The 226,542-nt window shown below is 66.3% G+C and carries 222 protein-coding genes, 2 tRNA genes, 3 pseudogenes and 1 riboswitch (1 of these 228 only partly in view); of the genes and pseudogenes, 127 read left to right on the top strand and 100 right to left on the bottom strand.

The window, feature by feature from the left end:
* Positions 1-458 carry the 3' portion of a DnaJ domain-containing protein gene (locus IFT55_RS06185; RefSeq protein WP_192090145.1) on the top strand. 163 nt of this gene lie to the left of the window's left edge, so 458 of the gene's 621 nt are visible here — the last part of the coding sequence; its start codon lies beyond the left edge, outside the window; its stop codon occupies positions 456-458.
* A 5-nt stretch (positions 459-463) separates the two neighbouring features.
* Here the strand turns inward: IFT55_RS06185 and IFT55_RS06180 are convergent, their stop codons facing one another.
* Genes IFT55_RS06180 through IFT55_RS17770 form a run of 3 tightly spaced genes read right to left on the bottom strand, consistent with a single transcriptional unit; the run spans position 464 to position 2,405 of the window.
* The gene (locus IFT55_RS06180; protein WP_192090143.1) at positions 464-919 is read right to left on the bottom strand and encodes an SRPBCC domain-containing protein; all 456 of its coding nucleotides are present in this window, start codon (positions 917-919) and stop codon (positions 464-466) included.
* The gene (locus IFT55_RS06175) at positions 916-1,683 is read right to left on the bottom strand and encodes a VOC family protein (protein WP_192090142.1); all 768 of its coding nucleotides are present in this window, start codon (positions 1,681-1,683) and stop codon (positions 916-918) included. The genes IFT55_RS06180 and IFT55_RS06175 overlap by 4 nt, the downstream gene beginning before the upstream one ends.
* Positions 1,680-2,405 (bottom strand): DUF1428 domain-containing protein, encoded by a 726-nt coding sequence (locus IFT55_RS17770; protein WP_192090140.1) that lies wholly within the window; start codon positions 2,403-2,405, stop codon positions 1,680-1,682. The genes IFT55_RS06175 and IFT55_RS17770 overlap by 4 nt, the downstream gene beginning before the upstream one ends.
* 214 nt (positions 2,406-2,619) lie before the next feature.
* Between IFT55_RS17770 and IFT55_RS06165 the strand changes: the two genes are divergently transcribed.
* The 4 genes from IFT55_RS06165 to IFT55_RS06150 all read left to right on the top strand — a co-directional run bounded on the left by IFT55_RS06165 (position 2,620) and on the right by IFT55_RS06150 (position 5,239).
* A complete protein-coding gene (locus tag IFT55_RS06165) occupies positions 2,620-3,300 on the top strand; it encodes a winged helix-turn-helix transcriptional regulator (RefSeq protein WP_192090138.1) in 681 nt (226 codons plus the stop codon).
* Positions 3,301-3,359: 59 nt separating this feature from the next.
* Positions 3,360-4,361, top strand: a complete 1,002-nt coding sequence (gene cobS / locus IFT55_RS06160; protein WP_192090137.1) for a cobaltochelatase subunit CobS — start codon at positions 3,360-3,362, stop codon at positions 4,359-4,361.
* 74 nt (positions 4,362-4,435) lie between these two features.
* Positions 4,436-4,822, top strand: coding sequence for an acyl-CoA thioesterase (locus IFT55_RS06155; protein ID WP_192090129.1), 387 nt, complete (start codon positions 4,436-4,438; stop codon positions 4,820-4,822).
* A 120-nt stretch (positions 4,823-4,942) separates the two neighbouring features.
* The gene (locus tag IFT55_RS06150; RefSeq protein ID WP_192090127.1) at positions 4,943-5,239 is read left to right on the top strand and encodes a hypothetical protein; all 297 of its coding nucleotides are present in this window, start codon (positions 4,943-4,945) and stop codon (positions 5,237-5,239) included.
* Positions 5,240-5,401: 162 nt separating this feature from the next.
* Here the strand turns inward: IFT55_RS06150 and IFT55_RS06145 are convergent, their stop codons facing one another.
* Positions 5,402-7,180 carry an AcrB/AcrD/AcrF family protein gene (locus IFT55_RS06145; protein WP_249403627.1) on the bottom strand — a complete coding sequence of 593 codons (1,779 nt, stop codon included), beginning with the start codon at positions 7,178-7,180 and terminating at the stop codon, positions 5,402-5,404.
* 86 nt (positions 7,181-7,266) lie between these two features.
* Between IFT55_RS06145 and IFT55_RS06140 the strand changes: the two genes are divergently transcribed.
* Positions 7,267-7,695: a GtrA family protein gene (locus IFT55_RS06140; protein WP_342029241.1), complete on the top strand. Its 429-nt coding sequence runs from the start codon at positions 7,267-7,269 to the stop codon at positions 7,693-7,695.
* A gap of 1 nt (position 7,696) precedes the next feature.
* Positions 7,697-8,422, top strand: coding sequence for a class I SAM-dependent methyltransferase (locus IFT55_RS06135; protein ID WP_192090121.1), 726 nt, complete (start codon positions 7,697-7,699; stop codon positions 8,420-8,422).
* Between the two features lie 509 nt (positions 8,423-8,931).
* Here the strand turns inward: IFT55_RS06135 and IFT55_RS06130 are convergent.
* Positions 8,932-10,161, bottom strand: coding sequence for an ABC transporter permease (locus IFT55_RS06130; protein WP_192090119.1), 1,230 nt, complete (start codon positions 10,159-10,161; stop codon positions 8,932-8,934).
* The gene (locus IFT55_RS06125) at positions 10,158-11,090 is read right to left on the bottom strand and encodes an ABC transporter ATP-binding protein (RefSeq protein ID WP_192090117.1); all 933 of its coding nucleotides are present in this window, start codon (positions 11,088-11,090) and stop codon (positions 10,158-10,160) included. The genes IFT55_RS06130 and IFT55_RS06125 overlap by 4 nt, the downstream gene beginning before the upstream one ends.
* A 60-nt stretch (positions 11,091-11,150) precedes the next feature.
* On the opposite strand from IFT55_RS06125, the gene queG reads away from it, so the two are divergent.
* Both queG and IFT55_RS06115 read left to right on the top strand, forming a co-directional pair.
* Positions 11,151-12,260, top strand: coding sequence for a tRNA epoxyqueuosine(34) reductase QueG (gene queG, locus IFT55_RS06120; protein ID WP_192090115.1), 1,110 nt, complete (start codon positions 11,151-11,153; stop codon positions 12,258-12,260).
* A 73-nt stretch (positions 12,261-12,333) separates the two neighbouring features.
* Positions 12,334-13,260 carry an L-lactate dehydrogenase gene (locus IFT55_RS06115; RefSeq protein WP_192090113.1) on the top strand — a complete coding sequence of 309 codons (927 nt, stop codon included), beginning with the start codon at positions 12,334-12,336 and terminating at the stop codon, positions 13,258-13,260.
* A gap of 10 nt (positions 13,261-13,270) precedes the next feature.
* On the opposite strand, the gene IFT55_RS06110 is transcribed toward IFT55_RS06115, so the two are convergent.
* Positions 13,271-13,621, bottom strand: a complete 351-nt coding sequence (locus tag IFT55_RS06110; protein WP_192090111.1) for a hypothetical protein — start codon at positions 13,619-13,621, stop codon at positions 13,271-13,273.
* Positions 13,622-13,723: 102 nt separating this feature from the next.
* Here IFT55_RS06110 and IFT55_RS06105 point away from each other — a divergent pair, with 102 nt between their 5' ends.
* Entirely contained in the window at positions 13,724-14,740 is a 1,017-nt protein-coding gene (locus IFT55_RS06105; RefSeq protein ID WP_192090109.1) for a glycosyltransferase family 2 protein, read from the top strand.
* A gap of 163 nt (positions 14,741-14,903) precedes the next feature.
* On the opposite strand, the gene IFT55_RS06100 is transcribed toward IFT55_RS06105, so the two are convergent.
* The 5 genes from IFT55_RS06100 to IFT55_RS06080 all read right to left on the bottom strand — a co-directional run bounded on the left by IFT55_RS06100 (position 14,904) and on the right by IFT55_RS06080 (position 22,452).
* Positions 14,904-15,587, bottom strand: coding sequence for a Fe2+-dependent dioxygenase (locus IFT55_RS06100; protein ID WP_192090107.1), 684 nt, complete (start codon positions 15,585-15,587; stop codon positions 14,904-14,906).
* Between the two features lie 91 nt (positions 15,588-15,678).
* Positions 15,679-18,084, bottom strand: coding sequence for a TonB-dependent receptor (locus tag IFT55_RS06095; RefSeq protein ID WP_192090105.1), 2,406 nt, complete (start codon positions 18,082-18,084; stop codon positions 15,679-15,681).
* Between the two features lie 129 nt (positions 18,085-18,213).
* Positions 18,214-18,465, bottom strand: a complete 252-nt coding sequence (locus tag IFT55_RS06090; RefSeq protein WP_192090103.1) for a ribbon-helix-helix domain-containing protein — start codon at positions 18,463-18,465, stop codon at positions 18,214-18,216.
* Positions 18,462-20,291: a cobaltochelatase subunit CobT gene (cobT, locus tag IFT55_RS06085; RefSeq protein ID WP_192090101.1), complete on the bottom strand. Its 1,830-nt coding sequence runs from the start codon at positions 20,289-20,291 to the stop codon at positions 18,462-18,464. Before cobT ends, IFT55_RS06090 begins: the two co-directional genes overlap by 4 nt.
* 70 nt (positions 20,292-20,361) lie before the next feature.
* On the bottom strand, positions 20,362-22,452 hold the full coding sequence (locus tag IFT55_RS06080; RefSeq protein WP_192090099.1) for a RelA/SpoT family protein: 2,091 nt from the start codon (positions 22,450-22,452) through the stop codon (positions 20,362-20,364).
* A gap of 225 nt (positions 22,453-22,677) precedes the next feature.
* Here IFT55_RS06080 and IFT55_RS06075 point away from each other — a divergent pair, with 225 nt between their 5' ends.
* Positions 22,678-23,133, top strand: coding sequence for a winged helix-turn-helix transcriptional regulator (locus tag IFT55_RS06075; RefSeq protein ID WP_249403626.1), 456 nt, complete (start codon positions 22,678-22,680; stop codon positions 23,131-23,133).
* A gap of 108 nt (positions 23,134-23,241) precedes the next feature.
* Here IFT55_RS06075 and IFT55_RS06070 read toward each other — a convergent pair whose 3' ends face one another.
* From IFT55_RS06070 to IFT55_RS06060, 3 genes are all read right to left on the bottom strand, one after another.
* The gene (locus tag IFT55_RS06070) at positions 23,242-23,781 is read right to left on the bottom strand and encodes a DUF4142 domain-containing protein (RefSeq protein ID WP_249403625.1); all 540 of its coding nucleotides are present in this window, start codon (positions 23,779-23,781) and stop codon (positions 23,242-23,244) included.
* A gap of 97 nt (positions 23,782-23,878) precedes the next feature.
* Positions 23,879-24,277, bottom strand: a complete 399-nt coding sequence (locus tag IFT55_RS06065) for an MAPEG family protein (protein WP_192090095.1) — start codon at positions 24,275-24,277, stop codon at positions 23,879-23,881.
* 68 nt (positions 24,278-24,345) lie between these two features.
* On the bottom strand, positions 24,346-25,557 hold the full coding sequence (locus tag IFT55_RS06060; RefSeq protein WP_192090093.1) for an LL-diaminopimelate aminotransferase: 1,212 nt from the start codon (positions 25,555-25,557) through the stop codon (positions 24,346-24,348).
* Positions 25,558-25,631: 74 nt separating this feature from the next.
* Between IFT55_RS06060 and IFT55_RS06055 the strand changes: the two genes are divergently transcribed.
* The 4 genes from IFT55_RS06055 (at position 25,632) to murA (ending at position 30,205) form a co-directional block, all read left to right on the top strand.
* Entirely contained in the window at positions 25,632-27,371 is a 1,740-nt protein-coding gene (locus tag IFT55_RS06055; RefSeq protein ID WP_192090091.1) for a PHA/PHB synthase family protein, read from the top strand.
* Between the two features lie 129 nt (positions 27,372-27,500).
* The gene (locus IFT55_RS06050; RefSeq protein ID WP_192090089.1) at positions 27,501-28,289 is read left to right on the top strand and encodes a phasin family protein; all 789 of its coding nucleotides are present in this window, start codon (positions 27,501-27,503) and stop codon (positions 28,287-28,289) included.
* A gap of 220 nt (positions 28,290-28,509) precedes the next feature.
* A complete protein-coding gene (clpS, locus tag IFT55_RS06045; RefSeq protein ID WP_249403670.1) occupies positions 28,510-28,836 on the top strand; it encodes an ATP-dependent Clp protease adapter ClpS in 327 nt (108 codons plus the stop codon).
* An 85-nt stretch (positions 28,837-28,921) separates the two neighbouring features.
* A complete protein-coding gene (murA, locus tag IFT55_RS06040; protein ID WP_192090087.1) occupies positions 28,922-30,205 on the top strand; it encodes a UDP-N-acetylglucosamine 1-carboxyvinyltransferase in 1,284 nt (427 codons plus the stop codon).
* Positions 30,206-30,256: 51 nt separating this feature from the next.
* On the opposite strand, the gene IFT55_RS06035 is transcribed toward murA, so the two are convergent.
* The 4 genes from IFT55_RS06035 to IFT55_RS06020 form a co-directional block, all read right to left on the bottom strand.
* Complete coding sequence (locus IFT55_RS06035; protein ID WP_192090085.1) at positions 30,257-31,186, bottom strand: cation diffusion facilitator family transporter; 930 nt, start codon at positions 31,184-31,186, stop codon at positions 30,257-30,259.
* A 5-nt stretch (positions 31,187-31,191) separates the two neighbouring features.
* Positions 31,192-31,641 (bottom strand): EF-hand domain-containing protein, encoded by a 450-nt coding sequence (locus IFT55_RS06030; protein ID WP_192090083.1) that lies wholly within the window; start codon positions 31,639-31,641, stop codon positions 31,192-31,194.
* A 52-nt stretch (positions 31,642-31,693) separates the two neighbouring features.
* Positions 31,694-33,655: an acyltransferase family protein gene (locus IFT55_RS06025; RefSeq protein WP_192090081.1), complete on the bottom strand. Its 1,962-nt coding sequence runs from the start codon at positions 33,653-33,655 to the stop codon at positions 31,694-31,696.
* Between the two features lie 240 nt (positions 33,656-33,895).
* Positions 33,896-36,250, bottom strand: a complete 2,355-nt coding sequence (locus IFT55_RS06020; RefSeq protein WP_192090079.1) for a hypothetical protein — start codon at positions 36,248-36,250, stop codon at positions 33,896-33,898.
* Positions 36,251-36,461: 211 nt separating this feature from the next.
* Between IFT55_RS06020 and IFT55_RS06015 the strand changes: the two genes are divergently transcribed.
* Positions 36,462-39,422, top strand: coding sequence for a TonB-dependent receptor (locus tag IFT55_RS06015; RefSeq protein ID WP_192090077.1), 2,961 nt, complete (start codon positions 36,462-36,464; stop codon positions 39,420-39,422).
* On the opposite strand, the gene IFT55_RS06010 is transcribed toward IFT55_RS06015, so the two are convergent.
* From IFT55_RS06010 to IFT55_RS05995, 4 genes are all read right to left on the bottom strand, one after another.
* Positions 39,406-42,405, bottom strand: coding sequence for a restriction endonuclease (locus IFT55_RS06010; RefSeq protein WP_192090075.1), 3,000 nt, complete (start codon positions 42,403-42,405; stop codon positions 39,406-39,408). The genes IFT55_RS06015 and IFT55_RS06010 overlap by 17 nt on opposite strands.
* The gene (locus IFT55_RS06005; RefSeq protein WP_192090073.1) at positions 42,402-42,641 is read right to left on the bottom strand and encodes a hypothetical protein; all 240 of its coding nucleotides are present in this window, start codon (positions 42,639-42,641) and stop codon (positions 42,402-42,404) included. The genes IFT55_RS06010 and IFT55_RS06005 overlap by 4 nt, the downstream gene beginning before the upstream one ends.
* Before the next feature lie 150 nt (positions 42,642-42,791).
* The gene (locus IFT55_RS06000) at positions 42,792-43,346 is read right to left on the bottom strand and encodes a DNA methyltransferase (protein ID WP_192090071.1); all 555 of its coding nucleotides are present in this window, start codon (positions 43,344-43,346) and stop codon (positions 42,792-42,794) included.
* A 75-nt stretch (positions 43,347-43,421) separates the two neighbouring features.
* Positions 43,422-44,381, bottom strand: coding sequence for a site-specific DNA-methyltransferase (locus tag IFT55_RS05995; protein WP_192090069.1), 960 nt, complete (start codon positions 44,379-44,381; stop codon positions 43,422-43,424).
* 174 nt (positions 44,382-44,555) lie between these two features.
* A riboswitch (cobalamin riboswitch) is annotated at positions 44,556-44,776 on the top strand.
* Positions 44,777-44,881: 105 nt separating this feature from the next.
* Here IFT55_RS05995 and metE point away from each other — a divergent pair.
* From metE to nadA, 4 genes are all read left to right on the top strand, one after another.
* Positions 44,882-47,194: a 5-methyltetrahydropteroyltriglutamate--homocysteine S-methyltransferase gene (gene metE / locus IFT55_RS05990; protein WP_192090067.1), complete on the top strand. Its 2,313-nt coding sequence runs from the start codon at positions 44,882-44,884 to the stop codon at positions 47,192-47,194.
* A gap of 73 nt (positions 47,195-47,267) precedes the next feature.
* Entirely contained in the window at positions 47,268-48,125 is an 858-nt protein-coding gene (locus IFT55_RS05985) for an MBL fold metallo-hydrolase (RefSeq protein ID WP_192090065.1), read from the top strand.
* Complete coding sequence (locus IFT55_RS05980; RefSeq protein WP_192090063.1) at positions 48,110-48,826, top strand: DUF4230 domain-containing protein; 717 nt, start codon at positions 48,110-48,112, stop codon at positions 48,824-48,826. The genes IFT55_RS05985 and IFT55_RS05980 overlap by 16 nt, the downstream gene beginning before the upstream one ends.
* Before the next feature lie 31 nt (positions 48,827-48,857).
* Positions 48,858-49,856 carry a quinolinate synthase NadA gene (gene nadA, locus IFT55_RS05975; protein WP_192090061.1) on the top strand — a complete coding sequence of 333 codons (999 nt, stop codon included), beginning with the start codon at positions 48,858-48,860 and terminating at the stop codon, positions 49,854-49,856.
* A 458-nt stretch (positions 49,857-50,314) separates the two neighbouring features.
* Here nadA and IFT55_RS05970 read toward each other — a convergent pair whose 3' ends face one another.
* The gene (locus tag IFT55_RS05970) at positions 50,315-50,893 is read right to left on the bottom strand and encodes a hypothetical protein (protein WP_192090059.1); all 579 of its coding nucleotides are present in this window, start codon (positions 50,891-50,893) and stop codon (positions 50,315-50,317) included.
* Positions 50,894-50,993: 100 nt separating this feature from the next.
* On the opposite strand from IFT55_RS05970, the gene IFT55_RS05965 reads away from it, so the two are divergent.
* From IFT55_RS05965 to IFT55_RS05955, 3 genes are all read left to right on the top strand, one after another.
* The gene (locus IFT55_RS05965; protein ID WP_192090057.1) at positions 50,994-52,673 is read left to right on the top strand and encodes a DEAD/DEAH box helicase; all 1,680 of its coding nucleotides are present in this window, start codon (positions 50,994-50,996) and stop codon (positions 52,671-52,673) included.
* A gap of 593 nt (positions 52,674-53,266) precedes the next feature.
* The gene (rpsA, locus tag IFT55_RS05960) at positions 53,267-54,979 is read left to right on the top strand and encodes a 30S ribosomal protein S1 (protein WP_192090055.1); all 1,713 of its coding nucleotides are present in this window, start codon (positions 53,267-53,269) and stop codon (positions 54,977-54,979) included.
* 164 nt (positions 54,980-55,143) lie between these two features.
* Positions 55,144-55,422: an integration host factor subunit beta gene (locus IFT55_RS05955; RefSeq protein WP_192090053.1), complete on the top strand. Its 279-nt coding sequence runs from the start codon at positions 55,144-55,146 to the stop codon at positions 55,420-55,422.
* A gap of 1,219 nt (positions 55,423-56,641) precedes the next feature.
* On the opposite strand, the gene IFT55_RS05950 is transcribed toward IFT55_RS05955, so the two are convergent.
* Both IFT55_RS05950 and IFT55_RS05945 read right to left on the bottom strand, forming a co-directional pair.
* Positions 56,642-57,019, bottom strand: a complete 378-nt coding sequence (locus tag IFT55_RS05950) for a hypothetical protein (RefSeq protein WP_192090051.1) — start codon at positions 57,017-57,019, stop codon at positions 56,642-56,644.
* Positions 56,983-57,711: an EI24 domain-containing protein gene (locus tag IFT55_RS05945; RefSeq protein ID WP_192090703.1), complete on the bottom strand. Its 729-nt coding sequence runs from the start codon at positions 57,709-57,711 to the stop codon at positions 56,983-56,985. Before IFT55_RS05945 ends, IFT55_RS05950 begins: the two co-directional genes overlap by 37 nt.
* Before the next feature lie 119 nt (positions 57,712-57,830).
* Between IFT55_RS05945 and IFT55_RS05940 the strand changes: the two genes are divergently transcribed.
* Positions 57,831-58,829 carry an adenosine kinase gene (locus IFT55_RS05940; RefSeq protein ID WP_192090049.1) on the top strand — a complete coding sequence of 333 codons (999 nt, stop codon included), beginning with the start codon at positions 57,831-57,833 and terminating at the stop codon, positions 58,827-58,829.
* Positions 58,830-58,930: 101 nt separating this feature from the next.
* On the opposite strand, the gene IFT55_RS05935 is transcribed toward IFT55_RS05940, so the two are convergent.
* The 9 genes from IFT55_RS05935 to hisB all read right to left on the bottom strand — a co-directional run bounded on the left by IFT55_RS05935 (position 58,931) and on the right by hisB (position 64,595).
* Complete coding sequence (locus IFT55_RS05935; protein WP_192090047.1) at positions 58,931-60,496, bottom strand: amino acid permease; 1,566 nt, start codon at positions 60,494-60,496, stop codon at positions 58,931-58,933.
* Between the two features lie 106 nt (positions 60,497-60,602).
* A complete protein-coding gene (locus tag IFT55_RS05930) occupies positions 60,603-60,980 on the bottom strand; it encodes a histidine triad nucleotide-binding protein (protein ID WP_192090045.1) in 378 nt (125 codons plus the stop codon).
* Positions 60,981-60,985: 5 nt separating this feature from the next.
* Complete coding sequence (locus tag IFT55_RS05925; RefSeq protein ID WP_192090043.1) at positions 60,986-61,303, bottom strand: phosphoribosyl-ATP diphosphatase; 318 nt, start codon at positions 61,301-61,303, stop codon at positions 60,986-60,988.
* A 1-nt stretch (position 61,304) separates the two neighbouring features.
* Positions 61,305-61,520 carry a hypothetical protein gene (locus IFT55_RS05920; RefSeq protein ID WP_192090784.1) on the bottom strand — a complete coding sequence of 72 codons (216 nt, stop codon included), beginning with the start codon at positions 61,518-61,520 and terminating at the stop codon, positions 61,305-61,307.
* 79 nt (positions 61,521-61,599) lie between these two features.
* The gene (gene hisF, locus IFT55_RS05915; protein ID WP_192090041.1) at positions 61,600-62,364 is read right to left on the bottom strand and encodes an imidazole glycerol phosphate synthase subunit HisF; all 765 of its coding nucleotides are present in this window, start codon (positions 62,362-62,364) and stop codon (positions 61,600-61,602) included.
* Complete coding sequence (gene hisA / locus IFT55_RS05910) at positions 62,361-63,119, bottom strand: 1-(5-phosphoribosyl)-5-[(5-phosphoribosylamino)methylideneamino]imidazole-4-carboxamide isomerase (RefSeq protein ID WP_249403624.1); 759 nt, start codon at positions 63,117-63,119, stop codon at positions 62,361-62,363. The genes hisF and hisA overlap by 4 nt, the downstream gene beginning before the upstream one ends.
* The gene (gene hisH / locus IFT55_RS05905) at positions 63,107-63,706 is read right to left on the bottom strand and encodes an imidazole glycerol phosphate synthase subunit HisH (RefSeq protein ID WP_342029240.1); all 600 of its coding nucleotides are present in this window, start codon (positions 63,704-63,706) and stop codon (positions 63,107-63,109) included. Before hisH ends, hisA begins: the two co-directional genes overlap by 13 nt.
* Complete coding sequence (locus IFT55_RS17185; protein ID WP_249403623.1) at positions 63,703-64,008, bottom strand: YciI family protein; 306 nt, start codon at positions 64,006-64,008, stop codon at positions 63,703-63,705. Before IFT55_RS17185 ends, hisH begins: the two co-directional genes overlap by 4 nt.
* Positions 64,008-64,595, bottom strand: coding sequence for an imidazoleglycerol-phosphate dehydratase HisB (gene hisB, locus IFT55_RS05900; RefSeq protein WP_192090037.1), 588 nt, complete (start codon positions 64,593-64,595; stop codon positions 64,008-64,010). The genes IFT55_RS17185 and hisB overlap by 1 nt, the downstream gene beginning before the upstream one ends.
* Before the next feature lie 79 nt (positions 64,596-64,674).
* Here hisB and IFT55_RS05895 point away from each other — a divergent pair, with 79 nt between their 5' ends.
* From IFT55_RS05895 to gmk, 6 genes are all read left to right on the top strand, one after another.
* Positions 64,675-65,157 (top strand): SspB family protein, encoded by a 483-nt coding sequence (locus IFT55_RS05895; protein ID WP_192090035.1) that lies wholly within the window; start codon positions 64,675-64,677, stop codon positions 65,155-65,157.
* Positions 65,154-65,570, top strand: coding sequence for a GNAT family N-acetyltransferase (locus IFT55_RS05890; RefSeq protein WP_192090033.1), 417 nt, complete (start codon positions 65,154-65,156; stop codon positions 65,568-65,570). Before IFT55_RS05895 ends, IFT55_RS05890 begins: the two co-directional genes overlap by 4 nt.
* 22 nt (positions 65,571-65,592) lie before the next feature.
* Complete coding sequence (gene fumC, locus IFT55_RS05885; protein ID WP_192090031.1) at positions 65,593-66,981, top strand: class II fumarate hydratase; 1,389 nt, start codon at positions 65,593-65,595, stop codon at positions 66,979-66,981.
* 56 nt (positions 66,982-67,037) lie between these two features.
* Positions 67,038-67,256: a hypothetical protein gene (locus IFT55_RS05880; RefSeq protein WP_192090029.1), complete on the top strand. Its 219-nt coding sequence runs from the start codon at positions 67,038-67,040 to the stop codon at positions 67,254-67,256.
* Positions 67,253-67,459 (top strand): hypothetical protein, encoded by a 207-nt coding sequence (locus IFT55_RS05875; protein WP_192090027.1) that lies wholly within the window; start codon positions 67,253-67,255, stop codon positions 67,457-67,459. The genes IFT55_RS05880 and IFT55_RS05875 overlap by 4 nt, the downstream gene beginning before the upstream one ends.
* Positions 67,460-67,543: 84 nt before the next feature.
* The gene (gmk, locus tag IFT55_RS05870; RefSeq protein WP_192090025.1) at positions 67,544-68,194 is read left to right on the top strand and encodes a guanylate kinase; all 651 of its coding nucleotides are present in this window, start codon (positions 67,544-67,546) and stop codon (positions 68,192-68,194) included.
* Between the two features lie 47 nt (positions 68,195-68,241).
* Here the strand turns inward: gmk and IFT55_RS05865 are convergent, their stop codons facing one another.
* The 4 genes from IFT55_RS05865 to IFT55_RS05850 form a co-directional block, all read right to left on the bottom strand.
* Positions 68,242-69,510: an SDR family oxidoreductase gene (locus IFT55_RS05865; protein ID WP_192090023.1), complete on the bottom strand. Its 1,269-nt coding sequence runs from the start codon at positions 69,508-69,510 to the stop codon at positions 68,242-68,244.
* 63 nt (positions 69,511-69,573) lie between these two features.
* Positions 69,574-69,780: a DUF1289 domain-containing protein gene (locus tag IFT55_RS05860; RefSeq protein WP_192090021.1), complete on the bottom strand. Its 207-nt coding sequence runs from the start codon at positions 69,778-69,780 to the stop codon at positions 69,574-69,576.
* A 3-nt stretch (positions 69,781-69,783) separates the two neighbouring features.
* On the bottom strand, positions 69,784-71,247 hold the full coding sequence (locus IFT55_RS05855; protein ID WP_192090019.1) for a DEAD/DEAH box helicase: 1,464 nt from the start codon (positions 71,245-71,247) through the stop codon (positions 69,784-69,786).
* A 96-nt stretch (positions 71,248-71,343) separates the two neighbouring features.
* Entirely contained in the window at positions 71,344-71,832 is a 489-nt protein-coding gene (locus tag IFT55_RS05850) for a hypothetical protein (RefSeq protein ID WP_192090014.1), read from the bottom strand.
* Positions 71,833-71,908: 76 nt separating this feature from the next.
* Here IFT55_RS05850 and IFT55_RS05845 point away from each other — a divergent pair, with 76 nt between their 5' ends.
* From IFT55_RS05845 to IFT55_RS05835, 3 genes are all read left to right on the top strand, one after another.
* Complete coding sequence (locus tag IFT55_RS05845) at positions 71,909-73,351, top strand: FAD-binding oxidoreductase (protein ID WP_192090012.1); 1,443 nt, start codon at positions 71,909-71,911, stop codon at positions 73,349-73,351.
* A gap of 83 nt (positions 73,352-73,434) precedes the next feature.
* The gene (locus tag IFT55_RS05840) at positions 73,435-74,220 is read left to right on the top strand and encodes a SapC family protein (protein ID WP_192090010.1); all 786 of its coding nucleotides are present in this window, start codon (positions 73,435-73,437) and stop codon (positions 74,218-74,220) included.
* The gene (locus IFT55_RS05835) at positions 74,220-74,741 is read left to right on the top strand and encodes a cytochrome b (protein WP_192090008.1); all 522 of its coding nucleotides are present in this window, start codon (positions 74,220-74,222) and stop codon (positions 74,739-74,741) included. The genes IFT55_RS05840 and IFT55_RS05835 overlap by 1 nt, the downstream gene beginning before the upstream one ends.
* Positions 74,742-74,933: 192 nt before the next feature.
* Here IFT55_RS05835 and IFT55_RS05830 read toward each other — a convergent pair whose 3' ends face one another.
* Positions 74,934-75,740: an N-formylglutamate amidohydrolase gene (locus tag IFT55_RS05830; RefSeq protein WP_249403622.1), complete on the bottom strand. Its 807-nt coding sequence runs from the start codon at positions 75,738-75,740 to the stop codon at positions 74,934-74,936.
* Positions 75,741-75,897: 157 nt separating this feature from the next.
* Here IFT55_RS05830 and cpdR point away from each other — a divergent pair, with 157 nt between their 5' ends.
* Both cpdR and IFT55_RS05820 read left to right on the top strand, forming a co-directional pair.
* On the top strand, positions 75,898-76,275 hold the full coding sequence (cpdR, locus tag IFT55_RS05825) for a cell cycle two-component system response regulator CpdR (RefSeq protein WP_192090004.1): 378 nt from the start codon (positions 75,898-75,900) through the stop codon (positions 76,273-76,275).
* A 63-nt stretch (positions 76,276-76,338) separates the two neighbouring features.
* Positions 76,339-76,413 (top strand) — tRNA-Val (locus tag IFT55_RS05820).
* 26 nt (positions 76,414-76,439) lie between these two features.
* Here IFT55_RS05820 and IFT55_RS05815 read toward each other — a convergent pair.
* The 10 genes from IFT55_RS05815 to IFT55_RS05770 all read right to left on the bottom strand — a co-directional run bounded on the left by IFT55_RS05815 (position 76,440) and on the right by IFT55_RS05770 (position 82,716).
* A complete protein-coding gene (locus IFT55_RS05815) occupies positions 76,440-77,720 on the bottom strand; it encodes a hypothetical protein (RefSeq protein ID WP_192090003.1) in 1,281 nt (426 codons plus the stop codon).
* Positions 77,721-77,868: 148 nt separating this feature from the next.
* Positions 77,869-78,246: a hypothetical protein gene (locus tag IFT55_RS05810; RefSeq protein ID WP_192090001.1), complete on the bottom strand. Its 378-nt coding sequence runs from the start codon at positions 78,244-78,246 to the stop codon at positions 77,869-77,871.
* The gene (locus IFT55_RS05805; RefSeq protein ID WP_192090000.1) at positions 78,243-79,154 is read right to left on the bottom strand and encodes a hypothetical protein; all 912 of its coding nucleotides are present in this window, start codon (positions 79,152-79,154) and stop codon (positions 78,243-78,245) included. Before IFT55_RS05805 ends, IFT55_RS05810 begins: the two co-directional genes overlap by 4 nt.
* A gap of 13 nt (positions 79,155-79,167) precedes the next feature.
* A complete protein-coding gene (locus IFT55_RS05800) occupies positions 79,168-79,548 on the bottom strand; it encodes a hypothetical protein (protein ID WP_249403621.1) in 381 nt (126 codons plus the stop codon).
* A 4-nt stretch (positions 79,549-79,552) separates the two neighbouring features.
* Positions 79,553-79,780 (bottom strand): hypothetical protein, encoded by a 228-nt coding sequence (locus IFT55_RS05795; RefSeq protein ID WP_192089998.1) that lies wholly within the window; start codon positions 79,778-79,780, stop codon positions 79,553-79,555.
* Positions 79,777-80,547: a 3'-5' exonuclease gene (locus IFT55_RS05790; protein WP_192089996.1), complete on the bottom strand. Its 771-nt coding sequence runs from the start codon at positions 80,545-80,547 to the stop codon at positions 79,777-79,779. The genes IFT55_RS05795 and IFT55_RS05790 overlap by 4 nt, the downstream gene beginning before the upstream one ends.
* A gap of 127 nt (positions 80,548-80,674) precedes the next feature.
* Entirely contained in the window at positions 80,675-81,262 is a 588-nt protein-coding gene (locus IFT55_RS05785; protein ID WP_192089994.1) for a hypothetical protein, read from the bottom strand.
* Positions 81,255-81,407: a hypothetical protein gene (locus IFT55_RS05780; RefSeq protein WP_192089992.1), complete on the bottom strand. Its 153-nt coding sequence runs from the start codon at positions 81,405-81,407 to the stop codon at positions 81,255-81,257. Before IFT55_RS05780 ends, IFT55_RS05785 begins: the two co-directional genes overlap by 8 nt.
* The gene (locus IFT55_RS05775; protein WP_192089990.1) at positions 81,407-81,685 is read right to left on the bottom strand and encodes a hypothetical protein; all 279 of its coding nucleotides are present in this window, start codon (positions 81,683-81,685) and stop codon (positions 81,407-81,409) included. Before IFT55_RS05775 ends, IFT55_RS05780 begins: the two co-directional genes overlap by 1 nt.
* Before the next feature lie 374 nt (positions 81,686-82,059).
* Entirely contained in the window at positions 82,060-82,716 is a 657-nt protein-coding gene (locus IFT55_RS05770; RefSeq protein ID WP_192089988.1) for a LexA family protein, read from the bottom strand.
* Between the two features lie 15 nt (positions 82,717-82,731).
* Between IFT55_RS05770 and IFT55_RS05765 the strand changes: the two genes are divergently transcribed.
* The 25 genes from IFT55_RS05765 (at position 82,732) to IFT55_RS05645 (ending at position 104,432) form a co-directional block, all read left to right on the top strand.
* The gene (locus IFT55_RS05765; protein WP_192089986.1) at positions 82,732-82,953 is read left to right on the top strand and encodes a hypothetical protein; all 222 of its coding nucleotides are present in this window, start codon (positions 82,732-82,734) and stop codon (positions 82,951-82,953) included.
* Positions 82,934-83,461, top strand: a complete 528-nt coding sequence (locus IFT55_RS05760) for a hypothetical protein (RefSeq protein ID WP_192089984.1) — start codon at positions 82,934-82,936, stop codon at positions 83,459-83,461. Before IFT55_RS05765 ends, IFT55_RS05760 begins: the two co-directional genes overlap by 20 nt.
* 2 nt (positions 83,462-83,463) lie before the next feature.
* The gene (locus IFT55_RS05755; protein WP_192089982.1) at positions 83,464-83,751 is read left to right on the top strand and encodes a hypothetical protein; all 288 of its coding nucleotides are present in this window, start codon (positions 83,464-83,466) and stop codon (positions 83,749-83,751) included.
* On the top strand, positions 83,748-84,287 hold the full coding sequence (locus tag IFT55_RS05750) for a hypothetical protein (RefSeq protein ID WP_192089980.1): 540 nt from the start codon (positions 83,748-83,750) through the stop codon (positions 84,285-84,287). Before IFT55_RS05755 ends, IFT55_RS05750 begins: the two co-directional genes overlap by 4 nt.
* Positions 84,284-85,420: a DNA polymerase III subunit beta gene (dnaN, locus tag IFT55_RS05745; RefSeq protein ID WP_192089979.1), complete on the top strand. Its 1,137-nt coding sequence runs from the start codon at positions 84,284-84,286 to the stop codon at positions 85,418-85,420. Before IFT55_RS05750 ends, dnaN begins: the two co-directional genes overlap by 4 nt.
* Positions 85,421-85,422: 2 nt before the next feature.
* Positions 85,423-86,010: a hypothetical protein gene (locus IFT55_RS05740; RefSeq protein ID WP_192089978.1), complete on the top strand. Its 588-nt coding sequence runs from the start codon at positions 85,423-85,425 to the stop codon at positions 86,008-86,010.
* 40 nt (positions 86,011-86,050) lie between these two features.
* Positions 86,051-88,840 (top strand): phage/plasmid primase, P4 family, encoded by a 2,790-nt coding sequence (locus tag IFT55_RS05735; protein WP_192089976.1) that lies wholly within the window; start codon positions 86,051-86,053, stop codon positions 88,838-88,840.
* Between the two features lie 255 nt (positions 88,841-89,095).
* Entirely contained in the window at positions 89,096-89,551 is a 456-nt protein-coding gene (locus IFT55_RS05730) for a hypothetical protein (RefSeq protein WP_192089974.1), read from the top strand.
* A 159-nt stretch (positions 89,552-89,710) separates the two neighbouring features.
* Complete coding sequence (locus IFT55_RS05725) at positions 89,711-90,061, top strand: HNH endonuclease (protein WP_192089972.1); 351 nt, start codon at positions 89,711-89,713, stop codon at positions 90,059-90,061.
* Between the two features lie 82 nt (positions 90,062-90,143).
* Positions 90,144-90,626, top strand: coding sequence for a hypothetical protein (locus IFT55_RS05720; RefSeq protein ID WP_192089970.1), 483 nt, complete (start codon positions 90,144-90,146; stop codon positions 90,624-90,626).
* Between the two features lies 1 nt (position 90,627).
* The gene (locus IFT55_RS05715) at positions 90,628-92,364 is read left to right on the top strand and encodes a terminase large subunit (protein ID WP_342029239.1); all 1,737 of its coding nucleotides are present in this window, start codon (positions 90,628-90,630) and stop codon (positions 92,362-92,364) included.
* Positions 92,365-92,378: 14 nt separating this feature from the next.
* A complete protein-coding gene (locus tag IFT55_RS05710) occupies positions 92,379-94,304 on the top strand; it encodes a phage major capsid protein (protein WP_192089968.1) in 1,926 nt (641 codons plus the stop codon).
* Positions 94,305-94,358: 54 nt separating this feature from the next.
* Positions 94,359-94,625 carry a hypothetical protein gene (locus tag IFT55_RS05705; RefSeq protein WP_192089966.1) on the top strand — a complete coding sequence of 89 codons (267 nt, stop codon included), beginning with the start codon at positions 94,359-94,361 and terminating at the stop codon, positions 94,623-94,625.
* A 6-nt stretch (positions 94,626-94,631) separates the two neighbouring features.
* Entirely contained in the window at positions 94,632-95,999 is a 1,368-nt protein-coding gene (locus tag IFT55_RS05700) for a phage portal protein (RefSeq protein WP_192089964.1), read from the top strand.
* Positions 95,996-96,823: a hypothetical protein gene (locus IFT55_RS05695; RefSeq protein ID WP_192089962.1), complete on the top strand. Its 828-nt coding sequence runs from the start codon at positions 95,996-95,998 to the stop codon at positions 96,821-96,823. The genes IFT55_RS05700 and IFT55_RS05695 overlap by 4 nt, the downstream gene beginning before the upstream one ends.
* A gap of 31 nt (positions 96,824-96,854) precedes the next feature.
* Positions 96,855-99,890, top strand: a complete 3,036-nt coding sequence (locus tag IFT55_RS05690) for a hypothetical protein (protein ID WP_192089960.1) — start codon at positions 96,855-96,857, stop codon at positions 99,888-99,890.
* 11 nt (positions 99,891-99,901) lie between these two features.
* Positions 99,902-100,933, top strand: coding sequence for a hypothetical protein (locus tag IFT55_RS05685; RefSeq protein WP_192089958.1), 1,032 nt, complete (start codon positions 99,902-99,904; stop codon positions 100,931-100,933).
* On the top strand, positions 100,933-101,442 hold the full coding sequence (locus IFT55_RS05680; protein WP_192089956.1) for a phage gp6-like head-tail connector protein: 510 nt from the start codon (positions 100,933-100,935) through the stop codon (positions 101,440-101,442). The genes IFT55_RS05685 and IFT55_RS05680 overlap by 1 nt, the downstream gene beginning before the upstream one ends.
* Entirely contained in the window at positions 101,439-101,822 is a 384-nt protein-coding gene (locus IFT55_RS05675; protein WP_192089954.1) for a phage head completion protein, read from the top strand. Before IFT55_RS05680 ends, IFT55_RS05675 begins: the two co-directional genes overlap by 4 nt.
* Entirely contained in the window at positions 101,822-102,367 is a 546-nt protein-coding gene (locus IFT55_RS05670; RefSeq protein WP_192089952.1) for an HK97 gp10 family phage protein, read from the top strand. The genes IFT55_RS05675 and IFT55_RS05670 overlap by 1 nt, the downstream gene beginning before the upstream one ends.
* Positions 102,364-102,783, top strand: a complete 420-nt coding sequence (locus tag IFT55_RS05665) for a hypothetical protein (RefSeq protein ID WP_192089950.1) — start codon at positions 102,364-102,366, stop codon at positions 102,781-102,783. The genes IFT55_RS05670 and IFT55_RS05665 overlap by 4 nt, the downstream gene beginning before the upstream one ends.
* Positions 102,783-102,968 carry a hypothetical protein gene (locus tag IFT55_RS05660; RefSeq protein ID WP_192089948.1) on the top strand — a complete coding sequence of 62 codons (186 nt, stop codon included), beginning with the start codon at positions 102,783-102,785 and terminating at the stop codon, positions 102,966-102,968. The genes IFT55_RS05665 and IFT55_RS05660 overlap by 1 nt, the downstream gene beginning before the upstream one ends.
* 68 nt (positions 102,969-103,036) lie before the next feature.
* Positions 103,037-103,483, top strand: a complete 447-nt coding sequence (locus IFT55_RS05655) for a hypothetical protein (RefSeq protein ID WP_192089946.1) — start codon at positions 103,037-103,039, stop codon at positions 103,481-103,483.
* A gap of 101 nt (positions 103,484-103,584) precedes the next feature.
* On the top strand, positions 103,585-104,001 hold the full coding sequence (locus IFT55_RS05650) for a hypothetical protein (protein ID WP_192089944.1): 417 nt from the start codon (positions 103,585-103,587) through the stop codon (positions 103,999-104,001).
* 17 nt (positions 104,002-104,018) lie between these two features.
* Complete coding sequence (locus tag IFT55_RS05645; protein ID WP_249403620.1) at positions 104,019-104,432, top strand: hypothetical protein; 414 nt, start codon at positions 104,019-104,021, stop codon at positions 104,430-104,432.
* On the opposite strand, the gene IFT55_RS05640 is transcribed toward IFT55_RS05645, so the two are convergent.
* Positions 104,429-104,755 carry a hypothetical protein gene (locus tag IFT55_RS05640; RefSeq protein WP_192089942.1) on the bottom strand — a complete coding sequence of 109 codons (327 nt, stop codon included), beginning with the start codon at positions 104,753-104,755 and terminating at the stop codon, positions 104,429-104,431. The genes IFT55_RS05645 and IFT55_RS05640 overlap by 4 nt on opposite strands.
* Positions 104,756-104,923: 168 nt before the next feature.
* Here IFT55_RS05640 and IFT55_RS05635 point away from each other — a divergent pair, with 168 nt between their 5' ends.
* The 7 genes from IFT55_RS05635 to IFT55_RS05605 all read left to right on the top strand — a co-directional run bounded on the left by IFT55_RS05635 (position 104,924) and on the right by IFT55_RS05605 (position 117,242).
* Positions 104,924-110,656: a hypothetical protein gene (locus tag IFT55_RS05635; RefSeq protein ID WP_192089940.1), complete on the top strand. Its 5,733-nt coding sequence runs from the start codon at positions 104,924-104,926 to the stop codon at positions 110,654-110,656.
* Positions 110,653-114,552 carry a hypothetical protein gene (locus IFT55_RS05630; RefSeq protein ID WP_192089938.1) on the top strand — a complete coding sequence of 1,300 codons (3,900 nt, stop codon included), beginning with the start codon at positions 110,653-110,655 and terminating at the stop codon, positions 114,550-114,552. The genes IFT55_RS05635 and IFT55_RS05630 overlap by 4 nt, the downstream gene beginning before the upstream one ends.
* Positions 114,553-114,560: 8 nt before the next feature.
* Positions 114,561-115,151 (top strand): hypothetical protein, encoded by a 591-nt coding sequence (locus IFT55_RS05625; RefSeq protein ID WP_192089936.1) that lies wholly within the window; start codon positions 114,561-114,563, stop codon positions 115,149-115,151.
* Positions 115,117-115,746: a hypothetical protein gene (locus IFT55_RS05620; RefSeq protein ID WP_342029238.1), complete on the top strand. Its 630-nt coding sequence runs from the start codon at positions 115,117-115,119 to the stop codon at positions 115,744-115,746. The genes IFT55_RS05625 and IFT55_RS05620 overlap by 35 nt, the downstream gene beginning before the upstream one ends.
* Positions 115,743-116,189 carry a hypothetical protein gene (locus IFT55_RS05615; protein ID WP_192089934.1) on the top strand — a complete coding sequence of 149 codons (447 nt, stop codon included), beginning with the start codon at positions 115,743-115,745 and terminating at the stop codon, positions 116,187-116,189. Before IFT55_RS05620 ends, IFT55_RS05615 begins: the two co-directional genes overlap by 4 nt.
* A gap of 118 nt (positions 116,190-116,307) precedes the next feature.
* Positions 116,308-116,817, top strand: a complete 510-nt coding sequence (locus IFT55_RS05610; RefSeq protein ID WP_197976338.1) for a TIGR02594 family protein — start codon at positions 116,308-116,310, stop codon at positions 116,815-116,817.
* Positions 116,817-117,242 (top strand): hypothetical protein, encoded by a 426-nt coding sequence (locus IFT55_RS05605; protein ID WP_192089930.1) that lies wholly within the window; start codon positions 116,817-116,819, stop codon positions 117,240-117,242. Before IFT55_RS05610 ends, IFT55_RS05605 begins: the two co-directional genes overlap by 1 nt.
* Positions 117,243-117,372: 130 nt before the next feature.
* Here IFT55_RS05605 and IFT55_RS05600 read toward each other — a convergent pair whose 3' ends face one another.
* On the bottom strand, positions 117,373-117,831 hold the full coding sequence (locus IFT55_RS05600; protein WP_192089929.1) for a type II toxin-antitoxin system HicB family antitoxin: 459 nt from the start codon (positions 117,829-117,831) through the stop codon (positions 117,373-117,375).
* 45 nt (positions 117,832-117,876) lie between these two features.
* Positions 117,877-118,059 carry a type II toxin-antitoxin system HicA family toxin gene (locus IFT55_RS05595; RefSeq protein WP_192089927.1) on the bottom strand — a complete coding sequence of 61 codons (183 nt, stop codon included), beginning with the start codon at positions 118,057-118,059 and terminating at the stop codon, positions 117,877-117,879.
* Positions 118,060-118,110: 51 nt separating this feature from the next.
* On the opposite strand from IFT55_RS05595, the gene IFT55_RS05590 reads away from it, so the two are divergent.
* From IFT55_RS05590 to IFT55_RS05580, 3 genes are all read left to right on the top strand, one after another.
* A complete protein-coding gene (locus IFT55_RS05590; protein WP_192089925.1) occupies positions 118,111-118,431 on the top strand; it encodes a hypothetical protein in 321 nt (106 codons plus the stop codon).
* A 219-nt stretch (positions 118,432-118,650) separates the two neighbouring features.
* A complete protein-coding gene (locus IFT55_RS05585; protein WP_192089923.1) occupies positions 118,651-119,946 on the top strand; it encodes a hypothetical protein in 1,296 nt (431 codons plus the stop codon).
* A 51-nt stretch (positions 119,947-119,997) separates the two neighbouring features.
* Positions 119,998-120,876 (top strand): DNA adenine methylase, encoded by an 879-nt coding sequence (locus tag IFT55_RS05580; protein ID WP_192089921.1) that lies wholly within the window; start codon positions 119,998-120,000, stop codon positions 120,874-120,876.
* Between the two features lie 106 nt (positions 120,877-120,982).
* On the opposite strand, the gene IFT55_RS05575 is transcribed toward IFT55_RS05580, so the two are convergent.
* From IFT55_RS05575 to IFT55_RS05565, 3 genes are all read right to left on the bottom strand, one after another.
* On the bottom strand, positions 120,983-121,162 hold the full coding sequence (locus IFT55_RS05575) for a hypothetical protein (protein WP_192089919.1): 180 nt from the start codon (positions 121,160-121,162) through the stop codon (positions 120,983-120,985).
* Between the two features lie 161 nt (positions 121,163-121,323).
* Complete coding sequence (locus IFT55_RS17765; protein WP_192089917.1) at positions 121,324-121,926, bottom strand: HEPN domain-containing protein; 603 nt, start codon at positions 121,924-121,926, stop codon at positions 121,324-121,326.
* Positions 121,923-122,978: an AAA family ATPase gene (locus tag IFT55_RS05565; protein ID WP_192089915.1), complete on the bottom strand. Its 1,056-nt coding sequence runs from the start codon at positions 122,976-122,978 to the stop codon at positions 121,923-121,925. Before IFT55_RS05565 ends, IFT55_RS17765 begins: the two co-directional genes overlap by 4 nt.
* Before the next feature lie 390 nt (positions 122,979-123,368).
* Here IFT55_RS05565 and IFT55_RS05560 point away from each other — a divergent pair, with 390 nt between their 5' ends.
* Positions 123,369-123,908 carry a hypothetical protein gene (locus IFT55_RS05560; protein ID WP_192089913.1) on the top strand — a complete coding sequence of 180 codons (540 nt, stop codon included), beginning with the start codon at positions 123,369-123,371 and terminating at the stop codon, positions 123,906-123,908.
* A 66-nt stretch (positions 123,909-123,974) separates the two neighbouring features.
* On the opposite strand, the gene IFT55_RS05555 is transcribed toward IFT55_RS05560, so the two are convergent.
* A complete protein-coding gene (locus IFT55_RS05555) occupies positions 123,975-127,067 on the bottom strand; it encodes a TonB-dependent receptor (RefSeq protein WP_249403617.1) in 3,093 nt (1,030 codons plus the stop codon).
* A gap of 349 nt (positions 127,068-127,416) precedes the next feature.
* Between IFT55_RS05555 and IFT55_RS05550 the strand changes: the two genes are divergently transcribed.
* The 7 genes and pseudogenes from IFT55_RS05550 to IFT55_RS05520 all read left to right on the top strand — a co-directional run bounded on the left by IFT55_RS05550 (position 127,417) and on the right by IFT55_RS05520 (position 135,043).
* Positions 127,417-128,949: a CoA-acylating methylmalonate-semialdehyde dehydrogenase gene (locus IFT55_RS05550; RefSeq protein ID WP_192089909.1), complete on the top strand. Its 1,533-nt coding sequence runs from the start codon at positions 127,417-127,419 to the stop codon at positions 128,947-128,949.
* Between the two features lie 2 nt (positions 128,950-128,951).
* Entirely contained in the window at positions 128,952-129,881 is a 930-nt protein-coding gene (locus IFT55_RS05545) for a polysaccharide deacetylase family protein (protein WP_249403616.1), read from the top strand.
* Between the two features lie 45 nt (positions 129,882-129,926).
* Positions 129,927-131,066 carry an acyl-CoA dehydrogenase family protein gene (locus IFT55_RS05540; RefSeq protein WP_192089905.1) on the top strand — a complete coding sequence of 380 codons (1,140 nt, stop codon included), beginning with the start codon at positions 129,927-129,929 and terminating at the stop codon, positions 131,064-131,066.
* Between the two features lie 10 nt (positions 131,067-131,076).
* A pseudogene (locus IFT55_RS05535) lies at positions 131,077-132,117 on the top strand (enoyl-CoA hydratase/isomerase family protein); the annotation flags it as partial.
* 21 nt (positions 132,118-132,138) lie between these two features.
* Entirely contained in the window at positions 132,139-132,915 is a 777-nt protein-coding gene (locus IFT55_RS05530) for an enoyl-CoA hydratase (RefSeq protein WP_192089901.1), read from the top strand.
* Positions 132,916-132,923: 8 nt separating this feature from the next.
* The gene (gene mmsB / locus IFT55_RS05525; protein WP_192089899.1) at positions 132,924-133,799 is read left to right on the top strand and encodes a 3-hydroxyisobutyrate dehydrogenase; all 876 of its coding nucleotides are present in this window, start codon (positions 132,924-132,926) and stop codon (positions 133,797-133,799) included.
* A 317-nt stretch (positions 133,800-134,116) separates the two neighbouring features.
* Positions 134,117-135,043 (top strand): right-handed parallel beta-helix repeat-containing protein, encoded by a 927-nt coding sequence (locus IFT55_RS05520; protein WP_192089898.1) that lies wholly within the window; start codon positions 134,117-134,119, stop codon positions 135,041-135,043.
* A gap of 698 nt (positions 135,044-135,741) precedes the next feature.
* Here the strand turns inward: IFT55_RS05520 and IFT55_RS05515 are convergent.
* On the bottom strand, positions 135,742-137,385 hold the full coding sequence (locus tag IFT55_RS05515; RefSeq protein ID WP_192089896.1) for an alkaline phosphatase family protein: 1,644 nt from the start codon (positions 137,383-137,385) through the stop codon (positions 135,742-135,744).
* 73 nt (positions 137,386-137,458) lie between these two features.
* Between IFT55_RS05515 and IFT55_RS05510 the strand changes: the two genes are divergently transcribed.
* The 4 genes from IFT55_RS05510 (at position 137,459) to IFT55_RS05495 (ending at position 142,769) form a co-directional block, all read left to right on the top strand.
* On the top strand, positions 137,459-139,456 hold the full coding sequence (locus tag IFT55_RS05510) for a protein-disulfide reductase DsbD family protein (RefSeq protein WP_192089894.1): 1,998 nt from the start codon (positions 137,459-137,461) through the stop codon (positions 139,454-139,456).
* A 93-nt stretch (positions 139,457-139,549) separates the two neighbouring features.
* Positions 139,550-141,037: a circularly permuted type 2 ATP-grasp protein gene (locus tag IFT55_RS05505; protein WP_192089892.1), complete on the top strand. Its 1,488-nt coding sequence runs from the start codon at positions 139,550-139,552 to the stop codon at positions 141,035-141,037.
* A 5-nt stretch (positions 141,038-141,042) separates the two neighbouring features.
* Positions 141,043-141,972, top strand: coding sequence for an alpha-E domain-containing protein (locus IFT55_RS05500; RefSeq protein ID WP_192090692.1), 930 nt, complete (start codon positions 141,043-141,045; stop codon positions 141,970-141,972).
* On the top strand, positions 141,972-142,769 hold the full coding sequence (locus IFT55_RS05495; protein WP_192089890.1) for a transglutaminase family protein: 798 nt from the start codon (positions 141,972-141,974) through the stop codon (positions 142,767-142,769). Before IFT55_RS05500 ends, IFT55_RS05495 begins: the two co-directional genes overlap by 1 nt.
* Before the next feature lie 757 nt (positions 142,770-143,526).
* Here IFT55_RS05495 and pyk read toward each other — a convergent pair.
* Positions 143,527-144,993: a pyruvate kinase gene (gene pyk, locus IFT55_RS05490; RefSeq protein WP_192089888.1), complete on the bottom strand. Its 1,467-nt coding sequence runs from the start codon at positions 144,991-144,993 to the stop codon at positions 143,527-143,529.
* A gap of 69 nt (positions 144,994-145,062) precedes the next feature.
* Here pyk and IFT55_RS05485 point away from each other — a divergent pair, with 69 nt between their 5' ends.
* From IFT55_RS05485 to IFT55_RS05400, 18 genes are all read left to right on the top strand, one after another.
* On the top strand, positions 145,063-145,422 hold the full coding sequence (locus IFT55_RS05485; protein WP_342029237.1) for a DUF1244 domain-containing protein: 360 nt from the start codon (positions 145,063-145,065) through the stop codon (positions 145,420-145,422).
* Positions 145,423-145,498: 76 nt separating this feature from the next.
* Positions 145,499-145,735 (top strand): DUF2312 domain-containing protein, encoded by a 237-nt coding sequence (locus IFT55_RS05480; protein WP_192089886.1) that lies wholly within the window; start codon positions 145,499-145,501, stop codon positions 145,733-145,735.
* Positions 145,732-146,274 carry a DUF1003 domain-containing protein gene (locus IFT55_RS05475; protein WP_446740708.1) on the top strand — a complete coding sequence of 181 codons (543 nt, stop codon included), beginning with the start codon at positions 145,732-145,734 and terminating at the stop codon, positions 146,272-146,274. Before IFT55_RS05480 ends, IFT55_RS05475 begins: the two co-directional genes overlap by 4 nt.
* 27 nt (positions 146,275-146,301) lie before the next feature.
* Positions 146,302-147,045, top strand: coding sequence for a YebC/PmpR family DNA-binding transcriptional regulator (locus IFT55_RS05470; protein ID WP_192089882.1), 744 nt, complete (start codon positions 146,302-146,304; stop codon positions 147,043-147,045).
* Between the two features lie 145 nt (positions 147,046-147,190).
* Positions 147,191-147,700 (top strand): crossover junction endodeoxyribonuclease RuvC, encoded by a 510-nt coding sequence (ruvC, locus tag IFT55_RS05465; RefSeq protein WP_192090688.1) that lies wholly within the window; start codon positions 147,191-147,193, stop codon positions 147,698-147,700.
* Between the two features lie 133 nt (positions 147,701-147,833).
* Positions 147,834-148,433 carry a Holliday junction branch migration protein RuvA gene (gene ruvA, locus IFT55_RS05460; RefSeq protein ID WP_192089880.1) on the top strand — a complete coding sequence of 200 codons (600 nt, stop codon included), beginning with the start codon at positions 147,834-147,836 and terminating at the stop codon, positions 148,431-148,433.
* 91 nt (positions 148,434-148,524) lie between these two features.
* Positions 148,525-149,253, top strand: coding sequence for a hypothetical protein (locus tag IFT55_RS05455; RefSeq protein WP_192089878.1), 729 nt, complete (start codon positions 148,525-148,527; stop codon positions 149,251-149,253).
* 72 nt (positions 149,254-149,325) lie between these two features.
* A complete protein-coding gene (locus tag IFT55_RS05450; RefSeq protein WP_192089876.1) occupies positions 149,326-149,661 on the top strand; it encodes a hypothetical protein in 336 nt (111 codons plus the stop codon).
* Between the two features lie 100 nt (positions 149,662-149,761).
* Positions 149,762-150,781, top strand: coding sequence for a Holliday junction branch migration DNA helicase RuvB (gene ruvB / locus IFT55_RS05445; RefSeq protein ID WP_192089875.1), 1,020 nt, complete (start codon positions 149,762-149,764; stop codon positions 150,779-150,781).
* A gap of 79 nt (positions 150,782-150,860) precedes the next feature.
* Positions 150,861-151,193 (top strand): GIY-YIG nuclease family protein, encoded by a 333-nt coding sequence (locus IFT55_RS05440; RefSeq protein WP_249403615.1) that lies wholly within the window; start codon positions 150,861-150,863, stop codon positions 151,191-151,193.
* Between the two features lie 153 nt (positions 151,194-151,346).
* Complete coding sequence (locus IFT55_RS05435) at positions 151,347-151,805, top strand: YbgC/FadM family acyl-CoA thioesterase (RefSeq protein ID WP_192089873.1); 459 nt, start codon at positions 151,347-151,349, stop codon at positions 151,803-151,805.
* The gene (gene tolQ, locus IFT55_RS05430; protein ID WP_192089871.1) at positions 151,805-152,494 is read left to right on the top strand and encodes a protein TolQ; all 690 of its coding nucleotides are present in this window, start codon (positions 151,805-151,807) and stop codon (positions 152,492-152,494) included. Before IFT55_RS05435 ends, tolQ begins: the two co-directional genes overlap by 1 nt.
* On the top strand, positions 152,494-152,925 hold the full coding sequence (gene tolR, locus IFT55_RS05425) for a protein TolR (protein ID WP_192089869.1): 432 nt from the start codon (positions 152,494-152,496) through the stop codon (positions 152,923-152,925). Before tolQ ends, tolR begins: the two co-directional genes overlap by 1 nt.
* Before the next feature lie 5 nt (positions 152,926-152,930).
* Complete coding sequence (locus IFT55_RS05420) at positions 152,931-153,947, top strand: cell envelope biogenesis protein TolA (RefSeq protein ID WP_192089867.1); 1,017 nt, start codon at positions 152,931-152,933, stop codon at positions 153,945-153,947.
* Between the two features lie 28 nt (positions 153,948-153,975).
* The gene (tolB, locus tag IFT55_RS05415; RefSeq protein WP_249403659.1) at positions 153,976-155,280 is read left to right on the top strand and encodes a Tol-Pal system beta propeller repeat protein TolB; all 1,305 of its coding nucleotides are present in this window, start codon (positions 153,976-153,978) and stop codon (positions 155,278-155,280) included.
* 70 nt (positions 155,281-155,350) lie between these two features.
* Complete coding sequence (gene pal / locus IFT55_RS05410) at positions 155,351-155,881, top strand: peptidoglycan-associated lipoprotein Pal (RefSeq protein WP_192089864.1); 531 nt, start codon at positions 155,351-155,353, stop codon at positions 155,879-155,881.
* A 178-nt stretch (positions 155,882-156,059) separates the two neighbouring features.
* A complete protein-coding gene (locus tag IFT55_RS05405) occupies positions 156,060-158,477 on the top strand; it encodes a TonB-dependent receptor plug domain-containing protein (RefSeq protein ID WP_192089862.1) in 2,418 nt (805 codons plus the stop codon).
* The gene (locus IFT55_RS05400) at positions 158,474-159,775 is read left to right on the top strand and encodes a dicarboxylate/amino acid:cation symporter (protein ID WP_446740706.1); all 1,302 of its coding nucleotides are present in this window, start codon (positions 158,474-158,476) and stop codon (positions 159,773-159,775) included. Before IFT55_RS05405 ends, IFT55_RS05400 begins: the two co-directional genes overlap by 4 nt.
* A gap of 19 nt (positions 159,776-159,794) precedes the next feature.
* On the opposite strand, the gene IFT55_RS05395 is transcribed toward IFT55_RS05400, so the two are convergent.
* Positions 159,795-160,499, bottom strand: a complete 705-nt coding sequence (locus IFT55_RS05395) for an RlmE family RNA methyltransferase (protein ID WP_192089860.1) — start codon at positions 160,497-160,499, stop codon at positions 159,795-159,797.
* Positions 160,496-161,536, bottom strand: a complete 1,041-nt coding sequence (locus IFT55_RS05390; protein WP_192089858.1) for a Ppx/GppA phosphatase family protein — start codon at positions 161,534-161,536, stop codon at positions 160,496-160,498. The genes IFT55_RS05395 and IFT55_RS05390 overlap by 4 nt, the downstream gene beginning before the upstream one ends.
* Before the next feature lie 165 nt (positions 161,537-161,701).
* Here IFT55_RS05390 and IFT55_RS05385 point away from each other — a divergent pair.
* Positions 161,702-161,775 (top strand) — tRNA-Gln (locus tag IFT55_RS05385).
* A gap of 36 nt (positions 161,776-161,811) precedes the next feature.
* On the opposite strand, the gene IFT55_RS05380 is transcribed toward IFT55_RS05385, so the two are convergent.
* On the bottom strand, positions 161,812-162,654 hold the full coding sequence (locus IFT55_RS05380) for an alpha/beta hydrolase (RefSeq protein WP_192089856.1): 843 nt from the start codon (positions 162,652-162,654) through the stop codon (positions 161,812-161,814).
* Positions 162,655-162,823: 169 nt separating this feature from the next.
* Here IFT55_RS05380 and IFT55_RS05375 point away from each other — a divergent pair, with 169 nt between their 5' ends.
* A complete protein-coding gene (locus tag IFT55_RS05375; protein WP_192089854.1) occupies positions 162,824-166,165 on the top strand; it encodes a DUF4450 domain-containing protein in 3,342 nt (1,113 codons plus the stop codon).
* Positions 166,166-166,263: 98 nt separating this feature from the next.
* Here the strand turns inward: IFT55_RS05375 and IFT55_RS05370 are convergent, their stop codons facing one another.
* Both IFT55_RS05370 and pelA read right to left on the bottom strand, forming a co-directional pair.
* Complete coding sequence (locus IFT55_RS05370; protein ID WP_197976336.1) at positions 166,264-169,770, bottom strand: TonB-dependent receptor; 3,507 nt, start codon at positions 169,768-169,770, stop codon at positions 166,264-166,266.
* 320 nt (positions 169,771-170,090) lie between these two features.
* Complete coding sequence (gene pelA, locus IFT55_RS05365) at positions 170,091-171,389, bottom strand: pectate lyase (RefSeq protein WP_249403614.1); 1,299 nt, start codon at positions 171,387-171,389, stop codon at positions 170,091-170,093.
* A gap of 134 nt (positions 171,390-171,523) precedes the next feature.
* On the opposite strand from pelA, the gene IFT55_RS05360 reads away from it, so the two are divergent.
* Together IFT55_RS05360 and IFT55_RS05355 are read left to right on the top strand one after the other, a co-directional pair.
* The gene (locus IFT55_RS05360) at positions 171,524-171,889 is read left to right on the top strand and encodes a hypothetical protein (RefSeq protein ID WP_249403613.1); all 366 of its coding nucleotides are present in this window, start codon (positions 171,524-171,526) and stop codon (positions 171,887-171,889) included.
* 33 nt (positions 171,890-171,922) lie between these two features.
* Positions 171,923-172,264: a hypothetical protein gene (locus tag IFT55_RS05355; RefSeq protein ID WP_192090782.1), complete on the top strand. Its 342-nt coding sequence runs from the start codon at positions 171,923-171,925 to the stop codon at positions 172,262-172,264.
* A 73-nt stretch (positions 172,265-172,337) separates the two neighbouring features.
* Here IFT55_RS05355 and IFT55_RS05350 read toward each other — a convergent pair whose 3' ends face one another.
* The gene (locus tag IFT55_RS05350) at positions 172,338-172,937 is read right to left on the bottom strand and encodes a TlpA family protein disulfide reductase (RefSeq protein WP_249403612.1); all 600 of its coding nucleotides are present in this window, start codon (positions 172,935-172,937) and stop codon (positions 172,338-172,340) included.
* 16 nt (positions 172,938-172,953) lie between these two features.
* Between IFT55_RS05350 and argH the strand changes: the two genes are divergently transcribed.
* The 5 genes from argH to IFT55_RS05325 are packed head-to-tail and all read left to right on the top strand — an operon-like array spanning position 172,954 to position 177,536.
* On the top strand, positions 172,954-174,318 hold the full coding sequence (argH, locus tag IFT55_RS05345) for an argininosuccinate lyase (RefSeq protein WP_192090676.1): 1,365 nt from the start codon (positions 172,954-172,956) through the stop codon (positions 174,316-174,318).
* The gene (locus IFT55_RS05340) at positions 174,315-174,569 is read left to right on the top strand and encodes a hypothetical protein (protein WP_192089850.1); all 255 of its coding nucleotides are present in this window, start codon (positions 174,315-174,317) and stop codon (positions 174,567-174,569) included. Before argH ends, IFT55_RS05340 begins: the two co-directional genes overlap by 4 nt.
* Positions 174,569-175,834, top strand: coding sequence for a diaminopimelate decarboxylase (gene lysA / locus IFT55_RS05335; RefSeq protein WP_192089848.1), 1,266 nt, complete (start codon positions 174,569-174,571; stop codon positions 175,832-175,834). Before IFT55_RS05340 ends, lysA begins: the two co-directional genes overlap by 1 nt.
* Complete coding sequence (locus tag IFT55_RS05330; RefSeq protein WP_192090674.1) at positions 175,825-176,586, top strand: precorrin-2 dehydrogenase/sirohydrochlorin ferrochelatase family protein; 762 nt, start codon at positions 175,825-175,827, stop codon at positions 176,584-176,586. Before lysA ends, IFT55_RS05330 begins: the two co-directional genes overlap by 10 nt.
* Positions 176,583-177,536, top strand: coding sequence for a CorA family divalent cation transporter (locus IFT55_RS05325; protein WP_192089846.1), 954 nt, complete (start codon positions 176,583-176,585; stop codon positions 177,534-177,536). Before IFT55_RS05330 ends, IFT55_RS05325 begins: the two co-directional genes overlap by 4 nt.
* A gap of 12 nt (positions 177,537-177,548) precedes the next feature.
* Here IFT55_RS05325 and IFT55_RS05320 read toward each other — a convergent pair whose 3' ends face one another.
* From IFT55_RS05320 to IFT55_RS05230, 19 genes are all read right to left on the bottom strand, one after another.
* On the bottom strand, positions 177,549-178,082 hold the full coding sequence (locus tag IFT55_RS05320) for an NADPH-dependent FMN reductase (RefSeq protein ID WP_192089844.1): 534 nt from the start codon (positions 178,080-178,082) through the stop codon (positions 177,549-177,551).
* A gap of 127 nt (positions 178,083-178,209) precedes the next feature.
* Positions 178,210-178,611, bottom strand: a complete 402-nt coding sequence (locus tag IFT55_RS05315) for a flagellar export chaperone FliS (protein WP_192089842.1) — start codon at positions 178,609-178,611, stop codon at positions 178,210-178,212.
* Positions 178,611-180,065, bottom strand: a complete 1,455-nt coding sequence (gene fliD, locus IFT55_RS05310; protein WP_192089840.1) for a flagellar filament capping protein FliD — start codon at positions 180,063-180,065, stop codon at positions 178,611-178,613. Before fliD ends, IFT55_RS05315 begins: the two co-directional genes overlap by 1 nt.
* A 64-nt stretch (positions 180,066-180,129) precedes the next feature.
* Entirely contained in the window at positions 180,130-181,257 is a 1,128-nt protein-coding gene (gene flhB / locus IFT55_RS05305) for a flagellar type III secretion system protein FlhB (protein ID WP_192089838.1), read from the bottom strand.
* Positions 181,254-182,027 (bottom strand): flagellar biosynthetic protein FliR, encoded by a 774-nt coding sequence (gene fliR, locus IFT55_RS05300; RefSeq protein WP_192089836.1) that lies wholly within the window; start codon positions 182,025-182,027, stop codon positions 181,254-181,256. The genes flhB and fliR overlap by 4 nt, the downstream gene beginning before the upstream one ends.
* Before the next feature lie 175 nt (positions 182,028-182,202).
* Complete coding sequence (gene fliQ, locus IFT55_RS05295; RefSeq protein WP_192089834.1) at positions 182,203-182,472, bottom strand: flagellar biosynthesis protein FliQ; 270 nt, start codon at positions 182,470-182,472, stop codon at positions 182,203-182,205.
* A 5-nt stretch (positions 182,473-182,477) separates the two neighbouring features.
* A complete protein-coding gene (gene fliP, locus IFT55_RS05290) occupies positions 182,478-183,227 on the bottom strand; it encodes a flagellar type III secretion system pore protein FliP (RefSeq protein ID WP_192090672.1) in 750 nt (249 codons plus the stop codon).
* Positions 183,228-183,334: 107 nt separating this feature from the next.
* On the bottom strand, positions 183,335-183,592 hold the full coding sequence (locus tag IFT55_RS05285) for a flagellar biosynthetic protein FliO (RefSeq protein WP_192089833.1): 258 nt from the start codon (positions 183,590-183,592) through the stop codon (positions 183,335-183,337).
* On the bottom strand, positions 183,592-183,888 hold the full coding sequence (gene fliN / locus IFT55_RS05280; protein ID WP_192089831.1) for a flagellar motor switch protein FliN: 297 nt from the start codon (positions 183,886-183,888) through the stop codon (positions 183,592-183,594). Before fliN ends, IFT55_RS05285 begins: the two co-directional genes overlap by 1 nt.
* The gene (locus tag IFT55_RS05275) at positions 183,885-184,844 is read right to left on the bottom strand and encodes a flagellar motor switch protein FliM (protein WP_192089829.1); all 960 of its coding nucleotides are present in this window, start codon (positions 184,842-184,844) and stop codon (positions 183,885-183,887) included. The genes fliN and IFT55_RS05275 overlap by 4 nt, the downstream gene beginning before the upstream one ends.
* Positions 184,845-184,850: 6 nt before the next feature.
* Positions 184,851-185,492, bottom strand: coding sequence for a flagellar basal body-associated FliL family protein (locus IFT55_RS05270; RefSeq protein ID WP_192089827.1), 642 nt, complete (start codon positions 185,490-185,492; stop codon positions 184,851-184,853).
* 11 nt (positions 185,493-185,503) lie between these two features.
* Positions 185,504-187,480 (bottom strand): flagellar hook-length control protein FliK, encoded by a 1,977-nt coding sequence (locus tag IFT55_RS05265; RefSeq protein ID WP_192089826.1) that lies wholly within the window; start codon positions 187,478-187,480, stop codon positions 185,504-185,506.
* A 32-nt stretch (positions 187,481-187,512) separates the two neighbouring features.
* A complete protein-coding gene (locus tag IFT55_RS05260; protein ID WP_192089824.1) occupies positions 187,513-187,941 on the bottom strand; it encodes a hypothetical protein in 429 nt (142 codons plus the stop codon).
* Positions 187,942-187,985: 44 nt separating this feature from the next.
* Positions 187,986-189,314: a FliI/YscN family ATPase gene (locus IFT55_RS05255; protein ID WP_192090664.1), complete on the bottom strand. Its 1,329-nt coding sequence runs from the start codon at positions 189,312-189,314 to the stop codon at positions 187,986-187,988.
* On the bottom strand, positions 189,308-190,057 hold the full coding sequence (locus tag IFT55_RS05250; RefSeq protein WP_192089822.1) for a FliH/SctL family protein: 750 nt from the start codon (positions 190,055-190,057) through the stop codon (positions 189,308-189,310). The genes IFT55_RS05255 and IFT55_RS05250 overlap by 7 nt, the downstream gene beginning before the upstream one ends.
* Complete coding sequence (fliG, locus tag IFT55_RS05245) at positions 190,050-191,057, bottom strand: flagellar motor switch protein FliG (RefSeq protein WP_446740705.1); 1,008 nt, start codon at positions 191,055-191,057, stop codon at positions 190,050-190,052. The genes IFT55_RS05250 and fliG overlap by 8 nt, the downstream gene beginning before the upstream one ends.
* Complete coding sequence (fliF, locus tag IFT55_RS05240) at positions 191,054-192,733, bottom strand: flagellar basal-body MS-ring/collar protein FliF (RefSeq protein WP_192089820.1); 1,680 nt, start codon at positions 192,731-192,733, stop codon at positions 191,054-191,056. Before fliF ends, fliG begins: the two co-directional genes overlap by 4 nt.
* 1 nt (position 192,734) lies before the next feature.
* Positions 192,735-193,094 (bottom strand): flagellar hook-basal body complex protein FliE, encoded by a 360-nt coding sequence (gene fliE, locus IFT55_RS05235; RefSeq protein WP_192089818.1) that lies wholly within the window; start codon positions 193,092-193,094, stop codon positions 192,735-192,737.
* A complete protein-coding gene (locus IFT55_RS05230; protein ID WP_192089816.1) occupies positions 193,091-194,359 on the bottom strand; it encodes a sigma 54-interacting transcriptional regulator in 1,269 nt (422 codons plus the stop codon). The genes fliE and IFT55_RS05230 overlap by 4 nt, the downstream gene beginning before the upstream one ends.
* A 186-nt stretch (positions 194,360-194,545) precedes the next feature.
* On the opposite strand from IFT55_RS05230, the pseudogene IFT55_RS17360 reads away from it, so the two are divergent.
* Both IFT55_RS17360 and IFT55_RS17355 read left to right on the top strand, forming a co-directional pair.
* A pseudogene (locus tag IFT55_RS17360) lies at positions 194,546-196,063 on the top strand (flagellin N-terminal helical domain-containing protein); the annotation flags it as partial.
* A 252-nt stretch (positions 196,064-196,315) separates the two neighbouring features.
* Positions 196,316-196,591, top strand: a pseudogene (locus tag IFT55_RS17355) (flagellin); the annotation flags it as partial.
* Between the two features lie 544 nt (positions 196,592-197,135).
* Here the strand turns inward: IFT55_RS17355 and fliA are convergent.
* The 8 genes from fliA to IFT55_RS05185 all read right to left on the bottom strand — a co-directional run bounded on the left by fliA (position 197,136) and on the right by IFT55_RS05185 (position 203,303).
* The gene (gene fliA, locus IFT55_RS05220) at positions 197,136-197,864 is read right to left on the bottom strand and encodes an RNA polymerase sigma factor FliA (RefSeq protein ID WP_192089812.1); all 729 of its coding nucleotides are present in this window, start codon (positions 197,862-197,864) and stop codon (positions 197,136-197,138) included.
* Positions 197,861-199,948 carry a flagellar biosynthesis protein FlhA gene (flhA, locus tag IFT55_RS05215; RefSeq protein ID WP_192089810.1) on the bottom strand — a complete coding sequence of 696 codons (2,088 nt, stop codon included), beginning with the start codon at positions 199,946-199,948 and terminating at the stop codon, positions 197,861-197,863. The genes fliA and flhA overlap by 4 nt, the downstream gene beginning before the upstream one ends.
* Entirely contained in the window at positions 199,948-200,808 is an 861-nt protein-coding gene (locus tag IFT55_RS05210) for a lytic transglycosylase domain-containing protein (RefSeq protein WP_192089808.1), read from the bottom strand. Before IFT55_RS05210 ends, flhA begins: the two co-directional genes overlap by 1 nt.
* 74 nt (positions 200,809-200,882) lie before the next feature.
* The gene (locus IFT55_RS05205; protein ID WP_249403611.1) at positions 200,883-201,215 is read right to left on the bottom strand and encodes a flagellar protein FlgN; all 333 of its coding nucleotides are present in this window, start codon (positions 201,213-201,215) and stop codon (positions 200,883-200,885) included.
* Positions 201,202-201,489, bottom strand: a complete 288-nt coding sequence (locus tag IFT55_RS05200; protein ID WP_192089806.1) for a flagellar biosynthesis anti-sigma factor FlgM — start codon at positions 201,487-201,489, stop codon at positions 201,202-201,204. The genes IFT55_RS05205 and IFT55_RS05200 overlap by 14 nt, the downstream gene beginning before the upstream one ends.
* An 82-nt stretch (positions 201,490-201,571) precedes the next feature.
* Complete coding sequence (locus tag IFT55_RS05195; protein WP_192089804.1) at positions 201,572-202,105, bottom strand: flagella basal body P-ring formation protein FlgA; 534 nt, start codon at positions 202,103-202,105, stop codon at positions 201,572-201,574.
* A complete protein-coding gene (locus IFT55_RS05190) occupies positions 202,102-202,653 on the bottom strand; it encodes an OmpA family protein (RefSeq protein WP_192089802.1) in 552 nt (183 codons plus the stop codon). Before IFT55_RS05190 ends, IFT55_RS05195 begins: the two co-directional genes overlap by 4 nt.
* Positions 202,650-203,303 carry a motility protein A gene (locus tag IFT55_RS05185; protein ID WP_192089800.1) on the bottom strand — a complete coding sequence of 218 codons (654 nt, stop codon included), beginning with the start codon at positions 203,301-203,303 and terminating at the stop codon, positions 202,650-202,652. Before IFT55_RS05185 ends, IFT55_RS05190 begins: the two co-directional genes overlap by 4 nt.
* Before the next feature lie 327 nt (positions 203,304-203,630).
* Here IFT55_RS05185 and flgB point away from each other — a divergent pair, with 327 nt between their 5' ends.
* From flgB to IFT55_RS05120, 13 genes are all read left to right on the top strand, one after another.
* Positions 203,631-203,981 carry a flagellar basal body rod protein FlgB gene (gene flgB / locus IFT55_RS05180; protein WP_192089798.1) on the top strand — a complete coding sequence of 117 codons (351 nt, stop codon included), beginning with the start codon at positions 203,631-203,633 and terminating at the stop codon, positions 203,979-203,981.
* 3 nt (positions 203,982-203,984) lie between these two features.
* On the top strand, positions 203,985-204,392 hold the full coding sequence (gene flgC, locus IFT55_RS05175) for a flagellar basal body rod protein FlgC (RefSeq protein ID WP_192089796.1): 408 nt from the start codon (positions 203,985-203,987) through the stop codon (positions 204,390-204,392).
* Positions 204,393-204,395: 3 nt separating this feature from the next.
* A complete protein-coding gene (locus tag IFT55_RS05170; protein ID WP_192089794.1) occupies positions 204,396-205,073 on the top strand; it encodes a flagellar hook assembly protein FlgD in 678 nt (225 codons plus the stop codon).
* 54 nt (positions 205,074-205,127) lie between these two features.
* Positions 205,128-206,411, top strand: a complete 1,284-nt coding sequence (locus IFT55_RS05165; protein ID WP_192089793.1) for a flagellar hook protein FlgE — start codon at positions 205,128-205,130, stop codon at positions 206,409-206,411.
* A gap of 55 nt (positions 206,412-206,466) precedes the next feature.
* A complete protein-coding gene (locus IFT55_RS05160; RefSeq protein WP_192089792.1) occupies positions 206,467-207,219 on the top strand; it encodes a flagellar basal body rod protein FlgF in 753 nt (250 codons plus the stop codon).
* A 13-nt stretch (positions 207,220-207,232) separates the two neighbouring features.
* Positions 207,233-208,021 (top strand): flagellar basal-body rod protein FlgG, encoded by a 789-nt coding sequence (gene flgG / locus IFT55_RS05155; RefSeq protein ID WP_192089791.1) that lies wholly within the window; start codon positions 207,233-207,235, stop codon positions 208,019-208,021.
* Position 208,022: 1 nt separating this feature from the next.
* Positions 208,023-208,706: a flagellar basal body L-ring protein FlgH gene (locus IFT55_RS05150; RefSeq protein ID WP_192089790.1), complete on the top strand. Its 684-nt coding sequence runs from the start codon at positions 208,023-208,025 to the stop codon at positions 208,704-208,706.
* A 166-nt stretch (positions 208,707-208,872) separates the two neighbouring features.
* The gene (locus IFT55_RS05145; RefSeq protein ID WP_192089788.1) at positions 208,873-209,964 is read left to right on the top strand and encodes a flagellar basal body P-ring protein FlgI; all 1,092 of its coding nucleotides are present in this window, start codon (positions 208,873-208,875) and stop codon (positions 209,962-209,964) included.
* Positions 209,961-210,290 carry a rod-binding protein gene (locus IFT55_RS05140; RefSeq protein WP_192089786.1) on the top strand — a complete coding sequence of 110 codons (330 nt, stop codon included), beginning with the start codon at positions 209,961-209,963 and terminating at the stop codon, positions 210,288-210,290. The genes IFT55_RS05145 and IFT55_RS05140 overlap by 4 nt, the downstream gene beginning before the upstream one ends.
* A complete protein-coding gene (gene flgK / locus IFT55_RS05135; protein WP_192089784.1) occupies positions 210,287-211,615 on the top strand; it encodes a flagellar hook-associated protein FlgK in 1,329 nt (442 codons plus the stop codon). The genes IFT55_RS05140 and flgK overlap by 4 nt, the downstream gene beginning before the upstream one ends.
* Positions 211,616-211,622: 7 nt before the next feature.
* The gene (locus IFT55_RS05130) at positions 211,623-212,519 is read left to right on the top strand and encodes a flagellin N-terminal helical domain-containing protein (RefSeq protein ID WP_192089782.1); all 897 of its coding nucleotides are present in this window, start codon (positions 211,623-211,625) and stop codon (positions 212,517-212,519) included.
* Between the two features lie 119 nt (positions 212,520-212,638).
* A complete protein-coding gene (motA, locus tag IFT55_RS05125) occupies positions 212,639-213,502 on the top strand; it encodes a flagellar motor stator protein MotA (RefSeq protein ID WP_192089780.1) in 864 nt (287 codons plus the stop codon).
* A 37-nt stretch (positions 213,503-213,539) separates the two neighbouring features.
* Positions 213,540-214,442, top strand: coding sequence for a flagellar motor protein MotB (locus IFT55_RS05120; RefSeq protein WP_192089778.1), 903 nt, complete (start codon positions 213,540-213,542; stop codon positions 214,440-214,442).
* A gap of 223 nt (positions 214,443-214,665) precedes the next feature.
* Here the strand turns inward: IFT55_RS05120 and IFT55_RS05115 are convergent, their stop codons facing one another.
* A complete protein-coding gene (locus IFT55_RS05115; protein WP_192089776.1) occupies positions 214,666-214,983 on the bottom strand; it encodes an ArsR/SmtB family transcription factor in 318 nt (105 codons plus the stop codon).
* Between the two features lie 82 nt (positions 214,984-215,065).
* Here IFT55_RS05115 and IFT55_RS05110 point away from each other — a divergent pair, with 82 nt between their 5' ends.
* Positions 215,066-215,800, top strand: coding sequence for an SDR family NAD(P)-dependent oxidoreductase (locus tag IFT55_RS05110; protein WP_192089774.1), 735 nt, complete (start codon positions 215,066-215,068; stop codon positions 215,798-215,800).
* A gap of 249 nt (positions 215,801-216,049) precedes the next feature.
* On the opposite strand, the gene IFT55_RS17180 is transcribed toward IFT55_RS05110, so the two are convergent.
* On the bottom strand, positions 216,050-218,884 hold the full coding sequence (locus IFT55_RS17180; protein WP_197976335.1) for a TonB-dependent receptor: 2,835 nt from the start codon (positions 218,882-218,884) through the stop codon (positions 216,050-216,052).
* Between the two features lie 83 nt (positions 218,885-218,967).
* On the opposite strand from IFT55_RS17180, the gene IFT55_RS05100 reads away from it, so the two are divergent.
* Both IFT55_RS05100 and IFT55_RS05095 read left to right on the top strand, forming a co-directional pair.
* Positions 218,968-219,255 carry a hypothetical protein gene (locus tag IFT55_RS05100; RefSeq protein ID WP_192089772.1) on the top strand — a complete coding sequence of 96 codons (288 nt, stop codon included), beginning with the start codon at positions 218,968-218,970 and terminating at the stop codon, positions 219,253-219,255.
* Between the two features lie 373 nt (positions 219,256-219,628).
* Positions 219,629-220,270, top strand: a complete 642-nt coding sequence (locus tag IFT55_RS05095) for a winged helix-turn-helix domain-containing protein (RefSeq protein WP_192089770.1) — start codon at positions 219,629-219,631, stop codon at positions 220,268-220,270.
* Here IFT55_RS05095 and IFT55_RS05090 read toward each other — a convergent pair.
* The 6 genes from IFT55_RS05090 to IFT55_RS05065 form a co-directional block, all read right to left on the bottom strand.
* Positions 220,248-220,745 carry a hypothetical protein gene (locus IFT55_RS05090; protein ID WP_192089768.1) on the bottom strand — a complete coding sequence of 166 codons (498 nt, stop codon included), beginning with the start codon at positions 220,743-220,745 and terminating at the stop codon, positions 220,248-220,250. The two genes, IFT55_RS05095 and IFT55_RS05090, sit on opposite strands and share 23 nt — an antisense overlap.
* Before the next feature lie 375 nt (positions 220,746-221,120).
* Positions 221,121-221,981, bottom strand: a complete 861-nt coding sequence (aguB, locus tag IFT55_RS05085; protein ID WP_192089766.1) for an N-carbamoylputrescine amidase — start codon at positions 221,979-221,981, stop codon at positions 221,121-221,123.
* Between the two features lie 7 nt (positions 221,982-221,988).
* Complete coding sequence (locus IFT55_RS05080) at positions 221,989-222,339, bottom strand: DUF3147 family protein (protein WP_192089764.1); 351 nt, start codon at positions 222,337-222,339, stop codon at positions 221,989-221,991.
* Entirely contained in the window at positions 222,336-223,304 is a 969-nt protein-coding gene (locus IFT55_RS05075; RefSeq protein ID WP_192089762.1) for an agmatine deiminase family protein, read from the bottom strand. The genes IFT55_RS05080 and IFT55_RS05075 overlap by 4 nt, the downstream gene beginning before the upstream one ends.
* 66 nt (positions 223,305-223,370) lie before the next feature.
* Positions 223,371-224,513: a DUF3667 domain-containing protein gene (locus IFT55_RS05070; RefSeq protein ID WP_192089760.1), complete on the bottom strand. Its 1,143-nt coding sequence runs from the start codon at positions 224,511-224,513 to the stop codon at positions 223,371-223,373.
* A 24-nt stretch (positions 224,514-224,537) separates the two neighbouring features.
* A complete protein-coding gene (locus tag IFT55_RS05065) occupies positions 224,538-226,214 on the bottom strand; it encodes a M28 family peptidase (protein ID WP_192089758.1) in 1,677 nt (558 codons plus the stop codon).
* Positions 226,215-226,542: the final 328 nt, after the last annotated feature.

Raw genomic sequence — 226,542 nt, 5'->3', positions numbered from 1 at the left:
ATCGCTGGTTCTGCCTCGACCATATCCGGCAATTCAATGCGGGGTATAACTACTTCGCCGGCATGACGGCCGAAGAAATCCACGACGCCCAGCGGCCCTATGCCGGGTGGGAGCGCGAAACCCGCGCGTTCGCGCATGGCGGCGCGGATCGCGGGCCGGCATGGGCGGACTTCGCCGATCCGCTCGACGCGATCGGCGCGAAATACCGGACCGGCATGGGCGGCGCACCGCGCGCCGACCGGCGCGACGGGCGGGCGCTGACTTCGGCCGATCGCTCCGCGCTGAAGGTCATGGGGCTTGAGATCGACATCGACCGGACCGCGTTGCGCAAACGCTATTCGGAGCTGGTGCGGCGCTACCATCCCGATCGCAACGGTGGCGACCGCAGCCACGAGGCGGCGTTGCAGAAGGTGCTGGCGGCGTATCAGCAGTTGAAGGGATCACCCGCCTTCGCGTGATGGCGTCACGCCAGCCGCTGCGCCACCGCCTCCAGCTGCTGCGCGACGGCGCCCCATCCGCCCTCGAACCCCATGTCCGCATGCATCCGGGCGGTGTCGGCGTCCCAATGCCGGGCGGCGGCGCGGTAGAGGGTGTGGTCGCCATCGGCGGCGAAGGTGAAGACGCCGACGAACGCCAGTTGCTGCACCTGCGGCTGCCAGCCGGGGGCGATCGCGTTGGTGAACACGATCCGTTCGTGCGGCACGACGTCGAGGATCACGCTTTCGCCGGTCATTTCCTCCCCGCCCGGGCCGCGCATCGTGGTGGCGAAGCGACCGCCGGGGACGAGATCCAATGCGAGCAGTTCGGTGCGCCACGGCACCGGGCACCACCATTCCGCCAGATGTCCGGTCCATGCGGACCACACCGCCGCCAGCGGTGCTGCGATGCGACGTTCGATGGCGAGTTCGTGACCGGTCATGCCCGCGCTCCCACCAGTCCGAAGCGGACGCCTTCCGGGTCGGTCGCGGTCAGCGAAAAGGCGCCGCCGGGAATCGGGTCCGGTCCATGCACGACGGTGCCACCGCCCTGCGCGATGCGGCCGGCGGCGGCATCGATATCGTCGACGAGGAAATAATATAGCCAGCCCGGCCGTCCACCCGGCGGCACGTCCATCGCCGCACCGATGACCGCGTCGCCCGCTCGCACGAAGCGATATTCGCCCAGCGATCCCATCGGCATGCCGCCATCCTGTCGCCAGCCGAACCGATCGCCGTAGAATGCGATCGCGGACTGCGAATCGGGCGCGCTCAGTTCGTTCCACACGACGTGGCCGGGGGTGGCGTGGGTATCACCGGCGAACGCGCGCGAGACGTCGGCGGTCGCGCCGCGCATCACGTACAGCGCACTGCCGTCGGGATCGGCCAGCAGCGCGAGCCGCCCGACGCCGGGAATATCGGTAGGCGGCATGTGCACCTGCCCGCCATTGGCCGCGAAATCGGCGGCAGTGGCGTCGACATCGTCGATCCCGACATAGCCGAGCCATGTCGGCCCCGGCATCCCGGCGGGCATGGCCATCAGCCCGCCGATCCGGTCGCCATCGGGCGCGACCATCAACCGATAGTCCATGCCGGGCATGCCCGATGGCTCCACCCGCCACCCGACGACATCGCCATAGAATGCCGCCGCCGCATCGGGATCGCGCGCGACCAGTTCGTACCAGACGAAGCCCGCCGCGCCGCTCACGCCGCCGGCTCCGTCCGCATGTCGACGACGGGCTCGAACCCGCCATAGACCATGCGCTTGCCATCGAACGGCGCATCCCGGCTGCCGAGCCGGTCGTCGGCCATCACACGGCCCCACCCGGCGTTGCGCGCGTCCTTCGACGGCCATTCGATCCATGCGAACACGACCGTCTCGTCCGGCTGCAACTGGACCGCGCGCGCGAAATCGGTGCGCGTGCCGGCGGGAACGTCGTCGCCCCACGCCTCGACGACGCGCACCGCCCCGTGATCGCGGAATACCGCTGCATTATGGGCGGCGAAGGCGGAGTAGGCGTCGCGTGCGTCGCTCCGCACGGGGACAAGTACGCCGTCGACATAGCCGGTCGTCGCATGAATCCGTTCGTCGAGGATCGGCAGAAACCCTCCGAAGATCATGCGTGCGCCGTCGAACGGCATCGGCATGTCGTGCAGCCGCGCGTCGTTCATCAATTGCTGCTGTGCCGCGTCGCGCGTGGCGCGATCGGGATATTCGACCCAACTGAACACGACCGCTTCGTCGTCGCCGCATTCGACGGAGCGGGCGAAATCGGTCCGTGTGCCGGCGGGCACGTCGTCCGCCCAGCATTCGACCTGACGCGTTGCGCCGGCCTCCGCAAACACGTCCCACGCCGCGCGGGCGTGCGCGATGAAGGCATCGCGATTGGCGTGCGGCACCGCCGCCACGAAACCGTCTACATACGACATGGACCGTCTCCTTCGAGAATCATGCGGGCAGGTTGCAGAAGATCGCGATGCCGGTGACGAGGAATCCAGCAAGACCGAGCGTGAAAGGGCAGCGTTTCACGCCCGGAGATCCGGCGTGGGCAGGCGTACGGGGTTCGGTATCGCATCACGTTCCCTGAATGCACGATTCGGTTTGGTTTGTAGTGGGTGCGCCCGATCGTTACATGTTGCAACGATGAAGTTAGAAAAAGTAACCGAGAACGGTCGACGTCGGTATGACGACGCATGCGGCGCGGCGCTGGGCATGGATTATGTCGGGGAACGCTGGGCGCTGTTGCTGATGCGCGAACTGTTGCTGGGGCCGCGGCGGTTCGGCGAATTGCGGTCCGGGTTGCCAGGCATCAGTGCGAACGTGCTTACGCAACGGCTGACCGGGCTGGAGGCGGCGGGAATCGTACGACGCGAACGGTTGCCGCCGCCCGCCAGCGCGCAGGTCTATGCGCTGACGCCATGGGGGATGGAAAGCGAGCCGGTGGTGCTGGCGCTGGGGCGCTGGGCGCTGCGGTCGCCCGCGCACGATACTTCGCTGCCATTTTCGCGGGTGTCGTTGATGCTGTCGCTGCGGATGCTGATGGTGCAGGAACGCGCGGCGGGCTTTACCGCGACCGTGGCGTTCCATCTGGGCGAGGAACGCTATGTCGCGCGGCTGACGGCAGGGGACCTGCGGGTGTGGCGTGGCGAGGTCGACGCGCCGGACGCAATTCTGGCGGGAGAGACGGCGGCGTTCAAGCCGGTGCTGTACGGCGGCATGCCGCTGGCGGTGGCCGAAGCGACCGGGCGAATCGCCGTCGCGGGGAACCGTGCGGTCGCCGAACGGTTCACCGGCCTGTTCCGCCTGCCCGACAAGGTTGAGTAGCGCGGGCGGTTCGTCCTAAAGAGCGGCCACGGCCCGGCCGAGGCCCGCGAAAGGCACGCATGACCACCACCGATACAATGCCCGATCCCAGCGATACGACGATCCTGCCTTCCCCCGACCGGATGGTGAAGGTGCGCGACGTCTTCGGCATCGATTCGCCGATGGAAGTTCCGGCGTTCTCGATCGCCGACGAGCGCGTTCCCGACACCGATCCGGCCTATGTCTTCGATCCCGACACGACGCTGGCGATCCTTGCCGGCTTTGCCCATAACCGGCGCGTGATGGTGCAGGGCTATCACGGCACCGGCAAGTCGACGCACATCGAACAGGTCGCGGCACGGCTCAACTGGCCGTGCATCCGCATCAACCTCGACGCGCATATCAGCCGGATCGACCTGATCGGGCGTGACGCGATCGTGCTGCGCGACGGACAGCAGGTGACGGAGTTCCGCGAGGGGCTGTTGCCATGGGCGTTGCAGACGCCGACCGCGCTCGTCTTCGACGAATATGACGCGGGGCGGCCCGACGTGATGTTCGTGATCCAGCGCGTACTGGAAACCGAAGGCAAGCTGACGCTGCTCGACCAGAACCGCGTGATCCGGCCCAACCCCTATTTCCGGCTGTTCGCGACCGCGAATACGGTCGGTCTGGGCGATACCAGCGGGCTGTATCACGGCACGCAGCAGATCAATCAGGGCCAGATGGATCGGTGGAACATCGTCGTCACGCTCAATTATCTGCCCGCGCAGACCGAGGCGCGGATCGTGCTGGCCAAGTCGGGCGAGTATGACAAGAAGGGCGGCAAGGAGACCGTCGAGAAAATGGTGCGCGTCGCGGACATGACGCGGCGCGGCTTCGTCAACGGCGATATATCGACGGTCATGTCGCCGCGTACCGTCATCACGTGGGCCCAGAACGCGTTGATCTTTGGCGACGTCGGCTTCGCGTTCCGCCTGTCGTTCCTGAACAAGTGCGACGAGGCCGAGCGCGCACTGGTCGCCGAATATTACCAGCGCGTGTTCGGCAAGGATCTGCCGGAAAGCGTGGTCGGCAAGGCGTAATCGCCGACCTGAAACCGCCATGCCGCGATGATGGGCGGATTGACACACCTGTCAGTACCGCCCACCTTCGTGGCATGGCACATCAACATCCGCTCGCGGTCAGTATCGGCGACATCGACCATATGGGCCATGTGAACAACGCGGTGTACCTGTCGTGGGTGCAGGACGCGGTCGTCGCCTATTGGGAATGCGTCGCGCCCGCCGAGGCAGTGGCCCGCCACCTGTGGGTCGCGCTGCGCCACGAGATCACCTATCGCCGGCCCGCCTTTCTCGACGACACGATCGTTGCGACGGTGATCGCCGAACGGGTCGAGGGCGTGCGCGCCTATTTCTCGACGTTGATCCAGCGTGGCGAAGAGGTGCTGGTCGAAGTCAAAAGCACGTGGTGTTCGCTCGATTCGGAAACGAAGCGTCCGGCGCGGCTGGCGCGCGACGTCGTGCGGCGGTTCCTGCCCGAATAACGCTTTCGTTTTTTGCAATCACGATAAGGACCTGTGCAGTTGCGATGGTGCGCTGCACAACGGTATCAATCCGGCAACGAAACGACGCCGCCGCGTCGATCCAGAAACCGGAGAAACACCATGCGCGCCTTTGTGATCGCTGCCGCCTTCCGTGTCGCCCTCGTCGCCACCGGCATGCTCGTTCCCGCCATCGCCGCCCAGGCGAACGAGGTCGAGCGCGAAGGATACAAGTTCGATTACACCAGCGCAGTGACGAAGGACGGCGCGACCGTGCTGAGCGGCACCGAGACCGTGAGCGGCGAACCGTTCCGCTTCGTCGTGCGCGATCGTCTGGTCACCGGCAACGTCGACGGCCGCCCGGTGCGCTTCCGCATCGCCAAGCCGCTGAACGGTGGCAAGCTGGTCGCCAGCCGCTAAGCATTTCCGTCCGCAAGGATGGCGCGACGCCCGTCCCCCGCAAGGGGGCGGGCGTTTCTGCGTCGGGCGCTATGCGGCAATGCGGACGACCGGATATCGACCGGTCGTCTGCCATGCATGCTACGTTACCCGTGGATTGCGCGTGCTGCACCGCCCGCCGCTTCAATAGGCGATGCGCCACAGCCTTAGCGGCGAACCCTTGGGCAGCGGGACGGGGGTCAGCCATGCGGGCACCTTGCCCTTCGCCAGTTGCCCATAGAAGCCGTTCGGGGCGCGCGAGCGATAGATGGTGGTTTCGGCCATGTTCGGGCAGGTCAGCACATAGCGGGCACCGTGCCGCTTCGCGATCGGACGGAAGTCGTCGACGCTACCCTGAAACGCATGGTGCACGTCTAGGATCGCCTGCCCGTTGCGATGATAGGGGCCGGTGATGCCGTCGTGATGCGTCGCGACGATCAGCCGTGGTCCCAGATCGACATGGGTGAACATCACCGCGCGCGGTATCCGGTCGAGTGCGGCCAGCGCGGGCAGGGTGGCGCAGCGCGATCCGGCGCGAAGGACCGTCTTCGTCCGTTCGCTGGGCGGATCGATGCGGAATTGCTGGACGATGTATCCCACCGCCATGCTGGACAGGATCAGGAGCGCGACGACGATGCCGACGACGCGCACGACCGGGTTGCCCCGGCGCAGGATCGACGGCAGCAGCACCCATGCCAGCGCGGTCGTGCCGGGCAGCGCCAGCAACTGCGCCGCCGGGCCGGAGCGGACCTGCCAGAACAGCATCGCGACCGCGAAGGCGGTGAACAGCGTGATCGCGGCCCAGCCGACGAAGCGTTCGCTGCGCCATGCGTGCCACGTCGCGAAGATCGCGCCGATCAGTCCGACGATTGGCCCGGTCACGAGCGGCAGGATCGTGCGCCACGGCAGGACGTAGACCGGCTTGGCCTCTCGGACATTGTTGAGCCAGGCGCGCGCCAGTTCGTCCGACACCCCTTCGGGTCGCTGGAGGCATTGCGGGAACAACGTGGCGAACGCTGCCGCCAGCGCCGCGCCGGCGACCACCGCCAGCAACAGGCGCAGCCATGGCGAGCGCGGCGACACCCATGCCAGCATCAGCAGCAACGCACCGCCCGCCACGACCGCCGACAGCCAGATCGGCGTCAGCGCATCGCACCGCATCGCGTAGTTGGCGTTCGAGGCAAAGGCGAGGAACCCTGCCGCGCTACCCCCGGCCAGCGTCGCGCCATATACCGCCAGCCGTCGTGCCTCCCCCCGGTCCCACGTCCAGCGCAGCGCGACGATCGCCCCCGCCATGCCGCAATAGGGCAGGAGTTCGAGGCCGATGGTCAGCGACACCGCCGACGACAGTCCGACGGTAAGCCCGCCGCGCGCCTGTTTCGGATCGGCCAGACCGGCGACGGTCCACGCCAGACAGGCAAGCTGCCAGCCATGATGATCGATGCGCATCGGCATGAACATCAACAGCGTGGACGAACAGCCGAACAGGAACAGGATCGCCAGCGGCCATGCCAGTCGGTCGATCAGCCGCCGTGCGGTCGCGGCCAGCGCGACCAGCGTAACCGCCAGCGGCAACAGCGGCGCGATCCCCACGGCCAGCCGTTCGGCCCAGAACGCCCCGCCGAACGGTCGGAACAACATATACAGCCCGGCGATCGGCAGGTCGACCAATCGCGACCAGTGGATGTCCAGCCCGTCCGGCGGGTTCAGCCGATATTGCCGTAGATCGTACCAGCCCTGCCCGGACAACAGCCCGCGCACCTGCATCAGCCGAATATTGTCGTCGGTATCGGACAGCGACAGCCAGTAGACCGCGTTCCAGCGGACATAGAGATACCATGCCGCGATCAATACCCATGCGAGCAATACCCAGCGCAGCCAGTGGCGATCGAGCGTCCGTGGCCGGTATGGATCGGTGGTCAAAATCGCTTCCCCCCGCCGCGCGTGCATTCTACGGCGGCTTACACGCAATCGGGTCGCTCTATCGGCTCCCGCGCAAAGGACAAGACGTGGACACCGGGACCGGCCGTATCGAAAGCCTGTTGAACCATGGCCTGCTGGGCCAGTTGGTCCGGTTCGGCATTGTCGGCGTGCTTTCGACCGCCGTGTATGCCGCCGTATATCTGCCGCTGGTATATCGGGTGTTGCCCACCGGCTATGCGTTCGTCGCGGTATTGCCGGCCTTCGTCGTGGCCGCCGCATTCGGGTTCGTCGCGCACGGTCGGTGGAGTTTCCGCGACCATGGCGAACGGCGCGGCGGCGCGGAACAGCCGCTGAAGTTCCTCGTGGTGCAGGGGTTCGGCATGGCGCTGAACGCCGGCTTCACCTTCGTCATCGCCGACATGGCGGGGGGGCCGGAATGGCTGCCACTGGTGCCGGCGATGCTGGTGACGCCGATCGCGACCTTCGCGCTCAATCGCAAATGGGTATTCGGATAAGATGGACCGCATCGTCTACGACCGCATGGCGGCGCATGATTCGACGCATTGGTGGTATCGCGCGCGCCGCGAGATCCTGGCCGACTATGTCGCGCGCAATGCCGGACTGAAGCCGGATGCCCGCATCCTCGAGATAGGATGCGGCACGGGCCACAACCTGCCGATGCTGGCCGCGTTCGGCAGCGTCGATGCGATCGAGATCGATCCCGCCGCCCGCGCCATCGCGACCGAACGGCTGGGCAAGCCGGTGGGCGAGGCACCGTTGCCGACGCTGGACGGCGTGACCGGATCGTACGACATGATCGCGGTGCTCGACGTGGTCGAGCATATCGAGGACGACGTGGCGACGTTTCGCGGCATGGCCGACCGGCTGGCCCCCGGCGGCAAGATCCTCGTCACCGTTCCCGCGCACCAGTGGATGTGGAGCGCGCACGACGTAGTGAACCATCACCACCGCCGTTATTCCAAGGCGACGCTGGCCAAGGCGATCGCCGATGCCGGGCTGACGCACAACGGTCTGCGCTATTTCAACTCGCTGCTGTTCCCCGCCGCCGTCGCGGCCCGGGTGGCGGGCAAGCTGACCGGCAAGGACGACAGCGACGATTCGCCGCCGCCCAAGGTGCTGAACCGCGCGTTCGAGGCGATCTTCCGGCTGGAACGCTACCTGATCGGTCGCGTGCCGATGCCGCCGGGACTGTCGATCGTGACGCTGGTTTCGAAGCGATAGCCGGCCCAAAGGTCACGAAAGTCACACTCGCGACGATATCGCGCGTTTGTCGTTTCCGGGCGTGATCGATGCGGTTGTCAAAGAGCGTTGGAGGGCATGGCAGGACGGCGCGGTGTAGGACAGGGGTTTCCGGTCGACGCTGGTCTGAGGGCATTTGACCGGTCTGTTCGAAGGATCGGGGGGGCTTCGATATGGCGCTTTGACAGGCTCAGCGCCTACTCAGCATGGACGGGATGGGGGGAACTCAGTCCGGGCCTTTCCGGTTCGCGCCTGACCTCTTCGTTCGGTTCGGGCATGTCTGGAACGCCTGTCCCCGAGGAGGGGGTTCTCGACAGGCTCGAACCGAACGGAGATTGTGGCGGCAGCGCGGTTTGAACCGAACGGCGCGCGAGGGCCGTGCGGCTCGGACGGAACGGCGGGCGTGGTGGGGACCAAACGGCGCACCCGGCGGCGGGCGGCCCGAACCGAGCCGCGCGCGGCGGCGGGGCGGCCTGAACCGATCCGAAAACCTACCGCCCGAACAAGCGTTTCCACCGCCATTTCGGCCCCGCCGATTGCAGCACGCCGCGCCGGAACAGCTTGGCACCCAGCGCGATGGTCAGCGTCACCCACAGCAATTGCCATGCGATCGCGGCCAGATGCGGCCAGATATCGGTGCCGGTCGCCGCCCGTGCCGCCATCGCGAACGGTGAGCTGAACGGAAACAGTTCGGCCGCTGTCGCGACCCAGCTGCCCGGACGGCTGACCGCCGCCAGTGCGACGCCGAACATCGCCATCTGGAAGATGGTGATGGGCAGCGACAGCATCTGGATTTCGCGGGGCGTGGACGCCTGTGCACCGACCGTCAGGAACACCGACCCCAGCAACATATACGCCATGGTGAAATAGGCGATGTAGAGCGCGACGAAGACCGGCATGCCGACGGCGGGCGCGATTCCGGCGATACCGCTGGCCACTTCGGCCGGAAGCAGCGCGCCGATATTGGCGGCGATCGTCGCCCAGAAGGCGAGGAACAGCACCGCAACGCCGAACATGCCGATCAGCTTGCCGAGGAACACCGATTCCAGCGGCACGGCGGCGGCCAGCACTTCGATCACCTTGTTCGACCGTTCCTCCGCCATCGTGCCGACTGCCTGTCCGGCCAGCATCAGTGTGACGATGAACAGCGACGCGACCGCGAACAGTCCCGCCGCGCTCTTGCCGCCCAGCGACGTGCTGCTGCGCGCGACGCGGGTAAAGGTCGGTTGCGACAGCGGTCCGGTCAGCCCGGCGCGCTGATCGCGCAGTGCCTGTTCGGCCAGCACAGCCATGTATTTCGCGGTGGTCGAGGTCGGTCGGACATGGACCAGCTGCGGCCGGTCGAGCGGGCCGTACAACACCGATGGGACGTCGGTGTCGCTGTCGGACAGCAGCGCGCGGGCCTGCTTCGCCGGATCGCCGTTCGGCGCGACGACGACCAGCGGCGGAAGGCCCGGTTCGGACAGGATGCCGGGGCGGATCATCGCATCGGCGCGTCGCAGGCGCTTCGCATCGTCCGGGGCGGCGATCGCGACGATGCGTTCCTTGCCCGCCGCGCCGCGTCCGACGCTGGCGGCCCCGATCCCGCCGATCGCGCCGAAGCCGGCGAACAGCAGCGGGGCGAGCAGGAACAGCAGGAACATCGGCGTCATCACGGTCGCGACGAAATCGCGGCGGGCGATGGTCAGCGTCTGGCGGATCAGGCGGCGGGTGTCGCTCATGCCGCCTGCTCCAGCGCCTGTTGCCCGACGATGCGGACGAAGGCGTCGTGCAGCCCCGGCCGTTCGATCGACAGTCCCGATATGCCGTAGCCCGCGTCGATCAGCTTCACCAATATCCCTTCGATTCCTTCGGGCGGCAACGTGAAGCGCCAGCCGCCGCCGCGCGTCGCATCCGCCTGTTCCGCGTCGGCGGGCAGCAGCGCGGCGATGCCGGGGGCGGGGTGGTGCGGCACGTAATGCGCCTTCATCGGCAGCATCGCGCGGGCGTCGTCCACCGTGCCTTCGAACCGGCGCTTGCCGCCTGCGATGATCGCGAGGCGGTCGCACAGCCGTTCGGCGTGGGCCATGACGTGGGTCGAGAACAGAATGGTCGCGCCCCGGTCGCGCTCCGCGCGGATCAGCGCTTCCAGCCGTTCCTGATTGACCGGGTCGAGGCCGGAAAAGGGTTCGTCGAGCACGAGGAATTCGGGCCGGTTCACGACCGAGCCCAGTAGCTGGACGAATTGCGCCATACCCTTGGAAAGCTTGCGGATTTTTTGATCTATCGCATGGCCTAGGCCCGCTTCCTCCAGCATCGTCGCGGCACGTTTGCGCCCGACCGACCAGTCGAGACCGCGCAGCGCGCCCATGAACGCGATCGCTTCGCGCGATTTCATGCCGGGGTACAGGCCGCGTTCCTCGGGCAGATAACCGACGCGGTCGGATGCGTCGCGCGGCGCGACATGGCCCAGCAGCGTGCGCGTGCCCTCATCGGGTTCGATGATGCCCAGCAGCATGCGCAGCGTCGTCGTCTTGCCCGCGCCGTTCGGGCCGAGCACGCCATAGACCGAACCCTGCGGGACGTGCAGGTCGATACCATCGACCACCCGCCGATCACCGAAACGCTTGACCAGCCCGGTGGCGCTCAACGCCCAGTTTTCGGTATGCAACCCATCCCCCCGTCGACGTCGGGCTTGAGGCCCGCGTGCGAACAAGGGTAGCGGGGCGATGTGACCCAAGACAAGGCCCTGATCGACCGCATCCGCGCCAAGGCGGCCGAAGTCGGTTTCGTCGCATGCGGCATCGCCCGCGCCGATGCCGCGCCGCGTACCGCCGCGCGGCTGCGCGAATGGCTGGACGAAGGGCGGCACGGGTCGATGATCTGGATGGAGGAGCGCGCGCACCATCGCGGGTCGCCCGCCGGGCTGTGGTCCGACGTGCGGTCGGTCATCGCGCTGGGCATGAGCTATGCCCCGCCGGGCGATCCGCTGGCGCTGGCCGATGTCGGCGATCGCGGGCGTATCTCGGTCTATGCGCAGGGCGGCGATTATCATGACGTCGTCAAGAAGGCGCTGAAGGCGCTGGGCCGCTGGCTGGCGCAGGAGGCGGGGTGCGACCTGAAGGTCTTCGTCGATACCGCGCCGGTGATGGAAAAACCGCTGGCAGAGGCGGCGGGGCTGGGGTGGCAGGGCAAGCATACCAATCTGGTCAGCCAGCAGCATGGCAGCTGGCTGTTCCTCGGCGCAATCTACACCACGCTCGACCTGACGCCCGATGCCGGGGGCCGCGACCGGTGCGGATCGTGCGACGCGTGCCAGCGCGCGTGCCCGACCGATGCGTTTCCCGCGCCCTACCGGCTGGATGCGCGGCGTTGCATCTCGTATCTGACGATCGAGCATGCCGGGCCGATCCCGCAGGAGTTCCGCGCCGGGATCGGCAACCGCATCTATGGCTGCGACGATTGTCTGGCGGTGTGTCCGTGGAACAAGTTCGCGCAGACGGCTGCCGCCAACCGCGCCTTTGCCGGGCGGGCGGAATTCGCCGCGCCACGGCTGGCCGACCTGATCGCACTGGACGATGCCGGGTTTCGCGAGGTGTTTCGCGGATCGCCGATCAAGCGGATCGGCCGCAACCGCATGGTGCGCAACGCGCTGATCGCGGCGGGCAATAGCGGCGATGCGACTCTGGTCGAACCGGTGGTGACGGCGCTGGCCGATCCCGACCCGGTGGTGCGCGGCGCGGCGGTATGGGCGCTGGGCCGGCTGGACGCGGTACGGTTCGCGCGCGAGCGACGGGCGGACGAAGCCGATGCGGCGGTCATCGCGGAATGGGAGCGGTAGCAGCGACGGCGTGCGACTTGTGCCGGTCGCGGGCGTTCATTCCCGCGATACGTAACCGCAGGAAGGCTCGGGCATGACGAAATCTTCGCGAATCGTGATCGTGGGGGCCGGCAATGTCGGAGCCACCGCCGCCTATGCCGTGATGCTACGCGGGTTGTTCGCCGAGATCGTGCTGGTCGATACCAACGCCGATCGCGCGGTCGCCGAAGTGACCGATATCGCCGATGCCAATGCTATTGCGCGGCCGGCGCGGATCTGGGCCGGGGACTATGCCGATACGCGCGATGCGGCGATCGTCGTGCTGACCGCTGGCGCGGCGACGCATGGCGACGAACCACGGACGTCGATCGCGGACAAGAGCGCGACGATCGTGCGCAGTTGCGTCGAACAGGCAATGGCCGCCGGGTTCGACGGCATCCTCGTCGTTGCGGCCAATCCGGCGGATGCGATGGCGCAGGTCGCGCAGACGCTGTCGGGACTGCCGCCGGAACGGGTGATCGGCACCGGTACGCTGCTCGACAGCAACCGTTTCCGCAAGCGGGTGGCGGACCGGCTGCACATCGCACCGGGCGCGGTCGAGGCGATGGTGCTGGGCGAGCATGGCGACAGCGAGGTCATGGCATTTTCGACGGTGCGGATCGGCGGCATGACGCTCGACGCGTTTCTGGACGGTACGCCGTTCGACCGCGACAGGGTTGCGCACGACGTGGTCCGCGCCGCATATACGATTAACCACGGCAAGGGGTTTACGTCATACGGCGTGGCGACGGCCATCGTCCGGATCTGTGAAGCGGTGCAGCGTGACGAGCGGGTCGTGCTGCCGGTATCGACCCGGCTGGACGGGCAGTTCGGCATCGACGGCGTGTATCTGAGCCTGCCGTGCCTGATCGGTGCGGCGGGGGTGTTGCGGGTGCTGACGCCCGATCTGGATGCGGCGGAGCGCGATGCGTTGCAGGCGTCCGCCGCCACGCTGCGCAAAACGTTGCAGGCGTGCGGATAGGCGGGAGCGGCTATTTGCTCGGCTTCGTCGCCGATCGCTGCGCTTCGACCATGCCGCGCAGGACCAGCGTCATCTGCTGAAGATGCGAGGTATCGGCGCTGATCGGGCCGCCATCGCGATATTGCCGGGACAGGCGCTCGATCGACGCGCTCTGGCCGCGCAGCGCGCGTGCCTCGCTGCGGGTCAGTTCGCCGTTGCGGCGGCCGTCGCGGATCGAACGGTCGATATCCGACAGGTCGCGTCCGACGCCGGCATCGTGCCGTTCGGGGGCGGGGGTGCCCGTCGAGCGGCCTCCGTCCCATATCTGTGCGGCGGCTGCAGGGGCGGCGGCAAGCAGCAGGATCGGCAACAGCACAGGCATCGGCACCTCCATCGGATCGCACGGCCAGTGTAGCCGGACGGGACCGCGACGCAATCGCTCGCCGCTTTTCCTCCCGGCGCGCTTGGAGTAACGCCAGCGGCCATGATCCGTCCCGCGCTGTCCATCGTCGTCCCGTGTTACAACGAAGCCGCCTGTCTGGCGGTGCTGCATGCGCGGGTATCGGCGGCGGCGCATGCCGCGGTGGGCGACGATCACGAAATCGTGCTGGTCAACGATGGATCGCGCGACGACAGCTGGGCGGTGATGGAACGGCTGGCCGTCGCCGACCCGCGGCTGGTCGCGATCAACCTGTCGCGCAATCACGGCCATCAACTGGCGCTGACCGCCGGACTGGACCTGTGCGCGGGGACTCGCATCCTCATCATCGACGCCGATTTGCAGGACCCGCCCGAATTGCTGGGCGACATGCTGGCGACGATGACGGCGGAGCGCGCGGACGTGGTCTATGCGGTGCGGCGGCGGCGCGAGGGCGAGACGTTCTTCAAGAAACTGACCGCGTCGATCTTCTATCGCGTGCTCGACCGCGTCACCGACACGCCGATCCCGATCGACACCGGCGATTTCCGGCTGATGAGCCGCCGCGCGCTGGATGCGTTCCTGTCGCTGCCCGAACAGGCGCGCTTCATCCGGGGCATGGTGGCATGGGTCGGGTTCCGGCAGGTGCCGTTCGCCTATGATCGCGACGAACGGCTGGCGGGCGAAAGCAAATATCCGCTGGGCAAGATGATCCGGTTCGCGCTCGACGCGGTAACGGGGTTTTCCACTGCGCCGCTGCGGCTGGCGAGCCATCTGGGGCTGGTGCTGACCGGACTGTCACTGCTGTTGTTCGCCTATATCGCGGTCGGATGGATTTCGGGCAGCGCGGTGCAGGGCTGGACCTCGACCATGTTGGTCGTCGTGTTCCTAGGCGCGGTGCAAATGTTCGTGCTGGGCATGATCGGCGAATATCTGGGGCGGCTGTACGTCGAATCGAAGCGGCGGCCGCTGTACATGGTGGCCGATGTAGCGGGGCCGGTGCGGGGGCGGGCGAGCCTCGGCTATCGCGCGGGCGATCATGGCGACGTGACGGTCGCGCCGGTCCTGCCGGACGTGCAGTAGGGGCTAGGTCGGTCCACGCGGAGACGCGGAGACGCGGAGACGCGGAGAGCGTCGGTTTGCGGTACGCGCCCGCTGCGCCAGCAGCCTTTTCTATTCGTCCCGGATTGAAGGTGGCTTCGCAACGGACGCAACGCCTCCGCGCCTCCGCGTGAACCATCCTTCGCTAGACGTCGGCCCACCGCCGCAGCAAATTGTGGTACACGCCGGTCAGCTCGATCACCGACCGGTTGCCATGGCCGAGTTGCCCCGCCAGCCGCTGCACGCTCTGGTCGAGGTCGAACAGGATGCGGCGCGCGCCGTCGTCGCGGACCATCGACTGGACCCAGAAGAACGATGCGACCCGCGTGCCGCGCGTCACCGGTTCGACGCGGTGGAGCGAGGATGCGGGATACAGGATCATGTGCCCGGCCGGCAGCTTGACCGATTGGACGCCGAACCGGTCCTCGATCACCAGTTCCCCGCCGTCATAGCTGTCGGGATCGGACAGGAACAATGTCGCCGACAGGTCGCTGCGGATGCGGAAGTCGCTGCCGCGCTGCATCCTGACGGCATTGTCGACATGCGCGCCGAACGCCTGTCCGCCGGCATAGCGATTGAACAGCGGCGGAAAGACGCGCGCGGGCAGCGCGGCGGCGACGAACAGCGGCGACGCCCCCAGCGCGTCGAGTACGCGTCCGCCCGCGTCCCGCGCGGCCACCGATCCCTCCGCCAGTTGCGCGTTACGCTTGGCCAGCGCCGATTGCGGACCCGAGGTGACGTTGCCGTCGACCCAGTCGCCGGCATCGATCAACGCACGGAGCGCCGCGACGCCGGCGGCGTCGAACACATCGGGAATGGCGATCAGCATGAACGGCGTCCACCAAAGAAAAAAGCATGTCCCCGTGCCGGTATCGGCGCAAGGGCATGCAGGGGCCTGATCGATACGGGGGGAAGACCGATCAGAAGCTCTTGAAGATGCTCAGCACCGCCTGACGCCGGTCGCCGGGCATCGCCCAACCGCCGGAGACGACGCCGTTAGCGCCGATATTGTTGCGGACGTTGGTGACGTATTTCTCGTCGGTCAGGTTCTGGACGTTGACCTGCGCGGTCCAGCCGCCGCCGAAGGTGTAGCCCAGATATGCCCGGTGGATGAGATAGTCGTCGACCGTCAGCGTCGTCGCGTTTGCGAGGTTGGGGACGAAGGTGGTGAACGCGCCCTGGTACGTCAGGCCGTAGCCGACCTCCAGACCGAAGGGCAGGCGATAGGTCGTGAACAGGCTGCCCGAATGTTCGGGGGTCTGCACCAGCCGCGCGCCGCGCTGCGGATCGGGGTTGGCCGCGTTGTTGCCGCAACCGGCTCCACCCGGCGTGCGCAGGCAGAAGTCGGATACCGACTGGAGCACTTCGCTGTCGAGATAGGTATAGTTGGCGAACACCGTCCAGTTGGGCACGATCGTCCCCGACGCACCCAGCGCGATGCCGTCGACCCGGCTACGGCCGTCCAACACCTGGATGGTGGGCAGCGCGGGATCGTTCGACGGCACCCGATAATTGGTGCGTTCGTTACGGAACACCGCACCGGTCAGTTCCAGCCGGCCACCGAACAGCCCCGCCTTGATGCCCGCTTCGTAATTCTTCGCGGTTTCCGGGGCGACGTCGCAGGTGTCGGTGACCACGGTGCCCGCCACGCTGACGCAACCGCCGCGCACGCTGATCGACGACGGGGTCCGGGCATTGCCGTAGCCGCCATAGATGCTGACGCCCTGCGCCGGATGGAACACCGCGCCGATGCGATAGGAGAACAGCTTTTCGTCATTGATCTGCCGCGCCTGCAACGCCGCCGCAGGCTGGCTCACACCGGGGGCGAGGGTTACCAATGGTACGGCGTGGAACGAGGAGCGTTGATATTCCCAACGGACGCCGCCGTTCAGTTCGAACGCGCTGCCCAGTTCGAGCGTGTCGAACGCATAGACCGCGACATTGTGCGCGGTCCCGCGCGAGCGGCTGGTGTCGACATAGTTGACCGGGCCGCGATAGTCGGTGTCTGGATTGACGATCGACAGCAGCGGCAGCGGCGTGGTCGCCGAACCGTCGGCGTTGCGGAGCAGCGAGCCGCCGGTGATCGCATAATCCTCGATCATGCCGCTGACGCCGATGTTCGCGACGTTGCGGATGCCACCCTTGCGGCCATATTCGAGACGCAGGTCGGTCTGGTTGATCAGCAACTGGTTCTCCTGATCGCGGACCAGCCCGCGCGGGCCGCTGGGCAGCCACTGGCCGGCGGGGATGGTCGCGGGGCAGGCGATCCCGACCGGGTTGGTCGCGCTGGTCGCCACCGGCTGACGTCCGCCGGGCAGGCAGAAGGTGCCCTGCGGCGCGCTGGTCACGCTGTACTGGCCGACGCGCTGCCACCGGGTCAGGTTGCGGACCGAGATATGCGGATCGACCGCGTGGCGGAACGTCGCGGTGAGGCGGTCGACCGTTGTTTCCTGCGTATCGAGGTTGCGATAGCCGTAATAGTCGCTGCGGTCGGTGCCGGGCAGGAAGCCGCCGATCGTGCCGTTGTCGAAATAGGGCAGGCCATAGAGCGGCGTATTGTCGTCGCGCTGATGGACATAGGCCAGCGTCAGGCTGGTCGGCGTGCCGATGCCGATCGTGACCGACGGCGCGATGCCCCAGCGTTCGAACTTCTCGACGTCGCGGCCGGGAACGCCATTGTGGTGGTAGGCGGCGTTCAGGCGCACCGCGACATTGTCGGCCACGCGCTGGTTCGCGTCGATCGCGCCGCGATAATATTCGTCGGTGCCGACGGCGCCCTGCACGATCGTCAGATCGTCGCCCTGCGGCATCTTGCTGACCATGTTGATGGTGCCGCCGACCGATCCCGATCCGTTGAACACCGAATTGGCCCCGTTATAGACCTCGATCTGCTGAAGGTTGAACGGATCGGTGCGGCTGTATTGCGCGCTGTCGCGGATGCCGTCGATCGTAAAGTCGTTGCTGGCCGAATAGCCGCGCAGGTTGATCGAGTCGCCATAGCCGCCGCCGCCTTCGCCCGCGCCGAACGTGATGCCGGGCACCGTCTGGAGGATGTCGCGCAGTGTCTGGAGATTCTGTTTGCGGATGACCTGATCCGACACGACCGTCACCGTTTGCGGCGTATCGATCAGCGCGGCGGTCGCCTTCGGGCTTTCGAGCGCCTCGACGCGCTGGCCGTTGACGACGATCTCCTGCGAATCGCGCGGCTCTTCCGCCGGACGCCCTGTGCGCGGTGCGGCGTAGGCGGGCGCGGACGCGATGAAGCCGACACAGGCGAGGGCGAGAAACGTCGGCGCATTGCTGCGCGACGCGGTTGGTTCGGTCATGAAGTATCCCCTTTACGGGGAGCCAGCTATTGCGAAGCGTTCGCAGTGTCAACGCTATTGCGACTGATTTTCATGACTGTCGCAAAATGTGCTGGAACGTCAACGGCTTGATACGGTCGCAGGCGGGGATCACCCCGCAATTGCCTGCGCCAGCAACCACGACCGGATAGCGCTTGCCAGATTGGGGGGGGCGTCGCTTTCGATCCGCACCGCATCGATCGCTGCGACCAGCGCGGACAGCGGCAGGGCGTGCGCCACCGCCTCTGCTTCCAGTGCAGTCCAGAATCCGGGTTCGAGGCTGATCGAGGTCGGATGGCCGGCGATGGTGATTGATCGCTTGACCGGCCCGCGAAACCCGCCGGCGGGGGCGACTGGCTTCATTCGGTGTCGAACAGCGACGCGAGCTGGTCGATCATCGTGCCTGCCAGCTGTTCCGCATCCATGATCGTCACCGCGCGCGAATACCACCGCGTCACGTCGTGGCCGATGCCGATCGCGACCAGTTCGACCGGCGACCGGCCCTCGATATAGGCGATCACCTGTCGCAGATGGCGTTCGAGATAGCTGCCCGTATTGACCGACAGCGTCGAATCGTCGACCGGCGCGCCGTCGGAAATGACCATCAGCACCTTGCGGTCTTCGGGGCGCGCGATCAGCCGGCCATGTGCCCATAGCAGCGCCTCGCCGTCGATATTCTCCTTGAGCAGCCCTTCGCGCATCATCAGGCCGAGCGATTTGCGCGCCCGCCGCCATGGCTCGTCGGCCTGTTTATAGACGATGTGGCGCAGGTCGTTCAGCCGGCCCGGCTGGGGCGGGCGTCCGGCAGCGAGCCACGCTTCCCGGGACAGTCCGCCCTTCCATGCGCGGGTGGTGAAGCCGAGAATCTCGACCTTCACCCCGACGCGCTCCAGCGTGCGGGCAAGGATATCGGCGCTGATCGCGGCGATGCCGATCGGGCGGCCGCGCATCGATCCCGAATTGTCGATCAGCATCGTGACGACGGTGTCGCGGAAATCGGTATCCCGCTCGATCTTGTAGCTGAGCGACAGGCCGGGATTGATGATGACCCGCGCCAGCCGCGCGGCGTCGAGCATGCCTTCTTCCTGATCGAAGTCCCACGACCGCGACTGTTGCGCCATCAGCCGGCGTTGCAGCCGGTTGGCGAGTTTGGTGACGACGCCCTGCAACTGCACCAGTTGCTGGTCCAGATAGGCGCGCAACCGTTCCAGTTCGTCGGCGTCGCACAGGTCAGTCGCGGCGACGACCTCGTCATGCTTGGTCGTGAACGCCTTGTATTCGAATTGCGCGTTCAGATCGGCAAAGGGGCGGTTGGGGCGGACGGGCATCATCCCGCCCTCGTCCTCGCCATCGGCCATGTCGTCGCCTTCGCCGTCGACGTCTTCGGACATGTCGTCGGACTGGCCCTCGCTCTCGTCGTCGCTGCGGTCTTCGCCGCGTGCCTCGACCTGACCGTCGCCGCCCGACTGTTCGCCCTCGTCGTCGCCTTCCTCGTCGGGCGTTTCCTGATCGTCGCCGTCGCTTTCGTCGCCGCCCTCGTCGGCTTCGTCCGGCTCGATCTCGCCCTGCACCAGTTCGAGGTCTTCGAGCAGGCGCGTCACGCCGCGTGCAAAGGCGGACTGGTCGGCGACCAGACCGGGCAGCCGATCGAGCTGCGCGGCGGCGCGTTCCTCGATCCAGTCGGTGATGAGCGCCATGCCGGGTGCGGCGGCGGCGGGCGCGACGCGACCGGTCAGTCGTTCGCGCACCAGCAGGCCGATCGCGGTCGACAGCGGCACTTCGGCGCGCGACCGGGCGCGGGTGATCGGGTCGGATCGCATCCGCTGCGCCAGCGCATGGTCCAGATTGGCTTCGATCCCGGCATAGCCCGTCGACCCCAGCGCATCGACGCGCGCATGTTCGACCGCGTCGAATACCGCGCGCGCCACCGCTTCGGCGGGCGCGGCGCGGGCGTGCAGTTGCGCGTCGTGGTACCGCATGCGCAACGCGAAGCCATCGGCGACGCCGCGTGCCTCCGCCACCTGATCGGCAGGCAGCGCGCGGGCAGGCATCGGCACCTTGATATGCTTGCCCGACGCGGTCGGGGCATCGGCGGTGAAGCCGAGTTCGACTTCGGGTTCGTTCGCAAGCGCGCGCGACGTGCCGCGCAAGACGTCGCGGAACCGGTCGAGCGGAGTATCCTGGGCCATGGCAGTGCTTTGGGGACTGGCGGCGGGCAGGGCAAGGGTCAAGACGCCGGGATTCGCTCCGGTACGGGGTTCAGCTTCGCTCCGCGCTGTTGACCGCGTCGGCGGCGCGCAGCCCGGCGAGCAGCTTCATGAGGTGGCTGGCGTCGCGCACTTCGACGTCGATCGTGTTGGTGTGGAACGTCGTGTCGCGGTTATCCAGCCGCAGCCCCAGAATGTTGGCGCGATGCCCGCCAATTACCGTCGCGACCGCGCCCAGCGCGCCGGGTTCGTTCTTCAGCGTCACCGCGATCCGCGCGGTCGCGCCTTCGGCATTGGTGCCCCACGTCAGGTCGATCCATTGATGCGGATCGATCCCGTCGACCACCTGACAGCCGATGTCGTGCACCTCGAACCGGCCATCGTCGCCGCGTACGCCGATGATGCGGTCGCCGGGCACCGGATGGCAACAGGTGGCGAGGACATAGCCGACCCCGGCGGTCAGCCCCTTGATCTCGATCGGTGCGCGTTGCGCCGGGATCGGTTCGGCACGCGGCGCGGCGACCGCGCCGGGCATCACCGCTTCCATCACCGCTTCCTCGGTCAGCTTGCCGCGCGCCAGACACTGGAACAGCGTCGCCTCGTCGGCCAGTTTCAGCCGGACCAGCGCATCGCCCAGCGCATCGGTGCCCGGCGGCACCGGCAGGCGCGCGACCAGTTCCTGATACAGCCGCGTGCCCAGTGCGATCGTTTCCTCCCGCTCGCGCAGGCGGATGTAGCGACGGATCGCCGCGCGCGCCTTGCCCGTGATCGCGAAGTTCAGCCAGTTAGCCTGTGGCTTCTGCGCCTTGGACCGCAGTATCTGTACCTGATCGCCGTTCTGGAGTTCGGTGCGCAGCGGCACGACGCCGCCATTGACCTTTGCCCCCACGGCCTGATCGCCCAGATCGGTATGGACGGCATAGGCGAAGTCGATCGGGGTCGCACCCTTGGGCAACTGGTGCAGTTCGCCCTTCGGCGTGAACGCGAAGATCCGGTCGGCATACATCGCCATGCGGGTATGTTCGAGCAGCTCCTCCGGGCTTTCGGCGGTGTCCAGAATTTCGACCAGGTCGCGAATCCACCGCACCTGCGTATCGGGGCGCACCGCATCCTGTTTGTACGCCCAGTGCGCCGCGAGTCCGAATTCGGCCTGCGCATGCATCTGGCGCGTGCGGATCTGCACCTCGATCCGCATGTTTTCGCCATGAATCACGGCGGTATGCAGCGAACGATAGCCGTTGCGCTTGGGCGTCGAGATGTAATCCTTGAACCGCCCCGGCACCATCGGCCAGCGCCGATGGATGTTGCCCAGCGCGCGATAGCATTCCTCTTCGGTTTCGACGATCGCGCGGAAGGCGACGATGTCCGACAGTTGTTCGAGGCTGACATGGCGTTCGGACATCTTCCGCCAGATCGAATAGGGATGCTTGCGCCGGCCCGACACCTCCGCCGTGATGCCGTGGCGGTCGAGCATCGCCTTCAGATCGCCGCCGATCTTCGCCACGCGGTCGCCGCCGCCTGCCTCCAGTTGTTCGAGCCGGCGGGTGATCGATTCATAGGCTTCGGGTTCGATCTCGCGAAATGCCAGCGTCTGCATCTCGTTCATGAACTCGTACATACCGATCCGCTCGGCCAGCGGGGCATAGATATCCAGCGTTTCGCGCGCGATCCGCTTGCGCTTGTCCGGCTTCGATATGTGATGCAGCGTGCGCATGTTGTGCAGCCGGTCGGCCAGCTTGACCAGCAGCACGCGGATATCGTCCGACATCGCCAGCAGGAACTTGCGCAGGTTTTCCGCCGCGCGCTCGTTCTCGGTCTGCGCCTCGATCTTCGACAGCTTCGTCACGCCCTCGACCAGCCGCGCGACGTTGTGGCCGAATTTCGCCTCAATCTCTTCATGGGTCGCCACGGTATCCTCGACCGTGTCGTGCAGGATCGCCGTCGCGATCGTCTCGTCGTCCAGATGCAGGTCGGTCAGGATGCCCGCCACCTCGATCGGATGGCTGAAATACGGATCGCCGCTCGCGCGCTTCTGGCTGCCGTGCGCGTGCATCGAAAACACATAGGCGCGGTTCAGCAGCGCTTCGTTCGCGTCGGGGTCATAGGCTTTGACCCGTTCAACCAGTTCATATTGACGCAGCATGTGAACTAGATGGGGCCGGGACCGCGGGCAATGCAACCGTTATCCGAACCGGTGCGGCCCGTCATCGTCCGCCGCCGCGCCTTCGATGGCTGCCGCTCCGTGCCCAGCCAGCGATATCGCCGATCCGCGACGCATGGCCCCGAACATTACATAGATGTAAAGATCATCCGATTTCAAAGCAGTATCGTATCGGCTAGTCGTGATTGGATGACAGAGCCCGTTTCGATGCCGTTGCGCCGACTCGCCACCCGGTGCAGCCTTCCCGCCGCGCTGGAAGCGGTAGGCGAGCGGTGGTCGTTCCTGATCGTGCGCGCCGCATTCAACGGTTTATGTCATTTCGAGGAGTTCCAGTCGGAGTTGGGCATCGCGCGCAACATCCTTGCCAGCCGCCTGTCGCGGCTGGTCGAACATGGCATCCTCGAACGCAAGGCGATGCAGTGCGATCGGCGCAAGGTCGAATACCGGCTGACGGACAAGGGCTGTGCGCTGTTGCCGACGATGGTCGCGCTGCGCCAGTGGGGGGAGCGGTGGGAGACGCGGGTCGAGGCGACACCGGTCCTTGTCGACACCCGCGACCATCGGCCGATCGCGCCGGTCGCGGTGTACAGCCATGACGGCCGGGTGCTCGATACGAGCGAAATGGTCTGGGCGTTGCGCGAGGATGCCGCCGCGACGAAGTGAGGCGCGCGGCGTCTGGCCGGGGCGCAACGAAACTCGACGCTGCGACAATCGGGGGAAAGGGGGCATCGTCCGACCCGACGCGATCGGGTCGAACGATGCCCCGTGCCGTTACATCGTCTTCAGCATCTCGATATGATGCTGGACGACCGGGGCAGTCGCGGCGGCCACGGCGCGCAGCGATTCGGCATCGCCGGACTGGGCATAGCCGGAATGCAGTGCCAGTGCCTTGTCATGCGCGGTCTGCTGCTGCTGGACATATACCTGATCGCGCTCGGTGCCCGACGCGGCGCGCAGCTCGGCGATCATGCGCGCCTGTTCGGGTTCCAGCTTCGGCGCGGGGACGCGCACGCGGGCGGCGGCGGCGGCGCGTTTGACGTCGGCGGTGCTCTTCGCATGGTCGCGCAGCATCATCGTCGCGAACTCGCGGATTTTCGCACTGCGGGTCGACGACAGCATCAGCTGGCTCGACGTGCGTTCGTACAGGTCGCTGGCGCCGGCCTTGGCGACATAGTCGGCTCCGGTCGTTGCCGGTGCAGCCGCCGGTGCGCCGGACATCGGCGCGGGCTGTCCCGGTGCGGTCTGGGCCATGATCGGCGCTGCGGTGAACGACAGTAATGCGGCGGCGGCGATCGTCGTCGGTTTCGGCATGGTAGATTCTCCATCGGACAGTCGGTGGCGGCACAACGCGCGATGTCGTGGATGGAACCGTGTCAATATGTCTAACTAACCCAAATCATGTCGTTTTTCAAAGGAACCGGACCAGCATCAACAACAGGCCGAACGCCGAGGCGAGCCACACGAGGCTGCGCAGATACGGCACGCCGAACAGATAAAGCGGATGATAGACCAGTCGCGCGACGAACCACAGGATCGCACCCGTCGCCCCGACGCCGCCGGTGCGGTCCGACACCGCCAAGCCCAGCGCCAGCGCGATGAAGATCGGGTAGGTTTCCTTGAGGTTGTCGAGCGCGCGCTGCGCACGGCCCGCAACGACGCCCTTCGGCTGGTCCCCGCCGTCGCGCGGCCCCGCGTTCCAGCCGATGCCCAGCTCGCGCGTCGCCAATTGCCCCTGCAACATCACGGCGGCAGCATACAGGACCGTCGACCAGCCGAGCAGGACGAGTTCGGTGGGCAGATCGGTCATCCTGTGGTTCCTTCGGCTGGTCGCCTACAGCGCAGCAACGCCGGCCGTGGTTCCGCGTGACTGGCGGATCAGCCCGCCGCGCGACCCGATGGCGTGTTGACCCCCATCGACTGAAGATATTTCTTCACGTTGCGCGCCGCCTGTCGCAGCCGCTGTTCGTTTTCGACCATCGCGATGCGGACATAGCCTTCGCCATTTTCGCCATAGCCGACGCCCGGCGCCACCGCGACCTTGGCCTCGGTCAGCAACTGCTTCGAAAATTCGAGCGACCCCAGATGGGCGAGTGCGGGGGGCAGCGGTGCCCATGCGAACATCGACGCGCGCGGCGACGGGATGTCCCATCCGGCCCGGCCGAAACTGTCGACCAGAACGTCGCGGCGCTTGTGATAGAGCCGGCGGTTTTTCTCGACGATGTCCTGCGGGCCGTTCAGCGCGGCACATGCCGCCGCCTGGATCGGGGTGAACGCCCCGTAATCGAGATACGACTTCACCCGGGTCATCGCCGCGATCAGCTTTTTGTTGCCGACGCCGAAGCCCATGCGCCAGCCCGCCATCGAATAGGTCTTGCTGAGCGAGGTGAATTCGATCGCGACGTCCTTCGCCCCCTTCACCTGCAGGATCGAGGGCGTGGGGCAATCGTCGTAATACAGTTCAGAATAGGCGAGGTCGGAAATGACCCACAGCCCATGTTCCTTCGCAAAGGCGACGACGCGTTCGTAGAAGGCGAGGTCGACGACTTCGGCGGTGGGGTTCGACGGATAGCCCATCACCAGCACGCTGGGGCGCGGTACGGTGAACGCCATCGCGCGTTCGAGGCTTTCGAAATAATGTTCGTCGGGCGTCGTCGGGACGGCGCGAATCGTCGCCCCGGCGATGATGAACCCGAACATATGGATCGGATAGCTGGGATTGGGCGCAAGGATCACGTCGCCCGGCGCGGTGATCGCGGTGGCGAGGCTGGCCAGCCCCTCCTTCGACCCCATCGTGACCACGACCTCGCTTTCGGGATCGATGTCGACGCCGAACCGGCGGCCGTAATAATTCGCCTGCGCCTTGCGCAGCCCCGGAATCCCGCGCGATTGCGAATAGCCGTGGGCCGACGGCTTGCGCGCGACCTCGACCAGTTTTTCGATGACATGGTCGGGCGGCGGCAGGTCGGGGTTGCCCATGCCAAGGTCGATGATGTCCTCCCCACCGGCACGCGCGGCGGCCCGCATCGCGTTGACTTCGGCGATGACATAGGGGGGCAGGCGCTTCATGCGGTAGAATTCGTCGGACATCTTCGTTCCTTTCAGCATCGCCCTTACGCTACGAAGCCGCTAACCGGTAGGCGTTGCGCGACAGGAGAGTGGAAATGAGCGAACAGACCCGCGATTCGGGCAGCGAGGCCACCAAGCCCGCCATGTCGCTGGAAGATCTTCAGCATTGGACGCAAATGTTGGGACGCGCGCAACAGATGATGCTGGAACAGGGCATCGACCTGATGGAACGGGGGCCGATGCTGCCCGATCCCACCGGGATCGTCCGCGCACAGACCGATTTCTGGGCCGACACTATGAAGCTGTGGCAGCGGTTTCTCGATCCCGCCGGAGCCGAACCGGTGGTCGAATCGGCGGAACAGGCGCGCGACCGGCGCTTCAAGGCGAAGCAATGGCATGACGATCCGGTCTATGCCTTTATCCGGCAGAGCTATTTCCTCGTCGCGGACCACATGTTGAAGCGGGTCGATACGATCGATGGCATCGACGCCAAGCAGCGCGAGAAGCTGCGCTTCGCCACGCGCGGGCTGATCGACGCGATGAGCCCGACCAATTTCCCCGCCACCAATCCGCTGGTCGTCGAAAAGATCGTCGAGACGCGCGGCGAGAATCTGTTGAAGGGCCTGCAGAACATGCTGGCCGACCTGTCGCGCGGTCAGATGACGCAGAGCGACACCAGCGCGTTCGAACTGGGCCGCAACGTCGCCACCACGCCGGGCAAGGTCGTCAAGCGCACGCCGCTGTACGAACTCATCCATTACGCACCGGCGACCGAGACGGTCGGCGCGATCCCGCTGGTGATCTTTCCGCCATGGATCAACCGGTTCTACATTCTCGACCTGACGCCGGAAAAGAGTTTCATCCGCTGGGCGGTCGAGCAGGGGCTGTCGGTGTTCGTCGTGTCGTGGCGCTCCGCCGATGCGTCGATGAAGGACGTGACGTGGGACGATTATGTCGTGCGCGGACAGGTCGATGCGATCGACACCGTGCGCGAGGTGCTGGGCGTCGGATCGGTTCATGCGATCGGCTATTGCGTGGCAGGGACGACGCTGGCGGCGACGCTGGCGCTGCTGACGGCACGTGGGGAAGCGGCGAAGGTCGCGACCGCGACGTTCTTTACGGCGCAGGTCGATTTCGCCGATGCGGGCGAATTGTCGCTGTTCGTCGACGACGACCAGCTGAACCTGATCCGCCAGGTCGGCAAGGACGGCTATCTCGACGGCCGATATATGGCTGCGACCTTCAACCTGTTGCGCGGGCGCGACCTGATCTGGAATTACGTCGCCAACAATTATCTGCTCGGCAACGACTATGCGCCGTTCGATCTGCTCCACTGGAACGCCGACGTCACCAACCTGCCGGCGACGTGGCATCTGGGCTATCTGACCGATCTGTACCGCGACAACCGGCTGGCGCAGGCGGGATCGATGATCGTCGACGGCGTGCCGATCGACCTCGGCACGGTCACGACGCCATCCTACATCCAGGCCGGCCGCGAAGATCATATCGCGCCCGCCGAAAGCGTGTGGAAGATCACCGATCACTTTGCCGGGCCGCTGCGCTTCGTACTCGCCGGATCGGGTCATATCGCGGGTGTGGTCAACCCGCCGTCCGCGCAGAAATACCAGTATTGGACCAACGACGCGCCCGCCGAATCGCTGGCGGCGTTCGTTGCCGGCGCAACGGAAACCAAGGGTAGCTGGTGGCCGGACTGGCGCGCGTGGATCGCGGCAGCCGATGGACAGACCGTACCGGCAGAGGGGGCGCGCATACCCGGCGGCGGTCCATTGGCGACGTTGGGCGACGCACCGGGAGAATATGTACGGACCCGCTGATTAGACGTTACGATTCCACAACTTGAAAAATCTAATCACTCATGTTGCACTGCACCAATTACGTCTTGAAATAGCAATATGTGATGCGTAGATGCTGCATTGCAGCAGCAACTAATTGGAGGATGTCCGATGGCCAGCAGGGGTCCGAAGACCGGCACGCGCAAGCCTGCCATTCCCGGTTCCAACCGTCCGGTCGGCAAGGCCGGTCCGGTCGTGGCTGCCGCGCCGGAACAGGTGAAGTCCGTTGAGAAGGCAGCCGAGGCGGCGATCCCGCCCGTGCCGTTCCTTGCCGAACCCGCACCCGCTCCGGTCGAATTGCCGCAGCAGATCGAGGCCGTGATCGCGGCGGCCGCGGATGCCGGAAACACGGTCGCAACGACCGTGTCCGATACCGTGACCGAGAGTACGCAGGAAACCACCGCGACGGCGCAGACCGTTGCCGAGCAGATCGAGGAAAAGACCATGGACGTCACCAACGCAGCAACCTCCGCCGCCCAGAACACCGCCGACAAGGCGCAGAACGTGATGGCCGACATGAACGAGAAGGCGAAGGCCGCGCTTGAAAAGAGCGCCAAGGGCTTCGAGGAAATGAACGACATGGCCAAGGGCAATGTCGAGGCGCTGGTCGAAGCCAGCCGCATCGCTGCCAAGGGTCTCGAGACGCTGGGCCAGGAAATGGCCGAATATGGCCGCAAGTCGTTCGAGAGCGCGACCGCCGCTGCCAAGACGCTGGCGACCGTCAAGTCGCCGACCGAGTTCATGAAGCTCCAGTCGGACTTCGTGCGCCAGTCGTTCGACTCGTTCGTCGCCGAAGCGTCGAAGACGACCGAAATGATGATGAAGCTGGCCGGCGACGCCGCACAGCCGATCAGCAACCGCGTTGCGGTTGCCGCCGACAAGGTGAAGACGGTCGCTTGATCCGTACCGTCCTGCACCGGGCGGGGAAGGGGGCGGTCGCGCGAGCGGCCGCCCCTTTTTCATGTCGGGCGGACGTGACGGACGCAGCCGGAGGCAGGAATGGTCGCCCCGTGTCCCGGCGCGGTATGCCGAACCGCGTGCGATGATGCCGCACCCTCTTGCCCTGACGTACCGCGATGCCATATTTCGCGACGACATGTTTCACATCCACCGCATCACCATGGCCGGCGACGACCGGGATCAGGACGACGGCCGCTCGACTGGGCTGGGCGTCGCGACACAGGCACGGACCAAGAAGCCGACCCCCTATCGCGTGCTGATGCTCAACGACGACTACACGCCGATGGAGTTCGTCGTGCTGTGCCTGCAACGCTTCTTCCGCATGAACATGGAGGAAGCGACGCGGGTCATGCTGCACGTCCATCAGCGCGGCGTGGGCGTGTGCGGCGTCTTCACCTACGAGGTCGCCGAAACCAAAGTGGCACAGGTGATGGACTTTGCGCAGCAGAACCAGCATCCGCTGCAATGCACGCTGGAGAAGGCGTAGGCGACGACCGCCGCTGATATCGTGAACGCGGTGCCGTCGGATACCGCCTCTTGCGCACCGGCTCGCAACCACTAGAAGCTGGCCCATGGATCGTATCGTCATTCGCGGCGGCAATCGCCTGTCCGGCCGCATCGTCATTTCGGGCGCGAAGAACGCCGCGCTCACGCTGTTGCCCTGCGCCCTGCTGACCGAGGAACCGTTGACGCTGCGCAATCTGCCGCGTCTCGCCGATGTCGACAGTTTCGGCCACCTGCTGAACCAGTTCGGCGTATCGACGATGATCGAGGGATCGCACCCGACCGAGTTCGGCCGCGTCATGACGATGCGCGGACAGCGGCTGACGTCGACGGTCGCGCCCTATGACATCGTGCGCAAGATGCGCGCGTCGATCCTCGTGCTCGGCCCGCTGGTAGCGCGCGCGGGCGAGGCAACGGTATCGCTGCCGGGCGGCTGCGCGATCGGCAACCGTCCGATCGACCTGCACCTCAAGGCGCTGGAAGCATTGGGCGCAGAGATCGAGCTGGCGGCGGGATATGTGAAGGCGACCGCGCCGGGCGGCCGGTTGCCGGGCGGGCGCTATCGTTTCCCGGTGGTGTCGGTCGGCGCGACCGAGAATGCGGTCATGGCCGCCGTACTGGCGCGCGGCACGTCGGTGCTGGAAAACGCGGCGCGCGAACCGGAGATCGTCGATCTGTGCCGCTGCCTCGTCGCGATGGGGGCCAGCATCGACGGCATCGGCAGCGAGACGCTGACGATCGAGGGTCGCGACCGGCTGCACGGCGCGACCTATGCCGTGATGCCCGACCGGATCGAGGCGGGCAGCTATGCCTGTGCCGCCGCGATCACGGGTGGATCAGTCGAGCTTGCCAACGTCGTCCCCGACGACATGCGCGCGACGATCGCGGCGCTGGTCGAGGCCGGGGTCGGAGTGCGCGAAGCTGGCGGATCGCTGTTCGTCGAGGCGGGCGGGCCTATCCGGCCGCTGACGCTGTCGACCGCGCCCTATCCGGGCTTCGCGACCGACATGCAGGCGCAGTTCATGGCGCTGCTGACCCGCGCCGACGGGACCAGCCTGCTGACCGAAACGATCTTCGAAAACCGGTATATGCACGTGCCCGAACTGGCGCGGATGGGCGCGGACATCACCGTCACCGGCCGGTCGGCGGTGGTGCGCGGCGTCGGCGGGCTGATCGGTGCGCCGGTGATGGCGACCGACCTGCGTGCGTCGATGAGCCTCATCATCGCCGGATTGGCGGCAGAGGGCGAAACGTCGGTCAGCCGCGTCTATCACCTCGACCGCGGATACGAACGGCTGGAGGAAAAGCTTCAGGCGGTCGGTGCCGATATCGAGCGGCTGGGCGACGGCTAACCCCGTTCTTCGTCCGGTCGCGGGGTCGCACCTGGACCCCGCGCCGTCGCGTCAATGTCCGTGCGTCAGGGCGCATCCCGCGTCGCGTTCGACCTGCACCGTCGCATGATCGATCGCGAAATCATGCGCCAGCCGATCCGACAATTGCGCAAGGAACGTGTCGCCCGGATGACCGTCGGGCATCACCAGATGCGCGGTCAGCGCGGTGCGGGTGGTGCTGATCGGCCAGATATGCAGGTCGTGGACCTTCGCGACGCCGGGCAGGGCGGCCAGCATGGCCTCCACCGCCGGCGCATCGACGCCGCGCGGCACCGCCTGTAGCGCAAGGAGCAGCGATTCGCTCAACAGGCTCCATGTGCCGATCAGGATGACGAGGATCACGATCAGGCTGACCAGCGGATCGATCCAGGTCGCGCCGGTCCACAGGATGGCAAGTCCCGCCACCACCACGCCCGCCGACACCGCCGCATCGGCGGCCATGTGGAGATATGCGCCGCGGATGTTGACGTCGCCGTGCCGCCCGCGCGCGAACATCAGCGCCGTGCCGAGGTTGACGGCGATCCCCGCCAGCGCGACCCACACCACCGGCCATCCGTCGACCGGCCGCGGATCGCCGAGGCGTTGGGCGGTTTCCAGCAGGATCGCGCCGATCGCGATCAACAGGACCAGTGCGTTGGCAAGCGCCGCGAGAATGGTCGACGCGCCCAGCCCATAGGTGAAGCGCCCCGACGCCGGACGCTTGGCCAGTTCAGCGCCGCCCCATGCGATCAGCAACCCCAGCACATCGGACAGATTATGCCCGGCGTCGGCCAGCAGCGCCACCGAATCGGTCCAGAACCCCGCCGCCGCCTCTACGCCGACGAAGGCGAGATTGAGCATTGTTCCGATCGCGAAGGCGCGGCCGAAATCGGCGGGCGCATGTGCGTGCCCATGCCCATGCCCGTGCCCATGGCCGTGATGATGATCGTGATGCGCGCCCATCGCCGTCAGCGTCCGCGCCGGTCGCCGCGCCCGTCGCGCGGTCCCTGCCGGATGGTCAGCAATTCGGCGCGCGTCAGCACGCCATCACCGTTACGGTCGATCCGTCCGAAGATCGCCGCGATGCGCGCCTGCAATTCGGGCAGCGCGATGCGATTGTCGCCGTCGCGATCGACCTCGAACGGGCCGGGCAACGCGGTACGATCCCCCAGCCAGCGTTCGGCCCAATCGGCAAAGACGATATAGCCGATCGTGGGGGCCGTACCCGCAATGCCTGTGAAACTGCGCGCGATCCCCGCCGTCGCTTCTGCCCGTGTCGTGCGCGCGTCGCCGTCGGCGTCGAACCCGGCGAGCATCGCGCCCACCGGTTCGACGACCATTGTCGCGGCGGCGGGACGATCGCCGGGCGCGATGGGGAGCGCAGGTGCCTGAACGGCGAGCAGCAATGCAAGGATCATGCTGCGGCTTCTGGCACCTGCCGCATGCGGTGAACAGGGGCGATGCGACCGATCAGTCGAGCAGACGTCCCATGCCTGTCAGAACCCGGCGTGCGCCCAGACGGCTGAGATGATTCTCGTCGACGAACAAGGGTTCGCCCCGGTCGATCACCATGCATTCGCCGTTCCGGCACAATAGCGGCATCGGATCGAACACCGGCGTCGGCCGGATCGCATCCGCCATGCGCCGGTTGAACCCTGGATCGTTCCTGACCGTGATGTAGAGCGGAGCCTGCGGCGTGCCGTTGCGCAGCAGGCGCGGGTACAGCAACAGCGGGTCGGCGATCGGCAGCGACGGGGTGTCGCCGATCACCACCACCTCTACGCCGGCGTCGCGCAACCGGCGGACGGTATTTGCCAGCGTCTGTTGCCCGGTGCCCGTCACCCGGTCCGCGCGCGGTTGCCACAGTCCGGCGATCAGCACCCGCTGGATATGGTTTTCACGGATCAGGTCGAAGATCCGTTCCTTGCTGGCGACGCAATTGGGGCGTTTGGGCGACGGTACGCCGAGGATCGGGACGCAGGCGGTCATGCCATAGACGATGATGTTGCCCTGCGTCTGCGCGCCGGTCTGACGCAAGGCGCGGACGAAATGATTGGCGTGCGAATCGCCCCACAGCAGAATGCGCGTCCCCGGCCCCCGCGCGACGGTACAGGCGTCCACGCCCGGCCATGGATTGCCTGCTTCGCCGATGACGCACGACGCCTTGCGGTCCTCCGCCCGCTGGACCAGCACGCGTCGTTCGATCCCCGCCAGTTCGGGAAAGCGCGACGGCACGCCCTTGCTCACGACCAGCGCGGCACCTGCCGCGGCGGTCAGGCCGATCGCGACGACCGAAGCGGTCAGCAGCGCACGCTGTCCGGTGAGCAGTCCGGTGCGGAACGGGCGTTCGACAAAACGCCACGATATCCACGACATCAGGAACGTCAGCGCCAGCAGCGTCACCGCCATGCGCGGCGTAATGTCCGACAGCGTCAGGAAGCGCGCGAACACGATCAGCGGCCAGTGCCACAGGTAGAGCGAGTAGGACAGCAGCCCGATCAGCACGATCGGCCGCAGCGACAGCAGCCGGGTGGCGGCACTGCGCGTGCCGCCCGCGCCGACATGGATCAGCAGCGCTGCGCCCAGCACCGGCGGGACCGCATTGATCCCGGGAAACGGGCTCCCCGCTTCCAGCAATATGGCGGGCAGGACGATGCCGAGCAGGCCGAGCGTTCCGAGCGCTTCCTGCAGCCAGCGCGAGCGCGCCTGTGGCAGCGCCGCGACCGCCAGCAGCGATCCGATCAGCAATTCCCATGCGCGGAACGGCAGCAGGAAATAGGCGGCCGACCGTGCCTGCGCGACGCCGATCACGCTCAATGCGAGCGAAACGACCAGAATTGCCGACAATACCAGCACGACATGACGCGACGCCCGTTTCCACAACAGCCCGAGCAGCAGGGGGAAGACGATGTAGAATTGCTCCTCGACCGCCAGCGACCATGTATGGATCAGCGGTTTCAGTTCGGTCGCCGCATCGAAATAGCCGGCCTGGTTCCAGAACAGGAAATTGGAGGAGAACAGCGCCGTCGCCGCGACGCTCCGGCCCATTTCGCTCAGATCGTGCGGCGACAGTACGATCAGCCCGGCGATCAGGCAGGCCAGAACGACGAAGCACAACGCAGGCAGGATGCGCCGGAACCGACGTTCGTAGAACCGCAGTACGGAAAAATTGCCGGCCGTCAGTTCGCGCGCGATGATCGAGGTGATGAGATAGCCCGAGATCACGAAGAAGACGTCGACCCCGACATAGCCGCCGGTGAAGATGCCGATATCGAGATGGAACAGGATGACGGGCAGCACCGCCAACGTCCGCAAACCGTCGATATCGCTGCGATATCCCCGAACGGCATGCGTTGTCGCGCCGGCACGGGCGTCACGGCGATCATCGTCGGCGGACATGCGGCTTCGCCCGGCCTGATCGGCGATCGACATAATATTTCCCCGTATCCGTCGGAAAACGGGGCATTTCTTCAAATGCGCACCCGTAATTCCGCCCCCGGACGCCCCCCGCGTCTCGACGGTGAATAAGAGATTACGGCGTTTAGTGCAAAGTAATCATCCGGTGGTAAATCAGTAGCTTACCGAAAAATCCCGAACAGGGACCTGCTTTATCAAATACGACTATACTATCGCGCCGACCAATAGGATGACGGACACCAGATAATCGTGAGATTACTTGGGGATAGCCACTCGCAGCGGGACGTCCGGGGCATCGTGCAGGCGCAGGAACACGGCGTCTTTCGCCGGACTTGGCAGTGCAAGCGACGTTCCGACGAAGCCGGGCGGCACCAGTGTCGGGGTGCCGTCTGGGGTGCCTGCGATCCCAGCGACGAGGAACAGGTTGCGGCCGGCAATCGTGCAGTCGCCCGTTTGGGGGCATTCCAGCGCGGTAACCGCCGGCAAGCGGACGGCACGGGCCAGCGGTTGCCAGTCGCCGGTCGCGCCGTCGCGGATCAACCGGAAGCGCAGGCGTCCGGCGATCGGCGCGCCCGGCGGCGGTGCGAGCGTCGCGACGACGATATCGCCGACCCGCTGCAACGTGCCGGCCGCGAAGGTCAGGCGCGGACCCGCGTCTTGGTCGGTCGCGACCTCCACCGCATCGCGATCGCCCAGCGGCGCGCCGGCGGGCCGGAACGAAAAGGTCAGCGTCGCGCCGGCAGGGACCAGTCCGTCGGGCAGTGCGATCGGTGCGGCACCCGGCACGGGCACGATGGTAGCGTCCAGATCGAGCAATTTCGCGGTGGGACGCGAAGGGGCGATGGTCGCGCCCACGCTGGCCGTACGGGCGTCGCGTAACGTTACCGTGGCCTTGGTCGCGTCGTCCGGTTCCAACGATCGGTCGGTCGTCATCTCCAGCTGGTCGCCATCCGGTCCGCGCGTCAGCGCGCCCGGCATGAAGCGATGGGTGCCCAGATCCAGACGCGTCACCTGATCGAGCCGCGCACCGTCGAGCATGCCGCTGCGATCGCCGGCATGGACGACGAACCGGTCGAGGCGGCTCGGTTCGACCCGGCCGGTGAGCCGGACCGTGTCGGGCGTCGCTGCGCCATGGCGGCCGATCGACAGCGTCAGCGGACCGGGGCGGACCCGGCCGAGCGGCAGCACCGCCTCGACCTCGTCCGCGCCGACCGTCTTCCATGACAGCGACCAGTTGCCGTCGGTCGCATCGCGCAGCGCCAGCCGTTCGATACACGACGATGCCCCGCCACGCAGCGCCAGCGGATGGTCGCGCCCGACGACGACGAAGCCATCGGGCTGGGGACGCCACGCACCGGCACGGTCGAGCTGTACCGGCAGGCGCGGCCCGTCGAACCGGTCGAAGCCCCAGCTGCCCTGCAACGTCGCGCCGTCGACCGGGCCGAGCGCGGTCAGGTCGGTGCCCTCCGCCAGCCGCAGCCCACCCTGTTCGGCATCGACGACGACCGGCAGCGTCGCGGTGGTCCCGTCGGCACCCTCGATCGCCAGCCGCAGGTCGCGGGCATAGCCCGTCGCGAACAGCAGCGACGCGTCGTCGAGCGGCAGTACCGCGCCCGGTCGCGCGAGGCACACGGCGGCGGGCGCCGCCGACCGCCATACCGGCGGCGGGGTGGCACCGATCGGCGGCAACGGCGCGACCAGCACCGATCGCGGATTCTGGAACGACGGGGCGGCGTTCAGTTGCAGACGGATATCCGCACCGTCATTCAGCGTCAGCGCGGGCAGATATTGATATTGCGCGCTGCGAAACGCGCCGAACAGCCGTGCGACATCGCGTGCCAGCCCGATATAGGGGCTGTAATAGCCTGCCCCGCCCTCCGGCGTGGCAGCCACGCGATAGGCGAGGTCGACGGGCGTGCCGGTGAGCGTTTCAGTGAGCGTCGTGCCGCGCTGCGCCTGAAGCACCAGCGCGTCGCGGCTTTGCGTCAGGCAGGCGGATTGCAGCGCGCGCTGCCGCGTCAGGCATTCGGCGTTCAGCTTGATCCGCAACGCGTTGGCAAGGATCGGCGCGGCGGTGACCAGCCGTTCGGGCGCGGTGTCGCCGATCCGGCCGATCGCGGCGACGAACGCATCCAGCCGGGCGCGATCGAGCGACGCCTGATGCAGGTCCTGCGCCGCCCGCACGAAGATACCCGGCCGCCCGCGCACTGCGCCCAGCACCGCCGCAAAGCCGCCGCCGGCTTCGGGCGCAAGGAACAGCATGGCCTGTTCCGCGCCCTGCGGCACGGTCACGTCGAGCAGGTTCTTTTTCGGGTGCCATGCCCGTACTTCGTAGAACCAGTCGCGCGGCGGCGGGTTGGTCGCACCGCGCAGGAACGCGATGACCAGGCGGTAGCGCGCCGACTGGTCGGCGGGAAAGCGCGCGGTGGCCCGCAACCGGTCGCCGCCGCGCAGCGACGGGACGGCGGTGATCGGCAGTTCGACCCCCGCCCGCGTGACCGTGATCGACAGTTCGGGACCGGCAAGGTCGAACGCATTCTGCTGCGCATCGGCGCGGTCGGCGATCAGGAGCAGGAACGCGGCGAACAGGAACGGAAGCATACGGGCCATGCGCCCCTATACCCCGATCCGGCGCGGGGTCGCCATGACGATCAGCGCATCGCGAAGCGACGACGCGCGGCCGGTCCATGGCGCAATCTTGTTGCCTGGTTCGCAGTATCAGCGTGACAATACGCAAGTAATGACCTACTATGTAATAGTTAAGTTCACATGATGGGACACGCGGCAACAGACTGCGGTTCCGAACCAGGGAGAGGGGACCATGATTTCCATTCGTGCTTTCACGCGCATTGGTGTTTCGACCGCCACGGTCGGGCTGGCATTGCTGTTCGCCGGTGCGGCGGCAGCGCAGGACGTACCCGCCGATACCGGTGGTGACACCGCCACGCCGCAACAGGTCGACGAGGGCGAGATCGTCGTCACCGGGTTCCGCGCCTCGCTCGACAGCGCACTGGGGCAGAAGCGGCGCGAGACCGCGGCGGTCGACAGCATCGTCGCCGAGGATATCGGCAAGTTCCCCGACTCCAACCTCGCCGAATCGATGCAGCGCGTGCCCGGCGTCGCGCTGGCGCGCGGCGACGGTGGGGAAGGGCGCAACATCTCCGTCCGGGGTCTCGGCGCAGGGTTCACGCGCGTGCGGATCAACGGCATGGAAGGCACGTCGCAGACCGGGTCGTCCGATATCTATGGCGCGGGCAACAATGGTCGCAGCTTCGATTTCAACGTGTTCCCGACCGAGATCTTCTCGGCACTGTCGGTGCGCAAGACGCCGTCCGCCGATGTGGAGGAAGGATCGCTGGGCGCGACGGTCGATCTGACCGCGCCCAAGCCGCTCGACGCGCGTGAGGATTTCGTGCTGACGGCCACGGCGCGCGGCATCTGGAACCAGTTGTCGAAAAAGGTCGATCCGCGCGCATCGATGCTGGTGTCGAAGAAATTCGCCGACGGCACGTTCGGCATCCTCGCATCGGTCGCCTATCAGAAGCGCCATATCCGCGAGGTCGGCTATTCGGCGGTCGATATCCTGTCGGCCAACACCAACGGGTTGTTCTGTTCGCCGCTGGGCGTCAACCCGCTCTACCCCGCTTTCGGGACGAAGGGCGCGACGATCGGCGATTGCAGCACCGGCAACCCGCGCACCGGATCGGTCGCGGCGTACAACACGATCCTCGGCCTGCGTCGCGCCGATCTTCAGGGTACGGCGGGAAGCGGCGCGTTCCTGCCCCGGCTGCCGCGCTATCTCAATTCCGAACAGGATCAGGAACGGATCGGCGGCACGTTCACCGTCCAGTTCAAGCCCGATGACGATACCGACATCTCGGTCGACCTGCTCTATTCGCGGTTCGACGTGGAGCGTCGCGACAACTACATCGCCGGCATCTCGTTCGGACGGTCGATCGCGAATAACGGCCAGCCGATGGTGTCGGTGCGCGACGTGCAGTTCGATGACAACGGGTCGCTGGTCTATGGCCTGTTCGACGGCGTCGACGTACGGTCCGAAGGGCTGGTCGATCATTTCGTATCGACGTTCAAACAGGCGAATTTCAACCTGAAGCGCCGGTTGAACGACGCGTTGGAAGTCACGATGCTGGTCGGGCGCAACCAGTCGGTGTGGGACGGACGCAAGCGGTTGCAGACGTTCATGGACGCGATCGACACCGACAATTTCTCGATCGATTTCCGTCAGGGCGGCAGCACGCCGTTGCTGGGCTTCGGCTTCGACGTCGCCAATCCGGCCAGCTTCTCCTACGCACCGGGCCTCAGCGACGGCACCGTGCTGGGCGGCTTCAGTTTCCAGGGCAAGCCGTCGAAGAACACCACGGACAACTTCACCGGCGAAACCAATCTCAACTGGTCCGTGGCCGACGGCTTCACGGTCAAGGTCGGCGGGCAATATCGCGAAAGCGATTTCGTGTCGTCGTTTCTGCGCCCGTACAACGCCGACACGGTCGTCCGCGCGCTGCCGGCCGGCACGTCGCTGGCCAGCATCACGCGCACGATCGACGGTGTCGACGAACTGTTCGGGGCAGGCGCGCCGGGCACATGGGCGGCGATCGATCCGGACAAATGGGCGTCGACCTTCGGCTATGACGCGGTGCGGTATTGCGGGGTCGAATGCGGCGGCGCGCGCAGCCGGGTGAAGGAAGAGATCAAGGGCGCGTACCTGATGGCGACGTTCGACCTTCAGGACCGGGTGGGCTTCGGGCTGCGCGGCGATGCCGGCGTGCGCTATGTCAGGACCGACCTGGCGACATCGGGCTATATCGCCGTCGCGCCGCCCGCCGGCGTCACGTCGCCGACCAATCTGGTCGGGCAATATGGCCGCGCGGCACGGGGGTATCAGGACTGGTTGCCGTCCGCCAACATCGTGATCGAACCGGTCCGCGACCTGTTGTTCCGCATTTCGGGGGCCAAGGTGATGACGCGGCCCGAACTGGGCATCCTGACGCCGACCAGCGGCGTCAATCCGGTTACGCGTGTGGGCAACGTCAACAACCCGTTCCTTGAACCGATCCGCGCCAACACGTTCGACGCGGCGGTCGAATGGTATTTCAAGCCCGGTTCGCTGTTGTCGGTCGCGTATTTCTACAAGGACATCAAAAGCTATATCCAGAACGTGAACAGCCAGGTGCCGTTCAACGAACTGGGCCTGCCGAACGCGCTGCTGGAAAACAGTCAGACGTCGCCGACCGAATTGTTCACCGTGTCGCAGCCGTTCAATACGCCGGGCGGGCCGTTGCAGGGCGTCGAGGTGAATGCGCAGATTCAGCTCGACTTCTTGCCGGGGTTCCTGACGCATCTGGGCGTGCTGGGCAATTACACGCACGTCACGTCGGAGATCGAATATATCCTTGCCAGCGTCGGTGGCGTGCCGACGGTGACGACGACCAACGATCTGGTCGGACTGTCCAAGAATACCGCGTCGGGCACGCTGTATTACGAGGACGAACGGTTCAGCATCCGGTCGACCGCCAATTACCGCGACCGGTTCATCCGCGGTATTCCGGCGTCGCCGGGCAGCGACCTTCAGGGCAACAAGCCGACGCTGTACGTCGATGCGTCGGCATCGCTGGCGATTACCGACCAGATCAAGCTGATCGTCGAGGGACAGAACCTGACCGACGAACGCAACGTGCTGTATACCGACAGCGTGCGGCAGGACACGTTGTTCGAAACGCGGATCGGCCGCACGGTGACGGCGGGCGTCAACCTGCGGTTCTGACGTGCCGTGGGGCGGGCGTGGTGCCGGGCGGATCGATCCGCACCGACAGCACGCCCGCCAGCGTGGTGACGGCGATGAATGGCACGTCGATCGCGGTGAAATGGGCGCGGCCGCACCGGATGCGGTCGCGTTCCGCATCGCGCAGGGTGTTCAGATCGCCCTTGGTTTCCGCGACCAGACAGACGCGCGGGCCATCCTGCGTATCGCGCACGATCGCCCAGTCGGGATTGTAGCTGCCCAGCGGCGTGGCGATGCGAAAGGCGCGGGGCAGTTTGGCGAACACGCGGATCGCGTCGCTGTCGTCCAGATCGGCGACGAAGCTGCGTTCGACCGCCGAATCCACCGTGACCCCGTCGACCGGCGCATGGCGCACGGGCACCAGCCGCGCGGCGTCGACATCGTCTTCCGCCCGGAACAGCGATTGCGACCAGCATTCGTCGACGCGGTCGTACGCGATGCCGCCGACGAGGATCGCGCGCTTCGCCACGTTGATCTGCACGGTACAGCCGTCGAGAAATGCGGCGGGATTGTCGCCGGCGTCTGCCAACCGCCCCGATGCGATCAGGATGCGCGCGAGGATGGCGCGGGGCAGGTCGGTGCGTTCCTGCAATTCGCGCAACAGGTCGGGCATCGGCAACGGACCGGTATCGACCCGGTGCGGGATCGACGTGGCGGTGCGGGCGACGAACACGCCTTCGCGTCCCAAGTCGATCGTGCCGGTTTCGAAGACCACGCGTGCGGTCCCCGCCGGGGGCATGGCTGCTACGGAACGGGCACAGGCATCGACCAGCGCGTCGTCGGCGAAGTCGAGGCGATAGACCGTCTTCCACGCGATGCGCGCCCATAGTTCGCGAAAATCGTGCCCGGCGAGCACGTCGTGGTTGCGGCGGATGCGACCGCGTTCGCGGGCATCGGCGACAGGCAGCGTGCGGCATGCGCGCGTCAAACGCTGGCGCACGATCGCGGCGGCGGCGGGGGGCAGCGGCGGCAACGGCACGGTGCCGTCGGCCAGCGCCGCGCGCAGCCGGTCGTTGGGCTTGCCGTCATCGACCATGCCGGCGGCGTCCAGCGCATCGTGCACCGCCTGCGCCTGTTCCATCGTCAGCAGCGCCGTGCCGCCGTCGGGCAGCGGATAGCGCAGCCCGGCGAACAGGTCGCGTCCGATCCGGCCCAGCCGCACGCCCAGTGCCTGTTCGACCTCGTCCTGCAACCCCTTTGCAAAGGCGCGGAACGGTTCGTCGGAAATGATCGTCAGCCGGTTCAACCCCTCGTCGCGCCGCCGCACGCCGTGTGCATCGACTGCAAGGCGCAGGCCGCGTCCGATCGACTGTCGCCGTTGCCGGTCGCCGCCCATGGCGCGCAGGATACAGATCTGAAAGACGTTGGGATTGTCCCACCCTTCGCGCAACGCCGAGTGCGAGAAGACGAAGCGCAGCGGTTCGGCTTCGTCCAGCAACCGTTCCTTGTCCTTCATGATCAGGTCGAACGTTGCGTCGCGCAGCTTCGCGGCGGCGGCGTTTAACTCGCCGCTGCGGCTACGGTCATATTCGACCATGCGGCCGTGGCGGTCGGCGGAGAAATATCCGCCATGCGCCGCGACCGCATCGGCGGGGACGGTGGCGAACAGCGTGGCATAGTCGGCGTGCGCCGCCAGCCTGCGATATTCCTCTTCGAACATCCGCGCCAGCCTGCCCGGCGACGGCGTGCCGTCGGCGGCGTAGCAGCGATAGTCGGCGACGCGATCGACGAAGAACAGCGACAGCGTCTTGATGCCCAGCGGACGATTGCGCAGTTCCTTGACGAAATGGTGGCGGATGGTGCGCGCGATCATCGCCCGCGACAGGCTGTCGGGGTCGATGCCGCCATGCGTCTCGCCGGCATGCAGCGTGACGACCGATCCGGGCAGCAGCAACTGCATCGATCCGCCGTCGCGCGCGTCGATCGTGCCGATGCGCATCCCGGCATAGATCGCGCGTCCGGTGAGGGTGGCCAGATCGTCGCCGTCGTCGACCCGGACCGTCGCGCGTTCGGTTCGTGTCGCCGACTGGCGCACCAGTTCGACCACGGCGCGCGGCGGGTGGCCGCGCTTCGCCTCGACCTGCGACAGCGTGACCAGCGGCGTGTTGTCGGCGTCTTGGACCTGCGCGCCGTCGATCTCGATCGATTTGACCAGCCCCTGATCGTGCGCGTCGAACGCGTCGAGCCGGTGGACGGGGTGGAAGCGGCGGGCATGCGTCGCCGAATAGCGCAGCCGGACCAGCGGGCGCATGTCGCGCAGGATCTGCGCACCCGCGCCGTCGGGATTGGCATCGACCGATTGCGGTTCGTCGATGATGACGACGGGGCGGGTGTCGGCGACCCATTGCAGCGCGGCGATGTCCTGCGTCGATTCGCGCGGCTGGCGAAAGATCGCGGTGCGCGTGCCCAGCGACTGGACCGTCGCGATCATCACGCGGATCGAACCGGCGACGGCGAAGTCGCGCACCTGTTCCAGCCGGGCCGAATCATACACGAACCAATCGAACGGCACGCCGTCATACAGGTCGTGGAAATGCGCGCGCATCCGTTCGATCGAGGTGCCCACGCCTTCGCGGATCGCGACCGATGGGACGACGATGACGAATTTGGTCAGCCCGTGGCGGCGATGCAGTTCGAAGATCGTGCGGAGATAGACATAGGTCTTGCCCGTGCCGGTCTCCATTTCCACCGTGAAGTCCGGCGACACCAGCGCGTCGTCGATGTCCAGTCCGCCCGCCGACTGCACGTCGCGCAGATTGGCGAACAGCCGGTCGTCGTCCAGATCGAGCCGGTTGGCATGACCCGGCGTCGCATCGCCCAGCGGCAGGCGCGGCGAAAGCGGCAGCGGCGATGCGGAAGCGATGGTGAAGGCCGAGGGCTGCGGCGCGGCCCCCCGGAACAGCGCGCATACCACCTCGATCGCCGCGATCTGATGCGGCAGCGCGGCTTCGAACCGGAACCTCACAGCGATGCCAGTCGGGCGATCGACGCCTTGCCGATGCGCTGGCGCAGCGTCGCGGCAAGGTTGGCCCGTGCCGCCGCCGTCGCGAAGCCACCGTCGCGGAACCAGAAGCTGGCGGCGCGGGGCGGGGTCAGCGCGGCGTGCCAGTCGGCGATGCCGTCGCCCAGCGCAGCGGCATTGCCGTCGACCGCACCGAAACAGGCGAACGCGACGCCGCCGTCGATCGCATGGACGGCCACCCCGGCGATGCTGCGGGTTTCGACCGGTACGGTCAGGTCGACGCCGGTGCGCAGCAGCAGTTCGGCCAGCAGATCGTCCTGCGTCCGTCCGGGCAGGATATTGTTGACCGCCGCCTCGACCGCCGCGACCAGATCGGCGGGAAAGGGGTCCTATGGCTTCAGGCTGGACGCGGCCAGCCGATAGGCGCGAAATCCGGTGTCGGGCGTCGCATGCGGATGCGCCGCGCGCAGTGTCGCACCCGCGCGGCGCAGGCGTTCCTTCGTCAGTTCGGCGATGGTGCGCGGTCGCCCGAGCGTATCGCACAGTTCCGCCGCCGTCTTCTGCGCCGGATTGGCGGGGTCGAGCGGCTCGGGCAACTGGACCAGCAGATACCGGCGCGTGGCCCCGTCCGCGATATTCTGTGCAATCACCGCATCGCCGGTGGTGCCCGACCCGGCGAAACAGTCCATCACCGGGTCGTCGCCGGTCGTCGCCAGCGCCACGACGCGCTGGATCAGGTGGCGCGATTTGGGGAAATCGAACGGCGAACAGCCGAACAGGGCGCGCACCTCCTCCTTGCCGTTTTCATGGTTCAGGTTGCTGTCGAGCCACAGCGATTTCTCCTTCGTCGTCGCACCGCCGTCGGGCACATGGTCCTTGCGGAACACGCGCCACGCGCCGGTGCTCGCCTGCCGCGCGACCAGCAGGTCCGTTTCGCGCGCCACGCGGTCGCGACCCCATGTCCAGCATCCTTCGACCCCTTCCGAATTGAGCGGCAGGATCGCGACCGGACGGTCGGGCTAGGGTTCGAGCGACACCGCGCCGCCATCCGCCCCGGCATAGATCGGGAAATACAGGTTCGGCCGGTTGCGGCGGTCGAACACCGGATTGCGGTTGCGCAATTCGATCAGGCGATAGCGGCCGCGATCGTCGGTCAGGTTGTACGCCGCCATCGCCGCGTCGTTCTTCGCCACCATGTGGATCGCGGGGCGGCTGCTGTCGCTGGCATAGCAGATCAGATATTCGAACGTCTTGGCGACGAACCGGTCGAGCGATCGTCCGCGCGGATTGGTCTGCACCACGAAGCGCGCGACGAAATTGGCCTCGCCGAACAGCTCGTCGCACAGGCGGATGACGTTCGATTCCTCGTTGTCGTCGCACGAGATGAAGATCGCGCCATCGTCGCGCAGCAGATCGCGCGCGAGCATCAGGCGCGGGTACATCATGTTCAGCCAGTCGGTGTGGAAACGCCCGTTCGCCTCGGTATTGGTGGTCAGCGCCGTGCCGTCCTGCCCGCGCTGTCCGGTCAGCCGTTCATACTGGGCCAGCGTGTCGCGATAATCGTCGGGATACACGAAGTCGTTGCCGGTATTGTACGGCGGGTCGATGTAGATCAGCTTGACCTGTCGCGCGTACGACCGGCGCAGCAGTTTCAGCACCTCCAGATTGTCGCCCTCGATCATCAGGTTGCGCGTGCCGTCCCAATCGACGCTGCCATCGCGGTCGGGGCGCAGCGTGCCGGTGCCGGGGGTCAGCGCGAACGCGCGGGCGGCACGCTTTCCGCGCCAGTTCAGCCCGTAGCGCTCGTCGCCGTCCTCGACCGTCGCGCCGAGCAACTGGCGCAGCGCGTCGATATCGATGCGGCCATCGGTGACGATCGACGGGAACAGCGCGGTCAGCGCGGCGACATTGTCGGCGGTGGCGCTGTCGGGGGACAGGCGCGGGATCGGATCGTCGGCGGGCGGCGCGGTGTCGGTCATGCTGGTCCGTCGTCCTGTGGCTGGGCCGGAAGGACGATGCCGGGAAACCGGCGCGGGCGTTACGGCGGACGCGTTCGCTTCGGATCGGCAATCGCTCCGAAACGGATTGATCGGACCACTTCAAGATATAAGGATATCGTTATATCCGCTATTGACGCCGCTGGCGCCGATCGCGACAAGGCGGGTGTCAAAGGTTCTTCAGCGGAGGATGACTCCGCCGGAGCTAAGACGGGAAGCCGGTGCGCCCTTCGGGCAAGGCCGGCGCTGCCCCCGCAACTGTAAGCGGCGAGCGGATGGTCCATTTCGTGTCACTGACGGCGTTCGCGCGGTCGGGAAGGCCGGGCCAGCCGCGACGACCCGCGAGCCAGGAGACCTGCCTGCGACGCGATAACGTCCACCGGCGGGGTGCCCGGTCGGGTGCCTGTCGTCCGCCGCCGGGCCATGTCCGGCGGGGCGTGCGCGCCTGTCCGGTCGCCCCGACCTTCATCGGGGTATGAAGCATGACCGTCACCGTCGCCACATTGGGCTTTCCGCGCATCGGCCCGCGCAGGGAATTGAAGTTCGCATTAGAGAAACACTGGTCCGGCAAGGAGGACGAGGTTGCGCTGAACACCGCCGCCGCAGGCCTGCGCACCGCCGCATGGGCGCGACAGCGCGCGCTGGGCGCCGACTGGCTGCCGTCGTGCGACTTCTCGCTGTACGACCATGTGCTGGATACCAGCATGATGCTGGGGGCGATCCCGGCACGGTATCGCGCGGCGGACGGACAGGCGGGCCTGTCGACCTATTTCGCGATGGCGCGCGGTTCGACCGGGGTGGCCGCGTGCTGCGATACGCCGCACAGCGTCACCGCCGGCGAAATGACGAAATGGTTCGACACCAACTATCATTATATCGTGCCGGAGATCGAACCGGGGCAGCGGCTGGCGCTCGGCCGGCTGACGGTGGTCGACGCCTATCGCGAAGCGGCGGCGCAGGGGTTCGCGACACGCCCGGTGCTGCTGGGACCGGTGACGTGGCTCAGCCTTGCCAAGGGGCAGGGGAACGACCCGTTCGACCTGCTGGACGAGGTGCTGGCGCTGTACGCCGTGATCCTGCGGCATCTGGCGCATGCGGGCGCGGAATGGGTGCAGATCGACGAACCGATCCTCGTCACCGACCTGACCGAGCAACAGCGGCGCGCCTTCACCCGCGCCTATGCCCGGCTGGCGCGATCGGGGCCGAAGCTGATGCTGACGACGTATTTCGGCGGGCTGGACGACAATCTGTCGCTGGCCGCTGCGCTGCCGGTCGCCGGGCTGCACGTCGATCTGGTCCGCGCGCCCGAACAGCTGGATACGGTGCTTCGGGCCGTGCCGAAGGACATGCTGCTGTCGCTGGGCGTGATCGACGGGCGCAACGTGTGGCGGGCCGATCTGTCGGCGTTGCTCGACCGGATCGAACCGGTGGCGCGGGCGCGCGATCTGGTGCTGGCACCATCGTGTTCGCTGTTGCACGTGCCGGTCGATCTGGCGCTGGAGCGCAGGCTGGACGGCGACGTCACGCTGTGGCTGGCGTTCGCGGTGCAGAAGATCGCCGAACTGGCGGCGCTGAAGACCGCGCTGAACGACGGTCGCGATGCGGCGGCGCAGGCGATCGCCGAATCCGACGCCGCCGCCGCCAGCCGCTGCACGTCGCCGCGCATCCACGACCGGCAGGTGCAGGAGCGCGTCGCGGCGGTGACGCCCGCGATGCGCGAACGGCAGGGCGGGCTGGTACGGCGGATCGCGACGCAGGCACGGGTGCTGGCGCTGCCCGCCTTTCCCACCACGACGATCGGGTCGTTCCCGCAGACGCCGGAGGTGCGCCACGCCCGCGCCGAGCATCAGCGCGGCAACCTCGACGATGCCGGCTATGACCGGTTCCTGCGCGCGGAAACCGAACGTACGATCCGGTGGCAGGAGGAAGCGGGCCTCGACATGCTGGTGCATGGCGAGTTCGAGCGGAACGACATGGTCCAGTATTTCGGCGAACAGCTGTCGGGCTTCGCGTTCACGCTCGGCGGGTGGGTGCAGAGCTATGGATCGCGTTGCGTGCGTCCGCCGATCCTGTTCGGCGATGTCGCGCGTCCCGCCGCGATGACGGTCGAATGGTGGCGATATGCCCAGTCGCTGACCGACCGGCCGGTCAAGGGCATGCTGACCGGGCCGGTCACGATCCTGAACTGGAGCTTCGTGCGCGACGACCAGCCGCGCGAGGCGTCCTGCCGCCAGATCGCGCTGGCGATCCGCGACGAGGTGCTGGACCTCGAAGCGGCGGGATGCCGGGCGATCCAGATCGACGAGGCGGCGCTGCGCGAGGGGCTGCCGCTGCGACGCGCGGGCTGGCAGGCGTATCTGGACTGGGCGGTCGACTGTTTCCGGCTGACGGCGGCAGGGGTGGCCGATGCGACGCAGATCCACACGCATATGTGCTATTCGGAGTTCAACGACATCCTGCCGTCGATCGCGGCGATGGACGCCGACGTCATCTCGATCGAGACCGCGCGGTCGCAGATGGAGTTGCTGGCCGCGTTCGCCCGCTATCGCTATCCCAGCGCGATCGGGCCGGGGGTGTACGACATCCATTCGGCGCGCGTGCCGGACGAGGCGGAGATGGTGGCGCTGATGCGGCTGGCGCAGGAACATCTGCGGCCCGAACAATTGTGGGTGAACCCCGATTGCGGGCTGAAGACGCGGCGCTGGGACGAAGTGAAGCCGGCGATCGCGGCGATGGTCGCGGCCGCGCGGACGCTGCGTATCGGGGTGACGGCACCGACCGAACCGGTCGCTTGAGCGGCGGGTGGCGGGGGGTTGCGCTCCCCCGCCGCCTTGCATCGCGGCGGGGCAACGGCCATCTCCGCCGGCAATGGCCGAAACCTCCCCCGGCGTCGCGCAGACGCTCGAACCGCTGGTGACGCGCGTGCTCGCGCCCAATGCGTCGCCCTATACCCATACGGGGACGCAGAGCTTCGTCGTCGGCGGGGTGGGGGCGGTGGCGGTGATCGATCCGGGACCGGTCGACGACGCACATCTGGACGCGATCCTCGGCGCCGTGGCGGGACGGCCAGTTGCGGCGATCCTGTGTACGCATACGCACCGCGACCATAGTCCGGGGGCGGCGCCGCTGGCGGCACGGACCGGCGCGGCGATCATCGGCTGCGCGCCGCTGACGATGGACGATCCCGGCCCGCGCGCCGATGCGGCGTTCGATATCGACTATCGCCCCGACCGCGTGCTGCACGATGGCGAGGCGGTGGCGGGCGACGGCTGGACGCTGGTCGCGGTCGCCACGCCGGGACACACGTCGAACCATCTCGCCTTCGCGCTGCCCGAAACCGGGGCGTTGTTCAGCGGCGACCATGTCATGGGCTGGTCGACGACGATCGTGTCGCCGCCCGACGGCGACATGGGCGATTATATGGCCAGCCTCGACCGGCTGCTGGCGCGCGAGGACCGGGTCTATTACCCCGCGCACGGCGATCTGGTCGACAATCCCCGGCGGCTGGTGCGCAGCATGCTGGGCCATCGCAAGCTGCGCGAAGGCCAGATCGCGCGCGCGGTCGAACGCGGGGTGCGCGACGTGCCCGCGATGGTCGCCGCGATGTATGCGGGACTCGACCCCCGGCTCCACGGTGCCGCGGGACGATCGGTGCTGGCGCATCTGATCGACATGGAACGGCGCGGGATCGTGGCGCGGGAGGGGGCGGCATGGGTGCGCGGTTGAGGCCCGGCGTGGCGCGCACGATCGTCGCGCTGGTGGTGGCGATCGGGATCGCCGCCGCCGTGTGGCTGGGCTATCGCAACTACACCGAACGCTATGTCGTCACGACCGAAGCCGACACCGGCGACGCGGTGACGCGCGTCATCACCGCACGACTGGCGGGGACGAGCAGCTTGAAGGTCGCATCGCTGTCGGGGACGTTGCAGGCGACCGCCAGCGACGTGCGCGGCTTCGGCTGGCTGCGATCGGATCAGGTGGTCAAGATGCCGTATTCGGTCGACTATTTCGTCGATGTGTCCGGTATCGGCGAAGGGCAGTTGAGCTGGTCGCCCGATACACGCACGCTGGTGGTCGACGCGCCCGACGTGACTGTCGCCGACGCCAATGTCGACGAAGCGGCACGGACGCTGGTACGCACGCAGGGCATGTTCGTGACGCGCGACGCGGCGGCCGCTCTGTCACAGCGGGTATCGGCGGCGGCGCAGGGCAAGGCGCGGGCGGAAGCGCGCAGTCCCGAACGGCTGGCGCAGGCACGCGAAATGGCAAGGACGAATCTCGCCCGACTGCTCGGCGCACCGTTGGCCGCCGCCGGCATGGGCGATGCGCGGGTCGTGGTCACCTTTCCGGCGGAACGCAGCATGCCGAACGGTGAACGCTGGGACGTTTCCGCGCGGCCCGCCGACGTGATCGGCAATCGGCAATGACAAGCCGCCCCGGCGACGATAGGACAAGCGCATGAACGCACGTACCGAATTGCCCACCGGCACCGACCTGCTCGCCGAGATCGACCGTCTGCGCCGTGAGCGCAACGCGGTGATCCTCGCGCATTATTACCAGCGGCCCGAGATTCAGGACCTTGCCGATTTCGTCGGCGACAGCCTCGATCTCAGCCGCAAGGCGGCGGCGACCGATGCCGACGTCATCGCGTTCTGCGGCGTGCGGTTCATGGCCGAAACCGCGAAGATCCTGTCGCCCGACAAGACCGTGATCCTGCCCGACATGGATGCCGGCTGTTCGCTGGAGGACAGTTGCCCGCCCGATCAGTTCGCGGCGTTCCGCGCACAGCATCCCGATCACATCGCGCTGACGTACATCAATTGTTCGACCGAGGTGAAGGCGCTGTCGGACATTATCGTCACGTCGTCGTCCGCCGAAAAGATCCTGTCGCAATTGCCCGCCGACCAGAAGGTGATCTTCGGTCCCGACCGCAATCTGGGCGGATATCTGACGCGCAAGACCGGGCGCGAGATGCTGTTGTGGCCCGGCGTATGCATCGTGCACGAGGCGTTCTCGGAAACCGAACTGCTCAAGCTGATGGCGCAACATCCGGGCGCGCCGGTCGCGGCGCATCCCGAATGTCCCGCGATCATCCTCGACCATGCCGATTATGTCGGATCGACCAGCGGCATCCTCGCCTATGCCGCCGATTTTCCCGGCGACACGCTGATCGTCGCGACCGAGCCGCACATCATCCACCAGATGGAAAAGGCACTGCCGCACAAGCAGTTCATCGGCGCGCCCGGCGCGGACGGGAACTGCAACTGCAACATCTGTCCGTACATGGCGCTTAACACGCTGGAAAAGCTGTACATCGCGCTGCGCGACCTGACCCCGCGGATCGAGATCGCCGAGGATCTGCGGCTGAAGGCGAAGGTGTCGCTCGACCGGATGCTGGCGATGGCCAGCGGAACCGTCGGGCTGGGCGATCTCGGACCGTTGCGCGCGGGCGGGTGACGGCCTGCGCTCCGCTAGTTGGGGGAACGTCGATCGGCTCTAAACGCGTTCGGGCCGGATCGGCGATCGACCTTCGTTTCCCCGGCAGGGCCCGGTCGGAAGGGCGCTGGTCCGCCCGACATGCGCCATCTATACCGCTTTTCGACGGAACCCTGACCTTGCCGGGTGGATCGATTGAGGCCTTGGCAGGTGAGCGAAACACACGCTCGATGCGACCGGATCGACATGCGGCGGAGATCGGCGGCACGTCGTCATTCCGGACCTGTTCCGAGGCCACCTGAACGCCAGCGACGCTGAAAGAAGTTCGACCGCCAACGATCGCCGCACGGCGGACCTCGCACCAAGTCCCGAGTGACGGTCGCGCAGTCCGCAGGGATGCCATCGCGTCGAACGTCGATCCGCTCCCGGCGCGCGGTCACTGTAGCCGACCAGTTCACTACGCCGGCCCGGACTCGAAATCAGTCGACCGGCACGACCTCCACCGTCGCACGCTGCCGCGCCAGCACGTCGGCGTCGCTGGCCAGTGCATGGAGATAGGCGTGGCGTTCGGGTGTGCCGCGCTTCAGTCGTTCCAGCCGTTCGCGCTGCGCCCGGGTCAGGTTGAAGCGGACATAGCCGCGTTCGGTGAGGCAGCTATCGGTCGTCGTCTGCAGCGCGGTGCGGACTTCGCGGAACCGGGCACGGGGATTGGCGCCTTCGGTGATGCGCGACACCTGCTGCGCGGTGTTGAGCGCGGCCGGATCGATCTCCAGCATGCCGCCCGCCGACGGCGCAGGGGGCGCGCCCCCGCCGCCAGATCCCCTGTTTTCGAGGACGGCGTCGAGTTGCCGCGACGCGGAAATCAGCGTCTTGACCGCCTTCATGTCGGCGACGTCGGTCGCCAGTCCGGCGCGGCCGCAGGTGACGGCATCGCTGCGGTACTGGTCGATACCCACGCCGGCCTTGCCCCAGCTGACGCGCGGCGGGTCGGCGGCGATCGCACCGGAGCAAATGCAGAGCGACAGGCATGCGCCCGTCCAAAACCGCCGTGCGATCATCGTCTTGCCTCCCGAATCCGGTCAGGATTACCCTACACAAAGCCGACGAACAACGCGACCGGCCTTGCCGTAGCCGCAATTACGCGCCATTTGGCACTTCATGCCTTTCTCGAAGTTGCCCGAACCGCTCGCCGCGGCGCTATCCGCGCGCGGTTACGAAGCCCCGACCGCCGTACAGGCGGCCGTCCTCACCCCCGATGCCGAAGGGCGCGACCTGCTGGTGTCCGCGCAGACCGGATCGGGCAAGACCGTCGCCTTCGGCATTGCCATGGCGGCCGACCTGCTCGAAGACGGCCAGATGCCGCGTGCGGGCAAGCCGCTGGCGCTGGCCATCGCCCCGACCCGCGAATTGGCGTTGCAGGTCGCGCGGGAATTGCAGTGGCTGTACGGTCCGACCGGCGCGCGCATCGTATCGTGCGTGGGCGGCATGGATGCCGCGCGCGAACGGCGCAACCTGTCGCACGGCGTCCATATGGTGGTCGGCACGCCGGGTCGTCTGCGCGACCATCTCGAACGCGGCGCGCTCGACCTGTCGACGCTGAAGGTCGCCATCCTCGACGAAGCCGACGAGATGCTCGACATGGGGTTCCGCGAGGATCTCGAAGGGATTCTCGACCGGACGCCTGCCGAACGCCGGACGATGCTGTTCTCCGCGACGCTGGCGAAGCCGATCGTCGCGCTGGCCAAGCGGTATCAGCGCGACGCCTTCCGCATCGACACGCGAGAGGCCGAGCGCGGCCATGGCGACATCGCGTATCAGGCGATGACCGTCGCACCGAACGACATCGAAAATGCCGTCGTCAACCTGTTGCGCCTGCACGAACCCGATACCGCGTTCCTGTTCTGCGCCACGCGTGAGGCGGTGCGCCATCTGCACGCCAATCTGGTCGAACGCGGCTTCGATGCCGTCGCATTGTCGGGCGAGCATTCGCAATCGGAGCGCAACCATGCGTTGCAGGCGCTGCGCGATCGCCGGGCGCGGGTATGCGTCGCGACCGACGTGGCGGCGCGCGGCATCGATCTGCCGTCGCTCAGCCTCGTCGTGCACGTCGAACTGCCGCGCGATGCCGAAGCGTTGCAGCACCGGTCGGGCCGGACCGGCCGCGCGGGCAAGAAGGGCATCGCCGCGCTGATCGTGCCGTTCCAGCGTCGTCGCCGCGTCGAAATGCTGTTGCGCGACGCGAAGATCAACGCCGAATGGATCGGCGTGCCAACCCCGGAGGAAATCCATGCCGCCGATCGCGAACGGCTGCTGGCGAAGCTGGCCGAACCGGTCGAATTCGACGATGCCGATCGCGAACTGGGCGCACGGCTGCTGACCGAAAAATCGGCCGAGGACGTCGCCGCGCTGCTGGTCCGCGCACTGCGTGCCAAGCTGCCCGCTCCCGAGGAATTGTCGGCGGGCGGTGCCCCCGAACGGCGCGAGCGGCAGGAAGGCCCGCGCGCCGGGTTCGAGGATACGGTGTGGTTCCGCATGAACGTCGGTCGCCGGCACAATGCCGATCCGCGCTGGCTGCTGCCGCTGCTGTGCCGTCGCGGACACATCACCAAGACCGAGATCGGTGCGATCCGTATCGGCAACGAGGAATCGGCGTTCGAGATTCCGAAGGCGGTCGCTGCGAAGTTCATCGCATCGGTCAAGCGGACGGCGACGCCAGACGACGACCTCATGTTCGAACAGATGGCCGGTCCGCCCGACGCACCGGCGCGTCGCCCGGCCGGCGGACCGCCGCGCCACGCCGCCAAGCCTTATCGTCCGGGCGGCCGTTCGCGAAACTAGGCGCTGACGCAGGTCAGGTGCCGAAGGGGGAGGGCAGGGAACCGGGTTGGCCGGTTTCCTGCCCTTTTTCCGTTTTTGGGGAACGGGTGGAGAAAGTGTTTTCACGCGAAGGCGCGAAGGCGCGAAGGCGCGGAGATAAGTAGAGGGAACAGGCCAGGAATGGCGCTACGTGCCAACTTGCCACAGGCCTTGATCTCGCGACCATGGTCCGGCGTCTTCTAGGGCCGCTGATGGCGCGTGCCGCCGGGTACGAAATGTCGCCTTCTTTTCTCACCGCGTCTCCGCGCCCCGGCGTGAACCCCTTCTTCCTGCGCGCCACCTGACAAACTACCCGACCTGCCCGACAGCACAGCAACTTCCTGCACCCCGAACATTGCGCAACGGTCACCGAAGGCGTATGGCGCGGCGGTTCGACGAGCAGGACTCGCGAAGGCCGGGCGCTTGCGCCCTTTCCGCATGACGGGGTTGCCTTTCGCGACGACAGCGTTCGCCGGACGCCGTGGACTGCATTCGGCACCCACGGCAATCCCGGTCAAAGACCGCCGGACACAACCGGCCGGCCGGAACATAGTGTACTAGGAATCAAGGATTTTATGGCCAGCACGGCAAATCCCACTCGCGACGATTTCGCGTCCATGCTCGACGACATGTTCGGTGCTTCGGAAAGCTTCGAAGGCCGCGTCGTCATCGGCACCGTCACGGGTATCGAAAATGATCTGGCCGTCATCGACGTCGGCCTGAAGTCCGAAGGCCGCGTGCCGCTGCGCGAATTCGCCGCGCCGGGCCAGAAGGCCGAACTGAAGGTCGGTGACGAAGTCGAGGTCTATGTCGACCGCGTCGAGAATGCGAACGGCGAAGCGATGCTCAGCCGCGACCGCGCCCGCCGCGAAGCCGCATGGGACAAGCTGGAAACCGAATTCGCCAAGACCGCGCGCGTCGAAGGCGTCATCTTCGGCCGGGTCAAGGGGGGCTTCACCGTCGACCTGTCGGGTGCCGTGGCGTTCCTGCCCGGTTCGCAGGTCGATATCCGTCCGGTGCGTGACGTAACGCCGCTGATGGACATTCCGCAGCCGTTCCAGATCCTGAAGATGGACCGCAAGCGCGGCAACATCGTCGTATCGCGTCGCGCCGTGCTGGAAGAAACCCGCGCAGAGCAGCGTTCGGGCCTGATCCTCAGCCTCGCCGAGGGTCAGATCATCGAGGGCGTGGTCAAGAACATCACCGATTATGGTGCGTTCGTCGACCTCGGCGGCATCGATGGCCTGCTGCACGTCACCGACCTCAGCTACAAGCGGGTCGGTCACCCGAGCGAAGTGCTGAACATCGGCGATACCGTCCGCGTCCAGATCATCCGCATCAACCGCGACACGCAGCGTATCTCGCTGGGCATGAAGCAGCTTGAGAGCGATCCGTGGGATGGCGCCGGCGCGAAGTATCCGATCGGTGCCAAGCTGTCCGGCCGCGTCACGAACATCACCGAATATGGTGCGTTCGTCGAACTGGAGCCGGGCATCGAGGGTCTGGTGCACGTCAGCGAAATGTCGTGGACCAAGAAGAACGTCCATCCGGGCAAGATCGTCTCGACCTCGCAGGAAGTCGACGTCATCGTGCTGGAAGTCGATCAGGACAAGCGCCGCATCTCGCTGGGCCTCAAGCAGGCTCAGGCCAACCCGTGGGATCGCTTCGCCGAAGAGCATCCGGTCGGTTCGACCGTCGAGGGCGAAGTCAAGAACGCGACCGAATTCGGTCTGTTCATCGGTCTGGACGGCGATGTCGACGGCATGGTTCACATGTCGGATATCGCATGGGGCATTTCGGGCGAAGACGCGCTGAACCTGCATCGCAAGGGCGAAACCGTCCAGGCGATCGTGCTGGCGGTCGAGCCGGACAAGGAGCGCATCTCGCTCGGCATGAAGCAGCTTGAGCGTGGCGGCCCGGTCGTTGGCGGCCAGGCAGCGGCAGGCGATCGTCTGAACAAGAACGCGATCGTCACCGTGACCGTCCTTGAAGTCCGCGACGCGGGCCTCGAAGTGCAGCAGGGCGACGATGGCGCCACCGGCTTCATCAAGCGCACCGATCTGGGTCGCGATCGCGACGAGCAGCGTCCGGAGCGGTTCCAGGTGGGCCAGAAGTTCGACGCACTGGTGACCGGCTTCGATCGTTCGAAGAAGCCGACCTTCTCGATCAAGGCGATGCAGATCGCCGAAGAGAAGCAGGCCGTGGCGCAGTATGGCTCGTCCGACTCGGGCGCGTCGCTGGGCGACATCCTCGGCGAAGCGCTCAAGGCGCGCACCGAGCAGAAGTAAGCAAGCGCCCTTTGGCGGTTGTAAAGCGGGACGTTCCGAAAGGGGCGTCCCGTTTTTCGTACGAAAGATCGATTGCAGAAATCGATAGATTTAGATTAAATCGGAAAATCGGTATTCAGTAGAAAACATACCGTTCGCAACGACTTGTCGCAGCTGGGGGCATAATGATCCGTTCGGAACTCGTGCAATTGATCGCGCAGGACCACCCCGACCTGCCCGTTCGCGACGCCGAACGCATCGTCGCGAGGTTCTTCGATGCAATCGTTGAACAGCTCCGCGCCGGCGGCCGGGTCGAACTGCGCGGGTTCGGTGCCTTCTCGACGCGCGATCGCGACGCCCGCACCGGCCGCAATCCGCGCACGGGCGAATCGGTCGAAGTCGACGCCAAGCGCGTGCCCTACTTCAAGCCCGGCAAGGAAATGCGCGCGCGGCTGAACGTCTGACGCGATACGGGCGACCCGCCGGGCCGTAGTCGATCATCGATATGGTCCCGATCGCTCGACGCATCGTTCCTGCCCATTCGACCGTTCTGTAATCTTGGTGTCCGACGATGCCGCATCGTCGTTCGGTGTCGATCGATCGTCTCGCGACCGGCAGATCGTTTTCCGACAGCGTTCGCCTTTGGTCCTGATACCGCTGCAACTACCGTTGCTTGGGGAGCGAACCGTAATCGGACGGCGTTGTCCTAGGAAGAACCGATATTCAGCGCGATGGCGCCCCCGGCGACCGTCACCCCGGACCTGTTCCGGGGTCTATCGTGCGGTGATCGTCGGCGGTTGAGCCTTGTTCCACATCTTCGGCGGTAAGGTGGCCCCCGGAACAGGTCCGGGGTGACGAAAGAAGGCCAATTTTCGCTGAATGTCGATCCGCCTCGATCCCGGTCCCGCTGGGACGATCCGTGAGCGGGGCGCGGGCCGTAATCGGGTAATGCTGCCCTCATTACCGGTATCGCCGCAACGACCCGTGCGCGGGAGCGGCGCGTAATCGGATAACGTCGCCCCCTGTTCCGGCCTCGTCGCAGCGACCCTTGCAAAGGGAGCGATCGGTACCGGACCGCGCTGCCCTTCTGCCCGGTTCTTCCGCAATCACATTGGGTTGGGGAGTGAACCGTGATCGGACGGCGTTGCCCCTCGATCCCGGTCCGCTGCCACGCTCCCCGCGCGGCGAGCGGTCCGTAATCGGACAATGCTGCCTTCACTCCGGTATCGCCGCAACGACCCGCGCGCAGGAGCGGCTCGTAATCGGACAACGTCGCCCCTGTTCCGGCCTCGTCGCAGCGACCGTTGCGGAGGGAGCGATCCGCACATGGACCGCGCTGCTCTTCTGTCTGGTTCCACTGCAACCACCACTGGATTGGGCATCGGACAGTAATCTGACGGCGCTGCCGATCAGTCCCGGCCGCTTCGACGATCTTGCCCGGCGGACCCATTCCCCCGCGTGTTTCCGGCATCATTGACCGGAAAACGGGTCCGAAACCGTCCCGGACCAGTTTGCACGAACCGTCACCGCTTCTGGTGCGACCCCCTGTCCGGCGGGACGGGTTCGATCGGCTGTCATGGCATTGCTGTCTCCTCGCGCCGCCAGTCGAATTGCAATTCTCCCGACAAGCGAGGCGAGCCGGCGTCGGAAGGCCCGGACCAGCCGCTGGCCGTTTGCTGTCGCCTACCGCCCGCCCTTGGCCCGGGTCAGTGCCGCGACGCAACTCGCCCGGTCGATCGGCGCACCGATGCGCTGCCGTGAATCGACATGGCGGACGATCGGCACGCCCCCGCTGGCCGGCGGATAGAGATAGGCGTCGAGTACGCAGATATCCGACGCGAACTGCACCTTGCGGCCCGGCCCCTCGGTCAGGTCGAGCGCGGGCGGACCGAATAATTGCGTCAGCGCGATCGCATTCTGCCCCATCACCCGCTCCAGCCCGACCGTGCCATAGGTAGGCGGCGGCGGCACCGGCACCGCGTTCTGCCGTACGACCGGCCCGGTCGTGGCGCAGGCACCCAGCGTCAGGCCGGCAAGGATGGCGGTGGCGGCGGTACGCAATTCGTTTCCCCTGTTGCGCGACGCCGATGGAACAGGTGCGTCGCCATCGCCGCCCCCAGTAACGGCGCGACGAAGTTGACGAACGGAACCATAAGCAGCCCGGTCCCGGCAAGCCCCAGCGCGAACCGTCCCCCGCGCCCCGCCGCGCGATCCGCGCGCATCGCCGCAGCGCTGCGATGCCGCGCCGCGACCATGTCCGACAGGTCGCGACCCAACAGCCAGCCATTGACGACGAAGAACGCGACCGGCGTCCCGATCCCGGTGAACAGCAGCACCAGATATAGCGGCGATGCCAGCAGGTTGACGAGCACCGCCCGCAGCGCCGATCGCAGCCCCGACGCGATGCTGTGCGCGAACGGCACCGGCTTCGCGGTCGCCAGCGCGGCGGGATAATGCCGCGCCTCGACCGCCTCGACCACATCGTCGGCGAAGATGCCGATCACCGCGATCGCCACCACCCGGAACAACAGCCACGCCAGCGCGACCGCCGCCAGCGTCGCACCGATTGCCGCCAGCGTGCCCGCATGGTCGCCCAGCCCGAACCCGTCGCGCGCAACCCAGCGTGCGCCCCACGCTAGCGCTCCCCCGATGGCGAGCAGCACCGCGATCGTTACCGCCAGCGATTTCGCCAGCACACGCAGGAACGCCCGGTCGCCCAGTTGCGACACCGACAGGAAGAACGCCTCGATCATGCGGATCACGATGCGGCCCGGCGCGCTGCCGCGCAAGCCTTGCCTGCCCCCGCGCCGCTGGCTAACGCGCGAACCAGCCCGCGCCGCCACCGGCCGCGCGTTTCCCGTGGAGAACCCGCTTGACCGAACCCACCCTCGACGTCGTCGCGATCGGCAATGCCATCGTCGATATCCTGTCGCAATCCGACGACGCCTTCCTTGCCGAACAGGGCATGACCAAGGGGTCGATGCAACTCGTCTTCTCGCCCGACGATGCCGACGCGCTCTATGCGAAGATGGGGCCGGGCCGCGAAGTATCGGGCGGTTCCGCCGCCAACACCGTCGCGGGCATCGCCGCGCTGGGCGGCAAATGCGGCTTCATCGGCCAGGTCGCCGACGATCAGCTCGGCACCGTGTTCGCGCACGACATTCGCGCGGCTGGCATCCGGTTCGACACGGCGGTGCGCAGCGGCGAGCCGACCACCGCACGCTGCCTGATCTTCGTCACGCCCGACGGGCAACGGACGATGAACACCTTTCTCGGCGCATCGCAGTTCCTGCCCGAAGCCGCGCTGGACGCCGATCTGATCGCCAGCGGCGCGATCCTGTATCTCGAAGGCTATCTGTGGGACCCGGAAGAACCGCGCGCCGCGATGCGCGCCGGCATCCGCATCGCGCGTGACGCGGGCCGCAAGGTGGCGTTCACGCTCAGCGATACCTTCTGCATCTCGCGCCACGGCGACGACTTCCGCCGCCTGATCGCGGATGGCGAGATCGACATCCTGTTCGCCAACGAAAACGAACTGCTCGCGCTGGCGCAGGTCGACGACTTCGACGCGGCGGTGGAGCAGGTCGCCGGACAGGTGCCGGTGCTGGTCGTCACGCGCGGCGAACATGGCGCGATCGCGGTGACCGGCCGCGAACGCACGACCGTTCCCGCCGAACCGATCGACCGGCTCGTCGACACCACCGGTGCCGGCGACCTGTTCGCCGCCGGGTTCCTGCACGGACAGGCGCAGGGCTATGACGTCGAACGCTCGCTGCGGATGGGCGCATTGTGCGCGGCGGAGATCATCTCGCACTATGGCGCGCGTCCGGCGGTCGACCTGAAGGCGCTGGTCGAAGCGAAGCTGGGATAAGCGCCGATCCATCGCGTCCGCCGCCAGCGGCGGACGCACCGGCCAACGAAAAAGGCCCGGAAGTCACCTTCCGGGCCTTTCGCATATCTGTCGTGCTGCGCTTACTTCACGTCGAACACGTCGTCCGTCGGCACTTCGACTATGCCCTTGGCGATATGGCTCGTGCGATATCCGTACAGGAAATACACGACCAGCCCGACCGCGCCCCAGATGGGCAGCACCAGCATCGCATCGAGCGGCAGGTTGAAGAACAGGAAGATACAGCCAGCGATCGTCGCCGGCGCCACCAACCAGATCAGCGGCGCGCGGAACGCACGCGGCCGGTCGGCCTCGGTGAACCGCAGGATCAGCACCGCGATCGCGACCATCATGAACGCATAGAGCGTGCCGGCATTGGCGATATCCGCCAACTGCCCGACCGGAAGGAACGCGGCGGCAAACGCTACCGCGCCGCCGGTGATCGCGGTCACGACATAGGGCGTCTTCCACTTCGGATGGATCTTGCTCAGCCGTTCGGGGAGCAGCCCGTCACGCGCCATCACGAAGAAGATGCGCGTCTGTCCGAACAACAGGACGAGGATGACCGACGGCAGTGCGACGAACGCCGCGATGCCCAGCATGTTGCCGACCTTGCCGAAGCCGATCTCGCGCAGCACATGCGCCAGCGCCTCCTTCGAACACACCAGCGCGTCGGCATATTGCGGCATCGCGCACTGGCGTGCCAGTTCGGCCGATCCGGCGGCGAAGGGGACTTCGCCGTTGGTGATGAAGCCGTTCAGACCCAGCGGCTGGCCACCGATCGTGCCGATCGCGCCGGCGGCGACGAGGATGTAGAACACGGTGCAGAAGAGCAACGACCCGATCAGGCCGATCGGCACGTTGCGCTGGGGGTTCTTCGTTTCCTCGGCGGCGGTCGACACCGCGTCGAACCCGACATAGGCGAAGAAGATCGTGGCGGCGGCACCGACCGCGCCCACCCCCGTGCCCCATCCGCCGAAGACCCCGGCGGGCAGGAACGGGTTGAACCGGCTGGCGCTGAACTGATCCGATGGCAGGGTCAGCGCGATGAACGTGGTCAGCGCGACCACCTTGATGACGACCAGCACCGCGTTGAACTTGGCGCTTTCGCTGGTGCCGACGATCAGCAGCGCGGTGACCAGCAGCGCGATGATGACTGCGGGCAGGTTGATGAACCCGCCTTCGACCCCGCCCAGCGCCAGCGGACCGCCGGCAAGGAACGCGGGAAGCTGTATCCCCATAAATTCATTCAGGATCGTACCGGAGAAATAGCCGGACCATCCGACCGACACCGCCGACGCCGCGACGGCATATTCAAGGACCAATGCCCACCCCACGGTCCAGGCGAGCAATTCGCCCATCACCGAATAGGTATAGGTATAAGCCGACCCGGCGACCGGGATCATCGACGCGATCTCGGCATAGCACAAAGCGGCAACCACGCAGATCGCGCCCGCGATGGCGAAAGCCAGCATCAGCCCCGGTCCCGCCTTTTGCGCGCCGGCGGCGGTCAGGACGAAGATGCCGGTGCCGATGACCGATCCGATACCGAACAACGTCAGCTGGAATGCGCCCAGCGTGCGGGGCAGGGCCTTTTTTTCGGCGGCGGCGAGAATGGCGTCGAGTGGCTTGACGCGCCCGAATATCATGAAGCGATCCCCCATGCGCCGCGCTGTTGCGCCGACGCTCTTGTGAATGGCCGGATGCTACCCCGAAATGCGAACCGTGCAATTCCTTTCGTGCAACAAAGCTGTCCTATTGCGACAGCATGATGCCCAATGGCCTTCCGCCGAACAGGTGGACGTGCAGGTGCGGCACCTCCTGTCCGCCATGCGCGCCGATATTGGCGAGCAGGCGGTATCCCGGTTCGACCAGCCCGTGTTCGCGCGCGACATGGCCGATCGCGCGGATATAGCCGGCGATCTCCGCCTCGCTCGCCCGTGCCGAAAAATCGTCCCACGACACATAGGCTCCGGTCGGGATCACCAGCAGGTGGACCGGTGCCTGCGGGGCGATGTCGTGGAACGCAACGGCGAACGCATCCTCGTACACGCGCTTCGCCGGTATCTCGCCGCGCAGGATGCGGGCGAAGATGTTGTCGTCATCATAGGGGTGGGTGGCGTCGATCGGCATGGGGCTTACTCCTTGGCGCGTCCGGCTTTTTCGGCGATGCCCGACAATCCGTCGCGGCGGGTCAGCTCGGCGCGCACGTCGTCCAGCGCGATGCCGCGATCGGCGAGCAGTACCAGCAGGTGGAACAACAGGTCCGCCGCTTCGCCGACCAGCCCGTCGCGATCGTCGGCCATCGCCGCGATGACGCATTCGACCGCTTCCTCGCCGACCTTCTGCGCGATCTTGGCCGTGCCCTTCGCATGGAGCTTCGCGACATAGGATTGCGCGGGATCGCCGCCGATCCGGCCGGCTATGACGGATTCTAGGTGGTCGAGGGCGTCCATGTCAGTCCTTGCGCTTGCGGATCGCGCGCCGGGCCAGCACGATCATGAAGACGAATGCCACGAATGCCGCGACATCGGACCATGCGAACCCGGTCCGGGGCGCGATCACGCCCGAATGCGCGGCGATGGCGGGCGTAGCGGCGGCGATCGCGGCGACGGCGGAAAACCACTTTCCTACAGGCGATGCGGCGCCGATAGTCGCGCCCGCTCTTTGCATCGTCCGCTTCCGATTGCCCCAAATGCCGGCCGTGCCGCACATGCGCACGGGTGTGACTTTCGTGACCTTTGGGCCCGTATCACCCATGCGAGCGGACCGGCACCCCGGCCGTGGCGAGCGCGGCATGCGCATCGGCCACCGACGCTTCGCCGAAATGAAAGATCGATGCCGCCAGCACGGCGCTGGCATGGCCGATCGTCACGCCGTCGACCAGATGTGCCAACGTGCCGACGCCCCCCGATGCGACCACCGGCACCGCGACCCGATCGGCGATGGTGCGGATCAGGTCGAGGTCATAGCCGTCGCGCGTGCCGTCGCGGTCCATCGACGTGACCAGCAATTCGCCCGCGCCCAGATCGGCCAGTCTCAGCGCATGTTCGACCGCGTCGATGCCGGTCGCGCGTCGTCCGCCATGGGTGAACACCTCCCACCGTTCGCCCACGCGCCGTGCATCGACCGATGCAGTGACGCACTGGCTGCCGAACCGCGCGGCGATATCGGCGACCAGTTCGGGGCGCGCGACGGCGGCGGAATTGACCGCCACCTTGTCCGCCCCGGCCAGCAGCAGCGCGCGCGCATCCTCCGCCGATCGCACCCCGCCACCGACGGTCAGCGGCATGAAACACACCTCCGCCGTGCGCCGCACCACGTCTAGGATCGTTTCGCGCCCCTCATGGCTGGCACCGATGTCCAGAAAGGTCAGTTCGTCCGCGCCCGCCGCGTCATAGGCCCGCGCCTGTTCCACCGGATCGCCGGCATCGCGCAGCGCGACGAAATTGACCCCCTTGACCACCCGCCCGGCATGGACGTCCAGACACGGGATGACCCGGACCCGGACGGTCATGCCGCGACCCGGATGGCCTCGGCCAGGTCCAGCCGCCCGTCATACAGCGCGCGTCCGGTGATGACGCCTTCGATTCCCGGCTTGCCTTTCAGCGCGTGGATATCGCCGATATCGGCCACCCCGCCGCTGGCGATGACCGGGATCGCCACCGCTGCGGCAAGCGCGGCGGTCGCGGCGACGTTGCACCCTTTGAGCAGGCCGTCGCGACCGACATCGGTGAACAGCAGCGCGGCGACGCCCGCATCCTCGAACCGGCGGGCCAGATCGACCACGCTCACATCCGAAACATCGGCCCAGCCGCGCGTCGCGACCAGTCCGTCGCGTGCGTCGACCGCCACCACCACCTGTCCGGGAAAGGCCGCCGCCGCTTCGCGTACGAAATCGGGGTCTTCCAGCGCGGCGGTGCCGATCACCACCCGCGCCACCCCCAGCGCGATCCAGCGTTCGACATTCGCTCGGCTGCGGATGCCACCGCCCAGCTGTACGCGACCCGGAAACGCCGCGACGATCCCGGCCACCGCGTCGCCATTGACCGATTGCCCCGCGAACGCGCCGTCCAGATCGACAACGTGCAGGTGATCCGCGCCCGCCGCCGCGAACAACGTCGCCTGATGCGCCGGATCGTCGCCATAGACGGTCGCCCGGTCCATATCGCCTTCCGCCAGCCGGACGACCTGTCCGGCCTTCAGATCGATCGCGGGAAAGATGGTCAGGCCACCGGTGCGCGTCGCCGCGCCGGATATCATGGACGCCATTCGAGGAACCTTTCCAACAGCGCGATGCCGTAGCGCTGGCTTTTTTCGGGGTGGAACTGCACGCCCAACAAATTGTCGCGGCCGATCGCCGCTGTCACCGGCCCGCCATGATCGGTCGTCGCCAGCACCGCGTCGCCATCGAAGCCATAGCTGTGCAGGAAATACGCCTCGCCCGGCACGATCATCGGATGCGGCTGGGCCGGAACCACGTCGTTCCAGCCCATATGCGGCACCGCGATGCCGGGGGCGGGGGGCAGCCGCCGTACCGTACCTTCGATCCAGCCGAGGCCGGCGTGGTGTCCAAATTCCTCGCCGGTGGTCGCCAGCAACTGCATGCCGACGCAGACGCCAAGGAACGGCACCCCGCCACGCAGCGCGCGGTCGGACAGCGCCTCGACCATGCCGGGGATCGCCGCCAGCCCACCCATACAGGCCGCGAATGCGCCGACGCCGGGCAACACGATCCGGTCGGCTGCGCGAACCACGTCGGGGTCGGCGGTGATGGTCAGGTCGCGCGCGCCCGCCGCCCTCAGCGCGTTGGCGACGGAATACAGATTGCCCGCGCCGTAATCGATCAGCGCGATCACAGCAGCGCGCCGACCGCTTCCGTCGCCAGCGTCGCGGTGAACGCCACGACCTCGACGGTCGCCACGCCGTTCACCACGAACGGATCGGTATCGGCGACCTTGGCCACCGCGTCCGCTTCGCCCCGGAACAGCAGCACGCCGCCCGTCGGCGGATCGCGCCGCCCGGCCAGCAGCATGACGCCGGCCTCCATCGCCGCCTTTATCCATTCGACATGCGCCGCACGATGGACGTCGACCTCGTCCAACGGCTTCACATAGGTCAGCATGGCAAGACACATCGGCTGCATCGGACGCGATACCATCACAGGACTCCCTTGGTCGACGGGATCGCATCGGCCTTGCGCGGATCGATCTCGGTCGCGGTGCGCAGCGACCTGGCAAGACCCTTGAAGATGCTTTCCGCGATATGGTGGTTGTTGGTGCCGTACAGCGTCTCGACGTGCAGCGTGATGCCGGCCGCCTGCGCAAAACTGTGGCAGAAATGCTCGAACATCTCGGTATCCATCGTGCCGAGCCGCGCTTGCGAAAAGCGCACCTTCCACACCAGCCAAGGCCGGCCGGAAATATCCAGCGCGACGCGGGTCAGCGTCTCGTCCATCGGCGACAACGCGTCGCCGTACCGGCGGATGCCGCGCTTGTCCCCCAGCGCCCGTGCGAACGCCTCGCCGATCGCGATGCCGGTATCCTCGACCGTGTGATGTTCGTCGATATGCAGGTCGCCGACCGTCCGCACGGTCAGGTCGATCAGCGAATGGCGCGACAATTGTTCGAGCATGTGATCGAAGAAGCCTACGCCGGTATGAACGTCATAGACGCCGGTGCCGTCGAGGTTGACCGTGACGTCGATCGACGTTTCGCTGGTCTTGCGGGCAATGGTCGCGGTGCGCATGCCTCCCCATAGCGCAGGGCACAGGGCATGCAACGCAACGAATCTTGACCCGACCGCAAACCGCGCTACCCAAGGGCGCATGAGCCCACCCGTCGCCGACAGCCTGATCCCCTATGACGAAATCGTGCAGGAGGTACTGCGCGCCGTCGTCGGCCGCGTGCTGGGCCAGGTGGCGGCCACCGGCGCGCTGCCGGGCGAGCATCATTTCTACATCACCTTCCGTACGCAGGCGCCCGGCGTCGATATCCCCCGCCGGCTGATCGAACGCTTCCCTGACGAGATGACGATCGTCATCCAGCATCGCTTCTGGGATTTGACGGTCGACGAAACGCGCTTCTCGGTCGGTCTGTCGTTCGGCGGCATCCCGTCGACGCTCAACATTCCCTTTGCCGCGATCACCGGGTTTCACGATCCGGCCGTCAATTTCGAACTCCGTTTCCCCGCGAACGAAGATCCGAACTGCACCCCCGACCCGCACGATCCGCCTGAAAACGACACGCCCATCGCCACGTCGGAAGACGGATCGAACGTCGTCGCAGTGGACTTCAAGCGGCGCAAGTGACGATCGAGGTCGTCGCCACGCCCGGTGAGGCGGAGCGCGACGCGATCCTCGCGGTACTGGTCGCGCACAACGATGCGGCGGTCGGACCCAGCCCGCGCCGACAGGTCGCGATCGTCGTGCGCGACGATGCGGGCGCGATCGTCGGCGGCCTGTGGGGCCGGATCGGCTATCGCTGGTTGTTCGTCGAATATCTCGCGCTGCCACCCGCGATGCAGGGGCAGGGGGTCGGCCGCGACCTGATGCTGCGTGCGGAGGCGGAGGCGCGGGCGGACGACTGCGTCGGCATCTGGCTCGATACGTTCAGCTTTCAAGCGCGCGGCTTCTACGAAAAGCTGGGCTACACCACCTATGGCAAGATCGCGGATTTCCCGCCGGGCCATTACCGCTTCTTCCTGTCGAAACGGATCGACTGACGACGCGAAAGGTTGATCGCTCATGACCGATACCCGCACCGAAACCGACTCGATCGGCCCGATCGAGGTTCCCGCCGACGCCTACTGGGGCGCGCAGACCGAACGATCGGTCGAGAATTTCCCGTTCGCCGCGACCGAGCGCATGCCGATCGGGATCGTCCATGCCCTTGCGATCGTCAAACAGGCAGCGGCGCGGGTGAACCGCCGTCACGGCCTTCCCGGCGAGATCGCCGACGCGATTGACGCGGCGGCGGCCGAAGTCGTGGCGGGCCGGCTGGACGACCAGTTCCCGCTCGTGATCTGGCAGACCGGCAGCGGTACGCAGAGCAACATGAACGTGAACGAAGTGATCGCGGGTCGCGCGAACGAGGTGCTGACGGGCACTCGCGGCGGCAAGTCGCCGGTCCATCCCAACGACCACGTCAACCGCGCCCAATCGTCCAACGACAGTTTCCCTACCGCGCTCCACATCGCCGCCGCCCGCGCGTGTGAGGACGCGCTGTTCCCCGCGCTCGACCGGTTGCAGTCGGCGCTGGAGGCGAAGGCCAGGGAATGGGCCGATATCGTCAAGATCGGGCGCACCCATTTGCAGGATGCGACCCCGGTCACGCTGGGCCAGGAATTTTCGGGCTATGCGAACCAGTTGTACCGGTGCCGTGCGCGTATCGTACCGGCGGTGCGGCACGGCATGTACCAGCTGGCGCAGGGCGGGACGGCGGTGGGCACCGGGCTGAATGCCCCCAAGGGGTTCGACACCGATATCGCGCAGGAAATCGCGACGATCACGGGGCTGCCGTTCTTTACCGCGGAGAACAAGTTCGAGGCGCTGGCGTCGAACGATCCGCTGGTCCATCTGTCGGGGACGCTCAACACGCTGGCGGTGGCGTTGACCAAGATCGCCAACGACATTCGTTTGCTGGGGTCGGGGCCGCGATCGGGACTGGGTGAGCTGGAACTGCCCGCAAACGAACCGGGCAGCTCGATCATGCCGGGCAAGGTCAATCCGACGCAGTGCGAGATGCTGACGATGGTCGCGGCGCAGGTGATGGGCAATCACCTGTCGGTCACGGTCGGCGGGATGCAGGGGCATCTCGAACTCAACGTGTTCAAGCCGCTGATCGGCGCGGCCGTGCTGCGGTCGATCGATCTGCTGAGTGTCGGCATGGCCAGTTTCGCCGAACGCTGCGTCGACGGGATCGAGGCGAACCGTACCCGCATCGCCGAGTTGGTCGACCGGTCGCTGATGCTGGTCACCGCACTGGCGCCGGAAATCGGCTATGACAATGCGGCGAAGATCGCGAAACATGCCCACAACGAAGGGCTGACGCTGCGCGAAGCCGGACTCGCGCTGGGGCTGGTCGACGATGCGACGTTCGACCGGCTGGTACGCCCCGAAACGATGATCGGCTGACGGAACCGCTGCTGTGCTGCTGCGCTGTACCCGCACAACCATGTGAGGGTCAGGTTATGGGTGCGACGACGATAGGCGCGCTGGTCGGCGGCGTTATCGACAATATGGGCGGCGACGACGATTCGAGCTTCGACGGTGCCATCAAGGGTGCGGTCCTCGCGAACGTGCTGAAGGTCGTCGTTCCGCTGGCCATTACCTGGGCGGTCGGCTGGGCCGTGTTGCGCGGCGCGGGCGAATTGAAAGACCAACTTTTCGGACAGGAGGACGGAGCATGATCGGACGCATTATCGGGGCATTGGTCGGACGCCAGATCGACCGGCGCGATGGCGCTGGCGGTGCCAAGGGCGCGGCGATGGGCTGGGTCGCGGGCAGCGCGCTGCGCCGCATGGGGCCGCTCGGCATGATCCTCGGCGGCGGCTATGTCGCCAAGAAGGCGTATGATCGTCGCAAGCTGGGCAAGGGTACGCGCGGCTATTGAACGATGACGGGGCGCGGTGTCGCGCCCCTTTCTCGGCGGGCGGCCCTTGACGAGGCGCCCGCCCCCGCGCCATCAGGCGCGGCCATGACCCAATCGACAGATTCCGACCAGCATGGCTTCAAGCGCCGCGGCGTGCTGTTCGTCCTTTCCTCGCCATCGGGCGCGGGCAAATCGACGATCGCCCGCAAGCTGCTGGCTGCCGAACACGAACTGTCGATGTCGGTGTCGGCCACCACCCGCGCGCCGCGCGAGGGCGAGGTCGATGGCAGGGACTATCATTTCGTCGATATCGAGGAATTCCGGCGCATGGCGTCGGACCACGAATTTCTCGAATGGGCGCATGTCTTCGACAATCGCTATGGCACCCCCCGCGCGCCGGTCGATGCGATGCTGCATGCGGGCAAGGACGTGCTGTTCGATATCGATTGGCAGGGTGCGCAGCAGTTGTTCCAGATCGCCGGGGGCGATGTAGTGCGCGTCTTCATTCTGCCGCCGTCGATGGCCGAGCTGCATCAGCGGCTGATCGCGCGCAACACCGACACCACCGAAGTCATCAACCGCCGCATGGCGCGGGCCGCCGCAGAGGTCAGCCACTGGGACGGCTATGACTATGTCCTCGTCAACGACGATGTCGAGGCCTGCTTCCGCAAGGTGCAGACGATCCTCGCCGCCGAACGGCTCAAGCGGTCGCGGCAGACCGGACTGATCGGCTTCATCCGCAAATTGATGCACTGAACGACGGTTTCCGCCGCCCCGGTCGGTGCCGGGACGGCGGAGCCATGTCAGTTCGGCTCGACGACGCGAATGTCGTCGGCATTCGGCGCGACCGCAGCACCATCGGGGCGTTCCGAAAAGCGCAGTTCGTCGGGTGCCACCGCATGGTCGAGCGCGACGTTGCCGGTGTCCAGCGTTCCTCCCATGCCCGGTACGGTGCCTTCGTCGGCAATCCCCGCCGCGAACGACGCGGACGCATCGGTGCCGTCGGCCTGATGCGCACCGCCATCAGGTGCGGGCAACAGCGCCACCGGACGTTTCGCACTCGATCCGCGCAGAGACAGCAGCATCCCCGCCGCCGCACCGACCCCGCCCAGAATGGCCAGCGTCGTCCACGGCCGCATCTGCGCTTCGAGCGCAAGGCTCTGTTTGCGGACGTACATGTCCTTGTTCGACCGTTCGCGACCATCGGCGCGCGGTTCGAACAGATTGTCGCGCGCGGCGGCTTCGGCAGGCTGGTCGATCGACTGTGCCGTTTCGCCGAAGAACGCTTCCATCACCCGATCGGCGCTGCGTGGCATCAGGTTGCTCATCTTCGTCATGAACAGCCCGCTGCCGCCGACGGTCAGGTCGCGCTTGGGATGTTCGGCGGCAAAGCAAATCGCCTTGGCCACCAGTTCGGGATCATAGACCACCGGCGGGATGCGCGCGGGCTTGCTCATCCGGTTGCGTGCATGCTCGGGATACGGGGTGTCGATCCCTGCCGGCTTGACGAGCGTTACCGACACCGGTCGGCCATCGGATTCGATTTCCATGCGCAACGATTCCGTGAAGCCCTGCACCGCATGCTTCATCGCGCTGTACGCACCCTGTTTCGGGACCGACCGATCCGACAGGATCGAACCGAGATTGATGATCGCGCCGCCCCCGCGCGCGGTCAGCCGCTCGGCCGCATACAGCGACGCGGCGACCGTCGCGAAGTAACCGACGTCGAACACGCGGCGCTGTTCGTCGATGCCGGTATCCAGTAGGTCGGCATACAGCGCGACGGCGGCGTCGTTGACCCAGGTATCGAACCCGCCGAACGTATCGTGCGCGACCTGACCGATCTTTTCGGGCGCGCCTGCTTCGCTGACGTCGATCGCGAGATGCGTTGCGCGACCGCCACGCAGGCGGATCGATTCGACCGCTTCGACCAGTGCGTCTTCGTTGCGCGCGACCAGCACGACCTTGGCCCCCGCCCGTGCCGCACGGCGCGCGGCCGCAAGGCCGATGCCGGACGACGCACCGGTGATGACAATTACCTGTTGTGACAATGGTTTGAGCGTGACGGCCATATCAATTCTCCCGGAACGGACGATCGGCGGCGTAACGCGCGGATCGTCCGCAAGGTCCGGGGTTCAGGCGTCGAGTATCGCCATCCGTTCAGGCAGCGTCGCCATCACCGCGCGTCGTTGCGCCACGTCGAACGCCGTCCACCCGGCGATCTCGTCCCGCGTACGACCGCAGCCGAAGCACCAGCCGGTATCGCCGTCTATCGCGCAGACCAAGGTGCAGGGGCTTTCGACCGCGACGGGAGAGACGGCCTCGAACGGATCGTCGTCCATCGGTCAGTTGCCGAGGCGGATGCCCAGAAATGCCGGAATCGGGCCGTTCCAGCCGCCATCGTCGGGTGCGTCCTGCTGCACATAGCGCGCGGGACGTTCGTCGCGACGCGGTTCTTCGCGACGCGTGTCCTCGCGACGGAGGCGATCGTCGCGTTCGCGGCGGGGTGCGCGGACTTCCTCGACCGGCGCAGGCTCGCGTTCGCGGCGCGGCGGGCGGGCTTCCTCGACCGGGGTGGTTTCGCGTTCGCGACGGGGCGGGCGCGCTTCCTCGACCGGCGCGGCGGCACGTTCGCGGCGTGGGCGGCGGGGCGCTTCCTCGACAGGCTCGGCGGCGACCGGTTCGGCTGGCGCATTGCCCATGTCGAGCACCGGAATCTTCTGTCCGGTCAGCTTTTCGATGTTGGCGATGTTCTCGACATCGTCGGCGGTCACGAAGGTATAGGCGACGCCGGTCGCACCCGCACGCCCGGTACGACCGATGCGATGGACGTAATCATCGGGGTGCCACGGCGCATCGAAGTTGACGACATGACTCACGCCCTTCACGTCCAGCCCGCGCGCGGCGACGTCGGACGCGACGAGGATGTTTACGTCGCCCTGCTTGAACCGGTCGAGTTCGGCGATGCGCGACGACTGGTCCATGTCGCCATGGATCTCGGCCGATCGCAGCCCGGCGCGTTGCAGCACTTTGTTCAGTTCGCGCACCGTCGTCTTGCGGTTGCAGAAGATGATCGCGGTGCGGACATCCTCGTTTGCGAGCAGCGTGCGCAGCACGTCGCGCTTCTTCGCGGCGGCGACGTGGACGAGGTGCTGGGCGATGTTGAGGTTGGTCGATGCGGGGCGGGACACCTCGATCGTCTTGGGATTGTCGAGGAACTTGTCGGCCAGCTTCTTGATCGGCGGCGGCATCGTCGCCGAAAACAGCAACGTCTGTCGCTGTTTGGGCAGCTTGGTGCAGATTTCCTCGATATCGGGAATGAACCCCATGTCGAGCATCCGGTCGGCTTCGTCGATCACCAGCAGCGAACAGCCGTTCAGCAGGATCTTGCCGCGCGTGAACAGGTCCATCAACCGGCCTGGCGTCGCGATCAGGACGTCGACGCCCTTTTCCAGCGCGGCCAGCTGGTCGCCCATCGATACGCCGCCGATCAGCAGCGCCATCGACAGCTTGTGGTTCGCGCCGTACTTCTCGAAATTCTCCGCGACCTGCGCAGCCAGTTCGCGCGTCGGTTCGAGGATCAGCGATCGCGGCATGCGCGCCCGGCTGCGCCCCTGTGCCAGGATATCGATCATCGGCAGCACGAACGACGCGGTCTTGCCCGTTCCCGTCTGCGCGATCGCGACCAGATCGCGCATCATGAGCACCGACGGGATCGCTGCCGCCTGAATCGGCGTCGGCTCGGTATAGCCCGAGTCGTTGACGGAACGCAGCAGTTCGTCGGACAGGCCGAGATCGGCGAAGGTCATTGCGATTCCAGAATTGGGGAGCGCACGACACCGTCGCTCCGATAAACCGGACCGCGCGTCGGCGAAAACCGGTAAAAAGTCAACCCGACGGCGGTATCAGCGTGCCGGGACCAGCGTGCGGAAGGTCGCGATCCGGCATTGTCCGCCCGATCGCGAACGGATGACGTCGCGCGACGCACACATTTTTCCGTCGCCGGTTGGTTTCAGATACAGGCCGGCATAGAAATCGAGCGCGGGGCAATCGTCCGCCAACCGCGCACGCAACCGCTTGCCACCATTGAGCAACAGATCGACGCTGTCAGTGCGCGTGACCGTCACCGCCGCCAGATCCTGGATCGGTACGCATCGGTCGGCATGTTTTTCGACCCACTGGATCGGCGGCAGCGGACGCGGCGAACTGTATGCGGCGGACGCGAACGGCGCGCGCGGCACGCGAACGACCATGCGTTGGACCCGTATTTCAGTACGGATCGTCGTGACTCCCTGTGGCACGGACGGTGCGCTGGCCGGCCGTCGCTGCGCCGCGCCGGGAAGCGTCAGCATCAGCAACAACATGGTCGCAGCGGGGAGCGGCAGGATACTCACGGGTTCATCATCGTCACGCTGGTTTTAACCGGGGATGAACTGGCGGCAAGGGGGTGTCGGTGCTAGCCGCGTCGACATGACCCACACGTCCGTTTCCGCCATGGTGTCCGATGCCCGCGCCGCATGGGGCGATCGTGTCGTGACCACCGATGCCGATCGCATCGCCCCGTGGCTCACCGACTGGCGCGGACGCTTTCATGGGCAAAGCGCGGCGTTGTTCGAACCGCGCGATACCGCGACGGTCGCGGGACTGGTGCGGCTGGCGGCGCGGCACCGCGTGCCGATCGTGGCGCAGGGCGGCAATACGTCGATGGTCGGCGGAGCGACGCCGCCGGCCGACGGATCGGCGGTGCTGCTGTCGTTGCGGCACATGGACCGGCTGCGCACGATCGGCGACGGCTGGGCGGTGGCGGAGGCCGGCATGATCCTTCAGCATCTGCACGAAGCGGCAGCGGGAGCGGGCCGACGTTTTCCGCTGACGCTGGGCGCGCGCGGCAGCGCGACGGTCGGCGGGCTGGTATCGACCAATGCCGGCGGAACGCAGGTGTTGCGCTGGGGCAATATGCGCCGGCTGGTGCTGGGCCTCGAAGCCGTACTGCCCGACGGTTCGGTCCATGACGGACTGGCCGTGCTGCCCAAGGACAATCGCGGATACGATCTGACGCAGTTGCTGGTGGGTGCGGAAGGGACGCTGGGCATCGTGACCGCCGCTACGCTACGGCTGGTGCCTGCCATCGCCGAACGGGCAGTGGCGTGGGCAGGGGTGCGCGACCCGCAGGCCGCGCTGGACCTGCTGCGCGACATGCAGGCCGGCACCGACCGGATCGAGGGGTTCGAGATCATTCCGGCGGACACGCTGGCACTGGCGGTCGCGCATCTTCCGGGGGCCCGGACACCGCTTGCCGGCCCGCATCGCTGGCACGTGCTGATCGAGGCGGTGGCGGGACCGGGGGAGACGCCGCCCGCGCCGTTGTTGGAAACGCTGCTGGCGCAAGGACTGGACGCCGGGCTGGTCGAGGATGCGACGCTGGCCGCGAGCGAAGCGCAGGCGGAGGCGTTCTGGCGGTTGCGCGACACCTTGTCGGCGGCGGAAAAGTCGACCGGACCGGCGGTCCAGTTCGATATCTCGGTCCCGGTCGATGCGATGCCGCGCTTCATGGTCGAAATGGCGGCATCGGCGGAACGGACGTTCGCCGGATCGCACGCTACCGCCTTCGGACACCTTGGCGACGGCAACGTCCATTTCCATGTTCGCGCGCCCGTCGGTGCCGATCCTTTTGGCTGGTATCGCGACGATGCACCGCGCATCACGCGGTTCGTGCACGATGCGGTGGTCGCGACCGGCGGATCGATTTCGGCCGAACACGGGATCGGGCAGATGAAGTTGCAGGAACTGGAACGGCTTGGCCCCGCCGCGCGACTGGCGGCGTTGCGTGCCATCAAGACCGGGCTGGACCCGCATGGCCTGTTCAATCCCGGCAAACTCGTACCGCTTGCGCCCGCCGTCGCCACCAAATAGACGGAGCGGCGAGGTTCGCCCGGGGGGGCGAACGTCCGGCGCGACGAAGACCGGACCCTAACGAAGAGCTTGGAGACCCTGAAATGGCCAGCGCGCCGCAGAATCAATCGCTTCCGCTGTTTTACAACCAGCTGGAGCCGCTTTCGAGCCAGATGCACGGCGACTGGAAGGTCCGCAGCACCGATCGCGCGCCGTTCCTCGTCGGGCAGCATGCCGTCCCCGTCACGGTCGAGGAATTCCCGCTGGTACAGCGCCGGATGCCGATCGTGTTTTCGGCCGGTGACGACCCCGTGCCGCTGGCGCTGATGGGCCTGAACGAGGGCGTCAACACGTTCCTCGACGACGAAGGTCGTCTGATCGACGGCGAAACCTATGTCCCGGCCTATATCCGCCGTTACCCCTATCTGCTGGCACGGCTGCGCCCCGATGCGGAGGAGCTGTCGCTGTGTTTCGATCCCACGTCGGATGTGATCGGCAAGTTCGATGAAGGCGATGCGCTGTTCGACGGCGACCAGCCGAGCGAAGTGACCAAGCAAATCCTCGCGTTCAACGAACAGTTCGAACAGGCGGGTCACAAGACCGGCCTGTTCATGAAGGAACTGAAGGAACTCGGTCTGTTGATGGACGGCGAAGTGTCGATCCAGCAGGACGGGAACGACCAGCCGTTCGTCTATCGCGGGTTCCAGATGGTGTCGGAGGAAAAGCTGATCGAGCTGCGCGGCGACCAGCTCCGCAAGATGCAGCAGTCGGGCATGTTGCCGCTGGTGTTCGCGCACCTGTTCTCGCTGTCGCTGATGCGCGATATTTTCGCGAAGCAGATGCGACAGGGCAAGGTGCAGCCGCAGCAGGCTCAGGTTCCGACCTTCTGATGGCCCGCGCCGCGATCGCCCGGACGGACCGCTATTCGGGCGGGGCAATCCTGTTTCACTGGGCGATCGCGGCGCTGGTTCTCGTCAATCTGTGGATCGGGCTGATCGGTGGGTCGATGCCGGTCCACAAGGCGATCGGGATCACCGTGCTCGCCTTGACGATCGGGCGGATCGCGTGGCGGATCGGCCATGCGCCGCCGCCACTGCCGGCACACACGCCCGCGATCGAGCGGCTGGTCGCGAAAACGTTGCACCTCGTATTCTACGCGCTGCTGGTGGTGCTGCCGATGAGCGGTTGGGCGATGTCGTCCGGGGCGACGCGGCGGCCGCTGACGTGGTTCGGCGTGTTCGATATTCCGTATCTGCCCGTATCGCCGGCCACCGCCGGTATCGCGCATGACGCGCATGAGATTGTCGGAATCGCGATGGCTGTGCTGGTCGGGTTGCATATCGCCGCCGCGTTGCGGCACCACTTTTTGCTGCGGGACAATGTGCTCGTTCGCATGCTGCCGATGGTTTGACGGTGCGCTGCGACAAGCCGAGTGGTTGTCGAAAAAAGTCTCTTGAACGCCCGAACCCTGCTACCTAGATTACGGTTACACGGTTCGATGTTCCCCCCTTTCGTCGGGCCGTGCGGCGCGTTTCACGCGCCTCCTCCCTGAACCTTGGCCACTCCGTGCTTCACGCACGGGGTGGTTTTTTCTTGGGGTGTGTCACTCTGCTGCCAGCGGCCACGCCGTGCCCAGCGCCTCGTCCGTCAGCGCTGCGATGATCGCCCGCACGAGTGCCGCGACACGCGGCAACCCCGGGCCGGGCAGGTCCAGTGCGGCATCGAGGTACAGCGATCGGTCGATCTCCAGTTGCACCGCATGGATTCCTGCGCGGGGGCGGCCATGTGCTTCCAGAATGTGGCCGCCGGCATAGGGGTGGTTGACCGCTACCGGCACCCCTTCGCCGCGAACCACCGCGTCGATCCGCCCGGAAAATCGCGGGGCGCATGCTTTGCCGAAACGGTCGCCAATCACGATCCTCGCCGGGGTGAAACCGCCCAGTGGTGGCATCGAATGCAGGTCCAGCAACACCGCGACGCCGAAGCGCGCGTGCGCCGCCGACAGGGCCGCGTCGATCGCTGCATGATAGGGCGCGTGATCGTGCGCGATCCGGTCGGCGACCTCGGCCTCGGTCAGTTTGCGTCGCCAGATGTTGTCGGCCCCGCCCGCCCGTCGCGGAATCAGCCCGATGCCGCTGCGAACCTTGTCCGACCGCGACACCGCCAGACGCGACGCACCGGCATCGACCTGCGAATCCCGGTCGCGGATCGCGGAACGGTTCAGGTCGATCCACGCCCGCGCCTTACGCGCAACCAGCAATGTTTCCCGTTCCACGGCTGCGTGCGCGACGGCGTCGACATGACGATCCTCCAGCATCGTCAGCCGGGCGACGGGTACGCCGACAAGCGCCAGCATCGCGTCGGGATAGTCGCGCCCGGCGTGCGGCACCGACACGACCACCGGCGACATCGGTACACCGGGACCGAACCGGTCGAACGAAGGTGGCGATGGGGCGGGGGCTTCCATCGGTCGCAAAGGACCACGATGGTGGGCGCATGTCGAGCGGCATACTGGTATTTGTTAACTGCAACCGTCTATACCGGGCGCGAGCGGCCAAGGGGTTTCGATGTTCAGGATTTTGCTGGCCGAGGATGACGATGTCATGCGCGGCTATCTGACGCGCGCGCTGGAGCGTGCCGGTTATTTCGTCAGCGCGGTGGATCGCGGCACGGCGGCCGTCCCGCTGCTGGAGCGCGAGCCGTTCGACCTGTTGCTGACCGATATCGTGATGCCCGAGATGGACGGCATCGAACTGGCGCAGCGCGCCGGTGAGATCGCGCCCCATTTGCGCGTGATGTTCATCACCGGCTTTGCCGCAGTCACATTGAAGGCCGGAAAGCAGGTGCCGCAGGCGCGCATTCTGTCCAAGCCGTTCCACCTGCGCGACCTGGTGGCGGAGGTCGATCGACTGTTCGAGGGAGAAAGCATCCCCCGGAGCATTTAAGGCCTTGTCAGCCGGGAATGCCGCCGCTAACAGCGCCACTCCGGTTTCGCCCCTCGGGGCGTCGGGCGCGTAGCTCAGTGGTAGAGCACTGTGTTGACATCGCAGGGGTCGCAAGTTCAATCCTTGCCGCGCCCACCATCTTAAAAGCCCGCTAAGTCCCTGACTTAGCGGGCTTTTCTTATGCTCACGACGCTTCCTCCGGTTTGATCGTCTGCGGTAATCGTGCGGTAAAACGCGCCCGGAGCCGCGCTTTCGATCTCATCAATGATCGCTTCGATCTCGCGCTTTGCGGCCGATAGGTAGCCCGGATCGAACGGCGCATAGATATCGCTGACGCTGTCGAAGCGGTCGTGGCCCAGCATCATTTCGATTTCGGTCCAGTGCGTCTGCGGTAACCTATCCCGCAGCAACTTCGCCATGGATCGCCGAATCAACTTCGTTCCGGCCTCGCCTTCGCCCGGCAGCTGCAACCGTTCGGCCATCGTATCCCATGCCGATCGGATGCTGTTGATCGGGATCAGATATTCTTCGGTCGCGTCGAGCCAAGGCACGAACTGGTGCGCGACAGGAATCGTCGGGCGATATTTCTTCGTCTGCCGGCGTGCGGCCGGGTTCAGTGCCAGCACCTTGCGCGTGCTGTTCCACTGACGTCGCGCCGAATCGGTCGATATGTCCAAGATCGCGTCCGGCCGGGCGAGCGTTGCCACAGCGGCGCGAAGATAGTTCAGCAGATGCGTGCGGTAGGCGCGGTGTCGCGCCAGCCATTTGGCTGTCGTCTCGGTCGGTTCGTCTAACGCGAGCGCGTAGCGGAACATCGCCGCGATCTGTCCGACGTCGGCGCGGTGTTGGGGGGTGCGGTTGACGTCGCGGACCGGTGTCGCGCGGAACTTGGCGGGGGACGGCGTGTCCCCGCGCTGGTGCGCGGCGTTGATCGCAGCCGCCAGTTGCAGCACGCTGTTCTCGATCGTGGATAGCGACCGTTCGCGAGTCTTTCCGGTCGGCGAGACGATTGGCTGCGCCAACGCCCATTTGCGGAAGCGCTCAAGCCACGCGGCATCGAGTTCGACGCATCGTATGGCGACCTGATCGGACGCCACAAGGTACGCGACGACGTGGTTCAGCCGGGCGCGGATCGCGTCGATCGAAGGCTTGTCCGCCGCCATCACCAGATAGTCGGCGATGGCGGACGTTACCGCTGCGCTGCCGCTGCCTTGCCGGACTTGCCCGCAGGTCGGGCAGATCGCTTCGCCCCGGGTGCGTTCGAGGTAGAGGCGATCGAGCGCAAGCCGCCCGGCCTCGTCGCAGCTTGTGCCCGCGCTAGCGCTTCGCTCGCGCTTTCGGTCGGTGTCGTACCAACTGATTTCGAGGTTGGCTCGATCTGGGCGGCGGATGAGTTTGTAGTCGCCGCGCTGGTAGATCGGTTTCGGGCGCTTCGTTGCCGGCATTGGTCTCTCTGAAATTCTTCTACCGCAGTTCGGAAGGTCGCATAGGCACCCGTCGAAACGAACAGGTCAAGGTCGTCAGCCGTCAGCTGCATACCCTTGCCCGCTTCGATCTTGCGGGAGATCCGGCGGTCGAGATCAGGTAGCGCGGTCATATGAAGGGCCATGAATGGTGAAGGTGCCACTGGATGCGGCGAAGGTCGGCGACGAACGCGGTCGCGTCCGGCGTGGGCTTGCGGGCTGCGATGGCGTCGGCACCTTGGATCGCCGCCGCGACGTCGTCGCGCAGTTCGCCACGGTTCGCCCCGGCAGTGCCGCCAGTAGCGATCCAATCAGCTTCGGGGTGGTAGTGTGGCGTCGCGCGCGCCAGCCCCTGCCACGCGCGGGTCAGCGCCGTGGCGAGACGAAGGCGCGTCGCGGCCGCTTCGGTCGTCAGGCGTCCTTTCTCGACGGCTGACGGGTCGCCTGACTGGCGACCGGTCAGGACGCGGATCGCTGCCCCGCAAAGGCGTTCGGCTTCGGGTGTCACGATCCGCAATACCCTTCACCGCAACCGAAATCGGCTTCAGACTGATTCGGCATCCGTCGAAAATCGATCTCATCGATCGGTCGCCGCGAACGATGCAAGTATGCGCTACCCTCCATGCCGTAAAAGCCGGGTCGGATTTCCCGATCAAACTGTACGACTTCCGCGAAATCCTCTGGGTGGTTTTGCTGCATATCAAGCCATTGCTGGTCTGACTGATAAGGACAGTAGCGGCAGCTTGATTTCGGAGGGACGCGGTACTGTCGGTCCATCAACCATTTTTCGCAATGATGGCGTTTCATGGCGTGCGGTTCTTCAGTCAGCGGATATCTGTTGTGTATGTAAGCCTTTTCTGCGGTCGCCATCCGCCAGAGTTCGTCCAACGTCATGCCGAACCATTGCTCTACGACGGGTTCTTTCGGCAGACGAAACTGCTGCGTCCGATCGCGGATCATGCGCGCAATTTCGCGTTGCACAGGGCGTTTCTTATATTCTGAATTGCATTGTTTCGGCAGCATGCCGTCAGGACCGGCGGTAAACCACGGCGGCGAAGACGTGCGCGTTACATCGTGATGCGCGATCTTTATCGCATGCTCGCCAAGCGTCAGGCCCGGTCGTGCAGTAACTATGATTGGAAACGGACACAGCGGCCGCAGGTATTCGAGATACTCGTATGTTTTGTGCTTTTCATCGCCGGTGTCCGAGAAAATCGCGGCATCCAACATTGGCAGGTCACCGCGCGCAGATTTCAGCGCAAGAACAACTGATTGCAGGCCGAGGCCGAGCGCTAAGACGCGCAGCAGCGGGCTTTCGAGCGGTGTTGAGAGAGCGGCAAAGCGACGTTTGGTCTTGCCGCCACTGTTCGTTGCCGCTGGCGGTTCGCCAAAAAGATCGTGGGTAGGAGACGCCATAACCGGCAACCCTTCAGAGCGGATCGAACCCGACGCGGTAGCGGCGGGCGAGATATTCGGGATGGCTCATCCGGCCGGCGGCGCGATCATCGTCGCGCCACTGCTGGATCAGCGTGGCGGCTTCGCTCGCGGCACGCGCACCGGTCTTGCGATCGCCGCGCGTGCCGTTGCGCGTGACACGCGCAACGATGGCGAGCGGGGTCAGCACGCGGCCGCGCACGGCGGCGCGACCGTTCCATGCGTCGCGGTGTGCGACGGTGCAGAACAGTTGCCCCGGATGCCGTCGCGCGAACGGCGACAGGCATTCCGGACACTGTGGCTGGGCGTCGGTGGTGCCGGAAATTGCTGCCGTGCCGACAGCGGGCGTTCCCGGCAGTCCTTGTACCGAGGACATCGCTTTAGCGAACCTTCCCGATTGCTACCTCAATGGCGAGGCCGAGCCACTGGACGCAGAGGATGCCGCCGACGACTTGGTCGCGGTGCGGCGTGGTGGTGGGCTGGCCGAAGGCGAGGCGCATCGAGCGCGCAAGGCCGTTCGGCAGTTCGACGCCGCCGTTGGGATCGAACGTCAGCGCGGCACCGTCCCAGCGGCCCCATTCGAAGCGGGGGATCAGGTGGCGGATCATTGGTCCCAATGCTCCAAGTCTAGGTCAACGAGGGTGGCTGCGCCCTCTTCGTCCCAGTCCATGTCCGGCGACCCAAAAGGTTCGTCCAGCGGGATGGCATCGAACGTCGCGCGAGCGTGGTTCAGTGCTTCGGCTCGTGTCATGGTCGGGAGACGGAGACCCAGAAAGCGTCGGCACGTGCGCTCACGATACCGGTCAGCCATCCAGTTCAAGAACAGCAGCCCGTGTGCGAGCTTGTCACTATCAAAGGCGGTGGCGCGCTCGATGCGGCCCAGATGCTCGGCCTGCGAGATCGCATCGTCGAGGGCGTTGTGGTGCGTGCCCTGTCGATAGATGTTTACACCCGGCGATCTGGCTTTGATGGTTCGATAGCAACGGTTCTCCCAGAACGACCACGCCAGATCCAGATCCACGGCGCGTGCTGCCGTTGCGAGAATGGCGTTGTCGAAGTCGCTTCCGTTACCGTAGATCTCGACGCGACCGCCCGCTGCTCGGATGAACGTATTCAAAGCAATCAGCACCGCGCGCAGAGGTTCGGATTGTTGTGAGTTGCGATAGTCTGTTAGAACTGACTGCGCCTGCGCACTTTGGTTGGTCCACCACTGCGCGGTTTGAGCGCATTCGAAAAGACCGGCATCCAAGCAGCTGTCGCGCGATACGACGTGGTAGAAGCGGTCGTTGATGAACCCGTCGATCGAGAAGCGGACTGCGCCAATTGCAACTATCGTACAGCCCGGCGTCGTACCCATCGTTTCAAGATCAATCATAAATCTAGTGGTCATAGGTCACCTCGGAAGATCGAGACGGTGGCGGCGACAGTGGCGAGCAGCAGCAGCGCCATGATCGCGACGAGGATGCGCCACAGGCTGCGCGGCGTAAGGATGGGACGAGGGGTCACGACAGGAGACTTTCCACGTCGTGACCGGGGAAGCGGTTGATCAGCACTTCGGCGCGGTGCAGCCAATTCTTGGCGGCATCCACAGGCGACCAGTTTTGCCAATCCAATGCCGGCACGTCGATGCCTTCAAGGCAATGCCATGCATCATCATGCGTTGGCATCATCGCAAGCTGTTCGGCCGCAAGCATCTGAAGGTCAGCGCGCTTGACCATCGGATGATCGCACAGGTCGCCTAGCAGGAAGCGTTCCGCGATCACGTCGGCGATCCGGTTCTCGATCTCTTTGTATGCCGGCAACAACCCTTTGAGGGGTCGAGTTACGTCGCCGATGAACGCTTCCGGTGCGTCGTGCATCAAAGCCGCAAACGCCAGCGGTTGCGGCACAAGGAAGCTGGCCAGCCATGTATGTTCGGCGACGGAATAGAAACGGTCGCACTGGCCAGCGAAGCGACACGTGTTGCCCAGCCCACGGGCAATGTCCGCCAAGTTGAAGCGGCTGTTCGCGGGATCGAGTAAGTCGAAATAGTGTCCGCTCGCGAGCAGGATTGTCGGACCGGTGGCGGTTTTCACGCGGGGATCAGCCATGCAGGTTGCTCCATTGCGCACCGTGCCACAGCAGGGTGAGGATGCGGTGGCGAGCAGGCGCGACCGTCGCGACGATCGCCGTGATGGCCAGCGCGCCGCCGGCAGCGAACAGGGCGGACGTGGCCGCTACGTACGTCGCGTGCATCAGACCAATGCGCCGATGCGCAGATCCTGCATGATCGGGAAGTGATGGTGGGGCGGGCGATCCGCGCCGTCGGCACCGGCCGCGTGCAGTACGGTTGCTTCGGCGAAGGCCAGCAGCGCGCGTGCCTGTTCGGCAAGATCGCCCGCAAGAATGACGGACGTGCCGGCGTGGCGACCGTCCTGATCAAAATACTTGAGCGAAACGACGGCGTTGACGACGCCGCCGTCGATGGGCGTCAGCGCAGCGGCGCGCAGATCGGTGATGAAAGGGGTTTGCATGTTGCGACTCCACCGGACCGTCCGGCGGCTATAACATGCGATGATCGCAACATATCAGTCAATCTAAAAATGCGACTATCGCAACCTTGCGAATCAATCTGAGGTATGTTCTTTTTATGTTCTCATAGGCGGGAGTGCTTGGGTGGATGTTCCAGTGACGTGGTATCGTGCGTTATGCTTCGATCGGCCGGTTGGCCCATGGCGACAAGCCTGCTTCGAAGCGGCCGACGACCTGCTAGCCGAGGGTCTGGGTAGCTATGACCAGCGTGGGCAATTCTATATCACCGTGCCCGGCAACATTCAGTATCTCACCGAATGGATGACGGCCCCGAACGCGCGGCCGTGGATCGAGGAGCGCCGTCAGCTGGAGGCGGCTAGAGCCGCGACGCACGCCATATCACGCGACCGACGATCGAGAACGCGGTTCCGTCCCCGACAACGATCTCTCTATGCTCGGCATTCGTTGAACACGGAATGAGCCGGGCGGGGTCGGCGGCGAATTGCTTGAACGTCGTCTCGCCAGTATCGTTGATGACGACGTAGTATCTGCCGGGATACAGCGCTTTGTCGGAGGGGTCGACAATGACGGTCCCTCCGTCCGCGACCAGCTTATCCATCGAATCGCCATCGACGTTGAGAGCAAATGCCAGCGGCGAGATCTCGGCATCTGGCGAAGGGATCGATCCCATCGACTGATGGACGGCTTCGCGCCAATTCCCGGCGGCAACCTGACCGATGATCGGGATGCGTGCGACCACGCCTTCGTTTGGTTCAGGTGCCACGCCCAGCCACGCTTGGATGACTGGCTGTTCCCGGTGCTGGATCGTGCGAACGCCGGTAAATATCTTCGAGACAGCGGTCGGGTCGATACCAAGGAGATTGGCAAGGTCGACCTGCTTCTTTTTCTGCTCGCGCATCAGTGCGCGAAGCCGGTCTGGGGTTAGGTCGGTCATACAGACATAAAAGCCCGGCATGCGATCATCGCAATTGCGAACGTCGCATTTTTCGGCTTGCCAATAAGTTGCGATCATCGCATTATTAGCGGCATGGAAAGCGTCATTCCCCAAATCATTGATGGCCTCGGCGGTACGACGTTCGTCGCGAAGCTGCTGAAGCTGCCCGTGTCGACCGTCCATAGCTGGCGCAAGATCGGTCTCACCGCTTCGCGGGCCGATCATCTGCGGCTCGCAGCGCAATCGATCTCGAAAGCAGTCGATTTCGAGACAGGCGAAGTGACCGAACTGGTCGATGAGCAGGTGGCGGCATGAGTTCGCTTCAACATTCCACGAGTTCTACGCGATGACCGGCAGGACGGTCCCCCCGTCTTTCGTTCCGCTGACGGAAGATGACGCCCGCGAAACGACCCGCGAGATGCTGTTGCCGCTTTGCCAGAAACTCGGGCCAACGCGGGTCGGCAAGGCGCTTGGCTGCGACGAAAAGACAGTTCGCAACGCTCGCGATGAAACATCGACGCTGCGGATCGATCTGCTGGTCAACGCACTGGGCCTCGATCCTCTGGCGCTGGACGGGTTCTTGCTTCGGGCGGGTCGGCGATCGGTCCCGGCGGAATGCATCGGCGCTGCCGACGGCGACGCGCTCTGCAACCTGCTGAAGGTGTCGCACCTGCTCAGCATGGCGCTTTCCGATCAACGGACGCCGGGCGCGCTGGACGATGCCGAACTGATGGAGATCCCGTCAGACGCGCTCGACATCTGCGCACGTGCAATCGCCGCAATGCAGACGCGCCAGAGCGCGCTGCGGACAGGGAGTAATTGACGATGAGGCTATATCTCGGTGCTGTCGTGCCGAACGAAGGCGCGCGTCGGTTCGCCGCATGGCTGAACGCGGTGTCATCTGCGCATGCCGCCAAGGCGCTCGGCGCGATCGGCGTCGACGCCATGCACGTCGACCGGATGATCACGGGCGAATTGGTCCCCGGCCAGCGTCAGCGGTTCGATATCGCGCGGGCGACCGGGCACGCCGTGCTGGTGCGCGACTGGTCGCAGCCCGCGTTCGGCCGTTGGGGCGACCCGGTGCCGGCGCGCAGGATGCGGCGGGCCGCGTGATCATAGACGAAGCCCCCGGTATCGTGGCGTCGCCAGAGCGGATCGACGCATGGATGGAAGTCGCCAAGCCCGGCGACCGGTTCGTCTATGCTTCGAGACTGTCGCTGCCCGCCGCCAGCAAGGGAGCAGCTCATATGCGGGCGCTCGCCAAGCGGGGGCTGGTCGCGCTGACGCAGGCGCGGTCGAAGGTCGATCCAGCAATCTTCCACTACTGCGCCCAGCGCACCCCTGCTGCGACGGCGCTGACCCGCCCGACGCGGCCGAAGCTGGCGGTCACGCCTGCGGTGCTGGCGGACGGCGAAGCGGCCGTCGTCGACGCGCTGCTGCCGGTGCTGGAACGCTTCGCCCGGCATGGTCGGCCGTGTCCGACCGACAAGCAACTCGCCGCGCGCGCGAAGCTGACCGAGGACGGTGTGAAGGCCGGACTGGCGGCGCTCGCCGCATCGCACCTGATCCGGGTGCAGAAGGTTTCCGCGCCAACCCTGCGGCGCATCATCATCGTGGCCACTGGCCAGATCACGGGGCTTGCAGCATGACGAAGAAGCAAACGGCGACCCCGACGCGGTCGTTCGAAATCGATGCGCCAGCGCTGCGTGCAGGCCTCAAGGACGTCGGCGACGTCGTCGAAAAGCGCACGACGATCCCGCTGCTGTCCAACGTCCTGATGACCGTATCGCCGTCGGCGTTGGTATTGACCGGCACTGATCTGGACAGCTGGGGCGAACGCCATGTCTCGCTTGACGGCGTAGGCGACGCAATGGCGATCACGGTCCACGCAGCGACGCTGGCCAAGATTGCCGACAAGCTGCCGGCAGCCGATCGGGTGCGGATTGCACTGGGCGATGGCCAGCTGGCGGTTTCCGCCGGGCGATCCCGCTTCACGCTGCCGACGCTGCCGGCCGACGATTTCCCAGCCTGCCCGCAACGCGACTGGCAAACCGAGTTCGAGATACCGGCGCTGACGCTGGCGGGCGCGCTGTCGACGGTGCTGTTCGCCGTCTCGACCGAAGAGACCCGCTATTATCTCAACGGCGTGTTCGTCCATGCCCCGAAAGGCGCGGACCTGCGGTTTGCGGCAACCGATGGGCACCGCCTCGCGCGCGGCATTATCGCCCTGCCGGACGGTGCGCAGACGCTTCCCGACATCATCATCCCGACGAAGATCGTAAAGGTGCTGATCACGTTGCTAGGCCGGCACGAAGGGCTGGTCACGTTCTGCGCATCGGCATCGAGCGTGCGGGTCGAGATCGGCGAGACGACCTTGCAGGCCAAGGTCATCGACGGGACGTTCCCAGATTATACCCGCGTCATTCCGACAGGCGGCAACGGTCTGCTGAAGGTAAACCGTGACGCGCTGATCGCGGCGCTGAACAGGGTGACGACGGTGTCGAGCGACAAGGTTCGCGCGGTCAAAATGATCATTCGCGACGAGGTAATTGCGTTGTCGGTGTCCAGCCCAGAGCATGGCACGGCCGATGAGGAAATGCCGTGCGAATGGTCCGGCGTGCCGCTGACGGTGGGCTTCAACTCCCGCTATCTGCTCGACGTACTGGGCCACCTGACGGCGTTGGAGGTCGAGGCAACGCTGACCGACTCCACCGGCCCGGCGCTGTGGCGTGACCGGGAGGGTGCCGCTGCGGTGTTCGTCCTGATGCCGATGAAGGTGTGATCATGGCGGACGCTGCCGATATCGCCGCAGTGCTTTCCGAAGTCCGTGTCGCGACTGGCGTGGCACGCGCCGCGCTCCCAATCGCCGCTGGCGTCGCGGGAGAATGCGACGAATGCGAATGGTGGATGCCTCGCCTCATCGAAGGACGCTGCGCTTTCTGCCGCGATGGTCGGCCCCGTCCGGCCGACTGGGAGCCGCCAGTCCCTCATTCGTCGTCGCCAGTCGCGACGCTGCCCGTTTGTAAGGAAGCCCAGCCAATGCCCGCAAAGTCGATCCAGCTGCCCGCCATTGCCGTTGTCGCCATCACCGCTGTCGAGCAGCTCGCGACGGATCGCAATATCGCGCTCGGTCAGGCTGCGGCTGAACTGATTGAGCGTGGCATTGCTGCCCCGGCGGCATCCGCTCCGGTGCCGGCGTTGGAGCGTACCGATATCGACACGCTGCTCGGCATGGTCCGCGCGCGGTTCGATGATCGTGACGAAGAACGGATCGAACTGGCGGCGGTGCTGAAGCGGGCCGAGGTCGCCGAAGCCCGCGCGGCAGAGGCCGAGGCTAAACTCGTGAAAATCCGAGCGATCAACGCCGAATAAGAATTAGCGCGCCTGCGAGCGCGAGTCGGGGAAACACACCGTGTCGATCAATTCCACGCTGTCGCCGATGGGGCAGGCGGCGGTCGCTTTCGCGCGTCGAGGGTGGTTCGTCTTTCCCTGCAACGTCCAGAACGGTCGCCCGCTTGTCACCCGCGATCGGGACGACGACGGCAACGTCATCAAGAATACCGGCGGGCTGCATAAGGCGACGCGCGACGAAGCCCAGATCGCGGCATGGTGGCGCAAGTGGCCACGCGCCCAGATCGGGCTGCATTCCGGTGTCAGCGGTCTGTTGCATATCGACTTCGATCCGCGCGTCGACGAAACGGTCGACGAAGAAACCGGCGAGATCTCGACTGAAGAATGGAGCGTCGAGCGACTGAAGGCAGCGCTGCTGGCGCAAATGGGCGAGGCGTTGCCGCCGACCCTAACCTCGGCCACGCCTTCGGGCGGCGAGCATCAATGGTTCAGGATGCCGGCAGGCGATCCGATCGGCAACCGTGGCAATCTGCCGAAGCATATCGATGTGCGCGGGCAGGGCGGTTACATCATTGCACCGCCATCCGAGCGGGTCGGCGATCTGGCCGAAGGTGGCAAGAAAGGACCTGGAGCCTATAGCTGGACGCACGGTGACTGGGCCGATCCGGCCGCTGTCGCCGAGGCACCGGCTTCGCTCGTCAAGATCCTGCGTGATCGGACGAAGCCAGCATCGCCACAGCGGTCGCCCCCGCGCCGTGCCGCGCCAACTTCCGCGATCGGTGGCGACGTCGACGATGATGTTCGGAAGTATGCGCTGGCGGCGCTCGACGGTGAATGTCGCGATATCCAGCGCGCCGGATCGGGTCAGCGAAACGCGCGCCTGAACGAAGGTGCATTCAAGGTGGCCACGCTGGTCGCAGCCGGCGCACTGTCCGATGCGATGGCGCGGAGCGCCGTCGAGGCGGCGGCGCGCGCGAATCCCGGCGGCGACGACGAACGGCAGCTGATGGCGACGCTCGACAGCGGATGGACAGCCGGTCTCGAAAATCCTCGTGATCTCGCAGAGATCGCGGCCGCATCGCGTTCCCGCCGGGAACGCGGCCCCTCTCAATCCTCCCGGGGTTCACCCCCCGCCCCCGATTCGACGGAGGATGGCAAGCCACACTCCCAAATGGGAGGGGCAGGCGCTGGTATCGGCAAAACGGGGGCCGGGGACGACGCGCTGACGCAGGAATGCGCGTTCCTGCCGCAGACGGACCTCGGCAACCTCCAACGCTTCCTGCGCCGCTACGGCCGGGACTTCCTGTACGTCGAGCAATGGGGCTGGCTGGCGTGGGATGGCAAGCGCTGGAACCGCGACATGGCGGTCAGCCTGTTGGGGCGCGCGGTGCAGGACACGATGCGGGCTATTCAGGAAGAGGCAGGATTCGTGGAGGCCAGCGGCGTGCCTGAAGCTGCGCCGGACGGGTATGATGCGGCGCAGCTGGCGGCGCACGAACAGCAGCAGAAAGGCCGGCTCGATCGCGTGCTGAAGACGCTCCGCGACGGTACGATCGTCACGTTGTCCAGCACGATCAGCAAATGGGGGCGAACGTCCGAAGGGGCCGGTCACATATCCAGCCTGCCAAAGCTGGCCGAGGCACGGCTATCGGCGCGGCCGGGCGACTTCGATGCCGATCCGCTGCTGGTCAATATGGCGAACGGTACGCTTGTATTCAGCCGGTCGGAGGATGGGCAGGCGGCAAGCGTCCGACTTGTCGAGCCGCGCCGCCGTCATCGCATCACCAAGGCGGGCACGGCCGCGTACGACCCGGATGCGACGTGCCCGTCGTACGACGCGTTTCTGGCGCGCGTGCAGCCGAAGGACGAAATGCGAGCGTTCCTCGACGTGTGGGCCGGGTACAACATGCTCGGCGATGCCAGCGCGCAAAAGATGGCGATATTTTACGGCGAGGGCGCGAACGGCAAGGGCGTCTGGATTAATACGAAACGCGCGATCCTCGGCGACTACGCTTGGGCAGCGTCGATCAACACGTTCATGGACTCGGACCGATCGCGCAAGGGATCGGACGCGTCGCCCGATCTCGCCGCGCTGGCTGGCCGGCGCATGGTCTATGCGAACGAAGCCGAGCATGGTTCGAAGTTCTCGGACGGACTGGTCAAGGAACTGACGAGCGACGAACCGAAGGGCGGCGTGCGCGAGTTGATGAAGCCGCCGTTCGAACTGATCATCACGTTCAAGAATACGATCATCGCCAACACCAAGCCGGGGATCGGGACCGATCACGGTATCCGACGACGCATGCAGCTGGTGCCGTGGGAGATCATCATTCCCGATGCGGAGCAAGATCCACAGTTGAAGACGAAGCTGGTGCAGGAAGCGGCCGGCATTCTCAACCGGATGGTACGTGGCGCGCTTCAGTACCTGTCGACCGGCCTGCCGTTGCCAGAAACGATCCGCGAGGCGACCGAGGCGTACCTTGATGAGAACGATATTCTCGGCAAGTTCCTCGCCCTGTGTATCGAGAAGGTGCCGGGCGAGACGATCGGGTCTAGCGCGCTGCATGAACTGTTCGCGGCATGGCAGACGTGGGCGCAACTGCTGCCCGCCAGTGGCAAGCCGTGGTCACCAAAGTATCTGGCGTCGCAGCTGGAACGTAAATCGTTCCGCAAGCGCAAGTCCAGTTCGATGGTGTGGGGCGACATATGGCCGCTGTACGCCGCTGACGACTTCGTTCGCGACGGTCGACCGATCGAGACTGACCTGCCTGCACCGCGCCGCAAACCCGGTTCTGTGACCCCTCCCGCACCCACCGGTGACAGCGACGACGACGACTATTTGTCCCCCTGATCCTCCCACCCTCCCGCCGATGGGAGGATCGCGAAGCCTTGGGAAGCGCGGTTTTCTGCGGGTTTGGGAGGGTGTGGGAACTTGGGAGGCAAAATGCAGCCCGGTTCCGTAGCGCGCAGATATGCGGGCGCGCGCACGAAGTTCATCCACGTTCTTCCTCCCAACCTCCCAAAGGATATCTAAGTGACTGTAAACGCTACATTCTATCCTCCCAATCTCCTTCCCATTGAAGGGAAGGTCGATAGCTATCCTCCCGTGCTGGGGTTCGATGATGTCGAGGATCGTCTCGTCGAGGCGCTGCGCACCTGTCAGCGGTACGCCGACCGGGAGCGGGGCTGGCAACGCATCCGGTCGGCTTGGCCGGAGATATCGCGCGACGTGTTCGCCGGGGACTATGATGCGAGAGGCGGCGAAGGGACCAGCAGCGACGTGGCACTACGGTCGGCAGCGATGACGCGGCAGGACGTTGCCGAGATGGAGGAAGCGTTCGGTTGGCTCGACGCGATCGATCCTGCCGACCGCAAGCTGATCGGCCTAGCGATCGGGCAGCTGGCGCGCGGGCGGCGCGAGGTGCCTTGGGTCAAGCTACTGCCCGCCATGGACCTTGAACGCGGTTCGGAAGGGCTTCGGATGCGGTACGGACGCGCTATCACTTCGATCTGCAACCGCGTGAATGGCGGAAATCCACAGCGGAACGTGTCAACGGGGTAAATGTGCAAGGCTGAACATTTTCCCTGTTCGTCTATCGCGGAAAATCAGCCTATTTGTGGTCACACTGGGACGGGCCTTCGGGAACGCCACGGTATCCTCCCTGAACCTTACAACGCCCCGTCTGGCTTCGGTCCGGCGGGGCGTTGTGCGTTGTGGTGTATGCACTTGGGCAAGCTGACCGGGCTGAAGCCTAGACTTCAGACATTGCCGTCGCGCCTCAGCGTGCCGGCAACCCGACAGGAACGGGATCACGATCGCGACCAGCAAGGCTGGCGGCGGTGGTACAAGACGGCTCGTTGGCAAACGTTGCGGTGGTCGGTGTTGGTGCGTGACCTGTTCACGTGTCAGCGTTGCCAGATCATAATGTCGGACACGTCGCAGTTGGTCGCCGACCATACGAAGGCGCATCGGGGCGACGAAGCCCTGTTCTGGGATGATCGCAACCTTCAGTGCCTCTGCAAGCGCTGCCACGACAGCGACAAGCAACGGGAGGAACGACGCGCCCGCTGACCGGGCAGGGGGGGGTGGTCTCAAATCTGAGAGGGCGCCGGGCCTAGACCGCATCGGTTCTCACAAAGGGATTTTTTTCTTCATGGCGGAGGATTTTGACGTCGATCTATTCGGCGACCCTATTCTGTCGCGCGAGGAAACCCGTGGGCGGCCCGAACATCGGTGGAGCCTCGAAAACTCGAACAAGGTGCTGCTGGCGTTCGCACGCGGTCTGGATGTGAAGAAGGCGGCAATCGCAATCGGAGTTTCGGTCCCGACGCTGCGGAAGCATTATTTTGCCGAGGTCAAAAAGCGGGATGCCGCCAAGCTGCGCATGGAAATGACCCAGCTGGCGCGGCTGAACAAGGCGGCAGCCGAGGGCAACATCGCCGCCGAGAAAGAACTAGGCAAACGCCTCGACAAAGCCACCCTGGCAGACACAGCCGAACGGGTCGCCAACCGGGGCCGCAACGGCGCGCCGCCGGCACTGCCGCGACTGGGTAAGAAAGAGGAAGCCACGGCGAAGGCCGAGGCTGTTACCGGTAAATATGCGCCGCGACCGATACCGACGCGGATGATGAACTGACGTGGAGCGCACGTGGTCGACCGCCTGCCCGGATTGGCAGGAGCGGATCGTTGCGGGTGAATCACTAATCGCGATGGAGCCGCTGTTCCCAGATGAGGCGGAAGCGGCACTGGAGATTTTCAAAGGGCTTCGGATCGTTGACGTGCCGGGGGCGCCGACGTTCGGGGAAGCCGCCGAACCGTTCGTGTTCGACTTTGTCGCTGCGATCTTTGGGGCGTTCGACCCGGAGGAAGGGCGGCGGCTGATCTGGGAGTTCATGCTCCTGATCTCGAAGAAGAACGCAAAATCCACGATCGCCGCCGGGATCATGATCACGGCGCTGGTCATGAACTGGCGGGACGACGCTGAACTGCTCGTGCTGGCACCAACCAAGGAGATTGCCGACAACGTCTATATCCCGGCTGCCGGGATGGTACGGGCGGACCCTGAACTGGCCGCCATTCTCAAGCCGATCGATCATGAGCGGCGCATCAGGCACCTGACGACGAATGCGGAATTGAAGGTCGTGTCGGCGGATGCGTCCGTCGTCGGCGGCAAGAAGGCCGCATTCATCCTTGTCGAAGAACTGTGGTTGTTCGGCAAAGACCCCAAGGCGGCCGCGATGCTGATGGAGGCGACGGGCGGTCGGGTTTCCCGACCGGAAGGTTTCGTCGTGTATCTGACGACGCACAGCGATGCCGAGCCGCGCGGTGTGTTCAAGGAAAAGCTGGATCAGTTTCGTGCCATCCGCGACGGATCGATCGTCAACCGGCGCAAGCTCGGCATGCTGTACGAATGGCCGCCAGCCATGCTGGAAAGCGAAGCCTATTTCGACCCGGCGAACTTCTACATCACGAACCCGAACATCGGCCGGTCGGTCGATGCCGAGTATCTTGAAGAAAAGCTGACCGAGGCGCGGCAGGGCGAGCCGGGCGCGTTGCAGATCTTCCTGTCGAAGCATCTCAACGTCGAGATCGGACAGCGTCTGGCGCGCGATCAGTGGACCGGTGCCGTGTTCTGGGAGGCTGCGACGGATCGATCGCTCGGATCGCTCGACGCCTTCCTGTCGCGGTGTGAAGTCGTGGTGGCGGGCGTCGACGGCGGCGGCATGGACGATCTGCTCGGGCTTTGCCTGATCGGTCGTGAGAAGGGGTCAAAACGCTGGCTCGTGTGGGCGCATGCGTGGGCATGGTCGATCGTCTGGAAGCGTCGGCCGGATATCGTAACGAAGTTGGAGGAACTGAAGGCAGAGGGGTCGCTGACCCGCTGCGAGTTGCCCGAGTTCGCCCAGATCGACGTCGACGGCGCGGACGATGCCGACGCCGACGCCGAACTGACCGAGGATCTGCGCGGGGTCGCCGACATCCTCGTTCGCGTTCGGGAGGCCGATCTGTTCCCGGCAGAGGGGGCGATCGGACTGGACCCGGTCGGCGTTACGACGCTGGTCGATGAACTGGCGTCGAGCGGGTTCGATGACGAACAGATGACTGCCATCGGGCAGGGGTACAAACTATCGAGCGTGGTCAAGGCGACCGCGCGGAAGCTGGCCGCACGGACGATGCGTCACGGCGGTCTGGAACTGATGCGCTGGTGCGTCGGCAACGCGAAGATGGAGCCGCGCGGCGCGACCGCCGTGGCGATCGTTAAGCGGGAAGCATCGGCGAAGATCGATCCGCTGGCGGCCATGTTCAACGCAGCAATGCTGATGAGCCGCAATCCGACGGTCACCACCGTCGACGTCATGGCCATGATCGGCTGAACAGGAGCAACGCGATGCAGGTACTGCACAAGGCGGTCGCACGCGCGGCCGGCGACGATCCCTTTCGCTTCGTGATGAGCGACGCCACGGTCGACCGCTACGGTGACATTGTCGAGCCGGCCGGGTGGAAGCTGACGAGTTTCAAGCGCAACCCGATCGCCCTGTTCGGCCACGACAGCGCGTTCCCGATCGGCAACTGGAAGAACGTCCGCGTCGAGAACGGCGAACTGGTCGGCGACCTCGAAATGCTTCCCGAGGGCAAGAGCAGCCGGGTCGATGAGATCCGCGCCTTCCTCGAAGCGAAGATGATCCGCGCCGTATCGGTCGGCTTTCGCGGCATCAAGGCCGAGCCGCTGGCGAACGGCGGCCTGCGCTACATCGAAAGCGAACTGGTCGAATGCAGCGTGGTTGCCATCCCGGCGAACCCGAACGCGCTCAGCATTGCCAAGCAGCTGAACCTTTCCCGCGACACCCAGCGGATGATCTTCGTCGAGACTGACACCGAGATCGTCCCCGACACCCGTCGCGCCCCCGGCGAGCCCGCCTTGATCCCGACCCTCCCAAGGAACACGAATATGACGACCCTCACACAGCGCATCGAAAGCGCTCAGGACGAACTTGCCCAGCTGCGCGACAACCTGTCGACGGCCATCGAAAGCGGCGCCGAAACCGACGGCATCACCACCCAGATCGAGCAGAAGGACGCCTCGCTGACGTCGCTCAAGCGCGCCGAAGCGGCTCTTGCCGGCACGCAGGCCGGCCCGACCACGATTACGGTCGACGCCCGCACCGTCGAGCGCAGCGCGCCGGCCGACCAGCGCCGGCCGTTTGCCGTCGCGACCAAGAAGGTCGAACCGGTCGATCATATCTTCCGCTCGATGACGGTCGGACTGCTCGCCCACGTTCGCAAGGTGCCGCTCGATGTGGCGCTGAAGCAGGCGTACGGCGACGATGTCGCGACGAAGGCGGTTCTCGACGTGCTGACCCGCTCGGCAACCGTTCCCGCCGATACCGTCACCCCAGCATGGGCCGGCGCACTGGTTGAAACAGCGATCGGCGACTTCTTCGACCTGTTGCTGCCGACTTCGATCTACCCGCGCCTGTCGGCGATCGGCGGTCGCTTCGGCTTCGGCTCGGCTGGCAAGGTGTCGCTGCCGTCGCGCGCATCGACGCCGACCGTCGCTGGCTCGTTCGTCGGCGAAGGCGCCGCGATCCCGGTCCGTCAGGCCGGTTTCACCAGCACCACGATCACGCCGAAGAAGATGGCGGTCATCACCACCATGACGCGCGAGATCACGCGGCACTCGACGCCGCAGATCGAGCAGATCCTGCGCACGGCGATTCAGGAAGACACCAGCATTGCGCTTGACGTGGTGCTGCTCGACGCCCTGCCCGCCACGATCATCCGACCGGCAGGCATCCGCAACGGTGCCAGCACCGCAGCGGGCACGGCAGGCGGTGGCATGAATGCCCTCGTCGCCGACGCGAAGGCGATGCTCACCGACCTGACGGCCGCAACGAACGGCAACGTTCGTAACCCGGTCTGGCTGATGAACCCGGCGCAGGCCATCAGTGCCAGCCTCATTCAGGATGGCACCGGCCAGTTCCCGTTCAAGGCGGAAATCGCGGCGGGCAACTTCATGGGCTATCCGGCGCTGATCTCTTCGACCGTGCCGCTGGGCGTGGTCGCGCTGGTCGACGCCGCCGACTTCATGTCGGCGACCGGCGACGTTCCGACGTTCGACGTGTCGGATCAGGCAACCTTGCACATGGAAGACACCGCACCCGCGCAGATCGCGTCGGCCGGTGCCGTGCCCGCCGGTGGGTCGATCCGCTCCATGTTCCAGACCGACAGCCTCGCGCTGCGGATGATCATGGACGTCAGCTGGGCAATGCGTCGCACCGGCACCGTCGTCGTCCGTACCTCCGTCACCTGGTAACCCCGGCTGGCCGGGCACTGACCCGGCCGGCACCCTCGCGAAAGGATCGCGCACATGCCGACCACCGAAGAAATCGTCGCTCAGAACCGCAAGGATCTGGAAGCGCAGAACAAGGCCGCGATGGAGCGGACCGAGAACGTCCAGCCCACGCCCACGCAGGACGAGATCGATAGCGCCAAGCTGGCGACGCCGACGCTCGAATCGCTCGACGGTAAGGAAGACCACGGCGCACCCGAGGAGCGGGCAGTTGAGGCCGGCGCTACCGCCGAGTATCGCACCCGCGCATCGCGCGCGGGTCGTGCTGCCAAGTCGGCCGAATAAGCCAGCATGGCGGGGTTTCTTTCCCGGGTCCGGTCGTTCGTCGGCCTGCCCGACACGACCGAGAAGGCCGGGACGGAACCCCAGCCAGTTGCCCTGACCGGCGACTGGTTGCCGATGAACGCGCCTATCAACTGGTGGCAGACCGGCATGTCGCCGCCTACCAGTGCGCGTTCGTCGATGGTCGAAGCCTGCGTCTCGGCGTATGCGCAGACGGTCGCGATGTGCCCCGGCAATCAGTGGCGCTGGACGTCGAAAGAGGGCCGTGCGCGTGTCGGAAACTCGCCGCTCGCCCGGATTATCAAACGTCCGAATGATTACCAGACGATCAGCGACTTCCTGCTCAACCTCGTCCGTTACCTGCTGGACGAAGGCAATGCATACGCGCTGGTTATTCGGAATGCGCGGTTCGAGCCAATCGAACTGCACCTGATGAACTCGAACGCGAGCCAACCGATCCTCGCTGTGGACGGCTCGATCTTCTATCAACTCGCCGGCAACCCGATCGTCGCCGCCCGCTACGGCCCGCGCATCGTCGTCCCGGCGCGCGACGTGCTGCACGTCAGGCTCCATACCCCTCGGCACCCGCTGGTCGGCGAAACGCCGATGGTCGCCGCCGCGCTGGAACTGGCCGCTGGCAACGCCGCGCTGTCGCATCAGGTCAACTTCTTCCTCAATCAGTCGCGTCCGTCGTTCGTGCTAGGAACCGACGCGCGCTTGGACGGCGAACAAGTCCGAACGCTTCGTGCAAGCTGGGACGAGCAGTCGAAGGGCCTGAACAGCGGCGGTACGCCGATCCTGTCGAGCGGACTGAAGCCTTTTCCGCTTGGTTCGAGCAACAAGGATGCCGAACTTGCCAGCATCCTGCGGTTGTCCGGCGAAGCAATCTCGCAGGTCTACCGAGTGCCGTTGCAGGTGCTGGGCGCGAGTTCGACCACCTTCGCGTCGACCGAAGCGCTGATGCAGTCGTGGCGCGCTGGCGGTCTAGGTTTCGTCCTGAACCACATCGAAGAAGCGATGGGGTTGCTGTTCAAGCTGGGCGGCCAGCCCGACGAGTATCTGGAGTTCGACACGTCGGCGCTGTTGCGATCGGCGTTCAAGGAACGGGTCGAAGGCTGGTCCGCTGGCGTCAAATCCGGCATTTTCGACCGCAACGCGGCGCGGCAGGACTTCGAGATGGCACCCGTCACCGGCGGCGATGAGCCATGGGTGCAGCAGCAGGATTTGCCGCTGAGCGTCGCGACCGATCTGGCGAAGAACCCACCCGCGCCGCCAGCGCCGCCCCCGGCGGCTGAAGATGACGAACTCGACCCGAACGAAGTGGCTGCATCGGTTGAGGCCGACCTGCGCCGTAGCTGGACACCGGAGGCGGCATGATTGATCGCGATGTTGCTGCCATCATGGGTGGCGTTACCCCCGTGCTGCGCGATCACTTCGCCGGGTTGGAACGTCGGCTACTGCGAGAGGCGGAGCAGGCGGAGACCCTTCGCGCTGCGGAACACCGGGCGCTTATGGCTGAATATCGCGCTTGGATGGTCGAGCAGCGTTCCGCGCTGGATGTCCTAAAGCGTGAAGTCGAACAGCGGATCCCCTCGCTTCGTGATGGTGTTGACGGCCGTGACGGTGTCGATGGTGCGCCGGGTCGGGATGGCACGGACGGTGTGAACGGCCGCGATGGTGCCGACGGCAATCCGGGCCGTGACGGCGTCGATGGAATCAACGGGAAAGACGGCGAACCGGGCCGCGATGGCATCGACGGTACGAACGGCGCGGACGGAGCGCCCGGCCGTGACGGCCTCGACGGAAAGGATGGTGTCGACGGCGCGGACGGGCGTGACGGCATCGACGGGGCAAACGGCGTCGCCGGGAAAGATGCTTATCCCGGGGAAGCGCGTGGCCTGCATGATCCGAGTGCGTCGTACCGCGCGCTCGACGTGGTCAGTTTAAACGGTTCGGAATGGCGCGCCAAGGTCGACAACCCCGGCGCGCTGCCGGGAGACGGTTGGATGCTGTCCGCACAGCGCGGCAAGACCGGCAAGCAGGGCGACGTCGGCAAGCAAGGCCCGGCGGGCAAAGATGGCGCGTCGCTGATCGCCAGCGCGCTGGATGCTGACGGCATGGAAGTGAAGTTCGCCCGCGACGATGGCGAGGTTTTCACGCTCGATATTCTTCCGTTCGCCGAGGCGATCCGCGGCGCGTGAGCGCCGATCACCGAAAAACGAGGTAGCAGCTATGGTATTTATTCGGACCCGTGGGGGCCGTGGGTCGTCCGCGCCTTTCACATATGTCCCGTCGCTCAACGACCTCGTCCTGTCGGGCGCGCTCGTCGCAGGCGTGCCGTCGAGCGGTACGATCCTGAATGCAACGACCGGCTCTACGATCGCCAGCGCCGTGCCCGGCCTCACGGTCAACAGCGCAGCGCGGACCTACAGCTACAACGGGACGGGCGCGGTCGGTGCCGTGCAGGGGCTGACCGAGACGCTGGCCGGAGCGACGTTCAGCCCGCGCAACAACGTCGTGACGTTGGTGTCGGCATCAGTCGCAGCGTTCACGTCGAATCCGTCGATCAGCCCGACGTCGGGCAACGTTGGCGCGACCTTCAGCGCGATCGATGGCGCGATGAGCAACGGCGGTCAGGTGCTGGGCCGCCGCTGGCTGCTGAACGGCACGTCGATCGGGACCGGGACGACCGTCGTGCCTGTCGTGCAAGGCTCGCTCGTGCTGGAGAACACCGGCACCGGTAACGTCGTCGCCACTTCGCCGGCAGTGACGGTCAGCGCCACGACCGGGCCGACGCCCGAACCGACCCTCAAGCCGTTGATCTGGACGAACCTTCAGCGCGTCGGGTTCGAGACGTCCACGATAACGGTCGATCGTCGGTATCGCCAGCGTTCGCTGCACCTAACTGGCTTCGTCGCAAGCCGGTTCCGGCTCGCGATCCCGTCATGGGGCAAGCCCGGCGGCGAGTCCGTCACGCCCGTCGCGTTCACGATCGAAAAGGCCGCTGTCGAGATCAACGGCGGGTATATCCCGGTCACGTTCGGTGGTTCCCCTTCGGGCGTCGTTGACCCGGCGGTCGACCTGCTGTTCTCGGACTGGATCGACACGTCCAAGCTGGTCGGCGGGACGCCGCTCGGTGCAAACTTCCCGCGCGACGCTGAAATCTACGTCCGCATCAAGGCGATCCTGCCGACAGGCGTAATCGTGCAGCGTGGCACCCTGTCGCGGTCGCAGGGCCAGACCAACCAGTTCTACGATCCCGCCGACGAGGCGCTGACCAGCGATGTCTACGGCGTCGGCAGCTTCACCGGTTCGCCGCCCAGCGCGACCATCCCGACCGGCGGTTCCGGCATGTCGCTGTTCATCATCGGCGATCCGGTAGCCGCAGGCGCGAAAGCCGCGCTCGCTGCCGGTGACAGCATCATGTACGGCGCGGCGGACAGCGCATGGGGTTCGCAGGGCCTCGCGAACAAGGTCGGGTTCGGCGCATGGGACCGCGCCACCGCCGACAGCGACGGCAAGAACGTGCTGCCCCTGCTGCACATGTCGCAGCCGGGCGAAAAGCAGGACCAGTGGATGAGCCGCATCAATCGCGGCAAGTCGATCCTCCCCTTCGTGAACATCGCGCTGGACGAGTTCGGCACGAACGATATCGGCGGGACGAACAGCACGAGCCGCACGCTCGACCAGATGAAGACGACCCGCCTCGCGTTCTGGAAGCTGATGCGCGACAACGGGATCGAGAAGATCCTCACCACCACGCTGCCGCCGCGTGTCGTCGGTCAGGGCGCGGATTACAGCACGCCCGAAGGCCAGACGTACGTCACGAGCCGCTGGGCACCCGGCGGGCAAAAGGATCTGTTCGAGCAGTGGATCGCGACGCAGGTTGGGGTCGCTGGCGGCACCGACGTGTTCGCGGACATCTACGCGCCGGTGAAGGCCGCAGCAGACCCGTTCAAGTGGGCAGGCCCGTTCACCTCGGACGGCTGCCACCCGCTTTCGAGCGGCCACATCCGCATGGCGGTGCCGCTGCGCGCGGCGTGGCTGGCACTGCCGGTCAACGGCGTTGCGACCGCGCCCGCAGGCCCAACGAACAGCGCACCGCCGGCAATCGCCGGTACGCCGGAAGTCGGCCAGACCCTGACCCGTACGACCGCTGGCACCTACAGCGCCACGCCGACGTCGGTCGAGGGCCAATGGCGGCGTGACAGCAACCCGATCGCAGGCGCGACCGGCACGACTTATGTTGTCACGTCGGCGGACGCTGGCGCGCTTGGCATCGACTATCAGGAGAAGGCCACGTTCAGCAGCGGGACCGTTGTATCGGCCGCGTCCAACCCCCTCGGCCCGGTCACGGCAGCAGGCGCACCGGAGAACACGGTTCGTCCGACGATCACCGGCACGGCGGAAGTCGGCAAGGTGCTCACCGTCTCGGACGGCACGTGGACCAACAGCCCGACCGGCTACGCGTACCAGTGGCGCGCGGAAACGGTCGTTATTGTCGGTGCGACGAGCAAGACCTACACGCCCACGACCAGCGAGCAGGACAAGGTCATCGACTGCGAGGTGACCGCCACCAACGCTGCCGGCGCGCGCACCCGCCTGTCGACCAGCGTCGGCCCGGTTGTCGCTGCGGCGGGCGGTACGCCGAGTGGAACCGTCCTATTCCTCGACACCTTCACCGCCGACCCGGCGGCGACGGCCGATCCCGGCATCGGCGGATCGCGCAAGTCCGACAGCGGGCATACGTGGGGCCGGAACGCCGCGATCGGCGTGTCGGGCGCGGCGATGCAGATCGACCGGGCGGGCGGATTTACGATCACGTCGACCGTCCCGGTTGAGTTCGAGGTCGTAGATTTCGTCGCCTCGTCGCCTGACTACAACGTGAAGGCCGATTTTAACCGCCGTTCTTCGCTCACGACAAACGCAATGTTCCTGTTCCGTCGGATGGCTGGTGCGGATCGCGGTTACGGCGTCATGTACAGCAACAGCGCAGCAGAGTGGCGGTTGTATCGCTTCCCCGGTGGCGGCGTCGCCGGGGCGATCGTCGGCGCCTATGCAGCAGCGATCCCGACAGGCACGGGGGTCGCCGAGGCACAAGCACGCGGCAGCCGGATCGTCGTCCTCGTCGATGGCGTCTCGCGGATCGATTTCACCGACCCCGATCCGATCCTTGAGGCGGGCACGATCGGCCATCGCCTTAGCGGCAACGGTGCGACGGCGGTTGGCGGCGTCAGCCTTTCCCGCCTCGAAGTCACCGCAGCATAGGAGAGACGATCATGCGTAAACTGCTACTGCTTGCGCTCGCACTGTTGGCACCCGCCACGGTCGCAGCACAGACGTTCACCGCGCCGCCCGCCGCCAGCTACCAGTCGCCCAAACAACTGGTCGACAAGACGCCGGGCGATGGCGTGATCCGCTTCACCGTCAAGCGCGGTGGGATCGCGGCGAACCGTGACGCCAAGCTGTGCGCGGACTATCGACCCCGGTTCCTCTACGTGCGAGCCGATCTGGCCTGCCCGACGCTGGCCGTGTCGCCCCCGCCTGTGATCGAACCGCCCGTCGTGGTCGAGCCGCCGGTCGTCGTTGTCCCGCCGGTCGCATCGGACGTCGATGCGGCGCTTTTCGCCAATGGTGAGGCCGCGATCCAGAACCGCGTGATTGGCTTCGGGTTCAGTGCGCGCGGCAACATCGGCACGCTCTACAACGTGCCAGCTCCGTTCCGCACCGACGTAGCGACCGGCCTGCGCCGACTGGGCATTCTTGCCGATAAGGACGACGTGACGCTTCAGGGTCGCGCGATCGGCGGCTTCACCGTCGTCGTGAACGGCGTGCGCGCGTCGAACAACGCACTGGCCGGTTGGAGCCAGATTGCGGGCAAGTTCGTCAGCCCGTTCAACTGGCGGGGAAGCACGAACGGGGTTGACGTAGATCAGGTCGTGTCGCTCGCCGGCAAGGAACTGACGCTCGACGTCGGCTTCACGAATCGGACCCGCGCGGCAGTGGTGGCCGGCTACAACTGGTCCGTCGACCCGGATCAAAGCGACCTGCACAAGACGCTCAACCGCGTCCCGTCCGCCGGCACGGTCGAGAGTGTCATGCAGAACGGTGCGGGCGTGTTCTACATGTCGACGTCGGTCGCTGGCGCATATGCGGCCTATACCGGCTACAACACGCCGCAGGTGCTCGGCACTCGCATGGAGGTCGGCGCGTCGCGCAACGCCGACGACGTCGTGCAGCTGGTGTTCCCGCAGATGCTGATCCAGCCCGGCGAGACGGCGCGGCTGCGGTTCAGCTTAGGCATCCGCTGATGACCGCGCTGACGCTCGACCTCGTCAAATCCTTCCTCGGCTACGAGAAGGATCAGATCGATCACGACGACACCCTCACGCTGGCGCTGGAAGCTGGCGTCGACTGGGTCGAGCGGTACACGGGTCATATCCTGCGTCCACGCACGTTCCACCAGCCCCTGCGCCGGTCGGCGGGCCATGCGGCGCTGGATAACTGGCCGGTGACGGGAGAGCCGACGCTGTCCTGTTCGGATGGCGACGTCGAACAGATCATACCACTTCGCCTCTATTCGGTATGCCGGCCGGCAACGGTCCGCGCCGGTGCGGGCTGGCCGTCGTTCGACAGCAACAACCCGGCGACGATCGTCTACACGGCCGGTTATACCACGCCGGACGAAGTCCCCGCCGGTCTGCTCCACGGCGTGTTGCTGTATGCGGGCATGTTCGAACAGCTACGCAGCAACGATGCCAGTGCATCGCTGAAGCCGGTCGAGGCGGTCTGCTGGTCGTATCGGCTGCTCACCGTATGAAGCCGCTACGGCTCGACCGCCGCATCCGTATCGAGCGCCCGATCGCCGATACCTCGCTGGATGGCGCAGGATCGGGCAGCTGGGCGCTTGTCGCCGAGATGGCGGCCGAAGTGCAGGACATGCTGCCGAGCCGGGGAGAGCGGTTGGCGGAGGGGATCAACGTCGCCGCTCGCCCGGCGCGTGTCCGCGTCCGCTTCCGTGACGGCATCGTGTCCAGCATGCGCGTCCTGATCGGAAAAAACGTACGGGGCGACGATGGCGAGCCGGTGTGGCTGACTGACCGCACCGCAGAGATCGTGACCCAACCGGCAGAACTGGGGCGGCGTTTCGCCCTGGAGTTCGTGATCGAGGATTATTCGACGGCGGGCAGTTCGGCATAATGGTCACGGTTCGCGGCCGCACCGAACTGAAGCGGTTCATCGCCGACGTTCCGCAGTTGCTTCAGGAAAAGGTATTGCCCGGCGCGGCCCGCGCGGCCGGAAAGGTCATCGCCGAAGAGGCGAAGGCCCGCTCGCAATCGCAAGTAGTCGCCGACGCAGTCGAGGTGAAAGTGCGGTCTGACGACGGTCGCGTCGTTGCGCGGATCGGCGTTGCCAAAGGTGGGCCATCGAAGGGCTGGGCGCTCTCGCTCGGTGGTTGGCTCGAGTACGGGACTGACCCCCACTACATCACCGTCGATGACTCCCAGCGGCAGGGCATGTCCGCTGCCCGGATCAACTTGCTGAAGAAGCGCGACGGCGTCCTCGTCATCAACGGCAAGCCGGTCGGCAAGACCGTGCTTCATCCCGGCGCACAGGCGCACCCGTTCCTCCGCCCAGCGCTGGACACCAAGGAAGCCGAGGCAGTCGCCGCAGCGCAGGCGTACATCAACGCGCGGGTCGGTCGTCGCGGGATCATAAGCCAGACGGAAGGCGACGGTGAATGAGTGGAACCACAATCATCGGCACGCTGATGCGGGCGGACCCGGCGCTGACCGCGCTGGTGCCGGCGGAACGGATGACGTCGGGTCGGCTGCCGTCCGACGTTGTGTTGGATGCGCTGCTGATCCGCACCGTCAGTGTGGTCGAACGCCTGAAGCTGCGACGCACGGGTTCGGTCCGCATGACTGAACGCGTCGCCGTGACCGTGCGCGCCAAGAATTACCGATCGCAACGCCAGATCATCGATCTGGTCATCGCCTGTTGCGCCGGGCGGACCGGCGGGATCGGCGGCGCGGTGAACGTCTCGATCCTGAACGCTGGCACCGGACCCGACGTGGCGGGGCCGGCGGACAGTTTCGAACAGACACAGGACTTCCGGGTGAGTTTCGACGCGCCCGCAAGAGCAGCAGGAGAAGAATGATGACCGAGAAGACCAACACGCCGCCGATGTACGCAACGCGCGACTTCAACGATTCCGGCACCGGCAAATCCTTCGTGAAGGGCAAGCCGGTCGCGGCGACCGACGGCGAACTGGCCAATTACGAGGCTGGCGGCCTCGTATCGCCCGACAAGCCGAAGGTCGAGCAGCCGGCTGCGAAAGCCTGACCTTTTCCGTGCCCGAATAGTCGGGCACGCAACTGCCGGCCGCGTCCGGCAACCCACTGGAGAATAATATGGGTTCCACCACTGCGGCCGGCACTGCGCTGGCCATCACGGCCGCCAAGCCAGCCACGCGCGACGCCGCTGGCTATGGCGCTCTCACCTTCACCGAGATCGGCGGCATCGAAAAGATCGGCACGATCGGTGCCAGCTTCGCGAAGGTCGAGTTCCAGCCCCTAAAGGGGCCGAAGGTCAAGCATAAGGGTTCGGTCGATTACGGCTCGCTCGCGCCGACGCTTGCGCATGACGATGCCGACGCCGGCCAGAACCTGCTGCGCGCATCCGCCGCCAGCAATGCCGAGTATACCTTCATGGTCACGCTGCCGGACGGCGCGATCCGTTATTTTGAAGGCCGGACCTTCGGCTACCCCGAAGCGATCGAAGGGGCCGACACGATCGTGATGGCCACGCCTACGGTCGAGATCAACACCGAGATCGTCAAGGTCGCCGCGCCGGCCTGACACCTACCATTCCGGCGATCCCGCCGGATGACAGGCATCGGCCCGTCCCGCTCCTCGCGGGTGTCGGGGCGGGTCGGTGCAACACCCGCGAAAGGAATATCATGGACATCACCCAGACCGCCGTCGTGGATACGGCAAAGCTGCACTTGAAGGATGCTGCCGGCGACTTCCTGTACAGCGACGGCAAGCCCGTTCGCATCGTGATCTACGGCCCCGGCTCCAAGCCGTTCGCCGCAGTCGAGGATCGCCAGACGAACCGCGCCATCAAGCGGATGCAGGACAATGATGGCAAGGTCAGCGTCGCGCCGCAGGAAACCCGCAACGCCGAGGTTGCCGAGGATCTGGCAGCGATCACCGTCGACTTCGAGAACCTGACCTATCCGCCGGCCGGCGACGCGCGCGGCGCACCGCTGTTCCAGCAGGTCTATGCCGATCCGAAACTCGGCTTCATCGTCAAGCAGGTGCAGAAGTTCATCACCGACTGGGGAAACTTCAAGCCCGGCTCGGCGACGAACTGAAGCTGTACGTCCGGCAGATGGCGTGGCTCAGTGCCACGCCGAAACCGGACGCGCTCACGAAACGGGCGAAAACAGCCGAGCCGGGCGAGCAGGTCAGCCGCCTTGATGCGATGAAGCGGGCGAAGATCGTTCCGCCCATGCCACCCAACCGCGCCCCTCACATTATCGCCCGCCTCATCGAGATCGGCATAACAGAAGCGGCCGGGATGGGCAGCGTGCCGATCAGCTGGCGCGAGATATCAGAATGGCAGCGCAACACCGGCGTCTCCCTATCCGCATGGGAGGCGCGGCTGTTGCGCACCCTGTCAAACGAGTATCTGGCCGAAGGTCGCCGCGCCGAAAGTGAGAACTGTCCGCCACCTTGGCGGATGGAAGTCACCCGACGCGAGATCGATACCGAAGCCGCCCGGTTGCGAATGCTGCTTGGCTAGAATGCCCGGTTTTCCGGTGGCTTCGCAACTTCGCAGCCGCCAGTCTCGTCTGGCTCGCTTGCCGGCGCGGCATCGAACCGGCGACGAACCTCAAGGGTAACACGGTCGATTTTCCAGACTGCGGAATTATCGAGAATGGTGACCGTCTTCTCATCGAACACGGCTCGACGGATGACGGATCGCCCGTTGCTTGGGAAGGTGACCGTTGCCCGGCCGTTTGCTTCGTCGGCGGCAATCTGGACGGGAAACGGCTTTGCCGGGTTCAGATTACACGTGAGATATACCGGGGCGGCGACCACGACGAAGAGTGCGACGAAGCTCATTTGGTTACGGTCCCTACTGGTAAGCGAATCGCTGCGCTGTTGCTGATACGGCTTCTAATTAATCCGATCCATGTTCGGCGGCACGCCCGCGACATGGAGATACCACTTCGCTGATCAGAAAGGGGCGTTCTTCGGAGCGCCCTTTCTCGTGCTCGAAAGGATTTCGTGATGGACGATGGCAACCCGACCCTTGAGGTTGGCTTCGCGATCGACACCGGCAATTCGTTCGGATCACTGACGCAGTTGGACGATCTGATCGACCGTGCGACAGCCTCGGCCGTCAACGAGTTTGCTAAGGTTGAAAAGGCGTCCGCACGGATGATCAACCTTGGCGGTGCAACTGCCAGTGTGACGTCGTTCAGCGCAGCGGCAACCCGCGAACTGGCCAGCGTCGCGCGTGAGAAGAATCGTGTTGAGAAGGCCGGCGAAGGGTTCATTCGCCAGTTGGAGCGGGAGGCCGCTGCCATCGGCAAGACGCGTGACGAACTGCGCGCTGCGAAAGGTGAGGCGCTCGCGCTGGCGGCCGCGAAAGTCGGCAATACGGACCTCGCTGGCCGTTTGCGTGGAGCGGTCGAGGCCCGGCAAGCTGCTGCGAACCGTGCAGCCGCCGCAGTCGAGGCCGAGGCGAAGGTCGTCCGCGAGGCGGCGCAGGCTTATGCCATGTTCGAAGCTGCTGCCCGGAAAGGCGCTGCCGCTATGCGCGAAGTCGAGGCAGTACGGAAAGCCGAAGCAGCCGCCGCTGAGGCGCAGTCCATTCGTGCGGCTGCGCGAGCGTATGATCTGTTCGAGGCGGCTGCACGACGCGGCGCTGCTGCAATGCGCGAGCAGGAGGCAGCGCAGCGTGCCGCCGATCAGGCACGCCGTGCTGCTATCGCATCGGCCGACAGTTTCGCGGCGAAGCTGGAAGCGGAAGCCACCGCGATCGGGCGCACCAGCGCCGAACTACGCGAGATGGAAGTCGCGCGTCGCGCGGCCGCTGCGGACGAGGCTGGGCTGTCGGATCAGGCGCAGCGCATCCGCGCCGCCGGAGCCGCCTATGCGGAGGCCGAGGCACGCGCCGCCGCACTGGCGGCTCAAGAGCGGCAACTTGCTGTGTCGCTTCGGGAAACGGCTGACGCCGCTCGCGCGGCCGCTGCTGCGCAGGCCGCGCAGGATGCGTCGCTCAACTCGCTCCGATCGTCGATCGATCCCCTTCATGCCACGCAGCAGCGCCTCGGCCGCGAACTGGAAAATGCCGTTCGGCTGTATCGTTCGGGCGCGATCGGGCAGGACGAATACGCCCGCAGCACAACTGAACTGGCTGGCCGTCTGGACGAAGTGCAGCGCGCTCAGGCGCGCGCCAACGCCGGCATCGATGACGGGATCAATAAGCGCAAGCTGAGCGCGGGCGAGATGGCGAACGTCGTCGCGCAGCTGAACGATATCGGCGTCAGTCTGGCCGGTGGGCAGAATCCGTTCCTCGTCCTGATCCAGCAGGGTTCGCAGTTGCAGGGCATCGCCATGCAGAGTGGGCTGGGCATCACCGGCCTCGCGCAAGCCATCCTCGGGCTGGCGATCGTCACCACGCCGACTGTTGCCGCAACGGCCGCGCTGGCGGAAGCGACTGCTGCCCATGCTGCGGCGCAGGTCGCAGCTGCCACGACCGGTTCTGCCGCTGCGGTCGCCGCCGCCGAACTGACGATCGCCAACGAACTCGCGGCGACCGCCACCGCCCAGCATGCGATTGCCGAACAGGCACTGGTCGCGGCGCAGGTCGCGGCTACCGGGGCTGCCGCTACCGACGCCGCAGCACAGGCAGCGCTCGCGACTGCGCAAGCCGCCGCCGCTGTGACCGCTGCCGAACTGACCGCTGCCGAAGCCAGTGTCGCGAGCGCGACGACGGCGTCTGCTGCCGCATCCGAACTCGCAGCCACCGCTGCGGCGCAGCTTGCAGCCGCCCAGACCGCCGCTGCGAACGCAACCGCCGCCGCCGCGCGCACGGCCACTCGGGCGCTGGCACCGTGGCTGACCGCCCTCGTCGTGATCGCCGCGCCGCTCGCCGTTGCCGGTATGGCGTTTAAGCGGTGGAAGGACGACGTCAGCGACGACGCGCACCTGAAGCAGTACGCGGCCAGCCTCGGCCTCACCAAACAGGAGATGAAGAAGCTCGGCGACGTGTCGGTTACGACCGGTGACATGGTCAGCGGCATGTGGACGACGATCCAAGACCGCATGAACATGAAGATCGAAGGCAAGAAGATCATCGACTATCTGTTCGGTCCGAACGACGCGCAGATCGCCATCAACTTCGTGTCGGAAATCTACGGTGTATTCGTCGGCGGATACCGGGCGATGGTCGACCTCTGGGATATGTTCTCGAAACAGTTCGCCGGGTTCTTCAGTTCGTCGTCGGCAGCGGCGGTATCGTCGTTCCAGCCTATCGTTGATGCGGCCGGCGTGGTTGGCAAAACGATCGGCGACTTCTTCGACTGGCTGCTGTCGAAGATCCAGAGCGCAGTCCGGTTCCTGAGCGGCGCGGCTTCGTCGGCCATGCAGGCAATGGGGCTGGATAAGCTGGCTGCGTCAGTAGCCGATACGGCAGGAACGATCGCCACCGCTGTTACGACCCGCGTGACCGGCGCAACCAAGGAAGCCTCGGGCGCGATCAATCGCTTCGCAACGGACGCAGCAGCGGCCGGGGAAAAGGCAGCGCGCAACCGGATCGACAAGAAGGCTGCGGAACTGAAGGCGGATCGGACGCCGGATAAGGCAGACAAGAATAACCATGCCGAGAAGCTGGTACGCGACGCTGAGGCGATCGAGGCGCAGATCCGCAACCTGTACAAGCTGGCGGATGCTTACCGGGTTTCGGATGCGGCGGCGCTGATCGCAGAGGCGCGTGTGAAGGCCGAGAGCGCCGCGATCAAGCAGCGCGCCGACATCGAGGCGTCGGTCGATCGGCAGGTTCGGTTGTCGATCGCCCAGCGCGTCGCGGATTCGGGCAAGGCGATTGCCGGGATGCGTGGGCAGGCCGAGGTGCAGGAGCGGGTCAACGCCATGGTCGCGGCCGGACTGGTCCCGGCGGAGCAGGCGGCAGAACTCATCCGCGCCCAGACCGAAGACCTGCCGCTTCTCGCGGCGATCGAGGCGGCGCGCATGCGTAATCAGATCGGAGACGCGGCAACCGCCACCAAGGCGCTGAACGACCAGCGCGCCGCGCGTCAGCGCCTAACCGACGCTGAGCGGAAGGCAGTGTTCGATACGGCGATGAAGGAAGGTGGCAACCAGCTCGAAGACCTGCGCGAGGAACTGCGACTGGTCGGTGCGACCGACCTCGTACGTGCGCGGGCGCTAACGACGCTACGCGCAACCCGGGAGGCGGCGAAGTTCAAGCCCGAAGATCGGGCCGCGTATATCGACCAGCAGGTTGATATCGCTGTGCAGACCGAGCGCCTTGCCATCGCGCAGCGCGAATGGAACGACGCTCTCACCTTCACCGCCGACCGCTGGGATCTGATTGCACGCAACGTGCAGAATGCTGCGGCCGGGATGGCTGATGCGTTCGGTAAAGTCGGACAATCGATCGGCGATGTCGCGTCGATCTACGCGTCGTATGAAGCTGATCGTGCTCGGCTCAGCACTGAACGCGAGCAGGAGCTTCGGGAAGCGGGGGAAAGTCAGGCAGCCATCGATCGGGCAAATACCCGGTTCGCGTTGCAGTCGGCGACGCAGCAGATCGGCATGTTCGGCGACATGGCGAGCGCCGCGAAGGGGTTCTTCAACGAGAAGAGCAAGGGCTATCAGGTCATGCTTGCAGCCGAAAAGGCGTTCCGTGCGGTGGAGTTCGCCATGTCGGTTCGCGCTATGGCGCAGGACATTCGCGAGACGGCGACGAAGATCGCCAGCGCGGTCGCCCGTACTGCCATCGCGGCGAAGGAAGCCGTCGTGCGCGCGATCAGCAGCATGCCGTTCCCGCTCAACATCGCAGCGGGCGCAGCGACCGTGGCCGCGCTGGCAGCGGTCGGCGTCGGCATCGCTGGCGCGTTCAGCAGCGGTAAGAACTCGTTGCCAAAGTCGAACGAAGGCACCGGCAGCGTGCTGGGCGACAGCGCGGCCAAGAGCGAGAGCATCAAGCGTGCGATCGACGCCCTGAAGGACGTCGACACCCTGACGTTGAACGCTTCGCGCGACATGGCGAACTCGCTACGTTCGATCGACAATCAGATCGGCGGGCTGGCATCTGTGCTGGTGCGCGGCGGCGACATCAATGCGTCGGCGGGTGTGAACGAAGGCTTCAAGACCAACGCGATCGGCTCGGTGCTGAAGGTCGCGGTCCCGATTTTCGGCGGCATGCTCAGTTCGCTGTTCGGCTCGACCACGAGCGTCGTCGCATCCGGCCTGTTCGGCAAGTCGCAGACCATCGGCAGCGTCCTGAACGGCGGGTTCGACGCGCAGACCTATTCGGACGTCGAGAAAAAGAAGAAGTTCCTCGGCATCACGACGGGCAAATCCTATTCGACGCAGTACGGAAATGCTGACGCGACGCTGGAGAACCAGTTCACGCTGATCCTGCGCCAGTTCAACGATGCCATCGCCGCCGCCGCCGGGCCGCTCGGTGCGTCGACCGACGAGGTGCAGCGCCGCCTGAACGGCTTCGTCGTCAACATCGGCAAGATCGATCTGAAGGGTCTGACGGGCACGCAGATACAGGAGAAGCTGGAAGCGGTGTTCGGCGCTGCGGCCGACAGCATGGCGAAGTCCGCTTTCCCCGGCATTGATCGTTTCCAGCAGGTCGGCGAAGGCGCGTTCGAGACGCTGGTTCGCGTCGCCTCGACAGTCGAGGCAGTGACGGCATCGCTGGGCAACCTCGGCGTCGCGGCCGGCGCGCTGAACCTCGACGCAAAGATGGGGCTGGCTGACCAGTTCGAAACCATCGGCGCGCTGACCAATGCGGTCGATGCCTATTTCACCACTTTCTATTCGAAGCAGGAGCAGGCGGCTGCCCGCTCGGCGCAGATGGGCAAGGTGTTCGACAGCCTCGGCGTTACCATGCCGACGACGCTGGCCGGTTTCCGCGCGCTGGTCGACGCGCAGAACCTGACCACGGCAGCAGGTCAGGAGACGTACGCGACCCTGCTGCGGATCGCCCCGGCGTTCGCCCAGCTTCAGTCGACGCTGGAAGGGGCCAAGAGCGCAGCGGACATCCTCAGCGAGCGGCAGGATCTGGAACGGCGGATGCTCGACGTCCGTGGCGATACCGCTGCGCTGCGCGCGCTCGACCTCGCCAAGCTGGATGCCAGCAACCGCGCGCTGCAAATGCAGATTTGGGCGATCGAGGATGCAAAGGAAGCGGCCAGCGCCGCCGACGCGCTGCGGCAGGCGTGGACGTCGGTCGGCGACAGCATCATGGATGAGGTCAAGCGCATCCGTGGCCTAAGCGGTGGCGACGGGGATGGCAGCTTCGCCAACCTGTCGGGGCAGTTCAACGCGGCGTCTGCCGCCGCCCGCGCGGGCGATCAGGATGCGGCAAAGAGCCTGCCGGGCATCTCGCAGGCACTGCTGCGCGCCGCCTCGCTGGTCGCAACGAGCCGTCAGGAAATGGATCGCGTACAGGCTGAAACCGCTGCCAGTCTCGAAGCTACCTATGCCGCAATCAGCCGCAACGCTGCCGCCTCGCCTGCGGCCACGAACGCAGCGATCCTCGCCTCGCTGCCGGGTGCCGCTTCGCAGGCCAAGCCCGCCGCGAACGATGACAGCGCAAACGAGATGCAGCTACTACGACAGGAGATCGCGGCCATGCGCAGCGAGAACAATGCCGGGCATGCCACCACAGCGGCGAATACCGGGCGCGCGGTGCGGATGCTCGACAACGTCACTTCGGAGAGCGGCGGCAACGCGATCAGCGTGGCGAACGTGGCATGAAGGTTGTTCGCGACGACGGCACCGAAATTGACCTCGGCACGACTGAGGACGCGCCGACGATCGGCATCACCGATTTCAGCCGGCGCGTAACCGACGACTTCGGTATCACGACGGTCGTGGAGCGCGGGTTCTCGCGTCGCATGTCGGTCAAGCTCGCGCTGCCATTCGGCCAGGCTGACATTGTGCAGCAGCAACTGGCCGACCTGCGCGCCACGCCAGCCCTTTGGGTCGCCGACGATCGGTTCGCCAGCCTGTCGGTGCGGGGGTTCTACAAAGACTTCTCGCTCGACCTGAACGTGCCGCCACTCAGCTTCTGCACGCTGACGGTCGAGGGGCTTGCGGAGACGACGGTTGTCGCTGATGCGGGCGGCGATCCCGCGCCAGATGGCGTGCCATCGACGCTGCGGCTGATCCAGCCTGTCGCGGTGACCGACGCCGTGCTGACAGCGTCGAGCGTTGCCGAAACTGACCATGCCGAATGGGCAGCTGGCGCGATCTACCCGATTGGCGCGCGCGTCATGAAGGCGGCAACGCATCGCGTTTACGAGAGCGCTGCGGACGGCAACGTCGGGAACGATCCTGCCGGCCTGTCCGGCAAGTGGCTCGACATCGGCGCGACCAACCGGTGGGCAATGTTCGATCAGGCGCTTGGGTCCGAGACGATGGCGGACGCCGCTATCGTGCTGACACTGGATGCCGGCGCGGCGGACGCGCTCGCGCTACTTGATGTCGGCGCATCGGTTATCCGGGTGGAGGCCGACGGCTATGACCGGACGCAGGCGGTCGGTGTCGGGGCGGTGACGTTCTTCGATCTGCCCGACGGCCCGGTCGTCGTGACGATCGCGGGCGACGGGCCGGTTACTGTCGGGACGCTGCTGATCGGCCAACTCGTCGCGCTGGGCGTAACCGAAGCATCGCCGACTGCCGGCATCAACGATTACAGCCGCAAAGAAATCGATGACTTCGGCGCGGTCACGGTCGTGCAGCGCAGCTGGGCGAAGCGGATGGCGGTCAACGCCATGATCCGCAGCGACGCGGTCGACGTGGTCGCCAACCGGATCGCGGCGGTCCGCGCGCGGCCGGCGCTGTGGATCGGTGATGACACGCTCGACAGCCTGACGGTCTATGGATTCTTCAAGGATTTCTCGATCGCGATCGGCGAGCGCGTCAGCAAGCTGTCGCTCACGGTCGAAGGGCTGAGCAAGGCGGCGAAGATCCTGCCCTCCGGCGCGGGAGCGCCGGGCAAGGATGGCGAAGATGGCCGCGATGGGATCGACGGGGTCGACGGAAAGGACGGGTTGAGCGCCCCGCTGGTCCGCACGCAATGGTCGATCGACGGCTCCACCAACTGGCACGACAACTATTTCGGTGCGGATCGCTACTATCGCCAGTCGAACGATGGCGGCGCGACGTGGGGGCCGGCGGTGCTCGGCGTTGGCGAAGACGGAGCGGACGGCCCTTATCTGGATAGTCAGTTCGTTCGATCATCGACCGTACCGGTTGGGCCACCTAGCGAATGGTATGACGGCCCGACACAGGCGGCGATCCGCGATCGCTACTTTGCCGACCACCGTGACGATTACTTCACCGGCGACGCCTTCATGCGCTGCGAACCCGGCGACGTGTACCAGCTGGACGGGTACATCAATGCGACCGCTTCGAATCATCCGTGTCAGATCGGACTGAACTTCCGACTGACGGACGGCACGCTGATCTGGCTGGCGGTCGCATCCTATCCGGCTGGCAGCGCGGGCTTCTACAACGGCACGATCACGGTGCCCGCCAACGCGACACGCATGCGCCCGTGGGCCAACATCAACGGGTTCGGCGACTTCGGTGCGTTCTCTTACCACTTCACGTTGCTGAACCCGCCGCCGTTGTGGCTGTCAACGATCCGCCGCAACGGCGACGGCACGCCTGCTGGCAGCTGGTCCGCCCCGGTGCGGATCAGCGGATCGGACGGCAAGGACGGCGCAGACGGCCGGAACGGGACTGACGGCGCACCCGGCGCGAACGGTGCGGACGGACGAACGACCTACGTCCATTACGCCTATGCCGACAGCCCGAACGGACAGGTGAACTTCACGGTCGACCAGCCCGGCGGGCGGTCGTTCGTCGGCACCTATACCGACTTCATCGCCGTCGACAGCGGCACTGCCAGCGACTATGTCTGGACCGCGTACAAGGGACCGCCAGCGTTCGGCCTGACGGGCAGCGGCGATACGTTCGTCGGCGGCAACTCGCTCATCAAGCAGGGCAGCGGTGGCTGGGATACCGGCGGCGGCTATTCGACCGAAGGCTATCGCGGCGGCGTGCAGTGTTCGTTCGTCGCAGGACAGGGCAGCGGCGCGGATATCATGGCGGGCCTTAACAGTGACCCGGCCGCGAACAACAGCTACGATACCATCGATTACGCGTGGTATCTGGCGGGCGACGGAAACGCCTACATCTATGAGAGCGGGGCGCATGTCGGCGGCGGCATTCCGGGATACGGGCTGGGCACGTTCCAGATCGTCTATGACAACCAGACCATCCGCTACATCTACAACGGGTTCGAGTACCGGAAGATCGCGGTCGCTGCGGACCAGCTGCTTTATCTCGATGCGGCGGTCGCTGGCCCGCCCGGCACGCGACTGGACGCGATCAGCTATGCCGCTGCCGGTGCCGCCGGCAAGGATGGCAAAGACGGCATTCCCGGCACGGACGGCACGAACGGTTCGCCCGGTCGCGACGGCACCAACGGGGTCAACGGATCGAACGGGGCGGACGGCCTGCCGAGCTTCGTTCACTTCGCCTATGCGAACAGCCCGGATGGAACGGCAGACTTCACGATCGGGGCACCAGAGGGCCGCGCTTACATCGGTACCTATGTCGACCACACGGCCGCCGACAGCCCCTTCCCGTCGTCGTATAGCTGGACCCGGCTGCGCGGCATTGATGGCTCGAACGGCATCCCCGGCGCGCCGGGCGCCGACGGGCGGCCCAGCTACATTCACACGGCCTATGCGAACAGTGCCGACGGGACCGTCGACTTCCACCTGTTCGACGCGACCGGGCGGACGTATCTCGGCGTGTACGTCGACTTCGTGCAGGCCGACAGCCCGGAGCCGGGGGACTACGTATGGTCGCTGATCCGGGGGGATGACGGCACCTCGCCCTTCGCGCTCGACCTCGGCAGCTATGTCGTCGTCGTCAACGCGACGTACAACGGCGTGACGAAAGCCGGGCAGTTGCCGCGCAACGTCGCAGTGAGCGTAAAGCAGGGCACGACTGACATGCTCGGCGCGGTTGCCATCGGCGTGTCGACGTCGAGCGGCATCGCGGCCAGCTACGGCAACGGGATCGTTTCAATCACGCAGATTAATGCCGATGGATATGTCGAGGTGTCAGCTACACGAGACGGGATCAACCTCGTCGCGCCAAAACGCATCGCAGTATCGCGTAATCTCGACGCGCCCCCGCCGCAGACGGCAACGGGGCAGACCATCAAGGGCGCCAACGGAAACCCGGACTCAACGTCGTTCCTTGCGTTCCCCAGCGGCCTGATTGCTACCGTTGCCGTTCCCGCCAGCGGGCAGATGCCGATCCTCGTCTATGCCGATTACAGCGTCGTCGCGAATTACTCGGTCGCTAATCAGACGTACGCCGCGCAGTTCAAGGTCGTGTACCGCCCGGCGGGCGGCGGGGGCGCTTGGTCCGATCTGACGCCGGGCATCAGCGGCACCACTGCCTCTTGGAGCCGGTCGACGGAAGAATATGAGACCGGCGAAGCATCCTATTCCCAGAACGTCAGCATGCCGGGCGGGGCGACGTTCGAGTTCGCGCTGATGATCCGTAAGCTGGCGGGGAACGCTGGGGCGCAGGGCTTCGACGCAACGATGAGGATCGGCGTATGATAGACAACGTGACGGTCACGGATGAAGCCGGCACGGTGCTGGCGCAGATCCTTGTCCCGGCGGGCGGCACCCCTGCGCAAGCTGGTTGGCCGACCAGCCCGAAGCACCGGTTCTTTACCGTACCCAAGCGCGGCGAGCAGGAGAGCCAGCGCTTCAACTTCGCAGCCGGGAAATGGGAGGATGCGCCTTCCCTGATCGAAGCGCAGCTCATTGCCGCGATCAAGGATGAAGCCGAGCGCCGCAAGATGACGATGGCGACGCCCGGCGGCATGAAGAAAACGATCTATGCCGCCAAGCAGGCCGAGGTCGAGGCGTTCAACGCGATGGGCAACAGCGTCGCGCAGATACTGACCGCCCTGACGACCCTGACGCCGATCAAGCGCACCCGGCGATTCCGATATGCGCTGGCCGAGGCGGCGCTGCGTGGCGAACCGACGATCGACGCGGCTATCGCCCGGTTCGCAGCCGGCGCGGACGCCTCTCACGCGATCGTGTCGCGCATCGAAGCGGCCGAGCAGGTCGGCGTCGACAACGTGAAGGCGGCAGCGACCGCCGCTGCCAAGCGTGCCGCTGCTGCCGCCATCGTCTGGCCTGCCTGAACCAAACCGAAAGGACTGCCGATATGACATCGCTCTTCCGGGCGCGCTGGTGCGCGCCAACATGACCGCCAACAGCCTCGCCGCGCAGACGGTCGCCAACGCGCCGCCGTCGCTCGCGCCGCCATCGTTCAACGACGGCGCGTCTCTGTTCCTGTTCAACCTGTTCCTGATGACGGCCGCGATGTTCCTGGGGGGCATGCTCGTGTTCCGGCAGCTAAGCCGGATCTGGGCGCAGCGGCGGTTCGATCACCCGCTCGATCCGGTCAGCCTATACCGGCTCATCACCGTCATGGCTGGTATTGGCCTGACCCTGCGGTGCGGTGCGGAAGCAATGTACCTGTGGGGCTGGGCACCGAACGACCCGACAACGGTCGCCCGCGTGCTGATGGCGAAACGCTGGATCGATCCGTTCGCAGTGATCGCCGGCATGACGTGGATGACGATCGTCATGCTGGGCGAGCCGGGGATTGAGTGCCAGCTGCGGAAGGCACCGCTGCCGGTCGATATGTGGTCCCGCTGGCCAACACTGGCGCGCGCGCTCGGCATCGTGATCCTGAGCTTCGTCGCAGCCGCATCGGCGGTGATCCTCCGGTGAAGCTACAGTCGGCGCTGGGGGCGGCGGCTGCAACTCCCCTCCCGGTGGTCTGGAACCTGTTCGGTCTGGGCTATCGGTTCGAAGCCGGTCCGTTCGTCGTCAGCATCCTTGTCGTGCTGATTACGCGGCTGTGTGTCTTCCTCAACACGAAGGGCCGTAAGCAGGTCTTTCTCGACGCTGCGGTGACGTTCCTGTGCTGCGTGATCGCAGCGCTGTGGACGCAGGCCCATTCGCTGAACCTTCTTCCGGCCGCCGTCAGCGCGATGACGATCGCCGGTATCGGGTACGGCCTGATCGGTATCGGCAAGAGTCAGTTCCTCGCTGCCGTGCGCGGTGGGTTCGACACGTTCGTAAAGGGCATGGCGAGCGATGCTCCACCGACGCCCGAGGCGGACGGCGACGCGATCGCACGGCTGACCGAGGATCTGAAGAAGGTCGAATAAGGCCCCCGCCCGCGAGGCTTCGCGGGCGGGGGCAAAGGTAGGTCTCACTTGCGGTGAGGCGGCCGGCTACGCGGCGAATCGGTCGCCGTCAAACACATAGATGAACAGGAGCATAACCATGACGACGGCAGAACCGGCGTGGCTGAAAGCTGCGCGCTCGAAACTCGGCACGCGGGAAGCCCCCGGCCCGGCGAACAGCCCGACGATCATGGGCTGGGTCAAGCGACTGGGCACGAAGGCGCTTGGGATCGTCTACAACGCGGACAGCGTGCCATGGTGCGGCGTGTTCGTCGCAGCCTGCATGCAGGAGGCCGGCTTGCCGACCGCGCCGATCGCGGTGCGCGCGTCGGCATGGGCGAACTACGGCCAGCGCCTGCGGTTCGAACGCCTCGCGCCGGGCGCTATCCTTGTCTTCCAGCGTCCCGGTGGCGGACACGTCGGGTTCTACGTCGGCGAAGACGCTGCCGCCTATCACGTGCTGGGCGGCAATCAGGGCGACGCGGTGAGCGTCATGCGGATCGCGAAGGACCGATGCATCGCGGCGCGGTGGCCAACCGGGGTGGTCGTCGCTGGCAAGCCAGTGTTGCTGGGGACAAACGGCGCGGCCGTTTCGCGGAATGAAGCGTGATGTTGCTTCGCCGCCTGTGGTGGCTCGTGCCGATCGTGGCGCTGGCCGCTGGCTGGCTGTGGACTGATCGCAAGCTGGCCGATGCCCGCCTGACGATCGCCAACGAGCGGCAGGCGCATATCCAGAACGTGGCCGACGCTGACCGCGCGAAGGCGGCGGCCGAGGTCCGCTATGCGTCGGCGCTCGCCGATGCCGCCGACCAGTACGCGGCGCGGCTTACCGCCCGCGATCCGATCATCCTCAAATCCACGGACACGGTGACACGATATGCACAGACTGATGCTGGCCGCGCTCGCTGTCGCGGCGCTGACCGGGTGCGCGCGATCGACGAGCTCGATGCCGAGCTTGCCGAACCTCCCGCCACCGCCAGCAGCGGCGCTGACACCCTGTCAACCGACGCCACAACACCGCCAGTCCGACGGTAGCGCCACGGCCGCTGACGACGACGCGACGATCCGCGATGGCCGGTTCGATCTGGCATCGTGCGACGACAAGCGGAAGTTGCTGGTCGAGGCGTGGCCGCGATGATCGCGGGGCCGGTTGTGGTCGTGCCGATCAGGCGTCGGCCAAGGCCCCGTCATCCGCGAAGTCGGCGACGCTCCGCACCTCCACGACGTAGCGGCCACCTGCGACCGCCGCAGCCTGTTCCAGTTGCGCGACGGTGCTGGCGTGGGTCAGATCGAGCAGCCGATCTGCTTGCCGAGGGTTCACCGCCATAGCGCGGGCAAGGTCTGCCTTGCGCCAGCCACGTTCGCGCATTGTCGCGTAAATGCCCAGTTTCAGCGACGCGAGCAGGCTCGGACTGACACCGTGGCGCCGACCGATCGCCGATGGCGCGGGGATTTCCCGGCGGTCGGCGATGTAGCCGTTCAAAGCGGTTTCCAGCGCGTCGACCGCGTTGGCGAGCGCCTCGGCCTCGTCATCGCCGAACGAAACGGCTTCAGGAACATCGGGGAAGGTCACCATCACGGTGTCGTTGTCGTCTGGGGTCAGTTCGACGGGGTAGTAGAGCATCTTGCCATCCTTGGCCTGTGGTAGGGTAGGGGGTCGACCCCGGGCTTATTCCAGTCCGAGGTCTTTTTTGATTTTCCGCATCAACCCGGTGCCGAGTTGCTTCGCGCCGCCGTGCTGGGGAAGGACCGAAGTCTTACCGTCGCGGCGGCAGAGAAGGTGTCCGCCCTTGCCCGGTTCGAAGGTGGTCCCCTGCTTGGCGAGGTAGCGGCGGAATTGATCGCTGTTCATGCATTCTGTATAGACACAGGTGTCTATAGACGCAAGTGTCTATAGACAGGAATGTCGCTTTTTTCCGCTTGGGTTTGTCTTTTCACTCGGCATGCTTCCACCGACGCGGCGGGCTGCTACCACCGGCTGATGGACCGAACCGTAGCCATCGCCCTACAAGTCCTAGACGAAGCGTTCTGGCCGGCCGCGAAAGAACCGCAGCAGACGTCGGCAGTTCGGCTCGCGCTCCACGTCCTGCGACCGCACGCGCCAAAGCAATGGCTGATCGACTACTGGGAAGCTGCGGGTTCTGCGGACCCGATCAGCCGGCAGCAGAACATGATGCGGTGCCTGAACGGGATACGGGCGCGGGTGAAGCCCGCCGAGCGCTAGGGCCGACCTGTTACGCGCGTTACGTGTGGTAACGGGTGAGCGGGTGAAACGAATCGACCCTAGTGCCGCTATGCTGATCTTTCGGCTCAGTTGGCGACCATGTTTCCTCCGCCCACTGCGCGAAGCCATTCGAGGGGGCCGGACTGGGCATGAAGCGGCATTGACCGATGGTATCCAATGCCTTCTAACCCTCATCGTTCACAAGTCGGGGGGGGGCAAGTGTCTGATATTCCTACAATGCAGGCAGTGGAAATCGGTCGGATTTTTCTCGATCTAGAAAACCCTCGGCATGAATTATACGAAAACGAGGCTCAGGTTATCGACTATCTCTGTCGGTACGAGAACATTTTTCCGCTTGCGAAAGATATCGTTCAGAACGGTCTGAACCCGCTTGAACTATTGGCTATTATTCCGGACGAGGGAAGCGGAAGCGGTAAGGAGCGTAAGCCATCTTTCACAGTTGCTGAAGGTAATAGGCGTTTGTGTGCGCTGAAGCTTCTGGACGATCCTGAAAGATCGCCCGCGAAAATGCGAAAAAGTTTTTCTGATCTAGGAGAAGGTTGGCCGGGTGTCGGCGAACTCACCTGCATGGTATTCTCTGACCGCGACGCTGTGCGCCTTTGGTTGAGTCGTATTCATGAAGGCGAGCAAGGCGGCATTGGCCGTAAGAAGTGGAACTCAGATCAAACGGCGCGTCACAGCGGCGGTAGCAAAAACAAGCTTGCGCTCGCCGTACTCGACTACGCAGAATCCGAGGGTTTGATCACGACAGAAGGGCGCAAAGGGCGGCTTACAACTGTTCAGCGTTACCTTAACAATCCGCTTGTGCGCGAAGCTATTGGCATCGATGGTTCGAACGTGAACGACATTAGCCGGAATAGGTCTAAGCCCAACTTCGATATGTTACTCCGAAAATTCCTAGATGACTTAGGGACTGGCAGCGTAAACAGCCGCGCCAATAAGGATCAGCACACGGCGTACGCCCGGGAACTTGGCGCGATGCGTGGTCAAACGCACGAGCGAACCGAGCCAACGTCGCTGACCCCGTCAGCGCGGACAAGCTTCGAAACTGATCCAAAGAAAAGTCGTCCGAAAAAACGTAAGCCTCCTCGGTATGTGTCCTACGATACCGACGTGATGGATGCGTTAGAAGGGCTGGGGGGTGACAAGCTACCCAACCTTTATAGTTCTATCTGCTCAGTCGCCCTCGACGCGCATACGCCCTTAGTGGCCATCGGGGCGTGGGCATTCTTAGAGTCTTTGACAGCTAAGGCTGGGCGCAACGTCGGCACCGACTTTCCGTCGTTTTTTAGCAAGCAGCGGTTGAAAGATTACGGGCTGCCGACCGGCAAGGGGGACAAGGCGATCATGGAAGCGCTACGCCGGGTATCAACCTCAGGTGATGTCACGAAGCACGACGGCGGCGCTGCTTTCTTCAATGGCGAGCAGCTCGTTAACGATATGGAAACATTGAAGAAACTGATTATCGGGTGCGCTGCCGAGGCCGTCAGCTGACTGACGCTTCGAGTTGTGGCCGCCCCATCCAGATTGTGATATTGAAGCTCTATGTCCTCGCGTTCTTTTTCTCCGCTCCGCTACCCTGGCGGTAAATCGTGCTTGTACGATTTGATGGCGGACGTGCTGCGCTTGAACCGCCTAGATCGGGGCCATTACGCAGAGCCCTACGCCGGCGGCGCGGGATTAGCACTATCATTGCTCTTTGGCGGCCACGTCAGTGACGTCCATTTGAACGATGTTGACCGTACAATCTGGGCCTTTTGGAACGCAGTCCTGAACGACACCGCCGCTCTGACGGAGAAGATTGCCGAAACGCCTGTGACTATATCGGAATGGCACCGGCAGCGTGACATTTATCTCCATCAGAGCGATTACGACGATCTGACGGTAGGCTTTGCAACCTTCTTTCTAAACCGGACTAACCGTTCGGGAATAATTAAAGGAGCTGGCGTCATCGGTGGGTTGGATCAGCAAGGAAACTATAAAATAGACTGCCGTTTTAATCGTAATGATTTGGTTAGACGAATAAACAGGATTGCAAAATACCGGTCTAGAATCCACTTCTATAGGTCCGATGCTCTCCTATTCGTTGAGAAGATGGAAAGCGATCTACCCGATCGGTCTTTTTTCTGTATCGATCCTCCGTATTTTAATAAAGGTTCTAGCCTTTACACCAGCTACTATGATCCTGCTGATCACTTGGCGGTTAGTCAGGCTGTTTTGGGTTTGACCCGGCCGTGGATACTTACCTACGACAACACCCCAGAGATATCCCATCTTTACAAATCGCGCCGACAGTTCAGCTTTGACGTCAACTACTCGGTCCAAACGAAGCGGATAGGAACTGAGCTCCTTGTCGCGTCGAAGGGTTTGAAACTACCGCCGGAAGTGCGGGAAAGGATCTTTTATCGTCCGCAGTACCGGTGACCGGGACGCGACGGTCTACGAGGCTCCCGTTGTCTCAAGGTATGCGCAGCGCGGCTGACGGCAGTCGCAAGGCCGCTAGTACCGCATTGCCTCCGCACAACATCGCCTATCCCGTCGACCTATCGGGTCCAAGAATCGTGTGATCGGTGCAGCTGATGAGAAAGCGAAGGTCGCCGAAGGTGAAGCCGCTTTCTTCATCCAGCCAATCGCTGTCGTCCAACGCAGTGCCTAAAAGCGCGACAGCGCGCGCGCGAATCGCATCAAGTTTCTGCCGTGGCGTTTCCATCTAGCGGCTCCAAAAAGAAGGCTGGTGTAAACCGCGTGTAAACCGTCGCAAGGGCTGGGCCGCTAACTGCTTGATTTAATGGTCGGGGAGACAGGATTCGAACCTGCGACATCCTGCTCCCAAAGCACGATGTCGCTTTTCCCGCTAATACTTGCCTAACGCTACGTTGCATCTATGACGTCCGTTATAGATGATCCTAGATTTCGTAGAAAATCGATCGCTTCACCTACGTCATCACTATAGATGGGCCAAAGCTCGATCCCTCCCAGTGCGGGATTTACGTCCGCCTCGTGCGCGATTCGGTTCCGTAGATCCACAACACGTTTTAGCGTAGCCTTGCAATCCTTCGCAGTGGTCCCCGCATGAGCCGCAATTTTTTCCCAACAATCTTCGACTAAGTGACGTAGTATTTCCGCGATCTTATCTGGTGCGACAAACGATTTATAGGAATTCTCTGTTCTTATGCTCTGTTCAATAAGGGCAGACTGAGTATACCCCGTCGCGACGACGGTGTTGTACGATACTCGTAAAAAATTGACAGGCTGGTTCAGCGATAGTCTATGGAGAACCTCGGTTCGGTAAATATCGTGCACTAGAAGGTCAAAAGAACTCACGCTTAGTATGACGGCCGATCTGAGGATGTCATCGCAGTTGAGTGCCTTCGGTGCATTTGCTTTCAAATATTCATATATGGAACGTAACGCTGCAGCGCGGGCGCATCCTTCGGAAAAGGTCCGATGGCATTGAATGAGATGCGCCTTCATTCCAAGATACGCATGATCTTATTAGCCCCAACCCGATATAGATCGTTGAACCCCTCAGCACTTTCGACTTGGCTGTTTGCTACCGATCCAGAGTTTTTTATGTCATCGCGTGTCAGATCAAACACTGGCTTCGACAGCGACTGTGAGATGGCAATCAAACTGTTGAAGTCGGGAACTTCCAAGAGGAAATCTCCCAAAGCTGCGCCAGCGGTACCATACACGGAAGCATCAAATAGTAGACGGCTTTGATCAAGTGCGGGAATGAATGCCTCTGCCTTAACAGCCAAAAGCGCATCAAACCATTTCTGGTACGCACGAGTTGGTGCGGCAGCTTTGCCGTCCCGCGATCGGACGCGGTAGTTCTGAACGATAGAGCCTACATACTTTGGTACCTTGTTCGGCCAAGGATATGCCGAGTCCTGCAACTCTGCCTGTTGTCCAGCACGTTCAGACCAACTCATCCACTTGGGCAGCGTACGGGACAAAGAGCGTAGGGCCATTGCCGAAAAGAAATCGGGTGCCATGGGGATGATAAACGCATCACTGGTTGCAAATAGATTCTGGTTTAATGCGCCAAGACTTGGACTCATATCAACAAGCACATAGTCCGCGTTCACTGTCGCGGCAGTCAGATCAAGAACCCATCGCAGCGAGCCGGGAATGTTTTGCAAGGCAGAAAGAGACGTCGATAGCTCATGAGCGATAGCGAGTTGGCTTTCGTATTCGGCTAGTCCCACATGCCCCGGTAGCACGAAAAGATTGTCGCGACCTTGAACCGGTTGTAGTTCAACCGGAGCAAGGGGTATCGGACGAGCTTCAAAAGCAGGAGCTAGCCCATCCCGCATATTCAATGCTCGACCTCGTTCCTCGTATGGGTAGTCATCTTGATGACTGTAGTCGAGGAGCAATCCCGTGAGGTTACACTGGGGATCGCAATCGACCAACACCACAGTTTTACCCAACTCTGCTAGCATCCATCCGAGATGGAATACCGACGTGGTTTTAGACACACCGCCTTTGTGATTGAAGAATGCAATTTGCTTGTGAGCCACACTAGTCCCCCTGTTGCCGGCGGAGCGTAAACAGCAGATTTTCATGGGGCAAGCCGTTACCTATGCAAACTTTGCAGGGCATGGGACCGCGCTAAGATAGGCCAGCGGCCACCGCGCTTCATCTTAGGGTGTGGCGTCGAGCTTCCGCAGGGCTGCGGTAAGACTGCGGTAAATATACTGAATTTTCGGTATTCGTTCTATACACGTTCCACGCGGCCGCTCGCTATAAATGGCGCAAACGCGCGCTTTTCCTTCCACAGCGTTTCGTTGACATCGCAGGGGTCGCAAGTTCAATCCTTGCCGCGCCCACCATTTAGAACCCCGTCGGCCTCCCGGTCGGCGGGGTTTTTGCTGTCAGGATCATGATCGGTTTCCGTTCGTTGCGGTCGCATGGCGGCGTTGAAAGTATATCGAACCACGATCGGGTTTCACGACGCCTACGTGGCCGCGCCGAGTCAGAAGGCGGCACTGAAGGCGTGGGGAAGCGACCACAACCTGTTCGCGCGCAAGATGGCGGAGGTCGTGACCGACCCAACGCTTGTCGCCGAACCTTTGTCGTCGCCGGGCACCGTCGTAAAACGGCTGCGTGGCACGCTCGCCGAACAGATTGCCGCGTTGCCGCCCGATGTTCGGAAACGGACCAGGCGTGCCGCCGACCCGAAACCTACGTCCAAATCTACGGCGAAGCCGGACACGCCAACGGAACCACGACCGTCGCGCGCGCCGGTCGATACGGCCCAGCGGGCCGTGGCGGCGGCAACGAAAGCGTTTGCGGCAGAACTCGCCGACCTTGCGCGGCGTGAGGCGAAGCTCGCAGGCGAGCGGCGCACGCTCGAACGGAAGCAGGCAAAGGAACTCGCCGAACTGAACGAACGGCTTGAACAAGCGGAGCACGAGTATCGCGCAGCGCTGAAGGCTTGGCCGGGATAGGCGCTGAACGAAAAAGGGCGGATGCGACCGATGCGCACCCGCCCCCGTTCCGTTTGCAGTCTTCGATCAGAACGTGATGCCGGCCTGAATACGTGCCGACCGCGCACCCTGATATTCGGTAACGTCACGGTAGAGCGGCGACGCGTTGCCGTCGCCGTCGGTACCGAATTCGTTCCGGTTGAGTTTTGCCTTCAGGTTTAGAACGTTGAATACCGACAGCCGGAGATAGGCGTTGGCGCCGCCGACTTCGCCGGTCAGCTGGATGTCGAGATCGTTCTGCACCGTCCAGTCGCTTTTGAACACCGATCCGCGCGGGACCAGCGCGACCGGCTGAACAATGTTGCGCACCGTGTTGATCGAACCGTCTGGATTGACTTGGCAATATGCGCCTGACGCACCGTATGCACCAGCAAGCGCATCAATTTCTTCGGGTACGCGACCGATACATCCGAAGCTGCGCGGAGACGATACCGTCGTATTGGCGCCGATACTCAGGAACGGCAGCACCTGATAGCTTCCGAACAGCTTAAAGACGTGCCGACGGTCGTTCGGGGATGGACCGTACAACCCGTCGGTCAGCCCGGGCTGGTCGAAATCCTGCGTCAGTCCAGTATCGGCCTGCCCATTATCCGATTTAACGCCACCTTCGTAGTTGCCGAACGTCTTGCCGTACACATAGGAAGCGTCGAGACTCCAGACTCCGTCGAACTGGCGGCTGACCTCGAACGTCATCGAACGGTGACTTCGTTCGGCCCTCGGATAGCCAAGCTGTTCGGCAGTAAAGTCCACGGTCCGCGCCGTGGCTTCACCAGCGATCGGATTGGACAGAGTGATTCGCGCGGCTTGTCCGGGATTGGCGAGCACGTACTGATGGAACCCGTCCCAGATGTTGGCGCATCCGGTGATGCCCTCGGCGGTGCAATAGCTACGAACCGCCGCGTCGATCGCGACGTCTTCCAACACTTCGTTCAGCTTGGTCTGCGTATAGAATACGCGGAATTTCCACGCACCGAGACGTTTTTCGTAGCCCAGCTGATACTCGTCGACCGATTGCGGCTTCAGTCCTTGTGCAACCTGGCTTTCCGCTGGACGTGGGGCGCCATCGGCGAAGATGTCGCAGGACCGCGTGCCGGTGTCGGGGCACAGCGCGCCGCGCGCATACACTATCGGTGCGCCGGCGATTGGTACGTTGTTGGCATCGAGACCGCCAAACGCCGTGTAGCTATCGTAATATAATTCGCCACCCGTCAGGCGAATATTCGTGTTCGACGCTACCGGAATATACAGCCGGCTGAAGCTGCCGAAGATCTTGTCGGTCTGATCGCCGATCGGGTCAAAAATGAAGCCCAGTCGCGGTCCCCACTGATCGCCCGATTTGTAGAAGGTTGCCCCCTCTGCATTGTCGTTGCTGAACCGGTCGTTGCGGATGCCGGCATTGATTGTTACCCGCCCTTCGGCCAGCGTCCAGCTGTCTTGCAGATAAAAGGCATCGTTCAGCGACTGGAAGCCGCCGACGAGTGCATACTGACGAGTCCGCAGATACTCCGTGCCGACCGTCTGACCGCGCGGATCGTTGGCGATTGCCCGGATGATGCGATAGCTGAAGCCGCCGCCATTGGTGACCGTGCTCTGGGAGGAGAATAGTTCCTCTCGATCATAGCCGAAGCGGATGTGATGGCTGCCGAACAGGTCGAACCGGACTTCGGCGTCGGCCCGATATTGTTTGCGGATGTCTGCCGACGTCGAAAGCGCTCCGCCCGGGTTGGTCAGGCTGATCTCGCCGGCAAGGTTGCGGGCATCGACGACCGGCGGCAACGCCACGCTGGACGTGCCGAACGACTGGAACGAACCGAGATTCTCGTTCCGCCCGTACAATGCTGATACCGTCAGCCACTTCGAGAACACGCCGGTGTAGCGGCCGACATAATTCTCGCCGCCGAAGGTGGAGATACTGCTGCCGGAGAATGGACCATCGACGTTGTTGATATAGTCATAGCGGTTGGCAACGGTGGACGTGTTGCCGAACGTCTGGTTCCGGCTACTGCCCTTCGTGTTCCAGTACGTCCCTTCGAGTCGGTGTCCGTCGGTGATGATCGCGTCGATCTTGCCGGCGTAGAATGGCGTATCCGTTCGCGAAAAGTTTCGCGATGTTCCGAGATAGGTGTCGGTGTCATCGAAATACTGGCGGCCGGCGCCAAAGCTCGTGATATTGCGCGACTGATACAGGCCGTAGAAGAACAGCCGGTCCTTGATGATCGGTCCGCCCAGTTCGGCGATGAAGTCGATGCGATCGGAACCGCTGTATTTGTTCACCGAACCCCGGGTGTCCGGCGTGGTGCCGCGCAGATCGTTCGGTTCCCAATTGAACCGGACGGCGCCATGGAAGTCGTTCGACCCTGACTTGGTCGTCGCGTTCGTGAAGCCACCGGTCGTGCGACCGAATTCTGCCGCGTATCCACCGGTCTTGACTTCGATCGTCTGATAGAAGTCGAACGGGATCGCAACCGGCGCCAGCATGTTGCGGAAATTCGTGATGTTCAGACCGTTGACGAAATAGGCGTTTTCCGACACCGAACCGCCCGCGATCGACGTAAGCCCGTTGAACGCGCCCGATCCGGTGGTGGCGCCCGGTGCCAACCGTAGAATGGATTGCAGATCGCGGCCGACCGGAATGCGCTGCGCGACGTCGGCGACGTCGACGACCAGTCCCGTCGTGGTACGGTCAAAGTCGGCGCTGGCAACGCGACGTCCGCTGACCACGATCTCGGCGCTGTCGCCATCGGCCGTACGACCCAGGACAAAGCGGTTCGTCGCCGAACCGATCGTCAACCGGACGCTTGCTTCGGTGTAAGTATCGAAACCGGGCGCTTCGACCGTGAACATGTAGTTGCCGGGCGGAAGTTCGGGAATGCTGAACGTCCCCTCGCGATTGGTAGTCACATCTCGCGAGAAGCCCTGGCCGTTCGATCGAACGGTTACCTTGGCATCAGGAACCGGGTGACCATCCGGATCGACCACAGTGCCGCTGGCTTCGACGTTCGTGAAGCCTTGCGCCGACGCTGCAGAGATCGGGATGGCGGTAGTCGACGCCGCCAATATTCCCAACGATACAGACAGCAGAAATGGTTTGCGGCGATGCCGCAATATGGACGTATTCATAACAATAGTTTCCCCGTTACTTAAACAGCGGCTTATCTCGGCAGAAAATTACTGTATTGCAGAGATACTACACCTACGATTTACTACTTCGTATACGATGTTTGTGTCGTTTAACTTGGTATGGTGTCAATGGCCCTGTTCGTACCACGGCACGTCGATGTCGATTTCCGTTGCATTAAAGTGACAGGTTGCGCACGCGGACCGGCGTTAGGGATGCGCAAAGACGCCCTTGTGCCGTCCCGTACCGCGTTTCGCCGCTGACACGCGTCGCGCGCTATGTCACAAGCAATAATATTACGCGGTGAAGGAGTCGGCGACAGACCGGCCCGCCGCACCGACAGGAGAGTGTATGCGTGTCATCGATCATGTGATCGCGGGCGTCGGCGGCGGGACTGTTGCCGGGCGTCACGGCGATGTGTTCGACCCCAATTCGGGCGCGGTGCAGGCGCGTGTGCCGTTGGGCACCTCCGCCGATCTGGACCGTGCGATCGCGGCGGCGCAGGCGGTGCAACCCGCATGGGCGGCGACCAATCCACAGCGGCGGGCGCGGGTGATGTTCCGGTTCAAGGAACTGGTCGAGGCGAACATGGACGCGCTGGCGCATCTGTTGTCGTCCGAACATGGCAAGGTGATCGCGGACAGCCGCGGCGACATCCAGCGCGGGCTGGAAGTGATCGAGTTCGCCTGTGGCATCCCGCACGTGCTGAAGGGCGAATATACCCATGGCGCGGGACCGGGGATCGACGTGTATTCGATGCGCCTGCCGATCGGCATCGGTGCGGGAATCACGCCGTTCAACTTTCCGGCGATGATCCCGATGTGGATGTTCGGCGTCGCCATCGCATGTGGCAATGCCTTCATCCTGAAACCCAGCGAGCGCGACCCGTCGGTGCCGGTGCGGCTGGCCGAACTGATGCTGGAAGCAGGCGCGCCCGAAGGTATCCTGCAGGTCGTGCATGGCGACAAGGAGATGGTCGACGCGATCCTCGACCATCCGGCGATCGGTGCGGTCAGCTTCGTCGGATCGTCCGACATCGCGCATCACGTCTATCGTCGCGGGGTCGCGGCGGGCAAGCGCGTGCAGGCGATGGGTGGCGCCAAGAATCACGGCATCGTCATGCCCGATGCCGATCTGGACCAGGTCGTCGCCGACCTGTCCGGTGCGGCGTTCGGATCGGCGGGCGAACGCTGCATGGCCCTGCCGGTGGTGGTGCCGGTGGGAGAGGCGACCGCCGACCGCCTGCGCGAAAAGCTGATCCCCGCGATCGCGGCGTTACGCGTCGGCGTATCGACCGATGCGGAAGCGCATTACGGCCCGGTGGTCAACGCTGCGCACAAGGCGCGGGTCGAACAATGGATCCAGACGGGCGTCGATGAAGGCGCCGAACTGGTCGTCGACGGGCGCGGGTTCGCGTTACAGGGGCATGAGGAAGGCTTCTTCATCGGCCCGACGCTGTTCGACCGCGTGACGCCTGCGATGTCGGCGTATCGCGAGGAGATTTTCGGACCGGTCCTGCAGATCGTTCGCGCACCCGAATTCGAGACGGCGGTACGCCTGCCCAGCGAGCATCAATATGGCAACGGCGTTGCCATCTTCACGCGCAACGGTCATGCCGCGCGCGAATTCGCGGCACGGGTGCAGGTGGGCATGGTCGGAATCAACGTGCCGATCCCGGTGCCGGTCGCCTATCACAGCTTCGGCGGGTGGAAGCGATCGGCGTTCGGCGACGTCAACCAGCACGGCACCGAAGGCGTGCGCTTCTGGACGAGGGTCAAGACGGTGACGCAACGCTGGCCGGGCGGATCGACATTGCCGCTGCAGGCCGAGGACGGCGGCCCGGCGCGGACGCACGATGCGTTCGTCATACCGACGATGGGGTAATGATGGCCAGACTTCTTGCCTGCCTGCTTGCGCTGTGTGCGATCGCCATGCCCGCGTCGGCGCAGAAGCGGATCGCGCTGACGTTTGACGATGCCCCGCGTGGGCCGGGCGCGTTCCTGACGCAGGAGGATCGCACGACGCGCCTGATCGCCGCCTTGCGCCGGGCGGGGGTGCGTCAGGCGGCGTTCTTCGTCAATCCGGGCAATATCGCCGCATCGGACGGCGGGGCGAGCGAAAAGCGGCTGGCCGCCTATGTCGCGGCGGGGCATGTTCTCGCCAATCATTCGTTCAGCCATCCGCACTTGAACGCCACGCCGGTGGCGGACTATCTGGCGGACATCGATCGGGCTGGCGCGTGGCTGCGACCCCGGCCGGGCTATCGCCCGTGGTTCCGGTTCCCGTTCCTCGATGAAGGCGGGACCGACAAGGCGAAGCGCGATGCGCTGCGCGCCGGTCTGGCGGCGCGCGGGCTGGCCAACGGCTATGTCACGGTCGACGGATCGGACTGGAACATGGAGGGGCTGACCGTCGCGGCAAAGGCGGCGGGCAAGCCGATCGACATGGCGGCGCTGCGCGACCTGTATGTCGAAACGCACGTCGAATCGGCGGAGTTCGCCGACGACCTTGCCCGCCGCGCGACCGGGCGGGCACCGGTACAGGTCATGTTGTTGCACGAGACCGATCTTGCCGCCCTGTACATCGCCGACATGGTCGCGGCGCTGAAGGCGAAGGGGTGGACGATCGTGTCCGCCGACCGCGCCTATCGCGATCCGATCGCGCGGCTGCACCCCGATGTGCCGTCCGCGCAGGGAACGCTGCTGGAGGCGATCGCGTGGGAAAAGGGGTTTCCGGCCCCGCGCTGGTATGCACGCAACACGATCAGCGTCGCGAACGCGCTGTTCCGGCAGCGGGTGTTGCATGAGGCACAGTGACATGGGCCATCCGCCCGAAACCCGAGTGACCGTGGAGCGTAATCGATGAACCCGTTCGACCTGACCGACGACCAGCGCGAGATACAGGAACTGGCGCAGCGCTTCACGGCGGACGCGATCACACCGCACGCCGCCGAATGGGACGAACAGCATATCTTTCCCCGCGACACGATCCGCGCGGCGGCGGAGCTGGGTTTCGCCGCGATCTACGTCTCCGAAGAATCGGGCGGGATCGGGCTGGGGCGGATGGAATCCGCGCTGATCATGGAAGCGATGGCCTATGGCTGTCCGTCGACCAGCGCGTTCATTTCGATCCACAACATGGCGGCGTGGATGATCGACGCGTTCGGATCGGCCGCGCTGAAGGCCCGGTTCCTGCCCGATCTGGTCACGATGGACAAACTCGCCAGCTATTGCCTGACCGAACCGTCGTCGGGATCGGACGCGGCGGCGCTGAAGACGAAGGCAGTGCGCGACGGCGACGACTGGCTGGTCACCGGGACCAAACAGTTTATTTCCGGCGCGGGCGAAAACGACGTCTATCTGGTCATGGCGCGGACGGGCGCCGAAGGGCCGAAGGGCATTTCCTGCCTGTTGGTCGAACGCGACATGCCGGGCGTCTCGTTCGGCGCGAACGAGCGCAAGCTGGGCTGGCATTCGCAGCCGACGCGCGCGGTGATACTCGACAATGTCCGCGTTCCCGCCGCCAATCTGGTCGGGGCGGAGGGCGAGGGGTTCCGCATCGCGATGCAGGGTCTGGACGGCGGGCGGCTCAATATCGGGGCGTGTTCGCTGGGCGGGGCGCAACGCTGTCTGGACGAGGCGGTGGCCTACACCAAATCGCGTCAGCAGTTCGGCCGGCCGATCGCCGATTTCCAGAACACGCAGTTCACGCTGGCCGACATGGCGACCGAACTGGAAGCGGCGCGGGCGCTGCTCTACACTGCGGCATCGAAGGTCACGGCGAACGCGCCTGACAAGACGCGGTTCGCCGCGATGGCCAAACGCTTCGCCACCGACACCGGATCGAAAGTGGCCGATCAGGCGCTGCAATTGCATGGCGGATACGGGTATCTGATGGATTATCCGATCGAGCGGTTCTGGCGCGACCTGCGGGTGCATTCGATTCTTGAAGGTACGAACCAGGTGATGCGGATGATCGTCGGGCGGGATCTGGTGAAATGAACAAGGGCGAACTGCGATGATCCTGACGCATGTCGAGGAACGGGTCGGGCGTATCCGGCTGAACCGACCCAAGGCGCTGCACGCGCTGACCCACGCGATGTGCGACGCGGTGCTGACCGCGCTGGAGGATTGGCGCGACGATCCGGCGGTCGAGGCGGTGCTGATCGACCATGCCGAAGGGCGTGGGTTCTGCGCAGGCGGCGATATCCGTATGATCGCGGACAGCAGCGCGGGCGACGGCGCGGCGGCGCGGGCGTTCTTCGCAGCGGAATACCGGATGAACCACCGGCTGTTCACCTATGCCAAGCCGACGATCGCGGTGATGGACGGCGTGGTGATGGGCGGTGGCGTGGGCCTGTCGCAGCCCTGCGACTTCCGCGTCGCGACCGAAAACAGCCGCTTTGCCATGCCGGAAACCGCGATCGGGTTGTTCCCCGATGTCGGCGGCGGCTGGTATCTGTCGCGGCTGCCCGGACGGATCGGCCAGTATCTTGCGCTGACCGGTGCGCGGCTCGACGGGGCGGAGATGATCGCGCTGGGGCTGGCGACGCACTATCTGCCGTCCGACCGGGTCGAAGAGGCGAAGCGGTGGATCACGGGCGATCCGCAGGCGACGGCGACGATCCTGTCCGACCTGTCGATCACGCCGCCCGATGCGGCGATCCTGTCGCGGCGCGAGGCGATCGACCGGCTGTTCGCCAGCGACGTGCTGGAGGAGATCCTGTCGGCGCTGGAAGCGGACGACGACGACTGGGCGCGCGAACAACTGACCACCCTGCGTCAGCGTGCGCCGCTGTCGTGCAAGGTGTCGCTCAAGCTGCTGCTCGACGGCGCGACGATGCCGACGTTCGAGGACGAGATGCGACAGGAATACGCCGTCGCCACGCGGATCGTGCAGCGCCCCGATATCGTCGAGGGCGTGCGCGCGGTGATCGTCGACAAGGATCATGCCCCGCGCTGGAACCCGGCGACGCCCGACGCGGTAAGCGACCATATGATCGACCGTATCTTCGCCCCGCTGGACGCGGCGGACGAATGGCATCCCGAATGACGACCTACACAGGAGCATCGAATGGCTGAGTACGAAACCATCGTCGTCGAACTGCATGGCGCAGTGACGCTGGTGACGCTGAACCGGCCGCAGGCGCTCAACGCGCTCAACGCGCAGGTGCTGGCCGAACTGCTGGACGCGATGGCGGCATTCGACGCCGATCCGGCGCAGGGCTGCGCGGTGGTCACCGGGTCGGCCAAGGCGTTCGCGGCGGGCGCGGACATCAAGGAAATGCAGGCGATGGACTTCGCCGCGATGTATGGCGGCGACCATTTCAAAGGTTGGGATGCGTTCGCCCGCACCCGCAAGCCGGTCATCGCGGCGGTAGCGGGATTTGCGCTGGGCGGCGGATGCGAGCTGGCGATGATGTGCGACTTCGTCCTTGCCGCCGATACAGCCAAGTTCGGCCAGCCCGAGATCAAGCTGGCGGTGACGCCGGGCATGGGCGGATCGCAGCGGCTCGCGCGCGCGGTCGGCAAGGCGAAGGCGATGGAAATGTGCCTGACCGGACGCATGATCGGTGCGGAGGAGGCCGAACGCTGCGGGCTGGTCGCGCGGATCGTACCCGCCGACGATCTGATCGCCGACGCGATCAAGACCGCCGCCACGATCGCGGCGATGGCGCCGCTGGCGGTCAAGGCGAACAAGGAAATGGTCAACGCGGCGTTCGAAACGACGCTGGCGCAGGGCGTGCAGTTCGAACGCCGGCTGTTCCACGGCCTGTTCGGCACCGCCGACCAGAAGGAAGGCATGGCGGCGTTCGTCGAGAAGCGGCCGGGCAACTGGACCGGGCAATAGGAGCGGACATGGCACGGATCGGATTCATCGGGCTGGGCAATATGGGCGGCGGCATGGCGGCCAATCTGGCGAAGGCGGGGCATGACGTGCGCGCGTTCGACCTGTCGGCGGAAGCGATGGCCCGCGCCAAGGCCGCCGGGTGCCTGCCCGTCGCCGACGCGGCACAGGCGGCGCAGGGTGCGCAGGCGGTGGTGACGATGCTGCCCGCCGGCGCGCATGTCGCCGAGGTCTACGAAACCGCCGTGTTCGGGGCGGCCGATACGGGCGCGGTGCTGATCGATTGCTCCACGATCGACGTCGACACCGCGCGCCGCGTGGCGGAGGCGGCGCGGGCGAAGGGGCTGCACCCGGTCGATGCGCCGGTGTCGGGCGGGATCGCGGCGGCCAATGCCGGTGCGCTGACCTTCATGGTCGGCGGGTCCGACGCGGCGTTCGCCAAGGCGCAGCCGTTCCTCGACGACATGGGCAAGGCGGTGATCCATGCCGGGAAAAGCGGCGCGGGGCAGGCGGTGAAAATGTGCAACAACATGCTGCTGGGCGCGACGATGATCGCGACCTGCGAGGCGTTCGCGCTGGCGGAAAAGATGGGGCTGGACCTCCAGACCTTTTACGACGTGGCGTCGGTCAGTTCGGGGCAGAACTGGTCGATGACGACCTATTGCCCGGTGCCGGGCGTCGGGCCGGAGACGCCCGCCGATCGCGGCTATCAGGGCGGTTTCGCGGCGGCGCTGATGCTCAAGGACCTTCGGCTGGCGATGCAGGCGGCGGCGGCGGTCGATGCCGACGTGCCGATGGGCGCGCAGGCGGCGGAACTCTATGCGCGCTTCGTGGAAAGCGGGGCGGGCGCGACGGATTTCTCGGGGATCATCCGTACGTTGCAATAGGGGAGCGTTGGGGGCCGTACGGCTCGTTTGCCTTCAACGTGCGACAGGTGTTTCGATTTCACCCGCCGGGAAGGGTTGGATCGGATGCTTTTGGATCAGGGAATACCCGTCTATCCTGAGTAGCCATTGAGCCTGTCGAAATGGCCTATCGAAGGACGGCTCCCAGTGCTTCGATACGCGGCTTCGACTTCGCTCAGTCGCTACTCAGCACGGACGGGGTGTGAATTGATTTATCATTGCGTCGACCCTGTTCGAGGCGAATGTCCCTTCCCCGCAACCGGTTCATTCCGGGTCATGACCCCGTCGAGGATCATCCGATGAAGCCCCTGTTCCTGCCCATCGCCGCGCTGCTGATCGCCGCGCAGGCCGCCCCCGCGCCGTTCGTGATCGAAGCGACCGGGCAGGGCTTCGCGACGCTGGCGGCGGCGGTCGGGGCGGTGCGCAACGATGCCGCGACAATCCTGATCGCGCCGGGGGTGTATCGCGACTGCGTGGTGCAGGGGGCGGGCGACATCGCCTATCGCGCCCGGACGCCGGGCACCGCGATCTTCGACGGCGGGGCGTGCGAGGGTAAGGCGACGTTCGTGTTGCGCGGGCGACGATCGACGGTCGACGGCATCGTGTTCCGCCGGGTGCGCGTGCTCGACGGCAACGGCGCCGGTATCCGTACCGAGATCGGCGACCTGACGGTGGTCAATTCGACCTTCCTCGACAGTCAGGAAGGTATATTGGGCGGCAACCCGGCGGGACAGCAGCGGATCAGCATCGACCGGTCGACCTTCGCCGGACTGGGCCAGTGCGACGAAAGCGCGGATTGCGCGCATTCGGTGTACCTGTCGAACAACGGATCGATCCGCATCACCCGGTCGCGGTTCGAGCGCGGTCGCGGCGGGCATTACGTCAAGATCCGCGCGCCGCGCATCGACATCACCGATTCCAGCTTCGACGACAGCCGGGGCAGCAAGACCAATTACATTATCGACCTGCCCGAAGGCGCGACCGGATCGATCGCCCGCAACATGTTCGTGCAGGGCAAGGCCAAGGAAAACTGGGGCGCGTTCATCGTCGTCGGCGCGGAAAAGCGGACCTTTCCGGCGGGGGGCCTGCGCATCGCGGACAATGACGCGCGGCTGGCACCGGGGATCGACAAGAGCCCGGCATTCGTCGCGGATTATACCGGCGACGCGGTGGCGATCGGGGCCAACCGGCTGGGGCCGGGCGTACGTCGGTTCGAGCGCCGTTAGGGGCAAAGGTCACGAAGGTCACACTCGTGCGCGTTTTGCGGGGTGGGGTGTCGGCGCTAGGAAAGAACTTCGCCGCAAGGGCTTTGCTGCCGGTCGTGGTTTGGCGGGGCGATGACGCTACCATCGGTGAGGATGGGTGATCGCGATCGACTGGCCGGGATCGGGGGTGCGCTGGTTCGGATGTCGATCAGCCAAAGGTCACGAAAGTCACACTCGTGCGCATTTTGCGGGGCGGGGTGCCGGCGGTAGGAAAGCGCGTGGTGGCAACGGCTTCGCTGCCGATCGTGGTTTGGTGCGGCGATGACGCTATTACCGGTAAGGGTAAACGATCGCGATCGGCGGGCCGGGATCGGGCGTGCGCGGGTTCGGGTGTCGATCGGGCAAAGGTCACGAAAGTCATACTTGCACGCAATTTGCGGGGTAGGGTGCCGGCGATGGGAAAGAGCGTAGCCGCGAGGGCTTCGCTGTCGGTCATGACAGCGTGAGGCCTTGTAGGAAAGGGGAGGGGCGCTGGCCGTGGGACGTGGGTGCGCCGATCCGCACCCGTCCACCCTGAACAGCCATCGAGCCTGTGGAAACGGCGTATCGAAGGAGCCGCTACGGTGCTTCGATACGCGCCTTCGGCTTCGCTCAGTCGCACCTCGGCATGGACGGGTGTGGCTGCATGCTTCGCGCCCGTTTTCGGCGCGATGCCTCGTTTACCGGCACGTCGTCCCGTCGCCAGGGTTCAGGTCGAGGCATCGGCCGTCGATTTCGCCCCTCGGCACCGCCAGTCCGATCGTCGCGGCCAGCGTCGGCAGGATGTCGACCGTTTCGATGCCGAACGGCTCCTCGAACCCGCCCGCACCCTTGCGCCAGAACAGGATCGGGACGCGGCGGTCGTAATCCCAGAAGCTGCCGTGGGTGGCGACCGACTTGCCGGCAACCGGATGCGGTACGGTCAGCACGCGCGGCTTCATCGCGACGAGCAGGTCGCCGCTGCGCGTCGGGTCGAACGAGGCGCGGGCGCGTTCGATCAGCGACCATGTTTCGGGTGGAGTCGATGGCACCGTGGTCGCCAGCACCTGTGCGCGGGTGAACACCGCCTGCGTCTGCGGGTGCGCGGAGAAGCGGGCGATCGCCTCGCGCTCCACCGCCGTGCGCTGGACCGGGGTCAGCGCGATGTCGTACCAGACGTCGCCGTTGACGCCGCCGAACAGGACGCGGCCGGGAATGTTCAGCTTTTGCCCGATCGCCGCGCCGACCTTTTCGGTGGTCAGGTTGCCGTCGAGCCGCACGGCGTCGGGCACCGCGTGATGCGCCAGCCGTTCGCTGGCATCGCTGCCGCCATGGTCGGCGGTCAGCACGACCTGATAATCGATGCCTTCGCGGTCGAGCACGGCGAAGAACGCGCCGAGGCTCTGGTCGAGCGAGGTGAGTTGCAGGCACATCTCGCTGCCTTCGGTGCCATAGCCATGGCCGACATAGTCGGTGGCCGACGCACCGATCGAGATGATGTCGGTCTGTGGCCCCTTGCCGAGTTTCATGTCCTGCACCAGCCCGGCGGCGAGCGCGAGCACCGCCGCGTCGAATTCGGGCGAGCGGCGGAAGCTGCCGATATCGCCGGCTTCGCGCGCGAAGCGGCCGGTGCCGACGGTCTTGTCGCCGATCTGCACCGCGCGCGACAGCGGCTGGCAATAGGTCGGCAGCGTCATCGCGGGCTGGGCCGTCGCCACCCGCTGCGCCACGGCGGCGTTGGCGCGCGCGACCACCGGCGGCACCGCGCGATCAGCATAGCTGACGAAGCCGTCCTTGCCGAACCACCAGAGTTCGTCGACCTTGTGTCCGCCCATCATCACCGCCGCGCGATCCTTGCCCGCGACCGATACGACGCGGGTGCGCGGGTCGGCGGCCTTCATCCGTTCGCCCAGCGTCGGCACCTTCAGATGGATGTCGGAGACGGTGTAGTTGTCCGAGGTCGAGCCGGGTACGCGCTCGTCCTCCGCGCAATAGACGGTCTTGTCGGCGCGGGGGGCGCGCTGATCGACCCATTCGTTGGCGATGATGCCGGTCCGCGCGGGGCGCGATCCGGTGAGGATCGTCGAATGGCCGGGGCAGGTTTCGGTCGCGGCATGGCTCTGGAACCCCGCCGGGAAGACCGCGCCCTGCATCAGCCGGGCGAAGCCGCCGGTGAAGCGGCTGCGATATTCGGCGAACAGGTCGCCCGAAAACTGGTCGACCGAAATGGCGACGATCAGCTTGGGCGGTGCCGCCGGCCAGGTCGGCGGCGGCGGGGCCGCGTCCTGGGCGGCGGCGGGAACGGCGGTCGCCAGCAACAACGCGGCGAGGGGGACGAGGCGCATCGGGTACTCCGTGGACGGTGCATCCGTCCCGGATCTCCGCTACCGCCGGGATATGACACCGGCAAGAACGCTAATGCAGCGAATCGTCCTTCTGCTGATCCTGATGGCGGGGGCGATGCCGGCGGCGGCGCAGGTGCCGGGCCAGCGCCATATCCAGATGCGGATGGTGGCCGAAAGCGACACGCCGGCGGCGGGATCGACCGTCGCGCTGGCGTTGGTGTCGCAGCCCGATGCCGGATGGCACGGATATTGGCGCAATCCCGGCGCGGTCGGCACCCAGCCGCGGCTCGACTGGACGCTGCCCGCAGGCGGGGCCGTCGGCGAACTACGCTATCCGGTGCCGCAGCGGCTGCTGGTCGAAGGCATCATGAACTATGTCTACGAACGGCCATGGACGCTGCTGACGCAGTTGCGCGTTCCCGCCGGGTTGGCGAAGGGCACCGCGCTGCCGGTGCGGCTGGCGATCGATTATCTGGTGTGTACGCGGGAGATCTGCGTGCCCGAACGCGCGACGCTGTCGGCCGATCTGGTCGTCGGCGACGGCGCGGTGACAGCCGAGCGGCGCGGACAGTTCGATACGTGGCGGCGGGCATTGCCGCAGCCGATCGGATCGCCCGCGACCTATCAGGGGGGTGAGCGCTTTCGCCTGCGCGTGCCGTTTCCGGCGGGCGTGGCGATCGGCGACGCATATTTCTTTCCGCTGACCGAACAGGCGGTCGCCTATGAAGCGCCACAGACGATCGCGCGCGATGGCGACGCGATCATCGTGTCGACCATGGGGACGGGCAGCCCGGCCGTGGTCGAGGGCGTGCTGGCGACCGGCGACGGACGCGGCTTCGCGATCCGTGCGACGCCGGGGGTGGTCGCCGAACCGGTGCAGGCGGGCGCGTGGCGCGCGGCGCTGCTGGCGTTCGCGGGCGCGTTGCTGGGGGGGCTGTTGCTCAACGTCATGCCTTGCGTGTTCCCGATCCTGAGCCTGAAGGCGTTGAGCCTCGCCCGGTCGGGCCAGTCGGCGGCGCATGCGCGGGCGGAAGGGGTGGCCTATACCGCCGGTGCGGTCGTGACCTGTCTGGCGTTGGGCGGCATCCTGCTGGCGATCCGCGCGGGCGGGGTGGCGGCGGGTTGGGCGTTCCAGTTGACCGACCCGCGCGTCGTGCTGGCGCTGTTCGTGCTGACCGGCGCGATCGCGCTCAATCTGGCGGGGCTGTTCGAACTGCCGACGCCGCAGGTCGGAACGCGGAACGGGCGGGGCGGGGCGTTCGCCACCGGTGCGCTGGCCGCGTTCGTCGCGACGCCGTGCACCGGGCCGTTCATGGGCGCGGCGCTGGGATCGGCGCTGGTGCTGCCATGGGGCGCGGCGATGGCGGTGTTCGGGGGGCTAGGGCTGGGCCTCGCGCTGCCGTTCCTGCTGCTGGGGTTCGTGCCCGCGTTGCGGCGGCGGATGCCGAAGCCGGGCGCGTGGATGGACGTGTTCCGCAAGGCGCTGTCGGTGCCGATGTTCCTGACCGCGCTGGCGCTGGCATGGATATTGGGGCGGCAGGCGGGGGTCGACGGCATGGCGCTGGGGCTGGGCGCGATGCTGGCCGCCGGGCTGGGGCTGTGGTGGACCGGCAGGCGGCAGGCGGCGGGCCGCGACCGGGCGTGGTGGCCGGGGATCGCCGCGCTGGTGCTGGCGATCGGTGCGACGGGCATCGTCGATCGCGCGCCGCCGGCACAGGCGGCGACGGGCATCGCCGGGGCCGAACCGTTCGGCGAGGCACGGCTGGCGGCGTTGCGTGCGGAGGGCAAGCCGGTTTTCGCCTATTTCACCGCCGACTGGTGCCTGACGTGCAAGGTGAACGAGAAGGCGGCGATCGACACGCGCGCGGTCGGCGACGCGTTCGCCAAGGGCGGGGTCAAGGTGCTGGTCGGCGACTGGACCGATGGCGACCCGGCACTGGGCCGCTTCATCGAAGCGCATAACCGCGCGGGCGTGCCGCTGTACCTGTGGTACGCGCCGGGCAGCGACCGGCCGCAGGTGTTGCCGCAGGTGCTGACGCCCGCGATGCTGACCGATCTGGTCGCGGGGTAGCAATATTACGGATGCGTGAATCAAGGGGCTTGCCGCCACCCTTTTCGCACTGCAGCATGCAACCAACCGCCGGGTCGCGGCTTTGGAGGACCGATGGGGCAGGCGTTCGACGAAATCTGGGGACATGGCGGGCCGGATGCTCCGCGTGGCGAACTGGCGGCACTGGCGCGGTGGATGCGCGACGTGCCCCCGCGTGAGTTGCGGCGGCGGCTGCAATCGGCGGAAGCGACGTTTCGCCAGCTCGGCATCACCTTCGCCGTCTATGGCGACAGCGAGGCGGCGGAGCGCATCATCCCGTTCGATATCGTGCCGCGCGTGTTCATGCCCGACGAATGGACCCGGTTGTCGCAGGGGCTGATCCAGCGGACGCAGGCGATCAACGCGTTTCTGGACGACATCTATGGCGAGCGCCGCATCCTGAAGGCCGGGGTGCTGCCGCCCGAACTGATTTACGGCAATGCGCAGTTCCGGCCGGAGATCGCCGGCATCCGTCCCCCGCACGGCGTGTGGGCGCATATCTGCGGCATCGATCTGGTCCGCACCGGTCCGGATGAATTCTTCGTGCTGGAAGACAATGCGCGAACCCCGTCGGGCGTGTCGTACATGCTGGAAAATCGCGAGGCGATGATCCGGCTGTGCCCCGAACTGTTCCGCAATTTCCGCGTGGCGGCGGTCGACAGCTATCCCGACCGGTTGCTGGAAACGATGCGGTCGGTGGCGCCGCCCGATGCCGGGGCGAATCCCAACTGCGTCGTGCTGACCCCCGGCCATTTCAATTCGGCCTATTACGAACATAGTTTCCTTGCCGATTCGATGGGGATCGAACTGGTCGAGCCGGCCGATCTGCTGATCGACGACGACATGGTCTATATGCAGACGATCGCCGGGCGGGTGCGTGTCGACGTGATCTATCGCCGGATCGACGACGATTATATCGACCCCGTGGTGTTCCGACCCGATTCGCTGCTGGGCGTGCCGGGACTGATCGCGGCGTATCGCGCGGGCAACGTCGCCCTGGTCAACGCGCCGGGCAACGGCATCGCCGACGATAAGGCGATCTATAGCTACATGCCCGAAATCGTCCGCTTCTATTCGGAGAGCGAGCCGCTGTTGCCCAATGTCGAGACGTGGCGCTGCCGCGAGCCGCAGGCGTTGAAATATGTGCTCGACCATCTGGACGAGGTGGTGGTGAAGCTGGTCGACGGATCCGGCGGATACGGCATGCTGGTCGGACCGACCGCGTCGAAGGCGGAGATCGCCGAGTTCCGCACCGCGCTGATCGCGAGTCCGCAGCGCTATATCGCGCAGCCGACGCTGGCGCTGTCGACCGTGCCGACGCTGACCGAAAGCGGGGTCGCGCCGCGCCATGTCGATTTCCGTCCGTTCGTGCTGACCGGCGCGAACCAGGTGCAGGTGGTGCCGGGCGGCCTGACCCGTGTCGCGCTGAAGGAAGGATCGCTGGTCGTTAATTCCAGCCAGGGCGGCGGGACGAAGGACAGTTTCGTGCTGATGGACGACGCCCCCACGCCGGTTCAGTCGCAGTCGATGGGCGGCATGACCCAGTCGCAGGGTGTGCGCTGATGGCGATGCTGTCGCGTACCGCCGCCTCGCTGTATTGGCTGGGCCGCTATGTCGAGCGCGCCGACTTCCTCGCCCGGCTGGTCGAGGCGACGGTGCGGCTCGACGCGCTGTCGTCGCGTCCGGCGGGCGATGCGGCATGGGCCAGCGCACTGGCGGTCAGCTATACCGAGGAAAGCTTCGCGGCGACCGGGCAAGAGGTCGGGCAGGCGGAGGTGGCGCGGTTCCTGACCTATGACCGCAGCCATGGCGGATCGATCCTGTGGTGCCTCGACGCCGCGCGCAACAATGCCAAGGCGGTGCGCACCGCGCTGACCCGCGACGCATGGACCGCGATCAATCGGGCGTGGATCGTCTTCAACGGCCCCATCGGCGAAGACGCCGATACGCTGGGACTGGTCGAGGCGATCAAGGCCGAGGCGCGCGGGTTCGAAGGCGCGGTACAGCGCATGATGAAGAACGAGGCGACGTGGTTCATTCAGCTGGGCGCCGCGATCGAACGTGCCGACAACACCGCGCGGCTGATCGACGTCAAATATCACCTGTTGCTGCCCGAAGGCGAGCGGGTGGGCGGCGCGATCGACCGCGACCAGTGGACCACGATCCTGCAGACGGTATCCGCCGTCACCGCCTATCGCTGGCTGTACAGCGAGGGGTTGCGCCCATCCAGCGTGATCGAATTGCTGCTGTGCCGGGGCGAAGTGCCGCGCAGTCTGGCGGCATGCGTCGACGAAACCGTCGAGATGCTGAACCTGCTGGGCAAGCGCACCGGGTTTCAGGGCGAGGCCGACCGCATGGCGCGGGCGCGGCTGGCACGGATGCAGAAGACGCGGGCGCATGAAGTGATCGTCAGCGGGCTGCACGAATATCTGACCGCCTTCATCCGGGAGAATGCGATGCTCGACGCCGCGATCGCACGCCAGTTCCGGTTCATCTGATGCGCCTGACCGTCCAGCACGAAACCCGCTATCGCTTCACCGAACCGCAGGCGCGCATCGTTCAGTTGTTGCGGCTGGTGCCCGGCGACACGACGCATCAGACGGTGGTGCACTGGCGCATCGACGTCGATTGCGACGCACGGTTGCGCGACGGGGTCGACGGCTATGGCAACAAGACGCTGATGCTCTATGCCGAAGGGCCGATCGACACGCTGGTGCTGACGGTGTCGGGCGAGGTGTTACTGACCGAGGACGACGGTGCGATCGAGGGGACGACCGAGCCGTTTCCGCCCGAACTGTTCCACCGCGAAACGCCGTTGACGCAGGCGGACGACACGATCCGCGCGCTGGCGACCGGCGGCGATCTGGCGGCGATGACCGCGCTGGCCGCCGCGATCCACGCGCGTTGGCCGCTCGACCGGCGTCCGGTTCCGACGATTCGCAGCGCGGAGGCGGCTGCGGCGGACGATACGGCCAGCGCGCGCGACATGGCGCAGATCTTCGTCGCCGCTGCGCGCGCGCAGGGTGTGCCGGCACGCTATGTCTCCGGCTACAGCCTGTCGGGCGATGTCGAACGCCGGACTGCGACGCCGCACGCATGGGCGGAGGCCTATGTCGGCGACGGCTGGTATGCGTTCGACCCGGCGATGGGCGGGCGTCCCGGCCTCGACCATGTCCGCGTCGCGACCGCGCTCGACGCTGCCGGTGCCGCACCGATCGCTGGCGTGCGCATGGGGCAGGGCGACGAAGCGATCGATGTCGAGGTCGTCGTCGCGGAGGCGACCGAGGAAGGCTGACGCTGAACCCATTTCCGCAGCGCGAATCGGGTTGCGTCAGAGGATCATGACGTACCGCCCAAGCGGGACCGGATCAGGTTGAATCATCGGCGCGGAGGTGGTTCTGGCGTGGTGCAACACGTGAGGAGGAAGCGATGCCGGGGCATCGTGACCGACGAACAACGAAGCATCACGGCAACAACGCTTCGCAGCGCAGCGGTCGCGCGCAGGCCGATGACGATGTTTCAACGTGGTCCGGTCACGCTTCAACCCCGTCCGTGTTGACCGGTGGTTGCGCCAGGTCGAGGTCGGTCGGGCCGGATCATCCTTCGCGACATATCCCTGGCGCGCGATGATATCAGGTGTGACCCCTTATCCTGAGTGCCATTGCGCTTGTCGAAATGGCGGATTCAAGGACTGCCACGGATGCTTCGATACGCGCCTTCGACTTCGCTCAGTCGCTACTCAGCACGAACGGGTGGCCCTAAACTCATCATGCTATCGCCATGCGGCGCATGAGGCACCCGATCGTTCGAAGCATCGGCGCCGGTCCTTCGACACGCCATTTCAGCAAGCGCAATGACTACTCATGAGGGACAGGGACGGGCTCGCGTCCTTGTTTCGAACCGGCCATGCCGAGCGAAGTCGAGCTACCCGCGTTTCGGGCGCATAACTTTTCTTCGCCCGGCACGAGCCGCAGATGCTTCCACGGTCGGCGACGTACCGGTCAGACTTGCCGACGAACGGCTGGTCCGAAACACGTCGGAATCGGGCAGTCTTACGCCTCGTTCTTCGAATAGTTCTTCAGCTCGTCACCGACGATTTGCACGACGTGCAGCACGTTGGTCGATCCCGGCGTTCCGAACGGCACGCCCGCGCATACGACCACGCGGTCGCCCGCCGACGCGATATTGTGGCGCAGGACCATGCGCTTGGCCTTTGCCACCATTTCCTCGAACGATTCGACGTCGCGGGTGTGGACGGCATGGACGCCCCACAACAGACCCAGCCGCCGCGCGGTTTCCTTGCGCGGGGTCAGCACCATGATCGGCACCGACGGACGTTCGCGCGCGATGCGGCGCGCGGTCGACCCGGAGAAGGTGAAGCACAGGATCGCCTTCGCATCGACCGTCGCGGCGATGTTCTTGGCGGCTTCGGCCAGCGCGTCGGCGGTGGTCGGGTCGGGACGCAGCACGGTGAAATGGACGCGGTCGCCATGCGCGGGGTCGCGTTCGACCGCATGGGCGATGTCGTTCATCATCGTCACCGATTCGATCGGCCAGCTGCCCGCCGCGCTTTCCGCCGACAACATGATCGCATCCGCCCCGTCATAGACGGCGGTCGCCACGTCGGACACTTCCGCCCGGGTCGGCGACGGCGAGCTGATCATCGATTCGAGCATCTGCGTCGCGACGACGACCGGACGGCCCAGCCGTCGGGCGGTTTCGACGATGCGCTTCTGAAGCGGCGGCACCGATTGCGGCGGCAGTTCGACGCCCAGATCGCCGCGCGCGACCATCACGCCGTCGCACTGTTCGACGATCTCTTCCAGCCGGGCGACCGCCGACGGCTTTTCGATCTTGGCGAGCAGCGCGGCGCGGCCCTGGATCAGCTTGCGCGCCTCGGCCAGATCCTCGGGCCGCTGCACGAACGACAGCGCGATCCAGTCGACGCCCTGTTCGACCGCGAAATGCAGGTCGGAAATATCCTTGGGCGTCAGCGCGGCCATCGGCAGCACGACGTCGGGGACGTTCAGCCCCTTCGAATTGGACAGCGCGCCGCCGACGACGACCACGGTTTCGATCCGGTCGTCGCTATGGTCGGTCACGCGCAGCACCAGCTTGCCGTCGTCGAGCAGCAGCCGCGCGTCGCGGGCGATCGCGGCGAAGATTTCGTCGTGCGGCAGTTCGACGCGGCTGGCGTCGCCCGGCTCGCTCGACCGGTCGAGCACGAACCGCTGTCCGGTTTCGAGCATCACCTTGCCTTCGGCGAAGCGGCCGACGCGCAGCTTCGGACCCTGAAGATCGGCGAGGATCGTGGTCGGGCGACCGTACAGCTTTTCGAGGCCGCGGATCGCCTGGATCGTCGCGACTTTCGATTGCTGGTCGCCGTGGCTCATGTTGACCCGGAACGCGTCGGCGCCGGCTTCGAACAGCTTCGCGATCATTTCGGGCGTGTTGCTGGCGGGGCCGAGCGTGGCGAGTACGCGGACCTTGCGCGAACGGGGGCTGATGGCCTTGGTCATTATCACTCTCCGACGTTTGCGCGCCTGCCTCTAAGCGTTATTCGCAACCGATCAACCTCGGAGGGCGATGTGATCGATTCGATTGACGACAAGGCGCAGGCGGCGGCGTTCCGCCGGTTGGTCCGCCACCTGCAACATCGCACCGATGCGCAGAATGTCGACCTGATGGGACTGGCGGGATTCTGCCGAAACTGTCTGGGCGACTGGCTGGGCGAGGCGGCGGGCGTGTCGAAGGAGGCCGGGCGCGAGGCGGTGTACGGCATGCCCTATGCCCAGTGGAAGGCGACGCACCAGTTGCCCGCGACTCCCGAACAGATCGCGCGGATGGACGAAAGCGTCGCGCGCAACCGCACCGATGCCGCGCTGGACGATGCGCTGGACGACAGTTTCCCGGCCAGCGATCCGCCCGCGATGACCGAACCGCGCTGACCCCCGGCCATTGAGGCGGCCGCCACGATCGGCTAGGCGCGCCGGCTCACCATTTCGACACCCTTGAGGGAACCCCATGAGCGAGAATGTTTCGGCCGAACAATTGCGGCTGCTGATCGAACGGATCGAGCGGCTGGAAGAGGAAAAGAAGGGTATCAGCGACGATATCAAGGACGTCTATGGCGAAGCCAAGTCGACCGGGTTCGACGTGAAGACCATGCGCACGATCATCCGCCTGCGCCGGATGGAAAAGCATCACCGCGACGAAGCGGACATGTTGCTGGAAACGTACAAGACCGCGCTGGGCATCTGAACGACGTGTCGCGGGCCCGCCACCTCGCCGCCGGCCTGCTGCATGGTCATGGCGACCCGGACGGGGTGGAGGAACGCCGCGTCCTCGATGCGATCGAACGCGGGACGCCGATCGCGCGCGACGCCGCCGACGAGTCGGACGCGCGCGCGACGTTCGGCAACCGCCTTGCCGATCGGGTGGCGGCGGTCGGCGGATCATGGGGGTTCATCATCGGCTTTACGGTGGTGCTGTTCGGGTGGATGCTGCTTAACACCGACGTGCTGGCGCGGTTCGGGATGGCGTTCGACCCCTATCCCTACATCTTCCTGAACCTGATGCTGTCGACGCTGGCGGCGATCCAGGCGCCGGTCATCATGATGAGCCAGAACCGCCAGTCCGAAAAGGACCGGCTGGCGGCGCGGCTGGACTATGAAACCAATTTGCGGGCGGAGATCGATATCCTCGCGCTGCATGCCAGGCTGGAGACCGACGTGATCGGGCGGCTGGCGGTGCTGGAGGCGAAGATCGACGCGCTGGCGCACAACGCCGCCCGGGCGTAGAGCGGGCGGGAACATAAAGAGGCACCGATGGCAGGCCATTCAAAATTCAAGAACATCATGCACCGCAAGGGTGCGCAGGATAAGAAGCGTTCGGGCATGTTCTCGAAGCTGAGCCGCGAGATCACCGTCGCGGCCAAGATGGGGATGCCCGATCCCGACATGAACCCGCGCCTGCGCGCGGCGGTCAACGCCGCCAAGGCGCAGTCGATGCCCAAGGACAATATCCAGCGCGCGATCGACAAGGCGTCGAAGGGCGACATGGAGAATTACGAGGAAATCCGCTACGAAGGCTTCGGCCCGGCGGGGGTTTCGCTCATCATCGAGGCGCTGACCGACAATCGCAACCGCACCGCGACCAACGTGCGCACGGCGGTGTCGAAGAACGGCGGCAATCTGGGCGCGAGCGGATCGGTCAGCCACGGCTTCGACCGGGTCGGCCTGATCAGCTATCCCGCCAGCGCAGGCGACGCCGAGAAGGTGTTCGAGGCGGCGCTGGAAGCCGGCGCGGAAGACGTCACGTCGAGCGACGACGGCCACGAAATCTGGACCGCCGTCGCCGATCTGCACGAAGTCGCCAAGGCGCTGGAAACCGTGCTGGGCGAGGCCGAGGGCGCCAAGCTGGCGTGGAAGCCGCAGACGATGGTCGTGGTGGGCGAGGACGACGCCGCCACGCTGTTCCGGCTGATCGACGCGCTGGACGATGATGACGACGTCCAGACCGTGTGGGGCAATTACGAAGTGTCCGACGAGGTGATGGAGAAGCTGGGTTGATCGACCCGGTTCCTCCCCGGAACGGGGAGGGGGACCGGCCATGGGCTGGTGCGGGCGGGCGTCCCGGTATGCCGTCATGTCGCCGGACGCCGCCCTGCGCCATGCGCGGCATGGTTCGCTTCGCTGGATCGGGGGGGGGCTGGTCGTGCTGATCCTCGGCCTCGATCCCGGTCTGGGTACCACCGGATGGGGCATGATCCGCGCCGAGGGCAACCGGTTGTCGCATGTCGCCAACGGGCAGATTCGTACCGATCCGTCGATGCAGCTTGCCCGCCGCCTGTCGCTGCTGTTCGGCGCGCTGGGCGAAATGATCCGTACCGAGCGCCCCGAAAGCGCGGCGGTCGAGGAAGTGCTGGGCAACAGCAACGCGCAGTCGACGCTGAAGCTGGGGCAGGCGCGCGGCGTCGTGCTGTTGGCGGCGGCGACGGCGGGGCTGGCGATCGGCGAATATCATCCCAGCGTGGTGAAGAAGGCGGTGGTCGGCACCGGCGGCGCGGACAAGAAACAGATTCAGGCCATGGTCGGGCATTTGTTGCCGGGCGTGAAGCTGTCCGGTCCCGATGCCGCCGACGCGCTGGCGGTCGCGATCACCCACGCGCATCATCTGGCCAGTGCGCATGCGCGTGCCCGGCGCAGCACGGGGATCGGGGCGTGATGTTTCCACAGCCTCCGGCCGTATCCCCGCGCAGGCGGGGATCCAGTGAGCCTGTCGCGAGCCGCCCGTCTTCGCGGCCCTCGGTCCCCGCCTGCGCGGGGGCACGGTATCGTTCTTGCCTGGAAACCTATCCATGATCGCACACCTCAAAGGCACGCTGTCTGTGTCCGGACTCGACCATGCCGTCATCGACGTGAACGGCGTCGGCTATCTGGTCGGGGCGTCGTCGAAGACGTTGCAGGCGCTGGGACCGGTCGGCGGCAGCGTGACGATCCACACCGAAATGCTGGTGGCGGAGGATTTCATCCGGCTGGTCGGGTTCGCCAGCGCGGACGAGCGCGAATGGTTCGGGCTGCTGACCGGCGTGCAGGGGGTCGGCGCACGCGTGGCGCTTGGCATCCTGTCGACGCTGTCGCCGGACGAAGTCCGCACCGCCATCGCACGCGGCGACAAGGCCAGCGTGGCGCGGGCCAATGGCGTCGGCCCGAAGCTGGCGCAGCGGATCGTCATGGAATTGAAGGACAAGGTCGGCGGCATCGCAATCGGGCCAGGCATCGGCGTGACCGTGGCGGCCGAAGGCGGGATCGAGGGCGACGCCGTTTCCGCGTTGCAGAATTTAGGCTTCCGCCCGCCCGAAGCGGCGACCGCGGTCGGCAAGGCGGCGGAAGAACTGGGGGCGGGCGCGACGCTGGACGCGCTGGTGCGGCTGGCGCTGCGCAAGGCGTCGCAGTAGCGGGCAAGGAGCGGGGGGGCGCGCCCACAACCGGCCAATCAGACCGCCTTTTCCGCTCCCGACAGCGACGAACCTCGGTGACTAGACAAATATGAAGTTACCCGGGTTTCTGTCATTTTTCACGGTGGCATTGGCAAGCCGGGAGCTGGGGCATTTCGGTGCCCTAGCTCTTCCCATGAGCGCGGTTCTCACCGATAACGAACTCGTGGAAGAGGCTCCTCCCCCAAAACGGCTCCTGTGTAGCCAGTGCGGCCAACGTGGCGCAGTGTTCATGATTGGCAATGAGCCGGTCTGTATCCCATGCGAGCACACGTTCCAGCAAAGCCAATGGATGAAGTTCGCGCAGAATGCGGCTATGCTGAACATGCTGGATCAGGAAATGGTCAGCATAGTCGGGATGCCTCACTTGTCGAACCAGATCGAGATACCTAGGGCACCAGTGCCGCCTCTTTACTACAACAACCATAGCGTCACCGTGAATGGTGGCACTGTGGGCGCGATCAACATGGGAACGGCCAATGACATTCAGGTCAGCCTAGAGGCTATCACTCAGAATGGAGATCTAGGCGTAGCCGATAAGCTCGCCGATCTGACCAATGCTGTCCTGAATGCAGAGGAAGCGGATGCAGCTACCAAGAACGAGCTTCTGGACCAGATTGCGTTCATTACCCAGCAGGCCAGCACCAAGCCCGGGGAGCGCAAGCCTGGAACGATCAAGGCCATGGTGTCAGCTGTGCAAGAGGGCGCTGGAGCCATCACCAGCGCAGCGGGCGCTTGGCAGGCTGTTGAGCCCTTGTTGAAGGGCCATTTTGGGCTCTAGCAGCCACTGCCGCCCCGCCGCCCTTGAAAGCCGTTCCGTCATCTCTAATTGGTCGAACGAAGGGAGAACGGCATGTCCAGAACGAGCAAGGACGAAGCACACCGGGCGTATCGGCAAAATCAGAAGATCGAGGCGGCTCGAATGAAGGCGGCGCTTCTCGGCACCAGCCTTTCGATAGCTGGGATGAGTTATACGCTCGGCAAGATGATCGTTTTGACGTTTGGCACACGTCCCGAGGACGCACACGCCATGATGCTCTCTTATGTCGCGGCTCTTCTGATCTCGTCTGCGATGGGCTACATATCGGCTAAGTTCGCGCAGAAGTATGCGCGTCGCTATGATCGCTTTAACAGCATGTTGCCGGTTCGGCGGCGGACCCGGAACCCAGACACGCCCTTCTGGCGCTAAGACAAAAGAAAGCAGACGGACCGCTTTCCATCAATCCTCGCCACAGTCCTGCACCCGAACCCCCTCGACTTCGCCTCCCGCGAACGGATAAGGAACGGGCGTGACCGACGACCGTATGACCACCCCCCTTCGCCGTCCCGAGGATGTCGATGCCGCGCTGCGCCCCAAGGCGCTCGACGAATTCGTCGGGCAGAAGGCGGCGCGCGAGAATTTGCGGGTGTTCATCGATGCGGCGCGCGGGCGGGGCGATGTGCTGGACCATGTGCTGTTCTTCGGCCCGCCCGGGCTGGGCAAGACCACGCTGGCACAGATCGTCGCGCGTGAGATGGGGGTCGGGTTCCGCGCGACGTCGGGGCCGGTCATCGCCAAGTCGGGCGATCTGGCGGCGTTGCTGACCAATCTCGAAGACGGCGACGTGCTGTTCATCGACGAGATCCATCGGCTCAATCCGGCGGTCGAGGAAGTGCTGTACCCCGCGATGGAGGACCGCGCGCTCGACCTGATGATCGGGGAGGGACCGTCCGCGCGATCGGTGCGGATCGACCTGCCGCGCTTCACGCTGGTCGGTGCGACGACGCGGCAGGGGTTGCTGACCACCCCGCTGCGCGACCGGTTCGGTATTCCGGTGCGGCTGCAATTCTATACCGTCGAGGAACTGACGCGGGTCGTCACGCGCGCGGCGGGGCTGCTCGGCCTCGGCATCGCGAACAGCGGCGCGATCGAGGTGGCGAAGCGGGCGCGGGGGACGCCACGCATCGCCGGGCGGCTGCTGCGACGGGTGCGCGACTTCGCCAATGTCGCAGGGGTCGAGACGGTCGACGCGAAGACCGCCGACGCCGCGCTCAACCGGCTGGAGGTCGATTCGAAGGGGCTGGATTCGATGGACCGCCGCTATCTGACGATGATCGCCGACGTCTATCGCGGCGGGCCGGTCGGGGTGGAGACGCTGGCGGCGGGACTGTCCGAACCGCGCGACACGATCGAGGAAGTGATCGAACCGTATCTGATCCAGATCGGCATGGTCGCCCGCACCGCCCGCGGTCGCTGCCTGAACGCGGGCGGGTGGAAGCATCTGGGGTTCGAGCCGCCCGCGCATGTGCAGGACGGTCTGTTCGATTAGGGGCGGCGTCCGTGTCCGGGCGCCAGGGAATTGCGGGCGGACGTGACGGTGGTTGCCTGCATCGATCCTCCCGATCGTCATGCCAGCGCAGGCTGGCATCGCCAGCGATGATCGCTACGATCGCGTCATGGGTGGCTGGACCTATATCATGACCAACCGGCGGCATGGTGTCCTGTATATCGGCGTGACTGCCAATCTTGCCGCGCGCGTCTGGCAACATCGGACCGGTGCAGGGTCCGCGTTCTGCCGCCGCTATAATCTGGACCGCCTTGTCCTCGCCGAACCGCACGCGACGATCGAGGCGGCGATCGCGCGTGAAAAGGCGCTGAAGGCGTGGAAGCGGGACTGGAAGATCGCGCTGATCGAACGCGTGAATCCAGCGTGGGACGATCTGTTCGAGCGGATCGTGTGACGGTGGGCGACCCCAGCTTTCGCTGGGGTGACGTTCTTCCTCTCGTCATGCCAGCGCAGGCTGGCATCGCCATCAATACCCCGCCGACCGATACATCGTCCGTCCACAGCATCCCCCTTTCCCCGCACGCCCCACGTCGGTAAAGCCCCCCGCATGACCGCTTCCGACCAGCCGGCCGGCGGCCGCTTCGTCGGCGGTACGCATCGCTTTCCCGTCCGGATCTATTTCGAGGACACCGACCTGTCGGGCGTCGTCTATCATGCGAATTATCTGCGCTATTTCGAACGGGCGCGGTCGGACATGCTGATGCTGGCCGGGATCGACCAGCGCGCGGCGCATGAAGCGGGCGAGGGTGCCTATGCCGTGCGCGCGATGCAGCTCGACTGGCGGGCGCCGGCACGGCTGAACGACGCGCTGCTGATCGTCACGACGGTCGAACGGGTGCGCGCGGCGGCGGTGGATATTCATCAGACAGTCATGCGCGACGCTATTGTATTGGCGCAGGCACGGGTCGAGGTGGCGTTCGTCGCACCATCGGGCCGGCCGCGTCGCCAGCCGGCCGCATGGATCGCGGCGTTCGCGGGGCTGTTCGACAACGACAGAGGGGCGTGATGGACGTTTTCATGAACACCGATGCGGCGACGATGTCGCCGGTGGCGCTATTCTGGCAAGCCGACTGGGTGGTGAAGGCGGTGATGCTGGGGCTGATCGCCGCCAGCATCTGGACATGGGTCATCATCATCGGCTTCGTCGTGCGCAGCCGCCGCGCGGGGGCCGATATCGACCGGTTCGAGACCGATTTCGAACAGGCGGAGGATATCGACGCGTTCCACCGGTTGCAGGGATCGCGCGATACCGCGATCGCCCGCGTCTTTTCGGCGGGCGTACGCGAATGGCGGCGATCGACCGCCGCCAAGCATATCGACCGTGACGGCACGCGCGAACGGCTGGCCACCGCGATGGCGTCCAGCGTCGCGGAGGAAAGCGAATCGCTGGCCGACCGGCTGAACATCCTTGCGACCGTCGGGTCGGTCGCGCCGTTCGTCGGGCTGTTCGGCACGGTGTGGGGCATCATGCGGTCGTTCACCGCGATCGCCAGCGAACAGAACACGTCGCTGGCGGTGGTGGCACCGGGTATCGCCGAAGCGCTGTTCGCGACCGCGATCGGGTTGTTCGCAGCGATCCCTGCCGTGATCGCCTATAACCGGTTCGGTCACCGCGTGAACCGGATCGAAGCGCGGCTGAACCGGTTCGCCGATGCGTTCCACGCGACGCTGTCGCGCCAGATCGAGGGCGTCTGATGGGGCTGAACCTGCCTTCCGCGCGCGGCAAGGGCCGGCGCGCGCCGATGGCGGAGATCAACGTCACGCCGATGGTCGACGTGATGCTGGTGCTGCTGATCATCTTCATGGTGACCGCGCCGCTGATGACGGCGGGCGTGCCGGTCAACCTGCCCGACAGCCGTGCCAAGGCGGTCGAACAGGACCAGCAGCCGTTGACGCTGTCGATCGATGCGCAGGGGCGGACGTTCATCGACGATGCCGAAGTGTCGGGCGACGCGTTGCCCGGCGAACTGGAAAAGATCGCGGCGGCGGGCGCGGGTGCCACCGAACCGCGTCAGGTGATGCTGCGCGCCGACCGCACGATCGATTACGGGCGGGTCAATGCGGTGCTGGGCGAACTCAATCGCGCCGGGTTGAACCGCGTTTCGCTCATCAGCGTGGCGCAGTAGGTCGCATGCACAAGGCGGAGCGGATCGGCCTTGGCGTCGCGGTCGTCGGGCATGTGCTGTTGTTCGGGCTGTTGTCGCTCGGCACGCACAAGCCCGAAAAGCTGGTGACCGCACCGATGGACATCAGCTTCGCCGAAGACGTCGCCGCCGAACAGACCGCGCCCGCGCAGACCGACGCGCCCGCCGTGTCGCAGGCCCCAGAGACCGGCGCGCCCGAGGATGCCGCGCCGCCCGAACCCGCGCCCGAGCCGGAGCCCGCTCCGCCGGCCCCCGCACCACAACCGCAGCCGCAGCCGCAGCCGGCCCCGCCACAGCCCAAGCCTGCGCCGCGTCCCGAACCGAAGCCGGTGCCGCAGCCCAAGCCCGCGCCCAAACCGCAGCCCGCGCCGAAACCGCAGCCTGCGCCCAAACCGCAGCCGAAGCCTGCGCCCGCAAAGCCCGCCCCAGCGAAACCCGCACCCGCGAAACCCGCGCCACCGAAGGCCGCGCCCGCGCGCCCGGCGGCGGCACCCAAGGCCGCACCGCAACGTCCCGCCGCCGCCCGGCCCGCGACCAAACCGGCAGCGACGAAGGGACAGGGCACCAATGCGCAGGCGACGAAACCGCGCCCGCGCGGCGGACGGCTGGGCAATGATTTTCTGAAGGGCATCGCGGATACGCCCGCACCCGGCAAGGCACAGACCCCGCGCGCGCCCGCCGTGGGTGCGCAGTCGGTCGCGGGTCTTGCCAGCGCGATCCAGCGGCAGGTGCAACCCTGCGCGAACCGCATCCCCAGTCCGGGGCCGGGCGCGAACCAGATCCGGTCGCGCATCCGGTTGCAGATGCGGTCGGACGGCACGCTTGCCGCGCGCCCCGAACTGCGCGGCCAGACCGGTGTCGATGGCGAGAACGGACGCTATGCCCAGCGCGTGTCCGAACTGGCGATCGCCGCGCTGATCCAGTGCGCGCCCTACGAACTGCCCGGCGAGCTGTACGAAGGCGGGTGGAAGGATATCATCATCAACTATAAGCTGCCGGGCTGACCGGAGAGGAACTATGCGCAAACTGACGATGGCGCTTGCCGCCGCGCTCGCGACGATCGCATCGACCCCGGCCTTCGCGCAGGTCGAGGTCGATATCGAAGGCGGCATTTCCGCCCCGCTGCCGATCGCGGTGCCGGTGATGCCGACGCCGCAGATCGCATCGACCCCCGCCGGATCGACCGACGCGCTGGGCCGGCAACTGGCGGAGGTCGTCACCGCCGATCTGCGCAATTCGGGCCTGTTCCGTCCGGTCGGGCCGGGGCAGCTGGCACCGGTGCCGATGGGGCAGGTGCAGGCGCCCGATTACGCGGCGTGGAGCGGCGCGCAGGCGCTGGTGCAGGGCTATGTCCGCGCAGAGGCCAACGGCACGCTGACGATCGGCTGTTACCTGTACGACGTGTTCGCGCGCACCGAACTGACGCGGCAGGGGTTCAACGTGCCGCCGTCCGAATGGCGGCGCGCGGCGCACAAATGCGCGGACGCGGTCTATACCCGCCTGTCGGGTGAGGGGCCGTATTTCGACAGCCGCATCGTCTATATCGCCGAAAAGGGGCCGAAGGGCCGCCGGATCAAGCAGCTGGCGATCATGGATCAGGACGGGGCCAATCACCGGTTCCTGACCAATGGCCAGTCGATCGTGCTGACGCCGCGCTTCGCGCCGAACCAGCAGTCGATCGTGTATATGAGCTATGCCAACGATCGGCCGGCGATCTACATCCTCGACCTGAACGGCGGACGGTCGCGGTTGCTGGTGCAGAACGTCGCGCTCAGCTTCGCGCCGCGCTTTTCGCCCGATGGCCGTCATGTCCTGTTCTCGATGGCGGTGGCGGGCAATACCGATGTGTACCGCATCGCCGCGACGGGCGGCACGCCGCAACGGCTGACGACGTCCCCCGGGATCGATACCGGCGGCAGCTATTCGCCCGATGGCAGCCGCATCGTGTTCGAAAGCGACCGGTCGGGCGGACAGCAGCTATACGTGATGAACGCCGACGGTTCGAACCAGCAGCGGATCAGCTTTGGCGGCGGGCGGTACGGCACGCCGGTATGGAGCCCGCGCGGCGACCTGATCGCGTTCACGCGGCAGGGCGGCGGCGCCTTCCGCATCGGCATCATGTCGCCGTCGGGCGGTGGCGAAAAGCTGCTCAGCGACGCATGGGGCGACGAAGGGCCGAGCTGGTCGCCCAACGGCCGCGTGCTGACCTATTTCCGTAGCGCGCAGGGGTCGGGCAAGGCCGAGATCTGGTCTGTCGACCTGACCGGCACCAACGCGCGCCGCATTCCGACCGCGCTCGACGGGTCCGACCCCAATTGGGGACCGATCCGCCCATGAGTTTTGCGACAGGGGCCGAACCCGCTACAGGGGCATTGTGGCGGATGCATCAATTTCAGGAGGATTCCCGATGACCAAATTCGCAACGACGCTGATCCTGGGGGCCGCGCTGCTCGCAACGGCGGGCTGCGCCAAGAAGCGCCCCGACGTGTTGCCGCCCGGACCGGGCGAGACGGTCGACCCCAATGCCGGCGCGGGTGCCGGGACGGGTACGGGACAGGGCACGGGTGCCGCAACGCCCGGATCGCGCGCCGATTTCCAGCAATCGGTGGCCAGCGACACGATCAATTTCGGCCTCGATCAATATGATATCGATTCGTCGGCGCGCGCGGTGCTCGACAGCCAGGCGCAGTGGCTGGCGCGGTATCCTAACGTCCGCGTGACGATCGAAGGGCATTGCGACGAACGCGGCACGCGCGAATACAATCTCGCGCTCGGCGATCGTCGGGCCAATGCGGCGGCCAGCTATTTGGCGGCACGCGGCGTGTCGTCGACGCGGATCACGACGATCAGCTATGGCAAGGAACGCCCGCTGGCGCTGGGATCGGACGACGGGTCGTGGGCGCAGAACCGCCGTGCGGTGACGGTCGTCCTTCAGTAGCAGCCGACGCGCGGCGGCGATGCGGCGGATCGTCCCGCCGCCGCCGCGTTCGTTCCCCAAGAAAAGCTTGGCCCCCTGCAACAAGGGGCGTCGCTGCAACGCGGCGAAATCATACTATCTGGATAGGTGATACAGGCCGTCGGCTGTCCGGCGGTACGAACCGATCCAGGGATTTGCCATGCCATCACGTCCGTTCCTTGCCCTTGGCGTATCGTTGTTCGCCCTGATCGGCGTGCAGGCAGCGTATGCGCAAGGTACGCCGCCCGCCGCGCCACAGGATGCAGCCCCCGCCGCGGAAGAAGAAGGCGACGAGATCGTCGTCACCGGCACACGGACGCAGGGCCGGTCGCGGCTGGAATCCGCATCGCCGGTCGACGTGCTGTCGAACCAGTCGTTGCAGCGGCAGGGGACGACCGAACTGGGCGCGTCGCTGGCGGCGGTCGCGCCGTCGATCGACTTCCCGCGCCCTTCGGCCAATGACGGCACCGATGCGGTGCGCCCCGCCACGCTGCGCGGCCTGTCGCCCGATCAGACGCTGGTGCTGATCAACGGCGTGCGCGGCAATTCGTCGGCGCTGCTGAACGTCAACGGGACGGTCGGGCGCGGATCGGCGTCGTTCGATCTGAACACCGTGCCGGTCGTCGCACTGGAGCGGGTCGAGGTGCTGCGCGACGGCGCGTCGGCGCAATATGGGTCGGACGCGATTGCGGGCGTGGTCAACCTGCGGTTGCGCGAGGCGCGGTCGGGCGGCGGCGTCAGCACGACCTATGGCTTTTACCACACCGATATCGACACCGCGCGCGGCAGCCGGTCGGTGACCGGTGAGCCGACCGTCACCGTATCGGGGTGGCAGGGCATCGCGCTGGGCAGCGAGGGGTTCCTGACGGTCTCGGGCGAATATGTGAAGCGTGAGCCGACCAACCGCGCCGATTTCGACACGCGCGTCACCCCGGCGCGCGTGACCGGCCGCTATGGCGACCCGGAAGTCGAACAGGGCAGCGGATGGGTCAACGCCGCGATCCCCGTCGCCGATGGCTGGTCGCTCTATGGCTGGGGCGGGTATCAGGAACGCGATAGCCGCAGCGCGGCGTTTCCGCGCCTTGCCACCGCCGCGGCGGCGGGCGGCGTCGGCACGCTGTATCCGAACGGGTTCGTGCCGATCATCAATACCAAGTCGCAGGATATCAAGTCGGCGCTCGGCCTGCGCGGCGATCTGGGCGAATGGAACGTCGACCTGAACCTCAGCTATGGCCGCAACCGCATCCGTTTCGCGACGCTCGATTCGGCGAATTACAGCTATGGCGCGGCGTCGCCGACCGAGTTCGACGATGGCCGCGTGACGTACGACCAGTTCGTCGTCGGTCTGGACGTCGCGCGCAAGTTCGACCTGCTGGCGGGGGTCAACGTCGCATTCGGTCTGGAAGGACGGCGCGAAGGCTATCGGATCGAAGCGGGTGAGCGCGCGTCGTACGACTATCCCGCGACCGGCGTGAACCCCGGAGCGGTACCGGGTGCGCAGGGGTTCGGCGGCTTCGCACCGCGCAACGAGGTCGATCGCAGCCGCCGCAACGTCAGCGCCTATGTCGATGTCGAGGCGCAGGTGACCGATGCGTTCCTGATCGGCGTGGCCGGCCGCGCGGAGGATTATTCGGATTTCGGATCGACCGCGACCGGCAAGCTGTCGGCCCGGTACGAGGTCGCACCATGGCTGGCGTTGCGCGGAGCGGCATCGACCGGCTTCCGTGCGCCGGCGCTTCAGCAGCAATATTTCACGTCGGTCGCATCGGTGGTGCAGAACGGCGTGCCGATCCTGACCGGCACCTTCCCGTCGAGCGACCCGGTGGCGCGCGCGCTGGGCGGGCTGCCGCTGGATGCGGAAAAATCGACCAACTTCTCCGTCGGCACGGTCATCCGCGCGGGCGGGTTCGACCTGACGATCGACGGCTATCATATCCGCGTGCGCGACCAACTGGGCCTGTCCGAGAATCTTTCGCGGACGTTCAGCCCGCAGGTGGCGGGTATCCTCGATCCGCTCAATGTCGCGGCGGCGCGGTTCTTCATCAACGGACTGGCCACCACCAGCCAAGGGATCGACGTGGTCGCGCATTACCGGTTGCGTACCCCGGCGGCGGGCGTGTTCGACCTGACGTTGGCGGGCAACGTCAACGATATCGACGTCACGCGCGTGCCGACCAGCACGTCGGTGCTGAACCCCGCGCCGACGCTGTTCGCGCGCAGCCGCATCCTGTCGATCGAGGACGGGACGCCGGGTGAGAAGGTGACGGGCACGGTCGACTGGTCGCTGGGCGATCTGGGCGCGCTGGCCCGCGTCACCTATTACGGGAACGTCAACCAGCCGGGGACGACGCCCGCCGCCGACGTGTTTTCGGGGCGGCGTGCGATCACCGACCTCGAACTGCGCTACGAACCGTCGCGCGGCCCGCGCTTCGCGATCGGGGCGAGCAACCTGTTCGACGTCTATCCCGACGCGATCACGCCCGCGAACAATTCGACCGGTGTCCTCGGCTTCCCCTATTATTCGCCGTTCGGGTTCAACGGCCGCTATCTCTATGCTCGTGCGGGCCTGAGCTGGTGAGCCTGCGGCTGCCCGGTTTCGGGGTGCAGGTGCTGGCGGGCATGCTCGCCGGCCTTGCGCTCGGGTTCGTCGCCCAGTCGCTGGGACCGGTCGACGGCGCGGCGCTGGGACAGGCGCTGCGTACGGTCGGGCAGGTGTTCGTGCAGTTGCTGAAGGCGTTGGTCCCGCCGCTGGTGTTCACCGCGATCGTCGCCTCCGTCGCGTCGCTGCGCGAGTTGCAGGATGCGACGCGGCTGGTGGTGCGGACGCTGACGTGGTTCGCGATCACCGCCGGGATCGCGGTATCGATCGGCATCGTGCTGGGGCTGACGATCCAGCCGGGGCTGAACGCCGGCGTATCGATCGACGCGGCGAAGGCGCCCGCGACCAGCGGGTCGTGGCTCGATTTCCTGACCGGGATCGTACCTGCGAACTTCCTCGGCATCACCGCGTCGAACAGTGTCGAGGGCGGGGTGGTGAAGACCGCGCTGTCGTTCAACGTGCTTCAACTGATCGTCGTCGCGATCGCGGTCGGCGCGGCGGCGGTGCGGATCGGCGATGCGGGAACGGCATTCCTGTCGTTCAACGAATCGGCATTGCGCGTATTTCGGCAATTGCTTCGCTGGGTCATCGCGCTGACCCCGATAGGCACCGCCGGGCTGATCGGCGATGCGGTGTTCCGCTATGGCTGGCACACGCTGTCGGCGCTGGGCGCGTTCAGCGGCGCGGTCTATGCCGGGTTGGGGCTGGTCCTGTTCGTCGTGTATCCCGTGCTGCTGATCGCCAACGGCCTGTCGCCGCGCCGATTCTTTGCCGGGGCGTGGCCCGCGATCCAGCTCGGCTTCGTATCGCGATCGTCGATCGGGACGTTGCCGGTGACGCAGGAAGTGACCGAACGCGCGTTCGGCGTGCCGCGCGCCTATGCCGCGTTCGCCGTGCCGTTGGGCGCGACGACCAAGATGGACGGGTGCGCCGCGATCTATCCGGCCATCGCGGCGATCTTCGTCGCGCAATTCTTCGGCGTTCCGCTGCACGCGGGGGATTACGTGCTGATCGCGCTGGTATCGGTGCTGGGATCGGCGGCGACGGCGGGGCTGACCGGTGCGACCGTGATGCTGACGCTGACGCTGTCCACGCTCAAGCTGCCGCTGGAGGGGGTCGGGCTGTTGCTGGCGATCGATCCGATCCTCGACATGGGGCGTACCGCCGTGAACGTCGCGGGGCAGACGCTGGTGCCGTGGATCGTCGCCAAACGGTCGGGCCTGTTGGCCGATGCGGCAGGGGCGGGGGCAGGGTCGGCGGACGTACAGCCCGCCTGACCCGGTTCGCCCCGCATGGTCAGTCCGCGTCGACCGGCGCGTCGGCGACCGTCACAGGCTCCCGCCGCCCCTTGAACCCGGTGGCGATCACGTACCATTCGGACGAATCCTTGCGGCTCGCGGGCGGCTTCGCATGCTTCACCGTCTGGAAATTGCGCTTGAGCTGGACGACCAGATCATTGTCCGCGCCGCCCGCCAGCACCTTCGCGACGAAATCGCCGCCGGGTCGCAATATCTCGCACGCGAACATCACCGCCGCCTCGACCAGCGCCATCGTGCGCAGGTGATCGGTCTGCGGATGCCCGACGGTGTTCGCCGCCATGTCGGACAGCACCAGATCGGCTTCGCCGCCCATTTCCTCACGCAGCCGTTCGGGCGCGGCGTCCGACAGGAAATCCATTTGCAGGATGGTGACGCCGTCGATCGGATCGACCGGCAACAGGTCGATGCCGACGATCGCGGCGCCCGGCACGACCTTGCGCACCACCTGTGTCCAGCCGCCGGGCGCGATGCCCAGATCGACGACGCGCTTCACGCCGCGCAGCAGCTTGAAGCGTTCGTCCAGCTCGATCAGCTTGTACGCGGCGCGGCTGCGATAGCCTTCCGCCCGTGCCTTCTTCACATAAGGGTCGTTCAACTGGCGTTCGAGCCAGCGGGTCGACTGGGCGGAGCGCGACCGCGCGGTGCGTACGCGTTGCCGGCCGGGGGGGAGTCCGCGGGTCATCTGGTTCCTGCCATCAATCGGCGCAGGATTCCTTCGCGAATCCCACGGTCGGCGATCCCTAGCCGTTCGGCGGGCCACAACGCCAGAATCGATTCGAGGATCGCGCATCCCGCCACGACCAGATCGGCGCGTTCGTTGCCGATGCACGGCACCGTTCCGCGTTCGGCGAGGCTCATGCCCGCAAGCTGCCGACTGACCGCCAGCATCGCCGCCGACGGCACGATCAGCCCGTCGACCTGCGACCGGTCATAGGCGGGCAGGCCCAGATGCACGCTGGCCAGCGTCGTCACCGTGCCGCTGGTCCCCAACAGGCGCAGCGGTCCGTTGGCGGGGTCCAGCCGGGCGGCGAACGGCGCGAAGCTGCGCGCGACGCATTCTCGCATCCGTTCGTACGCGCCCGACGCCATCGGCGCGGCCTTGCCCCCGCCGACGCTTTCGGTCAGCGAAACCACGCCCCATGGCGCGGAGTGCCAGTCGAGCACGCGCGGCACCGGCGTCGTCGCGTCGAGCAGCACCAGTTCGGTCGACCCGCCGCCGATGTCGAACACCAGCGCCGGCCCGGTGCCGGGTTCGAGCAGCGCGTGACAGCCGAGCACGGCCAGCCGCGCTTCTTCCTCCGCCGTGATGATGTCCAGATGGATGCCGGTTTCGGCCAGCACCCGGTCGACGAAGGCCGCGCCGTTGGTCGCCCGCCGGCACGCCTCGGTCGCGACCGACCGTGCAAGCGTGACGTCGCGCCGTTTGAGCTTTTCGGCGCAGATCTTCAGCGCGGCGACGGTGCGGTCCATCGCCACGTCGGACAGCCGGCCGGTCGCGGCCAGCCCTTCGCCCAGCCGGACGATGCGCGAAAAGGCATCGACCACGGCGAATCCGTCGCCCTGCGGCCGGGCGATCAGCAGCCGGCAGTTGTTGGTGCCGAGGTCCAGCGCGGCGAAATGACGCGCGCCGGGCCAGCGCGGCCGCGCTGGCGATGAGGATGCCGGGCGGGGCGCAACACGCGCGCCCCGGTGCGGCAACCGGGCGGAAACATCCCCCATGCCGTCACTCGCTTATGTTCTATCCGTCACGGCCGAACGCCGCTCGGTGTCTGGCATCGAACCTAGCGGAACGCCCCGCGAACGACAAGGCGGTGCGACGGACCGAACGAAATAGCGTTGACACGCCATCGCAGCCCGCCTATCGGCACGCCCTCGCTGCGGTGCTGCCCTGTCGTCTAAAGGTAAGACTACGGACTCTGACTCCGTTAATTGAGGTTCGAATCCTCACGGGGCATCCAGCGACCACCCCCACATCGCCAACCGGGCCGGATCGTTCAGTCGAACCCGACCTGCTTCAACCACGCCTCGCACAGTTGCGGCCATAGCGTCACCGGGCCGTCCGCCGTGTCCAGCGCGAAGCCGTGGGGGGCGTCGGCGAAGATGTGGAGTTCGGGGGAGCTGCCTGCGCGCGTTGCGGCGTCGGACAGGCGGCGGGCGTTTTCGACGGGGACGACGGGGTCGTTACCCGAATAGACGATGAACATGGGCGGCGGCGCGGGCAGGAGCATCGCGTCGGGTTGCAGCGCGTCGTACATCGCCTGTTTCTCGACCGGTGGCAGCGGCGGTTTGTCGGCGACGATCGTCCGCCCCGCCGCATTGGTCGAGATCGGGCCATAGCCCACCACCAGGACATCGGGCCGTGTCGATTCCCGTGGAAAGCGCGATGCCGGCGCGGTCCAGCCAGAGGGATAGGCCGCCGCGAGGCAGGCCGCGAGATGCCCGCCCGACGACAGGCCGACGACGCCCAGACCGCGCGGTGCTAGCCCCTTGGCGCGGATCGCCCGCATCGCTTCCATCGCATCGTCCAGCGATGCCGACGGGCCATGGTCCGCATCGGGAAAGCGATGGATCAGGACGAACGCGTGATAGCCCAGCCCGGTCAGCCACCGCGCCACCGCCACGCCCTCGCGCCCTGCCATCAACTGCGTATAGCCGCCGCCCGCCAGCACCAGCATCGCGCGGCCATTGGCTCGCGCCGGGGCATAGCCGAGCATGCAGGCGTGGCGGACCGCGCTGACGACCGCCGCCCCGGACGCGGCGGTAGGATCGGCGAGGTCGAATGCGCCGTCGACCGGTGCGTCGTCCCACAGCGACCATCGTTCGTCTGAATCGAGCATCGTCGTTCCCCTGAAAGCGTATCGACCCCGCACTACCGGGCAGGGGGATGGCTTGTCACCCTTGCCGCATGTCCGTAGGCTACGACGATAAAAGAAGAATACGCCGCCGGGGAATGGGGACGACGGCGATGGACAGGGCAATGCCCGCCATCGCGACTGGGAGGCTGTCATGAAGTACCTTGGCGCATGCGCGACCGCGGGGGCGGTGCTGGCGCTGACGATGCCGCACGTCGCACCGGCACAGGCGCTGGTCGCGACGGGGGGCGTGCAGCCCAATATCGAAGGGCGGCTGGAACAGCCGGTACGCTATCGCCCCGATGGCGACGCCTTCGTGATCGAGAACGGCACCGAACGCTATAATCGGCCGCTCTATGGCGGGAACACCGCGTTCCGCGTCGATGGTGGCGACCGGCCGGAATTCATACTGTACCTGCCCGGACGCGGCGGGAACCTGCGCTTTGCCGTCACCGGCACCGACGGCACGCGCTGGTGGCTGCACGATGCGCGGTCGATCGTGACGCGCTATCGCCCCGGCGAACTCGAATACCGGATCGAGGACCCGCGACTGGGCAACGGCGCGATCGAGCTGATCGTCGTCGCACTGGCGGCCACAGAAGGACTGGCGGTGCGTGCGCGGGCCAGCGGTGCGGCGACCGGTACGACGCTGGCATGGGCGTTCGGCGGGGTCAGCGGCCAGCGCGGCAAACGCGACGGCGACATCGGCACCGAAGCCGTGCCCATCGCCGAATGGTTCGGCTTTCGCCCCGCATTCGCGCAGGGCAATGTCGCCACGAGGACGGCGGGCGGCGGGTTCACGTTGGCCGGGAAGCCCGGAACGATCACCGGCACGCTGCTGAACGGTGCGGCCGATGCGGTCGGCAACGGCGACGCATGGGACGCGCCCGCACGGCTGTTCGCCGCCGGGGCGACGTCGCCCGCACCGGTCCGCCCGGTCGTCACCGGGACGTTGCGACTGGCGGAGGGCGACGCGTATCTGTTGTTGCAGCGGACCGCCTATGCCGCGTCGGCGAATACTGATCTTGCGACCTATGCGGCGGTCAGTGCCGACCGGCGCGCGCCGCCGCCATTGCCGCCACTGGCCGCGCCGATCGCGCGCGATGCGGTGCCGGCCGCGTTCGATGCGGCGCGGGCGCACTTCGCGACGTTGCGGGGACGGGTGCGGATCGCCACGCCCGATCCATGGCTGGACGCCAGCGTCGGCGCGCTGAACGTCGCGGCGGACGCGGTATGGGACGGGCCGCAGTCGGCGATCATGCATGGCGCGGTCGCATGGCGGACCAAGCTGGTGGGGTGGCGCGGTCCCTATGCGCTCGACGCGCTGGGCTGGCACGACCGCGCGCGTGCCAATTTCCGCGCGTGGCTGCCACGCCAGAACGTCGACCCGGTGCCCGCGACCATTCCGCCCGCCGATGCCGACAGCAATCTGGCACGCAGCGAGGCGGCGCTGCATTCGAACGGTGACCTGGCGAACGCGCATTACGACATGAACGCGGTGTTCGTCGACGCGCTGTTCCGCCATCTGGCATGGACCGGCGACATGGTGTTCGCGCGCGAGGCTTGGCCGGCGATCGAACGGCATCTGGCGTGGGAAAAGCGGCTGTTCCGCCGTCCGTTCGGGCCACGCGGCCTGCCGCTGTACGAAGCCTATGCCCAGATATGGGCGAGCGACGATATCCAGTATAGCGGCGGGGGAACGGCCTATGCCTCCGCCTACAACCTGTTCCACAATCAGCAGGCGGCGCGCATCGCCCGTGCGATCGGTCGCGATCCGGCACCCTATGCGCGCGAGGCGGAAGCGATCGGACAGGCGATGCGGACGCAGTTATGGATGCCCGATCGCGGACAGTTCGCCGAATATCGCGACTGGCTGGGCGAACGCGCGCTGCATCCGGGCGCGGGGCTGTGGAGCTTCTATCATGTCGTCGATTCGGGTGTACCCGACGAACGCGAGGCGTGGCGGATGGCCGATGCGGTGACGCGGCATTTGCCATGGTTGCCGGTCCATGGCGCGGGCGTCCCCGCCGACCGGCGCTATGGCGTGTACGCCACCACCGACTGGATGCCGTACAGCTGGTCGGTCAACAACGTGGTGATGGGGGAGAACCTGCACACCGCGCTGGCGATGTGGCAGGCGGGGCGGGCGGACGATGCCTATACGCTGACCAAGGCCGCGCTGCTCGCCAGCATGTATATGGGCATCAGCCCCGGCAATGTCGGATCGATGAACTATCTGGACGTCCAGCGGCGCGAGGCGCAGCGCGATTTCGCCGACGGATCGGGCGTGATGGCGCGGACGGTGGTCGAAGGGCTGTTCGGCGTGCGGCCCGATGCACTGGCGAAGCGGCTGGACCTGCGGCCCGGACTGCCCGCGGCATGGGATCATGCGACGCTGACGCATCCCGACCTGACCGTCGCGTTCCGGCGGGACGGGGCGGACGATCGCTGGACCGTCGAACAGGCCGGCGACCGGTTCGACCGGCTGATGCTGCGGCTACCCGCGCGACGCGACCGGGTGGCCGCCGTGCTGGTCGGGGGACGGGAGCGGCGCTGGTTCGTCGCGCGCGACGCGACGGGTGGCCCGGCGATCGTCGTCGACTTGCCGATGGCGTCGCGCATCGTGGTGACGGTGCGCTGGAGCGGCCAGCCGATCGCCGCCGTCCCCGCCGCCACGACCGGCGGCACCCGCTTCGTACGGCGGCGACAGGGAATGATGCGCTGGTGGGTGCCCGCCGGCCCGGCACCGGCCGCCCCGGCCGTGCCGATGGTGGTGGATCAGGCACCCGCCGGGCCGCAACGCACCGTCGATCTGGCCGGTGCGTTCAACGACGACGTCACCGCGATCTTCGCGCCGGGTAAATATCGCAGCCCGCGTTCGCCCTTCACCTCGCTGGCGCTGCCGGCACAGGGGCTGGGGGCATGGGCGGGCCATGTGAACGCCAGCGCGACGATCGACGATGGCGGGCTGCGCGGCACGAAGGGCGAACTGCGTCTACCCGATGGCGGCCGCTTCGCGACGCCGATGACGGGACGCAACGCGCTGTTCGTATCGCACTGGGATAACTACCCGACTGAGGCGACCGTGCCGCTGACCGGTCGCGGACGGTTCGTGCGGCTGTTGATGACCGGCACGACCAACGCGATGCAGAGCCGGATCGACAATGGCGAGGTGATCGTGACCTATGCCGATGGCGGGCGCGAACGGCTGGCGCTGCACAATCCGACGACCTGGTGGCCGATCGAGCGCGATTACCTGATCGACGATTACCAGTTCCGCGCGCCCGGCCCGCGTCCGTTGCGCGTCGACCTCGCGACCGTGCGGGTGCGCCGGGGCGGGGAGGGCGTCGGCGGATCGGAACAGCGGGTAGCCGGCGGTGCGGCGACGGTGCTGGGGCTGCGGATCGATCCGTCGCGGCAACTCCGGTCGCTGACGCTGCGGGCGCGGGCGAACGACGTGGTCATCGGACTGCTCGCGGCGACGGTGTACGAATAAGGCGCGGGCGGCCCGGATACGCCGCACCAGCGCGGAACGGCAGTGTCGGACCGTATCGAAGCGCCACGGTCGGTGCTTCGATACGGTCCTGCGGCAGGTCAGAAGGTCGCGATGACCCCGAAATAATAGGTCCGGCCCGAAAAATAGGTGTCGAAGATGTACGGCGTACCGTCGCCGATCTCGCGGAATTCGGACGGCGTGAACCGGGAATAGCTGGCGTCGGTCAGGTTCTTGCCTTCGACGAACAACTGGAAACCGTCGGTCAGCTTGTAGGCCGCACGACCGTCGAGCGTTTTGACCGATGTCTTGAAGATCGGTGATACCGTCTTGAAATAGGCACCGGTCGATCCGCCGTCGATATTGTACCCGGTTGGAATACGGTTGCCGCCATCCGATTCGGTCCGGTCGTAATATTGCGACCGCGCCTGATACGCGATGCGCGCGTTCAGCCTGCCATCGTCATACCATGCGTTGACATTGTAGTAATAGGAGGACTGGCCGCGCGGGGGCAGCGCCTTTCCGGTGAACAGGTCGACGGCGGTGTTGCTCTCGTTCGACTTGGAATAGCTGTAGTTGAACCCGCCACCGGTATATTTGAAAATCCATGGCAGGAAGGTGAAGGCGGTGCGTCCCGCGACCTCGAACCCGCGCGTCGTCAGCCCGCCCGGTCCGTCGCGGAAGGTCGCTACTTCGTAGCTGTTTCCTTCCAGTCCGTAATTGGCGAGGCTGATGTTTTCGGGCCGCCCGGTACGCACGTTGATCGAATAGACGGCGGCGGTCAGCTGCGAATCGCGGTTGGGATACCATTCGAGCGACAGGTTCTGCGTCAGCGCGCCATAGCCCTTCAATTCCGGGTTGCCGATCCGGCCCGAACAGCGATTGATGAAGCTGGTCAGCAGCCCGCCCGCCTCCGCATCGTCGCCGGTTCCCGGATCGCCATCGTCGATCGCGCCGGGATTGTTGATCAGGAATTGTTCCAGTGCGGCGCGATCCTCCGCGCTGACGATGCCGCAGGTGACGGCACCGTTGCCGGTCAGTTGCAGGATGCTGGGTCGCGCCCGCTGCAACGCGATCGAATAGCGCAGCCCCAATTTGTCCTCGACCGGCCACAGCGCGAGGTTGAGGCTGGGTAGCCAGTCTTCCGACGTACGCTGCACCTGTCCGACCGTGCGGCTGACGAAGATGTCCTGGATAGTAAAGCCGGGCAGGCCGGTGGTGTTGGCGACCGCGCTGCGCCGCGCGAAGTTGACGACCGGCGAAGCGTCGACGTCGATCCGTTGATAGCGCACGCCGACATTGCCGTCGACGCGCACGCCCCATGCGTCGGTCGAGAAGTCGACCATGGCATAGGCCGACAGCGTCTTCTCGTTCGTGCTGAAGCTGGGCCGGGTATAGACCTGTCCGTCCGATGCGACGCATTCGAACAGGCAGTCGAGGTTGTGATCGCTCAGATCGGCATATTGGCCCAGCGTGTTCAGGAATGTCTTCGCATCGAACGCCGTCCACGATCCCAGCAGGTCGCCACGATCGGGCAGGCCGGAAAAGAAGTTCTTGCCCGGGATCTGCTGCAGGCTGGCACCGATCACTTCCTGATACTGCGCCTCGGTCAGCGTGTAGATCTTGTACAGCTGGTCGGTGGTGCCCGCCGTGATCGTGCGGCGGGTCGAACCGAACTGGCACGGCGCGGTCGCGGGGGCGGCGGCGGGCGAACAGAACTGTACGAGGTCGAGACTGCGTGCGCGTGACTGGATCACGCCCGGCGAGATCGCCGAACCGCCTTCGCGATAGCTTTCATTGTTGCGGCTGCGATATTGTCCGCCGAACTTGATGCGGCTCAGCGGCCCCAGATTCTCGAAGTCGCGCGTGACGTCGAGCTGATAATTCCACTCGCTGTTGCGATCGGCCTGCGGCGTATATTCGAGCTGCGATCCCGCGCTGATACCGTTGGCTCCGAGCACCGGATAATAGGCGGCGGGACTGGACAGGTCGATGCCGTCGGGTGTCGAGATGTTCCACAATCCGTTTTCGGGGACGAGGTTGAACGTCGCGGATGGCAGCGCCGCGTTGAACGTGAACGCCTCGTCCTGCCGGTCCGACTTGGAATAGCTATATTGTCCGCGCGCCTTGACCGTCCACGAACCGACGTTCCAGTCCGCGCCGGCCTGGGCATAATGCTGCTGACTGTCGGTCTGGATATCGCGGACCTGCGACGACCAGTTGAGCGATGCGACGCGGCCGATGCCCGTGCCGCGCACCATGTCGAATTGCGTCACATAATGGTTGGGATTGACGACGACGTTGGTGATGTTCGACGTCGCGAGCAGCCCGTTGGTGCCGGTCGTGCCCGCAGGGGTCGCGACGCTGAGATTGTAATCCTGCGAATCATATTTGCGGATGTTGGGGTTGTACGATGCGAACAGCGTCAGATTGTCGGTCGTCTGCCAGTCGGCGCGCAGCTGGAACGAATAGCGTTTGTCGGTACGCACCCCCCGGCCATAGCGGGGGAGCGAAGGGACGAAATCCTCCCACTGCGCGTAACAGTTCAGCCGGCTGTTGATGCCCGTCGTCGGCAGCGCGGCGCAGCCCGCCTTGGTCGTGACGGCGGCGGCGGCGGGATCGAACGGGGTGGTAAAGCTCTTGTCCGGCGAATTGTCGTAATCGCCGAGCGGCAGATAGCCCTGCTGGCGTTGCGACACGCGCGCGAAGTCGGTGGTCAGCCGCTGTTCTTCATAGGTGCCGTTGAACAACAGGCCCAGCCGCCCGTCGAACAGCTTCTGCGTCGCGATGGCGTTGATGCGCGGCGCCAGGCGGCCGTTGATGGTGTCCAGCCGGCCCTGCACGTTCAATCGGTAGAGCGGCTTGACGAAGTCGAGACCGGTGCGCTGTTCGATCCGCACCGTCCCGCCGACGCCGCCCGGCGTCATGTCGGCGGTCTGGCCCTTGACCACGTCGACGCTCTTGATCAGGTCGGACGAGATATCGGCGATGCTGACCGCGCGCCCGCCCTGATCGCCGTTCGACGGCAGCGCGGTCATGCCGTCCACCTCGACGCGGATCAGGTCGGCGGACTGACCACGGATGGTGAAGCCGCCCTGCTGCCCCGCATCGCTGACGTCCAGCGCGACACCCGCGATGCGCGCGATCGCCTCCGCCGCATTCTTGTCGGGGAACTGGCCGACATCGTCGGCAACGATCGAATCCTGCGCGGTGCGCGCGGTGCGCTTTCGCTGTATCGCCGACTGTTCCGCCTGTCGCACCCCGACCACCAGGATCGCTTCCTCGTCCGCCGTGCCGGTCTGCGCGGCGGGTTCGGCGGTGGAAACGGCAACCGGGGCTGGGTCGGGCGCGGCGATACGCTCGTTGTCGGGCACCGTGCTGGTGGCGATGCCGGGCCCGGCGACCGGCGCGGTCTGGGTCGGCGCGGTGCCGCTGGCGGTATGGCCCGGCGCGCGCTTGTCACCGGTGTCATCGGCAGTGGGGGTCACCACGGGGGCAGGGGGCTGCGTCTGGGCCAGCACCTGCGCACCGCTGCCTGTCGCTACGATCAACGCCAGCAGCGATACGCCGCGCCGGACCTTCATGGGCTGTGCTACCGAATTGCTCATCGCATCCTCACCTGACATCGACCGGTCTTGGGACCGGTTCTGATTGATCGTCGGGCCGCACATCCGGCGGGGACAAGCGTCGTCGCGTGCGGACAAGCCGGTGGCATGCCCTGTCTTCGCGATCGATGGTTCCGTTTGCCCCCGGTCCCCCTCTGCACAGTCCTGTTACGCCAGCCCGCCGGGTTCCGGTCGGACTGAAGTTGCTCTTGATATGTACTACAACTTTGCTGGTGGGAAGTCGCTTTCAACTGCGAAGCAGTGTCAGTTTGAACAATTTCAACCTTCCGAAATCGCGGGAATATTGCGAAGACCTGCGTGGTTTATCCCCCGCGCTGCCACGCCGCATATCGTTCCAGCGCGGCATTGGGCGCTGTGCCATACCACGCATAGCCGCGCCGCCGACCGCCGCTCAGTTCCATGACGTCGTCGTGCAGCGTCTTGTCCCGGTCGCCGAAAATCGGACGATTACCGTCCACCGTATAGAACCGTGCCCATAGCAATGGCGCATTTGGATCGGCATGCAGGCTGCGTCCCTTGCCGTCATTCGCGTCGCGCCATGCCTGACCATGGATCGCCGTCGCGCGCAGCCACGCCACGCCGCTGTCGATCGCGGTGGTGATCGCGGGCGTCCGCCGGGGCAGCCCCATCAGATACCGCAGCAATGCCGCGCTTTCGGGTGCGGCCAGTGCGGCGGGCTCGTAATTGCGGGCCGAGGTGATTCTCAGCGTCAGCGCGTCATGCTGCTGACCCCATCCGGTGCGGCGTCCGTTCACCACCACCTGCAACCGAAGGATGCAGTCCAGCCCGCGTGCCGCCGCCGCCGTCGCGCGTTTGCGGAGTGCAGGCGCGACCGACGCGAAATCGCCCGCGCCCGTGCCGACGTCGGCCATCAGGTCGAGCACCTGCGTCATCGCATTGTCGTTCAGCGTGATCGCGTCGTGATATTTGCCCTCCAGCGGCCAGACCTGCGGCCAGCCGCCATGCGGATATTGCGCATTGAGCAGATAGCGCACGCCGCGATCGACCCCGGTGCGATAGCGCGCGGCATCGGCCCCCGACGCGTTCCGCGCCATGCGTGCGAGGAACCGTATCTCGTGCGTCGTGGCGTCATTGTCGATCGTGCCGACATAATGCCACGATGCCGACGCGTCGAAATCGCCCGGCGTCGATTGTCCGTTCGAATTGTCGCCGACATAGGGCTGACCGGGCAGGCGGCGTGCGCCGTTGCGCGGCTGGTTCTTGCTCCATCCCCCCGCCGGAGTCTGAAAGCTCAGCACGACGTCGGCGACATGCCGTGCCGCATCGCTGCGATACCACGCCGCGTCGCGGTCCAGCGGCATGGTCAGCACGCCGTTGCCGCCGGGCGGCGCGGGCGGAACCGGCATGCCGGGGCGTCGTTCGGCGGCAAGGCTGGCCTTGTCGGCACGCATCTGCGCCTGCGAACGCGTGAGATAGGCGGTCCAAATCCGCCGCTGCGCCGGGGGCAGCTTCGCAATACGCTCGGCGGTGACGCTTTCGGCGGGCTGGTTCATCGCCACCACGTCCGCCCCGGCGGGCGTGGCGACGGCCAGCGTCGCGAACCCGGTCGTCGCGAGCATCGAACCGATCAAGTGCTTCATACATCCTCCCTTTTCCGCCGCCGGCTGTCACTGGCGATCGCATTTCGGCAAGTTGTACGACATCCGTGTCGGATGAAAAGACGCTTTGCGCCCGGCGATGCGACATCGTGCCGCTTTGTGCTTGAAGCGGGCGCATGCGCTGGTCCATCGCTCCGCGGATGGATATCGCAGCACTCTATGCCGATCTGATTCACCAAATCGGGGACGGCACCGGCATGGCCGACAGCCTGTTGCATGTTCATGCCGGCATGGCGGTGCTGCTGGCCACACGCGTCATCACCGGATACCGCCTGTCGACGCCGGTCCCGTTGCTGGTCGTGATGCTGGCCGAACTGTGCAACGAAGTGCTGGATCGCATCCATTGGGATTCGTGGCGCTGGGCCGATACTTCGCTGGATATCGTCAACACGCTGTTCTGGCCGGCGATGCTGTTCGTCGGGCTGCGGGTGCGCGACCGGCTGGATCGCAAGCCGGCGGTGGAAGGGAACGCCGCCGGGTAGCAGGCCGTTGATCGCGCCTAGAGGAGAGATTCCATGGCCGACACGCCCCCGCATCCCGCCGTCGATCGCGAACGGACCACACCCGCCAACGCCTTCGACACGCCCACCGGCCATTCCGGTCAGGAATTCGACCGCGATCGTCAGGCTGCCGAAGACGCCGCCGGTGCCGATCCGGTGAGCGACCCCGCGCCGGCAGACGGCCGCAACCTGCCGCCGGAAACCGGTCGCCGCGCGTTCGTCGCGTCGAACGGCGAAGTCCATGGCAGCGGTGCGGGCGCGGGTGGCGGTGCACCGGGCGAGGATTTTGATCTGGGCACGCCGGGTGCGGTAGAGACGCCGCAGGCGGGGGCCGGACCGGACCGCAAGCAGGCGTAACGTCTGTCGCCGAATGTGAACGGGCAGGCTGGCGCTGGCGGGACACACCATGCTTCGCGACAGGATTAGTAGCTTACCCCTTCGCTTCGCCGATCAGCTTCGCCGCGTCGGCACCGGCCCAATCCATCGCCCCGGTCACGCGCCACACTTCCTTGCCGGCGGCATCGTACAGGATCGTCGTCGGCAGGTTCAGCCCCATGGTGGTGGTGAATTGCAGCTTGGGATCGCGATAGGCGGTGATCTTCTGCAATTTCCGTTCGGTGATGAACGGCTGGACCTTCGCCGGGTCCAGATCCTGCGATACCGCCAGCACCGTCACCGCAGCACCCTCGCGCAGCGCCAGCGCGTCCAGCGTCGGCATCTCGCGCACGCACGGGGCGCACCACGTCGCCCAGATGTTCAGCAGCAACGGCTTGCCCCGGAACGCCGCCAGCGTGACCGGCTTGCCCGCCGGATCCTCGAACGAAAAGCCGGGCAGCGCCTCGCCCTTATGGCTGCGATCCGCCTTGGCCGCCGGTTCGGTGGCAGCGGCAGTGTTGGCCGGGGCGGCAGGCGCAACGTCGGGGACGGTGCCGTCCTCGGTCGGCGCGGCTTGCTCCGGCGCGGCGGCTCGCTTATCGCAAGCGCCGACGAACAGGGTGAACCCGAGGAGAAGCGCGATTACTGGGCGCATGGACGGCTCCAACAGCATGTGGGGTGGGCGCTTCGCCGAAGGCCCGTCGGCGGTGATGCGCGAGATAAACGCATCGATTCCGTTCGACAAGCGAATGTGGCGACAGGATATCGCTGGGTCCAAGGCGCACGCGACGATGCTCGGCGCGCAGGGAATCGTGGAGGCGGACGACGTCGCTACGATCCTCGCGGGGCTGGACGCGGTGGCGGAGGAATATGCCGCACACGGCGTGCCTGACGACCTTGCGCTCGAAGATATCCACATGCTGACCGAAGCACGACTGGCCGACCGGATCGGTCCGGTCGCGGGCCGGCTGCATACCGCGCGGTCGCGTAACGATCAGGTCGCGACCGATTTTCGGCTGTGGGTACGCGACGCGATCGATGCGGTCGACGCGGCGCTGGGCCATTTCCAGTCGGCGCTGCTGGCACGGGCGGACGAACATGCCGCTACGGTCATGCCCGGCTTCACGCATCTTCAGGTCGCGCAGCCGGTGACGCTGGGCCATCACCTGATGGCGTATCACGCGATGATCGCGCGCGACCGGGGGCGGTTCGCCGATGCCCGGGCGCGGCTGAACTTCAATCCGCTGGGATCGGCGGCGTTGGCGGGGACCGGCTTTCCGCTCGATCGCGATGCGACCGCCGCCGCGCTGGGCTTTGCCGGGCCGACGGTCAATTCGCTCGATTCGGTCAGCGACCGCGACTTCGCGATCGAATATCTGACCGCGTGCGTGCAATGTTCGCTGCACCTGTCGCGGCTTGCCGAGGAATTCGTGATCTGGGCATCGCAGATGTTCGGGTTCGTCAGCCTGTCCGACCAATGGTCGACCGGCAGCTCGATCATGCCGCAGAAGCGCAACCCCGACGCCGCCGAACTGGTGCGCGGGCATAGCGGGCGCATCTTGGGCCAGATGACCGCGTTGATGGTGACGATGAAGGGTCTGCCGCTCGCCTATTCCAAGGATATGCAGGACGACAAGCCGCCGGTGTTCGAGGCGACCGACCTGTTGGCGCTGTCGATCGCGGCGATGACCGGGATGGTCGACAGCGCGACCTTCCGTCCCGACCGGATGCGCGCGGCGGCTGAAACCGGATTTTCGACCGCGACCGACCTTGCCGACTGGCTGGTGCGCGAAGCGGGCGTGCCGTTCCGCGAGGCGCATCATATCACCGGGCGCGCGGTCAAGATGGCCGAGGAACGCGGTTGCCGGCTCGACGGGCTGGCGCTGGACGATCTGACCGCGATCGACGACCGGATCACGGCGGGCGTGTTCGATGTGCTGAGCGTCGACGCATCGGTCGCCAGCCGCAAAAGCTTTGGCGGCACCGCCCCCGAACGCGTGCGCGAAGCCATCGCGGCAGCGCGGGGCGCGGCATGACCGGTTTCGTGCGAACGATATCGGCAACGGGCATATTGGCGCTCGCCCTCACCGCATGCGGTGCGCGGCGCGACCTGCGTCCGCAGGAAAACGCCGCGCTGCCGGTTGCGCCCTATGGTGCCACCGCGACGCCGACGCCGGGGCAATTGCTCGACCCGACCACGCAGCAGCGCCCGTCGCGCAGCGACGAGCTGCTGACTGAATCAAAGGCGCGCGACGACGATCCGTTCGCCTTGCCACCGAGGCGCTGATGGACAATTTCGATCTGCGCGGCGGCGTGTTGCATGCCGAGGACGTGGCGCTGCCCGCGATCGCGGATGCGGTGGGCACGCCGGTCTATGTCTATTCCACCGCCACGCTGGAACGGCACGTCCGCGTGTTCCGCGATGCCATTGCCGGGCTGGGCAATGGCGATCCGCTGGTGGCGTTCGCGGTGAAGGCCAATCCCAACCGTGCGGTGCTGGCGACGCTGGCGCGGGCGGGAATGGGGGCCGACGTGGTGTCGGGCGGTGAACTGTACCGCGCGCTCCACGCCGGAATGCGGCCTGCGGACGTCGTGTTCTCCGGCGTCGGCAAGACGGCGGACGAAATGGCGCAGGGGCTGTCCGCCGGTATCGGACAGTTCAACATCGAATCCGAACCCGAACTGGACATGCTGTCCGCCGTCGCGAGTGCGATGGGCAAGGTGGCGCAGATCGCGATCCGCGTGAACCCCGACGTGATCGCGGGGACGCATGCGAAGATCTCGACCGGGGGCAAGGAGAACAAGTTCGGCATCGGTTACGACGCTGCGCCCGCCGCTTATGCCCATGCGGCGTCGCTCCCCGGACTGAAGGTGCGCGGCGTCGCGGTCCACATCGGCAGCCAGCTGACCGACCTCGCCCCGCTGGAGGCCGCGTTCGGGCGGGTCGGCGCGCTGATCGCGACGCTGCGCGGGCAGGGTCATGCGATCACCCATGCCGATCTGGGCGGCGGACTGGGCGTGCCGTACGAACCGGGCAAGCCATTGCCGCCGACGCCCGCCGATTATGGCGCGATGGTCGCACGCGCGACGGCGGGGTGGGACACGCGTTTGATGTTCGAGCCGGGGCGGCTGATCGTCGCCAATGCCGGCATCCTGCTGTCGCGCGTGATCCGCGTGAAACAGGGGGCGAGCGCGCCGTTCGTGATCGTCGACGCGGCGATGAACGACCTGCTGCGTCCCAGCCTGTACGATGCATGGCACGACATCCGCGCCGTCGCGCCGACCGGCGAAACCGTACCCGCCAACATCGTCGGGCCGGTGTGCGAGACTGGAGACACCTTCGCGCTGGGCCGCGCGATGGACGTGGTCGCGGCGGACGATCTGGTCGCGTTCATGACCGCCGGCGCCTATGGCGCGACGATGGCGTCGACCTATAATTCACGCGCGCTGGTCCCCGAAGTGCTGGTGTCGGGCGATGCTTTCGCCGTGGTGCGCGAACGCCCGCCGATCGAGGCGCTGGCCGACGCCGACCGTCTGCCGCCCTGGTTGTGAACGGCCTGCCGATCCTAGTTCGGACCGCCGGGCGGACGATCATCCTGAAGGGCAGCGGTGAGCCGGCCGATGCCAAGCGTCGGCTGCTGGAGCGCACCGGTGCGACGATCGTCGACGACGATCCCGACGCGCGCATCGCGGTCGTCGCGATCGAGGACGAGCGGGAGGCGCAGGCGGTCATCGCCGCGCTGAAGGCGCGTGGCGTTATGGTCAACGCAGTCGACCGGCCCGACGATTGCGACTTCACGCTGCCCGCGATCGTCGATCGTTCGCCGGTGCTGGTCGCGGTGTCGACCGGCGGGGTGTCGGCGGGGCTGGCAGCGGCGATCCGCCAGCGGCTGGAGGGCGTGTTGCCCGCCGGGGTCGGACGGCTGGCGGAGGCACTGGGCGCGGCGCGGGGCGATCTGCGCGCGCGCTTTCCCGACGGTGGCGCACGCCGCCGGGCGATCGGCGCGGCCATCGCGGCGGGCGGGGCGCTCGACCCGCTGGTGCCGCACGACGACGCCGCCGTCGCGCGCTGGCTCGACCTTGCCGCGCCGCCCGCCGGACGGGTGGAGACGGTCCGGCTGCGATCGGGCGATCCCGACGACCTGACGCTGCGCGAGGCGCGCTGGCTGGGACAGGCGGACCGCGTCTATCACACGGCCGACGTGCCCGCCGCGATCCTCGACCGCGCGCGCGCCGATGCGGTGCGGATCGCCGGTCCCGTGCCCGCCGTGCCGCCGCCCGGTCTGACGATCGATCTGGCATGAACGGACGGGCATGGCGCATCGCCGATGGCCGGGCCGAACGGATCGACCCGGAAGCGGCGTTGCAGGATTGCGGTGGCTTCGTCTGGATTCATCTGCACGGCGAGGGCGGCGAGATTGCAGGCTGGCTGCGCGCGACCGCCGGCCTGCCCGATTATGTCATCGATCCGTTGACCGCCGTCGAGACGCGCCCGCGCTGCGACGCGACCGCGAAGGGCGCGTTCGTCAACCTGCGCGGCCTGTCGCAGGACGAACTGAGCGCCGGCGATCCGCTGGCTTCGGTACGGCTTTATGCCAGTGCGGGGCGCGTCCATTCGGTCACGCGCCGCCATCTGAGCGCGCTCGACGCCGTGATCGAACGGGTGGAGCGCGGGGATGTCAGCGATCCCGGCGACCTGATCGTCGCCTTCGCGATGGCGATCACCGAACAGCTCGATCCGCTGATCGCCGATCTGGGCGACACGCTGGACGATTGCGAGGAAGCGCTGGACACCAGCCGCGTGTTCGACCTGCGCCGGACGGTCGCGCAGACGCGGGCGCGGTCGATCGGCTATCGCCGCTTTCTGATGCCGCAGCGCACCGCGCTGGAAAAGCTGGCGTCGCTGCCCGGCGAATGGCTGGCGGCGGACGACCGGCTGCACGTTTCAGCCGCCGCCGACCGGGCGGCACGCATGGCGGAAGAGGTCGATTCGATCCGCGAACGCGCCGCGCTGGTCCATGAAACGCTGACCGACCTGCGCGCCGAACAGCTCGATCAGCGTTCGCTTCAGATCGCGATCGTCGCGATGGTGTTCCTGCCGCTGACGTTCCTGACCGGGCTGCTGGGCATGAACGTCGAGGGGATACCGTTCGCGAAGGAGCCATGGGCGTTCGCCGGCGTGGTAGCTTTATGCGTCGCGATGAGCGCGGCGATCGTCGGCTGGTTCGCGCGCAAACACTGGCTCAACCGATAGGGGGATCGACCGCTACCGCGCGAGGAAGTCCAGCATCTGGTCGACCATCCGGTGAAGATGCGGTTCGGCGTGGTCCAGCGCGCCCTCTTCGGCGGTATTGATCGCTACGCCCAGCGGCGTCGGCCACCCGCGCAGCGCATGCGCGACGGTGCGCAGCGTCTGCATCGTCGCCACGGCCGCCTGCCACCCCGCCGCCGTCGCGACGACGCCGACCGGCATGCCGTCGAAATACACCCGGTCGTCCCGCGACAGCAGTTCGACATGGTCGAGCGCGTTCTTGACCAGTCCCGACAGCGTGCCGTGATAGCCCGGCGACCCGACGATGATGCCGTCCGCATCGCGCAGCGTGGCGACGAACGCGGCGATCCCAGCATGATCGGCAGCGCTGGCGGGTTCGTAATTCGGAAAGTCGATCGCCGGCCCGGTCAGCAGCGTCGTGCGCGCGCCGTGCGCGGTGGCATGCGCCAGCGCGCGCTCCAGCGCGGAAGCGGTGGCGGAGGTCGGTCGAAGCGTGCCGCCCAGCGCGACGATATGCGGTTGCGTCATGCGACCCGCGCTAGCCCAAGCGGTGGCGAAGCGCCACCACGCAGGTGGCGTGCCGTCGAAACCGGCGGACAGGCAGGATCGCTATGTCCGACACGGACGGTTCAGGTGGACCCGCCAGCAGGCGACGTTACCGCGGCCGCACGGCACCCCATGCATCGGCGATGTCGGTCAGGCTCAGCGCCGCCGCCTCGAACGGTCGGGCATCCTCGCCGACGCTGGCATTGACCACCTGCGACCGCAGCCCGGCGTACAGCCGCGACAATGTGTGCGACAGGTCGCCGCCCGTTTCGAAATCCAACCCGGATTCGAGCGCGAACAGGATCGCGGTCGCGCGGGTCACGCGTTCGCTCTTCATCGCATAGCGGCGGTGGATCGTCGCCCATGCCGCCGATCGCAGCGCGCGGATCGCCTCTTCGTACAACAGCGCGACCAGCGCGTGCGGATCGGCGCCGCCGGTACGCCCGGCAAGGTCGATCGTGCGATAGGTCTGCGCCGGATCACCCGCCAGCGCGGTGGCATAGCGTGCCATCAACCGTCCTTCGACCACATCTTGATCTGGTTTTCCATGAACGTCTGCTGCGCCTTGTACGCCGCGACGCGCGCTTCGGACGCGGCGAACTGCTGCGTCATCCGCGTCGATACGTTGGTCGACTGTTCGGTCAGCCGCAGCTGTTCGTTGCCCAGCGCCGCCTTCGCCTTGGTATAGCGCGTCTCGCTCGCGCCGAGGCCGGTGGCGCCGGTCGCCGTCGCCGAAATGGCGTTGAGCGCCGCCGACAATCCGTCGCCGCTGGCCGCCGTGCCCGCCGCGAACATCGCCTCGATCGTCGCGGGATAGCTGGCCAGCGCCTTGGTCAGCACGGCGGTATCGACGCGCAACGTACCGTCGCGATTGGTCGCGACGCCGATTTCGGCCAGCGTGCGCGGGCTGCCATCGGTCGCGTTGGTCAGTGGCGTCAGCGTGAAACGCGACAGCGCGCGTTGCAGCGCGGTCGCCGCCGGGTCGGCACGCAGCGCGCCGGTGATCGGATCGGTCGCGGTCTTTACGCTGGCCAGCACTTCGTTGAACGTGGCGACGACGTTGGTCACCGCCTGGCTCAGCGCGTCGGTCGGCGCGCTCGATCCGATCGACGCAGCCACGCCGCCGGTCACGCTTTGCAGGTCCAGCCGGACCCCGGGGATAGCACCGCTGACGCTGTTGCTGTCGCGCGACAGCGCGATGCCGTCGACGGTCAGTTCGGCATTGCCCGCCTGCGTCGCGACCTGCGCGCCGCCGGCCCCTTGCGGAAATCCGACATCGAGCCGCGACAGCCGGGGGTCGCCGGTGGCGGTCAGGGTGAACGCCTGCGCCGCGCCGGTCGGACCTTTCAGGACGATGCGTTCGCCCTTCGCATCGCTCACCACGCTGGCGGTGACGCCGGCATTGGCGGCGGTAATTCGCGCGGCGATGCCCGACAGCGACGCACCGTCGGCGTCGGAGATCGTGATCGGCGGGATCGCCCGGCCGTCGGCGGCAAACACACCGTCGCCATCGACACTGCCGAAACTCAGTTGCAGCGTGCCGCTACCAAGGCCGGTGCCCGCCGCCACGCCTTCGCGCATCGCCGCGACCTGTCCGCTGGCCAGCCGCGAGACCTCGACGCGCGCGTTGATGCCGGTGAGGCGCCCGCCGGGCAGCGTGGTCACGCGGACCGCATTGCTGCTGCTGGTCGGCTGCGTCGCCAGCGCACCGCTCTTGACCAGCGTCGTCAGCGCGCCGGCGAACCCGCCAATGCCGCTCTTGACCTCGGCCAGCGCCGAAATCTGGCTGGTCAGCGTCTCCGACTGGTTCGTAAGCCGCGCGGTCTTGCCCGCGAACTGCGCGTCGACCAGGCTTTTGACCAGTGCGGCGGTATCGACGCCGGACCCGACGCCCAGCGCCTTGGGAATGTTGGCCGCCGCGCCCGAAGCCGCTGCTGCCGTGGTGCTGCCTGTCGTAATCGCCATCACCCGGTCCCGAACGCTGCTGTCATTGCATCAAGCGACCGGATGGCGCGGATCTTTAGGAGTATCATGATGCGATCTGGCCATTTTCGTCGAAGCGGGCACCGGTCGGCACGCTGACCAGCGGCTGGATACCGCCCGCCGCCGCATTCACGCCGAAGACGAACGCGAGGATGGTGGCGATGGCGAGGTACAGGTCGTCGCGCACCTCCTGCCCGTCGCGGCTGGTGTAATAGACCGCGCGCGCAAGCTGCGGATATTCGAGCACCGGCACCTGCAATTCGCCCGCCAGTTCGCGGATCGCCAGCGCGGTCGCGCCGCGTCCGCGTGCCACCACCACCGGCACCTGATCGCGCCCGCGATCATAGCGCAGCGCGACCGCGAAATGCGTCGGGTTGGTCAGCACGACATGCGCCTCGCCCACCGCCTTGCGGAAACCGCCCTTCAGTATCTCGTGCCGCCTTTGCCGGATCTGCGCCTTCACATGCGGGTCGCCGTCCGCTTCCTTATGCTCGTCGCGTACTTCCTGCTTGGTCATGCGCAACCGGCCCAGCCGCTGGATGATCGTCAGCGGCACGTCGATCAGCGCGATCAGCACCAGCCCGCCCGCCATCACGAACAACAGCGTCAGGAACGTGCCGCCCAGATCGCCGACCGCCCGTCCGATATCCGACGACACCAGCCCGACCGAGCTGTGCGCCGCCGATTTGAGCATGACATATCCGATCGCGCCGAGCAGCACGACCTTCAGCAGCGACTTGCCCAGTTCGGTCCAGCCCTGCGTCCCGAAGATGCGTTTCAGACCGGCGGCGGGGTTGATCCGCGATCCCTTGGGCGCCAGCGTCTTGCCGTTGAAGCCGATGCTGCCCAGCCCTGCCTGTGCGAGGATGCTGGCCGCGACCGCGAGCGCGAGGATGCCGCCCAGCGGCAGCGCCAGCTTCCACCCCGCCTCGATCAGTGGCCGCCACGGCTGGAAATCCTCGACATCGGCACGGCCGAAGCGGAAGCTGGCGGTCATCACCGCCTTGCACGCCGCGACCAACGCGGGGCCGAGCATCGCCAGCCACACGCATCCGGCAAGGATGACCAGCGCCGCGCCCAGTTCCTTCGACTTCAGGACGTCGCCGTCGTCGCGCGCCTTGTCTAGGCGCTTTTGGGTCGGGGATTCGGTCTTGTCGCCGCCAGCCTCGCTCATCCCAGCACCAGCGTCTGTGCGGCGTCGAGCGATTCACGCACGATCACCAGCATGTAATCGCCCATCGCGGGCATCGCGACGAACAGCGCGACGACCCCGACGAACAGGCTGGCGGGGAGGCCGACCGCGAACAGGTTCAGCGCCGGGGCCGACCGCGACAACATGCCGACGACAAGGTTCAGGCACAGCAGCAGGAACCCGACCGGCAGCGCCAGCAGCAGTCCCGCAAGGAACGCATAGCCACCGAACATCGCGATGTTCTGAAGCTTGCCCGGCGTCAGCCACGCATCGCCGGGCGGCAGCAGCGTGTACGACCGCACGATCAGGTCGATCAGGACCAGATGCCCGTCGAGCGACAGGAACAGCAGCGTCAGCAGCACCGACAGGAACGTGCCGAGCGCGGGGCTTTGCGCGCCGTTCTGCGGATCGACCATTGCCGCAAAACCGATGCCCATCGAAATGCCGATGACTTCGGATGCGATCAGCGGCGCGGCGAACGCGATCTGGAGCACGAAGCCCAGCGCAAGACCGACCAGCGCCTCGGCCGCGATGCTCAGGAACGTGGTCAGCGCGAACATTTCGGTCGGGATCGCGAAGGCCTGCGCATGCAGCACCAGCACCGCGATCGCGCCGGACAGCAGCACCCGCACCTGCACCGGCATCGCCACCGCGCCGAACACCGGCGCGACGACGAACGCCGCGCCGACGCGGATCATCGTGAACAGCAGCGCCCAAAGCTGCGGTTCGACCGCGAGGCCGAGACCTAGCATGCCATGCTGACTCGTGCCTGTACCCCGGCGAAGGTCGGGATACGGCCTCCGGCGGACGGACGCTCCATCCCACCCGGATCGTCACCCCGGCGCAGGCAGGGGTCGCTATCGGTCCATCGTCGCGGTGCCCACGAAGGCGACCCCGGCCTGCGCCGCGCTGACGTCGGTCGCCCGGTCACTTCACCAGATCCGGGATCCGTTCGAAGATGCTGGTCGTGAAATCGCCGAGCAGGCCGAGGATCATCCCTCCGAATACCGCAAGCGACACGCCGACCACCGCCAGTTTCGGTACGAACGACAGCGTCTGTTCGTTGATCGACGTCGCCGCCTGGATCATGCCGAGGATCAGCCCTGACAGCAGCGCGGGGATCAGGATCGGTGCGGCGACCAGCGCCAGCACCCACATCGCTTCGCGCGCGACGGTCATGAAATATCCAGCGTCCATCGGCCCTACCGTACGAAACTTGCGGCGAGACTGCCCATGGTCAGCGCCCAGCCATCGACCAATACGAACAGCAACAATTTGAACGGCAACGATATGATCGTCGGCGACAGCATCATCATGCCCAGCGACATCAACACCGTCGCCACGACCAGATCGATGACGATGAACGGCAGGAAGATCAGGAACGCGATCTGGAACGCCGTCTTCAACTCGCTGGTGACGAATGCGGGCAACAGGATCGAAAACGGCGTATCGGCGGGGGTCGCGATCGGGCCGGACTTCGCCATGTCGGCGAACATCGTCACGTCCTTCGTCCGCGTCTGTTTCAGCATGAACCCGTGCAGCGGCACGCCCGCGCGCTCGATCATCTGGGTCGAGGTCAGCTGACCGGCGGCATAGGGTTTCAGGGCGGTTTCGTTGATCTGGCCGATCACCGGGGCCATCACGAACAGCGACAGGAACAGCGACAGGCCGATCAGCACCTGATTGGGCGGCGTCTGTTGCAGGCCCAGCGCCTGACGCAGCACCGCCAGCACAATGATGATGCGCGTGAAACTGGTCATCATCAGCAGGATGCCGGGCAGGACCGACAACAGCCCCATGATGATCAGGACCTGCAACGACAGCGCCATCGGCGCGTCGTTCGCCCCGCCGAGCTGCCCCATCGCGCGGTCCAGCGCGTCGGCGGCGGTCGGTCCGGCGGGGGCGGGCAGGGGCGCGCCCTGCGCCATCGCGGGCACCGCCAGCACCAGCATCAGCAACAGCCCGACGATCGCGATCAGCGTTTCCACCCGCCAGTCGGCGCGCGCGCGCGGACGGCGCGGTACTTTCACCACGCGTGCCGTTGGCGCGACCGCGCTGGTCACTTGCCGTCACCCCGGTCCAGCAGCGTCACGCCGCTGCGGCTGACCGATACCAGCAGGTGGCGGCCCTGGAATTCCAGCACCGCGATCTTGGTGCCGGTCGACACCATCATCGTCTCGCGCACCTTGACCATCCGCTCGCCCTGGTTGCCGGGCATGCGCGCCTCCAGCCGCCGCCAGAGGTACAGGCATCCGATCATCAGGCCGCAGACCAGCGGCAACAGCACCACCAGCTTCAGGATGTACGACCACATCATCAGCGCGTGACCCGCTTTTCGGGGCTGACCAGTTCGGTCATCCGCACGCCGAACCGGTCGCCGACCGTGACCACCTCGCCGCGTCCGATCAGCGTGCCGTTGACGAACACGTCCAGCAGTTCGTTGGCGGCACGGTCCAGTTCGATCACGCTGGATTCGCCCAGCGCCAGCAATTCGCGCAGCGACAGCTGGGTCGATCCGATCTCGACCGTCAACCGGACGTCGACATCCTGCAACAGCTTGAAATTGGCGGCGAGCGACGCTTCGGCGGGAAAGCCGCCGGTCATGTCGTTCATTGGAAGTCCTCTTCGAATCCGGGGTCGATGGAATGGAGCCTGATCGCGGCCTGTCCGTTGGCGGTGCCGACCGTGCCGGTGCCCAGCCGCCGGTTGGCGACCCACACCGGCACCTGCGGCCCGAAGCTGATCGGGATGACGTCGCCTTCCTTCAGCTCCAGCAGCATGCCCAGCGACACGACCGGTTCGGCCAGCACCGACCGGACGGGCAGCTTGACCGTCATCACGGCGCGGGTCAGTCCGGCCAGCCAGCGCGGGTCGGGCACGGCGGTCTTGCCGTGAACCTTGGTCGTCAGTTGCGGGGCATGCGGCTTCAGCGCCGCGACCGGATATAGAATATCGACGAACGTCGACTGCCCCTCACCCGTCGACAGCCCGAACCGGGTGGCGACCACCGCATCCTCGCCATCGATCGCGCTCAGCATCGACGGGTTGGATTCGGGATTGCCGGGATCGAAACCGATGCCGGCCAGCGGTCCCCACGCTTCCGCCAGCGGCGCGGCGATCGCGCCGGCCACGCGGCGCAGCATCGCTTCGGCGGCGGGCGAGAATTCGGTCGGCAACGGCATCGGCGCATCGCCGAACCCGCCGAAGAACAGGTCCATTGTTTCCAGCAGGAATCCGCCGTCGATCACCACGATCGCGGGACTTCCCCCGGTCGACAGCGTCATCGGCACCCATGCCGTCAGCCCGGTCGCGCGCCGCGCCGCGCAATATCCCGCGAACCGGTCGACCTCGACCGGTTCGGCCCAGCTGCGCACCGCCCGCCGCAACAGCGGTTCGAACACGTGACGCAGCGACCGCGCCATCCGCGCCGACAGATGCTCGAACGCGTGCAGGTCGCCGAACGGATTGAGGTTCGCGACACCCAGCGACGGCACGTGCGATGCCGCCGGAGAGGGACGTTCGCGGTCGCGCCGATCGGCGGGGGCGGGGATGGACGGGCTGTTAACCATGCCCGGTCACTGAACGACGAAATTGGTAAAGTAGACGTTACCGACCCCGCCAAATCCCTCCTTTTGCTGCAAAACATCGTTGATTGCCTTCTTCAGGCGCAGCGCGAGCTGTTTCTTGCCCGCCACGTCGAACACCTGTTCCTCGGTCGTTTCGCCCAGCGCCATCAGGATCGACGATCGCACCGCGATCTCGTGCGTCTTCAGATTGTCGAGCACCTTGTGATCGTACGGGGTCGAGATGGCGACGCCGATCTGGACGAAATGCACGCTGTCGGCGAGGTTGGCGGTGAATTCCTTTTCCATCGCGTAATAGCTGGACGCATAGCGTTCGCCGCCTTCCCCTTCGGGGGTCGGCTTGCCGCCTTCGGCTGCCGCGCCGCCCTCGCCCTCGCCGCCGGACTCGCCGCCGCCTTCGCCGCCCTCGGCCGCAGCCTCGACCTGTTCGGACTTGGGCAACAGCTTGGGTTCGTCCTTGGCCGGTTCCTCGTCATGCTTGCCGCCGCCCAGCATGCCGGCCGAGCTGGCATACAGCCCCGCGCCGACCCCGCCGCCCAGCAGCACCAGCACGCCGACCGCCATCACGACGATCTTGCCCAGCTTGCCCTTCTTCTTCGCCGGCGCGACGCCTGGCGTTTCCTTGTCGCTCATATTCTGGTCCTTCAGGCGATGCGAACGTCATCGGTGGTGGGTTCGTCCGGCCGCGCGGGCGTGGCCACATGTGCCGGACGGGAACGGAAATTCTGTTGCGCCGGCGCCTCGCGGCGCGGCTGCTGCTGCGAATGCTGGCCGACATCGACCTGCATCGCGCCCAGTTTCAGCCCGCGCGCCTCCGCCAGTTCGACCAGCTTCGGCTGCGCATCGGCGAGCAGCCGGGCGGCGTCGGGATTGTCGCTGGCGAAGCGGACCTGCATGCCGTCGTCGCCGGGCTGGATCGACACCTCGATCGCGCCCAGCGCGTCGGGCGACAGGCGGATGCGCGTCGTGCCGCCGACCCCTTCGCTGCGCAGCGTCTCGATCCGGTCGATCATCCCCTGCATCCATGCGCCGTCGCGCGTATCGAGCGCGGGCCGGTCGGCGGCGGCGGTCGCGGCCACCGGACGCGGCGTGAGATCGATCGGGGCCGGCGCGGCGATCGTGCCGACGCTATCCCGCTCACGTTCGCGGCGATCGACCGGCGCGACGCCCGCCTCGCGCGGGGCAGCGGCGATGGCGATGCGCGGCGCGACGGCCTCGCCCATCATCTGCGGGCGGGGCGGCGTCGGTGGCGGCGGGACCGGTCCCGTCGTGCCGGCATCGGTCGGCGCGGCGGTCGGTCCGGCAGCAGAAGCGTCGGTGGTCGACGTGCCGGAAGGCAGCGCCCCGGCGATCGATGGCACCGCGATCATCGGTTCCACCAGCGGCGCGGACGCGACGACCGACGAAGCGACGACGACACGCGGCGCGACCGTTTCACCCGCCATCGGCGGACGCGACGCGGGATCATCGTGCGTTGCCGGGACAACCGACTCTGCGAACGAAGCCTCCGTCGCTGGCGTCGCGGCAGGCGGCGTCGCCACCGGTGCTTGCACGATCGGCAGTTGGATCGCGGCGTTGCCGACAACCGGCGCTTCGAACGGGAGGTCGGTGCCCCGCCGTGCGATCGTCTGTGTCTGGCCGGATCGTGAGGCACCGGACACGCCGCCGACCGGCGGACGCGGCGCATCGATCAACGGCAACGACGCGATCAGCGCGCGCAACGCGTCGTCGGGCATCGGTTCGCGATGCCTCGACGGTGGTGGCGCGACAGTCGGGCCGCCCGGAACCGGCACCGGCATCGTCGCCGTGGCGACCGTCATGGTCGGTACGACAGGCGCGTTGCCGACCGTCGACGGCGTAGCGAGGGCCGATTGTGCCGAGGACGTAGCGCCGGTCGATGCCGCCTGCCGCGTCGTGGCGGCGCGACTGGCCGCCACGATGGATGCGCCCGGCAGAACGGCGGAAGGCGCGGGGGATATGGTCGGAACCACTGTTGCCGCCGCAGCGACGGCGGACGACGTATTCGTCGGGGGATCGCCCGCCACGACAGCCGCACGCTCTTCCAGAGGCGAGCCGATGTTTGCCGCGCGCTCCACGATGCCTTCCGGGCGCACGCCCACATCGTTTGCGCGCGGGCCGGTGTCCGCTCCGATCGAGAGCGGATCGGGGGCAGGGCGATCGTCCGGCTTGCCGCTTATGCCCGGTTCGGGCGTCGCCAGTGCCGTCCGGTCCGCGACCGGCGTCGTCGGCAGGGACGCTTCTCCCCCAACCGGTGCCGACGGCCCCGTCGATGGAGCAGGTGCCGTGCGAACGTCGGTGGAGGCGGACCGCGGCGCATTGCCCACGGCCGCCGGAACAACCGAACCGGCCACCACGGGAGGCGGCGCGGCAAGCGGGATCGGCGCGGGAACGAACCCCAGCGTTTCGGGCGTCACGCCTGCCGGATCGACCGGCAAGCGTTTGCCGGGGACGGCGGCGACTTGCCGCGTTTCGCCATCGACACCGCTTTCCGACACGCCCAGCGCCGCCAGCAACGGCGCGAATGCCGGCGGCGTCGCAATGCGCGCGACCTTGCCCAATGGGATGGCGGCGATGGTCGAAAGGGTCGAAAGAAGTTGCATGGATCGTCCGTCGAAGCGTGTCGACGGACCGATCAGCAAGGATCGTGCCGTTTTGGACGGCGGACCGGCGGAGCATTTTCCATCGCCCGCAATTCGCGCAGCGCCTGTGCGGCATCGGCGCGTGCGATCAGCTTTTCGACCGCACTTTGATCGCGTCGCGCCTCCAGCGTGGCCGATTTCGCGCGCGCCAGTCCGTCATCGGCCTGCGCCACGCGCCGCTGCGCGATATCGACCGATGCGTGCAGCCGGTCCCGATAATGTGCGGACGCGTGCAGCGTCATCGCGGTCGTCGCTGGTGCCTTCACCGGCGCCACAGCGTGCGCCAACTGCACGATCCGGTCGTGCAACGCCATTTCATCGGCCATCCGCGCCGCCGCGCGGGCTTCGTCCGCCTGCGTCAGCCCCAGTTGCAGCGTACGGACGCGCAGAACGCGCGCGAGGCGCTTCGCCTTATCCGACATGACGCCGTTCCCGGCCCCGGCTGGCCGGGAGCAGGTCCAGCGCGCTACCCACCGAACACCCCGACCAGTTCGGACACCGCATCGGGCAGCGACACGATCTCGTCGGCGTCCTGCTTGATGAACTCCATCACCGCCGGATGCGCGGCCAGCGCGTTGTCGATCGCGGCATCGGTGCCGGGGCGATACGCGCCCATCAGCACCAGATCGCGATTTTCCTCGTACGTCGCCAGATGGCGGCGCAGCACCCGCGCGGCGGCAAGGTGCGGACGCTCCGCGATATCGGTCATCACCCGGCTGACCGACGGTCCCAGGTCGATCGCGGGATATACGCCGCGCTCCGCCAGTTGCCGGCTGAGCACGATATGCCCGTCGAGGATCGACCGCGCCGAATCGACCACCGGGTCCGAATTGTCGTCGCCATCGGCCAGCACGGTATAGATGGCGGTGATCGATCCGCCGGTGCGCACGCACGTGCCCGCCCGCTCGATCAGGCCCGGCAGCATCGCGATCGCCGATGGCGGATAGCCGCGCGCCGATGCCGGTTCGCCCAGCGCCAGACCGATCTCGCGCCCGGCATGCGCCACGCGCGTCAGCGAATCGAGGATCAGCAGCACCTTGCGCCCCTGTTCGCGGAAATGCTCCGCGATCGCGGTGGCGCGCAACGCGCCCCGAATGCGCAGCACGGGCGAATGGTTCGCGGGCACAGCGACGACCACCGATCGCTGGCGGGCATCGCCCTTCAGCTTGGTTTCCAGAAAGTCCGACACTTCGCGGCTGCGTTCGCCGATCAGGCCGACGACGACGACATCGGCCTGTGCGGCGCGGACCATCATGCCCAGCAGCACCGATTTACCGACGCCCGATCCGGCCATGATGCCGACGCGCTGCCCCTGACCGATCGTCAGCAGCCCGTTGATCGCGCGTACGCCGACGTCCATCGGCTCCAGCACGCGCCCGCGATCCAGCGGCGACTGCAATCGCCCCGCCAGCGGCCAGCGTCCGGCCCCCCGGATCGGTCCCTTGCCGTCGATCGGCTTGCCCGCGCCATCGACCACCCGGCCGAGCAGCGCGTCGCCCACCTCCGCCTCGCCCGGTGCGCCGCCCGGCCGCACCAGCGCGCCGGGAAGCAGCGGGGCGGGACCGCCGAGGTTCATCATCAGCGTGCGACCGTTGCGGAACCCGATCGCTTCCGCCTCGACATGCCCGCCGTCGCCGGTATCGACCTGGCACACGGTGCCGACCGGCAGCGACAGGCCGACCGCCTCCATCAGCAATCCGTCATAGGATGCCAGCCGCCCGGCGACCCGCGCCTTGGGGCGAAAGCCGTTCGGGGCCAGCGCGCCCAGATATTCGTCGGCGAAGCGGTTCAGCACGATGGCGGCACCGGCACGCGGTCGATCGCCGCGCCCAACTGGTCCAGCCACAGCGACGGCCCGTCCTCGACCACCGTCGATGCCGATTCAAGGACGAAGCCGCCCCGTTCGACCGCCGGATCGGTGATCGCGAACACCGCCTTGGGCAATTTGCCCTCGACCAGCGGCAGGTCGGCGGCATGCATCCGCAGGATCGCCGATTCCGCGCCGTCGGCCAGCAGTTCGGCGGCGGCGTCGATCCGCTGCGACAGGTGATTGGCCGACACGCCGATCTCGCCCACCAACTGGCGGACCAGCGTCATCACCGTGTGGCGCAACCGGTCGGCCATCGCGTCGCGGTCGACATGCGTCGCCTTGCCCAGCGCGTCGGCCAGATGCGCCAGCAACGCCTGATCGCGCGCCATCGTCAGTTTCGTCTCCGCCCCGGCAGCGGCCAGCCCCTCGGCATAGCCCGCCTCGTGCGCCGCCGCGATCGGGTCGGCGCAAACCGGTTCGACCATCGTCTGCGCCGCCGAAAACGGGTCCCAGCCCTCGGTCGGGTTGTGATCGGGATCGGCGGGGCGGAAATGCTTCGGCCCGTCGACTGGTGCGGACGGCGGCGCGGGCGTCACGCCGGTCGCCGCGAACCCGACCGGCGTGCCGAATGCGCGCGCCAGGATATCGGCGGCGGCGACATGGCGGCTGGCGAAGCCCGCGACGAAATCGCCCGATCCGGCGGCGAACGACGCACGATCCTCAAACATAATCGTCCTCGCCCCCGCCCATCATGATCGTGCCGTCCTTGGCCAGCTGCCGCGCGACGGTGATGACGCCCTTTTGCGCGTCCAGCACTTCGGTCAGCTTCATCGGCCCGCGTGCTTCCATCTCGTCGCGGATGCCGTCGGCGGCGCGTGCCGACATACAGCCGAGGAAACGCGCCCGTGCCGGCTCGTCCACGCCCTTCAGCGCGCGGACCAGCGTATCGCTGTCGACGTTGCGGATCAGCACGCCCAGATTCTTGTCGTCCATCTCCAGCAGGTTGTCGAAAACGAACAGCGCTTCCTCGATCGCCTTGGCCACATCGCGGTCGATCTTCGCGATCTTGGGCATCACCCGCGTCTCGGTCGCCTTGCGGCCCGACGACAGGATGCGCGCCGCGTCCTTGGTCCCGCCCAGTTGCAGCCCCGCCGACGACTGCCGCGCGCCCATCCGCCGCGACAGCATCGATTTCAGCGTCTCGATCGCTTCGGGCGTGATCGGTCCCAGCCGCGCGATGCGGTGCAGGATCTGCGGCTGGATCGCTTCGGGCAGGCTTTCCAGCACCTGTGCGGCGATGCCGGGGTCCAGATTGGCGAGCAGTACGGCGGCGATCTGCGGATGTTCGTCCTTGATCAGGCCGGCGATCTCGCCCGCGTCGAGCCAGTCGAGCAGGTCGATCGCGCACGCCGCTTCGGGCGGGATGATCCGCGCCAGCACGCTTTCCGCCTTGTCGGGGCCGAGGGCGCGGGTCATCATCGTTTCGATATGCGGGCGCGGGTCGAACCCGACCGCCGTCCGCTCACGCGCGCGGTCGACGAAATCGTCCAGCACCAGTTGCACGTCCGGCTCGCTGACGTCCGCCACCGCGAACATCGCCTTGCCCAGTTGACGCACTTCCTCCGGTTCCAGTTTCTGGAGGATCGCGGCGGCTTCCTCCTCGCCGACCAGCATCATCAATACGGCGGCGCGCTCGACGCCCGAATAAAGTCGCGCGGGTACGGTCACGATTTGCCGTCCGACTGGATCATGTCGCGGACCGCCAGCGCGGCGCGTGCCGGATTGTCGCGGGTGAAGCCGCGCACCAGCCCGACCCGGTCGTCATAGCTGCGTGCGCTTTCCAGCATTTCGATGCTGACCTGCGGCGGGGCGGCGGCGGTTCCGGCGGCGTCGCCATCGGGTCCGGCAAGGACGCCGCCCGTCGCCGCACCGGCGGTCTCCGGCGTCTCGCGCTTCTTCAGCAGCGCCTTGGCCATCGGCCGCACGCCGAGGAACAGGACCAGCAGCGCGATGACCAGCGCGGTGCCGTTGCGCGCCGCCATCGGCACCCAGTCGGCGTCATACCATGGCCGCGCCGCGACATCGGTGGCGGATGCGGAGAATCTGCGGCTGATGACCGTCACCTGATCCTGCCGCTGCGCATTATAGCCGACGGCGGCCTTCACCAGATCGTTGATCTGCTGGATCTCCGCGATCGATCGCGGCTTGCCGCCTTCGTTCTCGCGCAGCAGCACCGCGACCGACAGCCGGCGGATGCCGCCCGGTGCCTGCCGCGTGACCGATACTTCCTTCCCCAGATCATAGGCGCGGCTGAAATTCTCCGTCGTCTTGACCGGTGGCGTCGCGCCGGGCGCGGTGCCCGGCTGGACCGTCGCGCCCGCCGGACCCGGCGTGGCCTGCGCCAGCGTCGATGGGGCGGGGGGCGTGTTGCTCAACGCGCCGGGAATGCCGCCGGGGGTCTGCGCCTCGGGCGAATTGCCCTGCCAGTTGCCCTGTTCGGCGCGTACCACGCCCTGCTTGTCATAGCTTTCGCGCGTCGCCTGGCTTTCGTCCAGATCGACATCGGCCTGGATTTCCGCGCTGAAATTGCCCGCGCCCAGCAGTGGCGTCAGCATCGTGTTGAGCTGTGCGCGATACTTGTCCTCGATCCGCCGCTGATAATCGATCCGCGCATCGGTCGCGCCGGCATCGCCGCTGCCGTCGTTCGGTTTGGACAGCAACGCGCCCATCTGGTCGATGATCGTCACCTGATCGGGCTTCATGCCCGGCACCGACGACGCGACGAGGTTGACGATCGACCGCACCTGCGCCTGGCTCAGGCTGCGGCCGGGTTCCAACCGGACGATGACCGATGCCGAAGGCTGCGCATGATCGCGCACGAACACCGACGACTCCGGCATGGCCAGATGGACGCGGGCATCCATCACCGATTCGATCTCGCCGATCGACTTCGCCAGTTCGGTCTCACGTGCCTGACGCAGCCGTTCGCCTTCCACCGCGCGCGACACACCCATCGGCAACTGGTCGAGGATGGCATAGCCACCTGGCGCGGCCTTGGGCAGGTCCTGCCCGGCCAGCAGGATGCGGGCGCGGTGATAATCGTCCTCGCCCACGGTCACGCCGCCCGAATCGTCGACGCCGCTGTCGATGTTCGCGGCGGCCAGCGCGTCGACCACCGCCTGCTTGTCGCTGTCGGGCAATTGCGGGAACAGCAGGCGCTGCGGCGGGCTGGCCAGCGCCATCCATGCGATCGCGGCGGACAGGATCAGCCCGACCATGAAGATCATCGGCAGGCTGCGCTTGACGGCCGGCTGCTTCAGCATGCCGCCGATCTGGCTCAACGGGTTGGCGAAGCGGGTCGGGCCGATGGCCGTACCGCCGACAGGGGTCAGGGCGTTTTCCATATCAGACCGGCATGCTCATGATGTCCTTGTACGCGGACAATAACTTGTTCCTGACCTGCATCGTCGCCTCGAACCCGACCGACGCCTGCTGGCGCGCCATCATCACCTTGGCGATGTCGACGGTCTCGCCGCGTTCGTACATCGCCGACAATTCGCTCGCCCGGTTCTGCTGCGCGTTCACACCCTTCAGCGCGCCGGCCATCGTGTCGGCGAAGCTGGTGGGCTTCGCTGCCTCCGCGGCCGGGGCCGCGACCTGCATATTCGCCTTGGACAGCGCCTGATTGCGTTCGAGGATCTGCGCGCGAAGCTGCATCACCCGGTCGATGCCCATCGCGCCGCCCACGCCACCGACGCCGCTCATGCCGACACCGCGAGCGGCTGGGCCAACGGCTGGGCCATCGGCTCGCCCGCGTCACGCGCCTTGGCGAGGCGATAGCGCAGCGTGCGCTCCGAAATGCCCAGCCGCTTCGCGGTTTCGACGCGGCTGCCGCCGCATTCCTCCAGCGTGCGGCGGATCGCCGCGAACTCGTGGATCTGCACGATGTTGGTCAGCGTCCCCGCCGCCGGTTCCGCCGCGCGTGCCGCGACCGGTGCCCGGTCGAACACGATGTCCGCCGCCTCGATCCGGTCGCCCATGCCCAGCAGCAGCGCGCGCTGGATCACATTTTCCAGCTCGCGCGCATTGCCCGGCCAGTCGTGCTGCGCCAGCACTGCCAGCGCATCGTCCGAAAGCCATGGCAGTGTCGCCCGTCCGCCCGCATGGCGCACGATCATCGCCGCCGCCAGCGCCGGGACGTCGCCCGGCCGGTCGGCCAGTGCGCGCGTCGACAGCGGGAACACGCTCAACCGGTAATACAGGTCGGCGCGGAACCGCCCCGCCGCGACCTCGTCGTGCAGGTCGCGATTGGCGCAGGCGACGATGCGCACGTCGACCGGCTCCGCCTCGGTCGCGCCGATCGGCACGACTTCGCGCTCCTGCAACACGCGCAGCAGCTTGGCCTGCAACGGCAGCGGCAGTTCGGCGATCTCGTCGAGCAGCAGCGTGCCGCCATGCGCGGCGCGAAAGAAACCCTGTCCGGCGGCGGCGGCGCCGGTGAACGCGCCCTTCACATGGCCGAACAGCATCGCTTCCAGCATCGCTTCGGGCAGCGCGGCGCAGTTGATCGCCACGAACGGGCCGTCGGCGCGGTCGCTTTCGGCGTGAATGGTGCGTGCCAGCACTTCTTTGCCGGTGCCGGTCGGGCCGTTGACCAGCACGGTGATGTCGGCGGCGGCGACGCGGCGGGCCAGCGCGTGGAGCGCAAGGCTTTCGGGATCGGCGGCCACCGCTTCATGCCGGCCGCGCAGCAGCGCGGCGGCGAATGCGTGGCCCAGTTCGGTGTGGTTGTGCGAATAGGAGAGGCGGGCAGGGCGACCGGCGGCGAACGGCGTCGCCGAAACGGGTCCGTCGGCCAGCACCAGCGTGCGCTGTGCGATCGGCGGGACTTCGCCTTCCATCACCAGGAAAACGTCGCCGGCCTGCGGCTTCTGCCCGGCATTCGCCAGCGCAAACCCCTGCGCGCGCAACGACGACACGAGCGTGAAGCGCGTGGCCAGTACGGCGGCGGATGGATAGAGCGATCGCATCGGTTTCGAATTCTCCCTGAACGATTCCCTCTTGCCGTATCGCTGGTTAACCCCCGGTAAAATGGACGCCATTTTGGCTCTGTATTCCGCGTACGCAGCGCGCGCGTAGAAAAAGTTCCCGCGATCCGGCTGCAACTCGTCGCATTTTTCCCGCTAAATATCGGCGGGACCCGGTCGTTACTCCTGATGGCAGCTTCGTTCCCGATCGCTTCAAAGGGGGGATGCGGGGCGCTGATACAGACTGGAGAAATTACCATGACCGTCATCGGTACCAATATCGGCTCGCTGCGCGCAGCCAACGCCACCACGTCGGCCAGCGAAGCACTCAAGTCCTCGATGGAACGCCTGTCGACCGGCAAGCGCATCAATTCGGCGAAGGACGACGCCGCCGGCCTGGCGATCGCCAGCCGCATGACCAGCCAGATCAAGTCGATGAACGTCGCGATGCGCAACGCCAACGACGGCATCTCGATGGCGCAGACCGCCGAAGGCGCGCTGGGCGAAGTCACCAACATGCTGCAGCGCATGAAGGAACTGGCGACCCAGTCGGCCAACGGCACGCTGGGCGCGTCGGAACGCAAGGCGCTTCAGGCCGAAGTATCGCAGCTCACCGCGCAGATCGACGACATTTCGAAGACCACGAACTTCAACGGCATCAACCTGCTCGACGGTTCGGCCAAGGGCGTGACGCTCCAGACCGGCACCAATGCAGGTCAGACGATCGCCGTGTCGCTCGCCGGCACGTCGACTGCCGACCTTGGCCTGACCGGTGCCGGCACGGGTGGTCAGGTGACGACCGGCCGGGTCAATACCAGCCCGGCTCCCAGCGCCATCGACGACGTCCTGCTGAACGGCGTCGCAGCGTTCAAGACGGGAACGCTTCCGGTGGCGACGAAGGGTGCGGCTGGCCTGGCCGACGCCATCAACGCCAACACGACCGCGACCGGTGTGACGGCCAAGGCATATAACGAAGTCCAGGGCACGGCCCCGACCGGCACCAGCTGGGCCAGCGGCGACCTGAAGATTTCGGTCGACGGCGGCACCGCGGTCGACGTGGGCGGCGCGACCAGCCTCGAACAGCTGGTATCGAACATCAACCGCGACGTCGGTGGCGTCACGGCATCGATCAAGGACGGCAAGATCGTCCTCGCCAACGACACCGGCAAGAGCATCTCCGTCACCGAAGGTTCGGGCACCGGCGGCGCGGCGAAGGCCGGCTTCACGTCCGGCGCGGTCAACCAGGGCTATGTCGCGCTCAGCACCACCGACGGCAGCGCCCTCAAGATCAGCAGCAGCGCCACGGCCGGCGCAACCACCGCGACCGAATTGCAGAACCTCGGCCTCAACGTGACCAGTGCCGACGGCACCGGCATCAAGGGCACCGTCGTCAGCAACTCCAAGTTCGAAGCCAGCGACAAGCTGTCGATCAACGGCATCGCGATCGGTGGGTCGGCGGATGAGTCCGCAGCTGCCAAGGCGGCGGCGATCAACGCCAAGTCCGCCGATACCGGCGTTACCGCCACGGCGGAAACGAAGGTCACCGTGACGCTGGCACCGGCGAACTACGGCGCGACCTCGACGATGACCGTGAACGGCAAGACGATCAACCTTACCGCGAACAAGACCCTCGATTCGATCATCACCGACATCAACGGTTCGGGTGCCGGCGTTACGGCAAGCGCGGACGAAAAGGGCAAGCTGGTCATCACGTCGTCGTCCGGCGCCAACGTGACCGTCGCGAATGGCGTCGGCACGGGCGTTTCGGCACTGGCGGATGCGGGCGGCAATGTCGTCACCGTCGGAAACGCGGCGACCGGCTCGCTCCAGTTGGTCAGCAAGGATGGTTCGTCGGTCCGTATCGAAGGCGACGGCGCGACCAAGATGGGCCTTGCCCAGCAGGGCAGCACGGCGGCGGCCGCCACCGGTACGAAGCTTTCGATCGAAACGGTGGATGACGCGAACAACGCCATGGCCAAGATCGACGCGGCGCTCGACCAGATTTCGGCGACGCGCGGCGATCTGGGTGCGGTGCAGAACCGGCTGCAGGTCACGGTCAACAACCTGACCACCACCTCGTCGAACCTTCAGGAAGCCCGCAGCCGCATCGAGGACGCCGACTTCTCGGCCGAATCGACCGCACTCGCCCGGGCGCAGATCTTGAGCCAGGCATCCACCGCGATGCTGGCACAGGCAAACCAGTCGCAGCAGGGCGTGCTCAAGCTGCTCGGCTAACCGTAGTTCCGGTTCCGGCGACCCCCCCTTGAAGCGGCGGCGGGACCGGACCAAACTCCCGGCAACGGGTATCCCCGGCAACCTTATGGTTGCCGGGGTTTTTTGTGCCGGTTCGCCGGTTCGCCGGTTCGCCGGTTCGCCGGTTCGCCGGTTCGCCGGTTCGCCGGTTCGCCGGTTCGGGCGTGAGTCGGGCGTGTGTGCCTACGGTCGTTCTAGGCGCGGTATCGGTGCGCTTTCCTACAGCGCCGCCATCGGATACCATCCCGACTGTCTTTGAAACCGTCGATCGCGCGCCTGTGCGCTGCACCTTCAACCGGCGAGGTACGATACGGATACACATACCCGTTCATGCTGAGGTGCGACTGAGCGAAGTCGAAGGCGCCTATCGAAGCACCCTCGAAGTCGTTCGCTGCCCGATAGCTACCCAGCCTGAACGGTCACGCATCCGCAAACTGCGCACGAGTGTGACCTTTGTGACCTTTGGCCATGAAAAAAGGCCCGGACGACACCGCCCGGACCTTCTTTCTATAGCAATGACAGGATGTTACCCCTGTCGGGCCAGCGCTTTGCGCAATCGCTCATGCGCCGCCTTCTTGATCTGGCAGATGCGCGCCGAACCGACGCCCAGCACCTGTCCGATCTCTTCCAGGTTCAGTTCCTCGACATAATAGAGCTGGATGACCAGCGCCTCGCGTTCGGGCAGCGCGGTGATCGCCTCGATCAGCGCGGTGCGCAGTTCGCCTTCGGCCATCGCCTCGAACGCATCGGGGCCGTCGTCCATGAACCACGGTGCCTCGTCCGAATACAGCTCGTCGATCGAATCGAATTGCAGTGCCTGCACGTCGGCATAATCCTGTCGCAGCCGGCCGATCGGTACGCCCAGCCGGTCGGCGATTTCCGCCGGCAGGGGCGCGCGGCCCAGTTCGTGGGTCAGCGCCGCGACCGCTTTCGCATAGTCGCGCCGCCGCTTCATCGCTCCACGGCTGATCGTCGCCTGCCGCCGGAGTTCGTCGATCATCGCGCCGCGCAGCCGCGTCGCCAGATATTGTTCGAACGTCACCTGCCCACGATCCTCGAACATCGGGACCGCCTCGACCAGCGCGACCAGCCCGACCTGCACCAGATCCTCGACGTCGATCATGCTGCTCATATGGCCGTGGACGTGCCACGCAATGCGGCGGACCAGCGGCAAATGCCGGCGGATCAGCGCGTCGCCGTCGCCACCTGGGCGGGCGGTGCGGGTATAGACCGGCGGGAAGAAGGGCGCGTTCATGCGGCGAGTGCCTCCGGTGCGCCGATCACGGCGACGACTTCGACGGCCTTGTCCTCGGGAACCTCGAAGAAGCTGAGGACCGGCGTGTCCGGCAGACAGGTGCGTACCAGCTTGCGGATCGCCACGCGGATCGCGGGCTGCACCACCAGCGCGAACGGCTTGGCCTCCGCCATCAACGGTTGCGCGGCGTGGCTCAGCGCATCGACGATGCGGCGGCCCAGATCCGGCTCGATCGCGTTGCGGCGCGACGGATCGGCACGCATCGCCTGTCCCAGCAACGCTTCCAGCTGACCGTCCAGCGTCATGACGCGCAACGGTTCGCGCACCCCGCACAGCTTCTGGATGATCAGCGCGCCCAGTTGCGGGCGGATCAGTTCGACGATCTCGTCGCCGTCCAGCGTGCGCTGCGCCGTCACCGCGATCGCGGCGGCGATGCGACGGAATTCCTTCAGCGGGATGTTCTCCGACAACAGCGCGCGCAGCACCTGCGTCAGCGTGGTCAGCGACAGCGGCTGCGGGCACAGCGACGCGACGAGGCTGGCGGCGCGGTCCTTCAATCCGTCGAGCAGCGCCTGCACCTCGTCCGGCCCCAGCAGGTCGGCGGCGTTCTGGAGCAGCATGTGGTTCAGATGGGTGGCGATCACCGTGCCGGGATCGACCACGAGATAGCCCGAACCGGTCGCCACGTCGGCGTCGTCGGGCTGGATCCACACCGCGTCGAGGCCGAAGGTCGGGTCCTTCGCGGCCTTGCCGTCGAGCATCCCGATCGCCTGACCGGTGTCGAGCGCCAGCATCTCGGTCGCCGACGCCACGTCCTCGCCCACCACCACGCCGCCGATGACGATGCGATAGGTGAACGGCGGCAGGTTGATGTCGTCGCGTACCCGTACCTGTGGGACGACGAAGCCCAGATCCTTCGACAACTGGCGGCGCACCCCGGTGATGCGGCCCATCAGCGGCGCACCCTTGCGCTCGTCGACCAGCGGCACGAGGCCATAGCCGATGTCGAGCATGACATGGCACGTATCGCTGACTTCTTCCCAGCCGATCTGCGACAGGTCGGTGGGTTCGGGCATCGGCGGGGGCGGGGGCGGAGCGGTCTTCGCCTTGCTCAGCTTCCATGCCGCGAAGCCCGAAATACCGGCGGCGGGCGCAAGGACGAGGAACGGCATGCCCGGCAGCATCGCCAACAGGCCAAGGATGCCCGCGACCGGTGCCCATGTGCGATGCGACGCGAACTGCGAACCGATCTGCCCCGCCAGATCCTGTTGCGAGGTGGACGTGACGCGGGTGACGATCGCGGCGGCGGCGATCGACAGCAGCAGCGACGGCACCTGCGCCACCAGTGCGTCGCCGATCGCGAGCAGGACATAGGTCTGCGCCGCCTGGCCCACCGCCATGCCGTGGCTGACCACGCCAAGGATCAGCCCGCCGACGATGTTGATGGCAAGGATCAGCAGGCCGGCGACCGCATCGCCCTTCACGAACTTCGACGAACCGTCCATCGCGCCATAGAAATCGGCTTCGGCCCCGGTTTCGATCCGCTTGGTCCGGGCATCGTCGGGGGTGATGAGGCCCGCGTTCAGATCGGCGTCGATCGCCATCTGCTTGCCCGGCAGCGCGTCCAGCGTGAAGCGCGCCGACACTTCGGACACGCGCCCCGCGCCCTTGGTCACGACGATCATGTTGATGATGATCAGGATCGCGAACACGAACAGGCCGACGACATAGTCGCCGCCGATCAGGAAGCTGCCGAACGCCTCGATCACATGGCCCGCCGCCGCCTCGCCCTCGTGCCCGTGGACCAGCACGACGCGGGTCGACGCGACGTTCAGCCCCAGCCGGAACAGCGTCGCGAACAGCAGCACGGTCGGAAAGGCGGAGAAGTCGAGCGGCTTCTGCGCGTTGAGCGCGACCATCAGCACCGCGATCGAGATCATGATGTTCATGACGAAGAATACGTCGAGCAGAAAGGCCGGGATCGGCACGACCATCAGCAGGACGAGCAGCAGGATCGCGCCGGGCAGCGCCGAACTGCGCAGCGCCGGAAGCAGGGTGCGTGGGTTGGTGAGTTGCGCGAACATCAGGCGGTCCCCAGCCGGGCGAGGATCGAATAGGCCAGCCGTGCCGATTCAGGCGTCGGGCGATACAGCGATGCCATCGCGGTCGGGGCGGACGGACCGCGCACGACATTCAGATTGGCCAGCGTCGTCGCCAGCCATGCCTCGTCGCCGCCCTGCGCCTCGCTGCCCACCACGACGTCGCCGTCGAAGCCGAAGCGCTGCACGGCGGGCTGCATCGTCGGCATCGGTGCGCCGCCGACCGCCTGCGCGCCGCGATCCAGTTTCGCGGCGAACCGGTCGTAGATTTGCGACAGCGAGCGCGGCTGACCGCCTTCGCCGAAAAAGATACCGCGATTGGCACGGGCGGCGGCGGGGAACATCGCCGCGCCCGACCGGTCGGGGCTCGCGTCCATTGCCGACAGGAACTGGCGTGCACCGCCGAGGCCGAGGAAATGCGCCATGTACAGGTCGGTGCCCGTCGCCTCGCGGCCCAGCGATCCTTCCAGCGACGCCTTGTTATCGGCGGCATGTTCGGCGGCCATCAGCGACGCCGCCTGCGGATCGTTGCGCAGGTTCAGGATCGCCTGCCGCGTCGCACCGTCGGCGACATGGTAACGGCCGTTGCTGCCCTGGCGGATGCTGTCGGCCGCCCATGCCATGCCGTGTTCGCCGCCATGCGCCTTGACCACGCCCAGCCAGCTTTGTTCGACGAACTGGTACAGCCCGCTCGCGGAGGAGGTGGCGGCGCGCGCGTTGGACCGCAGGCCGCTTTCGACCTGTGCCTGTCCCAGCAGATAGTTGAAATCGACGCCGGTCCGCGCACTCGCACGGGCGATCGCGCTGTGAACGGAGCTTCTGGTTTCGACTGGAACGACACTCATCGTGCTGTGCATTTCTTCCCTGGTTCGGGAAGGTCACAGCAAGGCGCGTGCCAGTTTACGTCGGGCGTTGCCGGTCAGGCGGAATATGCCATCCGCATCGGTGCAGCGGCAATTCCCGGCCGGTATGCCGGCAAGCCGCCGCCGCCCAGCTGGTCGATCCGCCGCCGCACGTTCGCGGCCATCAGGTTGACATAGATCCGCGCGGTTTCGTTCAGCCGCTGTGCCTCGCCCGCCAATCCGCGCAGTTCTTCGTCCAGCGGCTGGTCGTCGTTCGCGGCGACGGCTTCGACACCGGCCAGCTTGGCGGCGGTGGCGCATTCCAGCGCGGCGATATCGCTGGTCTGCAACGCGGCGATCTCCGCATGCAGGCTGTCGATCAGGTGGATCAGGGCGTCACGCCTTGTCATTGCTGGTCCAGTCGAGGCGCAGCGCGATCAGCCGGTCGGCGATCGTCGCGGGGGATAGGGGAAAACGGCCTTCCTCGATCGCGCGACGGATCATCGTGATCCGCTGCGGATCGGTCGGCGCCACCGACGACAGGGTCGAGGCAACCGTCGTGCCGCCACCACTGGCGGCCGACGCCGCGGCCTCCGTCGCCATCGGCCGTACCGGCATTTCGGCACGCGCGATGGTGCGCTGCCCCACTGACATTACCGGCTTCGTACCGATCGGATCTACCATGTCCCCGTCCTTCGCGAACTGCTGACAAGGGAGATAACGGCCGCGCGGCGGGGTTGTTTAGGAAAAAATTATCGGTTGCCATTCAACGCTCGAATCCGGGCAGCATCGCGCGCCCCGCCTCTACCGCCACCGCCTGGATCGGGGGCTTGGCAGGATCGACCCGCACCAGCAGCCGGCCGCCGGCGGGGGCGTCACCCATCGCCGTGCCTTCGCGGGTAATCGCGAAGCCGGCTGCCCCCGCCTCGACCATGATCGGATCGCCGCGTCGGATCACCGGCACGGGCTTGGCGGGCGCTGCCGTAACCGCAGCGGGGACGGCGGCGGAGGCTACGACGGCACGCGGCACCGCGCGGCGGATGGGGACATACAGCTTCCACACCGGGGCCATGCAGTGGATGACGACCGCGTCCTGCCGGTCCGACAGCCATCCGAACTGCGGCATCGCGCAACTCGCCAGCCGCAACCGGGAATCGACCGGCATCTGTGCGCCGCCCTCGGTTCCGATCGCCGCGCCGGTGAACTGCGCGACTGCCCGGTCGAGTTGTGCGGTGCTCTGAAACCCCTGCGCTGCGGCAGAGGTCGCAAGGACGAGCGAAAGGATCAGCGGGCGGATCATCGGGATACTCCGTTCGGGTCGGCGGCAACCGGCGCTTGCCGGACGGCAACGGCTTGCCGGTCGCCGGCATAGCCAAGATCGATATGGACGCCGCGCTGTCCGGTGCGCGGTGCGGCGAAGCCGATCCGGTCGGCCGGCGCCGCTCCCCGCATCACCAACAGCGCGGCGACGGCGCGGGCGCGATCGGTCGCGAGGATCGCGGCGCTGCCGGTCGCGGCATCGACATCGCCATCGGTCGCCCCGGCCAGCGTCACCGCGACACGCGGATCGCGCGCGGCAGAGGTCACGAACGCCACCGCCTGCGCGGTATCGGCGGGCAGGGCGGCGGAACCGGGCGCGAACCCGCCGACCATCCCGAAATCGACCGGCATCGGCGCGACCGGTGCGGCATCGAACCCTGCGCGGATGCCCGCCGCGATCGCCGGTCCGTCCAGACGCTGCGTCGCCTGAAGGAACACGAAGAACCCGACCAGCAGCAGCGCCAGATCGGCCAGCGTCGTCAGCCACAGCGGCCGTCCGGGCGGCGCTTCGAACCGCGCCATGCTCATGCCGCGGCCTCGCGCAGATAGGGTTGCTCGCGCCGTGCCAGCGCGACCAGCGGCGCGATCAGCCGCGCGCGCTCGAACGCCTCGATCCGGGCGAGGCGGCGCAACCGTCCCGCCACCGGCATCCCGACCAGCGCCGCCAGCACCGCGCCGTACAGCGTCGACAGCAACGCGACCGCCATTGCCTGTCCGATCGCGGCGGGATCGCTCATCGCCATGAACATCCGCACCAGCCCGACCAGCGTGCCGACCATCCCCAGCGCGGGGGCCAGCTCGGCCAGCGCGCTCCACAGGTCGGCGGCGGCCAGATGGCGTTCGGCGCGGGCATCGATCCGGTGCCGCACCAGTGTCTCGACCACGTCCGGCCCCGCGCCGTCGACGATCGCGGCGATCGCGGCGGCGGTATCGGGATCGGCGATCCGCGACCGGTCGAGCCGGACCACGCCGTGGCGCTGCGCGATTCGCGCAAGGGCGGCCACCTGCGTCAGGCAGGGTTCGGCGGAGAAGGGTGCCCGCCCCAGCGCCCCGATCGCGCGTACGCCGCGGGAAAGGTCGGATAAGGGCGTGCGGATCAACAGCGCGACCAACGTGCCGCCAACCACGAACAGCGCGGCGGCGGGATCGGCATAGGGAGAAAGCTCGAACGGCGTCATGCCGGTCGTACTGCAAGGGCGATGCCAGTTTGCGTGCGGCAATCGCTTGCCGGGTGGCGTTGCCGCTTGCCGGGTCGGGTAGGCGGATATGCTGAACCGTCGCTCGCGAGCGTTCGTAGGTCTTCCCTTCCTTCCGTCCTTCCCTCTCTTTTCCCTTCCGACGCCTTCCGCCTTCCGCCCTCCGCCTTCTCCGGGAAGGCGGTAGGCGAAGGCCGCCACGCCACGTTCGTACCCGCCCGAACCGCCGCAATCCGTCCGCCGCCGGCAAACTGGCACGCTGCTTGCTGATCCTCACCCGACGCGCATTCCGCGCGCCGGGACGATCCGATGGCCGAAAATTCCCTGTTCGGGGTACATGGTGCAGCATTGCAGGTGCGCGGACAGCGCATGGGGCTGCTCGCGTCGAACATCGCCAACGTGTCGACGCCGGGTTTCAAGGCGCGCGATATCGACTTCGATGCGGCGCTGGCGGGGGTGGAGCGTGGCGGCGATGCCGATGCGACCATCGCCGGACACACGCTGTACCGCCGGCCGCTGCAACCCTCGATGGACGGCAACACCGTCGAGCTGACCACCGAACAGACCGCCTTCGCCGAGAATGCCGTCGCGTATCAGACGACGCTGGCGTTCCTGAACGGGCGCATCTCGACCATCACCCGCGCGCTCAAGGGAGAATAGCCGATGCCGGGACCGCTCAACATCTTCCAGGTCTCCGGCCGCGCCATGTCGGCGCAGCTGGTGCGGATGAACACCACCGCGTCCAACCTTGCGAACGCCAGCGCGGTCGCGACGACCGAGGACGCGGCCTATCGCACGATGAAGCCGGTCTTCCGCACCAGTTTCGACCGGGCCAGCGGCCTTGCCACGGTCGACGTGGCACAGGTCGTCACGGCGGGGGAGAACCCGACCAAGCGCTACGATCCCGGCAACCCGATGGCCGATGGCGAAGGCAATGTGTGGGACAGCGCGGTCGATGAATCGCGCGAGCTGGTCGACATGATGGAGGCCGCGCGCGGCTACCAGAACAATGTCGAGGTCATGTCGACCGCCAAGACGCTGATTACCGAAACCCTCCGGCTGGGACGATAGGCCTTGAGCTATGAAACCACGATCGCCGGGCTGGGCATCCAGCGCACCGGCACCGACGCCACCTCGACCTCGAAACTGGGCCAGCGGTCGCTGGGGCAGGAGGACTTCCTTGCGCTGATGACCGCGCAGATGAAGAATCAGGACCCGTTCGAACCGGTCGACAATACCCAGATGGTCGCCCAGATGGCGCAGTTCTCGTCGCTGGCGGGCATCACCGAAATGACGTCGACGATGCAGGCGATCGCCGGCAAGCTGGGCGCGACATCGTCGTCCGACGCGCTGTCGTGGGTCGGAAAGACCGTGCTGACGCCGGGCGGCACCGCCTATCCGCGCAGCGACGGCGGCGTGACCGGCGCGGTCGAGATCGACGGCGACGCCGCCGCGATCGACCTGACGATCACCGACGCGGGCGGCAATGTCGTGCGGCAGGTCGCAATGGGCGCGCGGCCGAAGGGCAGCGTGGCCTATGACTGGGACGGCACCACCGATGGCGGCGAAGCGGCCGGCGCCGGCCCCTATACCATCACCGCGACCGCATCGGCGGCGGACGGCAAGCCCGTGGCCGCGCGCAACCTCGTCTGGGCACCCGTCACCTCGGTGACACTGACCGGCGGCGCGCCGGTGCTCAGCGTCGCGGGCCTTGGACAGGTCGCGCCCGACGCGGTCCGTCAGGCCGCCTGAAACGATTCCACCGATCTTCCAAACCAACCCCTTTCGTCTTTCTGGAGTAACCCGATGTCCTTCTACACCTCGCTTTCCGGTCTCAAGTCCGCGCAGAACGACATGGCGTCGATCAGCCACAACCTCGCCAACGTCGCCACCAGCGGCTTCAAGAAGAGCCGCGCGGAGTTCGCCGACGTCATCGCCAGCAACTTCACCCGCTCGCCGACGCAGATGATCGGGTCGGGCAGCGTGATGAAGGCCAATCGCCAGCAGTTCAGCGAAGGCAGCATGATCCAGTCGTCGGGCGCACTCGATCTGGCGGTGTCGGGCGACGGCTTCTTCGCGGTCAAGAATGCCGGGGTCGGCAGCGGGGTGAATTATACCCGCAGCGGCGCGTTCCGGGTCGATGCCGACCAGTATGTGACCGATAAGCAGGGCAACCGGCTCCAGATCTACCGCGTCGACGGATCGGGCAACCTGATCGGATCGACCATGGGGTCGCTGACCGATCTTCGCCTGCCTCCGGCGGCGGGCGATGCGAAGGCGACGACGGCGGTCGCGCTGGCAGTGAACATCAATGCGAAGGCCAGCGTGCCGGCGACGGCGGGCTTCGACCGGTTCGACGCCACCAGCTATAACCAGTCGACCACGACCACCGTCTATGACGCGGGCGGGAACCCGATGGCGATGACCAGCTATTTCAAGCGGACGACCCCGCCAGTCGATACCGTTCCCGGCGCACCCGCCGACCTGTCGGGCGAATGGTCGGTGTACAGCTTCATCGGGGACCAGCCGTTGCTGGCGGGCACCGATCCGTCGGTCACCATGACGTTCGACACGTCGGGCGCGCTGACCGCACCGGCGGGTACGACCACCTTCGCCTCGTTCATGCCCGCCAGCGGCGTGGCGGAACAGCAGCTCACGCTCTCGCTGGCGGGCAGCGGGTCGCAGGCCACGCCGTTCCGCGTCGGCAACCAGACGCAGGACGGCATCGCGATCGGCGAATTGCAGGGCGTGACCGTGGACGATCGCGGGCTGGTCAAGGCCAGCTATTCCAACGGCGAGGTCAAGACGCTGGGACAAGTCGCGCTGATCCAGTTCGCCAACCCCGCCGGCCTGCGCCAGCTGGGCGACAGCACGTGGAGCGCGACCGGCGTGTCGGGGCAACCGGTCGCCGGCGCGTCGGGCGACAGCGGGTCGGGATCGATCAAGTCCGGCATGATCGAAGGATCGAACGTCGACATCACCGAAGAGCTGGTCGGCCTGATCGCGGCACAGCGCAGTTTCCAGGCGAATGCCAAGGCGCTGGATACCGCCGGACAGATTTCGGAATCGATCCTGAACATCCGTTCCTGATCCTGAACTGGCATGACCCTTGCTGTGAAGCAGGGGTCATTGGAGGAAGAACGCCATGGACCGGTTGGTCTATACCGCATTGTCGGGGCTCAAGACCCATTTGTCGTCGCAGGCGACGATCGCGAACAACATCGCGAACGCATCGACGATCGGGTACCGGTCCGACCGCGTCAATTTCGAACGGCTGCTGCTGAAGGGCAACAATCAGGAGTTCGAGACGCGGTCCCCGGCGGCCGAGGAGGTTGTCGACTTCGACCGGCGCGCGGGCACCGTCGTCGCGACCGGCCGGCCGCTCGACATCGCGGTGCATTCGGATTCATGGATCGCGGTCCAGGCATCCGACGGCACCGAAGGCTATACGCGGCGCGGAGACCTTCAGGTCACGGTCGCGGGCGTGCTGGAAACCGGGGACCATTTCCCCGTCATGGGCGCGACCGGGCCGATCACCGTTCCACCGCACCAGTCGATCGAGATCGCCGAGGACGGTCGCGTGCTGATCGTGCCGCAGGGCGCGGCACCCGGCACGCCGGCCGAGGAAGTGGGGCAGGTCAAGCTGGCCAGCGCGAACGGCACCAACACCGCGAAGGGTCTCGACAATCTGCTGAAGGTCGTCGGCGGCGGGGTCCTGCCGTCCGATATGACGGCGCGGGTCCGTTCGGGTTCGCTCGAACAGTCGAACGTCAACCTGACCGAGGCGCTGGTCGACATGATCGAGAACCAGCGCAGCTACGAAGTACAGGCGAACATGCTCAAGGAGGCGAAGTCGATGGACGAAAGCGCCGCCAATCTGATGCGCGTCCAGGCATAAGGGGTCCAGAACCATGGCAAATGCGGCAATGCACATCGCGCGTACCGGGCTGGATGCCCAGAACATGCGCATGCGGGTCATCTCCAACAACCTCGCCAACGTCAACACGACCGGCTTCAAGCGCGACCGCGCGGCGTTCGAAACGCTCAGCTATCAGGTCGTGACCGCCGCCGGATCGCAATCGACGCAGGAATCGCGCTACGCTACCGGGCTTAGCCTCGGCACCGGCGTGCGGGTACAGGGCACGGCGCGGATCGATACGCAGGGGTCGATGCAGACCACCGGCAACAGCCTCGACCTCGCGCTCGACGGCGACGGCTTCTTTCAGGTGCAGCTCCCCGGCGGCGGTCTCGGCTATACCCGCGCAGGCAATTTCTCGCGCAGCGCCGAAGGGCTGCTGGTCACCAGCGAAGGCTATCAGGTGATGCCCGGCCTGACCGTGCCCGAAGGCGCGACGCAGATCACCATCGGCGGCGACGGCACCGTCTCCGCCACCGTCCCCGGCCAGAACGAGGCGCAGGCATTGGGCCAGATCCAGATCGCGGCGTTCCCCAACTCGGCGGGGATGCAGGCGACCGGCGACAATTACCTGATCGAAACCGCCGCCAGCGGCGCGGCCAATCTGGGCATCGCCGGACAGGACGGACGCGGACAGGTGCGGCAGGGGATGCTGGAGGCGTCGAACGTCAACGTGGTCGAGGAACTGGTCGACATGATCGAGACGCAGCGCGCGTACGAGGTCAATTCCAAGATGATCTCTGCCACCGACGAGATGCTGAAATATGTCAACCAGAACATCTGACATGGTTTGTCGCGCGCCTCTGTGGTGGCTTTGCGGGCTGCTGGTGCTGGGCATGGCAACCGGCCCGGCAACCGCGCGCCCCCTGTTCGGCAAGAAATTGCCGCCCGAGGATTATACCGCGACCCGCCCCGCACCCCCCGTCGCGCCGGTCGCTACCGGCGCGATCTTTCAGGCGGAACAGGGCTATGCCGCCCTGTACGAAGGCTGGCGGGCGAAGCGCGTCGGCGATCCGCTGACGATCGTGCTGGTCGAACGGACGACGGCGTCCAAATCGGCGGCGTCGAAACTCGACAGCGGCGGCGGCTTCTCGGTCACGCCGCCGTCGGCCGGCCCGATCACCTTCGATCCGAACATCGCCCGCGCGTCGGGCAAGCGCAATTTCAACGGCGGCGGATCGGCCGATCAGGCCAATGCACTGTCCGGCGAAGTGTCGGTGACCGTGGCGGAAGTCTATCCCAACGGCACGATGCTGGTGCAGGGGCGCAAGCGCGTTACGCTCAATCGCGGCGATGAATTCGTCGCGATCAAGGGCATCGTCCGCACCGCCGACGTCGACGCAAACAACCGCGTCGCATCGACCCGCGTCGCCGACGCCCGCATCGAATATACCGGCAAGGGTGACGTCGCCCGCGCCGGCCGACAGGGGTGGCTCAGCCGCTTCTTCCAGGTCGTCAGTCCTTTCTGAGGCTGCCGAACTATCCCATCGTCCGTCCATGCTGAGTAGGGATTGAGCGAAGTCGAAAGCCCGTATCGAAGCACGCTGGCAGTCCTTCGATACGCCATTTCGACAGGCTCAATGGCTACTCAGGATGAACGGGAAAGGTTCAATCAACGGTGTCCCGGAACCCATCATGCGTGTGATCCTCGCCTTCCTCGCCGCCCTTTTCCTCATCGCCCCGGCCAGTGCCGAGCGGGTCAAGGATCTGGGCCGGTTCCAGGGTATCCGGTCGAACCAGCTGACCGGATACGGCATCGTCGTCGGCCTGCCCGGCACCGGTGACGACAATCTGGAATATACCGTGCAATCGGTGAAGGCGATCACGTCGCGCATGGGGTTGCAACTGCCGCCCGGTGCCAATCCGGGGTTGAAGAATGCGGCGGTCGTCATGATTACCGCCGAACTGCCCGCCTTCGCCAAGCCCGGCCAGCGGATCGACGTGACCGTCGCATCGATGGGCAAGGCGAAGTCGTTGCGCGGCGGCGCGCTGGTCATGACGCCGCTGATAGGGGCCGACGGCAACATCTATGCGATGGCGCAGGGCAATCTGGCGGTCGGCGGGCTGGGCGCGGAGGGTGCGGACGGATCGAAGATCGTCGTCAACATCCCGTCCGCAGGTCGTATTCCCGATGGCGCGACGGTCGAACGCACCGTGGATACCGGCTTCGCCACCACGCCCGCGCTGACGTTCAACCTCGCGCAGGCCGATTTCACCACTGCGCAGAATGTCGCCAGCGCGATCAACCGTCGCTTCGGCGCGGGCACCGCGACCGCGATCGATGCGGTATCGGTGTCGATGCGCGCTGCGCCGGGCGCCGACACGCGCTCGATGCTGATGAGCGAGGTCGAGAACCTGCCGGTCGAGGCGGCGGAAACCGCAGCGCGCGTCATCGTCAACGCCCGCACCGGCACGGTCGTCATCAATTCGGCGGTGCGCGTCGCGCCGTCCGCCGTGACCCACGGCAAGCTGACCGTGCGCATCGACGAGGATCAGCGCGTCGTCCAGCCCGCGCCGTTGAGCAACGGCGAAACCGCGCTCGAACAGCGCAGCGGCGTCACCGTCGAACAGGAGGTGAAGCCAATGTTCCTGCTGTCGCCCGGCCCGAAACTGGCCGATGTGGTGAAGGCGATCAACGCGATCGGCGCATCGCCGGCCGATCTGGTCGCGATCCTCGAAGCGTTGAAGGAATCTGGCGCGCTCAAGGCCGAGCTGGTGGTCCTGTGAGCGGGATCGGCCCCGTCACCGGCATCGGCGCAGATACCAGCCGCCTCGGCACCGACAGGAACCTGAAGGCCGCGGGCGAACGGTTCGAAGCGGTGTTCACCGGCATGATGCTGAAATCGATGCGTCAGACCAAATTGGCCGACACGCTGTTCGAAAGCAAATCGGCCGACCAGTTCCGCGACATGTGGGACCAGCGGACTGCCGAACGCATGGCGACCACGACCCCGCTGGGCATCGGCAAGGCGATGACCGAGTTCCTGTCGAAAAATACTCCTCAAGCTGAGACGCCGCCTGCCGTTATCCCGGATGAAGGGAAAGCTGGATGAGCGACCTGCTGTCGATCGGAGCGAGCGGGGTCAGGGCGTATCAATCCGCGTTGACCACGACATCGGACAATATCGCGAATGCCGCGACGCCGGGCTATGTCCGGCGCACGACGTCGCTGGCCGAGGTCGGCGGCGCTACGACCAGCCGCGCGGGCGGGCAGGGCGTGGTGGTCGACGGCGTCACTCGTTCGGCCGACGCGTTCCGGTCGGCGCAGGTGCGGCAGTCCGGGGCCGATCTGGCGCGCAGCGATGCCGGGATCGTCTGGCTCGACCGGATCGAAACCTCACTGAATGGGCAGTTGCTCGACGAACGCATCACCGCCTTCTTCAATTCCGCTACCGCGTTGTCGGCCGATCCGTCGGCGGCAGTGCCGCGCGCCGCGATGCTGGAGGCGGCGGGCAGCGTCGCGCAGGCGTTCAACGGCACGCTGCGCGCGCTCGATGCCGCCGCCGCCGATCTCGATACGACCGCGCGCGATGCGGCGGCGAAGCTGGACAATGTTGCCGGCGGGCTGGCGAAGATCAACGACGCGCTGGGCCGCGCGACGCCCGGCACGACCGGTCAGGCGCAGTTGTTCGACCAGCGCGACCGGCTGCTGGAGGAAATGAGCGCGCTGACCGATGCCGACGTCGCGTTCGATCCCGCCGGGCGGGTTTCGGTGCGCGGCGGCGGGCCGTCGGGACCGCTGCTGGTGCATGCCGGACAGGCAGCGAGCGTTTCCTATTCGCGCAACGAAGAGGGTGAGACGATCTTCGCCGTGCGCCGCGCCGGGGTCGATTCGGTGCTGAAATCGACGGCGGGCGCGATGGCGGGCATGGCCGACGGCGCGACCCGCATCGCCGACATGCGTGCGGCGACAGGGACGCTGGCCGCGAATTTTGCCGGCGACGTCAATGCCGTGCTGACCAACGGCCAGGATCTGGCCGGCGATCCCGGCACGGAAATGTTCGCGGTCGCGGACGACGGCACGCTCTCGGTAGCGCTGGACGATTCGGCCAAGATCGCGGCGGCAACGACGGGCACCGGCCCACGCGACAACGGCAATCTGGGCGCGCTGGCGAAGATGCGCACCACCGCCCGCTTCGAAGCACAGACGATCGCGTTGCAGGCCGGCAACGGCACCGCACTATCCGCGCGCAAGACCATCGCCGAAGCCCAGGGCGCGATCCGCAATTCGGCGCTGGCTGCGCGGGATGCCGCGTCCGGGGTCAATCTGGACGAGGAAGCGATCGACCTGATGCGCTTCCAGCAGGCGTATCAGGCGTCGAGCCGCGTCATCCAGATCGCGCGCGAGACGATCGATACGCTGATCGCGATCCGATAGGACGACCATGAAGATCTCCACCGCCAGCTTCTACGACCGCGCCGCCACGCGCATGTCCGACCTGAACGCGAAATCGGAACGGTTGCTGACCGAAATTTCCGGCAAGAAGCTCGTCACCCCGTCGCAGGACGCGGGCGGATGGAGCCGGCTGGGCGCGATCAAACAGGGCAGCGCGGACGATGGCGCGTACAAGGCCAATATTACGCTGGCGCAGGGATTGCTGGCGCAGACCGACGGCGTGCTGGGCAGCGCCAGCGACCAGATCGTGCGCGCGCGCGAACTTGCGGTGCGCGCCAACAGCGGCACGCTGACCGTCGAGGCGAAGGCGGCGATCGCGACCGAGTTGAAGGACATTCGCGCCGATCTGCTCGCGCTGGCGAACACGACCGACGTGCGCGGCGTGCCGGTGTTCGGCGGCGGCACCGATACGCCCTTTACCGAAACCGATGGCGTGGTCGGCTTTGCCGTCGGTGCCGCCAGCGCGGCGATACCGACAGGAGAGGGGACCAGCGTCGCGGTCGGGGCCGATGGCGGGCGTGTGTTCGGCGGGGCGGAAGGTGCGGCGGATATCTTCGCGACGCTGGATGCGCTGACGCTGGCGCTGACCACCGACGGGGCCGACGTGCCCGCGGCGGTCGCCACGGCGCTGACCGCCATCGGCGCGGTCGAGGGGCAGGTGACCACCGCCCGCGCATCGGCGGGCGCGCGCGCGGCACGGCTGGATATCGAAGCGGCGCGGATCGAGAGCGCTGGAATCGATCGCGAGGAAGCGCGCGTCGCGATCGAGGAAACCGACGTCCCGACCGCGATGGTCGAATTGCAGAAGACGATGACGGTGTTGCAGGCGACCCAGGCCGGCGTGGCCAAGCTGTCGGGGCTATCGCTGTTCGATTATCTTCGCTGACGGCGGCCAAGTGGCCGGTTGGTAACGATTTCTCGACCTCTGTGGTGAAGAATACAGCAAGCATGATCGCAGACGCCCGGGGGCGGGGCGACGTTTCGTAACCAAGGGGCAAGCGTACCATGTTTCCGGCCATCGGCTTCGTCGTTCTCATCGCGATGGTGTTCGGCGGATTCGCCTTCACCGGCGGTGCGCTCGGCCCCGTCATGCACGCGCTGCCGCACGAAATGCTCATCATCGGCGGCGCGGCGGTCGGCGCGCTCATCATCGGTAATTCCGGCAAGGAACTGAAGGCGATGGGCGGCGGCTTCATGAAGGTCATGAAGGGGCCGAAATACAAGAAGCAGGATTTTCTCGACACGATCTTCCTCGTGTCCAAGCTGATGAAGATGCTGCGCGCCGAAGGACCGATCGCGCTGGAACCGCATGTCGAGGATCCCAAATCCTCGGCGGTGTTCGCCGAATATCCGCGCCTGATGAAGGATCACACGCTCATCAACCTGATCGCGGACACGTTGCGGCTCGTCGTCGTGTCGTCCGGCACGCTCGACGTCCATGCCGTGGAGGAGGTCATGGACAATTCGATCAAGACCCACCACCACGCCGAACAGGGGCCGCAGGGTACGTTGCAGGGGCTGGCCGACGCGCTGCCCGCGCTGGGGATCGTCGCCGCCGTGCTCGGCGTGGTCAAGACGATGGGGTCGATCGACAAGCCACCGTCAATTCTGGGCGGAATGATCGGATCGGCGCTGGTCGGTACGTTTCTGGGCGTGTTGCTAGCCTATGGCATCGTCGGTCCGCTGGCGTCGCGGTTGCAACAGGTGATCGACGCCGATGCATCGATCTATCACGTGGTGAAACAGATCATCGTCGCGTCGCTCCACGGCCATCCCCAGCCGCTGGTGATCGAGGCCGCCCGGTCGGGCATCGCGCATCACAACCAGCCGGGCTTCGCCGAAGTCTTCGACGGGCTGCGCGGCAAGTGACCGTGCCGCTTTCTCGCGTCCGGTCGGAGTATCGCTGATGGCTGCCGCCCGCGCGCCGCACGGCACGAACCAGCCGCCGATCATCATCGTCAAGAAGATCATCGCCGAGGGCCATGGCGGCCATCACGGCGGGGCGTGGAAGGTCGCCTATGCCGATTTCGTGACCGCGATGATGGCGTTCTTCCTGTTGATGTGGCTGCTGGGCGCGACCAGCGAGAAGCAGCGCAAGGCACTGGCCGATTATTTCGCGCCGACGCTGATCGAACTGAAACAGAATTCGGCGGGATCGAACGGGCTGTTCGGCGGCGAATCGATCGTCGACCGCGACAATTATCCGCATCGTGCGGGGCAGACCGGCACGCGGTCGATGACCGTTCCCGCCGACGCTAGCGGCGGCAACAATGTCGGATCGGGTCCGCAAGGACAGCTCAAGCGCCGCGCGCAGGACCAGAAGGCGTTCGAAGGGGTCAAGCGCGCGCTGACGCGCCGCATGGCGTCCAGCCCGCAGGTCGCTAAACTGGCGCGCAACGTCCGCATGGTGCCTACCCGCGACGGGGTGCGGATCGATCTGGTCGACAACGCCGATTATTCGATGTTCGCGCTGGGTACGACCGCGCTGGGCAGCGAAGCCGATTCGCTGATCGGCATGATCGCCGAAACGGTGCGTGGCCTGCCGAACCAGATCATGATCCGAGGCCATACCGACGCCGTCGCCTATGGCCGGCCGCAGGACATGAACAACTGGATGCTGTCGTCGGGCCGGGCAGAAGCGACCCGCCGCCGCCTCGCATCGGGCGGCGTCGGCGAGCGCCGCTTCGAACGGATCGAAGGCGTCGCGGACCGCGAACCGATGATCGTGAAAGACCCGTATGACCCCCGCAACCGCCGCGTGGCGATCACGCTGCTGTACCGCGAAGGGCGGGGGCTGGGGGCGGACTAGGCGGTAGATGCAGCGCGCGCGAAGGGACGGGCGTTGCCGATGTGCGGACGGTTTGACTCTGGGTAGCGCGAAGCGATGGCCGGCCTTCCCGGAAAGGACGTTGAACGGAATGTCCAGGTTCGGCAGCTAGCCTGTCACGCAACCATTCCCCGAACGAACGGCGATCGGGAAGACGGGTACGCTCTCGGCTGGATGGTGGATCGGGGAACGCCCGAAGCGTCGATCAGTCCGGGGCCAGCGCCAGAATATTCGGCAAAAGTCCGGGAAACCGGGCCTCAACATCGTCCAGTCGCAGCACATTGATGTTCTCGACGCCGCGCTTGGTCGTGCAGATCAACCCGCTTTCCCGCAGCACGCGGAAATGGTTGCTCAGGGTCGATCTCGGAACCTGCAGGAAGGGGGCCGTGGACGCGGTACAGTTCAGCCCCTGCTCGGCGCGGTGCAGCGCCTTGACGATCCGCAGGCGGATCGGGTCGGCCAGCGCGGACAGAATGTGATGCAACTCGACAGCATCGGCGGGAGGGTGAACGAACCCGATCATGACGGCGGCATATCAGAGACTAGGCACAACTTCCATTGTTCCGTATATCCGAACTACTGAATCAATGGAATAAGGGTGTACGATGATGACCTATGCAGCGTTGGTAACCGGCGGAACGGCAGGAATCGGATTGGCCAGCGCGCGTGCGCTCGCAGCTACCGGACGGCGCGTCTACGTCACTGGGAGAACCGAGGCGCGACTGGAAGCAATTGCCGCGGAAGGGCTGATCGGCATCCGCGCGGACATGGCGACAAGCGAAGGGATACGGACGCTGGCCGAACGGCTGGCCGCTGACGAGGTGACGCTCGACGTACTCGTCGCCAATGCCGGCACGGCCGAAATCACCCGGTTCGGCACGGTCACCGAAAGCGATTTCGATCGGACCTTCGACCTCAACGTGCGCGGCGTGTTCTTCACGGTGCAGGCCCTGTTGCCCCGGCTCGCCGATGGCGCGTCGGTGATCCTGATCGGCTCCATCTGCGGGATCAAGGGCATGGCCGACCTCAGCGTCTACAACGCCTCGAAGGCGGCAGTGCGGGCTTTCGCCCGATCATGGGCCAATGATCTTCGGGACCGGCGCATCCGGGTCAATACGCTCAGCCCCGGCCCGGTACGTACGCCGCTCGCGCATCAGTTGCAGGGTGATGCCGATGGTTCGATCGCCGCCTTCGAGGATTGGGCGGCACAGAATGCACCCGCCGGCCGGATCGCCGAGCCCGACGACATCGCGTCCGTCGTTCGCTTCCTTGCCGGACCAGACGCCCGATACGTCAATGGCGTCGAACTGTTCGTCGATGGCGGACTGGCGCAGATATGAGTCGATGGTCCGGTACGGACGTTCGCCGCCGTCTTTTTGGCCAGCGAACGGAGGGTCCGCTTCCCCGGAACTGTTTTCGATCGCGCATTCCCGCAACCGCTGATCTGCGATGGGAAAGGGGGAGCGATCGCGCGGAACGGACGGCTGGTTTCGATAGGCCGCATGCGTATCGAAATCAGCCGTCCGTTGGGGTTGGTTGCCGTCCACGCGTGCCGGACGCAATGTGGACGTCGCGCCGGCCCGTCCCGCCTAGAAGAACAGCTTGCGGAACGTCAGGCGCACCGCCCGTCCGGTGGGATCGACGAACCCCGGCTGATAGCTGAACGGCACTTCGCCCAGTCCGTCGGTCACCCGTTGCCGCTGATTGAACAGATTGTCGACGCCCAGCGATACCCGGCTGCCGCGCAGCCATGGATAGTCGCGGACCAGTGCGGGTTGCTGCGCCAGATCGACGAACAGACGCGCGTTGACGGTGGCCAGACTGCCGAAGTTCAGCGACTGGCTCGCGCCCGCCGTGCCGCCGTTGACCTGCGTCGCTGACTGCCAGTTGACGCTGATGCGCGATCCGATGCCGTCGCGGGTATAACCGCCGTTGAACTGCAACTGGTGACGCGGCGTGCCGCCATTGTTGCCGGTCGCCGATCCGTTCAGCAGGTCCAGTTCAGGCAGGCCGGGCCGGATCAGGATCGTGTTGATGATGTTCCACGTATGGTAGATGCTGGCCTGCAACCGCCCGCCGCCACCGCCGCCGAAACCGCCGCGCCCGCCGCCGCCGCCACCGAAGCCCCCGCCGGCCGGTCCGCGACCCGATCCGCCTTCGGCGCGCGGCCGGTCGCCGGGCGGCGGCGTGCCGGTCGCCGGCGTTCCGGCTGCGGCGGCCGCATCGCGTGCCGCCTGACGCTGCGCCATCCGCGCCTCGCGCTCCGCCTGTGCGCGGCGCGAACGGGGGGTCGTCACCGCCTTCGAAAAGTTGATTCCCCAACGCAGCGAGCTGTTTTCTGCCCTTGCGAAGTTGACCGGGCGATTGTCGATACGCAACAATTGCCCTGTAGTATCGCGCGTGAAGCGGTCGGGGAACGCCGCTTCGATCTCGGCAGTGGCCGACGGAAAGCTGAAGATCGGATTGTCGATGCGGCTGGCGCTGTAATCCGCCTGCACGCTGAAATCGCGCTCGCTCCACGGGCGGATGTTCAGCCCCGCCTTGAATACACGTCGATTGTCGGCGGTCAGACCGGGATTGCCGCCGTCGACGCGGGTGATGTCGACCGTCTCGCCGCGCACGTAATCGAACACGCGCACGAACGGCGTCGTGATGACCGGATTGCCCAGTTGCTGCTGGCTCGGCGCGCCTTCCTCGTGCGTCATCGTCACCAGCAGGCGGATCGGCGTGATCGGTTGCCAGTTGAGGCCATAGCCATAGGTCGTGAGCGTGCCGAAGTCCGACAGCCGCTCCACCTCCGCATTGCCGTTGAGCGACAGCCGCCCCAACGCGGCCAGCACGCCGCGCGATTCGCTGGCGATCGGCAGATCGATGTTGCCGCGCACCGATCCGACGTCGCGGCCGTTCTCCGTCGTGGTCGTCACGCCCGCGCGCAGCGACCGGCTGTCGAAATCGGTGGTCCGCCCCGCCACGCGGATGCTGGCATTGGCCTCCCCCGCCGGCAGCGAGAACAGCGCGCCCGATGCCAGCGCGTCGATCGACGCCGCGCTGGAGGTCGAGGTTGCACGATCGGCGGTGCGGACCAGCTGGCCCAGATCGCCGAACGGGTTGAACGTCCCCGCCGTCACCTGTGCCTGCAACGCGGTCGCATCGACGCCGCGTTCGGTGCGCGTGTCGCTGTCGGTGCGGTCGTAATTGCCGTTCAGCGACCAGCGCCACCGACCCACATCACCGTTCAGGGCGAAACCGGCATTGGCGGTCGTCGCCTTGGACGTACGGAGCAGCGCGTCGCTGTCGGCGTACCGTTGCACGATCACGTCGCTGGTGAACGGCGAGAACGGCGTGCCGCCCGGCACCCGCAACGACACGCCGGGCAGACCGAACAGCCCTTCGCCCCGCGTATGCTCGACGCGTGCGGTGGCCGTGGCGGCGACGTTGCCGAACAACGTACGGCTGTAGACGCCGTTCGCCGAATAGCGGTCGGTCGCGTTCGACAGCGTTCGGACCGGCGTGGTGTCGGTAATCCGCTGGACGCCGGCCCCTTCCGCAAAGCCCGCGATCGTTGCCGGGCCGGTCGGCACCGACGCCACGATCACCGGCGATCCGGCGGCGGCGGTCAATGCCGGATCGATCGGCGCGCCATTGGTGGCGGACGTGACGTTGCCGATCAGGTCGAACGGCGTGCCGGCGGTGTTGGGCACGATGTCGCGTTCGCTTTCGAGCAGGTTCGACGTCGTTTCCGCCTGAAGATTCAGGTTGAACCGTTTATCCTGGTCGATGCGGACCAGACCGCCCTCAGCTTCGAAATTGCTCGATCCGCCTTCGGTCGGCGCGCCGCCTTCGAGTTCGGCGGTGTAGCTGCGGAAGCGTGGGCGCAGCACGAAGTTCACGACACGCTGGTCGGCACGATATCCGAATTTCAGCGCGACTTCCTCGGGCAGGATGTCGACGCGCAGGATCGCCTCGGTCGGCAGGTCGCGGATTTCCTGGAATCCCGCCGACCGCCGGCCGTTGACGAGGATGACCGGTTGTCCGCCGCGCACCGACTGTACCTGCGGCCCCAGTTCGGTCAGCAGTTCGGCGACCGAGCTGACGCCATAGGAACGGATATCGGCAGGAGACAATTGCAGTTCGGGCTTGATGTCGCCCGGCACCGATCCGGGGGGCGGGCGGCCGGTGACGACGATTTCCTCGACGTCGCCTTCCGCCTCGCCGGTCGTGCCGGCGGCGGTGACCGGCGCGGTCGGCTGCGATTCCGGCTGCGGTGTCTGCGCCTCGATCCGGTCGGCAGTCTCGGCGGTCGCGGCCGGCACGGCGGCGGACGGGGCCGGCGGCGCGACGCTGGCGGCGGGCGGCGGCGTCTGTGCCGCCAGCGCGGCGGGCGCGACCCCCAATGCCAATGACGCCAAAGTCCAGCCTGCCATGCGTTCCCCTTCCAGATACGGTCGCCGACGATCCGGCGTTCGGGCAGTCGCTATCGCCCAAATGTCGCACGAATATCGCAATAGTGGAAAAACCTGTCGCGCCGTCGGTCCGATGGTCGGTCGCCGGCGCGTTCCACGGCCAAATGACTGAAACGACAGCGAAAGTCACCATCCGATCGACGGTCGGCGCGGGATCGGGCGACGCGCTGCGACTGCCGTTGCCAACATTGGAACGCCGTTACACACCGTTGAAAGCAAATGAAAACCCGTGCTTCCGCATGGCGGGCGCAACGGTCGTCGACTTGTTCAAATTGTCGAACCGCCGCCGATTCCAGTTAAATCGTGCGGCGTGCCGCGTTACACGGATGTAACTAGGGCGGTTTGCGACTGGCCGATAGTATATGTCGAATGGACGCAGGGATAGACCGTTACCCATCTTGCCGAACGCCTGACCTGTCGCCGATCGATCCATGCCTCGACGATGGCAGCTTCATCGGACGTGGCCGTTTTGCAGAAGCAGCATGCGACGTCGCAGCCCGCGATGCCGGGGCGGTTTCGGCCGTCCGGGTTTAAACGGGGTGGATCGCGATCGGTGCAAGCCGTTGTCCGTTGTGTTGTTTTACGTCGATCAGCCTACGCGTTCGGTCTCCCGTCCTGCTCCAGCCATCGCGCCGCAGCCGACGTTCGATCCGGTTCGGATACAGTTGCCGGCGATCGCTGGCCCGATGCGATAGGGTGACGCGGATGCACGTCGTTGCCTGTCTGGGTTCCGTATCGACGATTACCGGCGCCGCCGAGGCGCGCGGCATCTCGTTGTTGCCGCTGTCGCAGGCGCAGGGGGCGGCGGTGCGTCTGGCGCGCTGGTCGACGAGTGATGGCCTGCTGCAGGACCGGCTGGATGCCGCCCGTCGCGGCAGCACGGCGGCGCGGGCCATGCTGCTGGTCGATGATGACGAGGCGCTGGCCGCCGGGCTGGACGCCGGGGCCGACGATGCCGCCCGGATCGATGCCAGCCCGGTAGAGATCGTCGCGCGCCTTGCGGCATTGCTGCGCACCACGGGCGACGCCCGGTTGATCGCGGTCGGCGACGTGGTGATCGACCGCGCCACGCGGACCGTGCGGCGCGGCGCGGTGACGCTGGACCTGCTGCCACGGGAATATGCCTTGCTGCTGACCCTGGCCGAACACGCCGGCAGCGCGGTGTCGCGCGAAGCGTTGCTGCGGCACGTCTGGGCGCGCAGCTTTGATCCCGGCACCAACATGGTGCAGGTCCAGATATCACGATTGCGCGCGAAGCTGGACGCGGCCGGCCCGCCGGTGCTGCACACCGACCGCGGGCGCGGCTATCGGCTGGGCGATGCCATCAGCGCAGCGCGATTTCGGTGACATAGAACGGCGCGATCGGATGATCGGTCGCGTTCTGGACCCAGAATCCGTCGATCTGCTTGCCCGCCGCGCCGATCGTCGTCAGCGGCAGATCGACCTTCGTCCAGCCGGCGGGTGGCAGGGTGACGACATGCCCCTGCGTATCCAGTGGCTTGCCCGCCACGATCGTGACGACGCGGACCTTCTGCCCACCGCCGCCGGTGCCCTGGATCAGCATCGACACGGTTGTGTACGGCGTCGTGTCGAACGCATCATGGTGCAGGTACAGCGCCTGATACGGCCCCGCATCGACCCGGATCGGCGTCCGTTGCGATCCCTGCACCGCCACCGACAATTCGGTCTTCGCCCAACTCCAGTTCTGCCAGCCGTCGCCCAGCGCCTTGTCATAGATGCGCGCGACGCCCGTGCGCGCGTCCTGCGCCGCCACCGGCACTGCCATCGCCAGCATGGCGACGGTGGCAATCAAACGCTTCATTTCACCCTCTCCCCGATGCGCCATCGTTGTGGCGTCGGGCGCGAATGTCGCGCAATGGCGCGCGGAGGGAAAGATGCGATCGCATCACGCGCGACCGTTGGAACGTTTCGCACCGTCGTCCACCGTCGTCCACCGTCGTCCACCGTCGTCCACCGTCGTCCACCGTCGTCCACCGTCGTCCACCGACGAACGCGGCGGGTTCCCGGTGCGCGTCAGGCCGCCGGGCGCGGTGTCGCTGATCGTCGCAGGCCACCGGCAACCGGGATCGCGCATGGAAGAAGGCTCGCCAGACGCGACGGCGGCAGCGCACGCGAAGACGAGCGCTCGTCGCAGAACAGGCTCGTCGGAGTTCGCGCCGGTTCGCGGGACTCCGGCTCAGATATCCTGCACCAGTCGCCCGTACAGTTCCGGCCGCCGGTCGCGGAAGAACCCGAACGCCGCGCGGTGTCGCTTAACCCGCGCCAGATCGAGCTTCGCGGTGATGACGCCCTCTTCTTCACGGTCGAGTTCGGCAAGGATGTCGCCACGCTCGTCGGTGATGAAGCTGGTGCCGTAAAAGGTCTGGCCATGTTCGACGCCGACCCGGTTGGCGGCGACGACCGGCACGACGTTTGATACCGCATGGCCGACCATCGCGCGCCGCCAAAGCCGGGCGGTGTCGAGGCTGGTGTCGTGCGGCTCGCTGCCGATCGCGGTCGGATAGAACAGCACTTCGGCACCCATCAGCATCATCGCCCGCGCGGTTTCGGGATACCATTGGTCCCAGCAGATGCCGACGCCCAGCTTCGCGCGGGCGCTGTCGGCGGGGCCGTCCCACACCTTGAACCCGGTATTGCCGGGGCGGAAATAGAATTTCTCCTCATATCCCGGCCCGTCGGGGATATGGCTCTTGCGATACACGCCCTGGATTCGGCCGTCGGGATCGATCATCGCAAGGCTGTTATAGTGATGCGGTCCGTCGGCTTCGAAGAAGCTGGTCGGGATATGCACCTTCAGTTCCGCCGCCAGCGACTGCATCGCCAGCACGGCGGGATGCTCGGCGGTCGGCCGCGCGGTCGCGAACAGCCCTTCGTCCTCGACGCGGCAGAAATACTCGCCCTCGAACAGTTCGGGCGGCAGGATCACCTGCGCGCCGCGCGCCGCCGCCTCGCGCACCAGCCGTGCGACGTGCGCGATGTTGCGGTCGATGTCGGGCGTGAAGCCGCACTGGAGCGCGGCGACGGTGATCTCGGTCATGGTTATCCTAGAGCGTGACGCCGAAGCGGGCGGCGATGGGAACAAGGGCGAGATAGAGCAGGATCGTGACGCCGCAACCCGCCGACAGCGCGGTCCAGAACCCGGCACCATGGCGGAGCAGCGCCGGTACGATCAGGAACATGGGGAGCGAGGGCAGCACGTACCAGAACGTCGCTTCGGCATGATCGGCCAGCCGGACCGTATCTCCGGTGTCGCGCCACAGCCAGATCATGCCGAGCACCGATATCAGCGGCAGCGACGCGACCAGCGCACCCGCCGCCGGATTGCGCCGCGCGATCATCGCCACGGCGGCGACGATCAGTCCCGACAATGCGGCACGGACCGCAAAGGCGATCACGCCGCCGGTATCTGCTGGCTGATGCAGTGAAAGCTGCCGCCGCCGGTCAGGATGTGGTCGGCACGCAGCCCGACGACGTCGTGATCGGGAAAGATCGCGGCGAAGGCCGCCACCGCCGCGTCGTCGCTGCCGGTGCCGTACAGCGGCACGACGACGGTGGCGTTGCCGATGTAGAAGTTCATGTGGCTGCCCGGAATGATCTCCTCGTCCGGCGACAGCACGCGGCCGGGGGAGGGGACGCGGACGACCTCGACCCCGAACGCTTCGGCGCGGGCGGCGGCGTCCTGATACACGCGCCAGTTGGGATCGTTTTCGGCCGCTTCGGGCAGGGCCAGCCGATTGGGGCCGACGAACCGCGCCAGATTGTCGACATGCCCGTCGGTATGGTCGTTGAGCAGTCCGTCGCCCAGCCACAATACCCGGTCGTAGGCCAGATCCTGCCGCAGCCGTTCTTCCGCCGCGTCGCGGGTGAAGCCCGGGTTGCGGTTGGAGTTGAGCAGGCATTGTTCGGTGGTGACGACAAGGCCCGTGCCGTCGCCGTCCAGCGCGCCGCCCTCGACGATCCAGTCATGCGCTGCGACGGACAGGCCACGCCCGGCCGCCAGCCGCCGTCCGATATCGTCGTCGCCGGGCAGGTCGTATTTGCCGCCCCAGCCGTTGAAGCGGAAGGCGTGCGCGGTGCCGTCGCCGCCGACGATCGGCCCGGTATCGCGCAGCCAGATATCGCCGAACGCCTCTGTCACGATCTGCGCGAACGGCGCACGCTGCCGGGCATCGTCGGCGGAATCGGCATTGGCGGCGACGAGGATCACCGTTTCACCGCGTCCATCGGCATGGACCGCGCGGGCGAAGGCGACCACTTCGTCGCGGGCGGGGTCCAGATCGTCCAGCCACAGCTCGGCATGGCTGGGATAGCCGATCCATACGGCGTCGTGGGTGACCCATTCGGGCTTGGGCGGTGTCATGGCGCGCCCATAGAAGATCGCGCGGCGTGGTGGAAGATGGTGCGTTCGGCTTGCGTCAATCCCCGCTCAGTCCCCCAGTCCGAGATACAGAAGCAGCAGAAAGAACGACACCGACGTCAGCGACACGACCTGCAACAGCGCGGCGGTGCGCCAAGCCGCGCTGAACCGGCGCAATTCGTATCCGTGGCGCAATTGCTTGTACATGTGGACCGGGGGCACGAGGAACAGCAGCACCCACGCGATCGTCCGCCCGGTTCCGCCCAGCACATAGCCCACCACCGTCAGCGCCACGACCAGCAGCGACATGAACGCGATCGAATAGGTCGCGAACACGGCATGGTCGTACAACCCGAACCGCCGCCGCCATGCGAACATCACCCACAGGAACGGCAACGACATCGGGATCAGCGCCCAGCTATATTTGTATCCAGCACTTTTCATCTTGTAGATCAGCAGCTTCGGGTTGGCGCGTGCTTGAGCCACCTTTTCCTCGAACCATGCCGATGTGGCGTCGTTGGTCGCCGCGTCCGCGCCGGCCACGCGGGCGGTGACGTGCGGGCTGGCATCGTCGCCCTCAGGCACGAACCGCGCACCGGTGCGCAGCCCCGCCAGTTCGCGCTCCGCCTGTTGGATGCGGCGATCCAGTTCGGCGATATCAGCACCGGGCCGGGCGCGCTCGTCGCGCAACGCCGCAAGCCTCGCATTGCCGTCCCGCAACGCATCGCCGATCTCGCGACGCACCGAATCGAGATCGGCGGACGATGGTGCGGCGATATTGCCCGGATCGATCCAGCCGGGCAGGTTGGAGACGACCGCGAACATCAGGAAGACGGAGAACAGGAACATCGCCATCGGCGTGACGAATTTCTGCCGCTCGCCATCGATATAGCGCCGCGTCAACTGGCCCGGACGGAACGCCAGCATCGGCAGCGTCGTCCAGAACTTGCCGTCGAAATGAAACACGCCGTGCAGCACGTCGTGTGCGAAGCCGGTGATGTCACGGTGCAGATGCGCCGCCTGTCCACAGGTCGCGCAATAGGCCGCGGCAACCGGCGCGCCGCAATTGGCGCAGGCGGAACCGTGCAGGTGATGGGCGTCGTCCTTGCCCGCGCCGTGCGTGCCGGGACCATGACCGTCGGCGGCGCGTGCCACCTCGCGCGCCGCGATCCCCCCGGTCACCAGCGCGCCGGCATCGTCCAGTCCGTCCATATGCCCCGTCCCCCCGGTCGGATGTTACTTCGTTGCGGTCGCCCGGCTTTTGTCGCGAATGGCGCGAAACTCGTCGCCCGCGACCCAGTTGGGCCATGCGCGGTCGTCGCCCAGATCGCGCCCGATTGCGTAGAACAGCGCCAGATCCTGCGCCACGCCGTCCCAGTTCCAGTTCGGGTCGTACTCGTCCTTCGGCCCGTGATAGCGCCTGTCGGTATAGTCCTTCGCCGCCGCTTCGCCCGCCGCCTTGCCGCCGGTGACAAGGTCGTCGCCTGAATCGAGATACAGCATCGGCACGCCATGCTTGGCGAGGCTGAAATGATCGGACCGGTAGTAATAGCCGTTCTGTGGCGACGGATCGGCCTCCGCCACGCGCCCCTGCGCCGTCAGCGCCCGGTTCAGATAGGGGTCGAGTTCCGACTTGCCCTTGCCTACCACCACGACGTTGTGCGCAGGGCCAGCTAGCGACAGCGCGTCCATGTTGATGCCACCGACCGTTTTCGCCAGCGGATAGAGGGGGTTGTTGCCGTAATAGGCCGAACCCAGCAACCCCGATTCCTCGCCCGTCACCGCCAGATAGACCTGGCTGCGCTGCGTCGCGCCTGCCTTCGCATTCGCCTGTGCCAGCGCGATCAGCGCGGCGGTGCCGGTGGCGTTGTCGACCGCGCCGTTGCAGATGTCGTCGCCGTCGGGTGCTGCTTCGCACCGGCCGAGGTGATCCCAGTGTCCGGTGAACAGCACGACTTCGTCCGGCCGCGCGGTGCCCGGCAGGATGCCGACGACGTTCTTCGACGCATGGCGGCGGATCTGGTTGTCGAACGACACGCCCGCCTTCACCCCGTTCAGCGGTACGGCGCGGAACCCCGTACGCTTGGCGGCGGCGGACAGCCGGTCGAAATCCTGTCCCGCACCGGCCATCAGGCGTTTTGCGGCGGCAAGCTGCATCCAGCCGATCGCCTTGCTCTGGTCCATATGGTCGTTCGCCGCGGCCGCCACCTGTTGCGGCCCGGTCCAGCTCGACTGGACGACGTTCCAGCCATAGGCGGCGGGGCGGGTGTCGTGGACGATGATCGCGGCGGCGGCGCCCTGTCGTGCCGCTTCCTCGAACTTGTAGGTCCAGCGGCCGTAATAGGTCATCGCCTTGCCATTGAACGGGCCGGTGGTCGTCGCGGCCTCGTAATCGGGGTCGTTGACGAGGATCAGCACGGTCTTGCCGCGCACGTCGGTGCCGGCATAGTCGTTCCACCCCTTTTCAGGCGCGTTGATGCCGTATCCGACGAACACGACGTCGCTGTCCTTCACTACCGATCGCGGCGTCACCTGATAGGTCGCCACGACCATTTCGGGACCGTACGCCAGCGCGATCGGCCCGCCCGCGCCGGTGAAGGTCAGCGGCGACACGTTGCGCGACGTGATCTCGACCAGCGGCACGTCCTGAAACCAGCTTCCCTTGTTCCCCGGTTTCAGCCCGACCCGGGCGAATTCCTGCGCCAGATAGGCCAGCGTCTTCTCCTCGCCCGGCGTTCCCGGCGCGCGGCCCTCGAACGCATCGGACGACAGGGTGCGGGTAGCCTCCTTCATCGTCGCGACCGAAATGGGGGCGGGGGCAGGGGTGGCGCCGGCCGGTGCGGGTGGCGGCGTGGTCTGCGCAAGCGCCGGTACGGCGAGCGTCAGGCAGGTGGCGAGCAGCAACGGACGCATGCGACCTCATCGAAAAAAGGAAACTGTCGCAAGGGTTGTGGCATGGGGGTGGGGCGGGGGCAATCGGGGACAGGTGGTACGAACCTGTGTTCGGGATGCGCTGGTTCCATCGGCGTCCCGATGCATTCCCGCCCGCGCCCCAAGAACCGGACCGTCCATCCCGAGTAGCCATTGCGCGTGCTGGAATGGCGTATCGAAGGAGCCGCGACGGGTGCTTCGATACGCGCCTTCGACTTCGCTCAGTCGCTACTCAGCATGGACGGAGGGGAGAGGGGAGAGGGGAGAGGGGAGAGGGGAGAGGGGAGAGGGGAGAGGGGAGAGGGGAGAG

It is taken from the genome of Sphingomonas sp. CFBP 13720, assembly GCF_014842075.1.
GTDB lineage: Bacteria > Pseudomonadota > Alphaproteobacteria > Sphingomonadales > Sphingomonadaceae > Sphingomonas.
Note: the sequence above shows the minus strand (reverse complement) of the source record. Positions and strands in the feature narration are given on the sequence as shown.

Coding starts and splice junctions, on each gene's coding strand:
- IFT55_RS06180 (WP_192090143.1), bottom strand. CDS start 919: ATGACCGGTCACGAACTCGCCATCGAACGTCGCATCGCAGCACCGCTG.
- IFT55_RS17770 (WP_192090140.1), bottom strand. CDS start 2,405: ATGTCGTATGTAGACGGTTTCGTGGCGGCGGTGCCGCACGCCAATCGC.
- IFT55_RS06165 (WP_192090138.1), top strand. CDS start 2,620: ATGAAGTTAGAAAAAGTAACCGAGAACGGTCGACGTCGGTATGACGAC.
- cobS (WP_192090137.1), top strand. CDS start 3,360: ATGACCACCACCGATACAATGCCCGATCCCAGCGATACGACGATCCTG.
- IFT55_RS06155 (WP_192090129.1), top strand. CDS start 4,436: ATGGCACATCAACATCCGCTCGCGGTCAGTATCGGCGACATCGACCAT.
- IFT55_RS06150 (WP_192090127.1), top strand. CDS start 4,943: ATGCGCGCCTTTGTGATCGCTGCCGCCTTCCGTGTCGCCCTCGTCGCC.
- IFT55_RS06135 (WP_192090121.1), top strand. CDS start 7,697: ATGGACCGCATCGTCTACGACCGCATGGCGGCGCATGATTCGACGCAT.
- IFT55_RS06130 (WP_192090119.1), bottom strand. CDS start 10,161: ATGAGCGACACCCGCCGCCTGATCCGCCAGACGCTGACCATCGCCCGC.
- IFT55_RS06115 (WP_192090113.1), top strand. CDS start 12,334: ATGACGAAATCTTCGCGAATCGTGATCGTGGGGGCCGGCAATGTCGGA.
- IFT55_RS06110 (WP_192090111.1), bottom strand. CDS start 13,621: ATGCCTGTGCTGTTGCCGATCCTGCTGCTTGCCGCCGCCCCTGCAGCC.
- IFT55_RS06105 (WP_192090109.1), top strand. CDS start 13,724: ATGATCCGTCCCGCGCTGTCCATCGTCGTCCCGTGTTACAACGAAGCC.
- IFT55_RS06100 (WP_192090107.1), bottom strand. CDS start 15,587: ATGCTGATCGCCATTCCCGATGTGTTCGACGCCGCCGGCGTCGCGGCG.
- IFT55_RS06095 (WP_192090105.1), bottom strand. CDS start 18,084: ATGACCGAACCAACCGCGTCGCGCAGCAATGCGCCGACGTTTCTCGCC.
- IFT55_RS06090 (WP_192090103.1), bottom strand. CDS start 18,465: ATGAAGCCAGTCGCCCCCGCCGGCGGGTTTCGCGGGCCGGTCAAGCGA.
- cobT (WP_192090101.1), bottom strand. CDS start 20,291: ATGGCCCAGGATACTCCGCTCGACCGGTTCCGCGACGTCTTGCGCGGC.
- IFT55_RS06080 (WP_192090099.1), bottom strand. CDS start 22,452: ATGCTGCGTCAATATGAACTGGTTGAACGGGTCAAAGCCTATGACCCC.
- IFT55_RS06075 (WP_249403626.1), top strand. CDS start 22,678: ATGCCGTTGCGCCGACTCGCCACCCGGTGCAGCCTTCCCGCCGCGCTG.
- IFT55_RS06070 (WP_249403625.1), bottom strand. CDS start 23,781: ATGCCGAAACCGACGACGATCGCCGCCGCCGCATTACTGTCGTTCACC.
- IFT55_RS06065 (WP_192090095.1), bottom strand. CDS start 24,277: ATGACCGATCTGCCCACCGAACTCGTCCTGCTCGGCTGGTCGACGGTC.
- IFT55_RS06060 (WP_192090093.1), bottom strand. CDS start 25,557: ATGTCCGACGAATTCTACCGCATGAAGCGCCTGCCCCCCTATGTCATC.
- IFT55_RS06055 (WP_192090091.1), top strand. CDS start 25,632: ATGAGCGAACAGACCCGCGATTCGGGCAGCGAGGCCACCAAGCCCGCC.
- IFT55_RS06050 (WP_192090089.1), top strand. CDS start 27,501: ATGGCCAGCAGGGGTCCGAAGACCGGCACGCGCAAGCCTGCCATTCCC.
- clpS (WP_249403670.1), top strand. CDS start 28,510: ATGGCCGGCGACGACCGGGATCAGGACGACGGCCGCTCGACTGGGCTG.
- murA (WP_192090087.1), top strand. CDS start 28,922: ATGGATCGTATCGTCATTCGCGGCGGCAATCGCCTGTCCGGCCGCATC.
- IFT55_RS06035 (WP_192090085.1), bottom strand. CDS start 31,186: ATGGGCGCGCATCACGATCATCATCACGGCCATGGGCACGGGCATGGG.
- IFT55_RS06030 (WP_192090083.1), bottom strand. CDS start 31,641: ATGATCCTTGCATTGCTGCTCGCCGTTCAGGCACCTGCGCTCCCCATC.
- IFT55_RS06025 (WP_192090081.1), bottom strand. CDS start 33,655: ATGTCGATCGCCGATCAGGCCGGGCGAAGCCGCATGTCCGCCGACGAT.
- IFT55_RS06020 (WP_192090079.1), bottom strand. CDS start 36,250: ATGGCCCGTATGCTTCCGTTCCTGTTCGCCGCGTTCCTGCTCCTGATC.
- IFT55_RS06015 (WP_192090077.1), top strand. CDS start 36,462: ATGATTTCCATTCGTGCTTTCACGCGCATTGGTGTTTCGACCGCCACG.
- IFT55_RS05995 (WP_192090069.1), bottom strand. CDS start 44,381: ATGACCGACACCGCGCCGCCCGCCGACGATCCGATCCCGCGCCTGTCC.
- metE (WP_192090067.1), top strand. CDS start 44,882: ATGACCGTCACCGTCGCCACATTGGGCTTTCCGCGCATCGGCCCGCGC.
- IFT55_RS05985 (WP_192090065.1), top strand. CDS start 47,268: ATGGCCGAAACCTCCCCCGGCGTCGCGCAGACGCTCGAACCGCTGGTG.
- IFT55_RS05980 (WP_192090063.1), top strand. CDS start 48,110: ATGGGTGCGCGGTTGAGGCCCGGCGTGGCGCGCACGATCGTCGCGCTG.
- nadA (WP_192090061.1), top strand. CDS start 48,858: ATGAACGCACGTACCGAATTGCCCACCGGCACCGACCTGCTCGCCGAG.
- IFT55_RS05970 (WP_192090059.1), bottom strand. CDS start 50,893: ATGATCGCACGGCGGTTTTGGACGGGCGCATGCCTGTCGCTCTGCATT.
- IFT55_RS05965 (WP_192090057.1), top strand. CDS start 50,994: ATGCCTTTCTCGAAGTTGCCCGAACCGCTCGCCGCGGCGCTATCCGCG.
- rpsA (WP_192090055.1), top strand. CDS start 53,267: ATGGCCAGCACGGCAAATCCCACTCGCGACGATTTCGCGTCCATGCTC.
- IFT55_RS05955 (WP_192090053.1), top strand. CDS start 55,144: ATGATCCGTTCGGAACTCGTGCAATTGATCGCGCAGGACCACCCCGAC.
- IFT55_RS05945 (WP_192090703.1), bottom strand. CDS start 57,711: ATGATCGAGGCGTTCTTCCTGTCGGTGTCGCAACTGGGCGACCGGGCG.
- IFT55_RS05935 (WP_192090047.1), bottom strand. CDS start 60,496: ATGATATTCGGGCGCGTCAAGCCACTCGACGCCATTCTCGCCGCCGCC.
- IFT55_RS05930 (WP_192090045.1), bottom strand. CDS start 60,980: ATGCCGATCGACGCCACCCACCCCTATGATGACGACAACATCTTCGCC.
- IFT55_RS05925 (WP_192090043.1), bottom strand. CDS start 61,303: ATGGACGCCCTCGACCACCTAGAATCCGTCATAGCCGGCCGGATCGGC.
- IFT55_RS05920 (WP_192090784.1), bottom strand. CDS start 61,520: ATGCAAAGAGCGGGCGCGACTATCGGCGCCGCATCGCCTGTAGGAAAG.
- hisF (WP_192090041.1), bottom strand. CDS start 62,364: ATGACCGTCCGGGTCCGGGTCATCCCGTGTCTGGACGTCCATGCCGGG.
- hisA (WP_249403624.1), bottom strand. CDS start 63,119: ATGGCGTCCATGATATCCGGCGCGGCGACGCGCACCGGTGGCCTGACC.
- IFT55_RS17185 (WP_249403623.1), bottom strand. CDS start 64,008: ATGGTATCGCGTCCGATGCAGCCGATGTGTCTTGCCATGCTGACCTAT.
- hisB (WP_192090037.1), bottom strand. CDS start 64,595: ATGCGCACCGCGACCATTGCCCGCAAGACCAGCGAAACGTCGATCGAC.
- IFT55_RS05895 (WP_192090035.1), top strand. CDS start 64,675: ATGAGCCCACCCGTCGCCGACAGCCTGATCCCCTATGACGAAATCGTG.
- fumC (WP_192090031.1), top strand. CDS start 65,593: ATGACCGATACCCGCACCGAAACCGACTCGATCGGCCCGATCGAGGTT.
- IFT55_RS05880 (WP_192090029.1), top strand. CDS start 67,038: ATGGGTGCGACGACGATAGGCGCGCTGGTCGGCGGCGTTATCGACAAT.
- IFT55_RS05875 (WP_192090027.1), top strand. CDS start 67,253: ATGATCGGACGCATTATCGGGGCATTGGTCGGACGCCAGATCGACCGG.
- gmk (WP_192090025.1), top strand. CDS start 67,544: ATGACCCAATCGACAGATTCCGACCAGCATGGCTTCAAGCGCCGCGGC.
- IFT55_RS05865 (WP_192090023.1), bottom strand. CDS start 69,510: ATGGCCGTCACGCTCAAACCATTGTCACAACAGGTAATTGTCATCACC.
- IFT55_RS05860 (WP_192090021.1), bottom strand. CDS start 69,780: ATGGACGACGATCCGTTCGAGGCCGTCTCTCCCGTCGCGGTCGAAAGC.
- IFT55_RS05855 (WP_192090019.1), bottom strand. CDS start 71,247: ATGACCTTCGCCGATCTCGGCCTGTCCGACGAACTGCTGCGTTCCGTC.
- IFT55_RS05845 (WP_192090012.1), top strand. CDS start 71,909: ATGACCCACACGTCCGTTTCCGCCATGGTGTCCGATGCCCGCGCCGCA.
- IFT55_RS05840 (WP_192090010.1), top strand. CDS start 73,435: ATGGCCAGCGCGCCGCAGAATCAATCGCTTCCGCTGTTTTACAACCAG.
- IFT55_RS05835 (WP_192090008.1), top strand. CDS start 74,220: ATGGCCCGCGCCGCGATCGCCCGGACGGACCGCTATTCGGGCGGGGCA.
- IFT55_RS05830 (WP_249403622.1), bottom strand. CDS start 75,740: ATGTCGCCGGTGGTCGTGTCGGTGCCGCACGCCGGGCGCGACTATCCC.
- cpdR (WP_192090004.1), top strand. CDS start 75,898: ATGTTCAGGATTTTGCTGGCCGAGGATGACGATGTCATGCGCGGCTAT.
- IFT55_RS05815 (WP_192090003.1), bottom strand. CDS start 77,720: ATGCCGGCAACGAAGCGCCCGAAACCGATCTACCAGCGCGGCGACTAC.
- IFT55_RS05805 (WP_192090000.1), bottom strand. CDS start 79,154: ATGGCGTCTCCTACCCACGATCTTTTTGGCGAACCGCCAGCGGCAACG.
- IFT55_RS05800 (WP_249403621.1), bottom strand. CDS start 79,548: ATGTCCTCGGTACAAGGACTGCCGGGAACGCCCGCTGTCGGCACGGCA.
- IFT55_RS05795 (WP_192089998.1), bottom strand. CDS start 79,780: ATGATCCGCCACCTGATCCCCCGCTTCGAATGGGGCCGCTGGGACGGT.
- IFT55_RS05790 (WP_192089996.1), bottom strand. CDS start 80,547: ATGATTGATCTTGAAACGATGGGTACGACGCCGGGCTGTACGATAGTT.
- IFT55_RS05785 (WP_192089994.1), bottom strand. CDS start 81,262: ATGGCTGATCCCCGCGTGAAAACCGCCACCGGTCCGACAATCCTGCTC.
- IFT55_RS05780 (WP_192089992.1), bottom strand. CDS start 81,407: ATGCACGCGACGTACGTAGCGGCCACGTCCGCCCTGTTCGCTGCCGGC.
- IFT55_RS05775 (WP_192089990.1), bottom strand. CDS start 81,685: ATGCAAACCCCTTTCATCACCGATCTGCGCGCCGCTGCGCTGACGCCC.
- IFT55_RS05770 (WP_192089988.1), bottom strand. CDS start 82,716: ATGATCGCAACTTATTGGCAAGCCGAAAAATGCGACGTTCGCAATTGC.
- IFT55_RS05765 (WP_192089986.1), top strand. CDS start 82,732: ATGGAAAGCGTCATTCCCCAAATCATTGATGGCCTCGGCGGTACGACG.
- IFT55_RS05760 (WP_192089984.1), top strand. CDS start 82,934: ATGAGCAGGTGGCGGCATGAGTTCGCTTCAACATTCCACGAGTTCTAC.
- IFT55_RS05755 (WP_192089982.1), top strand. CDS start 83,464: ATGAGGCTATATCTCGGTGCTGTCGTGCCGAACGAAGGCGCGCGTCGG.
- dnaN (WP_192089979.1), top strand. CDS start 84,284: ATGACGAAGAAGCAAACGGCGACCCCGACGCGGTCGTTCGAAATCGAT.
- IFT55_RS05740 (WP_192089978.1), top strand. CDS start 85,423: ATGGCGGACGCTGCCGATATCGCCGCAGTGCTTTCCGAAGTCCGTGTC.
- IFT55_RS05725 (WP_192089972.1), top strand. CDS start 89,711: ATGCACTTGGGCAAGCTGACCGGGCTGAAGCCTAGACTTCAGACATTG.
- IFT55_RS05720 (WP_192089970.1), top strand. CDS start 90,144: ATGGCGGAGGATTTTGACGTCGATCTATTCGGCGACCCTATTCTGTCG.
- IFT55_RS05710 (WP_192089968.1), top strand. CDS start 92,379: ATGCAGGTACTGCACAAGGCGGTCGCACGCGCGGCCGGCGACGATCCC.
- IFT55_RS05705 (WP_192089966.1), top strand. CDS start 94,359: ATGCCGACCACCGAAGAAATCGTCGCTCAGAACCGCAAGGATCTGGAA.
- IFT55_RS05700 (WP_192089964.1), top strand. CDS start 94,632: ATGGCGGGGTTTCTTTCCCGGGTCCGGTCGTTCGTCGGCCTGCCCGAC.
- IFT55_RS05695 (WP_192089962.1), top strand. CDS start 95,996: ATGATTGATCGCGATGTTGCTGCCATCATGGGTGGCGTTACCCCCGTG.
- IFT55_RS05690 (WP_192089960.1), top strand. CDS start 96,855: ATGGTATTTATTCGGACCCGTGGGGGCCGTGGGTCGTCCGCGCCTTTC.
- IFT55_RS05685 (WP_192089958.1), top strand. CDS start 99,902: ATGCGTAAACTGCTACTGCTTGCGCTCGCACTGTTGGCACCCGCCACG.
- IFT55_RS05680 (WP_192089956.1), top strand. CDS start 100,933: ATGACCGCGCTGACGCTCGACCTCGTCAAATCCTTCCTCGGCTACGAG.
- IFT55_RS05675 (WP_192089954.1), top strand. CDS start 101,439: ATGAAGCCGCTACGGCTCGACCGCCGCATCCGTATCGAGCGCCCGATC.
- IFT55_RS05670 (WP_192089952.1), top strand. CDS start 101,822: ATGGTCACGGTTCGCGGCCGCACCGAACTGAAGCGGTTCATCGCCGAC.
- IFT55_RS05665 (WP_192089950.1), top strand. CDS start 102,364: ATGAGTGGAACCACAATCATCGGCACGCTGATGCGGGCGGACCCGGCG.
- IFT55_RS05660 (WP_192089948.1), top strand. CDS start 102,783: ATGACCGAGAAGACCAACACGCCGCCGATGTACGCAACGCGCGACTTC.
- IFT55_RS05655 (WP_192089946.1), top strand. CDS start 103,037: ATGGGTTCCACCACTGCGGCCGGCACTGCGCTGGCCATCACGGCCGCC.
- IFT55_RS05650 (WP_192089944.1), top strand. CDS start 103,585: ATGGACATCACCCAGACCGCCGTCGTGGATACGGCAAAGCTGCACTTG.
- IFT55_RS05645 (WP_249403620.1), top strand. CDS start 104,019: ATGGCGTGGCTCAGTGCCACGCCGAAACCGGACGCGCTCACGAAACGG.
- IFT55_RS05640 (WP_192089942.1), bottom strand. CDS start 104,755: ATGAGCTTCGTCGCACTCTTCGTCGTGGTCGCCGCCCCGGTATATCTC.
- IFT55_RS05635 (WP_192089940.1), top strand. CDS start 104,924: ATGGACGATGGCAACCCGACCCTTGAGGTTGGCTTCGCGATCGACACC.
- IFT55_RS05630 (WP_192089938.1), top strand. CDS start 110,653: ATGAAGGTTGTTCGCGACGACGGCACCGAAATTGACCTCGGCACGACT.
- IFT55_RS05610 (WP_197976338.1), top strand. CDS start 116,308: ATGACGACGGCAGAACCGGCGTGGCTGAAAGCTGCGCGCTCGAAACTC.
- IFT55_RS05605 (WP_192089930.1), top strand. CDS start 116,817: ATGTTGCTTCGCCGCCTGTGGTGGCTCGTGCCGATCGTGGCGCTGGCC.
- IFT55_RS05600 (WP_192089929.1), bottom strand. CDS start 117,831: ATGCTCTACTACCCCGTCGAACTGACCCCAGACGACAACGACACCGTG.
- IFT55_RS05595 (WP_192089927.1), bottom strand. CDS start 118,059: ATGAACAGCGATCAATTCCGCCGCTACCTCGCCAAGCAGGGGACCACC.
- IFT55_RS05590 (WP_192089925.1), top strand. CDS start 118,111: ATGTCGCTTTTTTCCGCTTGGGTTTGTCTTTTCACTCGGCATGCTTCC.
- IFT55_RS05580 (WP_192089921.1), top strand. CDS start 119,998: ATGTCCTCGCGTTCTTTTTCTCCGCTCCGCTACCCTGGCGGTAAATCG.
- IFT55_RS05575 (WP_192089919.1), bottom strand. CDS start 121,162: ATGGAAACGCCACGGCAGAAACTTGATGCGATTCGCGCGCGCGCTGTC.
- IFT55_RS17765 (WP_192089917.1), bottom strand. CDS start 121,926: ATGAAGGCGCATCTCATTCAATGCCATCGGACCTTTTCCGAAGGATGC.
- IFT55_RS05560 (WP_192089913.1), top strand. CDS start 123,369: ATGGCGGCGTTGAAAGTATATCGAACCACGATCGGGTTTCACGACGCC.
- IFT55_RS05555 (WP_249403617.1), bottom strand. CDS start 127,067: ATGAATACGTCCATATTGCGGCATCGCCGCAAACCATTTCTGCTGTCT.
- IFT55_RS05550 (WP_192089909.1), top strand. CDS start 127,417: ATGCGTGTCATCGATCATGTGATCGCGGGCGTCGGCGGCGGGACTGTT.
- IFT55_RS05545 (WP_249403616.1), top strand. CDS start 128,952: ATGGCCAGACTTCTTGCCTGCCTGCTTGCGCTGTGTGCGATCGCCATG.
- IFT55_RS05540 (WP_192089905.1), top strand. CDS start 129,927: ATGAACCCGTTCGACCTGACCGACGACCAGCGCGAGATACAGGAACTG.
- IFT55_RS05530 (WP_192089901.1), top strand. CDS start 132,139: ATGGCTGAGTACGAAACCATCGTCGTCGAACTGCATGGCGCAGTGACG.
- mmsB (WP_192089899.1), top strand. CDS start 132,924: ATGGCACGGATCGGATTCATCGGGCTGGGCAATATGGGCGGCGGCATG.
- IFT55_RS05520 (WP_192089898.1), top strand. CDS start 134,117: ATGAAGCCCCTGTTCCTGCCCATCGCCGCGCTGCTGATCGCCGCGCAG.
- IFT55_RS05515 (WP_192089896.1), bottom strand. CDS start 137,385: ATGCGCCTCGTCCCCCTCGCCGCGTTGTTGCTGGCGACCGCCGTTCCC.
- IFT55_RS05510 (WP_192089894.1), top strand. CDS start 137,459: ATGCAGCGAATCGTCCTTCTGCTGATCCTGATGGCGGGGGCGATGCCG.
- IFT55_RS05505 (WP_192089892.1), top strand. CDS start 139,550: ATGGGGCAGGCGTTCGACGAAATCTGGGGACATGGCGGGCCGGATGCT.
- IFT55_RS05500 (WP_192090692.1), top strand. CDS start 141,043: ATGCTGTCGCGTACCGCCGCCTCGCTGTATTGGCTGGGCCGCTATGTC.
- IFT55_RS05495 (WP_192089890.1), top strand. CDS start 141,972: ATGCGCCTGACCGTCCAGCACGAAACCCGCTATCGCTTCACCGAACCG.
- pyk (WP_192089888.1), bottom strand. CDS start 144,993: ATGACCAAGGCCATCAGCCCCCGTTCGCGCAAGGTCCGCGTACTCGCC.
- IFT55_RS05480 (WP_192089886.1), top strand. CDS start 145,499: ATGAGCGAGAATGTTTCGGCCGAACAATTGCGGCTGCTGATCGAACGG.
- IFT55_RS05470 (WP_192089882.1), top strand. CDS start 146,302: ATGGCAGGCCATTCAAAATTCAAGAACATCATGCACCGCAAGGGTGCG.
- ruvA (WP_192089880.1), top strand. CDS start 147,834: ATGATCGCACACCTCAAAGGCACGCTGTCTGTGTCCGGACTCGACCAT.
- IFT55_RS05455 (WP_192089878.1), top strand. CDS start 148,525: ATGAAGTTACCCGGGTTTCTGTCATTTTTCACGGTGGCATTGGCAAGC.
- IFT55_RS05450 (WP_192089876.1), top strand. CDS start 149,326: ATGTCCAGAACGAGCAAGGACGAAGCACACCGGGCGTATCGGCAAAAT.
- IFT55_RS05440 (WP_249403615.1), top strand. CDS start 150,861: ATGCCAGCGCAGGCTGGCATCGCCAGCGATGATCGCTACGATCGCGTC.
- IFT55_RS05435 (WP_192089873.1), top strand. CDS start 151,347: ATGACCGCTTCCGACCAGCCGGCCGGCGGCCGCTTCGTCGGCGGTACG.
- tolQ (WP_192089871.1), top strand. CDS start 151,805: ATGGACGTTTTCATGAACACCGATGCGGCGACGATGTCGCCGGTGGCG.
- tolR (WP_192089869.1), top strand. CDS start 152,494: ATGGGGCTGAACCTGCCTTCCGCGCGCGGCAAGGGCCGGCGCGCGCCG.
- IFT55_RS05420 (WP_192089867.1), top strand. CDS start 152,931: ATGCACAAGGCGGAGCGGATCGGCCTTGGCGTCGCGGTCGTCGGGCAT.
- tolB (WP_249403659.1), top strand. CDS start 153,976: ATGGCGCTTGCCGCCGCGCTCGCGACGATCGCATCGACCCCGGCCTTC.
- pal (WP_192089864.1), top strand. CDS start 155,351: ATGACCAAATTCGCAACGACGCTGATCCTGGGGGCCGCGCTGCTCGCA.
- IFT55_RS05405 (WP_192089862.1), top strand. CDS start 156,060: ATGCCATCACGTCCGTTCCTTGCCCTTGGCGTATCGTTGTTCGCCCTG.
- IFT55_RS05395 (WP_192089860.1), bottom strand. CDS start 160,499: ATGACCCGCGGACTCCCCCCCGGCCGGCAACGCGTACGCACCGCGCGG.
- IFT55_RS05390 (WP_192089858.1), bottom strand. CDS start 161,536: ATGGGGGATGTTTCCGCCCGGTTGCCGCACCGGGGCGCGCGTGTTGCG.
- IFT55_RS05380 (WP_192089856.1), bottom strand. CDS start 162,654: ATGCTCGATTCAGACGAACGATGGTCGCTGTGGGACGACGCACCGGTC.
- IFT55_RS05375 (WP_192089854.1), top strand. CDS start 162,824: ATGAAGTACCTTGGCGCATGCGCGACCGCGGGGGCGGTGCTGGCGCTG.
- IFT55_RS05370 (WP_197976336.1), bottom strand. CDS start 169,770: ATGAGCAATTCGGTAGCACAGCCCATGAAGGTCCGGCGCGGCGTATCG.
- pelA (WP_249403614.1), bottom strand. CDS start 171,389: ATGAAGCACTTGATCGGTTCGATGCTCGCGACGACCGGGTTCGCGACG.
- IFT55_RS05360 (WP_249403613.1), top strand. CDS start 171,524: ATGCGCTGGTCCATCGCTCCGCGGATGGATATCGCAGCACTCTATGCC.
- IFT55_RS05355 (WP_192090782.1), top strand. CDS start 171,923: ATGGCCGACACGCCCCCGCATCCCGCCGTCGATCGCGAACGGACCACA.
- IFT55_RS05350 (WP_249403612.1), bottom strand. CDS start 172,937: ATGCGCCCAGTAATCGCGCTTCTCCTCGGGTTCACCCTGTTCGTCGGC.
- argH (WP_192090676.1), top strand. CDS start 172,954: ATGTGGGGTGGGCGCTTCGCCGAAGGCCCGTCGGCGGTGATGCGCGAG.
- IFT55_RS05340 (WP_192089850.1), top strand. CDS start 174,315: ATGACCGGTTTCGTGCGAACGATATCGGCAACGGGCATATTGGCGCTC.
- lysA (WP_192089848.1), top strand. CDS start 174,569: ATGGACAATTTCGATCTGCGCGGCGGCGTGTTGCATGCCGAGGACGTG.
- IFT55_RS05325 (WP_192089846.1), top strand. CDS start 176,583: ATGAACGGACGGGCATGGCGCATCGCCGATGGCCGGGCCGAACGGATC.
- IFT55_RS05320 (WP_192089844.1), bottom strand. CDS start 178,082: ATGACGCAACCGCATATCGTCGCGCTGGGCGGCACGCTTCGACCGACC.
- IFT55_RS05315 (WP_192089842.1), bottom strand. CDS start 178,611: ATGGCACGCTATGCCACCGCGCTGGCGGGTGATCCGGCGCAGACCTAT.
- fliD (WP_192089840.1), bottom strand. CDS start 180,065: ATGGCGATTACGACAGGCAGCACCACGGCAGCAGCGGCTTCGGGCGCG.
- flhB (WP_192089838.1), bottom strand. CDS start 181,257: ATGAGCGAGGCTGGCGGCGACAAGACCGAATCCCCGACCCAAAAGCGC.
- fliR (WP_192089836.1), bottom strand. CDS start 182,027: ATGCTAGGTCTCGGCCTCGCGGTCGAACCGCAGCTTTGGGCGCTGCTG.
- fliQ (WP_192089834.1), bottom strand. CDS start 182,472: ATGGACGCTGGATATTTCATGACCGTCGCGCGCGAAGCGATGTGGGTG.
- fliP (WP_192090672.1), bottom strand. CDS start 183,227: ATGCTGGTGCTGGCGGTGCCCGCGATGGCGCAGGGCGCGCCCCTGCCC.
- IFT55_RS05285 (WP_192089833.1), bottom strand. CDS start 183,592: ATGATGTGGTCGTACATCCTGAAGCTGGTGGTGCTGTTGCCGCTGGTC.
- fliN (WP_192089831.1), bottom strand. CDS start 183,888: ATGAACGACATGACCGGCGGCTTTCCCGCCGAAGCGTCGCTCGCCGCC.
- IFT55_RS05275 (WP_192089829.1), bottom strand. CDS start 184,844: ATGGTTAACAGCCCGTCCATCCCCGCCCCCGCCGATCGGCGCGACCGC.
- IFT55_RS05270 (WP_192089827.1), bottom strand. CDS start 185,492: ATGAGCGACAAGGAAACGCCAGGCGTCGCGCCGGCGAAGAAGAAGGGC.
- IFT55_RS05265 (WP_192089826.1), bottom strand. CDS start 187,480: ATGCAACTTCTTTCGACCCTTTCGACCATCGCCGCCATCCCATTGGGC.
- IFT55_RS05260 (WP_192089824.1), bottom strand. CDS start 187,941: ATGTCGGATAAGGCGAAGCGCCTCGCGCGCGTTCTGCGCGTCCGTACG.
- IFT55_RS05250 (WP_192089822.1), bottom strand. CDS start 190,057: ATGTTTGAGGATCGTGCGTCGTTCGCCGCCGGATCGGGCGATTTCGTC.
- fliF (WP_192089820.1), bottom strand. CDS start 192,733: ATGGAAAACGCCCTGACCCCTGTCGGCGGTACGGCCATCGGCCCGACC.
- fliE (WP_192089818.1), bottom strand. CDS start 193,094: ATGAGCGGCGTCGGTGGCGTGGGCGGCGCGATGGGCATCGACCGGGTG.
- IFT55_RS05230 (WP_192089816.1), bottom strand. CDS start 194,359: ATGCGATCGCTCTATCCATCCGCCGCCGTACTGGCCACGCGCTTCACG.
- fliA (WP_192089812.1), bottom strand. CDS start 197,864: ATGAACGCGCCCTTCTTCCCGCCGGTCTATACCCGCACCGCCCGCCCA.
- flhA (WP_192089810.1), bottom strand. CDS start 199,948: ATGTTCGCGCAACTCACCAACCCACGCACCCTGCTTCCGGCGCTGCGC.
- IFT55_RS05210 (WP_192089808.1), bottom strand. CDS start 200,808: ATGAGTGTCGTTCCAGTCGAAACCAGAAGCTCCGTTCACAGCGCGATC.
- IFT55_RS05205 (WP_249403611.1), bottom strand. CDS start 201,215: ATGACAAGGCGTGACGCCCTGATCCACCTGATCGACAGCCTGCATGCG.
- IFT55_RS05200 (WP_192089806.1), bottom strand. CDS start 201,489: ATGGTAGATCCGATCGGTACGAAGCCGGTAATGTCAGTGGGGCAGCGC.
- IFT55_RS05195 (WP_192089804.1), bottom strand. CDS start 202,105: ATGATCCGCCCGCTGATCCTTTCGCTCGTCCTTGCGACCTCTGCCGCA.
- IFT55_RS05190 (WP_192089802.1), bottom strand. CDS start 202,653: ATGAGCATGGCGCGGTTCGAAGCGCCGCCCGGACGGCCGCTGTGGCTG.
- IFT55_RS05185 (WP_192089800.1), bottom strand. CDS start 203,303: ATGACGCCGTTCGAGCTTTCTCCCTATGCCGATCCCGCCGCCGCGCTG.
- flgB (WP_192089798.1), top strand. CDS start 203,631: ATGGCCGAAAATTCCCTGTTCGGGGTACATGGTGCAGCATTGCAGGTG.
- flgC (WP_192089796.1), top strand. CDS start 203,985: ATGCCGGGACCGCTCAACATCTTCCAGGTCTCCGGCCGCGCCATGTCG.
- IFT55_RS05165 (WP_192089793.1), top strand. CDS start 205,128: ATGTCCTTCTACACCTCGCTTTCCGGTCTCAAGTCCGCGCAGAACGAC.
- IFT55_RS05160 (WP_192089792.1), top strand. CDS start 206,467: ATGGACCGGTTGGTCTATACCGCATTGTCGGGGCTCAAGACCCATTTG.
- flgG (WP_192089791.1), top strand. CDS start 207,233: ATGGCAAATGCGGCAATGCACATCGCGCGTACCGGGCTGGATGCCCAG.
- IFT55_RS05150 (WP_192089790.1), top strand. CDS start 208,023: ATGGTTTGTCGCGCGCCTCTGTGGTGGCTTTGCGGGCTGCTGGTGCTG.
- IFT55_RS05145 (WP_192089788.1), top strand. CDS start 208,873: ATGCGTGTGATCCTCGCCTTCCTCGCCGCCCTTTTCCTCATCGCCCCG.
- flgK (WP_192089784.1), top strand. CDS start 210,287: ATGAGCGACCTGCTGTCGATCGGAGCGAGCGGGGTCAGGGCGTATCAA.
- IFT55_RS05130 (WP_192089782.1), top strand. CDS start 211,623: ATGAAGATCTCCACCGCCAGCTTCTACGACCGCGCCGCCACGCGCATG.
- motA (WP_192089780.1), top strand. CDS start 212,639: ATGTTTCCGGCCATCGGCTTCGTCGTTCTCATCGCGATGGTGTTCGGC.
- IFT55_RS05120 (WP_192089778.1), top strand. CDS start 213,540: ATGGCTGCCGCCCGCGCGCCGCACGGCACGAACCAGCCGCCGATCATC.
- IFT55_RS05115 (WP_192089776.1), bottom strand. CDS start 214,983: ATGATCGGGTTCGTTCACCCTCCCGCCGATGCTGTCGAGTTGCATCAC.
- IFT55_RS05110 (WP_192089774.1), top strand. CDS start 215,066: ATGATGACCTATGCAGCGTTGGTAACCGGCGGAACGGCAGGAATCGGA.
- IFT55_RS17180 (WP_197976335.1), bottom strand. CDS start 218,884: ATGGCAGGCTGGACTTTGGCGTCATTGGCATTGGGGGTCGCGCCCGCC.
- IFT55_RS05095 (WP_192089770.1), top strand. CDS start 219,629: ATGCACGTCGTTGCCTGTCTGGGTTCCGTATCGACGATTACCGGCGCC.
- IFT55_RS05090 (WP_192089768.1), bottom strand. CDS start 220,745: ATGAAGCGTTTGATTGCCACCGTCGCCATGCTGGCGATGGCAGTGCCG.
- aguB (WP_192089766.1), bottom strand. CDS start 221,981: ATGACCGAGATCACCGTCGCCGCGCTCCAGTGCGGCTTCACGCCCGAC.
- IFT55_RS05075 (WP_192089762.1), bottom strand. CDS start 223,304: ATGACACCGCCCAAGCCCGAATGGGTCACCCACGACGCCGTATGGATC.
- IFT55_RS05070 (WP_192089760.1), bottom strand. CDS start 224,513: ATGGACGGACTGGACGATGCCGGCGCGCTGGTGACCGGGGGGATCGCG.
- IFT55_RS05065 (WP_192089758.1), bottom strand. CDS start 226,214: ATGCGTCCGTTGCTGCTCGCCACCTGCCTGACGCTCGCCGTACCGGCG.